At 38.4% G+C, this 230,686-nt stretch carries 189 protein-coding genes, 1 tRNA gene, 4 pseudogenes and 1 riboswitch (2 of these 195 cut by a window edge); of the genes and pseudogenes, 112 read left to right on the forward strand and 82 right to left on the reverse strand.

Annotation, left to right across the window (positions count from 1 at the left end):
- From benE to AC0JIQ_RS06230, 8 genes are all read right to left on the reverse strand, one after another.
- Positions 1–1,213 carry the 5' portion of a benzoate/H(+) symporter BenE gene (benE, locus tag AC0JIQ_RS06195; protein ID WP_474202972.1) on the reverse strand. The gene continues 20 nt to the left of window position 1, outside the view, so the window shows 1,213 of its 1,233 coding nt (coding positions 1–1,213); it begins with the start codon at positions 1,211–1,213; its stop codon lies off the left edge, out of view.
- Between the two features lie 39 nt (positions 1,214–1,252).
- The gene (gene benD, locus AC0JIQ_RS06200; protein ID WP_474202973.1) at positions 1,253–2,038 is read right to left on the reverse strand and encodes a benzoate diol dehydrogenase BenD; all 786 of its coding nucleotides are present in this window, start codon (positions 2,036–2,038) and stop codon (positions 1,253–1,255) included.
- 17 nt (positions 2,039–2,055) lie between these two features.
- The gene (gene benC, locus AC0JIQ_RS06205; RefSeq protein ID WP_474202974.1) at positions 2,056–3,072 is read right to left on the reverse strand and encodes a benzoate 1,2-dioxygenase electron transfer component BenC; all 1,017 of its coding nucleotides are present in this window, start codon (positions 3,070–3,072) and stop codon (positions 2,056–2,058) included.
- A gap of 70 nt (positions 3,073–3,142) precedes the next feature.
- Positions 3,143–3,646, reverse strand: coding sequence for a benzoate 1,2-dioxygenase small subunit (gene benB, locus AC0JIQ_RS06210; RefSeq protein ID WP_474202975.1), 504 nt, complete (start codon positions 3,644–3,646; stop codon positions 3,143–3,145).
- On the reverse strand, positions 3,643–5,034 hold the full coding sequence (gene benA, locus AC0JIQ_RS06215) for a benzoate 1,2-dioxygenase large subunit (protein WP_474202976.1): 1,392 nt from the start codon (positions 5,032–5,034) through the stop codon (positions 3,643–3,645). Before benA ends, benB begins: the two co-directional genes overlap by 4 nt.
- 79 nt (positions 5,035–5,113) lie before the next feature.
- Complete coding sequence (catA, locus tag AC0JIQ_RS06220; RefSeq protein ID WP_474202977.1) at positions 5,114–6,034, reverse strand: catechol 1,2-dioxygenase; 921 nt, start codon at positions 6,032–6,034, stop codon at positions 5,114–5,116.
- Between the two features lie 144 nt (positions 6,035–6,178).
- Positions 6,179–6,469 carry a muconolactone Delta-isomerase gene (gene catC, locus AC0JIQ_RS06225; RefSeq protein ID WP_474202978.1) on the reverse strand — a complete coding sequence of 97 codons (291 nt, stop codon included), beginning with the start codon at positions 6,467–6,469 and terminating at the stop codon, positions 6,179–6,181.
- A 12-nt stretch (positions 6,470–6,481) separates the two neighbouring features.
- Complete coding sequence (locus AC0JIQ_RS06230) at positions 6,482–7,597, reverse strand: muconate/chloromuconate family cycloisomerase (protein WP_474202979.1); 1,116 nt, start codon at positions 7,595–7,597, stop codon at positions 6,482–6,484.
- Between the two features lie 111 nt (positions 7,598–7,708).
- On the opposite strand from AC0JIQ_RS06230, the gene AC0JIQ_RS06235 reads away from it, so the two are divergent.
- A complete protein-coding gene (locus AC0JIQ_RS06235; protein WP_004662749.1) occupies positions 7,709–8,641 on the forward strand; it encodes a LysR family transcriptional regulator in 933 nt (310 codons plus the stop codon).
- A gap of 371 nt (positions 8,642–9,012) precedes the next feature.
- Positions 9,013–11,478, forward strand: a complete 2,466-nt coding sequence (locus tag AC0JIQ_RS06240) for an acyl-CoA dehydrogenase (RefSeq protein ID WP_474202980.1) — start codon at positions 9,013–9,015, stop codon at positions 11,476–11,478.
- Between the two features lie 52 nt (positions 11,479–11,530).
- Here the strand turns inward: AC0JIQ_RS06240 and AC0JIQ_RS06245 are convergent, their stop codons facing one another.
- A complete protein-coding gene (locus AC0JIQ_RS06245) occupies positions 11,531–12,829 on the reverse strand; it encodes a sigma-54 interaction domain-containing protein (RefSeq protein ID WP_474202981.1) in 1,299 nt (432 codons plus the stop codon).
- 192 nt (positions 12,830–13,021) lie between these two features.
- Between AC0JIQ_RS06245 and AC0JIQ_RS06250 the strand changes: the two genes are divergently transcribed.
- From AC0JIQ_RS06250 to AC0JIQ_RS06295, 10 genes are all read left to right on the forward strand, one after another.
- A complete protein-coding gene (locus AC0JIQ_RS06250) occupies positions 13,022–13,705 on the forward strand; it encodes an MBL fold metallo-hydrolase (protein WP_474202982.1) in 684 nt (227 codons plus the stop codon).
- 10 nt (positions 13,706–13,715) lie between these two features.
- A complete protein-coding gene (locus AC0JIQ_RS06255; protein WP_474202983.1) occupies positions 13,716–15,374 on the forward strand; it encodes a bifunctional protein tyrosine phosphatase family protein/NAD(P)/FAD-dependent oxidoreductase in 1,659 nt (552 codons plus the stop codon).
- Positions 15,375–15,480: 106 nt separating this feature from the next.
- Positions 15,481–16,284, forward strand: coding sequence for a sulfite exporter TauE/SafE family protein (locus AC0JIQ_RS06260; RefSeq protein ID WP_474202984.1), 804 nt, complete (start codon positions 15,481–15,483; stop codon positions 16,282–16,284).
- A gap of 224 nt (positions 16,285–16,508) precedes the next feature.
- Positions 16,509–17,495, forward strand: coding sequence for an acyl-CoA desaturase (locus tag AC0JIQ_RS06265; protein ID WP_474202985.1), 987 nt, complete (start codon positions 16,509–16,511; stop codon positions 17,493–17,495).
- The gene (locus tag AC0JIQ_RS06270; RefSeq protein ID WP_474202986.1) at positions 17,495–18,769 is read left to right on the forward strand and encodes an NAD(P)/FAD-dependent oxidoreductase; all 1,275 of its coding nucleotides are present in this window, start codon (positions 17,495–17,497) and stop codon (positions 18,767–18,769) included. Before AC0JIQ_RS06265 ends, AC0JIQ_RS06270 begins: the two co-directional genes overlap by 1 nt.
- A 16-nt stretch (positions 18,770–18,785) precedes the next feature.
- Positions 18,786–19,601, forward strand: coding sequence for a DUF1365 domain-containing protein (locus AC0JIQ_RS06275; RefSeq protein ID WP_474202987.1), 816 nt, complete (start codon positions 18,786–18,788; stop codon positions 19,599–19,601).
- The gene (locus AC0JIQ_RS06280) at positions 19,576–20,775 is read left to right on the forward strand and encodes a class I SAM-dependent methyltransferase (protein ID WP_474202988.1); all 1,200 of its coding nucleotides are present in this window, start codon (positions 19,576–19,578) and stop codon (positions 20,773–20,775) included. The genes AC0JIQ_RS06275 and AC0JIQ_RS06280 overlap by 26 nt, the downstream gene beginning before the upstream one ends.
- Before the next feature lie 33 nt (positions 20,776–20,808).
- On the forward strand, positions 20,809–21,588 hold the full coding sequence (locus tag AC0JIQ_RS06285) for a DUF1295 domain-containing protein (protein WP_474202989.1): 780 nt from the start codon (positions 20,809–20,811) through the stop codon (positions 21,586–21,588).
- Positions 21,589–21,596: 8 nt separating this feature from the next.
- A complete protein-coding gene (locus AC0JIQ_RS06290) occupies positions 21,597–22,646 on the forward strand; it encodes an SAM-dependent methyltransferase (RefSeq protein WP_474202990.1) in 1,050 nt (349 codons plus the stop codon).
- Positions 22,647–22,676: 30 nt separating this feature from the next.
- A complete protein-coding gene (locus AC0JIQ_RS06295) occupies positions 22,677–24,005 on the forward strand; it encodes a sensor histidine kinase (protein ID WP_474202991.1) in 1,329 nt (442 codons plus the stop codon).
- Positions 24,006–24,010: 5 nt separating this feature from the next.
- Here the strand turns inward: AC0JIQ_RS06295 and AC0JIQ_RS06300 are convergent, their stop codons facing one another.
- From AC0JIQ_RS06300 to aspT, 6 genes are all read right to left on the reverse strand, one after another.
- Positions 24,011–24,697, reverse strand: coding sequence for a response regulator transcription factor (locus tag AC0JIQ_RS06300; RefSeq protein WP_050041833.1), 687 nt, complete (start codon positions 24,695–24,697; stop codon positions 24,011–24,013).
- Between the two features lie 11 nt (positions 24,698–24,708).
- The gene (locus tag AC0JIQ_RS06305) at positions 24,709–25,209 is read right to left on the reverse strand and encodes a chalcone isomerase family protein (protein ID WP_474202992.1); all 501 of its coding nucleotides are present in this window, start codon (positions 25,207–25,209) and stop codon (positions 24,709–24,711) included.
- A 58-nt stretch (positions 25,210–25,267) separates the two neighbouring features.
- Positions 25,268–25,636: a roadblock/LC7 domain-containing protein gene (locus AC0JIQ_RS06310; RefSeq protein WP_241341204.1), complete on the reverse strand. Its 369-nt coding sequence runs from the start codon at positions 25,634–25,636 to the stop codon at positions 25,268–25,270.
- 48 nt (positions 25,637–25,684) lie between these two features.
- On the reverse strand, positions 25,685–26,251 hold the full coding sequence (locus AC0JIQ_RS06315) for a nuclear transport factor 2 family protein (protein ID WP_474202993.1): 567 nt from the start codon (positions 26,249–26,251) through the stop codon (positions 25,685–25,687).
- Positions 26,252–26,424: 173 nt separating this feature from the next.
- Complete coding sequence (locus AC0JIQ_RS06320) at positions 26,425–28,026, reverse strand: bifunctional aspartate transaminase/aspartate 4-decarboxylase (RefSeq protein WP_474202994.1); 1,602 nt, start codon at positions 28,024–28,026, stop codon at positions 26,425–26,427.
- Between the two features lie 56 nt (positions 28,027–28,082).
- Positions 28,083–29,768 (reverse strand): aspartate-alanine antiporter, encoded by a 1,686-nt coding sequence (gene aspT / locus AC0JIQ_RS06325; protein WP_474202995.1) that lies wholly within the window; start codon positions 29,766–29,768, stop codon positions 28,083–28,085.
- Positions 29,769–30,286: 518 nt separating this feature from the next.
- On the opposite strand from aspT, the pseudogene AC0JIQ_RS06330 reads away from it, so the two are divergent.
- The 3 genes and pseudogenes from AC0JIQ_RS06330 to tpgA form a co-directional block, all read left to right on the forward strand.
- Positions 30,287–35,563 (forward strand): annotated as a pseudogene (locus AC0JIQ_RS06330) (ESPR-type extended signal peptide-containing protein); the annotation flags it as partial.
- A gap of 180 nt (positions 35,564–35,743) precedes the next feature.
- A complete protein-coding gene (locus AC0JIQ_RS06335; protein WP_474203232.1) occupies positions 35,744–40,141 on the forward strand; it encodes a YadA-like family protein in 4,398 nt (1,465 codons plus the stop codon).
- Between the two features lie 67 nt (positions 40,142–40,208).
- Positions 40,209–41,009, forward strand: a complete 801-nt coding sequence (tpgA, locus tag AC0JIQ_RS06340) for a trimeric autotransporter adhesin/peptidogylcan-associated protein TpgA (RefSeq protein WP_474202996.1) — start codon at positions 40,209–40,211, stop codon at positions 41,007–41,009.
- Between the two features lie 47 nt (positions 41,010–41,056).
- Here tpgA and pcaU read toward each other — a convergent pair whose 3' ends face one another.
- Complete coding sequence (pcaU, locus tag AC0JIQ_RS06345) at positions 41,057–41,881, reverse strand: IclR family transcriptional regulator PcaU (protein WP_474202997.1); 825 nt, start codon at positions 41,879–41,881, stop codon at positions 41,057–41,059.
- 246 nt (positions 41,882–42,127) lie between these two features.
- Between pcaU and AC0JIQ_RS06350 the strand changes: the two genes are divergently transcribed.
- The 13 genes from AC0JIQ_RS06350 (at position 42,128) to AC0JIQ_RS06410 (ending at position 56,247) form a co-directional block, all read left to right on the forward strand.
- The gene (locus AC0JIQ_RS06350; RefSeq protein WP_474202998.1) at positions 42,128–42,814 is read left to right on the forward strand and encodes a 3-oxoacid CoA-transferase subunit A; all 687 of its coding nucleotides are present in this window, start codon (positions 42,128–42,130) and stop codon (positions 42,812–42,814) included.
- An 11-nt stretch (positions 42,815–42,825) separates the two neighbouring features.
- Positions 42,826–43,485 (forward strand): 3-oxoacid CoA-transferase subunit B, encoded by a 660-nt coding sequence (locus AC0JIQ_RS06355; RefSeq protein WP_250749864.1) that lies wholly within the window; start codon positions 42,826–42,828, stop codon positions 43,483–43,485.
- Between the two features lie 5 nt (positions 43,486–43,490).
- On the forward strand, positions 43,491–44,711 hold the full coding sequence (gene pcaF, locus AC0JIQ_RS06360) for a 3-oxoadipyl-CoA thiolase (RefSeq protein WP_474202999.1): 1,221 nt from the start codon (positions 43,491–43,493) through the stop codon (positions 44,709–44,711).
- 8 nt (positions 44,712–44,719) lie between these two features.
- A complete protein-coding gene (gene pcaB / locus AC0JIQ_RS06365; protein ID WP_474203000.1) occupies positions 44,720–46,075 on the forward strand; it encodes a 3-carboxy-cis,cis-muconate cycloisomerase in 1,356 nt (451 codons plus the stop codon).
- Entirely contained in the window at positions 46,072–46,857 is a 786-nt protein-coding gene (gene pcaD / locus AC0JIQ_RS06370; protein ID WP_474203001.1) for a 3-oxoadipate enol-lactonase, read from the forward strand. The genes pcaB and pcaD overlap by 4 nt, the downstream gene beginning before the upstream one ends.
- A gap of 42 nt (positions 46,858–46,899) precedes the next feature.
- Positions 46,900–48,252 carry a 4-hydroxybenzoate transporter PcaK gene (gene pcaK / locus AC0JIQ_RS06375; protein WP_474203002.1) on the forward strand — a complete coding sequence of 451 codons (1,353 nt, stop codon included), beginning with the start codon at positions 46,900–46,902 and terminating at the stop codon, positions 48,250–48,252.
- Between the two features lie 24 nt (positions 48,253–48,276).
- A complete protein-coding gene (pcaC, locus tag AC0JIQ_RS06380; protein ID WP_050040213.1) occupies positions 48,277–48,690 on the forward strand; it encodes a 4-carboxymuconolactone decarboxylase in 414 nt (137 codons plus the stop codon).
- A 10-nt stretch (positions 48,691–48,700) separates the two neighbouring features.
- Complete coding sequence (pcaH, locus tag AC0JIQ_RS06385; RefSeq protein ID WP_474203003.1) at positions 48,701–49,426, forward strand: protocatechuate 3,4-dioxygenase subunit beta; 726 nt, start codon at positions 48,701–48,703, stop codon at positions 49,424–49,426.
- 12 nt (positions 49,427–49,438) lie between these two features.
- A complete protein-coding gene (gene pcaG, locus AC0JIQ_RS06390; RefSeq protein ID WP_474203004.1) occupies positions 49,439–50,068 on the forward strand; it encodes a protocatechuate 3,4-dioxygenase subunit alpha in 630 nt (209 codons plus the stop codon).
- Between the two features lie 68 nt (positions 50,069–50,136).
- Positions 50,137–50,976: a type I 3-dehydroquinate dehydratase gene (gene aroD, locus AC0JIQ_RS06395; protein ID WP_474203005.1), complete on the forward strand. Its 840-nt coding sequence runs from the start codon at positions 50,137–50,139 to the stop codon at positions 50,974–50,976.
- Positions 50,977–50,996: 20 nt separating this feature from the next.
- On the forward strand, positions 50,997–52,457 hold the full coding sequence (locus AC0JIQ_RS06400; protein WP_474203006.1) for a right-handed parallel beta-helix repeat-containing protein: 1,461 nt from the start codon (positions 50,997–50,999) through the stop codon (positions 52,455–52,457).
- Between the two features lie 18 nt (positions 52,458–52,475).
- On the forward strand, positions 52,476–53,807 hold the full coding sequence (locus tag AC0JIQ_RS06405) for a carbohydrate porin (RefSeq protein WP_474203007.1): 1,332 nt from the start codon (positions 52,476–52,478) through the stop codon (positions 53,805–53,807).
- A 16-nt stretch (positions 53,808–53,823) separates the two neighbouring features.
- Positions 53,824–56,247, forward strand: a complete 2,424-nt coding sequence (locus AC0JIQ_RS06410; RefSeq protein ID WP_474203008.1) for a glucose/quinate/shikimate family membrane-bound PQQ-dependent dehydrogenase — start codon at positions 53,824–53,826, stop codon at positions 56,245–56,247.
- A gap of 66 nt (positions 56,248–56,313) precedes the next feature.
- On the opposite strand, the gene AC0JIQ_RS06415 is transcribed toward AC0JIQ_RS06410, so the two are convergent.
- The gene (locus AC0JIQ_RS06415; protein WP_474203009.1) at positions 56,314–57,438 is read right to left on the reverse strand and encodes a linear amide C-N hydrolase; all 1,125 of its coding nucleotides are present in this window, start codon (positions 57,436–57,438) and stop codon (positions 56,314–56,316) included.
- Between the two features lie 323 nt (positions 57,439–57,761).
- Here AC0JIQ_RS06415 and hutC point away from each other — a divergent pair, with 323 nt between their 5' ends.
- The 8 genes from hutC to AC0JIQ_RS06455 all read left to right on the forward strand — a co-directional run bounded on the left by hutC (position 57,762) and on the right by AC0JIQ_RS06455 (position 67,614).
- A complete protein-coding gene (gene hutC, locus AC0JIQ_RS06420) occupies positions 57,762–58,514 on the forward strand; it encodes a histidine utilization repressor (protein ID WP_004662696.1) in 753 nt (250 codons plus the stop codon).
- Positions 58,511–59,092, forward strand: a complete 582-nt coding sequence (locus tag AC0JIQ_RS06425; RefSeq protein ID WP_474203010.1) for a HutD/Ves family protein — start codon at positions 58,511–58,513, stop codon at positions 59,090–59,092. The genes hutC and AC0JIQ_RS06425 overlap by 4 nt, the downstream gene beginning before the upstream one ends.
- Before the next feature lie 238 nt (positions 59,093–59,330).
- Positions 59,331–61,007, forward strand: coding sequence for a urocanate hydratase (gene hutU / locus AC0JIQ_RS06430; RefSeq protein ID WP_474203011.1), 1,677 nt, complete (start codon positions 59,331–59,333; stop codon positions 61,005–61,007).
- An 84-nt stretch (positions 61,008–61,091) separates the two neighbouring features.
- Positions 61,092–62,630 carry a histidine ammonia-lyase gene (gene hutH / locus AC0JIQ_RS06435; protein WP_474203012.1) on the forward strand — a complete coding sequence of 513 codons (1,539 nt, stop codon included), beginning with the start codon at positions 61,092–61,094 and terminating at the stop codon, positions 62,628–62,630.
- A 64-nt stretch (positions 62,631–62,694) separates the two neighbouring features.
- Positions 62,695–64,104 carry an amino acid permease gene (locus tag AC0JIQ_RS06440; protein ID WP_336936628.1) on the forward strand — a complete coding sequence of 470 codons (1,410 nt, stop codon included), beginning with the start codon at positions 62,695–62,697 and terminating at the stop codon, positions 64,102–64,104.
- Between the two features lie 51 nt (positions 64,105–64,155).
- Entirely contained in the window at positions 64,156–65,361 is a 1,206-nt protein-coding gene (gene hutI, locus AC0JIQ_RS06445) for an imidazolonepropionase (RefSeq protein ID WP_474203013.1), read from the forward strand.
- A 28-nt stretch (positions 65,362–65,389) separates the two neighbouring features.
- Positions 65,390–66,310, forward strand: a complete 921-nt coding sequence (gene hutG, locus AC0JIQ_RS06450) for a formimidoylglutamase (protein WP_474203233.1) — start codon at positions 65,390–65,392, stop codon at positions 66,308–66,310.
- Positions 66,311–66,342: 32 nt separating this feature from the next.
- A complete protein-coding gene (locus AC0JIQ_RS06455) occupies positions 66,343–67,614 on the forward strand; it encodes a Glu/Leu/Phe/Val family dehydrogenase (protein ID WP_474203014.1) in 1,272 nt (423 codons plus the stop codon).
- Positions 67,615–67,679: 65 nt separating this feature from the next.
- On the opposite strand, the gene AC0JIQ_RS06460 is transcribed toward AC0JIQ_RS06455, so the two are convergent.
- Together AC0JIQ_RS06460 and AC0JIQ_RS06465 are read right to left on the reverse strand one after the other, a co-directional pair.
- Positions 67,680–68,507, reverse strand: a complete 828-nt coding sequence (locus tag AC0JIQ_RS06460) for an SDR family oxidoreductase (protein ID WP_474203015.1) — start codon at positions 68,505–68,507, stop codon at positions 67,680–67,682.
- Positions 68,508–68,544: 37 nt separating this feature from the next.
- Entirely contained in the window at positions 68,545–69,261 is a 717-nt protein-coding gene (locus tag AC0JIQ_RS06465) for an enoyl-CoA hydratase/isomerase family protein (RefSeq protein WP_474203016.1), read from the reverse strand.
- Positions 69,262–69,379: 118 nt separating this feature from the next.
- On the opposite strand from AC0JIQ_RS06465, the gene AC0JIQ_RS06470 reads away from it, so the two are divergent.
- Entirely contained in the window at positions 69,380–70,444 is a 1,065-nt protein-coding gene (locus AC0JIQ_RS06470; protein WP_474203017.1) for an AraC family transcriptional regulator, read from the forward strand.
- Between the two features lie 215 nt (positions 70,445–70,659).
- Positions 70,660–71,049: a hypothetical protein gene (locus AC0JIQ_RS06475; RefSeq protein WP_269239447.1), complete on the forward strand. Its 390-nt coding sequence runs from the start codon at positions 70,660–70,662 to the stop codon at positions 71,047–71,049.
- 86 nt (positions 71,050–71,135) lie between these two features.
- Here AC0JIQ_RS06475 and AC0JIQ_RS06480 read toward each other — a convergent pair whose 3' ends face one another.
- Genes AC0JIQ_RS06480 through AC0JIQ_RS06495 form a run of 4 tightly spaced genes read right to left on the reverse strand, consistent with a single transcriptional unit; the run spans position 71,136 to position 75,187 of the window.
- Positions 71,136–72,548 (reverse strand): aminotransferase-like domain-containing protein, encoded by a 1,413-nt coding sequence (locus AC0JIQ_RS06480; RefSeq protein ID WP_269239448.1) that lies wholly within the window; start codon positions 72,546–72,548, stop codon positions 71,136–71,138.
- 60 nt (positions 72,549–72,608) lie between these two features.
- Entirely contained in the window at positions 72,609–72,731 is a 123-nt protein-coding gene (locus tag AC0JIQ_RS06485; protein WP_474203018.1) for a hypothetical protein, read from the reverse strand.
- Between the two features lie 13 nt (positions 72,732–72,744).
- On the reverse strand, positions 72,745–73,749 hold the full coding sequence (cydB, locus tag AC0JIQ_RS06490) for a cytochrome d ubiquinol oxidase subunit II (RefSeq protein ID WP_474203019.1): 1,005 nt from the start codon (positions 73,747–73,749) through the stop codon (positions 72,745–72,747).
- Positions 73,742–75,187: a cytochrome ubiquinol oxidase subunit I gene (locus AC0JIQ_RS06495; RefSeq protein WP_474203020.1), complete on the reverse strand. Its 1,446-nt coding sequence runs from the start codon at positions 75,185–75,187 to the stop codon at positions 73,742–73,744. Before AC0JIQ_RS06495 ends, cydB begins: the two co-directional genes overlap by 8 nt.
- A 352-nt stretch (positions 75,188–75,539) precedes the next feature.
- Between AC0JIQ_RS06495 and AC0JIQ_RS06500 the strand changes: the two genes are divergently transcribed.
- Together AC0JIQ_RS06500 and AC0JIQ_RS06505 are read left to right on the forward strand one after the other, a co-directional pair.
- Positions 75,540–76,364 carry a hypothetical protein gene (locus AC0JIQ_RS06500; RefSeq protein ID WP_474203021.1) on the forward strand — a complete coding sequence of 275 codons (825 nt, stop codon included), beginning with the start codon at positions 75,540–75,542 and terminating at the stop codon, positions 76,362–76,364.
- 42 nt (positions 76,365–76,406) lie between these two features.
- A complete protein-coding gene (locus tag AC0JIQ_RS06505) occupies positions 76,407–76,580 on the forward strand; it encodes a hypothetical protein (protein WP_346511959.1) in 174 nt (57 codons plus the stop codon).
- A 94-nt stretch (positions 76,581–76,674) separates the two neighbouring features.
- Here AC0JIQ_RS06505 and AC0JIQ_RS06510 read toward each other — a convergent pair whose 3' ends face one another.
- On the reverse strand, positions 76,675–77,682 hold the full coding sequence (locus tag AC0JIQ_RS06510) for a helix-turn-helix domain-containing protein (protein WP_474203022.1): 1,008 nt from the start codon (positions 77,680–77,682) through the stop codon (positions 76,675–76,677).
- A gap of 168 nt (positions 77,683–77,850) precedes the next feature.
- Between AC0JIQ_RS06510 and AC0JIQ_RS06515 the strand changes: the two genes are divergently transcribed.
- The 6 genes from AC0JIQ_RS06515 to AC0JIQ_RS06540 all read left to right on the forward strand — a co-directional run bounded on the left by AC0JIQ_RS06515 (position 77,851) and on the right by AC0JIQ_RS06540 (position 85,324).
- The gene (locus AC0JIQ_RS06515; protein WP_004662666.1) at positions 77,851–78,852 is read left to right on the forward strand and encodes a putative solute-binding protein; all 1,002 of its coding nucleotides are present in this window, start codon (positions 77,851–77,853) and stop codon (positions 78,850–78,852) included.
- A gap of 53 nt (positions 78,853–78,905) precedes the next feature.
- Positions 78,906–79,817, forward strand: a complete 912-nt coding sequence (locus AC0JIQ_RS06520) for a metal-dependent hydrolase (RefSeq protein ID WP_474203023.1) — start codon at positions 78,906–78,908, stop codon at positions 79,815–79,817.
- Positions 79,818–79,898: 81 nt separating this feature from the next.
- Positions 79,899–80,906, forward strand: a complete 1,008-nt coding sequence (locus tag AC0JIQ_RS06525; protein WP_004662661.1) for a putative solute-binding protein — start codon at positions 79,899–79,901, stop codon at positions 80,904–80,906.
- A gap of 165 nt (positions 80,907–81,071) precedes the next feature.
- Positions 81,072–83,480, forward strand: coding sequence for an FdhF/YdeP family oxidoreductase (locus AC0JIQ_RS06530; RefSeq protein ID WP_474203024.1), 2,409 nt, complete (start codon positions 81,072–81,074; stop codon positions 83,478–83,480).
- Between the two features lie 29 nt (positions 83,481–83,509).
- Complete coding sequence (fdhD, locus tag AC0JIQ_RS06535) at positions 83,510–84,295, forward strand: formate dehydrogenase accessory sulfurtransferase FdhD (RefSeq protein WP_474203025.1); 786 nt, start codon at positions 83,510–83,512, stop codon at positions 84,293–84,295.
- An 87-nt stretch (positions 84,296–84,382) separates the two neighbouring features.
- Positions 84,383–85,324, forward strand: a complete 942-nt coding sequence (locus AC0JIQ_RS06540) for a Dyp-type peroxidase (RefSeq protein ID WP_474203026.1) — start codon at positions 84,383–84,385, stop codon at positions 85,322–85,324.
- A gap of 44 nt (positions 85,325–85,368) precedes the next feature.
- Here AC0JIQ_RS06540 and AC0JIQ_RS06545 read toward each other — a convergent pair whose 3' ends face one another.
- From AC0JIQ_RS06545 to AC0JIQ_RS06560, 4 genes are all read right to left on the reverse strand, one after another.
- Entirely contained in the window at positions 85,369–85,764 is a 396-nt protein-coding gene (locus tag AC0JIQ_RS06545; RefSeq protein ID WP_474203027.1) for an acyl-CoA thioesterase, read from the reverse strand.
- A gap of 85 nt (positions 85,765–85,849) precedes the next feature.
- Positions 85,850–87,250 carry an AdeC/AdeK/OprM family multidrug efflux complex outer membrane factor gene (adeC, locus tag AC0JIQ_RS06550; RefSeq protein ID WP_474203028.1) on the reverse strand — a complete coding sequence of 467 codons (1,401 nt, stop codon included), beginning with the start codon at positions 87,248–87,250 and terminating at the stop codon, positions 85,850–85,852.
- 79 nt (positions 87,251–87,329) lie between these two features.
- The gene (locus AC0JIQ_RS06555) at positions 87,330–90,440 is read right to left on the reverse strand and encodes an AdeB/AdeJ family multidrug efflux RND transporter permease subunit (protein ID WP_474203029.1); all 3,111 of its coding nucleotides are present in this window, start codon (positions 90,438–90,440) and stop codon (positions 87,330–87,332) included.
- A complete protein-coding gene (locus tag AC0JIQ_RS06560) occupies positions 90,440–91,585 on the reverse strand; it encodes an efflux RND transporter periplasmic adaptor subunit (protein ID WP_474203030.1) in 1,146 nt (381 codons plus the stop codon). Before AC0JIQ_RS06560 ends, AC0JIQ_RS06555 begins: the two co-directional genes overlap by 1 nt.
- Before the next feature lie 143 nt (positions 91,586–91,728).
- Here AC0JIQ_RS06560 and adeR point away from each other — a divergent pair, with 143 nt between their 5' ends.
- From adeR to AC0JIQ_RS06605, 9 genes are all read left to right on the forward strand, one after another.
- Positions 91,729–92,460 (forward strand): efflux system response regulator transcription factor AdeR, encoded by a 732-nt coding sequence (gene adeR / locus AC0JIQ_RS06565; protein WP_474203031.1) that lies wholly within the window; start codon positions 91,729–91,731, stop codon positions 92,458–92,460.
- Between the two features lie 42 nt (positions 92,461–92,502).
- Positions 92,503–93,582, forward strand: coding sequence for a two-component sensor histidine kinase AdeS (gene adeS, locus AC0JIQ_RS06570; RefSeq protein ID WP_474203032.1), 1,080 nt, complete (start codon positions 92,503–92,505; stop codon positions 93,580–93,582).
- Positions 93,583–93,903: 321 nt separating this feature from the next.
- The gene (locus AC0JIQ_RS06575; protein WP_474203033.1) at positions 93,904–96,564 is read left to right on the forward strand and encodes a COG1470 family protein; all 2,661 of its coding nucleotides are present in this window, start codon (positions 93,904–93,906) and stop codon (positions 96,562–96,564) included.
- A gap of 19 nt (positions 96,565–96,583) precedes the next feature.
- The gene (locus AC0JIQ_RS06580; RefSeq protein ID WP_474203034.1) at positions 96,584–99,277 is read left to right on the forward strand and encodes a hypothetical protein; all 2,694 of its coding nucleotides are present in this window, start codon (positions 96,584–96,586) and stop codon (positions 99,275–99,277) included.
- Positions 99,264–103,262: a prealbumin-like fold domain-containing protein gene (locus tag AC0JIQ_RS06585; RefSeq protein WP_474203035.1), complete on the forward strand. Its 3,999-nt coding sequence runs from the start codon at positions 99,264–99,266 to the stop codon at positions 103,260–103,262. The genes AC0JIQ_RS06580 and AC0JIQ_RS06585 overlap by 14 nt, the downstream gene beginning before the upstream one ends.
- Before the next feature lie 233 nt (positions 103,263–103,495).
- Positions 103,496–103,990: a hypothetical protein gene (locus AC0JIQ_RS06590; protein WP_004662635.1), complete on the forward strand. Its 495-nt coding sequence runs from the start codon at positions 103,496–103,498 to the stop codon at positions 103,988–103,990.
- A 39-nt stretch (positions 103,991–104,029) separates the two neighbouring features.
- Positions 104,030–106,714: a beta strand repeat-containing protein gene (locus tag AC0JIQ_RS06595; protein WP_474203036.1), complete on the forward strand. Its 2,685-nt coding sequence runs from the start codon at positions 104,030–104,032 to the stop codon at positions 106,712–106,714.
- Positions 106,715–106,844: 130 nt separating this feature from the next.
- Positions 106,845–112,937, forward strand: coding sequence for an SdrD B-like domain-containing protein (locus AC0JIQ_RS06600; RefSeq protein ID WP_474203037.1), 6,093 nt, complete (start codon positions 106,845–106,847; stop codon positions 112,935–112,937).
- A 2-nt stretch (positions 112,938–112,939) separates the two neighbouring features.
- Entirely contained in the window at positions 112,940–114,124 is a 1,185-nt protein-coding gene (locus tag AC0JIQ_RS06605) for an OmpA family protein (RefSeq protein WP_474203038.1), read from the forward strand.
- Between the two features lie 50 nt (positions 114,125–114,174).
- On the opposite strand, the gene AC0JIQ_RS06610 is transcribed toward AC0JIQ_RS06605, so the two are convergent.
- Positions 114,175–114,792 carry a TetR/AcrR family transcriptional regulator gene (locus AC0JIQ_RS06610; protein WP_474203039.1) on the reverse strand — a complete coding sequence of 206 codons (618 nt, stop codon included), beginning with the start codon at positions 114,790–114,792 and terminating at the stop codon, positions 114,175–114,177.
- A 486-nt stretch (positions 114,793–115,278) separates the two neighbouring features.
- On the opposite strand from AC0JIQ_RS06610, the gene AC0JIQ_RS06615 reads away from it, so the two are divergent.
- The 10 genes from AC0JIQ_RS06615 to AC0JIQ_RS06660 all read left to right on the forward strand — a co-directional run bounded on the left by AC0JIQ_RS06615 (position 115,279) and on the right by AC0JIQ_RS06660 (position 126,955).
- Positions 115,279–116,238, forward strand: coding sequence for a metal-dependent hydrolase (locus tag AC0JIQ_RS06615; protein WP_474203040.1), 960 nt, complete (start codon positions 115,279–115,281; stop codon positions 116,236–116,238).
- 301 nt (positions 116,239–116,539) lie between these two features.
- Positions 116,540–117,514 carry a metal-dependent hydrolase gene (locus tag AC0JIQ_RS06620; protein WP_474203041.1) on the forward strand — a complete coding sequence of 325 codons (975 nt, stop codon included), beginning with the start codon at positions 116,540–116,542 and terminating at the stop codon, positions 117,512–117,514.
- Between the two features lie 39 nt (positions 117,515–117,553).
- A complete protein-coding gene (locus tag AC0JIQ_RS06625) occupies positions 117,554–118,378 on the forward strand; it encodes an SDR family NAD(P)-dependent oxidoreductase (protein WP_474203042.1) in 825 nt (274 codons plus the stop codon).
- A gap of 83 nt (positions 118,379–118,461) precedes the next feature.
- A complete protein-coding gene (locus AC0JIQ_RS06630; protein WP_474203043.1) occupies positions 118,462–119,982 on the forward strand; it encodes a flavin-containing monooxygenase in 1,521 nt (506 codons plus the stop codon).
- 94 nt (positions 119,983–120,076) lie between these two features.
- Positions 120,077–120,952 carry a class I SAM-dependent methyltransferase gene (locus tag AC0JIQ_RS06635; RefSeq protein WP_474203044.1) on the forward strand — a complete coding sequence of 292 codons (876 nt, stop codon included), beginning with the start codon at positions 120,077–120,079 and terminating at the stop codon, positions 120,950–120,952.
- 246 nt (positions 120,953–121,198) lie between these two features.
- Positions 121,199–121,741 (forward strand): YbhB/YbcL family Raf kinase inhibitor-like protein, encoded by a 543-nt coding sequence (locus AC0JIQ_RS06640; protein WP_474203045.1) that lies wholly within the window; start codon positions 121,199–121,201, stop codon positions 121,739–121,741.
- Positions 121,742–121,913: 172 nt separating this feature from the next.
- A complete protein-coding gene (locus AC0JIQ_RS06645) occupies positions 121,914–122,720 on the forward strand; it encodes a helix-turn-helix transcriptional regulator (RefSeq protein WP_474203046.1) in 807 nt (268 codons plus the stop codon).
- Positions 122,721–122,860: 140 nt separating this feature from the next.
- Positions 122,861–123,619 (forward strand): LamB/YcsF family protein, encoded by a 759-nt coding sequence (locus tag AC0JIQ_RS06650; protein WP_474203047.1) that lies wholly within the window; start codon positions 122,861–122,863, stop codon positions 123,617–123,619.
- A 32-nt stretch (positions 123,620–123,651) separates the two neighbouring features.
- Positions 123,652–125,235 carry a 5-oxoprolinase subunit B/C family protein gene (locus tag AC0JIQ_RS06655; RefSeq protein WP_474203048.1) on the forward strand — a complete coding sequence of 528 codons (1,584 nt, stop codon included), beginning with the start codon at positions 123,652–123,654 and terminating at the stop codon, positions 125,233–125,235.
- Entirely contained in the window at positions 125,228–126,955 is a 1,728-nt protein-coding gene (locus tag AC0JIQ_RS06660) for an acetyl/propionyl/methylcrotonyl-CoA carboxylase subunit alpha (protein WP_474203049.1), read from the forward strand. Before AC0JIQ_RS06655 ends, AC0JIQ_RS06660 begins: the two co-directional genes overlap by 8 nt.
- Before the next feature lie 73 nt (positions 126,956–127,028).
- Here AC0JIQ_RS06660 and AC0JIQ_RS06665 read toward each other — a convergent pair whose 3' ends face one another.
- Together AC0JIQ_RS06665 and crp are read right to left on the reverse strand one after the other, a co-directional pair.
- A complete protein-coding gene (locus AC0JIQ_RS06665) occupies positions 127,029–127,805 on the reverse strand; it encodes a M48 family metallopeptidase (protein WP_474203050.1) in 777 nt (258 codons plus the stop codon).
- A gap of 214 nt (positions 127,806–128,019) precedes the next feature.
- Positions 128,020–128,727 carry a cAMP-activated global transcriptional regulator CRP gene (crp, locus tag AC0JIQ_RS06670; RefSeq protein ID WP_004662603.1) on the reverse strand — a complete coding sequence of 236 codons (708 nt, stop codon included), beginning with the start codon at positions 128,725–128,727 and terminating at the stop codon, positions 128,020–128,022.
- A gap of 147 nt (positions 128,728–128,874) precedes the next feature.
- On the opposite strand from crp, the gene AC0JIQ_RS06675 reads away from it, so the two are divergent.
- The gene (locus tag AC0JIQ_RS06675; protein WP_004662601.1) at positions 128,875–129,297 is read left to right on the forward strand and encodes an OsmC family protein; all 423 of its coding nucleotides are present in this window, start codon (positions 128,875–128,877) and stop codon (positions 129,295–129,297) included.
- Between the two features lie 68 nt (positions 129,298–129,365).
- Here the strand turns inward: AC0JIQ_RS06675 and AC0JIQ_RS06680 are convergent, their stop codons facing one another.
- Positions 129,366–130,166: a peptidoglycan DD-metalloendopeptidase family protein gene (locus AC0JIQ_RS06680; protein ID WP_474203051.1), complete on the reverse strand. Its 801-nt coding sequence runs from the start codon at positions 130,164–130,166 to the stop codon at positions 129,366–129,368.
- 262 nt (positions 130,167–130,428) lie between these two features.
- Here AC0JIQ_RS06680 and clpB point away from each other — a divergent pair, with 262 nt between their 5' ends.
- Both clpB and AC0JIQ_RS06690 read left to right on the forward strand, forming a co-directional pair.
- Positions 130,429–133,008: an ATP-dependent chaperone ClpB gene (gene clpB / locus AC0JIQ_RS06685; protein WP_474203052.1), complete on the forward strand. Its 2,580-nt coding sequence runs from the start codon at positions 130,429–130,431 to the stop codon at positions 133,006–133,008.
- 167 nt (positions 133,009–133,175) lie between these two features.
- Positions 133,176–133,595 carry a hypothetical protein gene (locus tag AC0JIQ_RS06690; RefSeq protein ID WP_474203053.1) on the forward strand — a complete coding sequence of 140 codons (420 nt, stop codon included), beginning with the start codon at positions 133,176–133,178 and terminating at the stop codon, positions 133,593–133,595.
- A gap of 16 nt (positions 133,596–133,611) precedes the next feature.
- Here AC0JIQ_RS06690 and rlmKL read toward each other — a convergent pair whose 3' ends face one another.
- Positions 133,612–135,816 carry a bifunctional 23S rRNA (guanine(2069)-N(7))-methyltransferase RlmK/23S rRNA (guanine(2445)-N(2))-methyltransferase RlmL gene (rlmKL, locus tag AC0JIQ_RS06695; RefSeq protein WP_474203054.1) on the reverse strand — a complete coding sequence of 735 codons (2,205 nt, stop codon included), beginning with the start codon at positions 135,814–135,816 and terminating at the stop codon, positions 133,612–133,614.
- 338 nt (positions 135,817–136,154) lie between these two features.
- On the opposite strand from rlmKL, the gene AC0JIQ_RS06700 reads away from it, so the two are divergent.
- The 4 genes from AC0JIQ_RS06700 to AC0JIQ_RS06715 all read left to right on the forward strand — a co-directional run bounded on the left by AC0JIQ_RS06700 (position 136,155) and on the right by AC0JIQ_RS06715 (position 139,821).
- On the forward strand, positions 136,155–136,526 hold the full coding sequence (locus AC0JIQ_RS06700) for a hypothetical protein (RefSeq protein ID WP_269230175.1): 372 nt from the start codon (positions 136,155–136,157) through the stop codon (positions 136,524–136,526).
- 119 nt (positions 136,527–136,645) lie between these two features.
- Positions 136,646–137,662 (forward strand): aspartate carbamoyltransferase catalytic subunit, encoded by a 1,017-nt coding sequence (locus tag AC0JIQ_RS06705; RefSeq protein ID WP_474203055.1) that lies wholly within the window; start codon positions 136,646–136,648, stop codon positions 137,660–137,662.
- 12 nt (positions 137,663–137,674) lie between these two features.
- Positions 137,675–138,907 carry a dihydroorotase gene (locus AC0JIQ_RS06710; RefSeq protein ID WP_474203056.1) on the forward strand — a complete coding sequence of 411 codons (1,233 nt, stop codon included), beginning with the start codon at positions 137,675–137,677 and terminating at the stop codon, positions 138,905–138,907.
- 131 nt (positions 138,908–139,038) lie between these two features.
- Complete coding sequence (locus tag AC0JIQ_RS06715; protein WP_474203057.1) at positions 139,039–139,821, forward strand: Rossmann-like and DUF2520 domain-containing protein; 783 nt, start codon at positions 139,039–139,041, stop codon at positions 139,819–139,821.
- A 184-nt stretch (positions 139,822–140,005) separates the two neighbouring features.
- Here the strand turns inward: AC0JIQ_RS06715 and AC0JIQ_RS06720 are convergent, their stop codons facing one another.
- Both AC0JIQ_RS06720 and trmB read right to left on the reverse strand, forming a co-directional pair.
- Positions 140,006–140,365: a hypothetical protein gene (locus AC0JIQ_RS06720; RefSeq protein ID WP_474203058.1), complete on the reverse strand. Its 360-nt coding sequence runs from the start codon at positions 140,363–140,365 to the stop codon at positions 140,006–140,008.
- 363 nt (positions 140,366–140,728) lie between these two features.
- Positions 140,729–141,445 (reverse strand): tRNA (guanosine(46)-N7)-methyltransferase TrmB, encoded by a 717-nt coding sequence (trmB, locus tag AC0JIQ_RS06725; protein WP_004662584.1) that lies wholly within the window; start codon positions 141,443–141,445, stop codon positions 140,729–140,731.
- Between the two features lie 184 nt (positions 141,446–141,629).
- Here trmB and AC0JIQ_RS06730 point away from each other — a divergent pair, with 184 nt between their 5' ends.
- Positions 141,630–144,092, forward strand: a complete 2,463-nt coding sequence (locus AC0JIQ_RS06730; protein ID WP_474203059.1) for an ExeM/NucH family extracellular endonuclease — start codon at positions 141,630–141,632, stop codon at positions 144,090–144,092.
- A gap of 242 nt (positions 144,093–144,334) precedes the next feature.
- Positions 144,335–144,946, forward strand: coding sequence for a glutathione binding-like protein (locus AC0JIQ_RS06735; RefSeq protein ID WP_004662579.1), 612 nt, complete (start codon positions 144,335–144,337; stop codon positions 144,944–144,946).
- Between the two features lie 55 nt (positions 144,947–145,001).
- On the opposite strand, the gene AC0JIQ_RS06740 is transcribed toward AC0JIQ_RS06735, so the two are convergent.
- Positions 145,002–145,346, reverse strand: a complete 345-nt coding sequence (locus tag AC0JIQ_RS06740; RefSeq protein WP_005216629.1) for a hypothetical protein — start codon at positions 145,344–145,346, stop codon at positions 145,002–145,004.
- A gap of 159 nt (positions 145,347–145,505) precedes the next feature.
- Positions 145,506–147,071 carry an alkyl hydroperoxide reductase subunit F gene (gene ahpF, locus AC0JIQ_RS06745; protein ID WP_474201544.1) on the reverse strand — a complete coding sequence of 522 codons (1,566 nt, stop codon included), beginning with the start codon at positions 147,069–147,071 and terminating at the stop codon, positions 145,506–145,508.
- A 231-nt stretch (positions 147,072–147,302) separates the two neighbouring features.
- Between ahpF and AC0JIQ_RS06750 the strand changes: the two genes are divergently transcribed.
- Together AC0JIQ_RS06750 and AC0JIQ_RS06755 are read left to right on the forward strand one after the other, a co-directional pair.
- Positions 147,303–147,521 (forward strand): DUF1653 domain-containing protein, encoded by a 219-nt coding sequence (locus tag AC0JIQ_RS06750; RefSeq protein ID WP_004662574.1) that lies wholly within the window; start codon positions 147,303–147,305, stop codon positions 147,519–147,521.
- 38 nt (positions 147,522–147,559) lie between these two features.
- On the forward strand, positions 147,560–148,147 hold the full coding sequence (locus AC0JIQ_RS06755) for an O-methyltransferase (protein WP_474203060.1): 588 nt from the start codon (positions 147,560–147,562) through the stop codon (positions 148,145–148,147).
- On the opposite strand, the gene AC0JIQ_RS06760 is transcribed toward AC0JIQ_RS06755, so the two are convergent.
- On the reverse strand, positions 148,124–149,173 hold the full coding sequence (locus AC0JIQ_RS06760; protein WP_474203061.1) for an AraC family transcriptional regulator: 1,050 nt from the start codon (positions 149,171–149,173) through the stop codon (positions 148,124–148,126). The two genes, AC0JIQ_RS06755 and AC0JIQ_RS06760, sit on opposite strands and share 24 nt — an antisense overlap.
- Positions 149,174–149,295: 122 nt before the next feature.
- On the opposite strand from AC0JIQ_RS06760, the gene AC0JIQ_RS06765 reads away from it, so the two are divergent.
- Positions 149,296–150,495 carry an alkane 1-monooxygenase gene (locus tag AC0JIQ_RS06765; protein WP_474203062.1) on the forward strand — a complete coding sequence of 400 codons (1,200 nt, stop codon included), beginning with the start codon at positions 149,296–149,298 and terminating at the stop codon, positions 150,493–150,495.
- Positions 150,496–150,540: 45 nt separating this feature from the next.
- Here the strand turns inward: AC0JIQ_RS06765 and AC0JIQ_RS06770 are convergent, their stop codons facing one another.
- Positions 150,541–150,753: a KTSC domain-containing protein gene (locus tag AC0JIQ_RS06770; RefSeq protein ID WP_004662566.1), complete on the reverse strand. Its 213-nt coding sequence runs from the start codon at positions 150,751–150,753 to the stop codon at positions 150,541–150,543.
- A 253-nt stretch (positions 150,754–151,006) separates the two neighbouring features.
- The gene (gene ahpC / locus AC0JIQ_RS06775; protein WP_004662563.1) at positions 151,007–151,570 is read right to left on the reverse strand and encodes an alkyl hydroperoxide reductase subunit C; all 564 of its coding nucleotides are present in this window, start codon (positions 151,568–151,570) and stop codon (positions 151,007–151,009) included.
- Positions 151,571–152,069: 499 nt separating this feature from the next.
- On the opposite strand from ahpC, the gene AC0JIQ_RS06780 reads away from it, so the two are divergent.
- From AC0JIQ_RS06780 to AC0JIQ_RS06790, 3 genes are all read left to right on the forward strand, one after another.
- Positions 152,070–153,230, forward strand: coding sequence for a sterol desaturase family protein (locus tag AC0JIQ_RS06780; protein WP_474203063.1), 1,161 nt, complete (start codon positions 152,070–152,072; stop codon positions 153,228–153,230).
- A 113-nt stretch (positions 153,231–153,343) separates the two neighbouring features.
- Positions 153,344–157,198 carry an ATP-dependent RNA helicase HrpA gene (gene hrpA, locus AC0JIQ_RS06785; RefSeq protein WP_474203064.1) on the forward strand — a complete coding sequence of 1,285 codons (3,855 nt, stop codon included), beginning with the start codon at positions 153,344–153,346 and terminating at the stop codon, positions 157,196–157,198.
- Positions 157,199–157,244: 46 nt separating this feature from the next.
- Positions 157,245–158,351 (forward strand): beta-ketoacyl-ACP synthase III, encoded by a 1,107-nt coding sequence (locus AC0JIQ_RS06790; RefSeq protein WP_474203065.1) that lies wholly within the window; start codon positions 157,245–157,247, stop codon positions 158,349–158,351.
- 47 nt (positions 158,352–158,398) lie between these two features.
- On the opposite strand, the gene AC0JIQ_RS06795 is transcribed toward AC0JIQ_RS06790, so the two are convergent.
- Positions 158,399–160,102 carry a DUF4394 domain-containing protein gene (locus tag AC0JIQ_RS06795; protein ID WP_474203066.1) on the reverse strand — a complete coding sequence of 568 codons (1,704 nt, stop codon included), beginning with the start codon at positions 160,100–160,102 and terminating at the stop codon, positions 158,399–158,401.
- Between the two features lie 384 nt (positions 160,103–160,486).
- Positions 160,487–161,500, reverse strand: coding sequence for a lipoyl synthase (lipA, locus tag AC0JIQ_RS06800; protein WP_474203067.1), 1,014 nt, complete (start codon positions 161,498–161,500; stop codon positions 160,487–160,489).
- A gap of 191 nt (positions 161,501–161,691) precedes the next feature.
- Between lipA and sthA the strand changes: the two genes are divergently transcribed.
- Both sthA and AC0JIQ_RS06810 read left to right on the forward strand, forming a co-directional pair.
- The gene (gene sthA, locus AC0JIQ_RS06805) at positions 161,692–163,107 is read left to right on the forward strand and encodes a Si-specific NAD(P)(+) transhydrogenase (RefSeq protein ID WP_005159656.1); all 1,416 of its coding nucleotides are present in this window, start codon (positions 161,692–161,694) and stop codon (positions 163,105–163,107) included.
- An 87-nt stretch (positions 163,108–163,194) separates the two neighbouring features.
- Positions 163,195–163,677 carry a DUF3465 domain-containing protein gene (locus tag AC0JIQ_RS06810; RefSeq protein WP_474203068.1) on the forward strand — a complete coding sequence of 161 codons (483 nt, stop codon included), beginning with the start codon at positions 163,195–163,197 and terminating at the stop codon, positions 163,675–163,677.
- Between the two features lie 40 nt (positions 163,678–163,717).
- On the opposite strand, the gene AC0JIQ_RS06815 is transcribed toward AC0JIQ_RS06810, so the two are convergent.
- The 12 genes and pseudogenes from AC0JIQ_RS06815 to AC0JIQ_RS06870 form a co-directional block, all read right to left on the reverse strand.
- A complete protein-coding gene (locus AC0JIQ_RS06815; protein ID WP_004662548.1) occupies positions 163,718–164,170 on the reverse strand; it encodes an Mpo1 family 2-hydroxy fatty acid dioxygenase in 453 nt (150 codons plus the stop codon).
- A gap of 181 nt (positions 164,171–164,351) precedes the next feature.
- Entirely contained in the window at positions 164,352–164,963 is a 612-nt protein-coding gene (locus AC0JIQ_RS06820) for a septal ring lytic transglycosylase RlpA family protein (protein ID WP_004662546.1), read from the reverse strand.
- Positions 164,964–165,250: 287 nt separating this feature from the next.
- Complete coding sequence (gene mltB, locus AC0JIQ_RS06825) at positions 165,251–166,252, reverse strand: lytic murein transglycosylase B (RefSeq protein ID WP_474203069.1); 1,002 nt, start codon at positions 166,250–166,252, stop codon at positions 165,251–165,253.
- A gap of 19 nt (positions 166,253–166,271) precedes the next feature.
- Positions 166,272–167,414: a rod shape-determining protein RodA gene (rodA, locus tag AC0JIQ_RS06830; RefSeq protein WP_004662543.1), complete on the reverse strand. Its 1,143-nt coding sequence runs from the start codon at positions 167,412–167,414 to the stop codon at positions 166,272–166,274.
- Between the two features lie 197 nt (positions 167,415–167,611).
- On the reverse strand, positions 167,612–168,271 hold the full coding sequence (locus tag AC0JIQ_RS06835) for a hypothetical protein (protein WP_474203070.1): 660 nt from the start codon (positions 168,269–168,271) through the stop codon (positions 167,612–167,614).
- A 33-nt stretch (positions 168,272–168,304) separates the two neighbouring features.
- Positions 168,305–169,123 carry an NADPH-dependent 7-cyano-7-deazaguanine reductase QueF gene (gene queF / locus AC0JIQ_RS06840; RefSeq protein ID WP_474203071.1) on the reverse strand — a complete coding sequence of 273 codons (819 nt, stop codon included), beginning with the start codon at positions 169,121–169,123 and terminating at the stop codon, positions 168,305–168,307.
- Positions 169,120–169,893 (reverse strand): ABC transporter permease, encoded by a 774-nt coding sequence (locus AC0JIQ_RS06845; RefSeq protein ID WP_474203072.1) that lies wholly within the window; start codon positions 169,891–169,893, stop codon positions 169,120–169,122. The genes queF and AC0JIQ_RS06845 overlap by 4 nt, the downstream gene beginning before the upstream one ends.
- Entirely contained in the window at positions 169,890–170,825 is a 936-nt protein-coding gene (locus AC0JIQ_RS06850) for an ABC transporter ATP-binding protein (RefSeq protein ID WP_474203073.1), read from the reverse strand. Before AC0JIQ_RS06850 ends, AC0JIQ_RS06845 begins: the two co-directional genes overlap by 4 nt.
- Before the next feature lie 517 nt (positions 170,826–171,342).
- Positions 171,343–171,418: transfer RNA gene (locus tag AC0JIQ_RS06855), tRNA-Arg, on the reverse strand.
- A 119-nt stretch (positions 171,419–171,537) separates the two neighbouring features.
- Positions 171,538–171,792, reverse strand: a pseudogene (locus tag AC0JIQ_RS06860) (hypothetical protein); the annotation flags it as partial.
- A gap of 119 nt (positions 171,793–171,911) precedes the next feature.
- Positions 171,912–172,110: pseudogene (locus tag AC0JIQ_RS06865) on the reverse strand (hypothetical protein); the annotation flags it as partial.
- Between the two features lie 140 nt (positions 172,111–172,250).
- Positions 172,251–172,943 (reverse strand): 3'-5' exonuclease, encoded by a 693-nt coding sequence (locus AC0JIQ_RS06870; protein ID WP_004662531.1) that lies wholly within the window; start codon positions 172,941–172,943, stop codon positions 172,251–172,253.
- Between the two features lie 266 nt (positions 172,944–173,209).
- Between AC0JIQ_RS06870 and AC0JIQ_RS06875 the strand changes: the two genes are divergently transcribed.
- The 8 genes from AC0JIQ_RS06875 to AC0JIQ_RS06910 all read left to right on the forward strand — a co-directional run bounded on the left by AC0JIQ_RS06875 (position 173,210) and on the right by AC0JIQ_RS06910 (position 183,180).
- Positions 173,210–174,448 carry an alpha/beta hydrolase gene (locus AC0JIQ_RS06875; RefSeq protein WP_474203074.1) on the forward strand — a complete coding sequence of 413 codons (1,239 nt, stop codon included), beginning with the start codon at positions 173,210–173,212 and terminating at the stop codon, positions 174,446–174,448.
- Between the two features lie 247 nt (positions 174,449–174,695).
- On the forward strand, positions 174,696–175,952 hold the full coding sequence (gene glyA / locus AC0JIQ_RS06880) for a serine hydroxymethyltransferase (protein ID WP_241282463.1): 1,257 nt from the start codon (positions 174,696–174,698) through the stop codon (positions 175,950–175,952).
- Positions 175,953–176,160: 208 nt separating this feature from the next.
- Positions 176,161–176,256: riboswitch (guanidine-I (ykkC/yxkD leader) on the forward strand.
- Between the two features lie 47 nt (positions 176,257–176,303).
- Positions 176,304–177,041, forward strand: a complete 738-nt coding sequence (locus AC0JIQ_RS06885; protein ID WP_474203075.1) for an urea amidolyase associated protein UAAP1 — start codon at positions 176,304–176,306, stop codon at positions 177,039–177,041.
- 16 nt (positions 177,042–177,057) lie between these two features.
- Positions 177,058–177,702, forward strand: coding sequence for an urea amidolyase associated protein UAAP2 (locus AC0JIQ_RS06890; RefSeq protein ID WP_474203076.1), 645 nt, complete (start codon positions 177,058–177,060; stop codon positions 177,700–177,702).
- 10 nt (positions 177,703–177,712) lie between these two features.
- Complete coding sequence (gene uca, locus AC0JIQ_RS06895; RefSeq protein WP_474203077.1) at positions 177,713–181,315, forward strand: urea carboxylase; 3,603 nt, start codon at positions 177,713–177,715, stop codon at positions 181,313–181,315.
- A gap of 171 nt (positions 181,316–181,486) precedes the next feature.
- The gene (locus AC0JIQ_RS06900) at positions 181,487–181,603 is read left to right on the forward strand and encodes a hypothetical protein (RefSeq protein ID WP_004662521.1); all 117 of its coding nucleotides are present in this window, start codon (positions 181,487–181,489) and stop codon (positions 181,601–181,603) included.
- A gap of 10 nt (positions 181,604–181,613) precedes the next feature.
- Positions 181,614–182,051, forward strand: coding sequence for a CopG family ribbon-helix-helix protein (locus tag AC0JIQ_RS06905; protein ID WP_034710366.1), 438 nt, complete (start codon positions 181,614–181,616; stop codon positions 182,049–182,051).
- Positions 182,052–182,148: 97 nt separating this feature from the next.
- Complete coding sequence (locus tag AC0JIQ_RS06910) at positions 182,149–183,180, forward strand: ABC transporter substrate-binding protein (protein WP_474203078.1); 1,032 nt, start codon at positions 182,149–182,151, stop codon at positions 183,178–183,180.
- Positions 183,181–183,231: 51 nt separating this feature from the next.
- On the opposite strand, the gene AC0JIQ_RS06915 is transcribed toward AC0JIQ_RS06910, so the two are convergent.
- From AC0JIQ_RS06915 to yiaA, 9 genes and pseudogenes are all read right to left on the reverse strand, one after another.
- Positions 183,232–183,561, reverse strand: coding sequence for a DMT family transporter (locus AC0JIQ_RS06915; protein WP_275903305.1), 330 nt, complete (start codon positions 183,559–183,561; stop codon positions 183,232–183,234).
- 17 nt (positions 183,562–183,578) lie between these two features.
- Positions 183,579–184,454, reverse strand: a complete 876-nt coding sequence (locus tag AC0JIQ_RS06920; RefSeq protein ID WP_474203079.1) for a hypothetical protein — start codon at positions 184,452–184,454, stop codon at positions 183,579–183,581.
- Positions 184,451–185,476: an isopenicillin N synthase family dioxygenase gene (locus AC0JIQ_RS06925; RefSeq protein WP_474203080.1), complete on the reverse strand. Its 1,026-nt coding sequence runs from the start codon at positions 185,474–185,476 to the stop codon at positions 184,451–184,453. Before AC0JIQ_RS06925 ends, AC0JIQ_RS06920 begins: the two co-directional genes overlap by 4 nt.
- A gap of 60 nt (positions 185,477–185,536) precedes the next feature.
- Positions 185,537–186,415: an ABC transporter ATP-binding protein gene (locus tag AC0JIQ_RS06930; protein ID WP_474203081.1), complete on the reverse strand. Its 879-nt coding sequence runs from the start codon at positions 186,413–186,415 to the stop codon at positions 185,537–185,539.
- Positions 186,412–187,347 carry an ABC transporter permease gene (locus AC0JIQ_RS06935; RefSeq protein ID WP_474203082.1) on the reverse strand — a complete coding sequence of 312 codons (936 nt, stop codon included), beginning with the start codon at positions 187,345–187,347 and terminating at the stop codon, positions 186,412–186,414. Before AC0JIQ_RS06935 ends, AC0JIQ_RS06930 begins: the two co-directional genes overlap by 4 nt.
- A 160-nt stretch (positions 187,348–187,507) precedes the next feature.
- Entirely contained in the window at positions 187,508–187,762 is a 255-nt protein-coding gene (locus tag AC0JIQ_RS06940; protein WP_287692493.1) for a YfhL family 4Fe-4S dicluster ferredoxin, read from the reverse strand.
- Between the two features lie 2 nt (positions 187,763–187,764).
- Entirely contained in the window at positions 187,765–189,129 is a 1,365-nt protein-coding gene (gene trhP / locus AC0JIQ_RS06945; protein WP_474203083.1) for a prephenate-dependent tRNA uridine(34) hydroxylase TrhP, read from the reverse strand.
- Between the two features lie 136 nt (positions 189,130–189,265).
- Positions 189,266–189,697: a hypothetical protein gene (locus AC0JIQ_RS06950; protein ID WP_004662500.1), complete on the reverse strand. Its 432-nt coding sequence runs from the start codon at positions 189,695–189,697 to the stop codon at positions 189,266–189,268.
- Positions 189,698–189,932: 235 nt separating this feature from the next.
- A pseudogene (gene yiaA / locus AC0JIQ_RS06955) lies at positions 189,933–190,400 on the reverse strand (inner membrane protein YiaA).
- 248 nt (positions 190,401–190,648) lie between these two features.
- On the opposite strand from yiaA, the gene prfA reads away from it, so the two are divergent.
- Together prfA and prmC are read left to right on the forward strand one after the other, a co-directional pair.
- Complete coding sequence (prfA, locus tag AC0JIQ_RS06960) at positions 190,649–191,737, forward strand: peptide chain release factor 1 (RefSeq protein ID WP_004662494.1); 1,089 nt, start codon at positions 190,649–190,651, stop codon at positions 191,735–191,737.
- Complete coding sequence (prmC, locus tag AC0JIQ_RS06965; RefSeq protein WP_474203084.1) at positions 191,737–192,555, forward strand: peptide chain release factor N(5)-glutamine methyltransferase; 819 nt, start codon at positions 191,737–191,739, stop codon at positions 192,553–192,555. Before prfA ends, prmC begins: the two co-directional genes overlap by 1 nt.
- On the opposite strand, the gene AC0JIQ_RS06970 is transcribed toward prmC, so the two are convergent.
- Positions 192,552–193,649 (reverse strand): AraC family transcriptional regulator, encoded by a 1,098-nt coding sequence (locus AC0JIQ_RS06970; protein ID WP_474203085.1) that lies wholly within the window; start codon positions 193,647–193,649, stop codon positions 192,552–192,554. The genes prmC and AC0JIQ_RS06970 overlap by 4 nt on opposite strands.
- Before the next feature lie 92 nt (positions 193,650–193,741).
- Between AC0JIQ_RS06970 and AC0JIQ_RS06975 the strand changes: the two genes are divergently transcribed.
- Both AC0JIQ_RS06975 and AC0JIQ_RS06980 read left to right on the forward strand, forming a co-directional pair.
- A complete protein-coding gene (locus tag AC0JIQ_RS06975; RefSeq protein WP_474203086.1) occupies positions 193,742–194,512 on the forward strand; it encodes an SDR family NAD(P)-dependent oxidoreductase in 771 nt (256 codons plus the stop codon).
- A gap of 171 nt (positions 194,513–194,683) precedes the next feature.
- A complete protein-coding gene (locus tag AC0JIQ_RS06980; RefSeq protein WP_474203087.1) occupies positions 194,684–195,256 on the forward strand; it encodes a hypothetical protein in 573 nt (190 codons plus the stop codon).
- A 40-nt stretch (positions 195,257–195,296) separates the two neighbouring features.
- On the opposite strand, the gene AC0JIQ_RS06985 is transcribed toward AC0JIQ_RS06980, so the two are convergent.
- Positions 195,297–195,875, reverse strand: coding sequence for a flavin reductase family protein (locus tag AC0JIQ_RS06985; RefSeq protein ID WP_474203088.1), 579 nt, complete (start codon positions 195,873–195,875; stop codon positions 195,297–195,299).
- Positions 195,876–195,932: 57 nt separating this feature from the next.
- Positions 195,933–196,949: a helix-turn-helix domain-containing protein gene (locus tag AC0JIQ_RS06990; protein WP_474203089.1), complete on the reverse strand. Its 1,017-nt coding sequence runs from the start codon at positions 196,947–196,949 to the stop codon at positions 195,933–195,935.
- Positions 196,950–197,227: 278 nt separating this feature from the next.
- Between AC0JIQ_RS06990 and AC0JIQ_RS06995 the strand changes: the two genes are divergently transcribed.
- The 8 genes from AC0JIQ_RS06995 (at position 197,228) to AC0JIQ_RS07030 (ending at position 204,160) form a co-directional block, all read left to right on the forward strand.
- Positions 197,228–198,244 carry a lipase family alpha/beta hydrolase gene (locus tag AC0JIQ_RS06995; RefSeq protein WP_004662480.1) on the forward strand — a complete coding sequence of 339 codons (1,017 nt, stop codon included), beginning with the start codon at positions 197,228–197,230 and terminating at the stop codon, positions 198,242–198,244.
- Between the two features lie 80 nt (positions 198,245–198,324).
- Positions 198,325–199,368 carry a lipase secretion chaperone gene (locus AC0JIQ_RS07000; RefSeq protein ID WP_474203090.1) on the forward strand — a complete coding sequence of 348 codons (1,044 nt, stop codon included), beginning with the start codon at positions 198,325–198,327 and terminating at the stop codon, positions 199,366–199,368.
- A 140-nt stretch (positions 199,369–199,508) separates the two neighbouring features.
- Complete coding sequence (locus AC0JIQ_RS07005; protein WP_005053631.1) at positions 199,509–200,279, forward strand: alpha/beta fold hydrolase; 771 nt, start codon at positions 199,509–199,511, stop codon at positions 200,277–200,279.
- Between the two features lie 404 nt (positions 200,280–200,683).
- Entirely contained in the window at positions 200,684–201,412 is a 729-nt protein-coding gene (locus AC0JIQ_RS07010) for a HesA/MoeB/ThiF family protein (RefSeq protein ID WP_474203234.1), read from the forward strand.
- A gap of 57 nt (positions 201,413–201,469) precedes the next feature.
- Positions 201,470–202,768 carry an AarF/UbiB family protein gene (locus AC0JIQ_RS07015; protein WP_050040070.1) on the forward strand — a complete coding sequence of 433 codons (1,299 nt, stop codon included), beginning with the start codon at positions 201,470–201,472 and terminating at the stop codon, positions 202,766–202,768.
- Positions 202,769–202,794: 26 nt separating this feature from the next.
- Positions 202,795–203,175: a dihydroneopterin aldolase gene (gene folB / locus AC0JIQ_RS07020; RefSeq protein ID WP_241339427.1), complete on the forward strand. Its 381-nt coding sequence runs from the start codon at positions 202,795–202,797 to the stop codon at positions 203,173–203,175.
- On the forward strand, positions 203,132–203,566 hold the full coding sequence (locus AC0JIQ_RS07025) for a 2-amino-4-hydroxy-6-hydroxymethyldihydropteridine diphosphokinase (RefSeq protein WP_474203091.1): 435 nt from the start codon (positions 203,132–203,134) through the stop codon (positions 203,564–203,566). Before folB ends, AC0JIQ_RS07025 begins: the two co-directional genes overlap by 44 nt.
- Before the next feature lie 42 nt (positions 203,567–203,608).
- Positions 203,609–204,160: a DUF2799 domain-containing protein gene (locus tag AC0JIQ_RS07030; protein ID WP_474203092.1), complete on the forward strand. Its 552-nt coding sequence runs from the start codon at positions 203,609–203,611 to the stop codon at positions 204,158–204,160.
- A gap of 338 nt (positions 204,161–204,498) precedes the next feature.
- Here the strand turns inward: AC0JIQ_RS07030 and putA are convergent, their stop codons facing one another.
- Entirely contained in the window at positions 204,499–208,260 is a 3,762-nt protein-coding gene (gene putA, locus AC0JIQ_RS07035) for a trifunctional transcriptional regulator/proline dehydrogenase/L-glutamate gamma-semialdehyde dehydrogenase (RefSeq protein WP_474203093.1), read from the reverse strand.
- A gap of 120 nt (positions 208,261–208,380) precedes the next feature.
- On the opposite strand from putA, the gene AC0JIQ_RS07040 reads away from it, so the two are divergent.
- Positions 208,381–208,872: an Lrp/AsnC ligand binding domain-containing protein gene (locus AC0JIQ_RS07040; protein ID WP_004662457.1), complete on the forward strand. Its 492-nt coding sequence runs from the start codon at positions 208,381–208,383 to the stop codon at positions 208,870–208,872.
- A 58-nt stretch (positions 208,873–208,930) separates the two neighbouring features.
- Here AC0JIQ_RS07040 and putP read toward each other — a convergent pair whose 3' ends face one another.
- Positions 208,931–210,427, reverse strand: coding sequence for a sodium/proline symporter PutP (putP, locus tag AC0JIQ_RS07045; RefSeq protein ID WP_474203094.1), 1,497 nt, complete (start codon positions 210,425–210,427; stop codon positions 208,931–208,933).
- A gap of 482 nt (positions 210,428–210,909) precedes the next feature.
- On the opposite strand from putP, the gene aspA reads away from it, so the two are divergent.
- Complete coding sequence (aspA, locus tag AC0JIQ_RS07050; RefSeq protein WP_474203095.1) at positions 210,910–212,352, forward strand: aspartate ammonia-lyase; 1,443 nt, start codon at positions 210,910–210,912, stop codon at positions 212,350–212,352.
- Positions 212,353–212,418: 66 nt separating this feature from the next.
- On the opposite strand, the gene gcvH is transcribed toward aspA, so the two are convergent.
- The 5 genes from gcvH to AC0JIQ_RS07075 all read right to left on the reverse strand — a co-directional run bounded on the left by gcvH (position 212,419) and on the right by AC0JIQ_RS07075 (position 217,109).
- A complete protein-coding gene (gene gcvH / locus AC0JIQ_RS07055; protein WP_474203096.1) occupies positions 212,419–212,793 on the reverse strand; it encodes a glycine cleavage system protein GcvH in 375 nt (124 codons plus the stop codon).
- Positions 212,794–212,890: 97 nt separating this feature from the next.
- Positions 212,891–213,916 (reverse strand): AraC family transcriptional regulator, encoded by a 1,026-nt coding sequence (locus AC0JIQ_RS07060; RefSeq protein ID WP_474203097.1) that lies wholly within the window; start codon positions 213,914–213,916, stop codon positions 212,891–212,893.
- Between the two features lie 127 nt (positions 213,917–214,043).
- Complete coding sequence (locus AC0JIQ_RS07065) at positions 214,044–214,484, reverse strand: MaoC family dehydratase (protein WP_004662447.1); 441 nt, start codon at positions 214,482–214,484, stop codon at positions 214,044–214,046.
- Positions 214,484–216,334, reverse strand: a complete 1,851-nt coding sequence (locus AC0JIQ_RS07070) for an ABC transporter ATP-binding protein (protein ID WP_474203098.1) — start codon at positions 216,332–216,334, stop codon at positions 214,484–214,486. Before AC0JIQ_RS07070 ends, AC0JIQ_RS07065 begins: the two co-directional genes overlap by 1 nt.
- Before the next feature lie 244 nt (positions 216,335–216,578).
- Positions 216,579–217,109 carry a hypothetical protein gene (locus AC0JIQ_RS07075; protein ID WP_474203099.1) on the reverse strand — a complete coding sequence of 177 codons (531 nt, stop codon included), beginning with the start codon at positions 217,107–217,109 and terminating at the stop codon, positions 216,579–216,581.
- Positions 217,110–217,709: 600 nt separating this feature from the next.
- Here AC0JIQ_RS07075 and AC0JIQ_RS07080 point away from each other — a divergent pair.
- From AC0JIQ_RS07080 to AC0JIQ_RS07105, 6 genes are all read left to right on the forward strand, one after another.
- Positions 217,710–217,904 (forward strand): hypothetical protein, encoded by a 195-nt coding sequence (locus AC0JIQ_RS07080; protein WP_050039636.1) that lies wholly within the window; start codon positions 217,710–217,712, stop codon positions 217,902–217,904.
- 195 nt (positions 217,905–218,099) lie between these two features.
- Positions 218,100–218,279 carry a hypothetical protein gene (locus tag AC0JIQ_RS07085; protein ID WP_050039638.1) on the forward strand — a complete coding sequence of 60 codons (180 nt, stop codon included), beginning with the start codon at positions 218,100–218,102 and terminating at the stop codon, positions 218,277–218,279.
- Positions 218,280–218,748: 469 nt separating this feature from the next.
- A complete protein-coding gene (locus AC0JIQ_RS07090; protein ID WP_250749636.1) occupies positions 218,749–219,402 on the forward strand; it encodes a hypothetical protein in 654 nt (217 codons plus the stop codon).
- Positions 219,403–219,577: 175 nt separating this feature from the next.
- Positions 219,578–220,033 carry a DUF7868 domain-containing protein gene (locus AC0JIQ_RS07095; RefSeq protein WP_474203100.1) on the forward strand — a complete coding sequence of 152 codons (456 nt, stop codon included), beginning with the start codon at positions 219,578–219,580 and terminating at the stop codon, positions 220,031–220,033.
- Positions 220,034–220,089: 56 nt separating this feature from the next.
- A complete protein-coding gene (locus tag AC0JIQ_RS07100) occupies positions 220,090–221,616 on the forward strand; it encodes a tyrosinase family protein (RefSeq protein WP_474203101.1) in 1,527 nt (508 codons plus the stop codon).
- A gap of 13 nt (positions 221,617–221,629) precedes the next feature.
- Entirely contained in the window at positions 221,630–222,421 is a 792-nt protein-coding gene (locus tag AC0JIQ_RS07105) for a copper chaperone (RefSeq protein WP_474203102.1), read from the forward strand.
- Positions 222,422–222,513: 92 nt separating this feature from the next.
- Here AC0JIQ_RS07105 and AC0JIQ_RS07110 read toward each other — a convergent pair whose 3' ends face one another.
- From AC0JIQ_RS07110 to AC0JIQ_RS07150, 9 genes are all read right to left on the reverse strand, one after another.
- Entirely contained in the window at positions 222,514–223,764 is a 1,251-nt protein-coding gene (locus tag AC0JIQ_RS07110; RefSeq protein WP_346509301.1) for a mechanosensitive ion channel family protein, read from the reverse strand.
- Between the two features lie 117 nt (positions 223,765–223,881).
- Positions 223,882–224,421, reverse strand: a complete 540-nt coding sequence (locus AC0JIQ_RS07115; protein WP_474203103.1) for a DUF2058 domain-containing protein — start codon at positions 224,419–224,421, stop codon at positions 223,882–223,884.
- A gap of 3 nt (positions 224,422–224,424) precedes the next feature.
- Positions 224,425–225,105 (reverse strand): YoaK family protein, encoded by a 681-nt coding sequence (locus AC0JIQ_RS07120; RefSeq protein WP_474203104.1) that lies wholly within the window; start codon positions 225,103–225,105, stop codon positions 224,425–224,427.
- 9 nt (positions 225,106–225,114) lie between these two features.
- On the reverse strand, positions 225,115–226,314 hold the full coding sequence (sstT, locus tag AC0JIQ_RS07125) for a serine/threonine transporter SstT (RefSeq protein ID WP_474203105.1): 1,200 nt from the start codon (positions 226,312–226,314) through the stop codon (positions 225,115–225,117).
- A gap of 422 nt (positions 226,315–226,736) precedes the next feature.
- Positions 226,737–227,522: a thiazole synthase gene (locus AC0JIQ_RS07130; RefSeq protein WP_004653899.1), complete on the reverse strand. Its 786-nt coding sequence runs from the start codon at positions 227,520–227,522 to the stop codon at positions 226,737–226,739.
- A gap of 23 nt (positions 227,523–227,545) precedes the next feature.
- Entirely contained in the window at positions 227,546–227,743 is a 198-nt protein-coding gene (gene thiS / locus AC0JIQ_RS07135; protein ID WP_005159852.1) for a sulfur carrier protein ThiS, read from the reverse strand.
- A 9-nt stretch (positions 227,744–227,752) separates the two neighbouring features.
- Complete coding sequence (locus AC0JIQ_RS07140; protein ID WP_474203106.1) at positions 227,753–228,118, reverse strand: DUF423 domain-containing protein; 366 nt, start codon at positions 228,116–228,118, stop codon at positions 227,753–227,755.
- Positions 228,119–228,225: 107 nt separating this feature from the next.
- Positions 228,226–229,095 carry an RNA polymerase sigma factor RpoH gene (rpoH, locus tag AC0JIQ_RS07145; RefSeq protein ID WP_474203107.1) on the reverse strand — a complete coding sequence of 290 codons (870 nt, stop codon included), beginning with the start codon at positions 229,093–229,095 and terminating at the stop codon, positions 228,226–228,228.
- Between the two features lie 131 nt (positions 229,096–229,226).
- Entirely contained in the window at positions 229,227–229,466 is a 240-nt protein-coding gene (locus AC0JIQ_RS07150; protein ID WP_004662415.1) for a sulfurtransferase TusA family protein, read from the reverse strand.
- A gap of 564 nt (positions 229,467–230,030) precedes the next feature.
- Between AC0JIQ_RS07150 and AC0JIQ_RS07155 the strand changes: the two genes are divergently transcribed.
- Both AC0JIQ_RS07155 and rhlB read left to right on the forward strand, forming a co-directional pair.
- Positions 230,031–230,243, forward strand: coding sequence for a cold-shock protein (locus AC0JIQ_RS07155; protein ID WP_004653893.1), 213 nt, complete (start codon positions 230,031–230,033; stop codon positions 230,241–230,243).
- Between the two features lie 101 nt (positions 230,244–230,344).
- Positions 230,345–230,686: the start of an ATP-dependent RNA helicase RhlB gene (gene rhlB, locus AC0JIQ_RS07160; protein WP_004662412.1), read on the forward strand. The gene runs 810 nt beyond the window's last position; only the first 342 of its 1,152 coding nucleotides appear in the window; the start codon lies at positions 230,345–230,347; its stop codon lies off the right edge, out of view.

Genomic DNA, 230,686 nt, shown 5'->3' on the forward strand with positions numbered 1-230,686 from the left:
TTTTAGAAGATGACTGGGTCATTACAGTATTTGGGTGGGCATGAGGATTTAAAAGAATCTGAGCGATAACACCGATACAGATGCCCCAAAAAACTGAGCTAAGTCCGAGGAATTGCATTCCTGAAACCGTTGCAAGAAATGTGATTAATGCTGCATCGCGCTGATGATCATCTTTCATCGCAATCATGACATTTGTACCAATAGCCCCAAGCAGAGCTAATCCAGCTAAAGCTGCGATGAGTTCTTTGGGAAGAAGGCTAAAGAGCATGACAATACTGCCAGCAAATAAGCCACCTAAAATATAGAAAATACCGTTGGCAACACCTGCGATATAACGCTTCTCTTGGAGTTCATGGGCGTCTTTACCCATACATAAAGCGGCGGTAATTGCAGCAAGTACAATCGTAATTCCACCTACACAAGCGACTGCAAGTGAGGCAATACTTGAAGCTGTAATAATCGGTTTAGCGGTAGTGTCATAACCACTTAATTTCATAATAGCCATACCTGGCAAGAATTGCCCTGTTAAACTTACGAGAATTAAAGGTAAAGCCAAGTTTAATGTAGAGTGCCAAGTCCATTCTGGATAAATGAAATGAGGAATAGCAAAACTAAACTGCATTTCAACGGGATTCATTTTTCCCAAGAACAAACTGAGTGAAACACCACATAGCAATACCCAAAGCATGGTGTAACGTGGCGAATATCGTTTTGCTAATAAATAGCAAATCAACATACTGAATACGATGAGGGGCATGGTATTTGTGGCAACAAACAACCCTAAGCCAAACTGAAATAAAATTCCTGCCATCATGCCTGCGGCGATCCCTTGAGGAATCCATTTCAGCAATTTATCGAAATAGCCTGTAACCCCTACAATAAAAATAATGATCGCGGTGGTAATATAAGCAGCAACAACCTCATTCAAACTGATATTAGGGAATAATGTCACGAGAAGGGCTGTACCGGGTGCAGACCAAGCTGTAATAACAGGTGTTTTATAACGAATCGAAAGATAGATGCCTGCAACTGCTGCCCCAATCGAAATTCCCCAAATCCATGAGATCATCATTGAGGCTGAGATATTGGCTTTTTGGGCAGCCTGAAAAAAAATGATGAGAGGGCCTGAATAAGAAATTAAGACAGCAAGAAATCCAGCGATCGTTGATGAAATAGACCAATCATCCTTTAAATTCTTCAACAGGGTTGTCATAGTGCCTCCTTGCAAGATTTCGTGCTGTTTAGATCAGAATTAGCCCTGATCACCACCACCCACTGCAATAACACTTCCAGTCATATAAGACGATTCTTCTGATGCAAGAAAAACAATCGCGTTGACTTGTTCATCAATCGTGCCATAACGTCCCATCAGACTTCGTTCTTTGGTTTGATCTACAACCTGTTGCATCCAAACTTTTTCATCTTCGGTAAGTGGAGTTGAATTACGAGGCACTTTACGTGGTGGAGCATCTGTTCCACCAGTTGCAATCGCGTTTACACGAATTCCATCTTTCGCGTGCTCAAATGCAAGGGATGCAGTAAGCGCATTGACACCACCTTTTGCTGCTGAATAAGGAATTCGGTTGATACCACGTGTCGCAATAGAAGAGACATTTACGATGACACCGCTTTTTTCCTTCAACATTTCGGGCAATACAGCACGGCAACACCATAAAGTTGGAAACAATGAGCGATTGATTTCTTTAATGATTTCTTCTTCACTAAAAGTATCATATGGCTTCATCCAAATTGCGCCACCGACATTGTTAATCAGAACATCAACACGACCGAAATGCTCAATTGCTTGATTTACAACGGTCTGGGCGCCAATAAAAGTTTCCAAATCTGTTTTGACTGTGATCGCCACGCCATCCGAACGCATAATTTCATGGGCAACTTCATCCACCAAATCTGAACGATCAGCTAAAATCACTTGTCCATTTTCAGCAGCAATTCGAAGTGCAACACCGCGACCGATTCCTTGTGCTGCACCTGTAACAATCACTATTTTGTCTTTGAATCTATCTGGAAAAATCATGCTCACCTCCAATTTAATTAATTCGCTGAGAATTTTTCAAATAAGAAATTGGCAGGTTTAATGCCTTCTTGATCCAACCAACCACGAACAGCTTCAACCATTGGTACTGGGCCACATAAGTAAATGTCGACATCACCATGATTCAACCAGTCATTTTCAATATGACCTGTGACATAACCTTTACGTTCATGTTGACTGTCTGCGTTTGCGACGACAGTACGATACTCAAACCACGAGTATTTATTTTGAAGTTCTTCTAACTTTTCAATAGCGACTAAATCAAAGTCATTGGTTACACCGAAAACTAAACGAATAGGGTGCTCTGAACCCTTTTCTTCAAGGATTTGAAGCATTGACATAAATGGGGCAATACCAGTTCCACCTGCGAGCATTAATACTGGGCGAGTCACATGACGCAGATAGAAACTGCCAAATGGGCCAGTAAAACTCATTTTGTCGCCCGCTTTTGCATTTTTACTGAGGAACTCACTCATCTGTCCATTCGGTACATTACGAACAACGAAACCCGTTAAACGGTTGCCTGGTTTTGAACTAAAAGAATAAGAGCGTGTTTCAGTCGTATTTGGAATTCCTACATTGACGTATTGACCTGCAAGGAAATGAATCTCAGGCTGTCCATCATCAAGTTGAATATCAAAGGTAATTGTGGAGTCAGACAGATTTTCGACACGTGATAAAGTACCTTGGAACTGATGAATTTCTGTTTTGCAAACATCAGAAGAAGCTTGAATTTTGAATACACCATCTGATTTTGGGCGGCATTGGCAAGCAAGTATGTAGCCTTGTTCAGCTTCTTCAGGAGTTAAAGCATCTTCTATATATGTTTCTTCTGGCATGTCATAACGACCAGATTCACAGAATGCTCGACATGTACCACATGCACCATCTCGGCAATCCAAAGGAATATTAATCTTCTGGCGGTAGGCAGCATCAGATAAAGTTTCATCTTGTGCGACAGTAATAAATCGCGTTACACCATCTTCAAATTGAAGTGCTACATTATGGTTAGACATGGCAATCATCCTATTTAAAAATTTTGATCTGGCTAACCCAACCAAAAAATCCATTTGGCTGGGAGGCTAGTTATAGATGATAAATATCAATAACTTGATTGATATAATCGTTCTTTAACACCACATATTTACTGAGAATTTTTGGTTGCTCACCTGAAAAATCAATAACATAGCGAGACATACCAAAGTAGCTATAGTTGGTTTTGTAGCGGAAGCTTAAGGTATTCCAGTTAAAACGTACGGTGACTGTTTCGCCATTACGTTCCACAATTTCAATATTGCAGATGTTGTGGCTGGTCCGTGTATCTGGCATTGTTGCTGACGAACGTTCGGTTTTGATACGGAATACGCGATCTTCCAATCCTTGGCGGTCTGGGTAGTAAATTAATGAAATTTCAGACTGAGGATCTTCGGTGAGTTTGTCGTCGTCATCCCATGCAGGCATCCAAAAAGATGCTTCTGCTGCATAACAATTCAGCCAATCGTCCCACTGTTCATCATCGAGAAAACGAGCTTCTTGATATAGGAATTGAATGATATTTTCTAAGGTCACTTTTTCTGCTGCGGTATTCATACTGCTTCCCCCTGAAATTGAGCTGCTGCCAATCGTTTTTCGATCGCAATTGCATTTTTCATAGAGGCCAACCAGTATTGATGTTGAGCAAGATATAAGCCCTCATCTTCAGTTTTAATGCCACTCAGTTTTGGTTTTAGAGCAATTTCATTTGCTGCTTCATCGGGTCCATGGATCCAATGTTTTGAACCACGACACATGTCATTCCATTCCAGCTCTAAGCCTGCATAACCAGCTTGGCATGCGCGGAACTCTTCCAAATCATCAGGTGTCGCCATTCCAGAAGCATTAAAGAAATCTTCATATTGACGGATACGGCGAGCACGAGCTTCAGCAGATTCGCCAACAGGTGCGATGCAGTAAATAGTGACTTCAGTTTTATTTACACCCAGTGGACGGAGTACTCGAATTTGAGAGCCAAATTGATCCATCAAATAAACGTTAGGGTATAGGCATAGATTTCGTGAGCGTTCGATCATCCATTTAGACATCGCAGCCCCGAATTTCTCGGTATATTCTTCTGCTTTAGGAAAATTCGGCCGATCTTCTGGGTTTGCCCATTGAGTCCATAGCAACATATGACCATGTTCAAAACCATATGATCCACCACCTTGTTTACCCCAAGAGCCTGCACTCATTGCACGAATATTATCGCCTGCCTGAGCTTCTTTACGGTGTTGAGTCGTTGCAGCATAGTTCCAGTGAACGGCTGATACGTGATAGCCATCCGCACCATTTTCAGCGGTGAGCTTCCAGTTTCCTTCATAGGTGTAGCTTGAAGAACCACGTAAAACTTCTAAACCTTGTTCTGACTGACCAACAATCATGTCAATAATCTTGCTTGTTTCACCCAAGAATTCTTCTAAAGATGGAACATCTGGGTTTAAGCTGCCAAATAAGAAACCCTTATAGTTTTCAAACTTTGCAACTTTTTTTAAGTCATGTGAACCATCTTGGTTAAAACAATCAGAATATCCAGCATCGCTTGGATCTTTTACTTTAAGCAATTTACCTGAGTTGTTAAATGTCCAACCATGGAAAGGGCACGTATAAGTCGCTTTATTACCGCGTTTATGTCTACAAAGTTGTGCACCACGATGAGAACATGCATTGATCATTGCATTTAATTCACCGTTACGGTTACGCGCGATAATGATTGGCTGACGACCAATATAGGTGGTGTAAAAATCATTATTTTTTGGAATTTGACTTTCGTGGGCTAGGTAGACCCAGTTACCTTCAAAGATGTATTTCATCTCAAGATCAAACAAGGCTTGATCAGTAAATACTGAACGATGCAGCTTGTATTCGCCCGTTTCTTCGTTATCTACAAGTAATTCATCAATTCGATCAAGATGGCTCGTATTAATTACAGGAATTCGTGGCATGTCCGTTCTCCGACTTTCCAAGCAAGGAAGTCCTGAGCTAACAAGTTTCTATTGCTAACTCAGTTCCTATTAAGCTGAGTTATGCGCTAGCGCGACGACGATCTACTTCTGTTGAAGGTGCTGTGGCAGCGTCTTTCACGAGTTCGATATTGAACGTGATATGTTTAAAGGGTTTATCCAGACCACGACCTTGAATTTCAGCTTGATCAGATACATCAATCGCGGTTGCCACTAAGCCATCACGTGTCGCAAAAGCAAAGTCATCCCATAAATATTGATCACCCTCAATGTTGAATTGAGTTGTTAATTTGCGGAAACCTGGTGCAGATACAAAATAATGAACATGAGAAGGGCGGTTGCCATGACGACCTAATTTGTTGAGTACAAATTGGGTTGTGCCTTCTGGTGGACAGCCATAACCTACAGGCATCGTGGTAAGCGCTACGTATTTGCCCTCAGCATCAGCCAAAATAGTACGACGTAAATTAAAATCGGATTGAGACTTATCGAAGAAAGAGTAGTTGCCTAAACTATTCGCATGCCAAACTTCAACCTTGGCACCTTCAATCACATTACCATCAGTATCAGTGACTGTACCTTCAATAATTAATGTGTCGATTTTGTCTGATTCAGAACCATCGTCCATACGTGCAAAACCAACTGATTCAGGTGCACCTGCAACATAAAGTGGACCTTCAATCGTACGAGGCGTACCGCCTGAAATATCTGCTTTGGCATCAGCTTCATCAGCACGTAAATCTAAATAATGTTCTAAACCCAAACCTGCGGCAAGTAAGCCTAATTCATTGGCTTGACCTGCATCTGTAAAATATTCGAGACCTTTCCATACTTCCGATGGTTGGATATCTAAATCTTCAATCGCTTGAAATAAATCACCTAATAAACGAACCACAATCGTTTGAACGCGTTGATCAACTTCAGCAGTTGCAGTATCAACATTCATTTGTTTAACTAGCGTATCGATATCCTGACGGTTCATACTATTTCTCCTTGAGTATGCTTATAGCGTTAGTAGCGGGGGAATCACCAAATTATTTATTGAGATTTTGCCTTGCTACATTCCTTGTTTTAGCCTAGCGCTGAGAGGGTGTTGAGAACCTCAGAGCAATTAGATTCATATACGTTAATGATCATCTTCCCGAATCGATGATGGGTGACGATTCAACGCCATCACTTCAATATTCATGTAGGGATATAAAGGAAGACCTTGTAAAATTTTGTGCAGCTCTTCATTGCTTTCGACATCAAAAATACTGATGTTTGAATACTGACCTGTAATCCGCCAAATATGACGCCACTTGCCTTGACGCTGTAAATCTTGCGAATACGCTTTTTCTACCGCTTTAATCTGATTGGCTTGTTCAGCAGGCATCTCCACAGGAAGATGCACATCCATACGAACTTGAAATAACATGCGCTTTCTCCCTTAAGCCTTACGACGCAACTGCTCGATTTTGTCTTCATCAATATCGATGCCTAGACCTGCAGTATTTGGCACCACTAATTCAAAATTTTCATATTGCAAAGGTGTTTTTAAGATATCTTCAGTGAGCAACAATGGCCCAAACAATTCTGTTCCAAACGCAAGGCTGTCAAAGGTGCTAAACGCATGTGCTGAGGCAATGGTTCCAATCGGACCCTCAAGCATCGTGCCCCCATAAAGATCAATCCCTGCAAGTTTTGCAATTTTTGCCACTTCACACGCTTCAATCAGACCGCCAGACTGTTCAACTTTTACGGCAAACACATCTGCCTCATGTTGTTGTGCTAAACGATAAGCACTGTCAGGACCTGTTAATGCTTCATCAGCCATAATCGCGACATCAAATCGTTGGGTTAAACGTCCAAGAACGTTGGTTTGCTCAATTGCACAAGGTTGTTCAATTAAGTCAATGCCAGCATCTTGTAACTGTTGAATACCTTGGATACATTCCAATTCTGACCATGCACGATTTACATCGACACGAATACTGATCTCTGTACCTAAAGCCTTTTTAATGGCAATTACATGATCAACATCATGTTGTAGAGGATTAGAACCAATTTTTAACTTGAAAATATTGTGGCGTTTTAGCTCAATCATTTTCTTTGCTTCAGCAATATCTTTATCTGTATCGCCAGAAGCTAAAGTCCAAAGTACAGGCAAGCGATCACGCAAACGACCACCTAAAATTTCACTTAAAGGGAGGTTTAATTGTTTTGCTTGAATATCAAGAAGTGCTGTTTGAATGGCACATTTTGCAAATCGATTTCCATTAATACTTTTGCGAATTAACGTTAAAGTTTGTGCCACATTCAATGATTTTTTGATCGAAAGTAACAAGGGTGCAAAATAAGTATCGATATTTGCTTTTACACTTTCAGGACTTTCTTCACCATAGTTAAGCCCACCAATTGTGGTGGCTTCACCCCAACCAACCACACCATTTTCTGCTGTTACTTTGACCAAAACTAAAGTTTGAGTCTGCATCGTAGTCACGGAAAGCTTGTGTGGACGAATGGTTGGAATATCAACTAATATTGTTTCGACAGATTTATACATTTCACACCATCACTGGTTCTTTATGTTCTTCCTATACCTTAAAAGAATGATTAAACTGTGTCTAAGACTGAATATGTATTTTTTTATACCTATTAGGTATGGAGATAAAGAATGGAACTCAGATATCTACGATATTTTGTCGCAGTGGTAGAAGAACAAAGTTTCACCAAAGCAGCGGAAAGGCTTTTCATTGCTCAACCACCATTGAGTAGGCAAATCCAAAACCTTGAAAATGAATTAGGTGTGCAACTTTTTGAGAGAGGAAGTCGACCACTGCAAACCACAACCGCAGGACAATTTCTTTATCAGCATGCACTTAAACTTTTGTCTAATGCGGAAGAAGTCAAAAGTATGACCAAAAGAATTGGTCTAATCGAAAGAACTTTAACGATAGGTTTTGTCGGTTCATTACTATTTGGCTTATTACCAAGAATCATTTATCTCTATCGCCAACAACATCCGCACTTAAATATTCAATTAGTAGAATTGAGTACCACTGAACAAATCCAAGCGTTAAAGGAAGGACGAATAGATGTTGGATTTGGTCGATTAAGAATTAGTGACCCTGCGGTGAAACGTGTTTTATTACGCAAAGAAAATTTGGTGGTCGCTGCTCATTCAAGCCATCCTTTGGCTCAAAGGGTCGAGGGCGTTCATTTAGCAGATTTAGTTGATGAAAAACTTTTTGTCTATCCAAATACCCCAAAACCAAATTTTTCGACCCAGCTTATGAATATTTTTGCGGAGCACAGTTTAGTGCCAAAACATATTCGGGAATTACGTGAAATCCAACTCGCATTAGGTTTGGTTGCAGCCGGAGAAGGAATTTGTATTATTCCAGCGAGTGCAGATACGATTCGCTTTCCACATTTATTGTATATTCCTATTTTAGATAGTGGCGCGGTGACTCCTATTTTTATTACTGCTAGAGCAATGGATAATAGCGCAGATTTACAATCACTTTTTGATTCGATTTATCAGGTTTATGATTTAGAAGGAATAGCATACGAACGCTCTGTCTTTGAATGGGCTCAAGAGAGATAATCATTCGAAAATAAACATGAATTTAAACTGATTGAATAGATTGATAAAACTATATTATTTAATTGATTATTATATTTTTATTAAGAAGGATTAAAAATAATTCTTCTTATTTTTATCAATATCTTGATATTTCATGTGGTGGATTTTTTTGAGTCATAATTAAAAAATTTTATTGATGAGTCACTTATAAAAATAACAAAGGTTTTATCTTGATGCGGTTGTGTAATGTTTGGTAGCGAATTTAAAAAATATCAATCCGATCTGTAGAATAAAAATTCACGCTTTTTTCACTTATTTCCATCTAAGTTCAAACATGAAGTAATTCAAATAAATCATTTTTCTCAGTTCAAGTTGAAGGCAAAGGAGTAACTATGACTCTCATATTGATATTGCTTAGCTTGTTGATTCAGTTTGTTGTGTTGTGGGCTGTATTTTATTTCGAACTCAATCGAACAATTGGTAGTATTGTTGCTATCGCCACCGCCATTCTCTGCGCGATTTTTATTACACCGTGGAGTTTAGTGGTTGGTATTCCCATCATTTTAATGAGTATTATTTTACTTGTTGCACCATTACGTGAAGCTTTAATTGCTAAACCTGCATTTAATATTCTTTCCAAAGCAATGCCTAGCATGAGTATTACAGAAAGAGAGGCTTTGGAAGCAGGTACAAGTTGGTGGGAAAAAGAATTATTTATGGGAGCGCCTGATTGGCAAAAGTTCGATCAATATCCATATCCAAAACTTTCTGTAGAAGAACAATCTTTTGTAGACAATGAAGTTCAACAACTTTGCGCCATGCTTGATGAATGGAAAATTCACCACAAAGATAAAAATTTACCTCCTGAAGTTTGGCAGTTTATTAAAGATAAAGGTTTTTTAGGACTAATCATTCCAAAATCATTTGGGGGAAAAGAATTTTCAGCATTTGCTCAAAGCCGCATTATGAGCAAGATAGCATCGCGTTCATTGACTGCGGCAGTGAGTTGTATGGTGCCCAACTCGCTTGGTCCCGGTGAACTATTACTCCATTACGGTACAACTGCACAGAAGCAACGTTATTTACCCGGCTTAGCGAATGGTACAGAAATTCCTTGCTTTGGCTTAACCAGTCCAGAAGCTGGTTCTGATGCGGGAGCGATTCCAGATACAGGTATAGTCTGTTATGGGTCTTATCAAGGACAAGAAGTTCTTGGTCTAAAAATGAATTTTTCTAAAAGATGGATTACGCTTGCACCGATTGCAACGGTAATTGGTTTGGCATTTAAGTTGTACGATCCAGATGGTCTATTAGGTGACAAAAGTAAAAGTGAATATGGCATTACCTGTGCATTAATACCTGCAAGTCATGAAGGGATAAAAATAGGTGCACGCCATAATCCCGGTGCGCCATTTATGAATGGAACTGTGGAAGGAACAGACATTTTTATTCCAATCGACTGGATTATTGGTGGTCAACAAAATGCAGGTAAAGGTTGGCGCATGTTGATGGAATGCCTTGGGGTTGGTCGTGGTATTTCTTTACCAGCATTAGCCACTGCTGCGGGTGAGATGAGCTACCTTTTAGTGGGTGCATTTGCTAGCGTTCGACAACAGTTTAAAGTGTCAGTTGGGCATTTTGAAGGTGTGCAAGAGGCAACCAGTGATATTGCCAGTGATGCCTATATGCTTGAGTCATTTAGATATATGGTGACTTGTGGTTTGAATCAGGGCGGGACTCCAGCCGTCATGACAGCTATGGCAAAATACTATGCGACTGAAACCATGAGAAAAGTGATTAATCATGGTATGGATGTCGTTGGTGGACGTGCGATTCAGCTAGGACCACGTAATTTTCTGGCTTTAACTTATCAATCCATACCTGTTGCAATTACGGTAGAAGGGGCAAATATTCTTACGCGTTCTTTGATGATTTTCGGTCAAGGTTCCATGAGATGCCATCCGTATTTATTTGAAGAACTGCAATTATTGCAATCAGACAATAAAGAGAGTGCTCTAAAAAAATTCAATACCTTGTTATTCAAACATCTTGCTTATACTTTTAATCGTGCTGCCAAAGCGCTTGCATTTGGTCTCACAGGGGGCAGTAAAGAAGGGTCCTCAGCAGCTGATGATTTCTCCAAACCATATTATGCAATCATCAATCGGATGAGTGCTGATTTTGCTTTGACGGCAGACATGGCATTGGGAATATTGGCTGGAGATTTAAAACGTAAGGAAATGCTTTCAGGTCGTTTAGCGGATATTCATGCACATTTATTTATTGCAACAGCGATTCTTAATTATTATGAGCATGGACAAAGAACTGACTCGGATCAAAAACATGCAGAATTAGCATTAAAAAAGGCTCTCTATAATGCTCAGGATGCATTCTTTGGATTCTATGAAAATTTCCCTGTGAAAATTGCTGCTACATTGGTGAAATTAATCAGTTTCCCATTTGGTCGACCAGTCACAAAGCCATCGGATGAACTTAAACAAGAAGTTGCTCAATTACTGCTAAAAGAGAATTCTTTTAGAGCGGAATTGAAAAAACATGTTTATTACACAACCGATGAAACAGATGTGATGGGGCGCATGGAATCAACCTTCCAAATGTTGCTAACCTTGCAGCCACTTTGGGATAAGTTTAAAAAAGCTGAATCGAAAGATCAGTTTAAAGGGCTGACTTTTGAGGAACATATTACAGATGCAGTTGCAGTGGGTTTTATTACTGCAAATGAAGCGGAACAGCTTTTAAAATATAACGCTAAACGCTACGACAGTATGCTGACTGATATATTTGATGAACATTTAGAAAATGACTTGCCACTTGAAAACCCTCATTTGAAAAGTTAGATAAGGTGATCAATAAAAAAAGCGAGATATCCAAGTCTCGCTTTTTTATCTTTTATAAATTAAATTTTTTACGATAGCGCCAAAGTGTGGTTCGACTAATATTCAGTGCTTTTGCTGCGAGTGAAAGATCATTTTGGTATTGAATTAATGTTTTCCGTATCGTTTCTTTATTGATTTTATCCGAGATCAGTAATGGTTCGTCTTCAATGATGGAGTTTGAAGGCGGAATATGTTGCTTATCAATAATTTCATCGGGTAAATCGCAAACATCTATTTCAGACTTCTCGTTTGCCATGGTCAGTGCGTAAAGGAGCGTATTTTTTAATTCACGGACATTTCCGGGCCAATCATATTGCATTAAGGTTTGTAATGCTGAATTAGATAATTTAGTCGATGTACCAAAAACATTTTGTTGTTCAGATAAAATATAATCTGCAATATATGGAATATCTTGCTTACGATCACGCAGTGGTGGAACAAAAATTGGAATAACACGCAGTCGATATAATAAATCTTGACGGAAGCGTCCAAGACGAGCTTCTTCTCGTAACGCTCGATGAGTAGCAGTGATAATACGGACATTCGCTCTAATCGATTTTTCTCCACCTAAAGGTGTAAATTCACCAGTCTCAAGAACTCTTAATAATTTTGCTTGAAGTTCTAATGGAATTTCAGCGATTTCATCTAAAAAAAGTGTTCCGCCAGCAGCACGTTCAAATACGCCTTTATGTTCTCGAATCGCCCCTGTAAAAGCACCCTTAACATGACCAAATAATTCACTTTCCAGAATATTAGCATTTAAAGCTGCGCAGTTAATTGCAATAAATACGTTATTTTTCCGCTGACTATGATCATGGATAGCCTGTGCAACCAGTTCTTTTCCACTACCAGATTCACCGCGAACTAGAACTGGGAACTCTGTAACTGCAACACGTTGAATAATGGAAAACATGCGTTGCATTTCTGGCGAATGGCTATGAAAAGTCTGCTCTAAAGTTGTGATCTTTTGATCTTGTTTTATTTTCTGTATCACTTGAGTGGATTGTAATAAATACAAGGTTCCCTCAAAGTGCTGATCGATAATTCTAATAGGATGACGATGGCAAAACAGCTCGATGGATTGAGTTGCATCACTAATCATATGTCGTCCGATTTCAAGCTCATGATGTTGTATTGTTTTTTTTAAAGTTTGAAATAACGAATTATTGATTTTTTTATCGTTCAATTCATACACAAAGCGCTGCTTAGATTGGTCTAATATAAGAAGGGAACTATCTAACATTAGGGTTTGCAATTTAAACAAAAAGCTCTCTAAATCAGCTTGAGTATAAAAATCAATCGCTTGGCGCATGATGTTTCATCATATGTTTTTCATTTGAAACAATTGAAACATATTATGCAACATTAATGAAATGGTGATTTTGTTTAAAATTAAATATTATTAATTAATATATTGTTTTATTTGAATATAATTTTTATTGCATAAAGTTGGCACTTAGTTTGCAAAATAAGAATATAACCAAACATATCGAGACAAATTGAAATGATATTCCATCAATTTTTTGAAAAAGAAAGTTCAACTTATACTTATTTGGTTGCATCTGAACAAACACGTGAAGCGGTACTGATTGATCCAGTTGCTTCTGAAATAGAAAGTTATGAACAAATGCTGAATCAGTTGAATCTCAAGTTAGTTTACAGCTTAGATACGCATGTTCATGCAGATCACGTTACGGCTGCAAATTTACTCAGAGCACGTTTTGGCTGTAAAACAGTTTTACATCGTAATTCGGGTGTAGATTGCGGCGATATTTTTATCACTGACCGCAGTGCGATTCGGGTTGGTGAATTCTTAATAGAAGCACGTTATACCCCCGGTCATACTAATGCTTGCACAAGCTATGTCATTGACAATATGGTGTTTACAGGCGATGCATTACTGATAGATGGTTGTGGTCGTACTGATTTCCAAGAAGGAAATGCTGAAACCTTATACGACAGTATCCATAAACAGATATTCACTTTACCTGACGAAACGATCGTTTACCCAGGACATGATTATAAAGGTCGTTTGTCTTCAACTGTAGGGCATGAGCGTGAATCGAACTCTCGTTTAGGTCATGGACGTAGCAAACAAGATTTTGTAGAAATTATGAAAAATCTTGATCTTCCATATCCTAAAAAGATTGATATAGCCCTGCCTGCCAATAAAGCGTGTGGGAAATAAGGGGAAAATTGTGAGTGACTTAAAACAAGTTAACCCTGAATTTTGGGTATCTGCGCAGATCAATCAATCTGATTTGGTTGAAATTGCAGAGAAGGGAATCAAAACGATTATTTGTAATCGCCCTGATGGTGAAGGTGTCGACCAGCCAAATATCATTGAGATCCAAGAAGCTGCAATACGCCATGGGATTCAATTGGAATATTTACCTGTTGTAAGTGGGCGGGTGACAGATGAACAAGCAATTGAATTTAAGTCACTTTATCAAAAATCCCAAAAACCTGTACTAGCATTTTGCCGTTCTGGAACTCGATCAATCACGTTATGGGCACTGTCTCAAGTGGCTGAACTTACCATTGATCAGATGTTGTTGCAGTCAAAATCACTGGGCTACGATTTACAAGGTTTAGTCCCTCGAATTTTGAAGCAAAATCCAACTCAGTTAAACAATATACCGACTTTTTCTGTGGTGATTGTGGGTGGGGGGGCGGCAGGTATTTCAGTAGCATCGAGTTTGTTATCTCGTCAATCGAATTTAGATATTGCCGTGATTGATCCTGCTGAAATTCATTACTACCAACCGGGATGGACGATGGTGGGCGGTGGGATATTCCCTCCTGAAAAAACGGTAAGAACAATGGCGAGTCTGATTCCTAAACAAGTTCATTGGATTAAGGCAGCTGTTGCAGCTTTTGATCCTGATAATAAACAAGTTTTATTAGAGGGATGTAAGCCGATTAATTATGAAGTATTGGTCGTCTGTCCGGGCTTAAAATTAAATTGGCATGGAATAGAGGGTTTAGTTGAAACGCTAGGTAAAAATGGTGTGACTTCAAACTATCGTTATGATCTTGCGCCCTATACGTGGGACTTGGTCCGTAATATGAAACAGGGTAAAGCTGTTTTTACACAGCCACCAATGCCAATTAAATGTGCTGGTGCTCCGCAAAAAGCAATGTATTTGTCAGCTGATTATTGGCAAAAACAAGGTGTATTAAAAGATATTGAAATTGATTTTTATAATACAGGTGCGGTGTTATTTGGCGTACAAGCTTATGTTCCCGCTTTGATGGAATATATTAAACGTTACAATGCCAATTTAAGCTTTAATCATCAATTGATTAAAGTCGATGGAAGTCAAAAGCAAGCTTGGTTTAAAGTCAGTGAAGGGGAAAATACTTCAGTGATTGAAACTGATTTCGACATGATTCATGTTGTTCCTCCGCAGCAAGCACCTGATTTTATCCGAGCGAGTAACTTGGTTGATACTGCAGGCTGGGTGAGCGTCGATCAGCATACCTTACAGCATAGCAAGTATCCTTACATCTTTGCTTTAGGTGATGTCACTAATACACCAAATGCGAAAACGGCAGCAGCAGCACGAAAGCAAGCACCTATTGTTGCAGTGAATGTATTGCAGTATTTAAAAGGCAATCAGAATTTTGCGCAATATGACGGTTATGGATCTTGTCCGCTCACAGTTGAGCGTGGAAAGATTGTGTTGGCAGAATTTGGTTATGGCGGAAAACTGTTACCTAGTTTCCCTAAGTGGTTGCTCGATGGGCAAAAACCTTCACAGCTTGCATGGTTGTTAAAAGAGCAAATTCTACCGCCGATGTATTGGGATGGAATGCTAAAAGGTCGTGAATGGCTGGTGAAGCCAAAACTTTAATTTATTCAGCTTAAATAAATCAAATACTTAGTCCTGATTCAGAGCTGAGTTAGGACAGTATTTTCTCCAGAAATGGGTTCATCCTTGTACGAGGACATTGCATATCATGTGGTTATTAGTCTTAGAAGGTCTTGCGATCGGATGTTTACTTGGATTGACAGGCGCAGGTGGCGGTATTTTGGCTGTACCAGCATTGATGGCGAGTCAAGGATGGACAGTGTCTCAAGCTGCACCAGTAGGTTTGTTGGCAGTAACACTTTCTGCATTTGTTGGTATGGTTCAAGGCTTGTTCAAGAAAATCGTACGTTATCGTGCCGCGATATGGATCGCTTTAATCAGCTTACCATCAGCGCGTTACGGGATTCATCTTGCCAGTATTATTTCTCCAGTTTGGTTAAGCCTTGGTTTTAGTATCGTGATGATGATTGTGGCTTATCGTATTTTCTTCAATAAGGTGAATGATTTTGAAGATCCGCCGTGTAAGGTGAATCAATCAACAGGACAACTAATTTGGAATGTTAAAACTGCTTCAGTGTTGGGTATTATCGGTGTGATTGCAGGTCTATTAACTGGATTATTGGGGGTTGGTGGCGGTTTTGTAATTGTGCCAGCTTTGCGTAAAGTTACTGATCTAGATATGCGTAGTATCGTTGCAACGTCATTGATGATCATTTTCTTAATTGGTGGTGTAAGTATTTCAATACACATCATAGATGGCTTTCAGTATCCAATCGCTGTAACTCTTAGCTTTGTTGTGGCTTGTATTATTGGCATGTTAATTGGCAGAAGATTAATCAGCCTGATTGATATCAAAACGGTACAAAAGGTATTTGCTGTAGTGGTAATTTGTGTTGCCATTTATTTGGTGATTTCAAGCGTATCGAAAATCTTGCCCATGATTTCATTTTAATTATATCGTTATCTATTTGATTTTTAGTTTCCAAAACTGAACCTAGACTCAAGCGATAAGATTTTGAGTTTAGGTTAAAAGATACATAAATTTATGTTTCCTATGTAATTTTGTATTATGATGCTAAGAGTTCACTAGCATGCCTAAAATGATGCTTCACATAAACTTCATATGATTTCTATTAATATTATAAATATAAAAAGAGATTGGGTCAGGAAGAATCAATGTTTAAATTTTTTCTGCGATGGATGGATAGTTGGTCACTGACTGATACTTTAGATAAACAGCATATTCCCTTTCAAGAAAGCTCAAAAGATACCAAGATTCAGTGGTTTAGAATTTTACCATTCATTTTGCTGCATATCGCTTGTCTTGCAGTTTTTTGGGTGGGTGTATCTTGGTTTGCTATCGCATTCATGCTGTTTTTTTATTTTATTCGTATGTTTGCGATCACTGCTTTTTTTCATCGTTATCTTTCGCATAAAACCTTTCAAACTTCGCGTCCAATACAATTCTTTTTTGTGTTGATCGGAACCATGAGTGCACAGCGAGGGCCTTTATGGTGGGCAGCTCATCATCGTTATCATCATCGTTTTACTGACACAGATCACGATCCACATTCATCTACACATGGATTTTGGTACAGTCATATTGGATGGTTTTTAAATGAACAGAATTTTTCTACACGAAAAGAAGTCATTAAAGACTGGCTAAAGTTTCCTGAAATTGTTTGGTTAGATCGTTTTAGTTTACCTGTGGTCTTGTTCACTGCTTTTGCAATTTATGGTTTAGGTGAGTGGTTGAGTATTGCTTATCCGAGTTTAGGTACTTCAGGCTTACAGCTATTGGTATGGGGATTTGTGATTTCAACTGTTTTGCTGATTCATGCGACTTTATGTATCAATTCACTTGCGCATTTGTATGGCAGTCGAGACTTCGAGACGAAGGATAACAGCCGAAATAATTTATTTTTATCGATTATTACATTGGGTGAGGGCTGGCATAACAACCATCATTATTATGCTGGGAGTACTCGGCAAGGTTTCTTCTGGTGGCAAATCGACATTACTTATTACATTTTAAAAATGATGTCTTTTTTGGGTTTGATTTGGGGAATTAAACCTGTACCACAACGTATTTATGATACCCATAAAAGTCATCAATTAAATCTCAAAATAAACACAAGTAAAATTCAAAGCGAGGAGTCTTGATGAAGATTGCAATCGTAGGCTCTGGTATTTCAGGTATATATGCTGCATGGAAATTATCAAAGCAGCATGAAGTCACAATCTTTGAGAAAGAACAGTATTTCGGTGGACATACGGATACACATGATCTTTGGATTGAACGTAAAAACGTTGCTGTAGATAGCGGTTTTATTGTATTCAATGATTATAATTATCCTCTATTCAGTGCAATGCTTGTCGAATTAGGTGTAGAAGCACAGAATAGTGACATGAGCTTTTCAGTCAATAATCAAGTGACAGGGCTTCAATATAATCCATCAAAAAAATGGTCACTATTAACGCGACCTCAGAATTTTTTAAACAAGAAATTTCGAATCATGTTGTCTGACTTGATTCGTTTTTATCAAGACAACAAAGATACTCAGTTAGATCAATGCAACGCTGAACTGAGTATCGAAGACTATCTGAATCAAAATGATTATTCAGAGGTATTTCGCCAAGAACATTTATACCCAATGTGTGGTGCATTGTGGTCAAGCCCAGTGGATCAAGTTGGAAATATTCCCTATAAGTTTGTCGTAAGCTTTTTTCAACATCATCGTATGTTGCAATTAGAAGATCGCCCTCAATGGCAGACGGTCAAAGGTGGTTCAGCTTCTTATATACGAGCGATTCAAAAAGCTTGTCCATCAATTATTTGGAAAAAAGCGCAAGTTCAACAAGTGATTCGTGAAAATGATTTAGTTCATATTGTCACGAATCAAGAGCAAGAAACCTTTGATTGGGTTGTGTTTGCGAGTCATGCTGATGATACGTTAAAGCTTATTCAAAATCCTTCGGCAGATGAGCGAGAAGTATTAGGTTGTTTTGATTATCAAGATAACTTTATGGTGGTACATTGTGACACTTCGATTATGCCGAAGCGTCAGTCTCAATGGGCGAGTTGGCATGTGCATGTCACTGCTCAAGAGAAACATAAAAAAAATAGCAAAGCTCATCAAGTACACTATGGATTTACCTATTGGATGAACAGCTTGCAGAAGCTACCGTGTAAGACTCAGATCTTTTCTACACTCAATCCGAATATGCCCATCGCCAAAGATAAGATTTATGTCGAACGTCGTTATCGACATCCTGTTTTTGATAAGAAAGCAATTGAGTCACAAGCGCGTTGGGATTTGATCGATGGTCAAAACCGCAGTTCATTCTGTGGAGCATATTGGGGTTGGGGGTTTCATGAAGATGGTGCGAGAAGCGCTCAACGTGTAGTCGATGAACTATTAAAAGTGAATGACTAAATTTGGAGGTGATCACATGTTTGAAGATTCACTTTCCATAGCTAAAGCTCAGATTAGACATCGGCGCTTTTATCCCAAAGCACATGATTTTCAGTCAAGTTTGAGCTATTTATGTTTTGATCCAGATCGTATCGATCAAAACCTAGATCGTTCATGGCTTTGTTCTACTTCGCGTTGGAATATCTTAAATCTCTATGAAAATGATTTTCTAAAAGGCTATACCGGTTCGATCAGAGAACGAATTAAGAAAATTCTTTTGCAGCAAGTGGATACGATTTTGTCGACACAATCAGAAATTCGTGTCCTCGCTTTGCCAAGAACTTTAGGATTTAGTTTTAATTCCGTTATCTTTTATTTTGTACTCAATCCTCAAAAACAACCTGTTTTCGTATTGAGTGAAATTACCAATACTCCTTGGAATGAACGTAAAGTTTATGTGCATGACTGCCGTCAAAAATTAAAAGAGCACAGTTATTTTAAAAGTTATGAGTTCGAATTTGAAAAGAGTTTTCATGTTTCACCGTTTATGCCAATGGATATTCAGTACAAATGGCGATTTAACTTTTCAGATGAACAGAATGTGATTTATATGCAGCTTTATCAATCAGATAAATTGATCTTTGATGCAACGATGCGTTTCACTTTAACTAGCATCACAGTTCCTTCACAACTGAATCGTTATGCTATTCATCATATCTTTGAACCTTTCAAGATGTTAGCTTCGATCTACCTTCAAGCTTTTCATCTATGGCGAAAGAAAGTTCCATTTTATCGGCACCCAAAAAAAGATAAGGATTTAAAACAACATGATGAAAACGCTTATTTTCGGTGAACAGGATTCACTGCCTTTGGTTCTTCGAAGCTTGCTCAAACTTCGTCATGGTCAAATTCATTTTCGTGGAGAATGGAATGGTACCGTGGGTGAGGTTTCTGATTTAGAAGCGACGATAGAGATTCATAATAAAGAATTGATTGATCTCATTTTTAAAAACGGTGTACTTGGTGCGGCTGAAGGTTATATTCGCGGCTATTGGAGCAGTGAACACCTCGTTGAAGTCATTCAAATTTTGGCGAGAAACCGTCATGTGCTTGATAAGATTAATCAGAATGTGATTTCTCAAGCCAGCCAACTTGTATTAAAAGCTTGGTACAAAACACGTAAAAATTCATTGTCAGGAAGTCGAAAAAATATTGCAGAGCATTACGACCTGAGCAATGACTTTTTCAAACTCTTTCTTGATTCTTCAATGATGTATTCCAGTGCAGTATATAAGCACAAAGATATGACTCTAGAAGAAGCATCGGATTATAAAAAAGAACTGATTTGTCAGAAGTTACAGCTTAAACCGATGGATCACTTGGTTGAGATTGGGAGCGGTTGGGGCGGTTTTGCGATCTACGCTGCTCAGCATTATGGCTGTAAAGTGACTACGATTACGATTTCTCAAGCACAATACGATGAAGCAACCAAACGTATCGCAGATGCGGGCCTTAGTCATCGTGTCAATGTTCAACTCAAAGATTACCGATTATTAGAAGGAAAATTCGATAAGTTGGTTTCTATCGAAATGATTGAAGCGGTGGGTGAGCAATATTTATCGACATATTTTAATAAGTGCCGATCCTTATTAAAACCGAATGGTTTGGGATTGATTCAAGCTATTACGATTGAAGATGCGCGCTATAAAAAAGCCTTGAATACCGTGGATTACATTAAACGCTATATTTTTCCAGGTAGTTTTATTCCGTGTATCAGCGTTTTAACTCAAGCTGCATCTGAACAACAGTTACGCTTAAAACATCTTGAAGATATTGGTTTGAGCTATGCTGAGACGATTCATGAATGGCGTGAGCGTTTCTTAAATGCCAAAGAACAAGTTTTGGCTTTGGGATTTGATGAAAACTTTATTCGGATGTGGGATTTCTATCTTTGCTATTGCGAAGGTGGCTTTAAAGAAGGGGTGATCAGCGATATACACCTTTTGTTTGAAGCGAGTCCTTATTAATTTCTCATTATTTTAAGCATCAAGGAGGCAGTTATGATATGGCAATTGTTTTTACTTGATGCCGCAGTCATGACGCTTTGTTGGTTGTGGGCAACAGTGAACCATCGTGCTGGTATCGTAGATGTCGCTTGGAGCTTTTGTATTTTTTTAAATACTGCTCTGACAGCATTACTTATTGATGTTGCACCATTGAACGTCAGATTATTTATTGGAATATTCAGTTCGATTTGGTTTTTTCGATTGAGCTTGCACTTGTTTCGGCGTTATCTGGCTGAACATGAGGAAGATAGACGATATGCCAATATGCGTAGGGCGATGGGAAAATATCAACATTTAGGTTTCTTTGCTTTTTTTATGTTTCAGGCAGGATTGGCCATCTTATTTAGTCTTCCAATGTGGTGGTTATTGAATGTACCAAGCATGTCTTGGAGTATAGATACCAATGATTATTTGATTATTGCAGGTCTAATTATGTTTGTTGCATTCGTCGGTGAGACGGTTGCAGATCAACAATTATATCGTTTCAAGCAAAATCCTAAAAATCATGGCAAAACAATGGATCAAGGTCTGTGGAAGTATTCAAGGCATCCAAACTACTTCTTTGAATGGCTGCATTGGTTTGCTTATCCCATCATAGGATTAGCGGCAGGATTATTAAGCTTGTGGATCTATCCAATTTTGATGTGGTTATTCTTGTATTACATCACGGGTATTCCATTCAGTGAGCAACAAGCATTAAAAAATCGAGGTCAAAATTATCTCGATTATCAAAAACGAACTTCTATCTTTATTCCGTGGAAACCCAAAGAGTAGGTACGCACATGGACTTTATTATTCAAAAATCTTTAAAACTCGTCGAAAGCGGTTTAATTCCTGATCAAGCGATTCGTGCAGCCATCCGTGCATTGAGTAAAAAGCGTTTGATTCAAGAAGGGCGTTATGACCCTGAACAAGGTGCTCAGCGCTATATGGATGTGCTTAATATGTTAAAGCACAGTGAAATTGCGATCGAAACGGACAAAGCCAACGAGCAGCATTATGAATTACCTACTGCATTCTTTCAGGCTGTTCTAGGAAAACGTTTGAAATATAGTGCATGTTTCTTTCCTCATGATCGAACAAATTTGGATGAAGCTGAAGAATTTGCATTACAGATATATAGTGATCGCGCTCAATTACATGATGGTCAACAAATTTTAGAGTTAGGCTGTGGGTGGGGATCATTTACCTTATGGATGGCAGAGCGTTATCCAAATGCAAAAATTACTGGAGTGTCTAATTCAGCTACTCAACGCCAACATATTCTAGCAGAAGCTCAAAAGCGTGGTCTAAACAACGTAGAAATCTTAACCTGTGATGTTAATGTGCTCGAGTTAAAAGCGAATACTTTTGATCGTGTAGTTTCGGTTGAAATGTTTGAACATGTTCGAAACTATCAAAAGCTTTTTGAGAAAATTCAGTCTTGGCTCAAAGCAGATGGGATGTTGTGGTGTCATATTTTTTGTCATCGTTTTTTACATTATCCATTTGAAATTAAAAGTGAATATGATTGGATGTCACGTTACTTTTTTACGGGTGGTCTGATGCCATCAACGTCTACATTCTTACATTTCCAAGAGCATTTAGAACTATCTAAACATTGGCAATGGTCGGGTACTCATTACGAGAAAACAGCGAATGCTTGGTTAGAAAATATGGATCGCAATGTAGAACAATTAAAACCACTTTTTGAACAAGTTTACGCTCAAGATGCAGAAGCATGGTGGCAACGTTGGCGTATTTTCTTTATGGCTTGTGCAGAATTATTTGGGTTTGAACAAGGGCAAGAGTGGGTTGTCGGTCACTTCCTGTTTAAAAAGAAAGTCGTATAATTAAAGATAGCTCTGTAAGTAGATCAGCCAATGTTTAGATCGAAACAAAATGACGGAAATAATCATCCACTCGGTGAGATGTTTAATCGCTATTATTGGTTGCAGATCGGGCTGATCGCACTTTCAATTATTATTGGTATTGCTTGTAGTGCATGGGTGATTAAAGGTTCATTACTCAAAACTGCGCTTGAACAAGAAATGGAACATTATTGGATACGTGTTGATCGTAATCCAAATGCCGATCTTCCAGACACTAAAAATTTATATGGTTATCGATGGTCATCAAACAAGCCTCCGCAACCATTTCGTAATTTGACTTTACAGCAAGGTGTGCATCGTATTTTTGTAGATGGCAAAGATCGTATGACTGTTTATGGCGAGCGAAATGGACAACATGTGTTGTTGGTGTTTGGTGAAAGTAACGTCAATAAAATTGTTTGGATGTTTGGTCTTGCGCCATTAATGTTCAGTTTGATCGTGCTGTATAGTATTTTATGGTGGTCAAATCGCCGTGCGAAACGTTATTTTTCACCGATTACCCGTCTTGCAAATGCGCTAGAACAAATAGACTGGGTTCATCAAAATAAAGAAGCCTCTCCATTTCAAGATATTAGTACCAATGGCAATTTGGAAGCAGAATATCTAAAACAGGCATTAGAAAAGTATCATGAAGTATTGAGTGAATTTATTCATCGTGAACGCGAGTTTACAGGGGACGTAAGTCACGAATTACGTACGCCTTTGACGATTTTGAAAGGTAATGTCCAAATCTGCCAAGCAAGATATGGTAATGATAAATCATTGAACCGTATAGCAAATACCATTGAAGACATGCAATTACTCGTAGATACTTTACTTGCAATTGCACGTAACACGACCAATACCCTAAATGCCGAGCAAACTCGATTATCTGTCATTATTACTGATCTCGTTCACGATTTAGATATGGTGAGCCAAAGCAAAGGGATAGAGATCTTGGTACAGTATGATAATTCAGAATCAACACGTCTATTATATCCATCGATGACAAAAATGGTGTTGAGCAATATTTTGCGTAATGCGCTAAATTATTCTCAAGGCTCAAGTATTCATATTATTCAACAGAAAAATAGCATCATCATTGCTGATAACGGCATTGGAATTAGCCTACCAGATGAATTAAAAGTCCGAGAATTAAGTCGTACTCAGCTAAAACTCAATCCTAAAGGACATGGCATAGGTCTACAGTTAGTAGAAAAACTATGTATGCAACTAGGCTGGAGAGTCGAGTTGTTCGATCGTCAATATTATTTAAATACACATACTGAACTTGAACTGCCGAATACAACAGGATTAATTGTTGTTGTATATATGAATTAAAGCACTTAATCCTCAAGTGCGATTTTTAAACCAACACCCGAAATCGTATGAATGAGTTTCTGTTGAAAAGGTTTATCCACCATTTTACGTAAATTATAAATATGACTACGTAAAGCATCACTTTCAGGCTCTTCATCACCCCAAAGCTCTATAATAATTTCTTGTTTGGTTATTACTCTTGGTGAGTTTCTCATTAAAATTTTAAGTAATTTAAATTGAATTCGTGGCAATTCGATGTGTTGTCCTGCACGAATAATGGTTTGTGTAGAGCTATCTAAAATTAAGTCATGAATTTGAATTTTATTCTTGGAAACTTCGCCTAATGAACGTTTAATTAGAGCACGAATACGCATGACTAATTCATTGAAATCAAAAGGTTTAACTAGATAGTCATCTGTACCTGCAACAAAACCCTTCAATTTATCATCTAAGGTGTCACGAGCGGTAAGCATAAGCACAGGAATATCCATACCTTGGTCTGTTCTTAACCATTCACATAAATCGTAACCAGAGCCATCAGGTAAATTTATGTCTAATAAAAGCAGATGATACGCCTGTGTTTTAAGAAAATTACGTGCAGCATCCAAATTACGCGCATGATCAATTACAAAACCATGTTCCTCTAAAAACTCACATACAGTTGCCGCAAGTTCATAGTGGTCTTCAACCATCAGGATAAATTGATTGCTCATAATAGTATCCACTATGGATTAAGTAATTGTTGTTTTAATTTAGCATTAAAAGGTGAACTTCCAAACCAAATTTTAAAATACTGATTTGCTTTTTGATCTGTAATCGCACCGAGAGTCTTTTGATTTAAAGATAATGTAAGTGTGTTGCTATTTTGATTGTAGCTGAGGCTATAGAGATCACCTTTTTTTACAGGGTGATATAATTCTGTGATGTTATTCAGTGGTGAATTATATGAGAAGTCCGCAATATTTTTCTTAAGGAAATGCGTTGCCGCGCGTTTAAATGCCCATTCAGGAATGTTTTGACGATAAGAAAAGTCTAGGCGTATGTTTTGGTTTTCCCAGTTTTTTTTACAATCCTCTGCAAAGTATGTCACTGAACCAACAACTTTTCCTGTAACGATCAGTGGAGCATTCTGACAAGTTTGAACACTTGCATGAACTACATGAATACTTACTATTAAGTTAATGGCACAAAATAAAAATATTTTCTTGTATAAATTAGAATTCATTTTTAGCTCCATTGTGCAAAGAAATACTCAATTCAAAGCTTATTTAATAACATATATTTTAATAGGCATAAAAATTAAGATTTTTTTCAATACGTTCAATTTCGTAACGTGCATATGCAGGATTTGTCAGAGTATGATCTAAAATTGCATATAAAAATAGGTTTTGATTACTTTCAAGGGGAGTAATCATATGATATTGATTATGTAAACTGATAAATATACCTTCAAGATAATCCAGTGGATCAAACTGATGTGTCAGATTTATTTGCATGTTATATATATTGGTAACTTCAAGTATAGCACTATCTATATTTATATAATGATCTCCTATAGATTTTAATATAGCACCATCATGAGTATCTATCACAGCAAGGAAGATTAAACCATCAATATGACTGAATTGATTTAATAGGAAATTATCGTTCATATTTATCATCCTTGAATTATTCTAAATTTATGATGGCCGAATTTTAAACTATTTTTTGAATGGTAGAATCAAAGAATAGGCTCTTCCGATATAAGGCAATGAACGATATAAGCCATTGGCAGGGTCCCAATAGTCTTGTTGAAAAACAATTTGGTTAGAGGAATTGATCTTGATTTCACTTATGCCATACGATGCCATAGTTTTACTGCGACCAAACATTTTAAAATCATAAGCCATATACCAATGTATATAGGCCGAATCTTTTTGATAAGTGGCACTAATAAGTTTGACATTGACGTTACTCACATGCTCATTCATACCTGAAAAATGTTTTACTAAATCTTGTTTGTTCGAAAACTGGGATAAAGTGTCATTAATGTATAGATCATTAGCATATAGTTGGCTTGCATTTTTAATAAAACTTGGTGTGCCAAGTGTATTGAATGCTGACGTAAAGCGCTTACCGATTTCAGTCGCTTGTTCTTGCGTCAAAGCAATGCCTGAGATTTCTTTACTTGCTTTGGTATAGTCAGATGAATAGCTCGGTATACTTTTACACGAAGCTAAAGAGAATAAGGCTGATGTTGAAACCGCTAAAGTTCGTAGAAATGCCATGTTCGTAAACTCATTTCATTTTATAAATAGCTTAGAGCGCGCTATGTGAATCTGATGTGAACTAGATCGATATTACATGAGCTTGTTGCCATGAACCTATTTTGAAAAATAAAGCCACGAGATAACATCATGGCTTTATAGATTGAGTAGACTGAAGATTTAGCGAAGAAATATTATTTTTTCGCTTTTTTTGATTTTAAATATTCTTGATAAGCTTCTTCAGCAAAACGTCTTAATGAATCTCCGATTGCTGCGTATTGAAATTCATTTAGATTAGCTAAAGACGCGCGTGCAGAAGGATGTTGTACACCAAAACCTGATCCAGGAAGTAGCACAACGCCTGTTTCATCTGCGACACGGAACAATAATTCAGTTGGATTTTTATTTTTCATTATCCAATCTGCAAATTCGTCACCATATAAGGTGCGCGAAGTATTTTCTAAATTCACTAAGGTATAGTAATCGACCGCATTTGGATCTTGTGGAACATCAACTCCCAATTGTCGATATAAGGCTGCATCACGCTCACGTACTACAGATTTAACCGCTTTTTTATAGCTTTGACGTGAATCCATTAAATTGAATAATGCGAATAAAACCATTTGCACTTGTTGGGGTGTAGATAAGCCCGCTGTATGATTCAATGCAACATTACGACTGTCTGCAACGAGGCGATCAATAAATTTGATATTACTTGGATCAGTCGTTAATGAAGAATATCGTTCTTCTAGCTCTTTTTTATCTTTTTTAGAGAGAGCAGATATTTTTTGATCCAAAATATTATTGTTACTCAATGCAATGACACCAAGTCGCCAGCCTGTTGCTCCAAAATATTTAGAGAATGAATACACGAGGATGGTATTATCTGGGCAGATTGCAAATAATGATTTGAAATTATCTGCAAATGTGCCATATACATCATCAGTCAAAATAATCAGATCAGGGCGTTTTTTTACGATATCAGCTAAAATGGCTAACCCTTCATCACTCATTTTCACTGATGGTGGATTACTTGGATTCACTAGAAAAAATGCTTTAATTGATGGGTCTTCTAATTTGCGTAATTCTGATTCTGGGTATTGCCAACCAAGTGTTGGATCGGCTTCGATCAATACTTCTTCCAGTTGATAATCGTTAAGTTTAGGAATTTCGAGATAAGGTGTAAAAATAGGTGCACCAATTGCAATTCGATCACCAGTTGCAATAATTTTATTTTCTTTCAATGAGTTGAAAATATAAGCCATTGCAGCAGTTCCACCCTCAACTGCAAACAGATCTACATTCTCTTTAGGCATACCTTGCACGCCCATTTCACGTAAAATGTATTCCTTGATAATCGTTTCACTGAGTCGAAGCATACGATCTGGCACAGGATAATTACACCCTAAAATACCTTCAACCATCTCAAGTAAAAATGCATCGGGGTCTAAACCGAGTTGATCTCTAACATAAGAAATTGCTTTTCCTAAGAATACTACCCCTGGTTTATCTCTATTTTGCATTACAAAGTTATCAAAGCGAGACTGTAAACCGACAGGACGGGGGAAACCACCTAAGCCTTCAGGCATATAAGAAAAGGAAAATTCTGACTCTGTTGTTGAAAATAAACCTAATTGGAAAAATGCTCTGCGAGGAATTGTGGCTAAAAAATTCGGATTTCCTCGTCCTGCATTAAGCATGAGTCTGTCGGTTCTACTTTGTGCTAATTCAATGAGATTGTCTTTCAATTCAAATGGACTAAGTTTTGCGTATTTAGAGTAATCAATATTCCCCATGGGGAGTCTCCTTCATTATAGTAAAGCTGATGAATTATTTTTTATCATCAATTTATTTAAGCTAAACCCACGATCAGTGGACCAAGCAAGGTTAGAAAAACATTGGCTAATGCATACGTAATTGCAAACGGAACCGTAGGAATTGAATTACCTGCTTTATCTAAAACGCCACCAAATGCAGGATTAGCACTACGTGAACCTGATAATGCTCCCGCCATGACAGCAACATTGTCATAACGCAGTACATAACGAGCAAAAAGCATTGAAAGAATGAGTGGGACCAGTGTCACGACAACCCCGATCATAAAGAGTGATAGGCCACTTTCCTTAATTGTCTGAATGGCTTGTAAACCTGACTGAAGACCGACAGCCGCAACGAAACCTGCGAGACCTAAATCTTTAAGTAGTTGTGATGCCGCCAAAGGCATATTGCCGTGGACTTGATTTCTGCTACGTAACCAACCAAATAAAAGACCCGAGAGTAGGGCACCACCACCTGCACCAAGCGTTAACGGTACATCACCGATACGTATAACAAATAAACCAATCAGTAGACCCACGACCAAGCCTGCACCGTGAAAAATCCAGTCAGTTTTTAGGCTTTCAGGTAAGGCTTTACCAGCCTCTTTCACTAAGCGTTCAAGATCACTTTTGGTGCCGTAAACGGTCACGACATCACCTTGGCGTAATATCGTCTCATCATTTAAGATTTGTACTTCATCATTATGTTTAATGCCAAGTACATAGATGCCATGTTTTAAATATTCTGGCGTTTTGGCTTTAATATCACCTAGTGTACGATTGATATATTTTGAGTTTCTCAGGATGACATCTGTTGTATCCATAATCATTTCCATTCCTTGAGAGGATTGGAGTTCAGTACCCGTTTGATCAGCAACCGAAACAATGCTCGCCCTGCGTCCAACGATCAGAATAATGTCGTCAGTTTGCAAAATAATCTCTGGAGATACGTCGATAAATTTATCTTTGCGCTTTAGTCGTTCAATCGTAATACTTGGTTTTTGAGCTTCGAATTCAGCAATGGTTTGACCACTGGCTTGTTTAACTTTATAAATTCGTCCAACGATTTCAGGCATCGCCAATTCTTGACCAGGGGCGAGTTCAAAAGCACCTTTTAAGCGTTCAGATTGAGCTTTTAATGCATCATCATGAATTTCTCGGCCCATAAATTTAGGTAAGATATTTACACAAATAATGATCGCACCAAGAGAGCCAAAAATATAAGTAACTGCATATCCAATTGCTACATTTGCCTGCAGTTTTTGAATTTCAGCTAATGGGAGGTCTAGGCGAGATAAAGCATCTCCAGCAGTACCAATAATTGCAGATTGGGTCATACCACCCGCGGCTAAACCTGCTGCTAATCCCTTATCAAGATGGAAGATTTTAGCCATAATGAGTACAGTAATTAAGCCACTCACCGCCATAAATACTGCTAGTAAAATTTCTTTAATGGACTGTGGACCAAGAGATTTAAAAAACTGTGGACCACTTTCGAAACCAACGGCATAAATAAAGAGTGCGAAGAGAATTGCTTTGACACCATTATCGACAGGAACACCAATTAAACTGAGTACAACTGCAACAAGAAGAGAGCCAGCAACACCGCCAAACTGGAACTTTCCGAATTGAAATTGTCCGATCCAAAATCCTATTGCGAGTGATAAGAATAAGAGTATTTCAGGACTGTGCTTTAATTCATTCTGTAACCATTCAATCATTTTATGATCTCACTTTTATTATTTATCTACCTTTAGGTTTAAAATTTATTTATTTTTCATGTTTTTAAAATACTATGTGAATTTGATGTGTGCAAATGTGTTGATTTATTAGATATAAATTTTTAAATCTAGATTATTTATATGCATATCAGTGGTTTATTATTGTGTAGGTTTTAATTTTTTTTGAAGATAATCTTGAAAGTATGTTTTTTTTACGAAAGGTAAAATAAATTTACATAAATACACATGACGATTTTTGCAATAAGGTTTTTAGGTTTTTTGGATTTTTTATATAAAAATTATTTTTAATCAAAATTTTAATTTTAATTTTTTGCTTTATAAAATTAATAAATATTTACTCGTTGTTTAATTCATTAGATAAAACTGATTAAGCTAAAACAAAAATATAAAGAAAAGTATTCTTTTTATTACGAAAGATTCTTATTTTTTTTGATTATATTTTACTCAAAATAAATAATTTAACAAAAAACATATATATACATAAAGGTGAAATAAAGATGAATAAAGTTTATAAGTTGGTCTGGAATGCTGCTTTAAATGCTTGGGTTGTTGTTTCTGAGCTAGCAAAATCAAGAGTTAAATCTAAAAATTTAAAGTTAACGGTAGGAGTCATTGTTCTTAATGCTGTATGTGGAAATACTTTGATCTATGCTGATGAGCTTATCGACGGAAAAAATATTCAAGTTGTTACGGATACTACAGATCCTCTGAATATCAAACATACAATATCAACTACTGATAATGTTGTTTTTAATAAAGTTTCTGTAGGTTCAATCACCATAGATAATACTACAAATAAAATTTCAGGCTTAAGTGATGGTGTTAATAATGATGATGCAGCAACTTATGGTCAGATTAAAAATGTAGATAATAAAGTTACAAAAAATACATCGGATATATCCTCGCTCACGACAAATGTATCAAAAAATACATCCGATATTTCAACAATTAATACAAGTGTTTCAAAGAATTCAGGCGATATATCCTTATTAAACAATCGTGTTACAACCAATGAAGGGGATATTTCTAATTTACAATCTTCTGTAGGTGGTTTGGCCAATCAAACTTGGAATTTGCAATCTAATGGTGATGCAAAAACAGCCATAAAATCTTCTGATACAGTTCAATTTATCAATGGTAAAAATATTGCAATTACTCGAAGTGGAACAGATATTACTGTTTCTACTCAACCAGAAGTGAATTTTGACAAGGTATCTGTCGACGGAGTGGTCATTGATAATGGTCAAATTACTGTTGCCAAAAATGCAACTGTAGGTGCTGGATCAAAACAAGTCGTAACAGGGGATCAACTTTATCAGATTCAACAAGATTTATTGAATGCAGGGATTGAACGAGCAAAATATTTTCATGCAACTTCGACTTTGGATGATTCGGTCGCAGATGGTACGGACTCAGTTGCTGTGGGCCCCAAAGCAGTAACCAATAAAGCTGCTCAAGACGCAATTGCAATTGGCAATAATGCAAGCGTTGGTACTGCCGATGATGGTATCACGACACCGACGGATGGTGTTGAATCGATTGCAATTGGTAAAGACAGTAAAGCTTTAGGCAATAAAAACACAGTTATTGGTCAAGCTGCTACGGTAGATACAAAAGAAGTAACCAGTTCAATTGCTTTAGGCGATACTGCAAAAGTAACTGGAATTAATACAAATAAAGCAATTGCGATCGGTAATGAAGCAACAGCAAGTTCTGAAAAGACAACATCTATAGGTGCATCTGCATTGGCATCTGCAGCAAATTCTACAGCAATTGGTGAATCAGCCAAAGCAACAGCTGGTTCTGCGACGGCATTAGGAAGTGGTGCAACAGCTGGAGCAGGAAATGGTACTGCACTAGGTGTGGGTGCTCAGGCAAATAGTACCAGTTCAATTTCTTTAGGTGCAAATGCTGGTGCAGGTACGATTAACAATTTGGGGAATAGTAATCAAAACCACATTGCAATTGGTACAAGTGCAGGCCAAAACATCAAAGGTAATGAAAATATAGCCATCGGGTTACAAGCATCGAATGGCACCTCAGGAAATTATAATATTGCGATTGGTTCACAAGCTGGGCAATCTTCTCAAGGTGAAGAAAATGTAAGTATTGGTTATCTGTCAAATCAAAAAGGAAGTATAGCTGATCATTCCACTGCAATTGGTGGTCGATCAACAACAGGTCAAGCGGCTGTAGCTGTAGGTTATTTGGCAAATGCATCTGATCAAGGAGCTGTAGCAGTCGGTGCAGGTTCAAAAGTCGAAGGGATTGATGATGGAAAAGGCAATAAGGGGAATGCGGACAATGGTGTAGCAGTTGGTATTAATGCTTGGTCTAAAGATAATAGTATTGCTCTTGGCGCTAACTCAGTTGCATCTACGACTACAGCAGCAACGCAATCAGGCTATTTAACCTCTACTCAAATAGGTACGCAGGGCGTTGTTTCAGTTGGTTCTGATGGCTCTGGTGGTATAGCTGCATTTAACCGACGTATTGCTCATGTAGATGATGGTGCAGACGATTATGATGCAGTGAATATTCGTCAGCTTAAAGTTGCACAAGATAAAGTTGGAAATTTAATTGGTGGTAATGTTTCGGTTGATGGTAACGGCAATTACTCACAAATTACTTTAAAAGATACCAAGGGCGTTGAGTATAAATATGACACGGTTGTCGAAGCACTTGGTGCAATTACCAGTGGTGCAGTATTGCCAAGTGTTGATAACGCAGTAACTTATACCGATGCAACTTCTACTCAAATTAATTTACGACCAAATACGGTAATTAGTGGACTAGCTCCAGGTGTTGTGGGTACAGATGCAGTTAATTTAGATCAAATGCAAAAATCGATTGAAGCAAGTCGAGTTAAATACGTCAGTGTTAAATCAGAGGCAATTGGTAATAGAAATAATGAAGGGGCTTCAGGGGTTGATGCTGTAGCGATTGGTCCTGAAGCGATTGCACAAAATAAAAATAGTACTGCAATTGGTTCACAAGTTTATGCTTTAGGTGACAATACCACCAGTATTGGCTCAACGGGGACAATTGCCTACGACACCTCTGGCGTTGCGATTGGTCAACAAGCGATAAGCCGTGGTGAAAATAGTATTGTCATTGGTAAAAGCGCAAAATCTGAGCCGCAAACAAGCTTAGATAAAGTTGATAATGCACTTGCTATTGGTACATCAGCGCTCGTAACGAATAGTAAAGGAATTGCACTTGGTGCAAATACAATTGCGCGTGGCGAAGAAAGTATAGCCCAAGGTTACGATGCGCGGGCAAATGGCGCGCGTTCAGTTTCATTAGGCGTAAGCACTCGAACATCAGCAACAGATGCGTATGCATTGGGTACACAAGCTTCTTCTTCAGCAAATAATGCGCTGGCTTTGGGTACTCAATCATCCGCAACAGCAAGCAACTCGATTGCTACAGGTACCAAAGCGACGACTTATGCAAACAATGCGATTGCAATGGGTAATAATGCAATTTCTGGCAAAGCAAATCCAACTAAAGAAGAAACAGATAATAATTTAAACTCAAATACGATTGCGATCGGTTCTGATAGTTTTGCACAAATTCAAAGTGCTATCGCGTTAGGGAATAAAGCGCGTGCGACTGAGGAAAATACGATTGCAATTGGTAAAAATACCAAGGTTGAAGCCAAAGATGCAATCGCGATAGGTGTAGATGCACAAACGGTTGGTGAAAATGGAGTTGCACTTGGTAAACAAGCAAAAGCAGATGGTACAAATGCTTTAGCTCAAGGTGTATCTGCAAAAGCTCTAAATCAAAATGCCATCGCACAAGGGAATAATGCTCAAGCAATTGCAGATAATGCAACGGCAACAGGTACGAATGCATTAGCTACAGGAACTGCTGCGATTGCTCAAGGCTTAAATGCTAGAGCTTTAAATACCAATACAATTGCACAAGGTGCAAACTCACAAGTAAGTGCTGATAATGGTGTTGCTTTAGGTGCCAATACCACCGTTACTCATACTGGGGCAGTCGCGATTGGTAGCGGTTCTCAGTCTGCGGATTATGTTCAAACGACAAATACAGTTATAAACGGTAAAACTTATAATTTTGCGGGTACTCCAACAAATTCTTCCAGTGTGAGTGTAGGTAGTGTCGGAAATGAGCGTACGATTGTAAATGTTGCTGCGGGGCGTATTAGCTCCGCGAGCACGGACGCAATCAATGGTAGTCAGTTGTATCGTACCAATTCGGCAATCGAAGATTTGGCGAATACACCTTTGACTTTCCAAGCTGATTCTGGAACTAAAGTTGATCGTAAGCTTGGAGAAACATTAAATATTGTGGGTGGTGTGACTGATAGTTCAAAACTTTCTGATAATAATATTGGTGTTGTTGCGGATGGAAATAATAAATTAACAGTCAAACTTGCGAAAGATGTAAAAGTAGACAGTGTCAACGCTGGTGGTACGGTGATTAACAGTGCAGGTCTCAGCTTTGTTGATGGCAGTGGCAATATGGTTGCCAATAGCCCAAGTATCAGCAAGACTGGGATTAATGCAGGCAATAACAAGATCACCAACGTATCCAAAGGCGATGTGAATTCGACCTCAACCGATGCGATCAATGGTAGTCAATTGTACGAAGTACAACAAACCGCGAATAAAGGTTGGAACCTCACTACCAATAAAGATGCATCGAGTAAGAGTAACGTTGCTCCAGATGGGACAGTGGATATCTCCAATGCAGACAGTAACCTTGTGATCAGCAACACAGGTAATAATGTGGATATCCGCTTGGCGAACCAAGTGACGATTGGCTCAGGCACAGGCAGCAACCCAGTCACGATCAATGGTATGACAGGCCGAGTGAGTGGCTTAAGCAATACCACATGGGATCCAAACGGTATTTATAACAGCAAACAAGCGGCTACCGAAGAACAACTCAAATCAGTCAGTGACGTTGCACAGAATGCGAACCAAGGTTGGAACGTCAAATCAGACAACAGCTTAGCCTCAACCCAAGTCAAACCAACAGACACGGTAGATATTGGATTAAGCACAGGAGAAAACAACCTCAAAGCCACGGCAGTGAATGATGGTAAAGGCACGACCACGATTGATTTCAGTCTGAACCGAGACCTAGACATCGATACGGTGACAGCGGGTACAGGCAGCAACAAAACCATACTCAGTCAAACGGGTGTCAATATTGATAATGGCACGACCCAAACCCAACTACAAGCAGGCAAACTGGTGGTTAAGAATACGGCCAATACAGTAACTTTAGATGCGAGCAAAGGCACCCTTGAAGGATTAACCAATAAAGACACTAACAGTGCAGACTTTGCGACACAAGGACGAGCAGCGACAGAAGAGCAACTCAAACAAATCCAAACAGGCTTAACCGACAGTGGCTTTGGCTTAACAGCAGCGGATGGCAATGCGGTACAGAAGAAACTTGGAGAGACGGTTGAAGTGGTAGGTGCAGACAGCAATATCACCACTAAGGTTGACCAAGGCAAAATTGCAATTGAGTTATCGAAAGATCTAGCAGTGAATAGCGTCAACGCTGGTGGTACGGTGATTAACAGTGCAGGTCTCAGCTTTGTTGATGGCAGTGGCAATATGGTTGCCAATAGCCCAAGTATCAGCAAGACTGGGATTAATGCAGGCAATAACAAGATCACCAACGTATCCAAAGGCGATGTGAATTCGACCTCAACCGATGCGATCAATGGTAGTCAATTGTACGAAGTACAACAAACCGCGAATAAAGGTTGGAACCTCACTACCAATAAAGATGCATCGAGTAAGAGTAACGTTGCTCCAGATGGGACAGTGGATATCTCCAATGCAGACAGTAACCTTGTGATCAGCAACACAGGTAATAATGTGGATATCCGCTTGGCGAACCAAGTGACGATTGGCTCAGGCACAGGCAGCAACCCAGTCACGATCAATGGTATGACAGGCCGAGTGAGTGGCTTAAGCAATACCACATGGGATCCAAACGGTATTTATAACAGCAAACAAGCGGCTACCGAAGAACAACTCAAATCAGTCAGTGACGTTGCACAGAATGCGAACCAAGGTTGGAACGTCAAATCAGACAACAGCTTAGCCTCAACCCAAGTCAAACCAACAGACACGGTAGATATTGGATTAAGCACAGGAGAAAACAACCTCAAAGCCACGGCAGTGAATGATGGTAAAGGCACGACCACGATTGATTTCAGTCTGAACCGAGACCTAGACATCGATACGGTGACAGCGGGTACAGGCAGCAACAAAACCATACTCAGTCAAACGGGTGTCAATATTGATAATGGCACGACCCAAACCCAACTACAAGCAGGCAAACTGGTGGTTAAGAATACGGCCAATACAGTAACTTTAGATGCGAGCAAAGGCACCCTTGAAGGATTAACCAATAAAGACACCAACAGTGCAGACTTCGCTACGCAAGGACGAGCAGCGACAGAAGAGCAACTCAAACAAATCCAAACAGGCTTAACCGACAGTGGCTTTGGCTTAACGGCAGCGGATGGCAATGCGGTACAGAAGAAACTTGGAGAGACGGTTGAAGTGGTGGGTGCAGACAGCAATATCACCACTAAGGTTGACCAAGGCAAAATTGCAATTGAGTTATCTAAAGATCTAGCAGTGAATAGCGTCAACGCTGGTGGTACGGTGATTAACAGTACAGGTCTCAGCTTTGTTGATGGCAGTGGCAATGTGGTTGCCAATAGCCCAAGCATCAGCAAGACTGGGATTAATGCAGGCAATAACAAGATCACCAACGTTGCCAAAGGCGATGTGAATTCGACCTCAACCGATGCAATCAATGGTAGTCAATTGTACGAAGTACAACAAACCGCGAATAAAGGTTGGAACCTCACTACCAATAAAGATGCATCGAGTAAGAGTAACGTTGCTCCAGATGGGACAGTGGATATCTCCAATGCAGACAGTAACCTTGTGATCAGCAACACAGGTAATAATGTGGATATCCGCTTGGCGAACCAAGTGACGATTGGCTCAGGCACAGGCAGCAACCCAGTCACGATCAATGGTATGACAGGCCGAGTGAGTGGCTTAAGCAATACCACATGGGATCCAAACGGTATTTATAACAGCAAACAAGCGGCTACCGAAGAACAACTCAAATCAGTCAGTGACGTTGCACAGAATGCGAACCAAGGTTGGAACGTCAAATCAGACAACAGCTTAGCCTCAACCCAAGTCAAACCAACAGACACGGTAGATATTGGATTAAGCACAGGAGAAAACAACCTCAAAGCCACGGCAGTGAATGATGGTAAAGGCACGACCACGATTGATTTCAGTCTGAACCGAGACCTAGACATCGATACGGTGACAGCGGGTACAGGCAGCAACAAAACCATACTCAGTCAAACGGGTGTCAATATTGATAATGGCACGACCCAAACCCAACTACAAGCAGGCAAACTGGTGGTTAAGAATACGGCCAATACAGTAACTTTAGATGCGAGCAAAGGCACCCTTGAAGGATTAACCAATAAAGACACTAACAGTGCAGACTTTGCGACACAAGGACGAGCAGCGACAGAAGAGCAACTCAAACAAATCCAAACAGGCTTAACCGACAGTGGCTTTGGCTTAACAGCAGCGGATGGCAATGCGGTACAGAAGAAACTTGGAGAGACGGTTGAAGTGGTAGGTGCAGACAGCAATATCACCACTAAGGTTGACCAAGGCAAAATTGCAATTGAGTTATCGAAAGATCTAGCAGTGAATAGCGTCAACGCTGGTGGTACGGTGATTAACAGTGCAGGTCTCAGCTTTGTTGATGGCAGTGGCAATATGGTTGCCAATAGCCCAAGTATCAGCAAGACTGGGATTAATGCAGGCAATAACAAGATCACCAACGTATCCAAAGGCGATGTGAATTCGACCTCAACCGATGCGATCAATGGTAGTCAATTGTACGAAGTACAACAAACCGCGAATAAAGGTTGGAACCTCACTACCAATAAAGATGCATCGAGTAAGAGTAACGTTGCTCCAGATGGGACAGTGGATATCTCCAATGCAGACAGTAACCTTGTGATCAGCAACACAGGTAATAATGTGGATATCCGCTTGGCGAACCAAGTGACGATTGGCTCAGGCACAGGCAGCAACCCAGTCACGATCAATGGTATGACAGGCCGAGTGAGTGGCTTAAGCAATACCACATGGGATCCAAACGGTATTTATAACAGCAAACAAGCGGCTACCGAAGAACAACTCAAATCAGTCAGTGACGTTGCACAGAATGCGAACCAAGGTTGGAACGTCAAATCAGACAACAGCTTAGCCTCAACCCAAGTCAAACCAACAGACACGGTAGATATTGGATTAAGCACAGGAGAAAACAACCTCAAAGCCACGGCAGTGAATGATGGTAAAGGCACGACCACGATTGATTTCAGTCTGAACCGAGACCTAGACATCGATACGGTGACAGCGGGTACAGGCAGCAACAAAACCATACTCAGTCAAACGGGTGTCAATATTGATAATGGCACGACCCAAACCCAACTACAAGCAGGCAAACTGGTGGTTAAGAATACGGCCAATACAGTAACTTTAGATGCGAGCAAAGGCACCCTTGAAGGATTAACCAATAAAGACACCAACAGTGCAGACTTCGCTACGCAAGGACGAGCAGCGACAGAAGAGCAACTCAAACAAATCCAAACAGGCTTAACCGACAGTGGCTTTGGCTTAACGGCAGCGGATGGCAATGCGGTACAGAAGAAACTTGGAGAGACGGTTGAAGTGGTGGGTGCAGACAGCAATATCACCACTAAGGTTGACCAAGGCAAAATTGCAATTGAGTTATCTAAAGATCTAGCAGTGAATAGCGTCAACGCTGGTGGTACGGTGATTAACAGTACAGGTCTCAGCTTTGTTGATGGCAGTGGCAATGTGGTTGCCAATAGCCCAAGCATCAGCAAGACTGGGATTAATGCAGGCAACAACAAGATCACCAACGTTGCCAAAGGCGATGTGAATTCGACCTCAACCGATGCGATCAATGGTAGTCAATTATTTGCAGTGGGTGATGGTGTAAAAAATATCATTGGTGGTACAACCACGTATGATCCGAACACAGGTAAATTTACTAATAATAATATTGGTAATACAGGCGAAAGCACCATCCATGATGCAATCAAATCAATTAATGATACCGCGCAAAATGCCAATAAAGGTTGGAATTTAACCACTAATGGTCAAAACTCTAGCCAAGTAAAACCAACTGATACTGTTGATTTTGCAAATAAAGATGGAAATATCAAAGTCAACAATACGGGTAACAATGTCACGATTGATCTCGCAAAAGATATTAAAGTTGATAGTGTTCAAGCAGGTAATACAACGATTAATAACAATGGATTAACGATTAAAGATGGTCCAAACGTTACACAGGCGGGTATTGATGCAGGCAATAAGAAAATTACCAACGTCGCTGAAGGTAGTATTGCTCAAAACAGTAAAGATGCAGTAAATGGTAGCCAATTACACAATATGTTGGGTGATGGTGCATTTGTTGGCGGAGATGGAAGTACGATCGTTAATATTGGTGGTACTGGTGAAACCAATATCAATGATGCGATTAAGTCGATTAATCAAAAAGCAGGCCAGCATACTACAGTGAAAGCTGGTCAAAATATGACGGTAGTAGCAAGTACAAACAGTACAGGAGGTACAGAATATACAGTTGCCACGGCTGATGATGTGACTTTCAAAAATGTGACTGCTCAGAATATAAAAGCTGATAACGTTACGGTCGGAGATGTTCAAATTACTAAAGCTGGCATTAATGCTGGAAATAAAGTAATTACAAATGTTTCTGATGGTGCCGTAAACAGCACATCAAAAGAGGCAGTTAATGGATCTCAGCTCAATACATCAAATCAATACATTACATCGTCTTTAGGTGGAGGGGCCAAATATGAAAATGGTAAGTTCACACCACCTACATATAATGTAAATAATGGTTCATACAATAATGTTGGCGATGCTCTAGGTGCTCTTAATCAGGCAAATATCGATTTAGGTAATAAAATCGAACAAGTGTTTTATAACACAAATAATCGTATTGATAGCCTAGAAGAAAAAATGTCTGCAGGTATTGCTGCAAATGCCGCGCTTGAGCAAGCACCATATGTGCCTGGGAAAGTCTCTTTAGCTGTAGGGGCAGGTTATTATAATAGCCAAAATGCAGTTGGCGTAACACTCAGGAAAACGGCGGATAATGGTCGTTGGTCACTTACAAGTGGTGCTGCAATTGGTAGTCAAGGTGGTGCTCTGGTTCGAGTTGGTATAAGTACTGTACTCGATTAAAAATAAAACAAAGAAAAGGAGAGTTTTAGCTCTCCTTACCGAATTCAAAATAATACGGAGTACAAAAATGAAAAATAACTTTTTATTAATCATGACTACTTTTCTAATTGGATTTTGTTCAGTTCAAATATATGCAGCACAAGTCGAGCAAAATTCAAACGCTGAGATCAAATTTCCAAGAGTAGACAAAAGCTATTTAAAGCAAGTCAAGCGTTATGAGCTTGATAATGTTGCACGATTAGATACAGGTTTAACCAAAGATCAGATTCGTCATTTATTAGGCAATCCACAATTTAGTGAAGGTTTGTTTGCAGTAAGAACTTGGAATTATGTATTAGATATACGTATTCCTAAAACACAAAGATATGAACGTTGCCAACTTAGAATTGATTTTGATCAAAAATATATTTCTGAACGACTATCTTGGAAAGGCGAAGCATGTGAAGGTTTACTGACTTGGGGTGGAAATAATCAATTACCCGACAAACCTGTGGTTGTAACTGCACCAGTCATTAAATCTGCGAGTGTATTTTTTGCGTTTGATCGTTTTGATGAAAATGCAATTGAAACTGGTGGTAATTCAATTAATGAAATTGCCCAAAAAATTAAGGTGGATAATAGCAATACCCCCATTATTGTTGCAGGCTTTACTGATCCCCTAGGAAAATTTGCATATAACCATCGATTATCTTCGCAGCGAGCGAATACTGTTGCTAAACTCTTGGTAGCCAAAGGGGTTGATGAAAAACGTATTCAAATTCAAGCAAATAGTCAAACTGATGTTTATCAGCAGTGTTCTGGGGATAATCGAGATCAGCAACTAATAGGGTGTCTTGCGCCAAATCGTAGAGTAAATGTGAGTTGGTAATATTTTAAAAAGCATTTTCTATGTTCAGGAAATGCTTTTTTTATAAATTAAATGACTTGACGCAAGTCGCGAGCAGTTTCAAGAAGTAAAGGTAAAATGTGAGTAATTAAATAGTCTTTTGTGGTACGCATAGTGGGGGATACAATATTCAATGCGGCAACGACTGTTGCATTTGAATCGTAAATTGGAACAGCGACCGCATGTACACCTAGTTCGTGTTCTTCACACGAATAGCACCAATCTTGTTCTTTAATTTCATGTAATAGTGAAAGGAAAACTTCACTATCCGTATGCGTATATTTAGTTAAACGTTTTAAAGGATATTGTTCTAACCACTGTTTTTGTTCTTCGGCATTTAGATGTGCCAATAATATTTTACCTGCTGAAGTTGCATGTGCGGGAAGGCGATTGCCTAAATGTAATCCATAAGGATTGACTCGATCTGTTTGTTGATGTGCTGCACTACGTGCAATCGTAATCGCTTCATAGCCATCTAGAACCATAACAGAATAAATCAGAGAGGTTTGATTAGTAAGTAAATTGAGCAATGGCTGACAAATTTTAGGTAAAGGAGAGCCATCTAAATAAGCACCTGAAAACTTTAGAATTTTAGGGGATAAATAATAATAATGACCATCAAAATCTAAATACCCTAAATATTCTAAGGTGAGTAAATGACGTCGTGCTGCTGCACGAGTCAACCCTGTTTTTTCTGCTGCCGTACTAATATTAAGCCGATGTCGATCTGGTCCAAAACATTCTAAAATACTTAAACCTTTAGCGATGCCCGCAATATAGTCTTCATGTCGAATGATTTTTTTGTTCTCAGTATGATGAATCAAGCGAAGACTTTTCTCTTGTAAATTTTCCATAATTTCGATTTCCATCCCGCATCTATTTTCTAAACATTATTTTAATCTAAAGAAGACTATTTTACTTGGATAATGTTCGATCATCGAACATGAATAATAATCATCGAACAAAATACACTTTGAAGCATAGAACTAAGATCAAAATTTATCAAAAATAAATAGAAGAAATCCGAACAAAACACTCAGCTTAATTTCATCGGTTTTCAGGATGAAGATTGAGTGGTTCATAGTACAGGAAGTAGTCAGATGATTGATAAAAGTTCAAGCTCATTAACTGAAGCCCTCAGCCAAATCAGGGATGGCTCCACCATCATGATTGGTGGCTTCGGAACCGCAGGACAACCCGCAGAACTCATCGATGGTCTGATTGAACTCGGGGTTAAAGACCTTGTCATCGTCAATAATAATGCAGGTAATGGTGACTATGGTCTTGCCAAACTCCTAAAAACAGGTGCAGTCCGTAAAATCATTTGTTCTTTCCCTCGTCAGTCAGATTCATGGGTGTTCGATGAACTCTACCATGCAGGCAAAATCGAATTAGAACTCGTCCCACAAGGCAATCTCGCTTGCCGTATCCAAGCCGCAGGTATGGGCTTAGGTGCTGTATTTACACCGACTGGCTTTGGAACATTATTGGCAGAAGGCAAAGAAACCCGTCATATCGAGGGTAAAGACTACGTTCTTGAATATCCAATCAAAGCTGACTTTGCCTTGATCAAAGCCTACAAAGGCGATCGTTGGGGCAATTTAGTTTTTAATAAATCGGCACGTAACTTTGGACCGATCATGGCCATGGCTGCAGATGTCACCATCGCTCAAGTCTCTGAAGTAGTTGAACTCGGTCAGCTTGATCCTGAACACATTATTACCCCAGGGATTTTTGTCCAGCATGTGGTTGCTGTTAAAGCAACATCACCTGTCGCTGCGCAATAAGGAGAATAACAATGAGCTATCAAAAACTCAGCCGTGACCAAATTGCAGAACGTGTTGCACAAGATATTCCTGATGGTGCCTATGTCAATTTAGGTATTGGCTTACCAACTAAAATTTCAAATTATTTACCAGCCGATAAAGATGTCTTTCTGCATTCTGAAAATGGTTTGTTGGCGTTTGGTCCTCCACCGGCCAAAGGTGAAGAAGATCCTGAGCTTATTAATGCAGGTAAAGAGTATGTGACCATGCTCACAGGTGGAAGCTTTTTCCATCATGGGGATTCCTTTGCCATGATGCGCGGTGGTCATTTAGATATTGCGGTACTCGGTGCATTCCAAGTCGCAGCCAACGGTGATCTTGCCAATTGGCATACAGGTGCAGCCGATGCAATTCCTGCTGTGGGTGGTGCAATGGACTTAGCTGTAGGTGCAAAGAAAGTCTTTATCACGACCGATCATGTCACCAAACAAGGCGAACCGAAGATTGTTGAAGCACTATCTTATCCTGCAACGGGTCTGAAATGTGTCGATCGTATCTATACCGATCTGTGTGTGATTGATGTGACCACAGAAGGTTTAAAAGTGATTGAGAAAGTGGATGGTCTGAGCTTTGAGGAGCTACAAGCGTTGACGGGTGCTCAATTGATTGATGCGACACAGGCTAAAGGATAAGCGACATGACCACGAGTTTAAAAAATGCATACATCATTGATGCGATTCGTACACCTTTTGGACGTTATGCAGGTGGTTTAGCCGCTGTCCGTGCAGATGATCTCGGTGCTGTTCCGATTCAAGCTTTAATGCAACGAAATCCAACTGTGGATTGGCAACAAGTGGATGATGTGATCTATGGTTGTGCCAATCAAGCGGGTGAAGACAATCGTAATGTCGGTCGTATGTCAGCTCTACTCGCAGGTTTGCCATATCAAGTCCCTGCAACTACAGTAAACCGTCTTTGTGGTTCATCTCTAGATGCAATTGCGATGGCCGCACGTGCGATTAAAGCAGGTGAAGCAAATCTGATTATTGCCGGTGGTGTCGAGAGTATGAGCCGTGCACCATATGTGATGGGTAAATCAGATAGTACTTTTGGGCGTAGTCAAAAAATTGAAGACACCACCATGGGTTGGCGTTTTATCAATCCAAAACTGAAAGAAATCTATGGTGTAGACACCATGCCGCAGACTGCGGAGAACGTGGCAGAACAATTTAATATCAATCGTATTGATCAAGACAAGTTTGCCTTGGTGAGCCAACAACGTACAGCAGCAGCGCAAGCCAAAGGCTTTTTTAAACAAGAAATCGTTGCTGTCAGCATTCCACAACGTAAAGGTGATCCGATCGTTGTAGATACGGATGAACATCCACGTGCATCCACCACGATTGAAGCATTAACGAAACTCAAAGGTGTGGTGAAAGCAGAAGGTACCGTTACTGCGGGTAATGCTTCAGGTATTAACGATGGTGCAGCAGCACTATTGATTGCCTCAGATGAGGCAGTTGCTCAATATCAACTTAAGCCTCGTGCCAAAATCATTGCAGCCACTACGGTGGGTGTTGAACCCCGCATTATGGGTTTTGCCCCTGCACCTGCAATCAAAAAGTTACTCAAACAAGCCAATCTGACATTAGAACAGATGGATGTGATTGAGTTGAACGAAGCCTTTGCAGCTCAAGCGTTAGCAGTGACTCGTGATTTAGGGTTAGCGGATGATGATGTTCGTATCAATCCGAATGGTGGTGCGATCGCTTTAGGTCATCCACTCGGTGCATCGGGTGCGAGATTAGTGACGACGGCTTTGAATCAACTTGAACAGATTCAAGGGCAATATGCGTTGTGTTCGATGTGTATCGGTGTGGGACAAGGCATCGCTCTCATTATTCAACGGGTTGGGTGAGGTCTATCATGAGCCAGTTATACGCCAGCTTATTTTATCAGCCTGATGTCACTACCATTTTTAGTGATCGTGCTTTATTGGATTATATGATCCAAGCAGAAGTTGCTTTGGCTAAAGCTCAGGCACAACTAAATGTAATTCCTACATCTACTGCCACGATTATCGAGCAGGTTGGGCAGAATGCCTTAGCAGAAATTGATTTTGATGGTTTGGCTGTTGCAACTAGTTTAGCTGGGAATATTGCGATTCCCTTTGTGAAACAATTCACCGCGATTGTTAAACAACAGAATGAAGATGCTGCTCGTTATGTGCACTGGGGCGCAACCAGTCAGGATATCATTGATACGGCAATGATTTTGCAATGTCGTGATGCGTTGGTATTGATTGAAAAGCAACTTCAATTTTCATATCAAATTTCACTTAAACAAGCTGAATATTACCGTGACCAAGTGATGATTGGGCGAACATGGTTACAGCAAGCGTTGCCGATTACCTTAGGGCATAAATTTGCACGTTATGCAGCTGCATTGAAGCGTGATATTGATCGTTTGCAAGCAATGAAAACACGTGTGTTGACTGCACAACTCGGTGGTGCAGTGGGTTCATTGGCATCTTTGCAAAATCAAGGTTCTGCTGTCGTTCAAGCCTTTGCGATTGAATTAAAACTGACTACACCTGAATGTACATGGCATGGTGAGCGTGATCGTATCGTTGAGATTGCGAGTGTGCTTGCGATTATTGTTGGCAACTTAGGCAAGATCGCATGTGATTGGTCATTACTCATGCAAACAGAGATTGCTGAAGTTTTTGAGCCAACGGCAAAAGGTCGGGGTGGTTCATCTACCATGCCACATAAGCGTAACCCCGTTGCAGCCGCTTCAATTCTTGCAGCGGCAAATCGTGTACCTGCACTGATGGCAAGTGTCTATCAAAGTATGGTGCAAGAGCATGAACGTGCTTTAGGTGCTTGGCATGCGGAATGGTTAGCGATTCCTGAGATTTTCCAGTTATGTGCAGGCGCATTAGAGCGTGCAAATGATGTGCTAGAAAATATGCAAGTCAATCCTGAAGCAATGCAGCGCAATCTTGAATGTACAGATGGTTTGATTATGGCTGAAGCGATGATGATGGCGCTTGCAAGCAAAATTGGGCGCTTAAATGCACACCATGTGGTTGAGCAAGCATGTCAGCAGGCAGTCGAACAACGAACTCATTTAAAAAATATTTTATCTCAATTAGATGAAGTTAAAGATCACTTCACCACATCTGATTTAGACGCACTTTTTAAACCTGAGTCCTATTTGGGCAATATCCAAGCGCAAATTGATGCAGTTTTGCAAGCAGTTCAAGGAGAGTCGAAATGATGATCAATATTCATAATCGTCAAGGATATCAACTTGCAGTGCAATTACAAGGCCTAAAAGATGCACCTGTCATTATCTTTTCCAATTCACTTGGGACTGATCATGTGATGTGGCAAGCGCAAGTTGCAGCCTTCACAGAACAGTATCAGGTTGTGACTTACGATACGCGTGGTCATGGTGCGAGTAATGTGATCGCTAGCAGCACATTGCAAAATCTTGCTGAAGATGTGGTGGATATCTTAGATGCCCTAAATATTGACAAAGCCCATTTTTGTGGAATATCAATGGGTGGTATTACTGGATTGTATTTAGCGATCCATCATACTGACCGATTCCTAAGCGTTACGATCGCAAACTCTGCTGCAAAAATTGGAACTGTTGAAGCATGGAACAGTCGCGCAGCTAGCGTACAACAAAATGGCTTAGCTGAGCTTGTTAAAACGACTCACACACGTTGGTTTAGTGAGCATTTTGATTACGTCCATGATGTATTAGCTCAAAAAACCATTCAAAGCTTGTCTATAACGCCTTCACAAGGCTATGCAAATGCATGTCGAGCTTTGGCAGATGCAGATTTACGAGATCAACTTCAACACATTCAAATTCCCACTTTAATTATTGCAGGTCAGTTTGACCCTGTAACGACGGTTAAAGATGCAGAGTTTATGTATTTATCAATTTCAAACAGTCAGCTCGAAATTTTGGCAGCTTCGCATCTATCAAATATTGAGCAACCACAAGTGTTTAACCAAACATTGACCAAGTTTATTCAAAAGATATAACCGAACAGGGTTAGAAAGGAATTCGCCTACAAGGAGGCAACTATGGCACAGGAATTTGCTGCCCAAAAAAGCAGTGTGGATGCTCAGTCACTCATCAATGATGCACCCATTAGTAAGTATCAATGGATGATTGCAATCATTTGTTTTCTCATTGTATTCGTTGATGGGATCGACACTGCAGCAATGGGCTTTATTGCACCTGCATTGGCGCAAGATTGGGGAATTGATCGTTCTCAGCTTGGACCAGTCATGAGTGCTGCACTTGGCGGCATGATTATTGGTGCATTGGTATCAGGTCCAACAGCAGATCGTTTCGGACGGAAAATTGTTTTAACCATTTCGATGCTGGTTTTTGGTGGTTTCACTTTGGCATCAGCCTATGCAACCAACTTAGACAGTTTGGTTGTATTGCGATTTCTGACAGGGATTGGGCTTGGTGCGGCAATGCCAAATGCCACCACGTTATTCTCTGAATATTGTCCAAATCGGATTCGTTCGCTACTGATCACTTGTATGTTTTGTGGCTATAACTTGGGTATGGCAACAGGTGGTTTTATCAGTAGTTGGTTAATCCCAACTTTTGGATGGCACAGCTTGTTTTTATTAGGCGGTTGGTCGCCACTCATTTTAATGCTTTTGGTGATTTTCTGCTTACCTGAGTCATATCGATTTTTGATTGTAAAAGGTAAAAACCCAGAAAAGGTTCGCAAAATTCTAAGTCATATTGCACCTGAAAAAGTACACGGCATAACCGAGTTTCATATTCCTGAAGAACAATCGGCTGTGGCTGAAAAGAAAAATGTGTTTGGTATGTTGTTCTCAAAACAGTATGCAAAAGGCACGATTTTATTGTGGTCGACCTATTTCATGGGTTTGGTGGTGATTTATCTGCTGACCAGTTGGTTACCAACTTTGATGCGTGAAACAGGCGCAACCATGGAGCGTGCAGCATTTATCGGTGGTTTATTTCAATTCGGTGGTGTACTCAGCGCGTTATTTATTGGGTGGGCAATGGATCGTTTCAATCCAAATCGCATCATTTCAGCTTTCTACTTTATTGCAGGTTTATTTGCAGTTGCCGTTGGTCAAAGTCTCAATAATCCAACCTTATTGGCATTGCTCGTGCTATGCGCAGGTATTGCGATCAACGGTGCTCAGTCTTCGATGCCAGCCTTAAGTGCTCGCTTTTATCCAACGCAATGTCGTGCAACGGGTATTTCTTGGATGACAGGAATTGGTCGATTCGGCGCAGTGTTTGGTGCTTGGATTGGTGCAGTTTTGTTAGGCAATGATTGGTCTTTCACAGCGATTCTCAGCTTACTGATGATTCCAGCAACGGCTGCTGCGGTGGCGATTTTTGTTAAATCTCTAGTTGCGCATACAGATGCGACCTAACTTTCATAATCAGGGACAACGTCAATGAATGATGAACAACGTTATCAACAAGGGCTAAAAGTTCGGACTGAAGTACTTGGTGAAAAACATGTCGGGCGTTCTTTAGAGAACCTGAATGACTTTAACCAAGATTTTCAAAACTTTATTAGTCGATTTGCTTGGGGTGAAGTGTGGTCACGTGAAGGTTTACCACGTCATACCCGTAGCTTAGTCACCATTGCTATTTTGTTGGCATTGGGGCGAGAAGATGAACTCAGAATGCATTTACGTGCTTGTTTTAACAACGGTGTAACTAAGGATGAACTCAAAGAACTGATTTTACATAGTTCCTTGTATGCCGGTTTACCTGCTGCAAATGCCGCAATGCATATGGCAGAAGAGGTATTCAAAGAACTTGGAATAGATGTGCAACCCGTTTCGGCACAAGCACAGGATTAAGGAGACAGGCATGTTAATTCATACATTGGGTGCATATGCACAACGTAATACGGATGATCATCCGCCAGCATATACACCAGGCTATAAAACCAGTGTGCTACGTTCGCCAAAAAATGCATTGATTTCAATCAACGAAACTTTGACGGAAGTGACGTCACCCCATTTTTCACCGAATCTTTTTGGCCCAAAAGACAATGATTTGATTCTGAACTATGCCAAAGATGGTTTACCTGTTGGTGAGCGTATCATTGTGCATGGTTATGTGCGTGATCAATTTGGTCGTCCTGTTAAAAATGCCTTATTAGAAGTATGGCAAGCCAATGCGTCAGGTCGTTATCGACACCCGAATGATAAGTTTATCGGTGCGATGGACCCTAACTTTGGTGGTTGTGGTCGTACGCTCACCGATGAAAATGGTTTCTTTATTTTCCGTACCATTAAACCAGGTCCATATCCGTGGCGTAACCGTATCAATGAATGGCGTCCAGCGCACGTTCATTTTTCTTTGATCGCTGATGGCTGGGCACAGCGCTTGATTTCGCAATTCTACTTTGAAGGCGATACTTTAATTGATTCTTGCCCAATTTTAAAAACGATTCCATCTGAAGATCAACGTCGTGCCTTGATTGCATTGGAAGATAAAAATAATTTCATTGAAGCTGACAGCCGTTGTTACCGCTTTGATATTCATCTTCGTGGTCGTCGTGCGACTTATTTTGAAAATGATTTGACTTAAGGGAGTAACACAATGAACGCGTGGAATTTTCAGGAATTGAAAGAAACCCCATCACAAACAGGTGGCCCTTATGTACATATTGGTTTGTTACCTCAGCAAGCCAATATTGAGGTGTTTGAACACAATTTTAACAATCAGTTGGTGAGTGAAAAAACGCAAGGTCAACGTATTCGCCTTGAAGGACAAGTATTTGATGGACTTGGCTTGCCATTACGAGATGTGTTGTTAGAAATCTGGCAAGCCGATGCCAATGGTGTTTACCCAAGTCAAGCTGATACTCAAGGCAAAACAGTTGATCCAAACTTCCTAGGTTGGGGGCGTACTGGTGCAAATTTTGAAACTGGTTTTTGGAGTTTCAATACGATTAAACCGGGTGCTGTTGCTGGACGTAAAGGCTCTACTCAAGCACCACATATTGCAGTCGTACTTTTTGCTCGTGGGATCAACATCGGTTTAAACACGCGTATCTACTTTGATGATGAAATTGAAGCAAATGCCAATGATCCAGTTCTAAACAGTATTGAATGGGCGACACGTCGTCAAACCTTAATTGCCAAACGCACAGAAGTGGATGGTGAAGTGGTGTATCGCTTTGATATTCGCATTCAGGGCGAATATGAAACTGTTTTTTTTGATATTTAAATTTTAAGTGCATAACGAATGATTGCTTGCTCTTGGGAAAGACAGGCAATCCATTAAGGAAGATGATGATGAAAATGAAAACACTGGCAGCATTAACACTGCTTGTTAGCCCTTTATTTACGGTTCAAATGGTACAAGCCCAAGAAAATGTTCAAAAAAAGATTGAACTTTCAGCACTGGCACAACTCCCTGTTAAAACAATTGTACCCATTACTGCAAAAACTAAAGAACAAGCGATCGCTCAAGCAAAAGTGATTGCTGCCAATCAAGATGCTGATTTAGCAGAGTTTCGGATTGATTTATTAGATTTTGCTGCTGATAGCAAACAAGTGATTGCATTAGGACATGAATTAAAAAATGTTCTAGGCGATAAACCGATGATTGCAACCATTCGCACTCACAACGAGGGTGGAAAACTGACCATTAGTGATGCTGATTATGGCAAGACCTATCAAGCTTATTTAAAACAGCCTTTTATGGACATGTTGGATGTAGAAATGTTTCGCAATCAGCAGGTGGTTAAAAATACAGTCAAATTGGCGCATGACAAAAAAGTATTAATTGTGATGTCAAATCACGATTTTCAGAAGACTCCAAGTGAAGATGAAATTGTGAAGCGCCTTCTTAAACAGGATGAGCTTGGTGCTGATATTTTAAAAATCGCAGTGATGCCACAAAGCAAACAAGATGTTTTCACTTTGATGAATGCGACTTTAAAAGTCAGCCAACAATCTAAAAAACCATTGTTGACCATGTCGATGGGTAAGTTAGGCACAATTTCAAGAATTGCAACTGCAAATATGGGCGGTAGCTTTAGCTTCGGCATGATTGGTGAAGCATCGGCACCTGGTCAAATTGATGTGACCCAACTCAAACAGTTGTTAAAAACAGTTCAACCAACACAATAATTGAAAAAAGGATTTTAAAAATGAAAGTTGTTTCTTTGCGTTTAAGTGCGCTTGCAATCGGTTTAGCAGTATCAAGTTTGGCAGTAGCTGAAACTTATGTGGTTGATCGTTATCAGGATGATTCTGAAAAAGGTTCTCTTCGTTGGGCAATTGAACAAGCCAATACCAAACCAACGGAAGCCAGTGAAATTTTGATTCAAGCAGTTGGTCAAGCACCGTATGCAATCAAGGTCAATAGCCCACTTCCTGAAATTAAAGCACCTGTCAAAATCATCGGTACACAATGGGCAAAAACAGGTGAGTTTGTCGCAGTAGATGGTTCAAATTATATTAAAGGTCGTGGTGTTGAGGCGTGTCCGGGAGCGGTAGAAGGGCAGTTTGGAACCAATGTGCGTACCACGACTTTACCGGGTATTGTTTTACGTGACATTAATGGTGTGACCATTCAAGGTTTAGAAATTCGTCATTTTTGTATCGGTATCTTGATGAATCGTGCCAGCAACAACTTGATTCAGCATAACCGCATTATGCACAACTATGGCGGTGCAGGTGTGATGTTGACGGGTGACGATGGCAAAGGTAATCCAACAGCAACCACCACCAATAACAACAAGGTTTTAGACAATTATTTCCAAGACAATGGCGATGGTTTGGAATTAACTCGCGGAGCTGCGTTTAATCTCGTTGCCAACAACCATTTTATTTCAACTTCCGCAAATCCAGAGCCATCACAAGGCATTGAGATTCTGTGGGGGAATGATAATGCTGTGGTCGGTAACAAATTTGAAAATTATTCAGATGGTTTGCAGATTAACTGGGGCAAACGCAACTATATCGCTTATAACGAACTAACCAATAACTCGAATGGTTTTAATCTAACGGGTGATGGCAATATCTTCGATAGCAATAAAGTGCATGGCAATCGAGTGGGAATCGCCATTCGTTCTGAAAAAGATGCCAATGCCCATATCACCCTAACCAAGAACCAAATTTGGAATAATGGCAAAGACATCAAACGTTGTGAAGCAGGCGGAAGTTGTGTTCCGAACCAACGTTTAGGTGCGATTATTTTTGATATTCCAGGTTTAGAGCATGCACATTTTGTCGGTTCTCGTGGGCATGGTGTAAAGATTGATCCAGTCAAACTACAAAAAACTTGCCAACAACCGAATGAGCAAGGCTGTAATCCCCAACCGAATCAGGGCATACAAGCACCGACATTGAGCCTATTTAAGGGTCAAATTGCTGTTGAGATAAAAGGACAACCACATCAGCGTTATCAAGTTGAATTGTTTGGAAACTCATCAGCAAATGCAAATGAAGCCGAATTTTATTTAGCTTCGGTTGTAGCTGTGACCAATGCAGAGGGTATTGCAAAAGTTGCTTATAAGCCAACATCAAAAGTAGCAAGTGTGACCGCAAACGTTACAGATCATTTAGGTGCGACTTCTGAACTCAGCTCAGCAGTAAAATTTAAATAGAAGCATGGAGGCTTTGATATGAGTGCAAAAACTTTAATGATCAAAATGAGTTGTTTGGCGATTGCGATCTGTGCAGCCCAACATAGCTTCGCTGACCAAAATCAAGCTTGGTCTCAAGATCGTCAATGGTTACTAGGTGATTGGAATGGACAACGTCAACAGTTAGAAAAAGACGGTTATAAATTTACCGCAGCGATTATGAGTCAATCAGCCACCAATTTAGATGGTGGCTATAACGATGACAATGCCTTTAAAAATGCGGCGCAATTATCTTTAGGTGCAAATTTTGACTTAGAAAAAATTGCAGGCTGGAAAGATACCACTGCTAACATCTTAATCACGAAACGCGATGGTAATGCCTTAACTTTGGATCGTATTAAAGATCCACGTTCAAGTGCTTTGGGAAATAGTCAAGAAATCTATGGACGCGGCAAAATATGGCGCTTAACGCAAGCTTGGGTCAAAAAAGGTTTCGCGGATAACACGGTTCAATTCAAGATTGGTCGAATGGGGATGTCTGATGACTTCAATAGTTCCCAATGTGAATTTCAAAACTTATTGTTATGCGGTGGTCAACTCGGAAAATCGATTGGTTCGATTTGGTATAACTTACCTGTAGGTCTATGGGGTACCAATGTCAAATATCAATTTGCACCAGAATGGACGCTTGGTGTAGGTGTCTACGAGGTGAATCCTGACAACGTTAAAACTGGAAAAAATGATGGTTTTAACTTGGATATGGACAATGTCAAAGGTGCAACAATTCCTGTTGAATTGGCTTGGCGACCTAAATTAGCAGTATTTGACGGCTTGGCTGGTGAATATAAGGTAGGAGCATTGTATTCAACAGCAGAAGCGAATGATATTGCCACTGTAGGTAAAGTCCACAATAGCAAACATAGTTTTTGGCTGAATGCACAACAACAATTAAGCAAAAAAGGAAATGATCCCAAACGTGGTTTATATGTCAGCTTTAATGCAGTTGTAAATGATAAAGAAACGACGGCAGTACAAAGTACACAACAACTCGCACTGTGGTACAAGGGACCATTTGATAGTCGTCCAAATGATTCAATTAGTTTTGGTATTGCAAATTATTCAGTCAATGATCGTTATACCGATCGTCAAATTGCAACCAATACCAGTCGTGGCTATGACGAATATGATGCACTTGCGGCAGATTATGTTCCCGTACAACGTGATGAGCTCAATGTTGAGCTGAACTATACCTATCAATGGTCACCTGCGATCATGCTCAGACCAAATCTACAATATATTCATCAGCCTGCGGGTGTTAAAGAAGTCGATGATGCGTGGGTTGCAGGTTTAAGTATGCGCGTGAATTTCTAATATAGGAGTATGACGTATGTCTGAATCTACAAGCTCACATATCATACTGAAAATATGGTGTTTTATTTTAGGACTAGCTTTGCTACTGACAGGATTGTTTTTTACAGTCGGTGGTGTGAAGTTGGTGATATTAGGCGGATCATGGTATTTCGTGATCTCTGGTCTATTAACATTGGCATCCGCACTTTATATTTTTAAGAAAAAGGTATTAGGTGTCTGGTTATTTAGTCTTGTTTTTGCAGGAACGGTGATTTGGGCATTGGTTGATGCTGGCTGGGAATTTTGGCCACTATTCTCAAGACTTATGTTTCCAGCAGGTTTATTTGCAGCTCTCATTCTGACTTTACCTGCGATACGTCGTTATCAGTTTCAACCTATATCAGCTATGCCTGCTTATGCAGTGGGTAGTTTGACTGTATTGGGTATGATCTTTGGTTTTTATCAAATGTTTATTCCACACCCAACGGTCACGGCTTCTGGTGCGCAATTGCCATTGGTTCCAGTTAAAGCAGATATGAAGCAAACCAATTGGCAACATTATGGACAGGATGCTGGTGGTAGTCGTTTCGCAGCTTTAGATCAAATTACCCGTGACAATGTACATCAATTAAAAGAAGTTTGGCGCTTCCGTACAGGTGACTTCACCACAGGATCAGGTAATGGTGCTGAAGATCAAATGACACCATTGCAGGTTGGCAATAAACTTTTCTTATGCACACCGCACAATAATATTTTTGCTTTAGAGGCCGATTCAGGCAAACAACTTTGGAAAGCTGAAGTGAATTCTAAAGCGGATGCGTGGGAACGTTGTCGTGGAGTTGCATACTTTGATTCAACTCAAACATTGCAACAACCAACCTTAGTCGGCGCAACTCCAGTCAAAGCTGTTGCAACAAATACTTCTTGTTTACGCCGTGTTTATACCAATACTCCTGATGGTCGTTTGATTGCTGTCAATGCTGACACAGGTGAGCGCTGTAAAGACTTTGGTGTAGATGGTACTGTTGATTTATTAAAAGGATTGGGCGAGGGCACTAAAGCCCCACGTTTTGAAGTCACTTCTGCGCCAACGGTGGCTGGTTCAGTATTGGTCATTGGTAGCCGTATTGCAGATAACTTTGCGGCAGATATGCCAGGTGGTGTAATTCGTGCGTACGATGTCATTACAGGTGAATTACGTTGGGCATTTGATCCACGTAATCCTGATCCAAACTATGTACTTAAAGATGGTGAAACCTATAAGCGTAGTTCAGCGAACTCATGGGCAGCCATGTCTTATGATCCGCAAATGAACACCGTATTTTTACCTATGGGAAGTTCATCTGTAGATGTTTGGGGCGGTAATCGTCAGCCACTCGATCACAAGTACAACTCATCTGTTTTGGCTTTAGATGCAACAACAGGTAAAGAAAAATGGGTATATCAAACTGTTCATAATGATTTATGGGATTTTGATTTACCAATGCAACCAAGTCTTATTGACTTCCCAATGAAAGACGGAACAAACAAACCTGCGGTGGTAATTGGAACAAAATCAGGTCAATTTTTTGTCTTAGATCGTGTCACAGGTCAGCCTCTGACAAAAGTGATTGAGCAGCCTGTAAAACCTGCTGATATTAAAGGTGAACAGTACAGTCCGACACAACCTCGTTCAGTTGAAATGCCTCAAATTGGTAATCAAACCTTAACTGAATCAGATATGTGGGGTGCAACACCATTTGATCAATTGATGTGTCGTATCAACTTCAAATCAATGCGTTACGAAGGTTTATTTACCGCACCAGGTAAAGATGTTTCACTCAGCTTTCCGGGTTCTTTAGGGGGGATGAATTGGGGCAGTATTGCGTTTGATCCAAGCCATCAATATATGTTTGTGAATGACATGCGTTTAGGCTTATGGATTAGATTAATTGAGCAAACGCCAGAAGATTTAGCGCTTGAAGCGAGCGGTGGAGAAAAAGTCAATACAGGTATGGGTGCAGTGCCAATGAAAGGCACACCATATAAAGTAGACAAAAACCGCTTTTGGTCAGCGTTTAATATTCCATGTCAAAAACCACCATACGGTACGATGACTGCAATTGATATGAAAACACGTCAAATTGCATGGCAAGTACCAATGGGAACAGTAGAAGATACTGGCCCGATGGGTATCAAAATGGGGCTGAAAGCACCAATCGGTATGCCTACAATTGGTGGACCAATGGCAACTCAAGGTGGTTTAGTCTTCTTTGCAGCAACACAAGACTATTATTTACGTGCATTAGATTCTTCAACGGGTAAAGAGTTGTGGAAATCACGTTTACCTGTTGGTAGCCAAGCAACGCCGATCAGTTATGTTTCACCTAAAACAGGCAAACAGTATGTGATGATTACGGCGGGCGGAGCTCGTCAATCGCCTGATCATGGTGATTATGTGATTGCGTACAGCTTGCAATAATCGTTTAAAAGGCATTTTGAAAACCTGCAATAATTGAATTATTGCAGGTTTTTATTTTGTATTGAATCAAGCTGAAGCTTTCAAAATAGGCATTTGAATCGCATCTGAAATTACCACAAATTGCGGTTTTGCATTTTCTTGAAGTTGGTAATCTGAAAAATTGACTTGCCAAAAACCTAAACTGGCTGTGGTTGCGATATAAAAAACTTGATTTTCATGATCGCGCACAATTTCCCATTGAGTATAGTCTCCTTTAGGATTACTGCTTTGGTCAATACACTGCCCACGTGTTACATAAATACCTTTAATGACATTCATGGTGTGGGCAATCGCAGCATTGTTGCTTGGTTTAGGATTTTGATTTAACCATAACATTGAATAATTCAATGTCATTGTAGTGCGTAGGAAACGGTCGGCGGGTAATGCTGATGAAGATAAACCAATGGAACCACCACCATTTCCGGCTTTATTAACATTCAAACCAATGATGGTTTTATTATCTGTTTCGACATTTGTGACGCCTAAATAGTTTTCCAAATTTGTTCGATGCCAATCAATAAACGGGTTATTTGTCATCACACCAATATCACTATTATCAGTAATCGATAAAGCACCATCACGGAATTCAAGAACTAAACTTGCTCCTGTTTTATCGTGGAATTGGAAATGAATAGGAATTAAATTTTTTACTTCATTACTTTGATTGAGTTCTGTATGTTCAGAAAATTGTAATGGGTCCCAGAAATATAGAGTTTCACCTAAAGATGTAGTTTTACCTTGTTGAATAGCATATAAATCGTTTTTTAATGTTTCAACTGAAGAATAATTAGAAACAGCCCAACCACAAATATCAAGTGCAGAAATGAGTTTTGCATGTTGTGGAGCATCAGCTTTTTTAGGATAAATCGATGGTGGAAGCCACAGTGCTGCTGCTGAGAATCCTTCAGTATTCATAGCATCAGAAACTTTGGTATCCAATAAATTTAAAGGTAATTTAATACCAATACCCATAAACCCATATTTTGCTTGCCATTTATATGCAGGAGTATTGGGATTCAGACTATCAATGGCTTTTAAGCTGGTTGCAACGGGTATGGCAGCCAATTGCCATGTAAATGTAGCTGCAAAATCCATTGTACGACCTGAAATTCGATAACCTGTTGATTGAGGTAAAATAAACTCAGTACACATATATTATTTTCTCTTTTGATTATGAATAAAATAATTATTTTTAAATTGATAATTTATTTTTAGAGCAATTGTGTATGTCATAAAAATAAATAAGTTTAGAAATTATCAGATGATTTTTTTAAAGTCAATTTCTCTATTTAATATAATGGTTTGATAAATATAAATTAATTTTTCTTATGAATCATTTAAATAATATTTGTTAATAACGATCTTTATAGCACTGTATATAAAGTAAAACATGATTCAATTGTATAAGCTTGTATATACAAATAACATCATATTCATATACAATGCTTTAGATTATTTAGTATGAGTTTTAGCCAATGTCAAGAGCGTCAAAGCAAAACGATCTGGATTTATCTTTAGAAGAAGATAGTCCTATTCCATTGTATTTGCGCGTGAAACAAATGATTTCACAGAAAATCTATGAAGGAACTTGGTCTGTAAATAAAAAGATTCCTTCTGAGAGTGAATTGGTTAATTTGTTGGGTTGTAGCCGTATGACGGTCAATCGTGCCTTGCGTGAACTCACCAGCGAAGGTTTATTGGTGCGTATACAAGGTGTAGGCTCTTTTGTAGCAGAAGGACAAGGGCGAACGGCTCTATTTCATGTCAATAACATTGCGGAAGAAATTATTGCCAGAAATCATAAGCATCGTGCGGAAGTATTAATACTTGAACAAATTCAAGCTAATACAGAGCAAAGCGTACTTATGCAAATTCGAGAGGGACAAAAGTTATTCCATTCCATCATCGTACATTATGAAAATGATGTACCTGTACAGATTGAAGATCGTTTGGTTGATCCTGTGTTAATTCCTGATTATTTGGCGCAGGATTTTAAATCAATTACACCCAATGCTTATTTGATGTCGAAAGCGCCTGTAACCGAAGGTGAGCATGTCGTAACAGCAATTCTAGCTTCAGCACAAGAGTGTAAATGGTTGAAAATTAACAAGACAGAACCATGCTTATTGATTCGTCGCCGTACATGGTCAAACAAACAATTGATTTCTAGTGCTCGATTGATTTATCCGGGTAGTCGTTATTATTTGGAAGGTAAATTTACCCAATGATTGAGCTGTTAAAAGCTGTTAATTATAAGAGAATGCGCTGGAAAAATGGTGCTGGTTATACGGTTGAACTTGCACGTAGTGAGGGTGATAGCCTAGAGCTGTTTGATTGGCGAATTTCCATGGCTGATGTTAAAACATCGGGTGATTTTTCCAAATTTAATGGTATGCAACGCATTCTGACTGTATTAGATGGTCAGGGCATCGTATTGAATATTGATAATCATTTTCGACACCTCAAAACTTTACAATCAGTTCAATTTAATGGTGACAGTAATACCAGTTGTGAGTTGATTGATGGATCTATTCGGGATTTTAATCTGATTTATGATCCACAAAAATATCACGCACGATACCAGTGGATTGTTGATTCTACAAACTCAGAAATATTTAGCTCAGCCGATTTCATTTTTATTTTTAATCAGAGCCTAGAACTTTTAAAAGTTGAAATTGCGCAACAGATTTTTTATCTGGATCATCAAGATAGTCTTAAAATTGACAATGAAAAATTATTGAAAAATATTGTTTTAGATCAACAAATTTTAAAGAAAATTTGTCTAATTGAACTGATAAAAATCTAAATTATCTTCACTTTTTTAAACCCATACAATTTGTGGTTGTATGGGTTTTTTATTGTCAATTAAAAAATAAATCAATTAATTTCATTAACTTGTAATTTATTTTTATAAAAGAATAAAAATGCATCTTTTCAAGATAAAAGATTTGTGTAGTATATGGATGTATATACAAGTTAATACATTGCTATACAGTAAAAGCAGATTAATTTACGGTTCAAATCTCAAAGGAAGGAGTCCGATTGTGACAACAACGACAACAAAATTTCGTGATGTAGAAATTCGAGCACCGCGTGGTACACAGCTCAATGCAAAAAGCTGGTTAACTGAAGCACCACTTCGCATGTTGATGAATAATCTTGATCCTGATGTTGCAGAAAATCCAAAAGAGCTTGTTGTTTACGGTGGTATTGGTCGCGCTGCACGTAACTGGGAATGTTTTGACAAGATCGTTGAAACGCTAAAGAATTTAGAAACTGATGAAACCTTATTGGTTCAATCTGGTAAGCCAGTCGGTGTTTTTAAAACGCATAAAGACGCACCACGTGTTTTGATTGCGAACTCGAATCTTGTACCACATTGGGGAACTTGGGAGCATTTCAATGAATTGGATGCGAAAGGTTTGGCAATGTATGGTCAGATGACAGCGGGTTCTTGGATTTATATTGGTAGCCAAGGCATTGTACAAGGTACCTATGAAACGTTTGTAGAAGCAGGTCGCCAACACTATAACGGTGATTTGACAGGTCGTTGGGTCTTGACTGCTGGTTTAGGTGGTATGGGCGGAGCACAACCTTTAGCTGCAACACTTGCAGGCGCATGCTCACTCAATATCGAATGCCAACAAAGCAGTATCGATTTCCGTTTACGTACCCGTTATGTCGATGAGCAAGCAACTGATTTAGATGATGCGTTAGCACGTATTGAAAAATATACCAAAGAAGGTAAGGCGGTTTCGATTGCACTACATGGCAATGCAGCAGAAATTTTACCTGAGTTGGTTCGTCGCGGTGTACATCCTGATATGGTGACAGACCAAACGAGCGCACATGATCCATTGAATGGTTATTTGCCAATTGGCTGGACATGGGAAGAATACCGTCAGCGCGCTAAAACTGAACCAGAAGTTGTGGTCAAAGCGGCTAAACAATCGATGGCGCAGCACGTTCAAGCCATGTTGGATTTCCAAAAAATGGGTGTTCCAACCTTTGACTATGGCAATAACATCCGTCAAATGGCACAAGATGAAGGCGTAGCAAATGCCTTTGATTTCCCAGGTTTTGTTCCAGCTTATATCCGTCCATTGTTCTGTCGCGGTATTGGTCCATTCCGTTGGGCTGCACTTTCCGGTGATCCAGAAGATATCTATAAGACAGATGCCAAAGTAAAAGAACTCATTCCAGATGATGAACATTTACATCGCTGGTTAGATATGGCGCGTGAACGTATTAGCTTCCAAGGTTTACCAGCGCGTATTTGCTGGGTCGGCTTAGGTTTACGTGCAAAACTCGGTTTGGCATTTAATGAAATGGTGCGTAGTGGTGAACTTTCAGCACCAATTGTGATTGGTCGTGATCACCTCGATTCAGGTTCAGTGTCTAGTCCAAACCGTGAAACAGAATCAATGAAAGATGGTTCAGATGCCGTATCTGACTGGCCGTTATTAAATGCCTTGCTCAACACAGCAGGTGGTGCGACTTGGGTGTCATTACATCACGGCGGTGGTGTAGGTATGGGCTTCTCTCAACACTCAGGTGTGGTGATCGTATGTGATGGTACAGATGAGGCAGCAGCACGTATTGCACGTGTATTGACCAATGACCCTGCAACAGGGGTGATGCGTCATGCTGATGCAGGTTATGACATTGCGATTGATTGTGCCAAAGAGCAAGGCTTGAACTTGCCGATGATCACACAATAAACAGACAAGGACATTACGATGCTTTTTGCAATTGTGTAAGCGGCATCGTAAGCGAACAATAGAGTGCAAAACAGGACGCCAATAATGGAACTTCTAATTCAACCCGGCAAACTTAGCCTAGCAGATCTGCGCCACGCTTATTTAAATCCAATCAAAGTAAAACTCGATGACAGCGCCTCTGCTGGGATCAATGCGAGTGTTGCTTGTGTCGAACAAATCGTCAATGAAGGCCGTACTGCTTACGGGATCAATACGGGTTTTGGTTTACTTGCATCAACTAAAATTGCACCAGAAGACTTAGAGCAATTACAGCGTTCTTTGGTGTTATCACACGCTGCTGGCGTGGGTGAGCCGCTTGATGATGCGATGGTACGTCTGATTATGTTGCTCAAAGCAAATAGTTTGGCACGTGGCTTTTCGGGTATCCGCCGTAAAGTGATCGATGCGATTTTGGCATTGATCAATGCAGAAGTTTATCCGCATATTCCATTAAAAGGTTCTGTTGGTGCTTCAGGTGACTTGGCACCACTGGCACATATGTCTTTGGTATTATTAGGCGAAAGCAAAGCACGCTATAAAGGTGAATGGTTACCTGCGGTTGAAGCACTTAAAATTGCGGGTTTAGAGCCAATTTCTTTAGCTGCGAAAGAAGGTTTAGCACTTTTAAACGGGACACAAGTTTCTACAGCATACGCATTACGTGGTTTGTTTGAAGCAGAAGATTTATTTGCTGCTGCAACGGTGTGTGGTGGTTTAAGTGTTGAAGCAATGTTGGGTTCACGTGCACCATTCGATGCGCGTATTCATGAAGTTCGTGGTCAACGTGGTCAAATTGATGTTGCTGCTGCATATCGTGACTTACTGACTGAATCGAGTGAAATTTCTCATTCACATGAAGATTGTAGCAAGGTTCAAGACCCATACTCACTTCGTTGTCAACCTCAGGTGATGGGTGCGTGCTTGACTCAAATTCGTCAAGCTGCAGAAGTATTAGCAATTGAATCAAATGCTGTGTCGGATAACCCATTAGTCTTTGCAGCGGAAGGTGATGTGATTTCAGGTGGTAACTTCCACGCTGAACCAGTGGCTATGGCTGCGGACAACCTTGCATTGGCAATTGCCGAAATTGGTTCACTATCAGAACGTCGTATTTCGATGATGATGGACCGTCATATGTCACAATTGCCGCCATTCTTGGTTGCCAATGGTGGGGTCAATTCAGGCTTCATGATTGCTCAAGTAACAGCCGCTGCGTTAGCAAGTGACAATAAAGCACTTGCACATCCTGCCAGTGTTGATAGTTTACCGACCTCTGCAAATCAGGAAGACCATGTTTCCATGGCACCGAATGCGGGTAAACGCTTATGGTATATGGCAGACAACGTTCGCGGCATTCTTGCAGTTGAGTGGTTAGGAGCATGTCAGGGACTTGATTTCCGTGAAGGTTTGAAGAGTTCTCCAAAACTTGAGCGTGCACGTAAAGTGTTGCGTGACGAAGTGCCTTATTACAGTGAAGATCGTTTCTTTGCGCCAGATATTGAGCAGGCAAGTGAATTGCTCGCAAGTGGTTGCTTGAACGAATTACTGATTCCAGAACTATTACCGAGTTTGTCTAACGTGTGATCAATAAAACGGTCACATGGAGTGGCCGAATCTAACTAAATTTCCTCAAGGATTGGAGATTATAATGTCACAACACTCCACACTACAGCGGGGGTTAAATGCCCGCCATATCCGATTTTTAGCACTTGGTTCTGCGATTGGAACTGGATTATTTTATGGTTCGGCTTCTGCGATTAAACTCGCAGGTCCATCAGTGTTATTGGCTTATGTGATTGCAGGGATTGCAATCTATATCGTTATGCGTGCTTTAGGCGAAATGGCGGTACATAATCCTGTATCGGGTTCTTTTAGTCATTATGCATCTCATTATATTGGCCCATTAGCAGGTTTTGCGACAGGCTGGACTTACGTTTTTGAAATGGTCATTGTTGCCATTGCCGATGTGACCGCTTTCGGGATTTACATGGGCTTCTGGTATCCTGATGTCCCACGATGGATCTGGATTTTATCCGTAGTTTCATTCTTGGGCGCGATTAACCTCATTCACGTCAAAGTCTTTGGTGAATTAGAGTTCTGGTTCTCTCTGATTAAAGTTGTTGCCATTGTTGCTATGATTTTGGGTGGTTTTGGTTTACTACTTTATGGTTTCCATGGCGATCATGGCAGTGTTGCCAGCATTCAAAACCTTTGGATTCACGATGGCTTTATGCCAAATGGGATAGCAGGTTTAATTGCATGTTTCTCTGTGGTGGTGTTTGCTTTTGGTGGTATTGAAATTATTGGTATCACTGCGGGTGAATCAGAAAATCCAAAAACTACGATTCCACGTGCAATTAATGCTGTTCCAGTACGTATTTTATTATTCTATATCTTAACGATTTTTGTTTTGATGGCAATTTTCCCTTGGAACCAAATTGGTAGTCAAGGTAGCCCATTCGTTCAGATCTTTGAAAATTTAGGCATCAAATCAGCTGCAACAGTATTGAATATTGTTGTGATTACTGCGGCGGTTTCTGCGATCAATAGTGATGTATTTGGTGCTGGTCGTATGTTGTACGGTATGGCAAAAGAAGGTCAGGCGCCTAAAGCATTTACCAAACTTTCTCGTAATGGCGTGCCATATATGACAGTGATGGTCATGGCGGGTGTGTTATTGGTTGGTGTGGTTTTAAACTACCTGATTCCAGAAAACGTCTTTATGATTATTGCATCAATTGCAACCTTTGCGACCGTTTGGGTCTGGTTGATGATTTTACTTTCTCAAGTTGCGATGCGTCGTAAGTTATCTAATGCTGAAATTAAAGCCCTTGATTTCCCTGTGATTGGCTGGCCAATCGCACCTGCATTTGCAATTGCATTCATGCTATTTATCTTTGGTGTGATTGCATATTTCCCTGACTCAAGACCTGCAATTTATGTTGGTGCAACGTGGTTAGTTCTACTTTGGATTGCTTATACCATTTGGGTGAAACCCAAGCAAAACACAGTAAAAGAAAATCAAACCATGCAACAAAATATCGAAATGGAAAGCTAGTGATCAAACTGCTCAGGTGTGATCCCATCTGAGCAGTGAGAGGAATTTTGAATGAAAAAGCTTTGGAAAAACTGTCATATTGCCACAATGCAAGATGGAAAATATTCCAGTATTGAACAGGCTGCAATGGTGACTTCAGGGCAGCATATTCATTGGATTGGAACATTTAAAGATCTTCCTGCTGATGATTATTCCGAAATTATTGATTTGAATGGCGCTTGGGTGACACCGGGTTTGATTGATTGTCATACGCATAGTGTGTTTGGTGGAAATCGTAGCGTCGAGTTTGAAAAACGCTTGCAAGGTGTTAGCTATGCTGAAATTGCAGCGAGCGGTGGTGGTATTGCCAGTACGGTTCGCGCCACGCGTGAAGCCAGTGAAGAACAGTTGCTGGCATCGACATTAAAACGAATTCGTTGTTTGCTTAAAGAAGGTGTTACCACCATTGAGATTAAGTCAGGTTATGGTCTGGACTATGCCAATGAACGGAAAATGCTACGAGTGATTCGTCAGATTGCAGAAACTTTGCCGATGACAGTACGTGCCACTTGCTTGGCTGCACATGCTTTACCACCAGAATATCAAGATCGAAGCGATGCTTATATCGAGCATATCTGCAATGAAATGCTGCCAAAATTACACCAAGAAGGTTTAGTGGATGCAGTCGATGCCTTTTGTGAATATTTGGCATTTTCGCCAGCTCAAGTCGAACGTTTATTTAAAACAGCCCAGTCTTTAAATCTCCCGATCAAGTTACATGCTGAGCAGCTATCTGCATTGGGCGGATCGAGTTTAGCGGCACGTTATCAAGCCTTATCAGCAGACCATTTAGAGTTTATGACGGAAGATGATGTCAAGGCGATGGCGGCTGCAGGCACAGTTGCAGTGTTATTGCCGGGTGCATTCTATTTCTTGAGAGAGACTAAATATCCACCATTAGACAGTTTGCATCAACATGGTGTGCGTATCGCATTATCCAGTGATTTAAATCCGGGTACATCGCCAGCTATATCTTTGCGTTTAATGATGAATATGGGCAGTACCTTATTCCGTCTCACGCCTGAACAAACTTTGGCAGGTGTGACAACGCACGCAGCACATGCATTGGGTCTACAAGACACACATGGCACTTTAGAGGCAGGTAAAGTTGCAGACTTTATTGCATGGGATATTGAGCATCCTTCGGAAATTGTTTACTGGTTGGGTGGCGATTTGTCGAAACGCATTATTCAGCATGGCACTGAAATCTCGATCTAAAATCCATTTTTAAAGAGTTGTATTCATGATGAACCATTCATTTAAATGGCAAGGGCGACAAGATGGAGAAGGTGAGCAACATCTACGTATCCATCAGGTGGTTAATACCAGCCAACATGCTGCTTTTGCGTTAATCGGTTTTAGTTCAGATGAAGGTGTGAAGCGCAACAAAGGGCGTTTAGGTGCAGCGGATGCACCCGATATGATACGTGCTCAATTGGCAAATTTACCTGTTCATCAATCGATTTCGATTGCCGATTTGGGCACGGTAGTTTGTGATCACGGAAAATTGGAACAAGCTCAGGCTGAACTAGCAGAACAGGTTGAACGTAGCTTGAAACAATGCATGAAACCGATTGTTTTAGGTGGTGGTCATGAGGTTGCATTTGGCAGTTTTTCTGGGTTATTTCAATATATCCAAAACAATGAGCCAAACAGAAAGATAGGAATCATTAATTTTGATGCGCATTTTGATCTTCGTGAAGCTGAAGAGGTGACTTCAGGAACACCTTTTCTAAATGCAGCAAACTTGTCAAAGCAGCATGATCAGGAATTTAATTATCTCTGTATCGGTGTGGCGAAGCATTCAAATACTAAAGTTTTGTTTGAAACAGCAGATCGTTTGAATTGTAGCTATATCTACGACCATGAATTACAACTGACTAATCTTGTAAATTTAATTTCGAAAATTAATGGTTTTATTGAAAAGGTTGACGACTTATACATCACCGTTGATTTGGATGTATTTAGCGCCAGCATCGCACCTGGTGTCAGTGCACCAGCAGTCAAAGGCATTGATTTATCCGTCTTTGACCCATTATTAGAGGCCATTAAGAAAACTGGAAAAATTAAAGTTTTTGATGTGGCTGAATGCAACCCACGGTTTGATTTGGATAACAGAACTGCCAAATTAGCCGCTTATATAATTTTTAATTACCTATTTGATTGATGACTCAAACGAACTTATCAAAAGGATAAAACATGTCTAATTTATCTTATGTCTCTCAAAATGACGGTCCATGGGCAACTTATCTGAAACAGATTGAGCGTGTTGCTCCATATCTAGATGGTTTAGAAGACTATGTGGACACATTGAAGCGCCCAAAACGTGCTTTGATTGTCGACGTGCCAATTGTGATGGACGATGGCACAATTCGTCATTTTGAAGGTTATCGTGTACAACACAACTTGTCACGAGGTCCGGGTAAAGGCGGTATTCGCTATCACCCAGATGTAGATTTAAATGAAGTGATGGCTCTTTCAGCATGGATGACCATTAAAACTGCGGTGGTGAATTTACCATTCGGCGGTGCAAAAGGTGGCATCCGTGTTGACCCGCGTCAACTTTCACCACGTGAATTAGAACGTTTAACCCGTCGTTATACCAGTGAAATCAGTCATATTATTGGCCCTCAAAAAGATATTCCTGCACCAGATGTAGGTACTAATCCAAACGTCATGGGCTGGATCATGGATACTTACTCATCGGGTCAAGGTCATACAGTGACGGGTGTTGTAACGGGTAAACCGGTACATCTTGGTGGTTCTCTTGGTCGTATTAAAGCGACAGGTCGTGGTGTATTTATCACGGGTCAACAAGTGGCTGAAAAAATCAAATTACCTTTAGACGGTGCGAAAATTGCGGTTCAAGGATTTGGTAACGTGGGCAGTGAGGCTGCATATTTGTTTGCAGACTCAAAATCGATCATTGTGACGATTCAAGATCACACAGGTACGATTTTCAACCCTGAAGGGATCGATCTTGCTGCATTAAAAACTCACATGGAAACTCACCAAGTTGTGGGTGGCTTTGCTGGTGCGCAAGTGATCAGTGATGAAGAGTTCTGGAATGTAGAGATGGATATTTTGATCCCTGCTGCATTGGAAAGCCAAATCACAGTTGAACGTGCTCAAAAATTAACTGCGAAGTTAGTGCTTGAAGGCGCGAACGGCCCAACATTCCCTGAAGCGGATGATGTTTTGGTTCAACGTGGTATTACTGTTGTGCCTGACGTGATTTGTAACGCGGGTGGTGTAACCGTATCTTACTTTGAATGGGTTCAAGATATGTCGAGCTACTTCTGGTCTGAAGAAGAAATTAATGAAAGACTGGACAAGTTGATGATTCAAGCCATTAACGATGTATGGCACAAATCAAGCGAAAAAGAATGTACTTTACGTACAGCAGCCTTCATTTTAGGTTGTGAGCGTATCTTAAAAGCACGTAAAGAGCGTGGTATTTTCCCAGGCTAATTTTAGCTGTGCTTTTAAAACGACCTCAGAACACTTGTTTTAAGGTCGTTTTTTTTATTGTTGGATCAATCCAAAAAGAAATCTTTCTGTAGATTGGTATTTCCAGCGACACATGCATATTGAGAAAAATCAGTGATACCGACTCTTGCTAGAGCTTGTTCATCTGTTAGGCTTTGTCCCGTCAGTTCACCTTTTGCCGTGCTATAAATCGCAAAAGCTGCATCTGCCATGATCTCAGGTTTACGGCTGACCTGTAAGGTACTTTCCTCACCTAAATTCTTAGAAACTGCTGCGGTTGCGATATAAGTTTCAGGCCACAAGGTATTACATGAAATGCCATATTGGCGAAATTCTTCTGCCATGCCCAAAGTCAAAATCGTCATACCGTATTTAGATAAAGCATAAGGTGAAAGCATCCCGAGCCATTTCGGTGACATATTTACAGGTGGCGATAAACTCAAAATGTGTGGATTTTCAGATTGCTTTAAAAAGGGCAATGCAGCTTGGGCACAAATGAAAGTAGCACGATGATTAATGGTTTGGATCAGGTCATATTGTTTTAACGATGTGGATTCCACACCCATCAATGCGATTGCACCTGCATTATTAATCAGCACATCAATTCCACCAAAGGCTTTGGCGGCTTGCTGAATAGCTGTATGGATTTGCTGTTCATCTCTAACATCTAGTAACAGTGGCAATGCTTTGCCGCCAGTAGCTTCAATTTCTTCAGCTACGCTATAAATCGTACCTGTTAATTTAGTGGTCTCGACTTCGGTTTTTGCTGCAATTACGACATTAGCACCTGCCTGAGCTGCTTTTAAGGCAATCGCTCTGCCAATACCTCGACTGCCGCCAGTGATAAAAACAGTTCTTCCTTGCATATTATTCATTGAGATGTCCTAGATTTGAGTTGTTGTAAACGTTGAATTAGATCATGAAAGGGTGAGCAAATTTTTCAGGATTATATAGTTGACGTTGCTTGGCACTCTTTACAATGCGATGGCGGAGCTGACGTTTGATCACGGCATAGGTTAGGCGGTGCTTTTGTGCCATATCTTCTGCAAATTTAAACACTTCATGACTTAATGATTCGATTGGTTCAATTTGGTGAACGAGTTGGGATTGTAGACATTCAGTGCCTGTCATGGTTTTACCTGTCAAAGACATTTCCCAAATTGCATGTTGATTGGGAAGTAGTTGTACAATTTCAGCAATGGTATCTGTAAAAGGAATGCCAAGATGGACTTCTGGAAAGCAAAAACGTCCTCGATCTGATCGCATAAATCGGAAGTCACAAGCAGACGCGAGAATTGCACCTCCTGCATAAGCATTACCACCTATTTCAGCAATTACAGGTAAGTTGAGTAATGCTAAACGGAGTAACATATTTTCAAGTTGCAGGGTAAAGGCTTTTTTATCTTCCAAGGATTGTTGCATTAACCAAGCAAGGTCTAAGCCATTACAGAAGGTTTTAGGATGATCACTTCGAATAATTAAACAGGCATTATTTTTATCACTTTCAATTTCATCAAAAATAGCAAAATATTCTTCTAATACCGCTTTATTTAAAGCATTTTCCTGATTGCCATTCGTCAGACTCAGCACATAGGTCGATTGCTGTTTATCGAGTGTCATGGTTGCCATTTCAGCAATTCCTCATTGTTTTAGTCATCAATCTTGAGGTTATTATTTCGAAGAAAATGCTCGCTCAATAGGGGAGACTATGCCATATTAATGATCATTTTAGGACATAGGATGTGTCATGCGTGATCCTTTTGGATTGTTTCAAGAAACCATCTCTGTTTCTTATGCCCATGTATTATTAGAAATCGTCTATGAATATGGCATCGATGCAAACATCATTTTGCATGGAACAGGTCTGATTCTGACTGACATGAAACAAGCCGATGCCAAGATGAGTGCGCATCAATGGTCAAAACTAGTGGTGAATGCGTTACGACTGACGAGGAATCCGCGTCTCGGGATTGAATATGGGTTTAGGTTACGTCCAACTTCGCATGGGGCTTTAGGTTTTGCATTTCTGAGTTGTGCGGATGTTGAAACGGCGTTAAGTCTTTGTCAGCAGTATTTTTGTACTCGAATTCAAAATTTTACCCCTGAATGGCATATTGATGAAACGTTTATCTATGTTTATCTAGATGATGTTCACCCAGTGAAATTAGGTGATGCAGAACAATCTGATCAGTTAAGGCATTTTTTGATCGAGAGCTTATTATTTGGAGCAATTCATTTTCTGAGCTTATTTTCTGAGAAAATTGCAGAAAGTTGTGAGGTGTTTGTGGATTGGGCAGATGCTCAGAATTATGAAAAAATTGATTTATCTCAGATAAAGATTCATTTTAATCAAACACGTAACGGTTTTCGATTTTCTAAAAAGTATTTACATTGTAAGAATTCGAATGCAGATCAAGTCGCATTCCAACAGGCTATTTTGTATTGTGAAAATGACAAGCTTAAACTCGTAAAAGAAAGTACTCGGGACTTACAAAAAAGTATTCGCTCTGAGTTGTTGTATCATTCCAGTCATGGTTATCCCTCACTTCCATTGATTGCACAGCGCTTAAATATGTCAGAACGAACGATTAAGCGGCATTTGCAAGCACAGGGTACTACATTTTTGCAAATCTTGGCTGAGGTTCGTTTTAATCAAGCCAAGAAATTACTGCAACAGCAGCAATATAGTATTCAGGATATTGCTGGCTTGGTAGGGTATGAAGAAGCCACCAATTTTATTCGTGCCTTTAAAAAGACGTTTGGGGAAACACCGAGTCAATATCGGAAAAGCTATTTGAGCACAATGAATTGATGTTATTTTTGCCTCGTTGGGCCAAATGGTCAGCCATTAGGAAATGGTGAGTGATCTTAACAAGAATGAAAAAATTATCGAATTTCAACATCATGTAAATGGACATTTTTTAAGGATAAAAATGAGTATGAGTTACCTCATTATCATGGCTTAGATGGTGATATTTTAACTTATCTAACTGAATATGATAGAAAAATTGGAAAAAGGTTAATGAAATGACAATTGATAGAACAGAATTATATTGGTCTTCACTATGTAAATTGATATCTAAATTGATTTGTTGGGTCCATATAGTTCGGAGGCAAGATTTTCAGGATGAGGACGATCGATGGGGACAACTTTTAACAATTTCTATAGAAGGCTATTTGGAAGGACCTGCTGGTTTTGTTTCTTTTAAAGATATAGATGCAGTAGAGATTTCAATATATCGTCTTAAGGGAGGAATGGCAAATCGACCATTGCAGATGATTGATATGAAAACTGAAATCTTAGAAGCTTTACAAGAGACTCAGCTCTGTTGGGAAATACGGGAAAGTACTTGGTCTGTTGATAGGCTTTTCGAAGAGGAGCCTGTAACAGTGATTGCTATTTTAAATCCATTCTGAATAGTTACCAATTTTATTCGTGCCTTTAAAAAGATGTTTGGGGAAACACCAGGTCAGTATCGCAAGAATAATCTATCCAAACTGAATTAATTTGGTATTTGACGTTGAATCGTCGTGATGAATAACTCTAGCGAATGCTGAATTTGTTCTGTCCATTCAAAAGAACAATTCATACGAATAAAATGTTGATGTGAGGGCAACACATTAAATAAAGGGCTTGGCGCAACACCAATATGATGTTGAATCAGTTGCTCATAGATTTGCATACTACTGACTTTGTCAGGGAGTTGAATCCATAGAAAATAACCGCTTGGATAGTTATACACTTTACAGTCTTGCGGTAGATGTTGTTTGAGATATTGAAAGAATTGTTTTTTATTCTTTTCCAAAGCCCGTCTAAGCGTTCTTAAATGCTTTTCATAATGATGATGAGAGAGGAATTCCACCAGTGCATTTTGGATCAAGGCGTTGGCAGAAATAGTACTCATCAATTGTAAATGTTGAATATGTTCAGAGAATTTACCTGCATAGACCCAGCCCATACGGAAACTTGAGCCTAATGTTTTAGAAAAAGAAGAACAGTGCAATACCAGATTCTGTTGGTCAAAATACTTCATTGGCAATGGTTTTTGGCTGCCATAAAACATTTCTTCATAAACATCATCTTCGATTAAATGAATTTGATGTTCATGCAACAATTTAGCGATTTTATATTTGATGTCATCGCTAACAGTAAAGCCAATTGGGTTATGTGCATTCAGCATAAACCAACAGACTTTAATTGGATAATTTTTGATGACTTGTTCAAAAGCCTCGATATCAAAGCCATGCTGAGGGTGTTCTGGGATGGTGATGACTTTTAAACCCAAACGTTCAGCAGCTTGCCAAGCACCATAAAAAATCGTTTGTTGTAATAAAATATAATCGCCAGGTTGCGTAATGGCTTGTAGTGAAAGATTTAATGCTTCCAGTCCGCCAGATGTAATGACAATGTCATCTGCATCGGTTGGAATCCCTTGCATACAATAACGTTGCGCGATCAATTTTCTTAATGCCAAATTACCGGGAGGTAAATTTGAAGTTTGGTCATAACTATGTCGATTGCGAGAAAGTTGTCCCATGATTTGAATCAGTTTTGGGGGATACAGTAACTGACTGTCTGGAAAGGCAGAACCTAATGGGCTGACATTGGAAGATTGAATCGACTTGAGATATTTAAAAACGAGTGAGTTAATTTCAATTTTCGGATTTAAAGAAACAACTGAATAGGCTTGTGGAATCTGAATATGATTTTGCTCAGCCACAAAATAACCTGACTTTTCTTTTGAATAAATCAGCCCTTGTGCTTCCAGTTCTTGGTAAGCATTCATCACGGTAATAAGACTGAAACCTGATCGTTGTACTTGCTCACGTAAAGAGGGTAACTTGGTGTGTGGCTGCCAAGAACCATTTTCAATAAGAAGTTTCAAGTTATGTGCTAATTGTTCTGATTTATACATAAAATAAAGTAAATCCGTATTGATGGAATAGCCCTCATCTAAAAGCTATTCCACCCATTTTTAATAAGCAAACATCAAAAGTAATCTAAATAGACCTGCAATGATGGCGAGTGCAAAAAAACCAACTAACCATAAGATTATAAACCATTGCATTTGGCTTAAATGCAGAGATTTAATTTTCATGCAAAGCTGCTCCTTAGTGATAACCTGTATCTCCAACCCGTACTTTATCTCTAAATACCCAGTAAGAGAGGATGGTATAGGCAATAATCATTGGAATTAAAATTACAGCACCGATTAAGGCAAATTTTTGACTTGAATATGGTGCTGCTGCTTCCCAAATCGTGACTGAGGGTGGAATAATATTCGGCCAAAGACTGATCACAAAACCTGTAAAAGCTAAAAACACTAACGCCAAGGTATAGATAAAGGGTTTGAAATCTTGCCGTTGTTTACAAGCTTTTAAAATCAGGAAGGTAAAGAGTAAGACTAAGATTGGCACAGGGCTAAAGTACAGTAGATTTGGTAAGGCAAACCAACGTGCTGCAATTTCAGGATGGGTTAGCGGCGTGTATAAACTGACACCTGCAAATATTATGAACAATATAATAATCAACTTAGGCATCAGTCCATACATTTTAGCTTGTAGTTCGTGATCTGTTTTCATGATCAACCAACCACAGCCGAGAGCTGCATACATCGCAACTACGCCTAAACCTGTAAAAAGTGCGAAAGGTGTGAACCAATCTAAACCTGAACCTGAGAAAATACCATTGGTGGTTTGGATACCTTGAATATAAGCGCCTAAAATCACACCTTGCAGGAAGCTGGATAGAATTGAACCCCAGATAAAGGCCTGATCCCATAAATGCTTGGTGCGATTCGCCTTAAAACGAAACTCAAAGGCAACACCACGAAAAATCAGTGCAATTACCATCAGGGTAATCGGCATATACAAAGCAGACAGTACGGTTGAATACACCAGAGGAAAGGCAGCAAACAAGCCAGCACCACCGAGCACCATCCATGTTTCATTGCCATCCCAGACAGGCGCGACGGTATTCATCATCACATCACGTTCTTCACGGCTTTTGATGAAAGGGAACAGAATTCCGATCCCCAAATCAAAACCATCCAAAATGACATAGATCAGGACACCGAGACCGATAATACCTACCCAAATCAGAGATAAATCAATCATGGTGCTTCTCCTTATTTGGGTCTTGCTGATCAATGCTTTCATCGACCGCACTTAAAGGACGCATTGGGGTCTTGAAGTGACCATGGCCTGCTGGCTCAAGATCAATGGCTTCAATAAATTCAGGACCTTTTTTCAGTAGTTTCAGCATGTTGTAAATACCGCTACCAAACACGATGGCATAGACCACCACGAAAATGATCAAACTGATACCGACTTGATCGGCTGTCACTGTATGGGATAAACCATCTTTAGTCCGCATCACGCCGTAAATCACCCACGGTTGACGACCGACTTCGGTGGTGACCCAACCCGCAAGTAAGGCAATATAGCCTGTAGGCCCCATGACAAAAGCGAATTTATGAAACCAAGATGAACCATAAAGCTTGCCTTTTTTACGCAGCCATAAGGCAACGAAAGAGAGCAGTACCATTAACATGCCAAGTCCGACCATGACACGGAAACTCCAAAACACAATGGCGGCATTTGGGCGGTCTTCAGGCGCAAAGTCTTTTAAACCTGTGACTTTACCTTCCATAGAATGGGTGAGTATTAGACTGCCGAGATGAGGAATTCCGACTTCATAGAGATTTTCTTCTTTATCCATGTTTGGAATGGCGAACAGCAGGAGTGGCATACCTTCATCGTGATTGGTTTTCCAATGACCTTCGATGGCTGCTAATTTTGCAGGTTGATGTTTTAAGGTATTCAAACCGTGATGATCACCAATCACCACTTGCAAACATGAAGTGGCGAGTACCATCCAAAGCCCCATTGAAAAAGATTTTTTAATGAGTTCGTCACGGCGACCTTTGATCAAATGCCAAGCAGCAGTCCCGACCACTAATAATGAGGAGACTAAAAAGGCTGCAACCGCCATATGCGCAAAGCGATAAGGGAAGGAGGGATTAAACACGATCGCCCACCAATCGGTTGGGATGATAATGCCATTCTCGATCGTAAAACCTTGCGGTGTCTGCATCCAACTGTTGGAGGAAAGAATCCAGAACATGGAAATACAGGTGCCGATTGCAACCATGAGGGTAGCAAAAAAGTGCGACTTGGGGCTGACACGCCCCCAACCGAACAACATGATGCCGAGAAAGCCAGCTTCCAAAAAGAATGCACTTAAAACTTCATAGGTCAGTAAAGGACCTGTGACACTTCCTGTAATGCGGGAAAATTCACTCCAGTTAGTGCCAAACTGGTAGCTCATCACCACGCCAGAGACGACCCCCATCCCAAAGGCAACAGCAAAGATTTTGATCCAAAATTTGAATAAATCTTTGTAAATCGGGTTTTGACTACGTAGCCATTTCCATTCCAGCATGGCAAGAAAACAGGCGAGACCAATCGAGGTAGCAGGAAAGATAATGTGAAATGAAACAGTAAATGCAAACTGTATTCGAGCTAATTCTAAAGCAGTGAAACCAAGATCCATATATCCTCTCCTATAACAGACGAGTAGAAGCAGTCGCTAGGAAAATGTGAAAAATAGACTTAAATAATTGAAAGTAAATAAAATGGTGAGTTGTATCCACATCCGATCTAAAAACTATCTAAGCTAAGCAGGATTCATGATCGAATTTTATTTTGTATATGAGTAGATACAATTTCTTCTTGTTTTTTTATAACAGATTGGTAGAAATGAAATGATCTGTTATATGTTTTTAGCCAAATTCTGTAGCTATTCAGCTGTCTATACCTCATCCAAAATAACAGCATCAAGCAAGTGTTCCGAATCGAAACACTTGTAAATCGTTTTGCATAGAAAGATTTTGACTGGATGGCGTATGACAATGTTTGTAACCAAAGAACTTAATGCGATGACACGACTGTTTCAAGACAGAGAGCCATCGCAATCGGTACAGGAACAACTACGTCTTGAATATGTCAATCTGGAAGCCACTTTATTAAGGGGCAAGGTTTTAAGAGATTTTTCTAAAGATAGCGTTGCTTATATTGCACAGTCTTCGATTGGCGAAAATGATAATAATCTAGGGTATTTATTTGCGCCATTTATTGTTGCCAATTTGAATCAGTCAGTGATTTATACAACACCTGTCGTGTCGTCAGTATTAGCAATTCTGAATCCCTATTTTCAGGCAGAAAAAAGTGTCAATCTTAAAATCGAAGATGTCATCCACAGCCTCAAGCTGTATATCGAGCTGGTCGAAGATGCAAAAGCAGAGCAAGATTTTCTGTTCCGTTGTTTAGTCAAAGCATTGTGTCGTACAGATATTTTTCATATTTTCTTGGTTACACATTTATCTTTAGATCAGCAACAGATTCAAATCCTAGAAGATTATTTTGATGTAAAAATTAATGTCATTCACGCTGATAAGACTGAAAGTATGCTCAATGATGAGTTGATCAATACACGAAAATTGTTATTTAAACACAAAGATGAACGGCATAAAAAACTCTGCATTTTATTTGCTCAGTTGAATGCTCCACTCATCGCAGAAATTGGTCAATTTAGCCAAGCCCAAGCGGCTCATCTGATAGAAGATATGTTTTATTCAGAACATATTTTTGAAAAGTTATCGGTCTATGCCGAATACATGCAAACCCGTATTCAAAATGGCGCCAGTTTTAAAATCTTGTCCACGATGTGATTGTATCGAATTTAATTTTAATATTTGAATAGGAGCAGACTCATGTCTCAGCAACAATCGAAATTCCCATACCTTGCAGTAGGAATCAGTATTCTATTAGGCTGTTTATTTCTTGTCTTTTTCTTTCTTGCTGTGAGCAATCAGCCCGATTATATGCCATCACAACAGAAACAGAATGCTTCGCAAGTTCAGTCATCCACAGCACTCCATAAATAATGAGCCATTATGGGAAAATATCACTTTTTTCTTACTGGTGATTAGAGCATTCACCAGTAAGTTTTTTTATTTTCCATGATTATAATATTTGCGTTTAAGTGTCATAACGTCGTGGTGTAGTTGACGTCCAACGTTTGAATGCACGAGAGAAGTTTTTAGTATTGCTATAGCCGAGATGATCCGCAATATTTTCAAGGGATAAATTGGGATTTTTCAGGAGTTGAATGGCTTTTTCACATCTGACTTTTTCGACAAGCTCCCTAAAATTTGTGCCTTCACTTTCTAGTTTTCTCTGTAAAGCACGTTCAGACATTTGTAGCTTTTTTAAAATTTCAGTTAAGGGACTAATACCCATCGCTTCGTCATAGATTAAATCTTGTACGGTGCGATTAAAACTATTTTGTTCTAATAACTTACGCAGTTGAGATTTACATTCCTCTCGTGCAAAACGTTCTGCGATCGCGTCCGAATGAAGTAAGGGAAGATCTAAAATTTCTTTTTTAAACTCCAGACGAGTCATCGGACGATTAAATCTAACTTCGCCAGGAATTAAGGGGAGTAATTTATCAAAATAATCGGGTTTGCTAAATTGAACATCTGCATAGCCTGTTAATTCATGTCCTGATATATTCTTCCCCATTTTGGCAAAGCCTAATAAAAGTGCAATTTGGATGATCTCATCTAAATAATAAGCTTCAGTCTGTTCAAATAAGATAACAGCATATTGATCTTGAATATCAAGTTTGATGGTGTGAATACTGGATTGAAGTGAAATGAATTCTTGAGCGATATTTAGTGCTTGTCCGACATTTGCAGCCAACATTGCTGCCATCCCCATCAAGCCATGACAGGTAATGGTCATTTGCATACCCAGATAAAAACCAAACTCTAAAGGTGGTACGTGGGTGAGTTCAAGTGCCCGTTTCAAAATGTTCATCACGATTTTAGCATCAGCACGCCATAACGGCTGTACAAGTTGATCAGGATCAAGACCTGAATCCTTTAATAATTCATTAGCAGAGATATTCCAACGTGAAACCACATCAACGATGAGGGCGATATACGTACCTGGAACGGTCTTTTCTACTTCTTTTTTCATCATAATTATGCTGTCGGAAAATGATACTAAAATGGCTTGCGAAGAACTATTACAGCATTTTTTTTTATTTAAAAATAGCCGCATCAGACATCTAGCTTTGCAGTTGATAATTCTATCGTTACTGCTATTTGATATGTCTCAATGAATTAAAAAAACGGCATTAGGATTAGTATGAAAAAAGGGATTTTGATTACAGCCTTTATCTCAGTATTTTCAACTGCTGCACAAGCGAAAGTTGATATTTGTGTATTCGATTTACTGGGTAAGGCGGGTGAGTCTTATAAAATTGTAGAAGAATGGGCTTTAGCTGCAAAAATATGGAATGCAGAGCTTAATCTCATTCCTTATCAAGATGAAGCCAAAGCACAAAACGATTTTGAAGCAGGGAAATGCGATGGCGTATCCATGACTTCAATGCGCGCACGTAAATATAATAAATTCGCAGGTTCAATTGATGCATTAGGCGCGATTAATAGTAATTCAATTGCACAAAAAGCGATTAGCTATGTATTAGACCCTCGTAATAAACACAGATTAGTGACAACTGTCGCTGGAGATCAGTTCGAGGTGGCTGCAATCGCTCAAATTGGTTTGGCTTATGTATTTGTCAAAGATAAAAGTATTAACACTATAGAAAAAGGCAAAGGCAAAAGATTTGCTTATTTACACTATGATCAAGCGCAAAAAATGATAGTCGATCGACTAGATTTGGTGGGCGTGCCTTCAGAAATTTCAGATTTTGCGAAGAAGTTTAATAATAACCAAGTCGATGTAATTGCAGCCCCAGCATATGCTTACAAGCCTTTAGAAATTAGTAAAGGTCTGGGAAGTAATGGCGCTATGTTTGATTTTCCTGTCATTAATTTAACAGGTGACATCATTATTCGACCTGAAAAATTTCCAGCAGGATTTGGATTGAAATCAAGAGCTTGGGCAACGAAACAGTTATCTAAAAACTTTGCCACCATTTCCCGTTTAGAAGCTGAAATTCCAGCGAAGTATAAACAAAGTCTTTCCAGTGAAGATAAACGCCGTTATCAACAAATGTTACGTGATGGACGAATGGAGCTGACCAAACTTGGAGTGTATGACCCAGTCATGATGGGGGTTTTAAAACGAGCACGCTGTACGGTTGAACGCACCAATTTTGAATGTTCATTGAGTGGTGAATAGCTCAAAGGTTTGTTTAAACATTGAAAATGCTACAAAGAAAAGCTGAGGTTCATATGAATGCGCACACGCAGCATCACAAACTGGTTGCACGATCTGTAAAGTTTGATTTTTCCAACTCTCCAGTGCAATGGATTCCAAATGATGCAATCTGTTCACACTTGATCAATGGGATTAATTTAATCTTACCTGCGGGGGAGTTTTGGTTCTGTCGTGTTTATAACAAAGCCTTACCTTATGTGAAAGATCCTATTTTAACAGATGATGTAAAAGGATTTATTCGACAAGAAGCAACTCATGCACGTGCACATCAAAGTGCTCAGGAATTTTTGAAACAGCATAACTATGATTTAGAACCTTCATTTAAAAAAATTAATTGGATTTTTAGTGTGCTACTCGGAGAAATTCCATTAGGGATTAAGGCATTAGATATTCAATCTTTGGCACACTTTTGGTTAATTACGCGTGTGGGCGTAGTTGCAGCGATTGAACATTTCACAGGCGCACTTGGGCAATGGTGTATGGATAACACATCATGGGACGATGCTGATCCTGTCATTGCAGATATGTTCCGTTGGCATTTAGCTGAAGAAGTGGAACATCGTTGTGTTGCATTTGATTTATTTAAGGAAATTCTACCAAATCCTGTACTTTTTTATCTTTATCGTCAGTTTTTAATGCTGCTGGTTTTCCCTATTTTTATTTATTTGCTAGCCGATATTGCACGTGATTTAGGTAAACAAGACCCTGATATGGGCATTCGAAAGATTTTTAATCGAAATTTTTGGAGATTATTGCCTATTTATCAAAAACAGGCAAAAGCAACCGACAATGGACCTACATTGACTTTTTTAACCCAAGCAACGATGCGTTGGATTTCCCCTCGATTTCACCCAGAAACAGAAGGCGATACACAACAAGCTTTAGATTATTTAGCACGTTCAGTGGCTGTTCAGGCACTGAAATAATCGTATTTATAGTGGCTAAGTAACCACTTCATTGAATGTTTTATAAGGAAACGAACGTATAGTTTGTTGAAGGATGGAAAAATGAAAAAGATTGTACTTGCAATCACAACTGCTTCAATTTTAAGTGTGTCAGCCTCAACCCAAGCTGCAATTGATGTCTGTGTTTTTGATATTTTGGGGAAATCAGGTGAAGCGTATAAAATGATGCAAGATTGGGCATTGGCAGCCAAAGGCTGGGGCGCTGATGTTAACCTGCTTGCCATTACGGATGAACAGGTTGCAGACAATAACTTTAAAGCAGGAAAATGCGCGGGCGTTGCAATGACCGCTATGCGTGCTCGTCCTTATAATAAATTTGTAGGTTCGATTGATTCTCTCGGCGGTGTACCAAGTGATGAGATTGCGAAACGTGCCATTACTTTTGTTTCAGATCCACGAAATGCTGCGAAAATGACGACTAATCTTGGGGGTAATAAATATGAAGTGGTCGGCATTTCGCCACTAGGTTCTGCTTATATTTTTGTCCGAGATAAAAGTATTAATTCAATTGAAAAAGCAGCAGGTAAGAAGTTTGCGGTATTGGGCTATGACGATGCACAAAAATTGATTGTACAACGTGTTGGAGCGCAAGCCGTACTTTCAGATATTTCTAACTTTGCTGCGAAATTTAACAATGGTCAGGTGGATATGATCGGTGCGCCTGCTTATGCCTATAAACCATTAGAGTTAAGTAAGGGCTTAGGCACTAATGGGGTCATGTACAATTTTCCTGTATTGCAAGTTACTGCAAATCTAGTGATTCGTCCTGAAAAATTCCCAGCAGGTTTTGGTCAAAAATCTCGTGATTGGTCGGTTAAGCAACTACCGAAAATCTTTGCAACGATCAAACGTTTAGAGTCAGAGATACCAGCAAATTATAAAATGAATTTAACAGCTGAAGATAAGTTGAAATATCAAAAAATGATGCGTGATGGTCGTATTGAATTAACTCAGCGTGGCATTTACGATGCGAGCATGATGTCTGTTTTAAAGAAAGCACGTTGCTCAGTGGATAAAGCAAATTTTGAGTGCGCTTTAGCAGGTGAATAAATCTACTCATTTTAATTAATGATAAATAAAGCTTAGGTCACTCTAAGCTTTATTTTTTGTATATAAGAAAAGCTATAAAACAAATCAAGAATAGAAAAGAAATACAATTCATGTTAATTCTATTTATAGATCAAAGCTTAGAAAAGTTCAGATAAAGGCAATACGATGGATAACTCAGAACAACCCATTCATAAGCAAGAAAATACCAGTTTTGCACGAATTGAACCTTATACCCAACCCGCAGGTGGATGGGGCGCATTACTGAGTGTTGCCCGCAACTTAAAAAGGCAAGATATTTTAAAAAAAGGTTCAATTACTTTACTGAATATTAATCAACCTACAGGTTTTGATTGTCCGGGTTGTGCGTGGCCTGAAAAAAAAGATGCGCATGCTTTTAACTTTTGTGAGAATGGTGCTAAAGCCGTTGCTTTTGAAGCCACCAGTAAAACAGTGACTCCTGAATTTTTTGCACAGCATACTGTGAGTTGGTTGGCTGAACAGAATGATTTCTATCTGGAAGACCTTGGACGTTTAACCGATCCGATGCGTTACGATCCTGTGTCAGATAAATATGTACCGATTTCTTGGGATGAAGCTTTTCAGCTGATTGCCAAACATCTACAGGCGCTTGATCATCCTGATCAAGCGGCATTTTATACCTCTGGTCGTGCCAGCAATGAAGCGGCTTTTTTGTACCAATTATTTGTCCGCAGCTTCGGCACCAATAATTTTCCAGATTGTTCCAATATGTGCCACGAAACCACCAGTGTTGGCTTAAAAGATGCGATTGGTTTAGGTAAAGGGACGGTCATTTTGGATGATTTCGATCAAGCAGATGCCATTTTTAGCTTTGGGCATAATCCAGGCACCAACCATCCAAGGATGTTGGCAACCTTAAGAGAAGTCTCTCGAAGAGGCGGTAATATTGTTGCCATTAACCCAATCAAGGAGCGCGGACTGGAACGTTTCCAAGATCCGCAAGCGCCGTTAGAAATGATGACCAATGGCAGTACCCCAATTAGTCGTTATTATTTCCAACCCAAAATTGGTGGGGACTATGCACTGATGTTTGGGGTGATGAAGCATTTACTGGAATGGGATAAAAAGGCACTCGCGAAAGGAAAAGCAAGCGTTTTTGATCGTAGCTTCATTGAAATGAATACCATTGGTTTTGACGAGATGTTGGCGGAGATTGATGGTACAGCGTGGTCTGAAATTCATAAGCATACGGGACTTTCACCTGAGCATTTAGAATCGATTGCCAAGATGTATTTGGATGCAAAAACGGCTATTTTCTGTTGGGGGATGGGGATTACTCAGCACCGTCATGGTACAGCCAATATTCATATGCTGGCGAACCTGATGCTGGCACGAGGGCATATTGGTCGTCCAGGGGCAGGTCTTTGTCCAGTACGTGGGCACAGTAATGTGCAAGGCGACCGAACCATGGGGATCAATGAAAACCCAAGTGATGCCTTGCTAGATAGTATTGATCGGGTATTTGGCATCAATTCACCGCGTAAACATGGCTTTGGTGTTGTCGACACCATCAAGGCGATGTATGAAGGTGATGTAAAAGTCTTTATTGGTTTGGGCGGAAACTTTGCGGTCGCAACGCCTGATACACCTTATACCCAAGAAGCATTACGCCGTTGTAATTTAACCGTCAACATTACCACCAAGTTGAATCGTAGCCATCTGGTCTGTGGCAAAGATGCGTTGATGCTACCTTGCTTAGGGCGTACTGAAGTAGATATGCAAGTGCATGGCGCACAAGCAATTTCGGTGGAAGATTCGATGTCGAATGTGCATCTTTCAGCAGGGCGTAATCCACCGATTTCTGAAAATATCTTGTCTGAACCCGATATTGTGGCGCGTATGGCGGAAGCCGCTCTACCTGAGAGTAAGGTGAAATGGCGTTGGTATATCGAAAGTTATGACCGTATTCGTGATTCGATTGCCGAGGTTTTTGATGAATTTCATGATTTCAATCAACGAGTTTATCAACCAAGTGGTTTCCATTTAGAACATCCTGCCAATCAGCATGTCTGGAATACACCAAGTGGTAAAGCCCAGTTTTTGATTACACCACTGGCCGAAGTTTACGAAGACAAAGAAAATCAGTATGCAGCAGCCTATAGTGAGCAACAAGTGTATACCTTGATGACCACTCGTTCGCATGACCAGTACAACACTACTTTATATGGTTTGGATGACCGTTATCGCGGTGTATTCGGGCAACGCCGAGTGTTGTTTATGAATCAAACCGATATTGATGCAGCAGGTTTTGAAGCCGACCAATGGGTTGATATTGAGAGTGTATTCTCGGATGGGGTGAAACGGATTGTACACAGTTTCCGTATTGTGCCGTATAACATTCCGCAAGGCAGTCTGGCAGCGTATTATCCAGAAACCAATCCATTGGTGGCTTTGGGTAGCCATGACAAATACGCCAAAATTCCAGCGTCAAAAAGCATTCCTGTGATTTTGCATGCAGGTAATGCACCAGCACATTTTAATTTGAATGTTGAAGTTGACCCCGAGCATGCCAATGAACGCGTCAGTAGCGCATAGCTCGAATCAGTGATGCAAATGAGGTAAGTGTGGATACAAAAACACGAGGTTATGAAACGATGCAAGTGCATCGTTTCCATCGCGATGTCTCTGAAAATGAACTGGATTATATTGTCCAAGAGTATCCTGTTGCCTTAATTTATAATGGTATTTCACATGCCGTGATGATGGCAACACCATCGGATATTGAGGTCTTTGCCAAAGGTTTTAGTCTCTCGGAAGGGATATTACAAAGTTTAAGCGAGCTGTATTCACTGGAGATTCGTCAAAATGAATTGGGGGTTGAAGTGGATATGACCATTTCATCCCGTGCTTTCATGGCGTTAAAAGCGCATCGACGTATGATGGTTGGGCGTACAGGTTGTGGCTTATGTGGTATTGAAAGTCTAAAGCAACTCTATGCAAATCTACCTGCGGTGAGTACCCACGTTTCTTCAACATGGTTAAGCCAAATTCCAAATGCGATTGCTCAATTAAAAGTCAGACAAAAAATCAGTGAACTCACTGGTGGAGCACACGCCGCAGCATGGGTCGTGAAAGGGCAAATCGTAGCGTTATTTGAAGATGTTGGTCGGCACAATGCCTTGGATAAATTATTAGGTTACTTGGCTGAACAGAAAATGAATGTTGCAGATGGTTTTGTGGTGATGACCAGCCGTGCCAGTTATGAGCTGATTCGTAAATGTGCGCAATACAATATTGGTCTATTGGCGACCATTTCGGCACCCACCAGTATGGCAATTGAGATGGCAAAACAATTAAATCTCACCTTAGCCAGTTTTTGCCGTGGTGAGAGCTTTGTTTTATATACCTAATAATGGTAAAAATTTGTGATTTGCTTGATTTCTAATGCATTGATTTGTGTAGGATATAAGCATTAAGATTTTTTATTCTCAAATATTATGAATACACCTTTAAGACCTCAACCTGTGATCAATAATCTTTCAGGTGAAAATGCTTTATTTATCGTACTTGGTATCAATACCAATCCTGATCATTCAGGGGTGATCGATTTTCTCGCTAATTTTTCAGCGTTGGTCCGCAGTTTAAGCAATCGTTTTCCAAACAGTAATTTTAGTGCTTCGGTTGGAATCGGCTCAAATGCTTGGGATTTGTTGCTCCCCAATTTAAATAAGCCGAAAGAGCTGGCACCATTTCAAGAAATCAAAGGGCCAAGTCATACAGCGGTAGCAACAGCAGGCGATTTATTTTTTCATATTCGCGCCAATCAAATGGCAATTTGTTATGAACTTGCCTCAATTTTGCATGAGCAATTAAAAGAGGATACCTATCCAATTAGTGAGACCAAAGGTTTTAGATATTTTGATGGTCGCGCGATTATTGGCTTTGTGGATGGGACTGAAAATCCTGAACACGAAATTGCCAAAGAGATTGCCTATGTCGGAGAAGAAGATGCTGAGTTCCTTGGTGGCAGTTATGTATTTATTCAAAAGTATTTACATAACATGGAAATGTGGAAAGGCTTAAGTACTGAAGAACAAGAAAAGGTGATTGGTCGAAAGAAATATGATGACGTCGAGCTTGGCGATGATGTCAAACCACAAAGCGCACATAATCTCGCAAGTAAAGCGCATGATGCGGACGGGAACGAGCTTAAAATCTTAAGAGCCAATATGCCATTTTCTAATCCAACAGAAGGAGAATATGGCACCTTTTTTATCGGATATTCACGTTCTTTTAATATCACCAAAACCATGCTGGAGAATATGTTCTTGGGCAAGGAAACGGGACATGTCGATCGCTTACTTGATTTTAGTACCGCAGTTTCGGGCAGCTTATTCTTTGTGCCAACTTTTGATTTTCTTGAAGATTTAGGCGAATAAGTTTAATCCGCTGAAATAAATCGGTTTATTTCAGCGGAAAATATTTATTGGCCCATCAAATATTGTTGTAACTGGTCGCGGAATTGATCCGAGATACGACCTGATTTTTGCGTGCTGAAATCAAAATACACCTGAACAGCCTTGCCACGTGCAACGCAATGCTCATTTTGCCAAGCTTCATGCGCGACAATAAAAGAAGAATTGCCGATATGCTCAATCCATGTTTTGATTTCGATATCGGCGCCGTAATAGATTTGAGCAACAAAATCGACTTCCACCCGAGCGAGAATCAAAGGCAGATTCTTGATCTCCATACTTGGGTTGAATAAGCGAAAAACAGGTTCACGTGCAGTTTCAAACCAGCCTGTAATCACGGTATTGTTGATATGTCCAAAAGCATCAGTTTCATAGAATCTGGGTGTAATCGAAAGTGTAAACATGGATTCACTGCTATTTTCTGATTTAAACCTAAACACTATAAGGGCTGAGTCTTTAAAAATCAGCCCAAATTATAGACTTAAGCGTTTACGAATGCCGAGATAATCCACCACCTAAAGCTTTATACAATTCAATTTGATTATTTAACTTAGTTTGTTCAAGCATGAGCAAGCCTTGTTGTGCCGTATAAGCAGAACGTTGTGCATCCAATACAGTCAGATAACTATCAATACCCGCTCTAAATCGAGCCGTTGATAATTTATAAGTGGTCTCTGTAGCAGAGACTAAACGACGTTGTGCACTCAAACGTTCCTCAATATGGGCATGTGCAGCCAACGCATCATTGACCTCACGAAAAGCGGATTGAATGGCTTTTTCATAATCTGCCAGTGCAATTTGTTGTTCAGTTTCTGAAATTTTAATATTGGCTTTACGTGTCCCCCAATCGAAAATGGGTAGGTCGATACTTGGTCCAATTGACCAAGAAAAACCACCTGATTTAAATAAATCTTTAAGATCTGTCGATGCATAGCCCGCTGAACCTGTCAGGCTAATCGTAGGGAACATACGTGCTTTGGCTGCACCAATATTGGCTCCAGCAGCACGTAATTGATATTCAGCAGCTTTCAGATCTGGACGGTTATTCAGTAAATCACTGCTTAAGCCCGTTGCAAAGCTGCGTTCAACACTAATCGTTTTTACGGCTTGATTCGGCAAGAGGTTTTTAGGAACCGATTGACCAGCCAATAGATCCAGTAAGTTTTGTGCTTGTGCCACTTGAGTTTTATAGGCGGCAACATCATTTCTTGCAGTTTCAACCGATATCTGTGCTTGACGCAGTGGAACCTCGCTATCAATTCCGACATCAAAACGTTTTTTATTCAGATGATAAGAGTCGAGCTGTGCATTTAAGGTCTGCTCAGCCAGATTTAAATTGGCCTTTGCATAGGCATAATTCAACCATGCTTGGCTGACCTGACTCACCAGACTAATTTGAGTGGCATCTTTAGCACTTTGGGTGGCAAGGTAATTATTCAGAGCCGCATCTTTTAAACTTTGTACACGACCCCAAAAGTCTAACTCATAAGCTGTCATTCCTAGACCGACTTGAAAAGTTGAATAAGGATTGTTTGGGTTCACAGATGGATTCACCTGTCGAACAGCACTGCCATTTGCCCCAATAATAGGTAACTGGTCATTTTTACTGATCTGATATTGTTGCTGTGCACGCTGAATATTCAGTGTTGCAGTACGTAAATCACGGTTGTGATTTAAACTGATTTCAATCACTTGTAATAAGCGCGGGTCAGAAAAAAATTGTTGATAACCTCTATTGGCAATTGAATTTCCAGTTGTGGTTTGATAAAAATTTTGTGGAATATCAGATTTGATCACAGGTTTTGGTGCCTGCAGATTCATACACGCCGTCAAGGCAATTGAGAGCATAGAGACAAGCAGGCCACGAGATAAGACAGCCGTTTTAGACATGGTCTTCTCCAAATAAGAAGAGGATAAATACTGAGGAGGAGTCAGAGGAAATCCGTTGATTTCCTCTGCTCTATGTCATTTAAGATGGATTTTTTTGTTTCGATGAAAACAGCTTTTCAACTGCACCCAGAATGAAAATAAAGAACACTGGGACAAAGAAAATTGCCAGAATCGTCGCTGAAATCATGCCGCCAAATACACCTGTACCTAAGGCATGCTGCGTTTCTGAACTTGCACCTGAGGCAATAACCAATGGAATCACACCACAAGTAAAGGCTAAAGACGTCATTAGAATAGGGCGTAGACGGAGTTTGGCTGCGGCAACGGTGGCCTCGACTAAACTCATGCCTTCTTCTTTTAGCATCTTGGCAAATTCGACAATCAAAATCGCGTTCTTTGCAGATAAACCAATAATAGTAATCAGGCCAATCTTAAAGAACACATCATTCATCAAGCCTCGAGACATAATCGCAACCACTGCGCCAAAAATACCTAAAGGGACGACCAGCATCACTGAAAGCGGAATTGCCCAACTTTCATACAGGGCTGCCAAGACCAAGAACACGACAAGCATTGATAATGCTAGCAGAAAGGCCATCTGCGATTCAGATTGCTTTTCCTGTAAGGAAATACCTGTCCATTCATAACCGATGCCTTTTGGCAATTTAGCAATCAGGTGTTCCATTTCACGCATGGCATCACCTGATGAAGTATCAAAATTCGGGATACCTGCAATACTCAACGATGGGCGACCGTTATAGCGATTGTATTGTTGCGGTGCTTTACTCCATTGCGGCGTCACCACTTCAGATAGAGAAACCAGTTGCCCGCTTGAACCCGCAACTTTCAGATTTAAAATATCTTTGAGTTGCATTCGTGATTTGGCATCGACCTGTACGATCACTTGCTGCATACGACCTTGGTTTGGAAAGTCATTGATATACATTGATCCCATTGAAGTTGAAATAATGTCAGAAACATCAGAGAACTTCACACCCAGAACATTCAATTTTGCACGATCAATTTTTAAAGTAATATTGTCGCCTTGCGGTAAGCCTTCATTCCAGACCATATAGAACTTTTTGTTCTTGGCAGCCATTTCCATGAGCTGGTCTTGTGCAGCTAAAAGTACAGGCATGCCCAAGTTGGCACGGTCTTGCAAGCGTAAGCTAAAGCCTGAAAAAGTCCCAAGTTCATCAATGGCAGGAGGTAGTACCGCCATTGTTGCACCTTCTTTACTGTGTGCCATCGTGGCATTAACCGCATTGGTCATTTCAGTTGCTGTCGAAGTACGGTCTTTAAAGTCGGTTAATGTGGTAAAAGCCACAGCCACGTTTTGACCTGCACCACTAAAGCCCCAACCCATGATGGTCGTGTTACTTTTAACATTTGGATTGTCTTTTAGACTGCTTTCAAATTCATTGACCACACCTCGCGTTCTTTCAGCAGTGGCGTCCGATGGCAATTGGAACGACGTCAGGAACCAGCCTTGGTCTTCTTCTGGCATAAATGCTGTCGGCCAATACTTCATACCTGCAAAGGTAAGGCCTGTAATCACTACAAAGATCACCATCATTGGAATGGTATGTTTAATCACTTTAAGCAGGATCAATTCATACTTTTTAGTGACTTTATCGAAGCTGCGATCAAACCATGCAAAAAAGCCTTTCTTCTGATGATGGCCATCAATTGGTTTAAGAATCGTGGCACACAATGCAGGCGTTAAGATTAATGCCAATAATGCTGAGAACAGAATTGAGACTGACATGGTTAAGGTAAATTGTTGATAAATAATACCGACCGAACCACTGGCAAAGGCCATCGGTAAGAACACCGCTGCCAAGACCAAGGTAATCCCAATAATCGGACTGGTAATTTCCTTCATAGCCTTGGACGTTGCTTCTTTTGGAGGAAGTCCTTCAGTCGCCATAATTCGTTCAACGTTTTCGACCACCACAATTGCATCATCGACGATGATACCAATCGCAAGCACCATACCAAACATGGTCAGTACGTTAATCGAGAAACCTGCCAGTAGCATCACCGCAAATGTACCGAGTAGCGCAATCGGTGCAACAATGGCTGGAATCAAGGTATAACGAACATTATGCAAGAATAAATACATGACAATGAAAACCAGTACCATGGCTTCAAGTAAGGTATGAATCACTTTTTCAATCGAAATTTTGACAAAAGGTGCGGTGTCATAAGGAATACTGAAGTGCATGCCTTCAGGTAAGTTGAGTTTTAATTCCTCAATTTTTGCTCTTACACCTTCCGCTGTTTTGACGGCATTGGCGCCTGGGCTGAGCTGAATCGCAGCAGCCGTTGCAGGTTTGCCATCTTCTAAAATCGCAAAGTTGTAGGCCTGTGAACCCATTTCAACTTCAGCCACATCAGAAAGTTTAATCACGCTACCGCTGGTTTTACTTTTTAGGCTGATATTTTTAAATTGTTCAACATCGACTAATTGACCTTGTGCCGATAGTGGGACGGTAATCAATCGACCTTTTGCTGCAGGGAGATCACCTAATCGTCCTGGTGCAATCTCGACGTTATTTTCACGGATGGCATTATTAACATCACTGATCGATAAACCATAAGACACCAGTTTATTGGGATCAACCCAAATACGCATGGCTTTTTCAGCACCGAAGGATTGAACTTTACCAACACCTTCAACACGTTTCAGCTCTTCGACTACGTTACGGACCAGATAATCACTCAGATCAACTTCGGAATACTGTCCATTGGGTGAATTGATTCCGACCAACATCAAGAATCCCGATGACGATGCCTCAACTTGCAAGCCTTGTTGACGAACCACTTGCGGTAACCGTGCTTCAATGGCTTTAATTTTGTTTTGTACATCAACCTGTGCCATATCCACATCTGTACCCGGTTTAAAGGTCGCAGAAATCTCCGCAGTACCTGAGGTATCCGTGGTTGAGCTATAGTACAGCAGATTTTTTACCCCTGACATTTCACGCTCAATCAAGGTAACTACACTGTCATTGATGGTCTTGGGTGTCGCGCCTGGATAGGTCGCACTAATATTGACTTGTGGCGGTGCAACACTTGGAAAGCGAGCAATCGGCAATTTCGGAATACTGAGTACCCCAAATAAAATAATGAAAATTGCAATCACCCATGCGAAGACAGGGCGGCGAATGAAGAATTGTGACATCATCATTGAGCTCCTTGTGTTGCAGGTACTTTCCACGTGCTTATTTCAAGTTTTTGATTGGGCTGAATACGATCAACACCTTCCACAACGATTTTGTCGCCTGTTTTAAGGCCTTTATTGGCGATGTAGAACTGATCATATTGTTGTCCCAGTTCAATCGGGCGAATATCAGCGGAACCTTTGGCATTGATCACATAAACTTGCGGGTCGCCATTGATATTGCGTTGAATTGCTTGAGCAGGGACAAGCAAAGCTTGAGGTACTGAAGCCCGGTCGATATTGACGCGGACATACATGCCTGGGAGAAGTTTTCGTTCAGGATTCAGAACTTCGATACGGATGGTGACATCACCTGTTTCAGGGTCAACATTAATGTCTTCAAATAGCATTTTGGCCGTGACGTTATACGCTTGACCATGGCTATTAGAAATACGTACAGTTTTTTCATTATTGGCAGACAACTCACCACTTTGTAGCGCAGCTTGCAAACGTTCGTATTCACTAATCGACTGTTTTACATCAACATAGACTTTATCGATCTGCTGTACCGTTGCCATAGTATTGGCATCACCTTGGCTGACCAATGCACCTTCAGTCACAAAAGATTGCCCAATACGGCCCGAAATCGGGGCACGAACAGTGGCATATTGAAGGTTTAGGTTTTGACGGGTAAGCAAAGCTTTCATTTGCGCAACATCTGCTAATGCCTGACGATATTGAGCTTGTGCATTACTGACTTCTTGCTTACTGATCGCATTACTTGGAAGCAATTGCTCATAGCGTTCTAATTGAACTTTTAAACGAACCACTTCAGCTTCGGCCTTATTCAGAGAGGCCTGATTACTATTCACATCAGCCTGAAAAGTTTCCGCGTTAATTTTAAAAAGTGCTTGTCCTGCTTGGACTTCACTGCCTTGTCTGAATAATACCTTTTCAATAATACCGCCGACTTGAGGGCGAATCTCAGCAGTTCGGAAAGCCTGTACCCGTGCTGGCAAGTTTTCGCTAAAGTTCACCGATTGCGGCTGAATATTTAAAACGCTTACTTTGGCAGGGGGTGTTTCTGCTGGCTTTGTCTCCTCAGAACCACAGCCTTGTAGCACAAGTCCGATAGATAAAAATAATGGAAGTAATAGATGCTTTTGCATTCTGTCCAAACCTTGGGAGTTTTTGATGCTGGCATTATTTTCGAACTTTGTGTAACGATCATCGCTGAAGTGTGGAAAAAGTGTGGAGATCAACAGATAAATCATCGTATGATGAATCGATTGTTTTATTGATTTAGATGGTTATGTTTGAGCACTCTTTTTCTTTCGATTGCCATGACAAGCTTATTCTTGTGGTAGAGGATGAGTATGATATTGGGGACATCATTGAGCACTATCTCAAGCGTGAAGGCATGCGGGTGATTCGTGCCATGAATGGTAAGCAGGCGATTGAAATTCATGCTGCACAAACAATCGATCTGATCGTGTTGGATATTAAATTACCTGAACTGAATGGCTGGGAAGTATTAAGCAAAATTCGGCAAAAGGCGCAAACCCCCGTGATTATGCTCACCGCATTGGATCAGGAAATTGATAAAGTCATGGCATTACGGATCGGTGCAGATGATTTTGTTGTCAAACCATTCAATCCGAATGAGGTCGTGGCTCGCGTTCAAGCGGTGCTGCGACGAGCTCAGCAAAGCCAGCAGGCACCCAATAAAAATCTAAGTTATAAAAATATTGAAATTCATACCGATATTCATAGTGTTTATATTCATCAGCAACATAAAAAAGTGATGCTAAATTTAACCTTAACTGAATATAAAATCTTACTGCAAATGATTGGTCATCCTCATAAAGTATTTACTCGTAGTGAGCTTTTAAATCATTGTTTGCCTGATAGTGATGCATTAGAACGAACAGTAGATAGTCATGTCAGTAAATTAAGAAAAAAATTAGAGGAACATGGATTACAGCAGATGTTGATCAATGTTCGAGGTGTTGGTTACCGACTCGATCATCCCCAAGAAATATAATGTAGTCAAAAGATCAGCAGGCAAGTTATTTGGAAAAGTGTTATGAAAAGTCACTCAGGAATCAGTAAACAGCTCTTTATTGCCTTAAGTATTGTGAACTTAAGCGTGACACTTTTTTCAGTTTTTCTGGGCTATTTCATTTATAATTATGCCATCGATGCGGGATGGATTACTTTAAGTTCATTACAAGAAGATTGGACGGAATTCCATTTTGTTGATTGGATTTGGCTATCTACGGTGATTTTTTGTGGCGGTGTCATTTCCATCATTATTGGAATGCATCTTGCCCAACGTTTTATTAAGCCAATCAATTTTTTGGCGGATGCGGCAAAAAAAATTAGTCAGGGCGATCTATCCGCGCGTGCTGATGACAGTCAAATTCATTCCACTGAAATAGCTGAGTTGATGCATAACTTTAATAGTATGGCGAAACAATTAGAAAGTTCTGTTAAAAATGCCCAACTTTGGAATGCTGCAATTGCGCATGAATTAAGAACCCCTATTACGATTTTGCAAGGACGTTTACAAGGTGTTTTAGATGGTGTTTTTAAACCTGATGAAATCTTATTTAAAAGTCTATTAAATCAAGTTGAGGGTTTGTCTCATCTTGTTGAAGATCTTCGTACACTGAGCCTTGTTGAAAATCAACAGCTACGATTAAATTATGAATGGGTCAATATTCAGGACAGCGTTGAAAAAGTATTAAAAATATTTGAACAAAGATTCACTACAGCAAATTTAACTGCTGAACTGCGATTAGCGACAACTCTAATTTTTTGTGACCGACGACGTATTGAACAAATATTAATTGCTTTATTTGATAATGCTGTTCGATACACAAATGCAGGCACAATTAAAATTTCTTCAAGTAGCACTGCTAAAGAATGGATTTTAAACATTGGAGATGAAGGGCCGGGCATTCCTCAAGAATATCAACAAGATTTATTCAATCCTTTTTTTAGATTGGAACAGTCCAGGAATAAAGAATTTGGTGGTACAGGTTTAGGTTTAGCTGTTGTATATGCGATTGTAATTGCGCATAAAGGTTCAATTGAATATAGCAATCCGAATCAGAATAGTGTGTTTAGTATTAAGTTACCGATAGAAAAAGATCATATATAAATTTTTGAAAGTTTAAAATTTAGTTTGTAATTTTTTAATGTAAGTTTTTGATGTAATTTGTATTTTGTTAATAGTGAAAATGAAAACTAGAGATGAAAAAAATTTAATCAATCTTTAATCATTACCAGATTATTATTTAGACATAACATTGATCTACAAGTTTTTTTACCACTTGGTAAAACCAAATAAAAAAATCACGTTTTTGTCAATTTATGTGTTCAAGTCGATATTTTTGTAGTATTCTTTTGTGAAAATTGTCAATAAATTCGTACAATTTGTCAATAAGAAATCTATCTTTACATTTTTTGTGGGTTCTGAAACATGATAAGCCGATTCAAGAAAAGTGCTGTCTCAAAAACTTCATTTATCGCTTTATTTGGCTTATTTGTTGGATTTCATAGTTCTATTGCATTTGCTCAACCTAAAGCAGGAAGTAGTATCACGAATATTGCAAGTGGTGACTTCTATGATGAACAAGGTAATTTGCAAGTTATTAATTCAAATGCGGTTATTTTAACTGTTCAACCAATTTACTCTTTAACTTTACAAAGTAATCAACAAAATATCGGGACTATTGGAAGCAAAGTTAACTTCCCGCATGTTTTAACCAACACTGGTAACATTGTAGACGACTATAAATTAAGCCTTACTCAGTTAACGAATGATCAATTTAATTTAGATAATGTAGCCGTTTACATCGATCGGGATCAGAATGGCGAGCCTGATGATAATAATAATTTACTGAATTCAACCACAAGTTTTCGCTTAGAAGCTGGCGAGTTTGCCTCATTAGTTGTCGTTGGAAGTATTCCAACCAACGTAACTGCAAATAACGTCGCTAATTTTACTTTAACAGCTACAAGCCAGCATGATAATGCGATTGCAATGACCGTAAGTGATACAGCAAAAGTTGTGGATGATGCTGTAATTCAAGTGACGAAATCACAGAATATCAGCACAGGTAAAACTGGCACGGAAATTACTTATACCTTAGCTTATAAAAATACGGGTACTGCGGCAGCAAGACTCGTATTAAGAGATATATTAGCTACAGATGTAACATATAAATCGGGTAGTGGTAGTTGGGGGAATGGTTCAGGATCGTTAACAGATGCTGATGATGTTGAGACGGGTGCAAATGCGCCAATAAAATATAAAGTGAGTAATGGGCAAGTAGATGTAGAGCTTGCAAGTGTAGCAGCTTTAAGTAAAGGCACAGTAAGTTTTAAAGTCACTGTGAATGCGAATGCTGCTGAAAAAGTTGCAAATACCGCCGACTATCAACAATACAATGCATCAAATGCTATTCTGAAAAATACGCTAACGAATACTGTAATTTTTAACGTTCAGCAAACCTTAGGTGTTGTACTTAACTATAGCCCAAGTAACGCGAATGATGATGGCGAGCCAAATGGTGGCTTGAATAATTTACAGACCCAAAACAATACTTTTGGGGGTGTAGCAAAAGAAATTCAGTTTGATAATTATGTTTGGAATACAGGACAGGCGACTGATACTTATAATTTAAGCTTCGTTAAAAGTAACGTACCAAGTTGTGCTGTAGTTCGTTTATATCATGCAGATGGTCGTACATTGCTGACAGATACAAATGGCGATGGTGTCATTGATACAGGTGGATTGGCTTACGGCACTTCAAAAAGAATTAAATTAGGGGTTTATTTCCCAGCGAATTGTACTTCTACAAGTACAATGGATTTCGACATTACCGCAACTTCCGTAACAGATACTAGTGTAAAAAATAGTACGCGTGATCGATTAGTCAATACAGTTGCTGTGGGCGAAAGCGATTTGTATAACAGTAACAATTCAGGTGTGGGAGTTGGAAACGTTACTGGTTCAGGTGGGCAAGCCTTATTGGTGAAAAATGCTATAAAAGGTGCAACAGCTGTTTTCCCACTTGTTATTCGAAATAATAGCACGGCCTCAAATAATTATAATTTGTATGCATCAAGTACAACGATTGACATTAATAGTATCAATACGACATTACCAACAGATTGGGTAGTGAAGTTCTATAATGGTGATGCAACATGTCAAACGTTACAGGGAGAAATTACCAGTACTGGCAACATGGCGGCTGGAACAACTAAACAGTATTGTGCAGTTGTCACTGTTCCTGCGAATACGACTTTAACAAGTTTACCAATTTGGTTCGCTATGAAATCACCGATGAATGCTCAAGGTGACAGTATTAAAGATCAAGTTGATGTGGCTGTACGCAAGTTGACTTTAGCAAATGATCAACAAGGGCGGATTAATGTCGGCGGTACGGTTGTATATCTGCATACATTAAAAAATATGGGTACATTTGTTGAAGGTGATACAAGCGGAAAAGTAAGTCTTAGCGTAGTCCCTCAAAACATTAATGATGGTTTCACTTATACTTTGTATTACGATGCCAATAATAATGGTGTATTAGATACCACAGACCCGATCGCTACTGATTTGTCTATAACAGGTGGATTAAACCCTCAAAGTTCAGTTCAGCTAATTTTAAAAGTTCAAGCTCCATTAACAGCAGCAAATGGTATTTCTAGTGCAGCAAATATCGTCGTCTCTGCTACGAATACAATCCAAGGTTTAACACTTACAACAATTCAAAATACAGATTTAACAACAGTCGATCCTACGCAACTTCGTCTGACCAAAGAACAGTCTAAAGATGAAGCATGTGCACTTATGAATGTTGCCACTGCGACCTATGCAAGTAACCCATTGACGATTAAGCCAAATCAATGCGTTACCTATCGTTTAACAATTAAAAATGATGGTTCAACACCAGCAGCGAATGTTGTGATTAATGATGTTGTACCTGCTTATAGTATTTTGCGAAATGCATTGCCGCCGTCAGTGAGTAAAGGTTCTGTAGCTGTGAGTGGAGATCAAATATCTGGAAATATTGGAGCACTCGCACCACAGGAGCAAGCAGCGTTGTATTTTTCTATTCAGGTTACACCTTAAGTTAGGCGGATGCTAGAAGATGAATATAATCAATACATTAGAAAAAGTCCGCAGTAGCAAGATCACTTTAGGGATTTTGTTGGTTACTTTGTTGGGAGTGCATCAGTCTAGCTCTGCTGCTGTTCCGACACGCCAAATCATTAGTAATATGGCGATAGGTGAGTACACTGAAGAAGGCTCAACCGTTGTTCAAGTCAGCCGTTCTAATTTAGTTCAAACAACGATTCTTCCAGTTTATTCTGTTAATTTGACGGCAAATAATACTAAAAATGTCGTAGCGGGTCAGACAGTATATTTCAATCATACTTTGACTAATACGGGTAATGAGGTCGACCAGTATACCTTTGCAGTGACAAATAATACTGGAGATAGCTATGACTACAGTAATCTATCTGTATTTTTAGATAAAGATAATGATGGTGTGCCTGATGGCGCAGCGATTACTTCTTATTCTTTAAGTGCGGGTGAGTCAGTTGGTCTTATTGTGGCAGCAAATGTACCGAGTGGTGCAACGGTTAGTCAAAATGGATTATTAACATTAACTGTAAATTCTTTAAATAGTGCATCTGGAACAAAAACCAATATCGATACAGCAACTGTTACGAATCAGTCTGCTTTGGTTGTTCGTAAAAAGTTTTCTCAAACAAGCGTGGCAAATGGAGACGTTGTTACCGTTCGTTTGGATTATCAAAACTTAGGGAGCACAGCGACTGGCTCTGTAACTTTAACGGATACACTCGATTCAAGTTTGGTTTATCAACTAAATGCTGGTGAGAATTGGAACGGTACAACTGTAAATCCAAGTACTGGGAGTAACGATCCGGCAGGGATTAATTACAGTGTGACATCAAATACTGTAACTGCGGTCATTAGCTCAATACCAGCAAATGCAACTGGTTATATTGAATTTAAAGTTAAAGTAAATAAAACAACTGCTGGATCAATCAATAATACCGTTAATTTCCAGTATGATCATGATAATAACGCAACAACTGCAAATATATCTGATCTCAGTAACATGGCTGTACTTAATGTCGCTTCAATTTATGCTGTCAAAATTAATGGTAGTGCAAGTGATGTAAACAATAGTGCTACGGTTATTGCTGCGGCTGCGGCTGCGGCTCAAGGTGGGGAGCTTACGTTTAATAACTATGTTTGGAATACGGGTAATAGTACTGATCGATTTAATGTAACGATGACGGGCAGTACTTTTCCGACAGGCAGCCAAATTGAATTTTATCGTGCAGATGGCGTAACCCCATTATTAGATAGTAATGGCGATGGTATTCCTGATACAGGCTTATTATCCGCAGGCGTAAATTTACCAATCGTTGTCAAAGTGCGTTTACCTAGTAGTTATGCTGTAACAACTGATACGACATTCGAAGTTTCACCTCAAGCTCAGTCTTTAGGTGATATTAGCAAAACGAGTTTGATTAAAGATCAGGGTAATTTACTTGCCACAACGGTAGCACGTTTAGTTGATTTGACGAATAGTCCTGAAAACAATGGTTTGGGTAATGGAAATGTTGATAATGCTGGCAATCCGTGGAAAACAGTGATTGCATCAACAAGTATCAATCCTGTTGCGGGTGGGCAAGCAATATTCCCATTAAAAGTGAGCCATACTGGTATTGGAACTGAATATTTACTCAGTGCGAACTCAACAAGTGATTTTACAAGCCTAACTTTGCCTAATGGCGTGAACCGTGTTCGTTTTTATGTTTCTGGAAATGGTTCAAACTGTAGTGTCTTAGGTAGTGAAACAGGTAAAACCATCTATCTGAATAATGGTGAAAGTCAGTTAATCTGTGCTGTTGTCGAAGTGGATCAGTTGAATAGTAGTGTAACTACACCGATCTATTTTCGCGCTCTTTCTACAAGTTTTGTAAGTGGTAATAATAGTAGTAATCCGAGTCAAGATATTATTAAGGATGCAATTACCATTCAAAGTGTCAATTCTGTGGCTAAAGTAGAATTCACGCCAAATTCTCGTGGACAAGTCTCGCCATTAGGCACCGTCATTTATAGTCATCTTTTAACCAATAATACTGATGTTGATTATACAGGGAACTACAGTTTTCTTTCGAATAACGATCAGGTTGAGTTTAATAGCACTCTTTTCTATGACGTAAATGGAAATGGTGTTTTTGATGCTGGGGATTTGGTGATGAGAAGTTTAGCTGACTTGCCGGGTGGGAAATTAGCAGCACATACTCAAGTCAAATTATTGCTTCAGGTTAAAAATCTTGTAGCAAATAATATTGCCCAAGCGAATACCACCACGATTAATTTAACGAATAATGCTAATGGTCAAGTTGTGGCATCAATTACCGATGTAACTACAGTGAATCAGACACAATTGAAGTTGAGTAAGTTGCAAGCACGTGATTTTGATTGTAATGGCACAGCTGATGAGTCCTATACAACAAATAGTCTAAATATAGGTAAACAAGCAAATGGCCAAGGTCAGTGTGTTTTATATAAGGTGATTTTAACCAATACAAGTGCTACTGGTTTGAGTACTGCATTTACCTTTAGAGATATGACGCCTGCCTATACAGTTTTATCTCAATCGCCTATCTGCACATCATGTAGTGGTATGACGGCTCCTACAGTTGGTAATGCTGGTGCGGTTTCAGGAACATTAAATAGTGTGGCTGCAAATCAAAGTTATGAATTTAATTTTGGGGTACGCTATGTGGGTCAGTAAGCAAAGAATGAAAAAGAGTATCTCTAATTACAGCATGATGAATCATAAAGTTAGTTATATATATACCTTGGTTTTGTTTATCTTAACTTGTTTGATGTGTAGCCAAGCTGTATTGGCTGCTCCACCAACTATTGAGATTTATTCAGGCTCTGGATCTGGGCAAGGTCCAACTGCATCTTCAGGAACCCACACTTTTTTGCTGAATAGAAACAACCCATCAGACAATACGGGTGAGACATACGCACCGACAACAACGGTAAGTTATTCAATTACAAATTCTGTTTATAATGCGACACCTTATACATCGAATAGTAATCAGTTTAATAAGCCTGATTTTTTTATGGGTGGGGATACAAATAATAATAACGTAGTTGCTCCAGTGAATATTCTTCAGCCATTGAATGGTTATGGTAACCCTGCTGATAATATGTTTGCTGCATCGCTTCAAAATGCACCAACTGGCTGTACAAATGGTGCAGATTGTTTGAGTACAAATGGCGGGATTAGTGTGACCTCAAACAACGGCGTGGCGATGGAGATTACCACACGTGGTTTAAATGGCTCAGGAATCGCGACAAATTCTAGGGTGAAAATGGGTACCATTGTCATTAGTTTCAATCGCCCAGTGACTAACCCCATATTACAAGCAAGTGCATTAGGTGCAGAAGCATCAACTGGATTAGGTTTTGGTGCAGAATTTACATTAACAAATAGTAATGTTCCTGTAGTGATGAGCCGTATTGCAGGAAGTAAAGAGCTTACTGTTAGTGGTAATAATATTACGAACAACGCAACTACAATTAGAGCCGCGAGTGGAAATGGTGGAGCGAGTGGAAGTGTATATATTAAAGGTAAAGGGATTACATCTTTAACTTTTGATGTTTATATACGCGGTGATGGTCGTGGTTCGACATGGTCAACAACAGGCGCTGATGCTTTCTTCTTTGGTGTTTCAAGTATGGATGCCGATAGTGATATTTCTATCGTAAAAAGCCAACGTATTGGAACGTCGGGAACTTTTGTACAAACCCAATTAAATAATGTTCCTGTAAATTCTGTCATGCAGTATCAATTGCAGATTAGTAATACTAAACCTGCAAGTGCAACCGTTGGTGGCTCAGCTTATTTAGCTCCTTTTTCTGATGTGATTCCTTCTAATTTAAAAGCTGTCAGTATCGTTGGTACTGCAAGTACGACGGGAACAGGTACGACATGTTCGCCAACTCTATCTGGTAATGATACGAGTGGTTATACCCTGACAGGAACATTTAGCGGTGCAAGTACTGCCACATGTACCATCGTACTCCAAGCAACAGCTGCAGTAGCGGGAACAATTACAAATACAGCAACGATTGAAGCAACATCTACCGATTCTGCAACTACAAATGACAGTAGTTCTGTAAATGCAATTATCGTAAATCCAACAGCAGTAACTGCTGATGCAACTATTTTAGAAGCTCGCTTTAGCATTACGCCCAACTTACCTACTATTGTTCGAGGTCGAGTAGGTTCTCAACTCATTGATATTAAAAATGAAGGGCCGAACAATGCAACGAATGCAATTGCGACTTATGTTGCTGCACCACAAACGGGTGTGACAGTAACGGGTGTGAGTGTTGTTGGCGGAGCGGCATGTACGCAGAGTGGTAGTAACTGGACATGCCCTTTAGGTAGCGTGGCTAATGGTTCTACAAAACAATTATCTGTGAGTTACAGTACAACAGCCGCTTCCTCTTTGGGTACTGCTCAGCAAGCAATCGTTAAAGTGTCGAGTGATGAGTTTAACCCGGGTAGTGGTGTAGGAGAGACACTCTATAAAGTGTGGGGAAGCAACCAACAAAATGAATACAGACCTAATGGTGCATTTTGGGTGGGTTATGAAGGAACTGGGGGAACTGCAAAAGTCGGTGCTTTTGCTGATGAAAACTCATCAATCGTGAGTGCATGGCCAGCTAACCAAGCCAGCCCAACGGGTGGTTATTTAATTTCTGGTAATAATGGTACGAGTGATTCAACTTATGGAGCATCTAGTACAACTGCTTCTGCGATGATTCAAAGAATTATTACTAATATGAGTTCAGATGCAAATTCAACTGTACAACTTAATTTAATCAATACACCTGATATTGGAGATAACCGTCGAGCATGGGAATTTACCACAGGTGTATATATTGCTAATTCACAAACAGTCACTGTATGTATGGGTAACACCAGTCTCGGAATTGATGATAGTGGCTATATTATGGTGGATGGTGTTGTAGTGAGTAGCTCAAATAATTATTTGGGTGGTGGGATTTCAACATCTACATCTTCTGCTTTAGCACCAGGTTATCACCGAATTACTTATCGTATTGCAAATAGAAACACCTATGCGGGGGCGAGTGAGCGTGCAGCTGGTGGTTATGGATCAATTGGTTTATCACTTAGTGGTAGTTGTTCAACTGCAAACTATGACAATGCAACTACGAGTGGGGTCCCTGCAAGTATCAATATTATAGATGGTGCAAAAATTAAGATTGCTAAAAACTCTGTGAATGGGACGGGTACGTTTAACTATATTAATCTTAGCAATCTTGTAAATAGTACAATAGCAGTTACCACGGATTCTGTAACTACGGTGACAGCAGGAACCACAGCAACCTCTGCACAACAGCTTTGGGCGCAAACGTTGAATACAGATGTTTCTTTTACAGAAAGTGCTTTAGCTGGATATGTCTTATCAGGTGTTAGCTGTGTAGATGCAAATAGCGGTGTAACAGGGAATACAGGTACTTTTTGGACGCTTGTAAATAATATTGTGACGATTCCCGCTGTTCGCATAAAAGAAGGCGCCAATATTACCTGTACGTTTACAAATACTAAGCTTATTTACGTTGATATTACTGGACGAGTATTTGTTGATAATAGCGGAACAACATTAGATGTGAGTAAAGCATATAATGGCATACAAGATGCAGGTGAAGTTGGGATTGCAAATAGTACGATTCGTTTGAATAACTGTAGTACTACTACACAACTAGCTTCAACAGTGACAAGTGCAAATGGTGATTATGCTTTCTCAATTGAACAAAGCTTATTACCATCATCATTTTGTATTGTTCAGCAGAATTTACCAGAATATATTTCTGTCAGTGGCACATCGGGCTACACTCGTTCAACAGATACAATTGCTTTAACCAAGACAAGTGCAACAAGCTATACAGCAAATAATTTTGGTGATGTGATTGTTAATGTTGTGTTGAATGAAGATGGGCAGCATACAGCTATTGCTGGAGATGTCACGGACTATCCTCACCGTTTAAGCACACAAATTCCAGTTCAACTCACTCAATTATTACAGACACAGACTCAACAACCAAATGCTAGTGCTGATCAACCATGGCAAGCATTGGTTTATCGAGATACGAACTGTAATGGTCAGGTAGATATGGGTGAGGTTGTATTTAACCCAACTGCTGCAAGTACTATTCTATTACAGCCAAGTGTTGATATTTGTTTAGTCCAGCGAGTTCATGTACCAACTAATGTTGCTGCTGGCGCACAACATATTGGAACTCTTCAAGCAAGTTACCAATTTGCTCTGACAAATCCGTCACAAACGATTTTAGGGCAAACGCTTAAACGTCAGGATGTGACACTTATTGGTAGTGCTGGTTTAACACTGACAAAAAAAGTTCGTGCAGTTGCAAGTTGTCCTTCAACATCTTCCGATACAAATGCATTTGTAACGAATAATCAGGCCGCTAAGCAAGATAATCTAGAGTATGAAATCACCTACAAAAATAACAGTACCAAGAAATTACAGAACGTAAAAGTGAAAGATAGTTTACCAATTGGTACTAATTTTGGCAGTGTAAGTTGTAACCTAACACCAAGTGGAAATACTTGTAATACAAGCCATTCTGGTGATTATCTTGAATGGAGCTTGACTGGGTTATTAAATCCATCAGCTTCAGGTACTCTGAGATTTTGTGTGTCGCAATAGTAAATAATAGATAGAGTATGCCGAAAATATTATTTATTTGGCATACTTTGTACGAATAGTTGGTATAGAAGTTGCTATTGTTTGAACCAGTAGATGTTTTTTTTACAAAAAAGTGATTTTTTTCAACAAAAGTACATAAAAATGCTGTATTTTTGTAATGGTAAAAATTATTTGAACTTTGAGTTAAAAAAACTGTTCAGAAATTTAGGATGTTGAGTTTGGAAACAATAAAGATGCATTTAAAAGATAATTGGAAAAAAGGTTTACTTGGTGCAGCTAGTTTGATTTTGGCGGTTAGTGTTTCTGCTGAAACTAAAGTTGCAAAAGATCCTGTATCTGTAGAATTAAAAACGTATCTCATTAGTGTAAGCACAGATGGGAAACCAGTAGCTAAGTTAGTCAATAAAGTGAAGCCAAACGATGTAATCGAGTATCGTGCAACGTATACAAATAATACATCAGGAAAAATTAAAAACTTAGCTGCTACGTTACCAATACCCGTAGAAACTTTATTTTTGGCGAAATCTGAGCCAGAAAACGCGCAAGCAAGTACAGACGGTACAAATTTTGCCCCGATGCCTTTAAAACGCAAAGAGGGTAATCAAATGGTGAATGTTCCACTGAAAGATTATCGTGCATTACGTTGGACGATCGCAGAACTTCCTGCTGGGAAATCTGTAACGGTATCAGCACAAACGCGTATTAACAGTGACAAAACCAAAAATTAAACAAACTGACATTGAATATTCAACAGGGGTAAGTTCCGAATGTCAAATCAAACTCAACGTTTAAAACTAACGCAATTAGCAGCTTCGATTGCATTTGTTGCAGGTGGTGCAGCTTTCCTTCCTTCAGCACACGCAGCAGCTCCTAGTGCGGGCACAAACATTAGTAACATTGCATCTGCAAGCTATACCGATAGCAATGGTTCTAATAAAACTGTGACATCAAACGTAGTTACTACGACTGTATTGCAAGTAGCAAGTTTCACGTTGATCGCAGATCAAACTAAAACTGCTAATGCGAATGGTCAAGTATCTTTATCTCACACATTAACAAATACTGGTAATGGTAGCGATACCTTTAACGTAGCTGTTGCCAATAATGATACACGTGATAACACGACAGATAATTACGATTTCAGTGGTTTAAAAGTTTATCTTGATGCCAACAAAGATGGTGTTCCAGATAGCCAAACTCCTGTAACAAGCGTAACTTTAGCAGCAGGCGAATCTGTTAACTTAATCGTGCAAGCAACAACAGCAAGCAACAACGTTACTGCTGGTGATCTTGGTAAGTTAACTGTTTCAGCAATCAGTGGTTTTGATACAAGTGTAACTGCTAAAAACGTAGATACAGTTAAGATTACCAATGGCGCTGTAATTAGTTTATTAAAATCTGCTAGCGTTAGTAATGTAGATGCAACTTTATCAAACCCTGCGGCACGTGAAGTTGAATATACTTTAGCTTATCAAAATACTGGTAACACGACCGCAACTAACGTTACGATCACAGACGTACTTCCATCTGGTTTAACTTATGTTGCTGGTTCTGCTACAGTAAATGGTACAGCTGTAAACGATGGTACTGCTGATTCTGATGGATATAACTTCACTTCAGGAACGGCTACATTAGTTATTCCTACAGTTGTTGCAAACAGCAGTGGTGTATTGAAATTCAAAGTTCGAGTAAACCAAAATACTCCAGCTGGTATCATTACAAACATCGCTGAAGTGGATCCAGATGGTCCAGGTACAGAAGGTAAAACACCATCTAACCCGAATGATGTAACAGTTTTAGGTGTTAAAAAAGGTACAATTAACGACAGTACGACAGATGCCTTTGCTGATGGACAAGCTTCTACGGCTCCAGCTGATGACGTAATTACTAAGTCAACAACTCAAGGTACTCCAGTTACATTTGGTGTTACTGCGGGTGGTGGTGAGCCAATCGTTGTACATAACACTGGTAATGTTAGTGAAGCATTCAACATTACTGTAAACAAAAACTCTTTACCAGCTGGTAGCATTGTTGAATTATTCAAAGCTGATGGTGTAACGCCATTAACTGATACGAATGGTGATGGTGTTGCAGACACTGGTCCAATCGCAAGCGGCGCTACATACCAAGTTGTTGCTAAGGTAACTCTACCTTCTGGCTATTCTTCTACAACGCCAATCAGCACGATCTTAACTTCAACACCTGTTACTAATTCTACTGGTACAGATACAATCAATTTAGTAATTGATAAAGTCGTTGCATCTACAGTTGACTTACACAATGGTGATGCAACAAATAGTACTGGTACTGTTGTTGGCGCGTCAGGTAAAGATACTGGTCAATTTATTGATACTAAATCAACTAAACCTGGTCAAGCAACTAACTTCCCATTAACTATTGATAATAAAGGTGCAACTGGAGATAACTATAATTTATCTACATCACCTACATTACCAGCGGGTTGGACAGTTCAATATTACTTAGCTGATGGTGCAGGTAATCCAACAGGTGCTCCAATCACGAATACTGGTAATGTACCAAGTGGCGGTAGTGTTCAACTTGTTGCAGTTGTAACGCCTCCTGCAAATGCTCCAGCTGGTGATCAAGAAGTTATCTTTAAAGTTGCTTCTCCTGCTACTGGCTTAACAGATGTAATGTCTGATCGTGTAACAGTCGAAACTAATCGTATCCTTAGCTTGCAAAATGACCGTACTGGTCAAGTTGCACCAGGTGGTACGGTTGTTTACAAGCATACCTTAACCAACAACGGTAACATTGTTGAAGGTGCTACAGCGGGTAGCTTACCGTTTACACTTACGAATGATCAAGCTGCAAATGGTTGGACAACAAGCTTATTCGTTGACTTAAACAATGATGGCGTGGCTGATGCAAATGAGTTAGTTACAGGTAATGATCTTGCTGCAGTATCTGGAAGTATCGCTCGTGGTGCATCTGTTAACTTACTCATCAAAGTTCAAGCTCCAACAAATGCAACTGCTGGAACACCAAGTGCAGTTGTATTGACGATCAAACCAACAGTTGTTGGTACTCAGTCTGTTGCTGATCTAGTAAATACTGATTTAACGACTGTTACAAGTGGTCAAGTACGTTTAGTGAAAGAGCAATCTTTAGCAAACTGTTCAACAGGTGTTGCTGGTGCTTATACTCAAAATACAGTTTCTGCTAAACCAGGCGAATGTGTGAAGTATAGAATTACTGCAACGAATGAAGGTAATGCTGACGTAACTAATGTTGTGATTAGCGATGCTACACCTGCATATACAACGTTGAAAGTGATTGCAAGTGCATCTCCAGTAGCCACAAATGCGACATTGAGTACTTCAACTGCTGCATTAACTGATGGTTCAACAGGTACTATCGCTGCTGAGAAAACACCTCTTGTACCTAATACAAGTGCGGTATTAGAGTTTGTAATCAAAGTAAATAATTAATATTCATTAAGCAATTTCGATTGCTCAAAATGAACTGATTAAATATGTGGGCATTTGCGCAAAGCAGGTGTCCACAACAATAATTTTAAAGTTTTTTTATTTAGACTATTTAGTTGAAGGGTAGAGCGCTGTGCTACAACAGAAGCAAATTCGTGTAAGTCGAAACATGTCTTTCATGTTATCAACGTTGACAATATCGATATTGTCTGCGCAGTATGGTCACGCCGCGAATATTCCTGAAGTTGGTAGTACAATTCAAAACGTTGCTTACGCAACTTTTATAGCAGCAAATGGTAAAGAACAACAATCAGTTTCTAATACAGTTGAAGTTAATGTTTCAGCTTTATATGCTATTACTTTAACTACGCCACCAGTACTCGATGTTGAACCTAGTGTCAGAGTAATATGGGCTAATACTTTATCGAATAATAGTAATGCACTTGTTAATGTTCAGCTAGAAGCATTAACAATTAATGAATTAAACAATATTAAAATCTACATTGATAGCAACAAAGATGGTCAATTTGATACGAATGATCAACAATTAACGACTAATGTAGCTTTACAAATTGGCCAAAGTGTCAATTTGTGGGTTGTTGCTACCACAAGTTCAAATTTAACAGAAGGTCAGCAATTTAATTTACCAATTAAAGCAACAGTTGTTGAAGATACAACAGCAATTGCAACCGCTACAGATAGTGCAATTAGCTATGGTGCAAGATTAGTTGCAACTAAAGAAGTACAACAAAAAACTTTTGAGCCTTCTGCAAGTGCAAATTATGACTTAAATTACACGCTCAATATTAGCAACGAAGGTAAAAAGCCGGCTAGACCAACCGATGTCATGGTGGATGGTCAAACACAAAAGATGGTTTTGTTGGTTGATGATTTACCGCCAAATACAACATTTAAATCTGCTTTAGTAAAGAATACTCAAGCCAAAATTTTATACAAGCTTGCCAATAATAGTTATAGCACTATTGCTCCAAGTGACAATACACAGATCAACCAGCTTGTTGTCGGTTTTCCACAAATTGCTGCAAATACATCTGAGCAAGTTGATCTTGTTGTTAGTATGAACCGCAATATTGCAAAAACCACAGTAAAAAATACCTATAAAGTTTCGTATGCTGTTACTGATAGTCAAAAAGATGTGTTATCAAACGTTGCATCTACTTTAGTTAGTGGCTCAGCAGATATTACAAATAATTCAAGTGATTTTAAGAGTATTTTGGCAACTGGTAGTGTAAATAAACCACTGAATATAGAAGCTAAGAATGCAAGTTGTAATGCGGATCGTTACACTCCAGATCGTGTAAAAATTCGAATTAAATCAACAAAAACAAGTGATTTAGAAGAAGTTATTGGTATTGAAACTGGGCCAAATACAGGTGTGTTCCACTATACATTACCAACAACTCTTTCAGATAAAGGCATTCCATATGATGCAGTTTTGCAAACGCTTAAACGTGATAAAGTTGATATTAGTTTAACGGATTGTTTGGATGCGCAAGGCCAATCGACTGGAACGATTACTGACATTAATACAAGTGTGTTAATGGATCCTTATGGTACAGTATTTGATGCTAAAACGGGTTTACCTGTAGCGGGTGCTACAGTTACTTTATTGGATCAAAATGGTCAACCAATTGGTGATAATGTAGCATTTGAAATTGATCCTCAAACAGGTGATAAGATTTCTATTCCTGCAAAACAAGTTACTAATAGTGCTGGTGAATTTATCTACCCACTGGTGAAAGCAGGTACATATAGTTTTATTGTTGACACAAAGACTATTCCGGGTGACAAACATTATACTTTTATTAGTGATCGCAAGGTATATTCAAGTTTCCCAGCAGATAAAGCGGTTGATTTAAAGTGGTCTTATGCAGGACAGTTCACATTAAATAATGGTGACCCTGCACTCAATATTGATATTCCAATTGACCCTGAAGTGGATAATACGAATTCATCTTTATTTGTAAAAAAAGTTGCTTCAAATAAAACTGCTGAAATTGGTGAATTCGAAGAATATACAGTTAATGTTGCAAATCGTGGAACGGCAGATTCAACGAATGTTTCAATTACAGATACACTTCCTCGAGGCTTTATTTATGTTCAAGGCTCAATGCGTGTTGATGGTAAAAAGGTAGAAGATCCATTAGGTGGTAAGGGACCTTATTTAACACTTGGACTAGGTACACTCACTCCAAATAAAGAAGTTAAAGTACAGTATCGCGTTTATATTGGACCAAATGCACTCAATGGTGATGGTGTAAACCGTGTTCGTGCCAAAGATGCGAAAGGTATTGAGTCTAATGAAGCATCAGCGAAAGTAGAAGTCACACCTGGTATGATGATTTCTGACGGTTTTATTGTTGGTAAAATATTCACTGACTGTAATCGGAATGGTGTCCAAGATGCTGGTGAGATAGGTGTTCCTGGTGTTCGTATCTATCTTGAAGATGGTAGTTATGTTATTACTGATAGCGAAGGTAAGTATGATTTCTATGGAATCAGTGCAAAAACACATGTTTTAAAAGTCGATCGTACAAGTTTACCAATTGGTTCTGAATTAGTATTAATAAATAATCGTCAAGCAGGTGATCCAAATAGCCGTTTTGTCGATTTAAAACGTGGTGAATTGCATCGTGCCGATTTTGCGATAGCTGAAGGTGTTGGTCAATGTTCAGAATCATTAATTGAACGGGTGCTAGAACGTAAAAAACGTATTGAACAAGATAATACAAATTTAGAGCAAATATTACGTTCTGATTTAACGATTGATCCAATTTTTTCTAAAGTTACGGATGTTCGTGGACAGCCATCTAGTGGCTGTATTTCAGCAGTTGGAGTTCAGGCGAATTGTAATCTTGATTTTTCAAAAGAACAAATTAAAGAAATCAAGCAAATACAATTTGAACCAGAAAAATCTGGTGTTCAACCATCTGTCGCTTTACCGAGTTCTTCAACTCTTGCTCTGCCAAATGAAGAGTCTGTAGATACTGTTAATCCTGCGAAAATGATTAATCTTGAAGCAGCTTTAGAAACGGCTGTGAATAATCAACTAGAAATTTTAAATCTTAAAGATGGGCAAGTATTGCCTTATCCTCAGACCTCTATTCAGGTTAAAGGTGCAGCAGGTACTCAGCTTGAGCTTTGGGTAAATGGAACTCGTGTTCCTGAAAAGCGCATTGGTAAACGTGCTGTATTGCCGAACATGCAGGTTTCAGGTTTAGACTTTATTGGTGTTGATTTAAGTACAGGTCACAACACCATCGAAGTACGTCAAGTGGATATGATGGGTAATACTCGAGACATTAAACGTATTAATGTTATTGCACCTGATCAGTTAGATAAGTTGCAACTTGAGCCGAGTAAAACGATACCACAGGCAAATGGACGTGATCGTTTTAATGTTAATTTAAAAATTGTCGATCGACATGGTACGCTTGTCTCGAACCGTACACCTATCACCTTAGATAGTTCAATCGGTAAGATTGACTTAATAGACTTAGATCCAAAACAGCCGGGTATTCAAGTATTCGTTGAAGGTGGAACTTTACTTGTTCCAATTCAAGCGCCAATTGAAGCTGGTGAAGGAACATTATCGGTTGAAAGTGGTATCTTCCATTCAAGCACACCTATTCGTTTCTTACCTGATTTAAGACCGATTATCGCTGTAGGTATGGTTGAAGGTTCTTTTAATTTCAAAAAGTTTGACCCTAAAGAACTGAGTGGCATTAATTCAAATGATGGTTTTGAAGAAGAATTAAATGAGATTTCAGCTTCAAAAGATGGAAAGCGCAATATAACGGGTCGTGCTGCATTATTTTTGAAAGGTAAGGTAAAAGGTGAATACCTGCTTACACTTGCATATGATTCAGATAAAGATAAAAACCAAAGATTATTCCGTGATATTCGTCCTGATGAATACTATCCAGTTTACGGTGATTCTGCCGCCAAAGGCTTTGATGCTCAATCTACTAGTAAATTGTATGTTCGTGTCGATAAAGGACGTTCATATGCAATGTATGGTGACTACGTAACACGTACTGAAAATGATGAGGGCTTATCTTTAGGTCAATACAACCGTTCATTGACAGGTGTTCGTAGTACAGTAGAAGCTGATAAATATAAAGTTACTGCGTTTGCTGCACAGACAAATACACAACAAGTTGTGAATGAACAACGTGCTATGGGTATTTCAGGTCCTTATAGTTTAGGTAGTAGTGTTAATGCGCAAGACGTGCGTGAAAACAGCGAAAAAGTAGAAGTTATTACGCGTGATCGTAATAATTCGGGTTTAATTATTGCACGTACAAGTTTGACTCGTTTTACTGATTATGAGATTGATACTTTCAGTAATAGTATTTATTTGAAAGATCCAGTTCCAAGTGTTGATGCTGACTTAAACCCAGTATATTTACGAATTACAGTTGAATCTGATCAAGGTGGTGAAGAATATACGGTTGGTGGTGTGTCTGGTTCTGTAAAAGTCACCGATAAAGCTAAAGTAGGTGGTTCTTATGTGAAGAGTAATAACCCACTAACTCAAGATCAGTTAGCAAGTGTGAATACTGTCGTTAAATTTGCCAATGATAAAGGTAAATTCATTGCTGAGTTTGCTCGTTCAGAGAATATTAATGATGACTTAAATTCATCGACGTCAGGTAATGTGAAACCAGATGCAACTGGTAAGTTATCGGGTGATGCTGCACGAGTTGAATTAAACTATTCTTATAAAGACTTGGAAATGAAAGTTTATCATAACCAAGCTGATAGAGAATTTTATAATACAGCGGCACCTATTACTGCTGGTCGTAAAGAAAGCGGCATTAAGGGACGTGTACAATTAAATAAAATCGGCTTAGCTAAGCTTGAAGCGATTCGCACAGAAGATCAGTTAAGTGGCGTAAATCAAGGTGTATCAGCAAGTATTGAACGGGCAATTAACCGTATTTTGGCTGTAGAACTTGGTCTAAAGTATTATGATGAGTCATCTAATCCAGCGACACTGAATACAACACAAGTTGCACCATATCATGGTGTCACAGTTCGCTCTAAATTAATCAGTCAACTACCTTGGCAAGGTTCGAATGTCTTTGCTGAATATGAACAAGACATTTCTGAAGCGGATCGTCGTATTTTCGCGTTGGGTGCAAATTATCAAATTAATTCCAAACTCCGTGCATATGCTCGTCACGAATTAGTTTCAAGTATTAACGGTCTTTATGATCTGAATAGTAATCAACGCCGAAATGTAACGGTATTTGGTTTGGATAGTAAATATAACAATAATGGAACAGCTTTCAGTGAATATCGTGTTCGGGATGGTATTAGTGCGAGAGAGGCTGAGGCAGCAATTGGTTTACGTAATCGTTGGGAACTTGAAAAAGGTTTTTATGCCAATACGAGTTTTGAGCAAACTAAATCATTATCAAATGCCAATAACTCAAATTCTGATAGCACAGCAGCCTCTTTAGGTATTGAATATTTAAAGAACCCCAACTGGAAAGCAGTTGCTCGAATTGAAGCACGTTGGACAGATCAATCAGATACGATATTGAACAATTTAGGTGCTGCTTATAAATATTCTGATGATGTAACATTATTGGCAAAAAATGTTGTTAGCCTAACAGATAGTAAAAGTAATAGTGGAGGTGATCGTTTAGTAGATCGCTTCCAATTAGGATTGGCTTATCGTGATACAGAACACAATCGTTTTGATGCACTAGCTAAAGTTGAATATCGTTATGATGATAATAAAACTGATTTAACTAAACCATATCTTAAACATGTTTATATTTTCTCGAACCATTTAAATTATCATCCAACACGTGATCTTACATTGTCGGGTCAATATGCGGTGAAAAATGTGCAGGCTACATTCTCTGGTTTAGAGTCTACAGGTATGACACATATGTTCAGTGCAAGAGCTATGTATGACATCAATGAAAGATGGGATGCAGGAGTACACACAGGTGTATTATGGTCTGATATGAGTTCAGGGCGTCGAGTTCTCGTTGGTGGTGAGGTTGGGTATCTTGTTGCAGCAAACTTATGGTTGTCAGGTGGCTATAACTTCTCAGGTTATAAAGATGATGATCTGGTAGATAGCGATACTACAATTCAGGGTGCTTATGTTCGTTTTAGATTCAAGTTCGATGAGAATCTATTTGCTGGTAATAACGCTGGAATAAATGCTTCAAGAGAACAATAAACATGAAATATCTTCACAATAATTTATATAAAATGTGTTCTTATTTTTATATAGGGGTTTCTGCTAGTTTGCTTGCAGTAAGCACTTCTGTATTTGCTGAGTCTGCATCTGAGCAAATTATTGTTGGAGAGCAATCTAGTTCTTTGGTACAAGATGTCAATCAACAGAAGCCTTATAATCCTAAAGATAAGCAAGTTGCGGCATTACAAACACGTCTGATACCTTATTTAAAACCATCAGAAAATATTGCATATTATCAAGCGATAAAAGCCTTATCGTGGTTAAGTTACGCTGCTCACGAAGGAAGTGAAAAGAGTCCAAGTTCTGCGAGAATTGAAGCGCTGCAACAAGCAAAAATTATTATTGAAGCATTAGAACAAGGGCAAATTGAAAAATTTACGCTGACAACAGCCATTCTTTCTGAATCAAGTGTCATGCGCAGAGACCTTTGGGCAAATGCTGAATTATTAAAGAAAACGGAAGGTTTCTCATGTGCTCAGGCTGAGATTGCTCAAGCAGAAGTGATGTTGGTTTGGGCAGCAGCAGAACATTGTGAACTTGGATGGCGACACTCAAGAGAACTGTTTCTATCCGCTCAAAGTTTAATTGATCAATCAAATCTCAAAGCATCTGCGTGTAAGTCTGCAACAGCATTAGAATTACCTAAAATTAATTATCCATCTTTACAAGAATTGAATGGTGATGCTAAAGGTTGTCATGGAGTTAAAGGCAAGTGGCCAATTTGGTCGCCTGAACAGAAAGTTATCGCTGAACCACCAGTAGCTAAAGTTCCATCAAATGTACCAAATGTAGTTCACTTCGCCTTAGATCAATCAAACTTGTCAAAAGAATCGATTGATGTGTTAAATCAAGTTGTAACGTTCTTAAAAGATAATCCAACCTACACCTTGACTCTGTACGGTTTTACTGATGCTCGTGCAAGCGAACAATATAATTTAAAACTTTCGATGAGACGAGCACAGAGTGTACTTGCATACCTTCAACAACAAGGGATTCATTTAGATCGAGTTGCAGTTGAGGCAAAAGGTAAAAATCAAACAATTAACGATGAAAATCAGAAATTTGGTCATGCATTAAGTCGTAGAGTCGAATTAGTCTATGTTGATCCAGAAGGTAAAGAGGTATCAACTTTCAAGCAACGTCAGGATCTTCAAGTAGAAAAATAACTCTCTATTGAACAATGAAAGTACGTTAAAAAGAGCTATAAAGCTCTTTTTTAACGTTCAGCTTTAGCTAGTTCTGCATCAATATAGCTAATAATCATCGTGCTTAGACCTTTGACCATTTCATCGAAACTAATTTGTGGGTTAGGCAAAATGAGATGTCGTGCCACATTAAAAATACTACTATTGATACTGATATAGGCTGTAACACTCAAATTGCTCACTTTCAAATATTTAGGGTGGCGCATCATGTATTTCATCAGAACTTCCATCAATGCCATTTCAATTTGTCCAATATAGCGTTCATATTTAAGTTCAGTTGCATATCGTAGACAGATGAGATAGCGATCATTATCACGGGTAAGTAAGTCACGGAAAGTATAGAAAATCATTTCAAATAACGGTTCTAACTCCATTTCGACAATAATAGGTGTCAGTTCTTTAACCATGTCTAGAACTTCTTTGACAAATGATTTTGCCATTGCATCATAGATTTCTTCTTTATTTTTAAAATATTCGTATAAAGAGCCGACGCTGACGCCTGCAATATCGGCGATGTGACGTGTTGTGGTTCCACTCGTACCATTTGTTGCAACAGTGATAAAGCCTGCTTCAATAATCGTATCTACTGTTACTTTTGATCGAGTTTGACGTGGTTTTCGAGTAGCCATAAATATTGTTATATAAATCCGAACATAATGTCAGATTAGCATGCTCCACATGGAAGTAAAAGATAACCCTACATAATCCGAACAAATAAAATTACATACTTCTAAATATCAAGTTATGTAGTGTAATAAAAATAATAGTTTCTTTTATATCAATAAAAAACATAGATGACTTAAAGTGTCCTGAATGAAATAAATAATTGATATATATTATATTATTTTTATTTTAGTCCATTTGATTTTTAAATTTCAAATAAAAATGTCTAACTTTTTGTGTTGATCATTACCTTATTAAATTGATTGTTTTACCCGAATTGAATCCGAACATAAGATCGGTTTACATTGTTTCTAGTAGGAAATTAGGTTCACAAAAATCTCCCGAATGTTTTTTCGTAACTCAAAGAATATGTAGCTATACGAAAAGAGATGAACCTGATTCAAAGAATGTAAAGGGCAAGTGACGCTCAAGTGAAGTAGGTAGGTGTAGCCATGATTAGCAACACATTAAAGAAAGGTTTAAGTTTATTTAAATCTAACCCGATAACTGAGCAAATTGATTTTGCAAGTAAAAAAAGTATTCCGATTCGACATTTGGCAATTGGGTTTGAAGGCAAACAAGTCGATTTATCATTTTATATGAACAATCAATTCGCGACCATTTTCTTTGCTACGCTATCTGTATTTTTGACCTATGGTGAAGACTTAGTGATTGAAACTGCACGTCACCATCGTGATTTATTAAAAGATCCTATTTTAAGACAGCGTGTGACGTCATTGATTGGTCAGGAGGCGATTCACTCAAAACTTCATAATGAGTTTAACGATGCAATTGTTGAGCTTGGCTATCCAGTGAGACTTTATCGTTTCTTGGGCGAGCAATTTTTTGATCATATTTTCTTAAAATTTCCACAACCATTAAAACTTTCTTTAATGGCAGGGATTGAGCATTTTACGGCTGTATTAGCTGAATACATGATGGCACATGAGCAAAACTTCTATTTCTCTGATGACGCTAAAACACGTGCGCTTTGGATGTGGCATATGTTAGAGGAGTCTGAGCATAAAGATGTCGCTTACGATGTTTATCAAACATTAAATGGTAATTATGCACTTCGGGTTTCTGGCTTCTTCCTCGCGTATTTTACCATTCTTGGTTTAATTCCATTTGCGACAACATTTGTTCCTGTATTGCGTAAGCCTCAAGAGATGTTGACTGCAAAATTCTGGAAAGATGCAAAGCGTGGAGTCAAACTCGTTTTTAGTCCTAAAGATGGCGTTTTTGGTAGCACACAAAGCCGTATTTTTGATTATCTACGCACTGATTTTCATCCTAATGACCATGATGCATCTGCGTATTTTAAATATTACGAAAAGAAATTATTGTCTGAAGGTGGTGCATTACATCCTTTCTTTGTTAAGGAATTTACACCTAAAGTTCAAGCTGCTTAATTTTGTTGGATAACTGATTGGTGCACAGCACAATAGTGATGATATGAGTTGGCAAAAAAGCTCAGATTCTTATGAGCGATTTGGTTCTTGTTGCCCATATTTTGCTCGTGCACTATGCAAACAAGTTTTTCAGGAAATATCAATTTCAAAATTTTCTGAGATAAAAAAGAGTTTTCATTGAACTTAAGTGTTTAACAGTTGAAGTGTTAAATGTTGTAGAAATAATTTTATAAACAACTTTATCGTTTTAATTGCTATGTAACTCTTTGATTTTATTTACTCTCGTCATGGGGATCACGTTATGGTCGCTCAAGTTATTCGAAGTGTCTTTTCAGACAAACTAAGTACTAAATATCAGGGAATTATTCAGAACTTTGCGAATAAATCACCGATTCCTATTCGTCATTTTGATTTTAAATTTAACCCGTATGAGTTAGATGAAAAATTTTTCTTAAACAAAGAATTGGCTACATCTTATTTTCATGCTTTATCAATTTTTCTAACTTTTGGTGAAGATGTCGTAATTGAAACAGCGCGTCATCACCGTGACTTTATTCATGATCCAATTTTGAAGCAAAGACTCACTTCTTTGATTGGGCAGGAAGCGATTCATTCAAAAATTCATAATCAGTTCAATGATGAAGTTTTGAAAGAGAATGGTTATCCCGTTGAGCTGCTACGTGCAATTGCCGCAAAAGTTTTTGATTATGGTATCTACAAATTACCACAGTCATTACAACTGTCATTGATGGCAGGAATTGAACATTACACGGCAGTCCTTGCTGAATTTATGATGCAGCATGAAGACTATTTACTTGGCTCACAGGATGAAAGACAACGTGCTATGTGGATGTGGCACATGTTGGAAGAGTCTGAGCATAAAGATATTGCCTATGACGTATTCCTTGAATTATCGGGGGATTATTGGCTCAGAATTACGGGTTTTCTTTTAGCTAGTTTGACAATTTTAGGTGGTGTATCACTTGGTGGTTATTTGATGCCATTCTTACGTAAGCCAAGCAATTTGGTCAATCCACGGTATATGAAAGATGTATTAGAAAGTACCGCATTATTGTTTGGTAGTGAGCGTGGCGTGTTTGGTAGTAGCTTTATGCATATCTTGGAATACTTACGTCCAAGCTTTCATCCAAATGACCACGATACTACTGCGTATATGGCGTATTACAAAGAGCGGTTACTTAATCCTGAAACGGGATTATTGTCACCATATTTCCTTAAAGAATTTGTACCACCTGTACGTGCAACTCACGCATAACTTGGGCCAAGTAAATACGAAATTACTGGAAAAACAAATATGAAATTATTTGGTAAAAAGGTCAAACCGAGCCAAAAAGCATTTGCTGTGGTGACTGGTGCGGGAAGTGGAATTGGTCGTAGTTTTGCACTTGAATTGGCAAAGCGGGGCGGCACAATTGTGTGTTCAGACATCAATCTTGATGCTGCAAAAGAAACAGTAGCTTTAGTAGAGGCGCTAGGTACAAAAGCCTTTGCCGTGCAATGTGATGTTGCGAAAGAAGAGCAGGTTAATCAATTGGCTGAGCAAGCTGAACAATTGATGCAGAGCCCTGTCACTTTGGTAATTAATAATGCAGGTATTGGTCTTGGTGGTAAGTTCGATGAAATGTCATCAGAAGACTGGAAATGGTGTATGGATATCAACCTATGGGGGGTGATCTATGGTTGTCGTGCTTTTGTACCAAAGTTCAAACAATTAGGTCATGGTGCAATCATTAATGTTGCTTCAGCAGCATCCTTTACCGCAGCACCAGAGATGACTGTTTATAATGTTTCTAAAGCGGGTGTACGTGCATTATCTGAAACTCTGTCAGCAGAACTTAGAAAGTCGAATATTAAGGTCAATGTACTTTGCCCAACATTGGTTCCGACCAATATCATCAAAAATGGCAAAGTACCACATAAGGGCCTTTTAGATTATGCCTTGACCAATCTTGCATTCACGACCAGTGATAAAGTCGCAAAGTTGACATTGGACCGTTTAGACAAAGGTGAGCTTTATACCATCCCACAAATTGATGCCAAATTATTCTGGTTGATGAAACGTACTGCACCAAATTTATATGCAAAATTTTTGGGCACATCGTACCGATTAATGAAGTAAACCCCATCGGGTAAAAGATTTTGATGACTGAAATAAGATTAAAGATACATTTATTTCAGAGCAATAGATGAAAGGATATTTAAATGACAGCTCAAGCAAAAAAATTAAATTCTGCTGACAAAAAAGCATTACCTCCACATATTTACGATACCTTTATCGTAGGGGCAGGTATTTCAGGTATTGCAACTGCAATTCGTCTTGATCAAGTGGGTTATACCAACTACAAGATCATTGAAAAAGCGACGCGTGTCGGCGGCACATGGCGTGAAAATACTTATCCTGGTTGTGGTTGTGATGTTCCATCAGCATTATATTCATACTCATTTGCGCCAAGCGCTAAATGGAGTCATTTATTTGCTCGTCAGCCTGAGATCTTAAGTTATTTAGAAGAAGTTAGCGAAAAATTCAATGTAAGTTCGAAAATTGAATTCGGTACTGAACTCATAAATGCTGCTTGGGATAAAGAGCGTAATTTATGGGTGATTGATACAAATAAAGGTCAATTCCTTTCTAAAACGGTTATTTTTGCGACGGGTCCAATCACTGAAGCTCAGATTCCAAAACTTGAAGGTTTAGAAACTTTTAAAGGCGAAATGTTCCATTCAGCAAAATGGAATCACGATTACGATCTTACAGGTAAGCGTATTGCTGTCATTGGTACAGGCGCTTCGGCGATTCAGTTTGTACCGCAGATTCAGCCTTTAGCAAAAGAGTTATATGTATATCAACGTACAGCACCTTGGGTTGTTCCAAAACCTGATACTGACTTAGGTGAGGTCAGTAAAGCATTGATTGAAAAATTCCCATTTATCCAAAAAGCTTGGCGTAAAACGGTAGCACAATCACTTAATGCGATTAATTTTGGTTTACGTAATCCAGCGGTATTAAAGCCTGTTGGTGAGTTAGCGAAACTGATTTTACGTTTCCAAATTGAAGATGCTGAATTACGTAAAAATGTAACCCCTAACTTTACGATTGGCTGTAAGCGTTTATTGTTCGCTAACAACTATTATCCAGCATTACAACAAGCTAATACTAAACTGATTCCACATGGTTTGGTCAAAGTGGAAGGCAACACAGTTGTATCTGCAAATGGTGAGCGTCAAGAGGTCGATGTGATTATTTGGGGTACTGGTTTTGAAGTTTCACATCCACCTATTGGTAAGCGTGTTTCAAACGAGAAAGGTGAATGTCTGAATGATTTATGGAAAAGTAGTTCTCCAGAAGCATATTTAGGTACAAGTATTGAAAATGTACCGAATGCCTTTTTAATTTTGGGTCCGAACGTATTAGTTTATGACTCATTCATTGGTTTAGCTGAAGCGCAATTGGACTATATTGTGGATGGTTTGCTTAAGATCAAAGAAAAAGGTATTAGCAAGCTAAATATCAAACCAGAAGTAATCAAAAAGCATAATGATTTGGTGCAGCAACATTTGAAAACGACAGTATTCAATGCGGGTGGCTGTAAGAGTTATTATTTAGATGCAAATGGTCGTAACTTTGCAGCTTGGCCATGGTCATTGAAGAAGTTAAAACAGCGTTTAAAACGTATGGATTTGAACGATTATCAAGTAACTTATCAAACTGAAAAAACAAACTAATCATTAGATAAGTGATAAAAGGGCAGTAAATTTTATCTAAGGATAGAATTTACTGCTTATTTTTTGCATGATAGAAATAAATTAGGAAAGAAATATGAAAGAAGGACAATCTAGCCGAACGGCGGAAGCAGCAGCAGCATTGCGCGCTAATCACTTTCAAAATGCTGAAAATCCAGTATTTTCTGATCCTTTTGCCTTTGAATTAACGAGTAAAGGCTGGAAAAAATTATTAACAATGCCTCTGACCGTAAAAGTGATGAATTCCTCTATATGTAATCGAACGCTTGGTTTATTAACGGGTCAAGTGGTAGGTCGATCACGTTATGCAGAGGATTTATTGCATCAGGCAATGAAAGCTGGTATCCAACAATATGTATTGGTTGGGGCTGGATTAGATTCTTTTACACTTAGACAAGCAAAAAAATATCCTCATTTAAAAATTTTTGAAGTTGATCACCCTGACACTCAAGCAGAGAAACAAAAAAAGTTGACTCAGTTCGATCAAGTTCCAACCAATGTTGAGTTTGTTGCAATAGATTTTGAACAAGAGTCTATTGCTGAAGCATTAGCCAAGAGTAACTTTCAAGTAGAACAACCAGCCTTCTTTTCTTGGTTAGGTACAACCCATTATCTTGAACCGCAAACGACACTCCATACTTTAAAAAGTATTAGCAGTATTGCTGCTGCAAAAAGTGAAGTAGTTATGGATTATTCAATTGATTATCGTGAATTATCTGGAGTAGAACGTTTTGGAAGTATGTTCGTTTCCCAATTCACACGTTTTTTAAAAGAACCCTTAAAAGGACAATTTAGACCTAAAGCGTTACATCAAGCTGTAAATCAAATGGGCTATCAAGTGGCTGAAGATCTGTCTGGAGATGGTTTAAGCGAACGATATTTTAAAAATCGGGCAGATCATATTCGTCATACCATAGCGACACATATGTTGCATTTACGTTTAAAGGTATAAGTTGGCATCTCAAACTGCTTTAGCATCTTTGCTAAAGCAGAGTTAGGTTATTGAAATTTTAATTCTATTTTGTATTTTTACGAATCTTAATATCAGAATTTAAGCTTAAACATTATTAGGCTATAAGTATTCTTTAATTTTATCTACCTTATATGACTGATTCAGGCGAAAACATGATGAGTTCGGGATAATGCAAGTAGAGCAAAAGCATTAAGATTTCTTTGTTTTCTATACAAAGAGATCGAAATGTATAAATCTATTGTACAACTCATGTTATCTATAATCTGTTTAGGTACTGTATTGACACATGCTGATGAGTTTCAATTAAAAAGTAATGATATTGAGCATGGCGTATTTATGAGAAATACGTTTGAATTCCAAGGTTTTGGTTGTTCAGGTGGAAATAAATCACCCCAGTTATCATGGACTGGTGCTCCAATAGCAACTAAAGCTTTTGCAATCATGGCTTATGATCCTGATGCGCCAACTGGCAGTGGTTGGTGGCATTGGCAGGTGGTGAATATTCCTGCTGAAGTGACTTCAATTACATCAGGTAATGGCTTGTTAGACTATAAAGGTATCATTAATATAACTAATGATTATGGTCAGAAAGGATTTGGTGGAGCGTGTCCACCTCAAGGTCATGGCGCTCATCGTTACCAATTCACTATATATGCGCTTTCAAAGAAACTAGAATTACCAGCGGATGCTTCTGGTGCTTTAACAGGTTATATGGTCAAAGCCAATGCATTAGCATCAAGTACGATTGAAGCTTTGTATAAAAGATAAAATATATCCAAAGCATGGGCCATTGGAAATATGGCTCTTATTGGCTATTTGATAATTTAATGCGAATAGGAATAATCAGCTTTGCAGAATGAGATAAGTAAATAGGATTAGTCGTTTAATATTATTTAGAATAATGGAAGTTGGTTTATGGTATTCATAAGGTTTGATGTCAATGTTGAATAAACTCATAGATATTGCTAAAAACTCCATTAAGCATCATGCCAATTTACCTTTTTCAGTTTATTCATCATATAGAGAACAGACAATTACGAATGTTCCGATTATAAAGCCTTTACTTATTTTTATATTAAGCGGTAAAAAACAACTGGGTAAGCATGGTGTGATCGAATGCCTTTCAGGCAATTTTGTATTCTTATCAAATAGTCCTAGAATCGATATGCGTAATATTCCGATTCGACAAGAATATTTTGCGGTAATTATTGATTTTGAATATGAAGATTTTTTAGAGCTGCCTAAAAGTCTTACGCCATATAAGAAATATGTTCAAGGTGAGATTAATCCAATACTTGCTCGTGCTTTGTACCAATTTATGGAATTTGCATCAATTGCACCGACTGAAGTGATGAAATTCAGGAAAAAAGAAATCCTTGAGATTCTCTATCATTCTGGCTATACCGATATTTGCAATATTGTTGAGCCTCCAAGCGTAAGTGAGAAGGTACAGTCGATGATCTCAGAGAGTCTTTCTAATGATTGGCCTGTAGAGTTAATTGCTTCTAATTTATTTATGAGTACTTCAACTTTAAGGCGTAGGCTTAAAAGTGAGGGAAATAATATTCAAGATATTCGAAATCAGGTACGGCTAGGATATGGTTTGCACTTATTACAAACCACGCAATTACATATTGGCAATATTGCTGAACAATGTGGTTATCAATCTCAGTCTCGATTTACGGATCAGTTCAAACTGCTGTTTGGCATGACACCAAGAGAACTTCGTAAAACAAAAAATATGTAATTTAAAATCATTTATTCAAGTATAGCTATGCGTTAATCGAGAGTTATAAGCTGTTAAATTCGATAAAATATGTGATTTTGTAATCACTTCGAATATATTACTCAATTATCGGATCATAAAAATCAGCATTAGGTTTATATATGCATATTGATTTAAACAGCGACTTAGGCGAAAGCTATGGTGCTTGGAAAATGGGAAATGATGAGCAGATTCTTGCGATTGTGAGTAGTGCCAATATTGCATGTGGTTTTCATGCAGGCGATCCTGTCAATATGTTAAATACCTTAAAACAAGCTGCTGATCAAAATGTCAGTGTGGGAGCGCATGTCTCATATCCAGATCGGGTTGGTTTTGGTCGCCGTAATATGGATGTATCTTATGATGAATTATACGCAGACGTGCTTTATCAAATCTCAGCGCTGCAAGGGTTGGCTCAAGTCGCAGGAACGAAAGTAACTTATGTTAAACCACATGGTGCCTTATATAACACCATTGCCACCAATTTAACTCAAGCTCAAGCAGTGATTGATGCAATACAGCATTCAGATAAAAAATTAGTGTTAGTTGCATTGGCGGGTTCACCATTAATTAATTTTGCTCGTAAGCAGGAACTTGGCGTTATTTCTGAAGCGTTTGCTGATCGTGCTTATCATCGTAATGGTGAACTAGTTTCACGCCGTTTAGAAGGTGCTGTTTTACATGATGCTGAAGTTGTGGCTCAGCGTGTACTGAATATGGTTTTGAAGGGTGGTATTGAGTCGATTGAGGGTGACTTCACTACAATTCAGGCAGATACCATTTGTTTGCATGGTGATACCTTTGGGGCAGTACAAATGGCAGAAAAGATTCGCCAAGTATTGTTAGAAAATCAAATTGAAGTTCGTGCTTTTAGTCTTTGAATGAGTTTTAAACAGTTTAAAAGAGCCGTTTTATGCGATTTTTATCCGTTAATTTAGATTGTTTTTTGATTGAGCTTGAAAGTTTAGAAGAAACAATGGCGGTTCATTACTGCTTAAAACAAGCACAGCATCCTCATATAAAAGAACTTATTCCTGCTGCACGTAGCATACTGATTTATTTTGATTCATTATTGGTCGAGATGCATACACTGATTCGATGGATTTCAAGCCAAAAAATCAGTCAGGATACTTTGCGTCAAGGGAAGGAAATCGTTATCGGTGTGCGCTATAACGGTATTGATTTAAATAATGTTGCTGAATATTTAGGAATAAGTACTGAACAAGTCATTCAGAAACATACCAACTCTTATTGGCAAGTTGCATTTATTGGCTTTGCTCCCGGCTTTGCTTATCTAACCAATCCTGAGCAAGTATTTGGGAGTATTCCACGCTTAGCATCACCACGTAAAAAAGTTAGTGCAGGGGCAGTAGGTTTAGCAGGCGAATATAGCGGTATTTATCCTCAAGATAGTCCGGGTGGATGGCAGTTGATTGGACAGACTGATGAGATATTGTGGGATATTCATCGACAACAGCCAGCTTTATTAATGCCGAGCGATCATGTCATCTTCAAGGATGATAGTCATAATCCAACCCAAATTAGTGTGCCTGCTCAGACATTTTCTCAAGAAAAATTGATTGAAAAACCTGCTGTGTTACGCGTTAAAAATGTTGGCTTACAAGTATTAATCCAAGATGAAGGGCGTAAAAATTTAGCTGAGCTAGGTGTGGGGCGGGCAGGAGCTATGGATCAAAAGGCATTTCGTCAGGCAAACTTAATTGTTGGTAATCCAAAGAATGCAGCCGTCATAGAAGTTTTAAATGGTGGAGTGCGATTACAAGTTTTGGAACCGACGGTTATGGCTGTGACAGGTGCTGAAACGGAAGTCTGGGTGAGTTATATTGGCGCGGATAAAGTTAAAGTGGCTTTGTATCAGCCGATTGCTTTAGATTATGGTGATGAAATTTATATTGCTGTACCTACCGCAGGCATTCGTAATTATATTGCGCTACGTGGTGGTATCGCCGTTGAGCAAGTACTAAAAAGTGCCAGTTATGACTCTTTGGCAGAATTGGGTACAAAACCAATTCAAGTGTGTGATGAGATTCACTCTGCCCAATTAAAAACGCAGCCTGTCAGCTTAAATCTAATACCGATTAAATTACCTAAACAAGGTGAGACGATTACCGTTGATGTTGTATTAGGGCCGCGTATGGATTGGTTTGCCGCTGAAAGTGTGGATCTATTGCTTAAGCAAAGTTGGTTAGTCAGTACAGAGAGTAATCGAATTGGATTGAAATTGGTTGGTGATCAGCCTTTACAGCGGCAGTTCAATCAAGAGTTACCGAGTGAGGGATGTTGTACAGGTGCTTTGCAAATTCCACCCAACGGTCAACCCGTATTATTTATGAATGATCACCCCATTACAGGTGGCTATCCTGTGATTGCTGCGGTTGCATCATATCATTTGGATTTGATCGCACAGATTCCTACGGGTTGTTATATCCAATTTCGTAAAATTTTAGATTTCATGGACATCAAAGAACATGCATAACAAACATAAGCTATTGATTGCGAATCGTGGAGAAATTGCTGTACGCATTATTCACGCATGTAAAGATATGGATATTACATCAGTGGCGATTTATGCAGATGATGATATTGCCAGTTTGCATGTTCAACTTGCAGACGAAGCTTGGGCATTATCAGGACAAACAGCACAGCAAACTTATTTAGATATCAATAAAATTATTGATATTGCGTATAAGGCCCAAGTGACCATGATTCATCCTGGTTATGGTTTTTTATCAGAACGTGCCGAATTTGCCCAAGCTGTGATGGATGCGGGACTAATTTGGGTTGGACCATCTCCTGAAACTATCCATAAACTTGGTGACAAAATACAAGCGCGTAAGATTGCACAGTCGGTAAATGCACCTTTGGTTCATGGTACTGAACAACCACTTCAATCAGCTCAAGAAGCCTTAGATTTTGCTAAACAATATGGTCTGCCGATTGCGATTAAAGCTGCTTATGGCGGTGGTGGACGTGGTTTGAAAGTTGCTTGGCAATTGAACGAAGTCGCCGATTTATATGAATCGGCTGTGCGAGAAGCATTAGCAGCTTTTGGTCGAGGGGAGTGTTTTGTTGAACAATATCTAGATAAGCCTCGGCATTTGGAAGCACAAATTATTGCTGATCAACAGGGACATATTGTCGTCGTAGGAACGAGAGATTGTTCTTTACAACGCCGTAATCAAAAGCTAGTCGAGGAAGCACCTGCGCCATTTATCAATGAGCATATTGAAGTTCAGTTAGTGCAGTCTGCTATTGCAATTTGTCGCGCTGCTGATTATATCGGAGCGGGTACAGTCGAGTATTTACTTAGCCAAAATGGTCAACTTTCATTCTTAGAGGTTAATACACGTCTACAAGTCGAGCACACAGTTACTGAGCAAACTACGGGTCTAGACTTAGTTGTCGAACAAATTCGAATTGCTTTAGGTCAACCACTTTCGATTCAAGAAATGCCAAAACCATTAGGACATGCAATTGAGTTCCGAATTAATGCGGAAGATCCAGCACGTGGTTTCATTCCAGCATTTGGCAAGCTTACTCGTTTTCATCCACCATCAGGAATTGGTATTCGTCTTGATACGGGAGTGATGACTGGAAGTGTTGTTTCAAGTCATTTTGATTCTTTAATTGCGAAATTAATTGTGACTGGTGCAACTCGCAAGATTGCAATTCAACGGGCTAAAAGGGCGCTTGCCCATTTTGAAATAGAGGGCATTGCTTCAGTATTGCCATTTCATCGTGCGATCTTGTCAGATGCCGACTTTATTGACGAATTTAAAGTACATACACGTTGGATTGAGCAAGATAGTCGCCATGATTATCCTCACTATTCACGTAGTAAACTGAGCAATCAAGCTGAATTACAGCGGTATCCAATTGAAATAGATGGAAAGTTGTATCAGATTGGCTTACCAAATGGATTTTTTAGTTTGGTCGGGACACAACCACCAAATCAGCAACCAAATGATTCTGATCATAACCCAAGTAGTAATAGTGTCTTAGCACCGATTAGTGGTGTAATCACCGTATGGAAAGTTCAAGAAAATGATTATGTAAACCAAGGTGAGGCAATTGCAATTATGGAAGCAATGAAAATGGAAGTCCCTGTTATTGCTCCGCAAACGGGGAAAATTAAAAAGTTGATAGAAATTAATCAGACTGTTGAAACGGATTCAAAAATTGCTGAGATAAATTAGAGCTCTTATATTTAAGGCAGCTAAAAGATATGCCATTAAATCTCTAAAATGAGATCTAATGGCTTTGGCTAAATTAACGACGTTTATTATAAACTGCCAGAGCAGCAGGTAAATTTTTACGCATATCACCAATACGTTGACTATTTGATGGGTGAGTTGATAAGAATGATGCACCACCAGCACCATCTAGACGATCCATTTTTTCCCAAAGACTAATTGCTGCATTTGGATTATATCCTGCTTTCGCCATCAGCATTAGCCCACCAAAATCAGCGCGACTTTCTAAATTACGAGAATATGGTAAACCAATACCAATTTGACTACCTAAAGCAATTGCCGCATTACCTGCTTCACCAATATTCGCACCCGCATAAGTCGTACCAATACCAATCGCTAAGTTTGTAAGTGCTTGGGCACCAATTTTACTTTTGGCATGTTCCTCTAAGGCATGGGTCATTTCATGCCCCATAATTGCTGCGATTTCATCATTGGTCAAATTCAGCTTGTTCACAATACCTGTATAGAAAACGACTTTCCCACCTGGCGCTACATAGGCATTTACAGTATCTGATTTTAGTACTGCTAACTGCCAATCAAAACGCTGACCAGTTTGGTTCATTTGGTCAGCATACGGTTTTAAGCGCAAAAATACTGAATTAATACGTTGATAAGTATTTGAGCTCATATCCAATTGATTCTTGGCACGAGCTTCCTGTGTCATCTTTGCAAAGCTTTGAGCTGACTGAGCATTTAATGTGGCACTGTCAGCACCTGCCATATCTGCAAATGATGCACAACCTGAAATCGTTATTACAGTCATTGCACAAAGGCTTAAAGCCAATTTTTTCATACTTATTTGCTCCAAATCAGTATCTTATAAATATAACCATGATTAATAAGAATTATAAAAAAAGTTCGCAAGGCTTTATATTCTGATTATCTCTATAATCATAGTAATTATGTAAGCGGAATTGATGAAAAGCTAAATAGTTTAGCTTTGTCTCGATAAAATTAAAGCCAGTGGTTTGCACTGGCTTTGAAATTAGCTTAAAGCTAGAGGGGGATTAATCCTCATCATCAAATTCATCTTCAGAAAATGCATTATCATCTAAAGAGGTATCGAAAATTAAAATTGCTTTACCGTCAGTTTGAATCATGCCTTGATCTTCAAGTGTTTTTAAAACACGACCAACCATTTCACGTGAACAACCCACAATACGACCAATTTCTTGACGTGTAATACGAATCTGACGACCATTCGGTAGAATCATTGCCTCAGGCTGCGCAGATAAGTCAATTAAACAACGAGCAATACGACCAGATACATCGATAAATGCTAAGTCAGTGACTTTACGCGTTGTATTCTTCAGACGGCGAACAAGCTGAGCAAATACAGCATAGCTCAGGTCAGGGTATTGCTTGCTGAGTTCGTGGAAATTTTCATATGAGATTTCTGCAATTTCGCAAACATCTCGAGTACGTACTTCTGCGGTACGTTGAGGGTTATTTTCAAACAGCCCCATTTCACCAAAGAAATCACCTGGATTGAGATATGCAACAACAATCTCACGCTCATCATCTTCACGTAATATGATTGACACTGAACCTTTTAATATTAAATACAGTGATTTTGATTCCGTTCCAGCGTCAACAATCGTGGTGCGTTTAGGGTATCTATTAATATGAGCACGTTTTAGCAATGCTTTAACTGATTCAGGTAATTGACCTGGAGACAAAGCATCAGTGCTAAGATGTGAAAAATTTGAAGTCATGCTTAAAATTTCCGAATTTGGATAAAACCGATCGCACAGGCCCCATGGAGCCTTTTCTACACAGAAGAGATGAAATTCCTTATCAACTCATTTTATGTTAGTGTACAAGAACTAGAGTAAATTTATAACGTTTTTCGGGTAGTTGCAATGCAAACAAGTGTACATTGGTTAGAGAATGTTGCTTTTGAAGCGAAATCAGAAAGTGGTCACAGTGTAGTGATGGATGGTTCTGCTGAGTATGGTGGTGAAAACCGTGGACCACGTCCTATGGAGTTGATTTTAATGGGACTTGGTGGGTGTGCTTCGTTTGATATTGTGACTATTTTAAAGAAATCACGCCAAGATGTGACCGATGTTGTATGCCAGTTAAAAGCGGAGAGAGCTGATTCTATTCCTGCAGTGTTTACAAAAATTCACTTACATTTCGTGGTAACAGGTAAAGCTGTTAAAGCTAAGCAAGTTGAAAAAGCAGTTGAGCTTTCAGCAGAAAAATATTGTTCTGCGAGCAAAATGTTGTCTGATGGTGGTGTAGAAATCACACATGACTTTGAAATTGTAGAAGCTGATTAATACTTAATTATTAAGTTTAACTAAAAAGTGATCGATTTGTTTAGATCACTTTTTTTATCGGCATAGTATTATTTTAAAAATAGTTGTGGGTCTACTCGTGCATCATTTAAACTCATTCCCCAGTGTAAGTGTGGACCAGTGACTCGACCTGTATTTCCCACTAAACCTAAAAGCTCACCTTGAGTAATGTGTTGTCCCTTTAAAACCTCAATTTTACTGAGATGGCAGAACATACTGATTAAACCTTGACCGTGATCAATCAAAACAGTCTTACCATTGAAAAAATAATCACCAGTTTGAACGACAATGCCATCTGCTGGTGCTACAACTTTTTGGCCAATTGGTGCTGGAATGTCTAGGCCTGAATGTGGAGCGCGTTCTTCATTATTAAAGAAACGTTTGCGTCCAAATGAGTTACTAAATTTGCCTGCTGTTGGTGGAATAAAAGTTGGAAATTTAGTCCAATGGCTTTGACTGAAAGAATTATAAATCTCATTTTGTTCTTTTGCTTCCGAAGCATATCGATCAAGTTGATTTTGATTCGGATTAACATAGTCTTGGTTTTTTACATTGAGGTGCTGTTCAGCATATTGATATGGCAGTATTTCAATCTGTATGGGTATAGCATTAGTTGTTAGGCTTAACGTTCCCAATGGGGTAGAAAGAGGAATTCCAAAAATAGCGTATCGTTGAGTGCCTTCTTGTGTAATTAGAATTGGTTTTTTCTCATAGAAAACTTGGGTAGTCGTTGATGGAATTGGAATAACGGCTATACCACCTGCATGTCGTGAATTCTGTGGTAATTCAGCGATAGCTATCTGAATAGGGAAAAGGCAAATACTAGCTATTACAACTCTTCTTAAATGCATAACGATCATTTTTAAATGAAGTAAAGTCTTAAGTTAAAAGTTTCACCGTAAAATAACAATATGGATATTGTTTAAATCAGAATAGATAGAAAATTATACAAAACATACTTGAAATAGATTGTTTATATACCCATATTATTACCAAGTTTTATAAAGTTAAATTTAAATAAAATATTGAAAAATATATAAATTTTATTTGAAATTTTAAAAAGTGTTCCCATCTTAGTGATAAGTTAAAAATTTGTTGTGAGGAATAACAAGAATGCGTTTTGAAAAATTTACGAACCGTCTACAGCAAGCTCTCTCAGATGCACAATCATTGGCAATGGGTAAAGACCATACTTCTATTGCAGGTATTCATATTTTATCGACTTTGCTAGAAGAGCCTGCCAATTTAAGTTTGTTGCAGCAATCAGGTGCACGCTTGCCAGAGTTGAAACAAAAGTTAGAACAAGCGATAAGAAATGCACCGACTTTATCAAATCCAACAGGAGATATTAATCTTAATCCTGAAGCGGTAAAGATCTTAAATTTAGCTGATCGTTATGCGCAAAAAGCAGGCGATGAATTTTTATCAACAGATTGGGTGTTGTTAAGTTTAGCGGAAACAGGTGAAACCAAAACGATATTAAACAGCGTTGGGGTAACACCAGATAGTTTACGCAAAGTAATTGAAAATATTCGAGGAAATGACAAAGTCATGAGCAATAATCATGAAGATCAACGCGATTCATTGAATAAATATACCATTGATTTAACAGAACGTGCTTTGGCAGGTAAGCTTGATCCAGTTATTGGTCGTGATGATGAAATACGTCGCACAATACAGGTTTTATCACGTCGAACTAAAAATAACCCAGTCTTGATTGGTGAACCTGGCGTGGGTAAAACTGCGATTGTTGAAGGTCTAGCGCAACGAATTATTAATGGTGAAGTTCCTGAAAGTCTAAAAAGCAAACGGGTATTGTCTTTGGACCTAGGTTCGTTGCTGGCAGGTGCTAAATATCGCGGTGAGTTCGAGGAACGTTTGAAAGCCGTTCTAAATGATCTTGCTAAACAAGAAGGTGAAGTCATTCTATTTATTGATGAATTACACACGCTTGTAGGTGCAGGAAAAGGTGATGGCGCAATGGATGCAGGTAATATGTTGAAACCTGCTTTAGCACGTGGTGAGTTGCGTTGTGTTGGAGCAACAACTTTAGATGAATATCGTCAATATATTGAGAAAGATGCTGCCCTAGAACGTCGTTTCCAAAAAGTATTAGTTGATGAACCAAGCGTAGAAGATACCATTGCGATTTTGCGTGGTCTAAAAGAAAAATATGCAACGCATCATGGCGTTCAAATTTTAGACTCAGCAATTATTGCAGCTGCAAAAATGTCGCATCGTTATATCACGGATCGTCAATTGCCTGATAAAGCCATTGATTTAATTGATGAAGCTGCTTCACGTATCAAAATGGAGATCGATTCTAAACCTGAAGCTTTAGATAAACTTGATCGCCGTTTAATCCAATTGAAAATGCAATTAGAAGCAGTGAAGAAAGATGAGGACGCTGGTAGTAAAGCTGAAGTGAATCATCTTGAACAGCAAATTGCTGAAAAGCAAAAAGAATATAATGATCTAGAGGAAATTTGGAAAGCCGAGAAGACACTCGTTGAAGGTGATAAGAAAGCTCAAGTTGAATTGGATCAAGCACGTGTTGCTTTAGAAAAAGCAAAACGTGAAGGTGATTTGGCTGAAGCAGCACGCTTACAATATGGCGTGATTCCTGAGTTGCAAAAACGCTTGGATCAAGCGGAAGTCGCTGAGGAAAATGAAGAACCGAAGCTAATTCGTACCAAAGTGACTGAAAATGAAATTGCTGAAGTAGTGAGTGCGGCAACAGGCATTCCTGTGGCGAAAATGCTACAGGGTGAACGTGAAAAACTACTGAATATGGAAGAGTTTTTACATAATCGTGTAGTCGGGCAACATGAAGCTGTGGTTGCAGTTTCCAATGCAGTCCGTCGTTCACGGGCAGGTCTATCTGATCCGAATCGTCCGAGTGGATCATTCTTATTCCTTGGACCGACAGGTGTAGGTAAAACCGAGTTAACTAAAGCATTAGCAAACTTCTTGTTTGATAGTGATGATGCCATGATTCGTATCGATATGTCTGAATTTATGGAAAAGCATTCTGTCAGCCGTTTAGTGGGTGCTCCTCCTGGATATGTGGGTTATGAAGAAGGCGGAGTTTTAACAGAAGCTGTTCGTCGTAAGCCATATAGTGTGGTGTTATTTGACGAAGTGGAAAAAGCTCATCCAGATGTATTCAATATCCTGTTACAGGTATTGGATGATGGTCGCTTAACTGATTCTCAAGGTCGTGTGATCGATTTTAAAAATACGGTCATTGTGATGACATCTAACCTAGGTTCACAAGATGTACGTGAATTAGGTGAAGGTGCAACTGATGAGGAAGTTCGAACAGTGGTAATGAGTGCTGTAACTCAGCATTTCCGTCCAGAGTTCATTAATCGTATTGATGAATTAGTCATTTTCCATTCGTTGAAGAAAGCTCAAATTCGTGGTATCGCGGATATTCAATTGAATCGTTTACGTTCACGTCTGAGCGAACGAGATATGGCTTTAACTGTAGATGATAGTGCATTTGATCTATTGATTGATGCTGGTTTTGATCCAATCTATGGCGCACGACCGCTAAAACGTGCAATACAGCAACAAGTTGAAAATAACTTGGCTCAGAAAATCTTATCTGGTGAATTCCAACCGGGAGATAATATTCTGATTAAAGGTGATAGTGGTCAGCTTGTGTTTGATAAAATGAAACTTAGCTAAATCTAATTTGAATGATTGGCTAAAAAGATGGTGATGAAAATCACCATCTTTTTTTATATCAGTGCAATTTATCTGATTTCTTAAGGAATATTACCAATGACATTGCGATTTTATGAAAAGCTTGGTAGTTTCGGAATAAATAAGAAAAAAATTCAGGATGAATTAAAATGGAGAATAAGCAGCATTATTACACTTATATTGGTGTAATTATGTTCATAACAGCATTTCCGATCGTAGGTTGGGCTGTGCAACCGATGACAGAGGGATCTTTAGCATTACAAACAGGTGCATTAAATAGATCCTTGCCTAATATTATCGAAAAAGCTCAACGAGATGCGATGAAGCCAGAGGAAGAACGTTGGCGTTCTCAACGCATATTGAGTGACCGTAATTTGCGTGAAATAAGGATCAGTATGCTTGCTGAAGGTGCTTTATCACCTTATGAAGAACAAAAGAAAACGTCTGTAATGGATGTGCGGGAAAAGAAGAAAGCAAGTATGAAGCCCCATGATGAGGCTCCAGATAACTTCATGATTTATGAGTTTGATTCTCCTAATGTAAAAAGAACCAAATTCACATTTAAATAATGAGAAAAATCATTCCTTAAATTTGATTATGTTGGATTTTCCAAGCACGATGAATTTTCTGATTACGTTTAAAGTCTAGGCCTATCGTTTCAGAAGTAATTTCTTCAACTTGATAAATTGCTTCGATTTCTTCATCTAACTCAAACCCACGATAGTTATTTGAGAAGTACAAAGTACCATCACTGGTTAAACGATTCATTGCGCGTTTAAGTAGAGAAACATGGTCGCGCTGTACATCAAATGTGCCATAAAACTTTTTTGAGTTAGAGAAAGTTGGAGGATCAATGAAGATGAGATCATATTGTTCATGACCTTCTTTTAACCATTCAAAGCAATCGCTCGAAAAGAACATATGTTGTTCATCAGCATGATCTACCGTTAAACCATTCAATACAAAATTTTCTTTTGACCAATTCAAATAAGTATTTGATAGGTCGACACTCGTGGTACTTGCTGCACCGCCAAGTGCTGCATGTAAGCTAGCAGTTGAGGTATAGCTATAAAGATTAAGAAAGTGTTTGCCACGTGCTTCTTTGGCAATTCTTAGTCGAATTTGACGATGATCTAAGAATAAACCAGTATCTAAATAGTCTGTTAAATTGACGAGAATTTTAGCTTTGCCTTCCTGCACAATAAAACGTTTAGACGCAGTGCTTTGTTTTTCATATTGATTGGTTCCCGTTTGCTTTGCACGGGTTTTGATAAAAATTGCGTCACGATTTAAGCCTGTTACTGCACGAATGGCAGCTAAACCCAAATTAAAACGTTTTTTTGCTTTTTCAGGATCAATTGTTTTTGGTGGTGCATATTCCTGAACGTGCAAACGATCTCCATATAAATCGACGGCAATGTTAAAATCAGGTAAATCGGCATCATACAACCGTAAGCAAAAAATATTTTCTTTCACAGCCCATTTTTTTAAGGCCTGCATATTTTTTTGCAAACGGTTTGTAAAGTCTTCAGCACCTTCAATTTTTTCAAATTGCTGAGGTTGCCATGTTGCTAAGAATGGTTGAACTACGGCTGCAGGTTTTACTGTGCCGAAACGGATATAAATTGGAAGTTTACCATTCATCAAACGTAAAGTTTGAGGTTCGGTGATGGCCAGTACATCTGCTTGTTCAATTTGTGCTGCAATCACGGCAACAGGTTGATTTGGAAAATTCTTCTGTAATAATCCTGATAGACCTAAATAGAATGATCGACTAGAGGCTTTATCACCTAAACGTTCCCCATAAGGAGGGTTGGTAACAATAAAGGCTTTTTTACTTTCAGTATGGAAATCATCCCAATCTGCTAAGGTTCGTTCTTCAATTTGAATTTGGTCGAGTATTTTTTCAAAACCTGCTGCAATGATGTTTTGGCGAGTGGCTTTAACCGCTTCCCAATCCGCATCGTAGGCATAAAACTTAGGCAGAGGTTGCTCTAAAGCCTTTGCATGACGTTCTGCTGCTTCTGCTTTAAGTGATAACCACAGTTCACGATCATGTCCATGCCAACCATTGAAGCCAAAGCGACGTACTAAGCCTGGTGCACGATCAGTTAAAATCATTAATGATTCAATAATGAATGTTCCTGAACCACACATTGGGTCAAGAATTAAATCAGGTTGTAGCTGTTGTAATTGTGCTTTTTGTAAGATTGCCGCTGCAAGATTTTCTTTGATCGGTGCATCCGTCATAAAGTGACGGTAGCCACGTTTATGTAAAGAATCACCTGATAAATCTAGGCAGTAAGTATGCTCGGTTTTACCAGCTAGTACATAAAGTGTAATTTCGGGCTGTTTAATATCAATACTTGGGCGTTTACCAACCGCCTCCATAAACGAGTCAACTACACCATCTTTAACTCGTAGTGTAGCAAACTGTGTATTGACTTTAATTTCGCGTTCTACATGTAGACGAACAGCAAATGTACTTTGTGGTGCAAAAACAAGAGACCAATCAAAGCTAATCGCACCCTCGTAGAGTTCTTCTGCAACATCACGTGCGTCATGTGTGAATTCAAGTTCATGGGTATGAATTGGTAACAGCACACGGGAGGCCAAACGAGACCACATACAAACGCGATAGGCATTCTCAAGTGTGCCTTTAAATATTAAACGTCCAGCAAAACGTTGGATATTTTGAATGCCTAAATTCTCAAGTTCTTGTTGTAATAAGGTTTCAAGCCCGTCAGCACAGGTCACCCAATAGTCTGTTAGACGTGGTTTAGCGTTCATTCAAATTTCCAAAACATTTTTAGCAATCGACTATTTTAACTGATTTTGGAAGAGAAATACGGTTTTTCTTTTGGTGTTTAGCCTTAGTATGTTCCATAGATTAATTCTAATTTGTGGTCTAAGGCATATTGTAAAGCTCTTTGGATTAGTAATACTGTATTACTTATTTAGATTGAATCACTTCTTTGCTTTAAATTTCCAGCATATGATTTTTTACTTATCAGATAAGTTCACCATGTCATAAAATAATTTTTATTTGTTTTTAATGGTTGGTACATATTTTGCTTTTCTAGAACTGAATTATCAAGAAACACTTCTCCCAACGATGTGAGGACGTTATGAAAGCAAATATGAACCATGAACTTGTACTAAATGCCGAAGCCTTTTCTGTTGCAACTCAAATGTACGTACGATTAAGACGAGTGTCTGGTCGAGTTATTGATGTTATGTATTTAGTCCACGATAAAGATTATGCAAAGTATGTCGTAGAAATCGCATTAGCAACTGAAGATACAGAGTTAGAACGTTATGCTGCACGCTTAGGTTCTTTAATTGATTTATACCCTGAGCCAATTTTGGCCCTAGATGAAGCTAAAGATGATTCAATCAATACGATGATTGATGATTTGGATACATATTCCTCAGAAGTAACTGATGAGGAAATTTACAAAGCGCAAGTTGCTCATCACTATATTGGTGCATTACGTTAATTCATTATGTTGCAACTCCCTAATTAATTGCAACATAATGGTGAAAAGTTGTTCTGCGAAAGTAGAGAAATTGGGCTACACTATGCAAGTTTTGGTGATTCGACCTATAGGAATCTTTTATGCATATTGCAGCCCTGCATCAACCAAGTCAGGTTCAATTGAATCAACAAGGAAATTTAAAGCACTTCTTAACCATTGAGGGTCTTTCTAAAGAAAGCCTGACCAAGATTTTAGATACCGCACAAAGTTTTTTAGACGATAATAATAATTTGATTAACCGTCCGTTATTAGAAGGGCTGACGGTAATGAATCTTTTTTTCGAAAACTCTACTCGAACTCGCACTACATTTGAGGCAGCTGCAAAACGTTTGTCTGCAAATGTTCTGAATATCGATATTGCACGTTCAAGTACCTCTAAAGGCGAAACCTTGCGTGATACGCTTTGGAATTTAGAAGCGATGGCTGCGGATATTTTCGTAGTTCGTCATTCATCTTCTGGGGCAGCGCATTTTATTGCCAAAGATGTTTGTCCTAAAGTTGCAATTATCAATGCAGGGGATGGACGCCACGCGCATCCGACTCAAGCAATGTTAGACATGTTGACCATTCGCCGTGAAACCAAGAAGCCATTTGAAGACTTAACTGTGGCGATTATTGGTGATATCAAACATTCACGTGTAGCACGTTCCAATGTGGCTGCTTTACAAACATTAGGTTGCAAAGATATTCGCGTGATTGCACCAAATACGCTGTTACCAGTTGGTTTTAATGAATATGGGGAAAATGTACGCCTATTTAATAAAATGGATGCAGGCGTGACAGACTGTGATGTGATTATTGCATTGCGAATTCAAAATGAGCGTATTGATTCACCTGCATTATCTTCACAATCTGAATTTTACAAAATGTATGGTCTAAATAAAGAGCGCTTAGCACTCGCTAAACCTGATTGTATCGTTATGCATCCTGGTCCAATGAACCGTGGTGTTGAAATTGATTCAAGCGTTGCCGATGGTGATCAATCTGTCATTTTGAAGCAAGTCACTAATGGGATTGCGGTTCGTATGGCAGTGTTGGCACTTGCGATGCAAGGGCAGTTACAAGAACAAGGTTTAATTGAAGCGATTGCACTTTAAAGGATAGATCACATGAGTATTGTAAAAATTGAAAATGTCCGTGTGCTCGATCCAATTCAAAAAACTGATCAAGTTCAAACGGTTTATATTAAGAATGGTAAATTGGTTGATAGCGCAGATCCAGTTGATGAAACGATTGACGGTCAAGGTAAATGGTTAATGCCAACCATGGTTGACTTGTGCGCACGCTTACGTGAGCCAGGGCAACAACAACATGGGACATTAAAGTCAGAAGGTAAAGCTGCACGTGCGAATGGTATTTTGCATGTTATTACTCCACCAGACTCAAAACCAATCGTACAAGATAATGGCGCACTTATTCATGGTCTTATTGAAAAGGCACAATTAGATGGTGGTATTTATCTACATATTATCGGCGCACAAACTCAAGGTTTGAATGGGAAGCAGCCGGCTAATATGGCAGGTTTAAAGAAAGGTGGTTGTACTGCTGTCTCTAATGCCAATGCAGCATTTGAAAATGATGATGTTGTGATTCGTACTCTTGAGTATGCTGCTGGTTTGGATTTGACTGTAGTCTTTTATGCTGAAGAGCCACAGCTTGCAAAAGATGGTTGTGCACACGAAGGTTTTATCGCTTCTCGTCAAGGCTTACCAATGATTCCTGCGATTGCGGAAACAGTTGCAATTGCTAAATACCTTTTGATGATTGAAGCAACAGGCGTGAAAGCACATTTTGGTTTGTTGTCTTGTGGTGCGTCAGTTGATTTGATTCGTGCAGCTAAAGCCAAAGGTTTACCAGTCACTGCGGATGTTGCGATGCACCAATTACATTTGACTGAACAACTCACTGATGGTTTTAACTCACTTGCGCATGTTCGCCCACCATTACGTTCTGAGCAAGATAAAGCATTGTTACGTCAAGGTGTGAAAGAAGGCGTGATAGATGCAATTTGTACTCATCATGAACCATTAAGTAGTTCAGCAAAAATGGCGCCTTTTGCAGAAACGCAACCGGGAATAACGGCTTTTGATACTTATGTAGCTTTGGGTGTGCAACTGATTCAAGAAAGTCTGTTTGAACCATTAGAATGGGTTGAAAAAGTGACTTCAATTCCCGCACAAGTTGCAAATATGACTGAACGTTGGCAGCAAGAAGCAGGTTGGGTGTTGGTTGATCCAGAACTAGAGTGGGTAGTATCAAAAGAGACAATTTTATCTCAAGGTAAAAATACACCTTTGCTAGGCCAGACCTTGAAAGGTAAAGCAGTACAGACATTCATCTAAACTTTGTTTCTGAGCAGAATAGGTTTTGTGATTTATTCTGCTTAACTTTTTAGTAAGTTAATTCATTATTAGAAATTTTCCGTAAATAATTTAATAATGGATAGGTTTGCTTGTATATAGGCCGAATAAAAATGAGAATTACATTTATTGGTGCAGGGCGCGTTGCTTATCATTTAGCAAAAGTACTACATCCTGATCACCAGATTGTACAAGTTTTTAGTCGTGATTTAGAAAAAGCAAATCGTTTAGCATCTTTAGTTGAAGCTATTGGGATTAATCATTTTGATCAATTAAACCCCAATATTGATCTCGTTATTATTGCTATATCAGATCAATCCATAGCTGATGTTATTAAGAAAATTAATCATTATTTGCAGCAAGCATTAATTGTTCATACCTCAGGAAGTACCAGTTTAGAGGTGCTTTCAACAGTACATGAGAGATCTGGCGTATTTTATCCCTTACAAACTTTTAGTCATGAGCGTGCGATTGATTGGGCAGAAACACCTATGTTTGTCGAGGCAGTTCGACACAATGACTTGGAGTTACTCGCTTCATTAGCGCATAGTCTGACTCATAAGGTTTATCAATATAGTTCTCAACAACGCCAGACATTACACATGGCTGCTGTTTTTGCATGTAATTTTACTAACTATTGTTATGATCTTTCTAAACAAATTGTTGATGAGCAACAGGTTGATTTTTCTTTACTTTATCCATTGATTTTAGAAACTGCTCAAAAAGCAACGATCAATAATCCTAAAGAAATGCAAACAGGTCCTGCAATGCGTGGTGATGAAAATATTTTAAAAATGCATCAACAATTATTAGAAAAGAATTCAGGAAGCGATCTTGTTGATGTTTATAAACTTTTAAGTGAAAGTATTATGAAACGACATTTACACGAAAAATAGTGATAGAGAAACCATTTCATTTTATTTGTGATGGACAAAATTTGAATTATTTTTAATATCAAGAAATGTTAGAACATCATGTATTTGTATTCTAGAAAATCGAGCTATTATCTGTAAATACATTGAGCTGATACAATGTTTTAAATATCAGCTTAGAAAGAGTGTAAGTATGCCTTAAGCTTAATCAAATTTTCTGTTTAAAACGATGTTTACATTTGAGGCAAAGATAGTCTTGGAAAATATTCTTGTCGATCGCCACACCTGCTTTTTTCCCAAAAATATTACCCACGATTCCTCCAGTAATACCGACACTAATTGCACCTACAAATGTTCCGATAGTCCCACCCACAATTACGCCTAATGGGCCTGCTACAGTACCAATCGTTGCACCAACTGATGCACCTGTTGCAGCTCCACCCACTGTTCCAGCAGTAGTTCCAGCCGCAGTCATTAGAACTCCGCCTGTTGTTTTTAGTAATTTGTTGTGATCACGTACTTCGATTTCTGTAGAACCACATTTGGGGCATTGCAGTGTTTTTTCCATAAAACCAACCTATCTTCATCATTGAGTTAAATCATACAGTGAATAGCACTCATTGTTTATGAAATGATAATTTATTAATGGTATATAAAAATTATCTATCTCTCATTTTAGCTAAATATGAGTAAAAAATATTTATAGATCATGTAAATAGAAGAGCTTAAATTTGATCAGAATTGATTCTATAAAGTGAGTTCGATAATAACGGTTTTAGAGATATAGTTTTTATCGTCTATGGACACCAGAGAGCATTCAGTTTTTTGTTCTTTTAAGATTTAAAAAATTAATATGAGTAAGCCAATATGAGATAAATAGCATTAAATAAATAATATTTAATGCTATTCGTATTTGAAATTTTACGAGTTACTACTTAATTTTTTTAAAAATAAAGTCATTGATTTTGTGACCAGATTCAAGTCCGCGACGCTCAAATTTGGTTACTGGACGCCATTCAGGGCGAGGGTAACTATTACCTTTACCTGCTAAATTTTCCATATCTGGACGATTATCTAAAATATCAAGCATCCATTCAGCGTATGGCTCCCAATCAGTAGCAGCATGGAAGGTACCTCCAAGCTCTAACTTCTGTTCAACCAGTTGCATACGTTCATGAATGACAAAGCGGCGTTTAAAGTGGCGCTTCTTCTGCCATGGATCTGGGAAGTACAATTGCACACAGTTAATGCTGTTGTCAGGCATTTCACGTAATACTTGAATCGCATCTGCATCAAGTACAAATAAGTTTTTCAAGCCAGCCATACCAGCTTCATACACGCATTGTGCAATTCCTGGTACATGTACTTCGATTCCGACAAAATTACGTTCAGGGTTGGCTTTTGCCATGAGTACCAAAGAACGCCCCATACCAAAGCCAATCTCAACAGTTAAAGGTCGTTCAGGATGTTCAAAGTGTTGACGTAAATCACCAACTGGGTATTCCAAAATTAAATCACGATAATCTTCTAAAGCAGTCCGTTGTGATGTATTAAGCGGAGCTGAACGACGCATAAACGTCACAATTTCACGGTGCTCAGGCAAATTGTCGAGTTCCGTAATTTGCGTTTCTAACTGATCGTTTGACATGATTCTGGAGATATAAATATAGAAATGCCGTATTTTAAGTGTTCATCAGGTCAAGTCAAATCTTTAAATGATTTTATTTGATCATTTGTTTTTCCAAACGATCAAAAACTTGTAAAAAAATCTTCATGTTGTTGTCACAGAGATTGAATAGCCTAATGTCGATTTAAACATTAAGTAAAAATTTATGAAAAATTTTAAATTCCATTCGATTGCAATTTGTTTAGGCTTATTAGGGGCTTCTTCGGTATTTTCTGTGGCAAATGCCCAGTTGATGTTTAGCCAATATATTGATGGTAGTAATAATAAAAAAGGATTAGAAATTTATAATCCAGATCAAACAGCCGTTGATTTAGCTGATTATGAGATTCAACAGTTTAATAATGGTGGTACATCTAAGTCATTTGTCTATTCTTTAGTCGGAAACCTTGCGAGTAAGGGGCGCTTTTTAGTTGGACATACTGCCTTACAAACTGAGTTAGGGGATAAGGTCAATCAAGTCGCTGCACTTTCGTTTAATGGTGATGATGCCATTTTATTGGTTTATAAAGGCAAAGTGGTAGATCGTTTTGGAAGATTGGGTGAGCAACCAGCTTCTGGTGGTTGGGGCACAACAACAATCAGTAAAGCGAATAGTTTTACTCGCTTGCAAACGGTAAATCCTGTAACTGAGGTTGATCCTAAAACCATATTTGAGCTTGATAATTCTTGGCGTGCATGGAAGGATCGTAATGATTTTTCAAATCTAACAGGCTCAACAACACCTCCTATTACTGAAATAGTCAGTTGCTCAAGTACGGAAACCGCGATTGCAGATTTAAATAATAAAGCAACGCAAGGGCAAAACTATACACTCCGTGGTGTGATCACTGCTGATTATCGTTATGAAAATGGTTTCTCTGGTTTCTATATTCAAACTGTTGATAGCAAAGCTAAACCAAACGCGAGTAATGCGATTTTTGTTTATATTCCAGCGAGTAGCTCTGTTAAAGGCGGGCAAGTTGGGGATGAAGTGATCTTACGAGGACGTTTGACTGCGTATCAAAACCAATTACAGATTGATCAATTACAGCAAGATATTTTGACCTGTAATAGCAATATGGCAAGTCAGGTACAGCCAAAAAGTGTTGATTTACCGTTTAATAGTTTGACTGAATTAACTGCAAATTCACCGCAACTTTATCAAGGGATGTTGGTAAAACTACCACAAACTTTAACCATCAGTGAAAATTATAATTATGGTCGCTTTGGTGAGCTGTCACTGAGTAAGGAGCGATTATTTATTCCAACAAATTTATATCCACCTTTATCTGCTGAGGCAAAAGCATTAGCACAGAAAAACTTATTATCGAAGATTATTTTAGATGATGGTTATAACAATCAAAACAGAACGCCTTGGTTGCCGCAGAGCTTCAGTGCAACAAATAGTTTGCGCTCTGGTGATCAACTTAAGAGCATTGAAGGGATTTTAGAATATCGTTTTAATGGTTGGCGCATTCAGCCTATTCAGGGGCGTAATCTCCCAGAATTGGTCGCTAAAACACCGTCAAGACCAAATGTCGCCACTAAAGATACGCGGTTGATTCGTGCAGCAGCATTTAATGTCTTAAATTATGACAATGGCAAAACAGGATTTCCTACTGAGCGTGGTGCATCTAGTCAATCTGAATTTGATAAACAGCATCTGAAAATTATTAAAGCTTTAAAAGCAATTGATGCGGATGTATACGGTTTGATGGAAATTACAAACAATGGCTATGATAAAAATAGTGCAATTGCATATTTAACCCAAGCTTTAGGCGCTGATTGGAAATATGTAGTTCCTGAAAATCAGGATCGTTTAGGAACAGATGTGATTGCTGTTGCCATTATTTATAACAGTAAACGTGTAAAACCTGTGAACAAGCCAGTTGTACTTGATTTAGGTGATAAGAATAGATCGACGATTGCGCAAACTTTCCAACCGATTTCTGGAAAGCAAATGTTCACGATTATTCCTAATCACTTGAAATCTAAAGGATGTACAGGTGTTGATACGAATACAACAGACGCTGATCAAAAAGATGGGCAAGGTTGTTGGAACCCGACACGTGTGAAAGCTGTTGAACAACTCGTTCAATGGATGGTAAAAAATCCAACTCAAGTAGAAAAGCCAAACATCTTAGTTTTGGGGGATATGAATAGTTATGCCAAAGAAGATCCGATTCAGGTGTTTGAAAAGGCAAATTACAAAGTTCTATTAAATGACAAAGTTGTAGGGCAAGGTGAGCAGGCTTATAGCTATGTATTTGGTGTATCAAGTAATGCGGAAGGCTATGGTGGCGCAGGCAATTTAGATCACGCAATTGCAGATGCAAATTTATATAGTAAAGTAAAAAAAGCATTTACTTGGCATATCAATGCAGATGAACCAACAGTCTTAGATTACAACGAAGAATATAAAACCGATGCACAAAAAGCATTATTTTTCTCAGAAGATGCTTATCGCTCTTCAGATCATGATCCTGTAATTGTTGATTTTGATATGAGTGATGCAGAGAATAAACCCTCACCGTCAAATACTTCATCGGGGAGTTTTGGATGGTTATCGATCTTAGGTCTTTTGGGTCTTGCAAGTTTTTCCAAGCGCTCAAGAAAAGATAAAGTGTGATCTATGCAAAAAGAGGAGGATAGAAGTAATCTATTCTCCTCAAAAAAAAAATGATCTATTTGAGCAGGATATATACGATGATAATAAAAAGTTGACATAAGACTACTTGCAAAATCATGTAATTTCACTAATAGTCAGATCATTCAGTATTTTTTACTTTTTTTGACAAATTTGTGGAAACACATTTTGCAAATTAAAGTAAAGCATTTTAGAACATAAGAGTTAGATAACAAGGATCAATTATGAAGTTGTATTATTCACCTGGTGCTTGCTCATTGGCAGCACATATTATTTTAAATGAAATAAATGTAGATTTTGATTTAGAACGCGTTGATCTAAAAACACATAAAACCTCGAAAGGGGTAGATTATTATGAAATTAACCCGAAAGGTTATGTTCCAGCTTTAGAGATTAATCCTGGTTTAATCTTAACTGAGAACGTTGCAATTTTACCGTTTCTGGCACAACACGATCCTAAACAGGATTTAATTCCACCATCGGGCATGGGGCGTGCCAAAGTCCTTGAATGGTTAGGTTATTTAAATTCTGAGTTACATGATGCTTATGCAGTTTTCTTTAGTGGTAAGTTAACTGATGATGAAAAAACCAAAGCGTATGCTGAAGTAGATCGTTTACTGAAATATATCGACAATTATTTAGCTGAATCAGAATATGATTATTTAGTGGATGATAATTTTGGTCCAGCAGATGCGTATTTATTTGTACTTACAAATTGGTCAAATCATATTGAACACGATTTAACACCATATATTCATATTATCGCTTTGCGTAATAAAGTAGCTGAACGTCAGTCGGTACAAATTGCAATGCGTGATGAAGGATTACTCGGTTAGTTTTCTTTGCATTAAAAAAGCCTCTGTGATCAGAGGCTTTTTTATAATCAAAAGATTATTGTTGAGCTTTTTGTTTTACATCTGCAGCGCCGTTTTCAACTGCACCAGCAACTTTAGCAGTTGCATCACGTGCAGCGGCTTCAGTTTTTGCAGCAGCTTCAGCAGTTGCTGTCGCAGTATGATCAGCAGCAGCATCAATTTGATCAGCAGCAGTATCTACCGCAGTAGCAACATTGCTCGCAGCAGAATCAGCAGCATTTTTTACATCAGCACTCGCTTGATCAGCGGCATGTTCTAAGTGTTCGCCAGTAGTTGCCCCAGTTTCAGGCGCTTTATCTTTATTACAGCCTACAAGTGCAACAGTAGCAGCGAGACCTAATGCAACAAGTAATTTATTCATTTTCATGTTTCCTTTTCTTTGTGGCATCCAATAGGTATGGATAGCGAAAATATAAACATAAACTGTATGAATAATAAAGTTGAAAATTTGTTGATAACTTGTAAAAACACGCACTTACATTTTTGAAATGTAAATGCGTGCATATGTTTTTAGATTATTTTAAACACCAGAACGGATCATATAATCAAAAGCTGATAAAGACGCTTTTGCACCTTCACCTGTCGCAATAATGATTTGCTTGTACGGTACTGTGGTACAGTCACCCGCAGCAAATACACCTTTGACATTGGTTTCATTTCGATCATTGATCATGATCTCACCACGACTGCTGAGTTCAACCGCACTGTTCTTCAAGAAATCCGTGTTTGGCAATAAACCAATCTGCACAAAGATTCCTGCGAGTTCAACTGTATGTTCAACATCAGTCGCACGATCTTTGTATTTCAATGCCGTGACTTGTGAGCCATCTCCGACCACTTCAGTACTGAGCGCATTCAAAATCACAGTGGTATTCGGCAAGCTATTTAACTTGTCTTGCAACACTTGATCTGCACGAAGCTTAGTATCAAACTCAACCAACGTCACATGCTCAACAATTCCTGCAAGGTCAATCGCTGCTTCTACACCAGAGTTACCACCACCAATCACCGCAACACGTTTGCCTTTGAATAATGGGCCATCACAGTGTGGGCAATATGCAACACCACGGGTACGGTATTCTGCTTCACCCGGTACATTCATTTCTCTCCAACGTGCGCCTGTTGAAAGAATAATGGTTTTCGATTCAAGCTTAGCCCCATTTTCCAATTCAACTTCAACCAGACCATTGGCTGTCTGATCTGCACCTGTGATCTTGCTGACACGTTGCAAATTCATGATGTCCACACCGTACTCACGTACGTGTGCTTCCATATCTTGAGCAAACTTTGGACCTACGGTTTTTTGAATCGTGGTGAAGTTTTCAATGTCCATGGTATCCATGACCTGACCACCAAAACGTTCAGCCACGATACCTGTTTTAATACCTTTACGCGCTGCATAGATCGCCGCTGTACCACCTGCAGGACCACCACCAATCACCAATACATCAAAAGCATCTTTGGCATTGAGTGCTGCGGCATCTTTCTCAGCTGAGTTGGTATCTAGCTTCGCCACGATTTCTTCCAAAGTCATACGACCTTGTCCAATATGTTCATTGTCTTGAAATACCATCGGTACAGCTAAGATTTTGCGTTCTTCAACTTCTTCTTGGAAGAAACCACCATCAATCATGGTCGCAGTTGCATTCGGGTTATAGATTGCAATCAAGTTGAGTGCTTGAACCACATCTGGACAGTTATGGCAGCTCAATGAGACAAACACATCAAAGTTTGCTTTTAAGTTTAAGCTTTTGATCTGGTTCAATACTTCATCAGAGACTTTTGGTGCATAACCCGATACTTGTAATAAAGCCAAGATCAAAGAGGTAAACTCATGTCCCATCGGTAAGCCAGCAAAGAACACACGTGGTTGTTCACCTGCTTTAGCCACACCAAAACTCGGACGGCGAGCATTTGAACCGTCAAAACGCGCCGTAACTTGGTCAGAAAGTTCCGCAATTTCAGTCACGAGTTCTTTGATTTTTGCAGCTTTGTCTGATTCATCTAGAGCTGCAACTAACTCAATTGGACTTTCTAAACGTTCTAAGTAAGCTTTTAATTGCGTTTTAATATTTTGATCTAACATGTATTTCTCCAAATTCTAAGCAGTTCAAATCAGCTAAATTCATTCAATGAAGCTATAGTACGCAAAATATATAAATAGGTAAAACAGTATGTTTTTATAAATTTAATCGGATTTTTGAATTTTAATATATATTTGTGGAACTTTTGTGCGTACATGAGCATAAAAATTTGAATCAAATAAAACTTGTTATATAACTGCAATTATTTCATGGCATATATAAGGAAGCAGCAAATGGTATTACAACGTGGTATTTATCAACACTACAAGGGTCAAATTTATCAGGTATTTAATGTTGCTCGACATAGTGAAACTGAGGAGCAACTTGTTGTATATCAATGTTTATATGGTGATTATTCAATGTGGGTGCGTCCATTATCAATGTTTGTTGAAACAGTTGAACTTGAGGATGGGCAAGTTATTCCACGTTTTAAATTAATACAAGCGACTTAAATTTGAACTTTTGCTTTTGAGCATTACGGAGACAAGACATGACGAGCACCGTTTTTTTACAACGTATTGCTGATTTATATGATGAATTTAAGCAACATGATGCTCGGCAGTCTGATCGTTTAAGACGTTACCGAAATATTGAAGCAGAATCTGCTAAGTTGCTTGGGATGTTAGTACGTACTCAGCAATCAAAGCAGATTCTAGAAATTGGAACATCGACGGGATATTCAACCTTATGGTTGGCTGAGGCTGCAAAATCGGTCGGAGGTAAAGTTCAAACCCTAGAGATCAATGCTTTCCGAAGTGCTCAAGCTAAAAAATATGCTGAAGAATTTGGATTAGAAAATTTTATTGATTTTTGGGTGGGCGATGCCTCAGATTATTTGGCACAAGCGACTGAATCCTATGATCTAATTTTATTAGATGCAGAGCGTGGCTGCTATGTGAGTTACTGGAATGATTTAAAACGTCTATTGCAGTTATCGGGTAATACTTTGATCGTTGATAATGTGATTTCGCATGCTGCTGAGGTCAAAGATTTTCTTGAGTTGATTAAAGCAGATGAAAATTATATGAGCACTATTTTACCTGTAGGTGCAGGTTTATGTCTGGTTGTCTTGAAGTAGATACCTTTGATTTTGATGTTTTAAGCGATAGCTCTGCGGACTACAACCTAATACTTTGTTAAATGCACGGGTAAAGTTGGCAGGGTTCGAATAGCCTAATTCGTAAGCAATATGGGTGATGGTAAAATTTGAATTTTCTAATAAATCAATTGCTCGCTCAGTACTAATTTTTTGTTTCAAAGCTTGAAATTCAACTCCTTGTTGCTGCAAATAGCGTTGTAAAGTTTTGGTGGAAATATTTAGAACTTTAGCGCATTCGGTTAATGTTGGAATCTGATTGGCTTGTCTTAACATCATGCTGACCCATTCAACAATTTCACCTTGATGATAAATCTTCTGAATCTGTTCCTGACAACGTTGTTCAACCACTTTTAAGCTATGAGCATCCGCCAAAGGTAAGGGTAGTGCCAGCTGTTGTTGATCAATCACAACACGTATACCTGATATCCATGTGTAATTAAAATGAAAATTTGCTTTAACGAGATGTATATAGCGTTCAGCATAAGCAGGCTCGGGTATACTTAAATAAATTTGATAACGTTGCAATTGTTGCCCTGCAAGTTCTAATAAGCTGTAATAAAATCCAACAGCAATTGCTTCAATATGAAATGCTAAACATTGCTTATTCATTTGCAAGATTGGTTCAAGTAATAACTCAACCTTATTTTGATTAGTTGGAAATTGAATCGATAGCTTAAAGCTCGGCATAATTAGCCGAAAATATTGTGCGATTAATCTCAATGCATGTTCTAAATTTGGACTGGTCATTAATGCATATCCAACCAAACTATGAGAACTGAGTTTTAGATTTTTACCGAGTTCAAAAGCCAAATCTTCTGTATTAGGTAGGCTCAGGCCAAGTGCAATAAATTGTTCAATTTGTTGAATTGATAAAAGCTCAGTTTTAGAAAGTTCGTTATGAAATGCGTTTAATACCTCGTTATCATATTGATGAGTGCCAATCAGAATTTCGATCAACCGCAAATAATAACGAGACGGAATAACAGGGATTTGCTGTTTTTGCACAATAAAAATCCAGTAAAGTCTTAAAATGATAATATCAAGTCTTAAAATGATAATATAGAGTGACTGCAAAAGAACACAATCAATTCAAGCAAAACATTTTGTGTTTGATTGAGGAATTTCTAATGAATATGCATACTAAACTGGATGTAGAGCAAGCAACAACAACTTTTAAAGATAAAAAACGTCATTTGTGGTTATTGGGTTTGGCAGTACCGACTATTGCAATGAGTGGTTTAGCGGGTTATCAATTTGGACCGAAAAAAACCAAAAAATTCTTTGCCTCTTTTGGTCCATTATTTATTCATGGTGTTATTCCTGCATTGGATAAGTTAATTGGTGAGGACACAGAAAATCCACCACTTGATGCGATTGCAGATTTAGAAGCTGATCCATATTACGCACGAATTGTTAAACTTTTTATTCCATTGCAATATGCGACCAATATTTACGGCACTTATTTGGCAAGTCGTAAAGGTACATCACTTGCAGATCAAGCGTTATTGGGTACATTGGTGGGAATGGTGAATGGTATTGCCATCAATACGGCGCATGAATTGAGCCATAAAAGTGGTCGTCTCGAACATTATTTATCACATTTGGCATTAGCTCCATCGGGCTATAATCATTTCCGTATTGAGCATCCATATGGTCATCACCGCCGTGTTGCAACGCCAGAAGATCCAGCATCATCTCGACTTGGTGAAACTTTTTGGAAATTTTTACCTCGTACAGTGATTGGTAGCTTTAAATCTGCGATCGAAATTGAGAAAAATCGTTTAGAGCGTAAAAAATTGCCATTCTTCTGTAAAGAGAATGAATTGATTCATGGTTGGGCGATGTCTGCTGTGTATCATGCTGCTATGTTTAGCAAATTTGGAGTGCGTTCAGTACCGTTCCAAGTGACACAGGCTGCCTATGCGATTACTTTGTTTGAATCAGTGAATTATATTGAGCATTATGGTTTAAAACGTGAAAAGAAAGCCAATGGTCAATATGAGCGTACTTTACCTGAGCATAGTTGGAATAATAACAATGTAGTGACTAACTTGTTCTTGTATCAATTACAGCGTCACTCAGATCATCATGCAAATCCAACACGTAGCTTCCAAACTCTACGTCATTTTGAAGATGCGCCGCAGTTACCAGCTGGATATGGAGCGATGATTTTACCAGCCTTTATTCCTTCATGGTGGTCAAAAATTATGGATGATCGAGTTGTAGAGCATTACAAAGGCAATATAGAGAAAATTAATATTCATCCAGACGCGAAAGAAAAAATATTAGAGAAATATGCTGAACAAGTTGAAGTCGAAGCTGCTTAATAAATTTAAATAAAAAACCAGCCTTAATATAGGCTGGTTTTTTATTTATGAGGCTAAAAGATAAAGTCGTTTAAAATGAAGATCAAACTCAAGGTATTTATGGACAAAAGCAGTCTTATCGGTTGTGCGTAGCAAATTGTCATACACAAATTCTGGAACAGGGTGATAAAGCTCAGCTGTGCCATTGCTGTAAAAAATTTTTAAATAGCGTGAAGAAATATCATATTTCCAAGAGGTTACAACAACAGTTTTTTCCATATATTTGCCTCCATTTTAGTTTGATCATTTAGTACATACAAAAAACTCTTTATGTTTCATAATTTGACATTACTCCATGTAATGCAGGCTGACAATTGATAAATGAATTTCGCTATAAAATTATAAGTATAAGAATTGTAAAAAATTTACTATTGAATTGAGATCGACGTATCGTAAAAAGTGACCAAATGACAAATAAAAAGAAACCACTCTTTTTAGAGTGGTTTCTTTTCAACATTGTTAAATCTAAAAATTAGATTTTACCAACGAGGTCGATCGATGGAGCAAGAGTCGCTTCACCTTCTTTCCATTTAGCAGGGCAAACTTCGCCTGGGTGGCTTGCTACGAATTGAGCAGCTTTAAGCTTACGTAAAGTTTCTGAAACATCACGTGCAATTGCATTGTCATGAATTTCAGCAGTTTTAATTACGCCTTCTGGGTTGATGATGAACGTACCACGTAAAGCTAAACCAGCTTCTTCGATATGCACATCAAAAGCACGTGTTAATTGATGTGTAGGATCGCCAACTAATGGGAATTGAGCTTTACCTACAGCAGGAGAAGTTTCGTGCCAAACTTTGTGAGAGAAATGAGTATCAGTTGTTACGATATAAACTTCTGCACCAGCTTTTTTGAATTCTTCGTAGTTCTCAGCAGCATCTTCAACTTCAGTAGGACAGTTGAAAGTAAATGCAGCAGGCATAAAAATAAGAACAGACCATTTGCCTTTAAGATCAGCGTCAGTTACTTGAATGAATTCACCGTTACGGAATGCATCAGCTTTAAATGGTTTAACTTCAGTATTAATTAAGCTCATCATTGTCTCCATGATTGAGGTTTTATTGAGAGGCTAATGCCTTACTTGTTTACGAGGTCAAGAATAAATAATTTTTAGTTATTGGGGAAATAGTATTTTTACATGACTAAAATCGGAAAATTGAATAAATCAATATAAAACGATTTTCACCCTAAGATATAAGCCTATTTGACTCCAACAAGATGAAGTAAATATGACGAATACCTAAAACTAACTTGCATAACAACATGCAGTCGATAGTATTAAAATTCAAGGGTAAAATTGAAAAAATCTAAAAAATATAGAGAAAACCACGATATAGATTTAAGCACAGGATAATTGTATGCGATGTTTTTATCGAGCTGAGAGCTTATATTGTTTGTTTTCTGAGCTTGTGTTAAATATTTGATCACTTTAGAATCCGCTAAATTTGATGAATGCTCAAATTTTTTATTTGAGAAAAACGAAAATTTTACCTCAGAAATTTACGTTCTCGGGTATACAGTGAAATTTATAAAAAATGACTGATCAATTAAGACAAAAATTCGAAAATTTAGAGTTGAATGCAGGCTTAGGTAAAATTAGTGCTTTTATTTCAATCTCCTTGGGCTTGTTAGCTATTTTTGGGGCTTTGTGTTTTATGTTTCCGTCAGTACTGACTATGCCTGAACTACGTCCTGTTTATGCCAAACATTATGATGTTTTTTATTTCAGTTTGATGTTTGGTATTACGCTGAGTGCTGGTTTTGGGATTTTTAGTGCGTTATTTCGACAAAATCGTTATGGTTTTTATGGCTTATGCTTTGCTGTAGTGGCAGCGGTTTTAGGCTGTGGGTTAATTAAAGCGCCAACGTTACCCAGCCTACCTTTTTATGCAGGTATTGATTATTTCATTTTAACACTAGTGCTCTTGGCTCTTATCTTCATTCCACTTGAGGGATTCTTTGCTAAAAATCCTGATCAAAAAATCTTAAGGGTAGGTTGGGTGACGGATATGAAATATTTCATGTTGAGTCATATCGGAATTCAATTGTTCACCTTTTTGACAGTAATGCCGATTCAATACTGGATTACCCACTTACCCAATAATCCAATCGTACCTTTTGTTCAAGCTCAGCCAATTTGGTTACAGTTTATTGAGTTATTGATTGTGGTTGATTTCGTCGTGTACTGGTTGCACCGAGCTATGCATGAAATAGATCTATTATGGCGTTTCCATGCGATACATCATTCCACCGAGTATATGGATTGGTTAGCATCTTCACGACTACATATCGTAGAAGTACTAATGACGCGGTTTATTGCCACCTTACCTATTTTCCTACTGGGCTTTCATACATCGGCTGTGTTTGCTTATCTTGTTTTTATTTCGTTTCATGCCATTTTTATTCATTCAAATGTACGTTTTCGTTTTCCATATTTGCGTTGGTTAATTGCAACTCCTGAGTTTCATCATTGGCACCATTCTTCAGAGAAGCCTGCGATTGATAAAAACTATGCTGCTTTTATTCCAATCTATGATGTGATCTTTAAAAGTGTATATATGCCAAATCATCTTGCGAGTGTTTACGGCACAGTTGGATATAAGATACCGAATAGTTTTGTTAAACAATTCACATGGCCATTTAAAAAGTATATAAAGCGTTTGCGTCAACATTTTGATCATTCATCTAAATCATAAGCATAAAGACACAACTGCATTAATATTCTGAACAGATTGATGCAGTTTCTTTGCATAGCATCGCTTTAAGGCGTAAAATAACTGATTATTTTTATTGTTAGGAAAGCTGTTCAGTGCAGAGTCATTTAAATGTAGATCAATGGGTTATGGCACGTGACCGCCACCGTTTAAATCGACTGCGCAAAGATAAAAAAACAGAAACAGCGGAAATAGAAAACCTTTTTCAACAGTCAAATGACAAAGTCAAACAACGCTTAGCGCGTATTCCCCAAATTAAACTCAATCAAGATTTACCTGTTACACAGTATGCAGATCGTTTGATTGCCGCAATACAAAAGCATCAAGTGATTATTGTGGCGGGTGAAACTGGTTCTGGTAAAACTACACAGCTTCCACAAATTGCTATGCTTGCTGGTCGTGGTCTCACTGGGATGATTGGGCATACTCAGCCGCGACGTTTAGCTGCTCGTAGTGTCTCGCAACGTATTGCAGAAGAAGTTGGGCAGAAACTAGGTGAGGCGATTGGCTTTAAAATCCGCTTTAATGAGCAGGGATCGCAAGATTCTATCGTACGTTTGATGACGGATGGTATTTTGCTGGCTGAGCTGACGAACGATCGCTTCCTTTCAAAATACGACACAATCATTATCGATGAAGCCCATGAGCGTTCACTGAATATCGATTTCATAATGGGTTATCTCAAACAGTTATTACCAAAGCGTCCTGATTTAAAAGTAATCGTGACCTCGGCGACTTTAGATGTAAATCGTTTTAGCCAATACTTTAATGATGCACCGATTTTTGAAGTAGAAGGGCGCAGCTTCCCTGTTGAAGTACGTTATCGTCCAATTTCGGAACTCAGTATTATTGGTAGTGATGATGATGAGTTTGATGATTTTGAAGAGAACTTACCACGTGCTGTTGTACAAGCGGTCGAAGAGTGTTTTGCTGATGCTGAGAGTAAAGGGCATCCAGAACATGCTGATATATTGATTTTTGCCAGTACAGAGCAAGAAATCCGTGAATTACAGGAAACGCTGCAAAAATATGGTCCTCGGCATACTGAAGTGTTGCCTTTATATGCACGTTTGGCACTCGCCGAGCAGCAAAAGATTTTCAGTCCAAGCGGTAAGGGTCGCCGTATCATTATTGCAACCAACGTTGCTGAAACAGCATTAACCGTTCCTAATATTCGTTATGTGATCGATAGCGGTTTTGCTCGTATTTCACGTTATAACTACCGTTCACGTGTGCAGCGCTTACCGATTGAAGCGATTTCACAGGCAGCAGCCAATCAGCGTAAAGGTCGTTGTGGTCGTATTGCTGCGGGTGTGTGTATTCGTCTATACAGTGAAGAAGATTTTTTAAGTCGTCCTGAGTTTACTGAACCAGAGATCAAACGAACGAACTTAGCTTCTGTTATTTTGCAGATGCAAAGTCTTGGTTTAGGTAGTTTAGAAGATTTTGACTTTATTGAGCCGCCTGATTTCCGTTTGGTTAATGATGGGCGCAAGCTCTTGATTGAGTTAGGTGCATTAAGCGAACGTAAAAATGATTTAACTAAAGTCGGTCAAATGATGGCACGTATGCCGATTGATCCACGATTAGCTCGTATGCTGATTGGTGGCGCTCATTTTGGTGTGCTGAAAGAAACTTTAATTATTGTCAGTGCCTTGGCGATTCAAGATCCACGAGAACGACCTGCTGATAAACAAATGCAGGCTGATCAGAAGCATTCTTTATTCAAAGAAGCAGATTCAGACTTTTTATTCTATTTAAAACTTTGGAATACGCTGCAAACCAGTCCTGATACGCAGTCTGAAAACAAGCGCCGTCAATTTGCGCGTCAACATTTTTTAAGTTGGTTACGTTTACGGGAATGGAAGCAAACCCATCAACAATTAGTTGAGTTGGCTGAAGGGTTAAAGCTAAGTTTTAATGAAAAGGCAGCCAATTATGAAAATTTACATCGTGCTTTGTTAACAGGTTTACTCTCATTTATCGCCAATAAAACCGATGAACGTAATACGTTTATGGCGGTACGTCAGCAGAAAGCCAAAGTATTTCCTGCCAGTACGCTGCATAAGACCAATAACGCTTGGGTGATGGCATTTGAGATGGTGGAAACCTCACAAGTGTATTTGCGGACTTTAGCCAAAATTGATCCCGAATGGATTCTGTTGGCAGCTCGTGATTTATTAAAATATCACTATTTCGAACCACATTGGTCGAAAAAAGCAGGCATTGTGAATGCTTACGCGCAAATCTCATTGTTTGGTTTAATTATTGAACCAAAACGTATGGTGAATTTTGAAAAAGTTGATCAAGCCGCGGCACATGAAATCTTTTTACGGGATGCCTTAACGACTGGTAATTTGGGTATTACGCCACCGTTTTTAAAGCATAATTTATTGAAGCTTGAAGAAGTTGAGCGTGTTGAAGATAAATTGCGTCGTCGTGATTTAGTGGTCGATGAAGAAACTATTTATCAATTTTATGCTGAAAAAGTGCCAGAGGAAATTGCTAGCCGCAGTAGTTTTGAAGATTGGCGTGCAACAGTAGAGCCAGATCATCCGCGTTATCTTTTTGTAGAAGACGATGCGTTATGGATGAATGATCGGCCAACTACACAGCAATTCCCAGATTATTTACATAATGGACAATTGCGTTTAGCTGCGAGTTATCGTTTTGATCCAAGCCATGATGAAGATGGTGCAACGGTTAAAATTCCTGTGCAGGCTTTGCCACAAGTAGATGAAAAGCAATGGTCATGGGGGATTCCTGGGTGGCGTCAGGATTTAATTGAGGCTTTGCTCAAGGCGTTGCCTAAAGACAAACGTCGTAATTTAGTCCCGATTCCAGATACTGCGAAAAAACTGATGCAAGGTGTTGATGCAGTACATTTACGTGAGCATCTGTTTAGTTACTTGGCTTTCGCTTTGCGTGGTGAGCAAATTACTGAAAAAGATTTTTCTTTTGAACGAATTGATCAATATCTTGTACCTTTTATTAAAGTTGTGGATGAAAAAGGCAAACTCATTGCGCAAGGACGTGATTTAGAAGAACTCAAAGCGCGTTGTCGTGTCGAAACTCATCGTCCTGTGAAGCAGCAAAAGGGTGAGTTCCAGACTTTCCCTGAAAATTTTGTATTTGAAGCGTCTCAAAAAGTCACGGGTGTGGTCGTAAAGCAATATCAGGCTTTGGTTCCAAGTAAATTTTTTGCTGAACTTGATGTTAAAGATGATTCGGGTGTGGTGATTCAAACCTTTAATGATCAAGATGAAGCAATTAAGCAACATCGTGAAGGTGTGATTCGTCTTTTACACATGCAATTGGGGGATTTAATTCGTCAATTGAAAAAGCAAATTTCCAAACCATTAGCTTTGGCGTATTCGCCTTTAGGCGATCGGGCGAAGTTGGAACAAATGCTGGTTTATGCAACTTTACAAGTTTCAATAAAAGCCTTGCCTAAAGATACAGGGGAATTTAATCAGCTAATGGCTGATGTAAAAAAGCAATTCTTGGCAGATGGTCAAAAAGTTTTAATTGATATTACTGAGATTTTTACTCAATGGCAGCAAATTCGTCGCGAGTTATTGGTTTTAGATCAGGATATCTTTGGTCGAAGTGTGGATGATATAGAAGACCAACTTGATTTAATGTCGTTGGCGAACTTTGTCTATAGTAAACCTGTTGAGATTTGGCAGGAATATCCACGGTTTTTAAAAGCATTGCTATTGCGTTTGGATCGTTTGCCAAATAATCTACAACGTGACCTCGCTGCAATTGACGATGTCGATCCATGGATGGACAAAGTATTTAAATTTAAAAATGATCCTAAAATCAAAGAATTGTATTTGATGTTGGAAGAACTTAGAATTTCCTTGTTTTCTCAACCGATGAAAACAAAGATGCCAATTTCACCAACTAGATTGCAAAAACTATGGGATCGATTAGCAATCGGTTAAACTGAGCAATAATGAAAGTTAGAAGCATTCTTTACAGGAGTTTTACATGGGCATTCGTATAACAGGTACAGGGTTATTTCACCCAACCGAATCTATTTCTAATGAAGAGTTGGTTGAAAGTTTAAATGCTTATGTAGAACAATTTAATCAAGAAAATGCTGAGCAAATTGCTGCTGGCGAGATTGAAGCATTACGTGGTTCAAGCCCAGAATTTATTGAAAAAGCTTCTGGCATCCAACGTCGTTATGTGGTCGAAAAATCGGGTATTCTTGATCCAAAGCGCTTACGTCCACGTTTACAAGAGCGTAGTAATGATGAACTTTCACTTCAAGCGGAGTGGGGCGTCATTGCTGCAAAACAAGCGATGGAAAATGCAGGTGTTTCCGCAGAAGACATTGATGTTGTCATCTTAGCTTGTTCAAATATGCAACGTGCCTACCCAGCGGTTGCAATTGAAATTCAGTCAGCTTTGGGCATCCAAGGTTATGCTTATGACATGAATGTGGCTTGTTCTGCTGCAACATTTGGTTTGAAGCAAGCCTATGATGCAGTGAAATGTGGCGCACGCCGTGTATTATTACTCAATGTTGAAATTACCTCAGGTCATTTAGACTACCGTACCCGTGATGCACACTTTATCTTTGGTGATGTTGCAACTGCATCAATCATTGAAGAAACTGAAACTAAGTCGGGTTATGAGATCTTAGATATTCATTTGTTTACCCAGTTCTCAAATAACATCCGTAATAACTTTGGTTTCTTAAACCGTAGTGAAGATGCGGTTGTAGACGACAAGTTATTCCGTCAAGACGGTCGTAAAGTTTTTAAAGAAGTTTGTCCACTGGTTGCAAAAATTATTACTGCACAGTTAGAAAAACTTGAATTAACTCCTGAGCAAGTTAAACGTTTCTGGTTACATCAAGCCAATGCAAATATGAATGAACTCATTTTAAAACTCGTTGTGGGTAAAGAAGCTGATTTAGAACGCGCACCCATTATTTTAGATGAGTTTGCCAATACATCTTCAGCAGGTGTAATTATTGCGATGCATCGTACAGGTGAGCAAGTCAATAATGGCGAATATGCGGTGATCTCTTCATTTGGTGCGGGTTATTCTGTAGGTTCAATTATTGTACAAAAGCATATTGCTTGATTATCTGAATTTAAAAAACCGCATCATTTGATGCGGTTTTTTATTATTTATTTGAATAAGATTGCTAAATCGATTACAGGTGGAGTGCTATTACTCCCTATAGTTGAGGCATTTAGATTAGGTGTTCCATCCACATTAATTGCTAAACGTGCTCTTGGAGTTGTAATTGTAGTATCACTATTTAGATCAACACGATATAACACTGAAGGTCCAGAAGCACCTGAGACTGCTGCTAAAGCTAAGCCATTATCACCACCCGCAATATCAAAACCATTATCCATGCCTAGGTTGATTCCTAAGTTGCCGATGAGATTTAAAGTGCCATTGTTTGGAGGATTTTGCTTGGTTAAGGTATTGCCTGTTTGATTTAAATCAAATAGTTCAGTAGCAAGTGTTGAAACTGGTGTGGCAAAACTATTGGTATATGCTGCTGCAGTGACTTTAGCATCAGCAATTCCGCCAATATTCATATCCTTAGATGTTTCACCTGTATCTACGTTAATTCTTAGATTTTGTCCAGAATCACTGATGACTCTTAGTCTGTCCGCAGTAGGATTAAAGTCAACGGCAAAACTTGTTCCATCTAATGTTGTGAAACTACTGCCCATCGCAGGTTTAAGTGAAGTGATCAGGTTAGCCATTCCTGTATCTGTATTTATAGTATACAAGTTTGCTTTATTGGTAAGACCATAAAGTTTTCCAGAGTTGGTCGTAGTGGTTCTGAGTCTGTAATCAATTCCAATAAATTTCTCATCAACGAGTAAACCTGTGATGGTTTTCTCCATAACCGCATTTGGATTATTTAAAGCAAAATTCAATAATTTATTATTGGCGGTCAATCCATAAGCTTGAGCGGTGGCATCACTTGCTCTTTTTAATGCGATACCGCGAATTCCCATGCTATTAAAGTTACTATTTAGGTCACTAGATGCAAAAATGGCATCATTGCTTGTTCCAACATTTGCTAGATTGAGTTGAAAGAATTTATAAGCACCAGTATTGAGTTTTAGCGCTGCGAAGCCGACGTTACTCACAGGATCGATGTCAAATCCACCACCGCCGTTAGTGTTTATATCTGTTCCCAACGCAGCTGAAAGTCCCAGTGTTCCAGCATTCGCATTTTGGATATAAATTCGATCACTATTTTGATCAATACTATAGAGTTTGGTTGATCCAGTTCCTGCAAATGCATTGGTATATGCACCAGCGACAATTGTAGGGTTGCTTTCTGATAATTTGATAGAGCCATCTGTAATCGTGGCGCCAGTATCCACATTAATTCGAAGGTTTTGTCCCGTATTTGTAATAACCCTCAAACGATCTGCAACTGGATTGAAGTTGACAGTAATCAGATTTGCATCGCCTAAAATCTTAGTAAATGCTGCATTTCCATCAGTCGTATCAGTAGGGTCAGCCATTAATTTTTTTATAAAAGTGGCTAAACCAGTTGCAGGATTCAAAGTGTAGATATTACCTAATAATCCCACCGCATAAAGTTTCCCATCTTTCGGACGATAATCTATTCCAACGAGCTCATCATCTGTTTGTAGACCTGTAATTTTAAGATTTGACACGATTTTATTTGGCATCATTCGGTCTATTGAACTGATCATACCGTTGTTTGTTAAGATTAATGTGTCACCTGTATTAGTATTTGTAGTTTCTGTATCGTTGTTAGAATCATTATTACAACCCAATAATATTAGGCTACCCAGAGTTGCTGCGGTCAAAGTTAATGCTCGTTTATTCATAGTCGTTTATCCTGATACATATTTTGGTTATAAGAAGCTTTTGAGAAGTATTCCCTGTTATTTATTAACTGCGAGCTTCTTGTTATTGGATTGCTGTAATGGGTCTAGCCTTAGAAAAAGATTTCGACTTTTATTTTTAAATGAATAATTTAAAAATCTTATATTTACTTTTGTTAGATTAAGTGGGGCAAGGTCGAAAGTAAACTAATGTTTTTAAGTGTTTTTTTCGTATTTGAGTTTTGAGTTGTAATTATTCACACTAACTTCACGGCAGCTAAGAAACTCTAAATTATTAAAGTAATTGTTGTGATAAAAAATATAATGTTTAAAACCAAAAAAATCGAGAGAATTTTAAAACCCTCTCGATTACGATATATTTATTGCTTACGCTTCAACAGTTTGAACTGCAATTTTTTTCGCTGGATCGACTTTATGACGTACCGCAGGAACAGGTTCGCCGTGATATTGACGATCTGCGAAATAGCTCGAACGAACCATTGGCGCTGACCAAATGTTTCTAAAACCTAATTTTCGACCATGTTCAGCGTAACGCTCGAATTCCTCTGGCGTTACAAAGCGATCAATCGGTGCATGCTGCTTTGATGGCTGTAGATATTGACCAATAGTCACGTAATCTACGTCGTGTGCACGAAGGTCATCGAGTAAAGCAATCACTTCTTCTTCTGTCTCTCCAATACCAACCATCAAACCACATTTAGTTGGTATATCAGGGCAGTATTCTTTAAACATTTTTAAAAGATTTAAAGAATGTTGATAGTCAGAACCTGGACGCATTGCTTTATATAAGCGAGGAACAGTCTCGATATTATGATTGAAAACATCGGGTGGGCATTCTGTCATGATGCGTAAGGCAATATCCATACGACCACGGAAATCAGGAACTAAAATTTCTAATAAAGTTTTTGGACTGAGTGCGCGAGCTTCTTTAATACAATCCACAAAGTGTTGAGCACCACCATCTAATAGATCATCACGGTCTACAGAAGTAATCACTGCATACTTAAGACCTAAGTTAGAAATGGTTTCAGCCATGTGGCGTGGTTCATCAGGGTCTAATGCATTTGGTCGGCCATGCGCCACGTCACAAAATGGGCAACGGCGAGTACAAATATCACCCATGATCATAAAAGTAGCAGTACCACCACCAAAACACTCAGGGAGGTTAGGGCAGGCAGCTTCTTCACAAACAGTATGGAGTTTTTGCGAACGTAGAGTTGTTTTTATACGCTGAACCTCTTCAGGTGCAGTCATTTTGACGCGAATCCAGTCTGGTTTACGAGGCACTTCAACCGTAGGTATAACTTTTACAGGAATTCTTGCGACTTTTTCTGCGCCACGAAGTTTTATGCCCTGTTCAGGTTTACGGTGTTCAGACATATTATTTTCTACAACCTATTGCTTGAGATATTCGATTATTATAGTCAAATTTATTGGTTTATAGGATGAATTAGGTATTCATTTTGAAAATGTGAATATATAAAAATATATGGTTGAGAAATACATCAAGCCATAGCATATTAGTTATCATATATATAGAAGTAAACAGCGAAGAGACAAAGGAGCTTTGAATGCCACGTAAGAAAGAGGTCGTTGGTGGGAATGTTGTAAAATTTGATGCAGTAATTCTCGGTTCTGGCCCAGCTGGTGAAGGCGCGGCAATGAAGCTAGCTAAAGCAGGTAGACGTGTAGCGATCGTTGATATACGTGATCAACTTGGTGGTAATTGTGCTCACGTAGGAACAATTCCTAGTAAAGCATTACGTCAAACAGTATCAAGTATTATTCGCTATCAACGTGATCCTATGTTTCAAAAGGTTGGTGAGTGGAAACAATTCACCATGAAACAAGTGCTACGTAATGCACATAAGGTAATTCAACAGCAAGTTGATACGCATACACGTTTCTATGATCGCAACAAAATTGATGTGTTTCATGGACGTGCTTATATCCAAGATAAAAATACGGTTTTGATTTTTGGTCAGGACGGAATCAAAGATACGATCATTTGTAAGCAAATAGTGATTGCAACAGGCAGCCGTCCTTATCAACCACAAGGTTTAGATTTCAATCATCCGCGTGTATTTGATTCAGATAAAATTCTTGATTTGGATTATTCAATTCAAAAAATCATTATTTATGGTGCTGGCGTGATCGGTTGCGAATATGCTTCGATTTTCATTGGTTTAGATCATAAAGTTGATTTGATTAATACCCAACAAAAGCTTTTAAGCTATCTTGATGATGAAATTGCAGATGCATTGTCTTATCACTTACGTGAACAAGGCGTATTGATTCGACATAATGAGCAAATTGATCGCTTAGAAACTTTCGATGATCATGTGGTTTTACATTTGCTGAGCGGTAAGAAGATTAAAGCTGATGCCATCTTATGGTGTAATGGTCGTTCTGGTAATACAGATGGTCTTGGTTTGGAAAATGTCGGTTTAACACCGAATAACCGTGGTCAGCTGATGGTCAATGATCAATACCAAACTGAAGTTGATAACATCTATGCTGCAGGGGATGTTATTGGTTGGCCATCACTTGCATCGGCTGCTTATGACCAAGGTCGTTGTGCAGGTGCAAATATGGTTGGTGAGAAAAATGTTAAGCCAATTAAAGATGTACCAACAGGTATTTATACAATCCCAGAAATTTCTTCAATTGGTAAGAACGAGCAGCAATTAACTGAAGAAAAAGTACCTTATGAAGTAGGTCAGGCTTCATTCCGTCATCTAGCTCGTGCCCAAATTACGGGTGATACGGTTGGTGAATTAAAAATCTTGTTCCATCGCGATACTTTAGAAGTATTGGGTATTCACTGCTTTGGTAATAATGCCGCAGAGATTATTCACATTGGGCAAGTGGTGATGCATAGTCCAAACAATACGTTGAAGTACTTCGTTGAAACGACATTCAACTATCCAACGATGGCAGAAGCATATCGTGTAGCAGCTTTGAATGGTATGAATCGTTTGTTTTAAATGGCGATGGATTTAGTTCGACAAGCACCGAAATGCCAATCAACTTGATTGGCATTTTGTTATCTGGATTTAGTCAGGAAATTTGCGATGAAAACTAAAATAAATAATCTAATTCTTGTAGTAATCATTTTGTTGCTTGCAGCTTATTTGAGTTTCGATTTTAAAGAAAAGCAAAATACTAGAATTACTAGCAGTAACACACAAACTTCAGTTTCAAACACCAATATTTCTGTGGATGATCAAGACAAGATCATGCAGGCTTATCAACAGCAAAGAAGCAATATTCAAGTTCAAGCACAGGGTATTGTGAAAGCAGTTTTGCCAGATGACAATCAAGGTTCAAAACATCAGAAAATGATTCTTAAACTTGAGAATGGTTTAACGGTTTTGATTGCACATAATATTGATTTAGCCCCAAGAATAGACGGGCTTAAAAAAGGTGATCAGCTTGAGTTTTTTGGTGAATATGAATATAGCCCAAAAGGCGGTGTGATTCATTGGACCCATCATGATCCACAAAGCAAACATATTGACGGGTGGTTAAAATATAAAGGGAAAATATATCAATGATATTTTCCCTTAATCACTCATTCTATTTGTATGTTCTCAATCAGCTTGTAAGCGCTAATTTCTGACGAGATTTCCATTTAGGTAGGACTTTAGCTAAATAAGCGTCCATGCACCATACAGGGCCAATGAGGAGGAATTGTAAGTCTTTAAAGAAAGAAGGCTTTTTCCCTTCGACTTTGTGACCATAAAATTGGCCAATCCAAGCAATCACAAAGACACCAATATAGAATCCTACGCCTACAGGTAAAATAATAATGAGCCATGCCATAACGGCTAACAGTGCAGCCATTGCAACAGCGAGAACAATATCCAAACGAGCATAAAATACTAAAGTGAGTACAAGAAGCAAAGCGGTGAGTAGGGTGCTAAAATGAGCCAAAATACCAATAATTGAAAAAAGAATAGCTGGGACACAAACCCAATGAATTTTTTTATTCGTTTGGTTTTGATGGCTGTCACTATACTCATCAAACCACGTATCAATTGACTTCATGTTAATTCCTTTGCTGTATTCATTTTTATTTGCTCAATATACCGAATTAAATAAAAAGGGTCAAAATCATTCGCGGATATGATGTTGCTTTAAAGAATAACTGTAATTTCTAAATTCTTTTGTCTCATAATAAGAAAAGCCACACTAGGTGGCTTTTTTTGGAGAGTGTAAAACTAAGTTATTAAGAACTAGGTCCATCAACTCGTTCGATGCTCACATTACCAGTACCAGAACCAGACATACCAAGTTGCTTTGCAGCACCATAAGATAAATCTAGTACTCGGTTACCATGGAATGGACCACGATCATTTACTTTTACTACAACACTCTTGCCGTTGTCTTTATTTGTTACACGGATATAACAGTTTAAAGGAAGGCTACGGTGAGCTGCAGTTAATCCATTCATATCGAATGTTTCACCGCTTGCTGTTTTACGACCATGAAACTGACGTCCATACCAAGATGCAACGCCACTTTGGCTGAATTTACGAACTGTGTTCGAAGCAACAGTATTCAGTTTTTCAATCACTGAAGGCTCGTCTTCAGGAATATCGATTTTTGCAGCAATCGTCTGGCGACGGATTTGGTCACCTGAACTCTCAGTGATTGAAAGACTATTAACGTTTGAAAAACGCGAATTAAAATTTTGAGAATCTTTGCTTAGTACGCGGGCAGCTAAATTAGAACCATCCACATCATTATTCATTGATGTGGATTGTACCATTTCCGCATGTAACGGGCTTAAACTTAAGCCTGCCGTCAGCGCTAGAATATATTTTAGCGAAAACTGCATTGTATAAACTCCTAGAGAACATGCTTTTCTATTTCAAAAAACAACTTTGAAATATAGTGCACATGTCTAATTATTCACTTTTGCAATTACTTTACTTGAGTGGATAATATTCATCGCTTACGAAGTGTGTCTAGTCTTTAACGATAAATAGTTACAAAAAGGGCAAAAACTTACAGTTTGAGGTTAAAAAATAATCAATATTGTAACAATATATATTTTTTGCTGAATATGTGACCTTTTTGCTTTATTTTTTTATTGACTTTTCAGAATGTTATAAAAAAGCCAGTCTATCGACTAGCTACTTCGGTGCCCAATAACCATACTGCTGTTGCATACATACGACTTTTATTATAGGTCGTAATTACTTGGAAATTTGGATAAGTAATATAGTAAATTGGACCAAATTGGTCTTGTAATTGAATGACATTGACTAAGTCTAAATCATCAATTTTTACCAAAGGGTCAACAGGGGAAATCCCTAATCTTTTCAATTCTCCATAGGGAATAGGTTGGGTTAAATCCTTGGAAATAATACTATCTGGGTTGTTGCCTAAGTAACGGGCTGGAAACCCAATTGGTCGATCGCGCTGCCAACCATGTTGAGCTAAATAGTTAGCAATAGAGCCAATAGCATCTGTTGCTGAATTTCTTAAATCAATGTGACCATTTCCATCATAATCTACGCCCAGCTGTTGAATATTGCTTGGCATGAATTGCGGATAACCAATAGCACCTGCATATGAACCCACGATACTATTTGTTGGATAACCTTCTTTATAAGTCCAAGCGATCAAGGCCGCTAATTCATCGCTAAAATAGTCTGCTCGACGAGGATAACCGAAAGCGAGTGTCGCAAGCGCATCTCTAGTGACGAAAGAGCCCTTATTCGCACCATAACCTGTTTCTACACCTAAAATGCCCAGAATGACTGTTTTAGGTACGCCAAACTGCTGTTCAGCACGATTCAACGCATCTTGATATTGATTTTTAAAGTTTGCCCCGCGTTGAATAGTGCCATCAACGAGAAACATTGAACGATATTCATACCAAGGTTTACTTTCGCCTGGGCGAGTCATGATATTAAGAATATTAGGTAAATCTTTAGCGCCACTCATGGCTGCATCAATTTGTTCACTTGTTAAATTATAAGTTGACATTGCTTTCTGCTTAAAAGCAAAGTAATTCGGATGTGTATAAAATTCATTTGCTTGAGCCCAATTACTGCTAACAAATAAACTGGCACTTAAACCAAGCAATTTAAAAGTTTTATTTAAATTAGGAAGAAACATATGTTTATAAAATTCCTCATTATCGATGTGTATGAATAGACATAACCAGTCCAAAAGTAGACATCAGGGTAATAATTGCCGTCCCACCATAACTCATGAAGGGTAAAGGCACACCAACTACGGGTAAAATACCACTGACCATACCTGCATTTACAAATACATAAACAAAAAATGACAAACCAAATGCGCCTGCAACCAAGCGCCCATAGTTATGGAAGCTTTGCAATCCAATTTGGAATGTTCTAAAGATAATTGCACAATAAAGAATAATAAGCAGTGTCACGCCAATTAAGCCAAATTCTTCAGAATAAGCGGCAATAATAAAGTCGGTATGACCTTCAGGTAAGAAATGTAGATGAGATTGAGTACCTTCTAAGAATCCTTTACCTGAGAATCCTCCTGAGCCAATCGCAGTTTTAGACTGAATAATGTTCCAACCTGTGCCTAGTGCATCTGCTTCGGGATCTAATAATGTAAGAACACGCTGACGTTGATAATCATGCAGTAAAAATTCCCAAGCAATTGGAATAATAATTGCGGCTAGACCTGCGGCTGCAGCGATGAGTCGCCAAGATAAACCACTTAAAAACAGTACGAAAATACCACTGGCCAGAACCAGTAGTGATGTACCTAAGTCAGGCTGTTCTGCAATAAGTAGAAAAGGTACGACAATCAACATCAATGACAGTACAACTTGTGAAAGGCTCGGAGGTAATGCTTTTCGTGATAGAAACCAAGCAATCATCATTGGCATGCCAATCTTCATAAATTCACTGGGTTGCACACTGCCAAAGCCTGGTATATCAATCCAACGTTGTGCTCCCATACGGACTTCACCAAAAATGACGACTGCCACTAATGAAAGTACACCAAACACATAAAAATAAGGTGAAAATGCCTGATATACCTTTGGAGGGATTTGAGCCAAACTAAACATAACAACAAAGCCAATCCCAAAGCTCATTGCTTGCTTACTGACTAGTCCGACATCTTGGGCAGAAGCACTATATAAAACAGTGAGTCCAAGTAAGGCATTTAGAACCAAAAAAGAACAAAGCCAAGGATCGATATGCAATTGTTGCCAACGAGAGGGTTGCGCAGCTGTACTTAAGCCATCACGAGGTGCTTGACGTAAAAATTTGTATTGTGAGCTTGGAGACATGTGATTCTAAATCAGGTAAATCAAGGCATTCGCGAATGCTAACATAAACGTGATCAGGACCAAAGCAAGGCTTTGTGTATCGTGTAAAAAGCAAAATAATCTTACAATTTATACGGGATAGATTATCTTGTATTTGTTATTTACGCGCATAAAAAAAGCGATGATTTTGCAATCATCGCTTTCTCGTTGTGTCGAACTTATTTTTGTACCAATAACTGATCGAAGTGTTTAGTGAAAACTTCGAGTTCAACTTGGCTTAAGCTCGGGATTAATTTTTTAATAACGATATGAACAGCTGTCTCTACGCCACTTGTTGCAACGCTTGCAACACCACGTTTTACCATACCAAGACCTAAAGTCTTGTTGTATTCAGTCATAAAGTGATGAATGAGCGCATCAGCAAAAGATTTAAATTGATGTGTTAAAGCATCACGTTGTTCTTTGCCATTTCCAGCAGCGACTTCAGCAAAACTCTTTTTCATTTCAGAAATAAGTGCATCAGGTAGTGCAGTACCAATACGTTGTTTACCTTCATTATCAGTAAACAAGCTTTTTTCCATAAATGCTAATGATTCTAAAACTTGTTCATTAGAAGCTTTGCCTAATAATTGCTTCATTAATGTAGAAACAATACTACGAATCTTTTGTGCGAGTTCTTCAGTTGTATCTCGTTTATCACTTGGTGGAAATTGTTGAACCAAATGAACCAACATGGTGTCAATTAACTCATCAGTAAGCTGTAGAGAAATTTTGTCACGTAAAGGGTACTGTGGCTCTTTACTATCACGGTTGGCTTGTGCAAGTTGAATGTCCTGACTCAACGCTGCAGATGGAAGAATACCGAAATAACTGGTCATTGAAGAACGTCCTCTATATCAAATTTATTCGTTTTATTGTCGTGCCAAGCGAATTGGCTCTGGCATCCATGACAAATCTGATACTCGACATGGGTTAATATCCAAGCCCCCTCGACGAGTATAAGTTGCATAGACCATCAGTTTTTCTGGTTGAAGCAATTGCCAAATATCAGCAAATATTTGCTCGACACATTGCTCATGGAAACCATTGTGCTGACGGTACGAGATAATATAGGCTAATATGCTGCGATAACAAGGTTTTTTACCTTGAAAACGAATAAAAATCGTACCCCAATCTGGTTGTCCTGTGACTGGACAATTACTTCTTAAAAGATGAGAGTAAAGTTCAATTTCAACACTTTCTTCGACCGTTGCTGGATCTGACTTTAATAGAGTTGAATCTGGATGTTCAGATAGACGCTCAGGGATGAGATCATCAATACAAATCCCTTGCGGTTTAGCAAGTTCTAAATCATCAACTTGGAATAATTGTAGTTCAACTTTTCCACCTGCCGCATTTGATAAGTCACGTTCAACCGTTTCGACAAAAGCTTGTTTAGACTCATACTGAGTAAAGTTCATGCTATTGAAATAAAGTTTAAGTGACTTTGATTCAATTAAGTTGGGTGAGTTGGCGGGTAAGGTTAAACGACCAATCGCTACTTGGGGTAGGCCAAAACTATTCAACCATGAAATTTCAAAAACATGCCACCAATCTTTACCTTGTGTAATTCCTTCAACATGCAAATACTGTTGACGAGACTCAGCACGGGCAATTGGAAATAAAACATCGGGCTGATATTGAGTAGGGTATTGGGTGTCTTTACCCAATAAAGAATGTTCAACACTCATTCACGCATTCCTGAACCACGAGCTAATAAATGATAAGCAACTGCATATAGCGCAACACAGCATAGGGTAACGATACTTAGTGAGAACGTTACATTGACGTCACTGTGTCCTAAAATGCCAAAACGGAAAGCATTGACCATATATACAATTGGATTGACTAAAGATAAATTTTGCCAAAATGGGCTAAGCGCACTAATCGCATAAAAGACGCCACCTAAATAGGTAAGTGGAGTTAATACAAAAGTCGGGATAATAGAGATATCATCAAATGACTTCGCATAAACCGCATTGATGAAACCGCCAAGCGAGAATAATAGTGAAGTAATAATGACAGTATATATAGTCACGAATAGATTATATATTTCTAAATGAGTAAAGAATAAACTCATAATGGTTACAATTAGACCAACCAAGACACCGCGACTAACGCCGCCAATCACATAGCCGCAAAGAATTAAATGTAATGGCACAGGGCTCATAATAAGTTCTTCAATACTTTTCTGGAATTTAGCACTAAAGAAGCTTGAAGAAACGTTGGCGTAGCTATTCGTAATCACCGCCATCATAATTAAGCCTGGCACAATAAATTGCATGTAGCTAAAGCCGCCCATTTCGCCAATACGAGAGCCAACTAAATTGCCAAAAATCACAAAATATAGGCTCATTGTGATTGCTGGCGGTAACAAAGTTTGTGGCCATATCCGCATGAAACGGCGAATTTCCTTAACAACTAAAGTCCAAAGTGCTGTTTTTAATTGATTAAAGTTCACTGATTCGCTCCAGCAAGATTCTTCTCGACCATTTTCACGAATAATTCTTCCAAACGATTGGATTTATTACGCATACTGCTGACTTGAATATTTTGTGATTGTAATAGTAAAAACAAGTCATTCATGCTGTGGGCTTTATCCATGGTGACTTCTAATGTCATTGGATCAATTAAATTAAATTTGAAACCGATGATATCCAGTTGCAAATTTTCAATGGATTCAGCGAGGTCACAGATGAATGATTCTTCATTTAGTTGATTAAGAAAGCCTTTCATGGTGGTATCTTCTTTAATCACACCACGATCAATAATTGCGATGCGACGACAAAGCATCTCAGCTTCTTCTAAATAATGCGTCGTTAAAATAATTGATGTGCCTTTTTCATTCATTTCAGTGAGGAAATCCCACATTGAACGACGTAGCTCAATATCTACACCAGCAGTGGGTTCATCTAAAATAAGAAGTTTAGGTTCATGCATCATGGCACGTGCAATCATTAAACGACGCTTCATACCACCTGAAAGCATACGTGATTGAATATTACGTTTTTCCCATAAACCGAGTTTTTCTAAATAATATTCAGCACGTTGTTCAGCAAGTTTTTTGGGAATTCCGTAATAACCTGCTTGTGTCACTAAAATATCGAAAGTTTTTTCGAATTGACCGAAGTTAAACTCTTGAGGAACAACACCAAGACATTGTTTCGCATGGGATGGATGGGTATCTAAGTTATGCCCAAAGATTTCCACTGTACCCGATGTTTTTTTGGTTAAAGAGCTGATGATACTAATCGTTGTAGATTTACCCGCACCATTAGGACCTAATAATGCATAAAATTCACCTTCAGGTACGGTCAAATCAATACCTTTTAACGCCTGAAAACCATTACGATAAGTTTTGGACAAATCGCTCAACACCAAAGCATCAGTCATGAACGTCTCACGTTGTTAAATAGAATGACTATTTTGAGTGATATGAAAAAATAAACCAAGTAGAAAAATAGGTTTCTGGCGTTTTAGAAATAGAACGATTAATTCGAAAATATTGCAAAATGATTTATTTTTAAATTGTTAAATATGAAAATTTTTTATTTAATAACAGAATCTTAGTCTTTAATGATTGCATCAACTATAGGTAAGATTATCAAAATAATCGTAAGCAATAGAGCGTAGCTTTTAAGACTTTTGTTGTTAGCTTAAGACTTAACGATAAATTGATTTTGAAAAAGAAGAATTTTTATTAAAAAAGTAATTAAATAAATACAGCTAATTAATAATAGAGAAAAGCCAACGATTTGTTTTGGCATCTTTACGGTAACTTTTTTGATTAATTTAAGGTTTACCACATCAATTACGGTAATAGTTGGGAAAGCATGGGAAGTTATGATAATAAACTTAAATTAAGAGTTCTTATTGTGCAATGCTTTTGATATGAATTGAAAAACCAATTTGGTGCGCTCAGCGGGACTCGAACCCACGCCACAGGCTTCGGAGACCTGTACTCTATCCAGTTGAGCTATGAGCGCATACATGTGTGGCACATGATAGGCAAAAAATACATAGAGGTAAATATAAAGACGTAGGCAATATGATTTGTTGTTTATTAAAACAACGATTTTGAACCTTAATTGCCAAAATATTTAAATCATGTTTGCAAATGCTGTACTGAATAATTAATCAACTTCAACGTTTGATTCAATTGTGCTGGAGGAATTCTTGATTCTTGTAGAAAAGTAATCCATTGCATTTGACAAGCTTTTAATTGCTGTAAATTTTTGATCATCTGTATTTTTTGTATCAATGGCCGCGCCATTAAACCACAATAAGTTGTTAAGGTTTGAATCATAACTTGTTGGATTTCCACAAAAGGAAGTTTTTCTAACGTAATAATTTCTGCTTCTAGATTTTGTGTTGGGTTAGATATGTTTTTATTTTGATCTGGTTGAATATGTGGGATTGCCGTAGAAGGATTATGGTCTGCTGTTGTGACCTCTTCTTCAATATGTATAGATTCGGGTTGTTGATGTGCTAATAAGCCCATATCAATCAGTTGTTGAACTAATTCCGTAGGTGCTATTCTTTCTTTATATCCATGATCAAGTTCTTGAAAATCTTCATGATCAATCAAAAGCAATAAACGACGCTGGCGTGCAGTTAAAGCACTATCACGTTGTTGCAGGGCATTTTGCCCGAGTTCCGTTTTAAAAAAATTAGACATTTCTTAATCCCCACAAGCCCAAGATCTAGCATGAGGATTAAGATAAGGTTAAAAAATGACAATAATGTTAACAATTTATTAAATATCATTGTCTTGATTGGAATGACTGGAAAATAATTTAAAAAATTTTCTAAGAAGGCTTATCTAACTAATTTTGTTTCCAATGCCTTACGTAAATAGAGATCAAGATCATCTTGGCGTAAAAGCCATTGGATATAATCCGCTGGAAGATCTTGAATCGCAGTACCTTTGTGTTTACCAAAAGTAATACTCTTCGGAATTCGAGCTTCTTCTGAAGCTATATAAAGCTGTTCAATGTTTTCAATGTTTAATTGATGAATGATATGCATCAAAATATTAGCCGTTAAAATAATGTCAGCATCAGCTCTATGAGCACCTTTGAGCATTTCTCTAGCTTTATCACTCCCTTTGGATATGAGATAAATTAAGGCTGAAATATTATGTGCTTCCGCATTTTCCCAAACACGACGTGCGAGTGCTAAGGTGCAAATTGGTTTAATTTTTGATGTATCTACGCCGCACTTTGCAATAGCTGTAATATCGTAATCAACGTTATGACCAATAATATACTGGGTTTGTTCAGGCAGACGGAACTCACTATAAAAAGGTTGATCAGCTAGATCTGATTCTAATATGTGATGCACTGCCATCGCGGCATAAGAGATAGGTTGACCAACTTGATACAGCTGATCAAAAATCTTTTTCTTATCTAAGCTTAGCTTTCCACGCTCAATTTCAATTGGCGCGTAAGCAATTTCTATAGGCAAACCATTTAATGTATGTGTTTCCGTATCTAAAATAATGGCTTGCATAAAGTTGAACCTAATTGGGTAGGATAGTCTCTCAGACTTTTTATCTTACAAGAAATTTAGGATGAGCTGTGCTTAATCATGCTTAGATTGACTGGATTTTAAATAAATTAGTGATGTATTGCGCAAATAAAAAGCAAACATAAAAGGATATAAAAAAATACTTGAAACAATTTCGTAATAGGCGTAATTCTTGTGGATGTAATAACCTTAGATAAATTCCATCTAAGTATAAAACTTAAAAATAAAATTAGTTAAGGAAAAACTAAATGAAAATTAAACTATTAACGGTTGCAATGCTGAGCACGACTTTGTTTTTGACAGCTTGTGGTGGCGACGATAATGAATCGACAGTTTTTGTACCTAAACCTGAGATTCCTGAAAATAATATCAAAGACCCTGTTGTTGGCATGCCAACAGCATATACAAAAAGTGATTTTAGTCTTGTAGCGTCAGAAAGCTCTGTTATGACTTATAAAATGTTAGGTCAAAATGGTCAAGAAACGATGGCAACGAGTTTAGTTTTTGTTCCCAAAGGAACGATGCCAGCGGATGGTTGGAAAATTGTCGCTTGGGCGCATGGAACAACTGGTGTGGCTGATATATGCGCGCCGAGTCGTAATGTGACTAATGAATATGTGTATTCAATGATTAGTAAATTTTTGGCAGCAGGTTACATTGTCGTTGCGCCTGATTATGAAGGGCTTGGCGAACCGAGTGGGCGTGAACTTCATCCATTTTTAAATGTAAAAAGTGAAGCATATTCTATTACAGATGCTGTAGTAGCAGCCAGATCATATTTATCTAGTCAAGGAAAAATGACATCACGTCAATGGATGACGGTCGGGCATTCACAAGGTGGGCAAGCCGCATTAGGAGCAGCTCAATATGCGAGCCGCGCAAAATTAGACTATAAAGGAACGATTGCTGTAGCACCCGCATCTAATCTTGGTGCAATTTTAACAAATGGAGAACTATCTGTAAAAGATGCGACTGTAAACCTTCAAATTCCAGTTTATGCACAACTTGATACTTTTACTGCATTGATTACTGCAGGTTTAAGAAATAATAATTTAACATTCAGTTATTCAAATGTATTTAAATCACCAACTGACTTAATTGCGAGTAAAGCTGAGACAAACTGCTCAGGTGCGTTAGGCAATGAGTTTGTTGGCGGGATGCAAAATTATTTAAAAACAAATTTTGATTTGAAAAATTACCCACGTACCCAAACAAACTTTATGACTTTACCTTTAGTGAAAGAGTTTTTAGAAAAAGATTCTCAACCTGCACAAGTCAAGCTTAATCAACCTGTTGTTATTTATCAGGGAGCAAAAGATACAACTGTACCAAAAGAAGCAACGGATGCTTTAGTATTTGATGCAGCTAATAAGGGATCTACTATTCGATATGTAACAAATCCTGAATGGGATCATGGAACGGCATATGTGCTTAATATTGAAAATATTGTGAATGATGTCAAATCAGTAATGCCTGCTAGTAATTAAGATTTTAAGTTTTATCAAAGCCCAATTTTCGTGTTTTAAGGATTGGGCTTTATACTTTTAATCATAATTTTTGAATGACTCAAAAAAGAGTAGATCAATTCCAGCTAAATAAAATTATTAGTGAAATGTGAGTAAAATTCACGAATAATTAAATAAATATCAAGCCCAGTAACGGCAAACTTCATGCTATAATTCGCACCAATCTTTAGCACGGCTTAAAAGCCCTAATTTATAGGACCCTCCGCTAATGTTTGCCAATATCTCTATTGCTGAATTTGATCCAGAATTAGCTCAAGCGATCGCTTCTGAAGGCGACCGCCAAGAAGCTCACATCGAGTTAATTGCTTCTGAAAACTATTGCTCACCAGCTGTAATGGAAGCTCAAGGCTCGAAACTTACTAACAAATATGCAGAAGGCTATCCGGGCAAACGCTATTATGGCGGTTGTGAATATGTTGACGTTATCGAGCAACTTGCAATTGACCGTGCGAAAGAGTTGTTTGGTGCAGATTATGCAAACGTACAACCACATGCAGGCTCGCAAGCAAACTCAGCAGTTTACTTAGCGCTTCTTAATCCTGGTGATACAGTATTAGGCATGAGCTTGGCTCACGGTGGTCACTTGACTCACGGTGCTAAAGTTAGCTTCTCTGGTAAAACATATAATGCAATCCAGTACGGTTTGAACCCTGAAACAGGTGAAATCGATTATGAAGAAGTTGAGCGTTTAGCTTTAGAACACAAGCCACGTATGATCGTAGCTGGTTTCTCTGCTTATAGTCGTGTTGTAGATTGGCAACGTTTCCGTGACATCGCGGATAAAGTTGGTGCTTACCTTTTTGTTGATATGGCACATGTTGCTGGTTTAGTTGCTGCTGGTGTTTATCCAAACCCAGTTCAAATTGCTGATGTAACGACAACGACTACACATAAAACGCTTCGTGGTCCGCGTTCGGGTTTAATTCTTGCGAAAGCAAACGAAGAAATCGAGAAGAAACTTCAATCAGCTGTATTCCCAGGCAACCAAGGTGGTCCTTTAATGCACGCAATTGCTGCTAAAGCAATCTGTTTTAAAGAAGCCATGGCACCTGAATATAAAACTTACCAACAGCAAGTTGTTAAGAATGCTCAAGCAATGGCTGAAGTATTCATTGCTCGTGGATATGATGTTGTATCTGGTGGTACTGATAACCATTTATTCTTATTGTCTTTAATTAAACAAGAAGATGTAACGGGTAAAGATGCTGATGCATGGTTAGGTGCTGCTCATATCACAGTCAACAAAAATGCTGTTCCAAATGACCCACGTTCTCCATTCGTAACTTCTGGTATTCGTATTGGTACGCCAGCTGTAACAACTCGTGGTTTTGGTGAAGCTGAAGTTCGTGACCTTGCAGGTTGGATCGCTGACATTATCGATAGCAAAGGTGATGAAAAAGTTATCGCTGATGTTAAAGCTAAAGTTGAAACGGTTTGCGCTAAATTCCCTGTATATGCAAACTAATTTGTATATCTAAAAAAAAGCGCCGTCAGGCGCTTTTTTTTATTCAAATTTTCTAAAATTCCTAACAAAGTGTTTTTTGCAAAGCATCATATTGGTGCTAATTTTTATCTATTGTCTTAAATCATCCCTAAAAATGATCAAATAAGTATTACGATTGCTAAAAATCGTAATACTTATTTGGCATGTCTTTTGCTTCATCTAAATATAGTTAAAAGTTGTCTAGGGTTCCGATGTTGATCAACATGACTGGTCCGAGAGATAACGGTTCGACAGAACTACACGGAGGGATAAAAGCCCGGGAGGTCAGGCATTTTGCCATTACGAGGTTAAATTATCCGCAAGAGGTGTGTTATGAATCAATCGTCTTATCACGACAATAAAATACTTTGGGATGAAAAATTACCGGGCGGACATCATTGGTCTGGTCGCATTCAAAGAGGGACTGTTTTACAACTCGAAGCACTCAATGAAAATGCCAATCTTGCTTTGTTTTGCGTAAATGCAGCAGAAAAACTAGAACGTTTTAATATGCCAGACAGCTTAAAGGCACAGCACACCGCATTTTTGTCAACGGGACATGTTTTATATTCAGATTTAGGTCGGGTAATGGCATCTATTGTGAAAGATGATCACGGTTGGAATGATGTTTTTTGTGGCCCAAGTACAGCAGCACAGATTGAAAAAAAATATGGAAAGCAAAATTTCCAACAAGCACGTAATGACATGTTTCAAAATGGATTAGACAGTTTATTGGTTGAGCTGAGCAAATTTGGTTTAAGACAAGCTGATTTGACTGCCACAGTTAATCTATTTTCTAAGGTTCAACCAGATGATAGTGGAAATTTAACTTATCTTAAAAATGATAATAGTCATCAAATAATAGAGTTACGCTTTGAGATGGATTGTTTGATCTTTCTTTCTGCGGCACCACATCCGTTAGATCAAACAGAAATTTATCAACCTGCTGATATTCAGCTTCGATTATTTAAAGCCAATCCTCTAACCGAAGTTGATATTTGCAAAGACTCATGTCCGCAAAATCAACGTGGTTTTGCCAACAATAAACGCTATTACGCATTATCAAATTAAGGATTGGAGAACTAAGATGTCAGCATTACAAAAAATCGAAAAAGCAGTCCTTGATGAAGTATGCCCAGCAGGTGAAGCATGGATGTGCGAGGTCAAAAAAGGTCAGTATTTCAGAATTGTAGATTTAGAAGGAAATCAAGCTGTTGATACTTTATTTATCAGCGCAGAAAATCCAGATGAACGATACAGTGCCACAGACACACTAGCGCAAAATCAACAAATTTATCTCGAAAAAGGTACCGTGCTATTTAGTAATTATGCTCGTCCTATTGCAGTTATTGTAGATGATAACTGTGGTAGACACGATACATTGGGTGGTGCGTGTTCATGTGAAAGTAATACGGTCCGCTATGCACATGATAAGTATTCAATGCATAGTTGTCGTAATAATTTTATGTATGCCTTAGCTCAGCATCCAATTGCAAAAAAATATCAACTGAACGTCAGTCATATTGGTCCAAACATTAACTTCTTTATGAATGTTCCTGTAACTACTGAAGGACATTTAAAGTTTGAAGATGGCGTATCAGCAGCAGGGAAATATGTAGAGCTTCAAGCAGAGATGGATTTGATTGTTTTAATTTCGAATTGCCCACAATTGAATAATCCATGTAACGCCTACAACCCGACAAAAATTCAATTGATTGTACGTGAAGCTTGAGGGGCGAATTATGTTTAATAAAGTATTAATTGCCAATCGTGGTGCGATTGCGTGCCGAGTCATACGGACATTAAAAAAATTAGGTATCCAATCTGTTGCAGTTTACTCAGAAGCAGATCGAGATTCTTTACACGTCACATTAGCGGATGAAGCAATTTTTATTGGTCCTTCACCTGCGCAAGAAAGTTATTTAAATATTGATAAAATTCTGGCTGCTGCAAAAGCATCGGGTGCCGAAGCCATTCATCCGGGTTATGGTTTTTTATCAGAAAATGCGGCTTTTAGTGAGTTATGTGAGAAAAATGGAATTGCTTTTATTGGGCCGACTGCTCAGCAAATGCTTGATTTTGGTCTTAAACATACCGCTCGTGAATTAGCAATTCAAAACAATGTACCTTTATTATCCGGTAGTCAATTATTGCTTGATCAAGCGGATGCCATTAAGCAAGCAAATTTGATTGGTTATCCTGTTATGCTCAAGAGTACTGCTGGTGGTGGCGGTATTGGGATGCGTTTGGTTTGGAATGAAACCGAATTGAAAGATGCTTATCAAACAGTCTCCTATCTTGCACAAGCCAATTTCAAAGATGCAGGATTGTATTTAGAAAAATTTGTTCAGAATGCTCGTCATATCGAAGTTCAAATTTTTGGTGATGGCAAAGGAAATGTCATTGCTCTCGGTGAGCGTGATTGTTCGGTTCAGCGTCGTAATCAAAAGGTGATTGAAGAAACGCCAGCACCTCATTTAGATGATCAGCAACGTCAATATATTCAAAATGTTGCCATTCAACTGATGCAATCCGTGCAATATCGTTCAGCGGGTACAGTTGAATTTGTCATGGACACCGATAGTCAAGCGTTCTATTTCTTGGAGGTTAATACTCGCTTACAAGTTGAGCATGGTGTAACTGAACAAGTGTATGGCGTTGATTTAGTAGAATGGATGGTGACCTTAGCAAGTGGCGATTGGGAAGCACCCAAGCAAAAATTACAATCTTCAGGGCATTCTATTCAAGTCAGATTATATGCTGAAGATCCAATTAAAAATTTCCAACCGAGTGCAGGCTTGTTGACGAATGTTGCATTTGATCCAGTCGCTCGTGTAGAAACTTGGGTTGAAACGGGATCAAACGTTTCCTCTTTTTATGATCCAATGATCGCTAAAATTATTGTGACAGCCAAAGACCGTGATCATGCAATATTGTCAATGCAAAATAGCCTAAGTATCACTGAGATTGCAGGGATTGAAACAAACCTAGAATACTTACAGGAAATTATTGATTCTGAAACCTTTAAGCAAGGCACTCAAACAACACGCTTTTTAAATACTTTTGCATGGAAAACACAAAAAATAGAAGTGTTACAGGCAGGTATTCAAACAGCCATCCAAGATGTGACGGGGCGATTAGGGTATTGGGATGTAGGTGTTCCACCTTCGGGAGCTATGGATGCATTAAGTTTGAATGTAGCCAATCAACTACTTGGTAATGAATTTAATACGGCTGGCTTAGAGTGCACATTGCAAGGACCGACGCTGAAATTTCATTGTAATAGCCAGATTGTGTTGACAGGTGGCGACATGGAAGCCAGCTTAGATGGTCAAGCTATTCCAATGTGGTCAACGATTAATGTTTCAAAAGGACAGATTTTAAAATGCGGTCGTGTCGTTACGGGTTGCCGAAGCTATATTGGAATAAAAGGGGGCTTGAATGTTCCTGAATATTTAGGCAGTTTAGCGACATTTACGTTAGGGCAATTTGGAGGTCATGCAGGTAGAAATTTACTTATTGGAGATATGTTGCCAATATTTGCATCGGAGCAGACTGAATCAATCTCCTTAAATCCAGAACAAATACCAACATTTCAAACAAACTGGGAAATTGCGGTGATGTATGGCCCACATGGGGCACCTGACTTTTTCACCAAGAATGATATTTCTATGTTTTTTGAGCAGGAATGGGAAATCCATTTCAACTCAAGTCGTACAGGCGTTCGCTTAATTGGACCTAAACCTGAATGGGCTCGAATTGATGGTGGAGAGGCAGGATTACATCCTTCGAATATCCATGATAATGCCTATGCAATCGGTGCAATTGATTTTACAGGGGATATGCCGATTATTTTAGGACCTGATGGCCCAAGTTTAGGTGGTTTTGTTTGTCCTGCTGTGGTTATAAATTCGGAATTATGGAAGCTTGGACAGTTAAAAGCAGGAGATAAAGTGAAATTTATCCCTGTGAGTTACGCGCAAGCACAACACTTAGAACAGCGTTATCAAGCTTCAATGGCGGATGAAACTACGGCAAAGTTAAATTATCTGCCGCAAATCGAATCAGAAGAAATTACATTAGCAAATGCTGTCTTGGCGACCTTAGAGCAAGCTAAGGATAAACCAAATGTAACGTATCGACCTGCTGGGAATCATTATTTATTAGTTGAATACGGAGAACTGGTTTTAGACTTAAATCTGAGATTCCGTATTCATGCTTTGATGCAGTGGGTTCAACAACAAAATATAAAAGGCATTATTGATCTAACACCTGGCATTCGATCTTTACAAATTCACTTTGATTCAACAGTTTTAGATCAGCTTAAATTATTGAAATTATTGCAGGCTGCTGAAAGTGAGTTACCTGACATAGAAAACATGCAAGTTGCATCGAGAACAGTATATTTGCCGCTCGCTTGGGAGGACTCTCAAACTAAACTTGCCACTGAAAAATATACGCAATTGGTAAGACCAGATGCACCGTGGTGTCCTGATAATATTGAGTTTATCCGCCGTATTAATGGTCTAGAATCGAAGCAAGCCGTTAAAGATGTGGTGTATAACACGTCATATCTAGTGATGGGACTAGGTGATGTTTACCTTGGTGCCCCTGTAGCAACACCTTTAGATCCTAGACATCGTTTGGTGACGACAAAATATAATCCAGCACGTACATGGACACCTGAAAATGCAGTAGGCATCGGCGGTGCATATATGTGTGTGTACGGCATGGAAGGACCGGGTGGCTATCAGTTTGTTGGGCGAACGACACAAGTGTGGAGTCGTTATCGCCAAAATCCTAATTTTGAACAAAATAAACCGTGGCTATTACGATTCTTTGATCAGATTCGATTCTATGAAGTATCTGAACAAGAACTGTTAGAAATGCGTGAATCATTTAAAGCGGGTCGTTTACAGTTACGCATTGAAGAAGGTGTTTTGAACCTTAAAGAATACAATGCATTTCTCAAAGAGAATGAGCAAAGTATTGGAGCGTTCAAACAAGTTCAGCAGTCTAATTTTGAAGCCGAAAGACAAAGATGGCATGAAGCGGGTCTAGCTGAATATGTCTCGGATCAGGTCGATATTTTGATTGATGATACTGAAATTAGTATCCCAGATGGTGGGATGCTCGTGGAATCACACATGCCGGGATCAGTTTGGAAAATTGAGTGTTCAGTGGGAGATATCATTGAGGAGGGCGAAACTCTTGCTGTGATTGAAGCTATGAAAATTGAGATCCCAATTATCGCACCCGCAAAAATGAAAGTAGATAATATTTTGATTGATAAAGCACAAACGGTAAAAACAGGACAAGCTTTGTTTACTCTTGTGCCAGCATAAAATCAAAAAAATCATGATGCAGAAAAAGCCCTACGATGAAACTTAGGGCTTTTTTTATGTGCATTTTTTCATCTTTTTTAGATGATTTACCCATCAAAAACATAGTAAAAAACTGGCATGGATACTGCATTAAATATTACGAATCTTTAATTTCGTATTACTGGAGCGGTCATGAAAATCAAAAAAATTCTAGTTCAGTATTTTCACATTGCGACAAAAGTGTTGATTGAGTTGCTTTCTGTGAGAGCAGGTTTGTATGTAAAGCAAAATCAAATTCCTAAAAAATAGTAGCATGAGTATGAATGCAAAACCTAAGCTAACCCGTATTAGCATTACAGTCCCTGAAAAAACGGTTGAAGCTTTAGATCAAAAAATTGTTGAAGAACATTATGAAAGTCGTTCACAAGCAATTGTTGACATGATCAATAAGCACCTGATTCATCAATACACCACCGAAAATTCAGTGATGGTGGGCACGTTGACGCTGCTATATCAACGTAGCTCAAGCAACATTCGTGTTCAGTTAAGTGATTTGCAACATCAGTTTTTAGAACAAGTGATTAGTTCTTTAAGTATTCAACTCGATCAGCAAAAGATTCTTGAAGTCATGCTTTTACAAGGAAAAAGTAATGACCTCAAACAAATAAGCCAGCAGTTCATAGCACTCAAAGGTGTGATCAAAGGGCACTTAGAACTCATGGATGCAGTCATGCCACCTTTACAGCAAAACGAGTAGAAAACTCAATTGGCTACAAGCCAAATGAGTTGATTTGTACACAGATTTATCAATGGAAATTTAAAACTTTTCTGAACGTCAAATATGGGGTTATACAATGAAGCGTGCAATTTCTTCTTTATCAGTTTCAATTCTTTTAGCGATGTCTATGGTGGGGTGTGACAACTCTGCCAAGGTACCAACAGCAGATAAATCAACTGAAACAAAAAGTTCAAATACAGCCACACCGATTACGATTGGATATAGTGATTGGCCGGGTTTTGTGGCATGGCAAGTCGCAATTGAAAAAGGTTGGTTAAAAGAAGCGGGTTTAAATGTAGAGTTTAAATGGTTTGATTATTCGGCTTCGCTTTCAGCTTTTGCTGCAAATCAACTGGATGCAGTTTTAGTCACAAATGGCGATAATCTTGTCAATGCATCGGGCGGTACCAAAGGCATGATCATTATGGTAACCGATTATTCTGCGGGTAACGATGTGATTATTGCTAAAGAGGGTATTCATAACATCAATGATTTAAAAGGAAAATCGGTTGCTACTGAAAAGGGTTTGGTTGATCATTTATTATTGGCGACAGCATTAAATGATGCAAAAATTCCATCGACTGATGTGAAATTAGTAAATTCAGTGACCAATGAGTTACCTCAAGTTTTTGCGAGTAAAGATATAGCAGCAATTGCGGTTTGGCAGCCAGTAGCCAATCAAGCGCTTAAAGCTGTCGCAGGTTCAAAAATTATTTATACTTCAAAAGATAAACCTGGTTTGATTTATGACACTTTAGCGGTCAATACCAGTCACTTGTCTATGCATAAAGATGAATGGAAGAAACTCATCCAAGTGTGGGATAAAACCGTAAAATATATTCAAGATCCTGCAACACATGATGATGCTGTAAAAATCATGGCAAATCGCGTTGGTGTTGATCCAAAACAATATGAGCAATTTATTGATGGTACGCATTTATTAGATGTTGCTGCCAATAAAAAGGTATTTGTAAAAGGAGACGGTTTCGATTCAATTTATGGATCAACTTATCATGTCAATAAATTTAACGTCAGTAATGGTATTTATAAAAGCGAAGTGGATGTTGATGGCTTGATCTATCCTGCTCTGCTAGATGAACTGAAATAATATTTCTTCAAAAATAAAAAACCGTTCAAAGATGAACGGTTTTTTAAGCGCTTAAATATGCGTACTGTTGGAGAAAACGTTGATTACAATAATTCCAGCCAGCATTAGCCCAAGCCCGATGATTGCAGCTAAATCTAAATGTTGTTTGAAGAAAATCCATCCAACCGTTGAAATTAGCACAATGCCTGCACCTGACCAAATCGCGTAAGCAATACCAACAGGTATGGTTTTAAGTGTAAGTGATAAGAAAAATAATGCAACTGCATAACCTAATATTGTAATTATAGAAGGTATCAGCACGCTAAAACCTTGTGAAGCTTTTAAGGCTGAAGTCGCAATTACTTCAGCAATAATTGCAATGGTCAAAAAGAGATAGGACATAGATCGCCTATTTAAAGTTAAAGAACATGAATTGAATTTTTTAACAAGTGATCCTTCTCCTGATCGAACCATTGTTCCGACGCTGAAGTAGTCGAACTTGAGTGACTAAATTCAAAATCTGGTTGATAGATATCAATAGTGAAATAAAGTTGATATTCCTCACCATCAATCACTTTGAGCTGTGAAATGGTATTGCTATCGATTATTTCAAAGTGATCCAATGCAATGAGCTGATCAACTTTGTCTGGTTGAGTACTAAAATGAATAGTTGCATTAGTTAAGGCAATTGAGACTTCATAGTTTTCAATGGAGCTGTTTTTATCCTGCAAATCATAGAGCGAAGCTACATTTCCTATCTGTTGTTGATGGTGTGGCAGACGAGATTGCGCATAGGCAATATGTTGATCTGTAATAATTAAACCACCATCCATCGTGATTATTTCTTGGCTTGCTAAATGTTGCATTTGAAATAATCTGAGTCCGAGAAACAAACCTTTTTTAGCTTGTTGACGCCAATCTTCGACATAAGCATTCGAGGGCGAAAATTCTAAAATGCTATTTCCAATCTGATAAAGTGTTGCGGGCTCTGGCCACTGCACATGATTTTGATAATTGTGTTTGATATGCCATGACAAAAGTTCAGTTTTCGCATCCCATATGGTGTCGCCAATCCATCCTTGACGTTGATAGATAGAGGTATTGTTGCCATCAACCAGTCTTAAGTCGATGCTAAAAGACTTGGACTGAAACCAATAAACAATGGTCTTTTCATCCGTCATTCCATTGAAAAAAGTAATACTTTTTCGTCTAAAACTTCCCATTAAATATTGAGGTAATTCTATATCGCTTAAAGTAGTGGGTTGCAATTGTTCTAAAAGTTGCTCTAGATTCATGGTGTTTCTCCTTTTTCTTGCATACCAAAGGAGTAGAGTGGCCGAGCATTTTCTAAAACAAGTTCGCCTGTTTCGATTCTTTTTTTCAGATACATGAATGTTTGAGCAGTTTGATTAAACAAATGTTCACCACCTTTCATGGCGGAGTACTGAGGTGCTTCATTTTCTATGACTGGCTGAATGATATAGTCGTAATCACATGAGAAGAATAAAGGAAAAGAATAACGTTCTTGTTGAACTCGTTTAACCCGATGTTTTGTTGCTAAATAACGGCCATTCGACAAAATCTCCATCATGTCACCGATATTCATCACCATGGTATTTTCTATCAATGGTATATCAATCCATTCTCCTTGTTTATTAAGAACTTGCAGTCCTTCAGCGGTCGGGAAGAGCAGGGTAAAGCATTCATAATCTGTATGCGCACCAATTCCAAATTGATCTTCTGCTGCTGGATTGTAGGGATAATGAATCAGTCTTAATTGGCTTGGCGCATGTTGTGTATGTTGTTCAAAAAAGTCTTCATCTCGCTCTAAGGCTAAAGCGAAAGCCTTAAATAACTGCTGACCAATTGCACGAATATGTTGATAATAATCTAAAACGATAGCTTTAAACTGAGGGTGGTCTGGCCATAAAGTAGGGCCTACTAATGGTCTTCTATCCAATGGATCTGAACAATCATAATTCACATCATAGGATTCTTTTAAATCGTACACATTTGCTTTGAATTGTTCTTCGCCGATGGGAACATAGCCACTATGATTTTCAGAAAGACCAATATAGTGGCGCATTTTGGTCGCTTCATCTTGAGCAAAATAACTTTGAGCAATCTGTTTCAGTTGTTGAAATAATTCAGGTTGAAATTGATCTCCTTGAATATATAAGAAACCAATGTCTTTACAGGCTTGATCAAGCGCTGTGACGACTTTGATTCGATCTTGCAAGTGATCACTTGCAAGCAGTGAAATATCAATCAGCGGCAGTGCATAAGCATCATGAGATTGACTCATAAGGTTCACCATAGGCTGGTCGTCCAGCAATAAATGAAGCAAGTTGGGTCGTCCCAAGTGCTATTTTTATTTCTATGTACTGATTTTGGTCATACGAGGGATTTTAGGCAGATCCTCTAAAGCAGGATCAATATCTTCTTCTTGCGCATGGACGAGTTGATCTACTCGCTGACGTAATTGTTTAAATTCGGGTGAGTGAATTAAATCTAATGATCGTGGGCGTGGTAAATTCACTTCAATAATTTCTTTGATTTCACCTGGATTTGCCTTTAAAGCCACAATACGATCTGCCAATAAAATGGCTTCGTCCATATCGTGTGTGACAAACATAATCGTGATGTCGATGTTTTGCCATAAATCCATCAGATGCTTTTGCATTTTTTGTCGGGTATAAGGGTCTAGTGCACCGAAAGGTTCATCCATTAATAAAATTTTAGGTTCATTTACCAAAGCTCTGGCAATTGCCACACGTTGCTTCATTCCACCAGATAGCTCGTGCGGAAACTGATTTTCGTATTTTTCTAAACCAATAATATTGATCCATTCACGTGCCATTTCTTCAGCTCGAGTCGGACTCACGCCTTTCATCAATGGGCCAAACATCACATTTTCTTTGACAGTTTTCCATGGGAAAAGGGTATAACCTTGAAACACCATGCCACGTTCGGAACTCGGTCCTTGAATTTTTTGTCCTTCAACCAGTACTTCACCACTGTGAAAATCATCCAAACCTGCTACGACACGACTTAAAGTTGATTTACCACAACCTGAAGGCCCGATGACACAAATAAATTCACGTTTGTGAATGCTTAAATTAATGTTATTTAAAACCACACGTTCAGTTTTTCCATGCTGAAAAATTTGGCTTAAATTTTTGGTTTCAAGCATGACAGGTCGAGCATAAATAGTGTCAAAGTAGCTTTTTGAATCAAAAATTTCATCCATATTCATACTCCTTTTTTCCACTTAAATAGACGTGTGCCGAGTTTCATTAAAATCAAATCACAAACGATGCCAATCACCCCAATGATGAGAATTGCTGCATAGACATTATCAAAGTTTTGATAGCGAGCTTGTTGAGTGATAAACCATGTGATTCCTGAAGTTGCACCAATTAATTCCGATACAATTAAATAAGTCCAAGCCCACCCAAGTAGAACACGCTGATCTCGATATATATCAGGAAGTGCTGCGGGGATAACCACATGAAATAAGCTTTTGATCTTATTGGTACCTAATGTATAACCCGCTTCTATGAGACCTCGATCCACCATTCGCGTTGTATTCGCGATAATTAAGATTTGTTGGAACAACGTACCAATCACGATAATGGCAATTTTAGGTGCATCATTGATGCCTAATATAGCAACTGCTAATGCACCGAAGGCAGGTGCTGGTAAATAACGGAAGAACTCGACAAAAGGCTCTGTTAACCTTGAGATAGTTTTTGAAAAACCACATAAAATTCCAAGCGGTACACCTAGCAATGACGATATAAAGAAAGCAGTAAATACGATCTTAATGCTATGCCATAGACTTTGATGTAACCACGGAGAGTCGGCTTGCTGTGGTGGCGTCATGAATGAAGTAAACAGTGCTTTTGCGACTTCATGTGGTGCAGGTAAATAGATTGGATTGACTAAGATGCCTGTAGGAGGATTTTTCCCCTGATCAACGATATTTTGCGCTTCAGCATAATAAGCATCTTTTGCTAAGCGAGTTCCCACTTGTAAATAGGACGCATCACCTGAATTTGTAATTTGTACTTGAGGATGCCAAATAAAAGGTAAATAACTGACACAGCTCCAAATCAGTAAAGGAATTAAAAAAGATCCTAAACTTAAGAAAAGCTTGTTCTTATTTGACGCGGATGAATGGTGCATAGGCAGACACCTGTAGTAATACTATTTGTTAAAAACGTAATACTAATTAGCAAGTTTAATGCCAGTGTTTTGCCTAAGTCCGTAAATATTGCTTTCTTTTTAGAGATGATAATCGATGATTGATATGCGATTGAGTTATTCACTTATATTGTGTAAGCCTTTAATTACCTAATAAATTTAAGCTATTAAATTTAATTTTCAGTTGATCCTTGCTCTCTATGTGTAAAGGATCAGGTTTAATACAATCAATAGGGCAAACTGCAATACATGTGGGTGCTTCGTAGAAACCGACACATTCAGTGCAACGTTGTGGGTCAATTTCGTAGATTTTTGCACCTTCATAAATCGCTTGATTAGGGCATTCAGGCAAGCACATATCACAGTTGATACATGCTGTAGTAATCAATAGCGCCATATCTAATCTGCCGAGTATGCAAGTGCATCAGTTTTTAACTGGGTTTTGGCATGTGGAAGATTACGGATCAATAAGGCATAAGCAATATCGATATCTGCTGAAAGTGGGATTTCCACAATATGTCCAGAACCTTTGGCATTTTCGATCGGATGACCTTTTAAATCACGCATTTCAGTCAGTGTGAAGACAAGATTACCTTTAGGAGTCATGAGTTCAAGTGTATCGCCAACTAAAAATCGATTTTTAACTTCGACTTGAGCATAGTCGCCATTGCGCTGAATTATCTCACCACAAAACTGTTGATAGTTGAAATGTGATGAACCATCCTCATAATTTTGGTAATCGCTATGCACATGGCGACGTAAAAATCCTTCTGTATAACCACGATTGGCCAGACCTTCAAGTTGATCCATTAGACTTGAGTCAAATGGTTGACCTGATAGCGCATCATCAATTGCTTTACGATAAATTTGAGCTGTTCGAGCACAGTAAAAATAGGATTTTGTTCGTCCTTCAATTTTAAGTGAGGCAATTCCCATATGAGTCAAACGATCAACATGTTGAATGGCACGTAAGTCCTTAGAGTTCATGAAATAAGTACCATGTTCATCTTCTTCAGCCGCAAACATTTCTTCATCATTACGTTGTACTAAAACACTTTGAACTAGGTCATCTTGAACTTTATTGGAACAGCATTGTTTGGATGGTTCTATCTGCTGAACAGGAATCACGTCACCATTGGCATCTTCTTGTGCTTCGTGAATTTTATATTCCCAACGACAAGCATTGGTACAAGCGCCTTGATTTGCATCTCGTTTATTCATATACCCTGAGAGTAAACATCGTCCTGAATATGCCATGCATAATGCGCCGTGTACAAAAACTTCGAGTTCAATTTCTGGTACATTTTTCTGTATTTCTTCAATTTCTTCTAATGCGAGTTCACGAGAAAGAATGACTCGGCTTAAACCATAGTCTTTCCAGAATTTTACAGTTGCCCAATTAATCGCATTGGCTTGTACCGAAAGGTGGATAGGCATGTCAGGAAAATGTTCGCGAACCATCATAATTAAGCCTGGATCCGACATAATTAATGCATCAGGTTGCATTGCAATAATTGGCTCGATGTCCCGAATAAAATTTTTAAGTTTGCTGTTATGTGGCTGAATATTGGCAACAACATAGAATTTTTTGCCTAATGCATGTGCTTCATCAATTCCGATTTTTAAATTTTCATGATCAAATTCATTATTACGAACACGGAGACTGTAACGTGGTTGTCCGGCATAAACGGCATCTGCTCCATAAGCAAAAGCATAACGCATATTTTTAAGTGAACCAGCGGGAGAAAGTAATTCAGTAATCATGATGCAAAAGGCATATAAAAAATAAGGAATTATTTTAAAAATATAATTACTAAGATTCAACCAAGCATTTTGCTCGGAATTATAGCTGTTTTTCTCTCACATAAAAAAAGCACCCTAAGGTGCTTTTTTAGAATGATTAATGATGACGATGCTTTTTCTTTTTCCAATGACGTTTGTTATCTTGGCGATTGTCATAATCACGATCTTGACCAACTTGACGACCTAATGCCGCACCGCCTGCTGCACCTGCTGCTGCTCCGATATATCCACCTGTGGTTCCGCCTACATTTTTACCAACTGTGTAACCACCAACACCACCTAGACCACCGCCAATTGCAGCTTCAGTACGAGTACGTTTGCTACTTGCAGCAGCAGCTCCACCAGCACCACCGACAGCAGAACCAATCATCGCACCATTATTACCACCAATTTCTTTACCAATTGCTGTACCAACAACACTACCTAAAGCAGAAGTTGCTGCAACACGTGTTGCATTATCAGCATACACGCTGGTTGCTAAAGTTGAGCTTGCTAAAATTGCGCTCAATAAGAAAATATTCGCTTTCATTTTGACTCCATGTTCCCAGTAATGGGACATCTTTTTAATGATTGCAAATGTAACAAAGTTTGAGAAAGAAAATGTGGAGATGCCGACAGAAATTATTACTACTTAGTAAGGAGAATGTAGTGTTTTGTTAATAATAATTCTGAATAACGTGAAATAAATATTTGTAATCAATCAAATACTGATTTAATTCACAAAAAGAGGCTTAAACGACAAGCACTCTTTAATTCGATTGCAATTAATCTAATTGAACTTTCTTACTCGACTCTTCTTCTAGTGTATGTTGGTGAGAATTTACTCCTTGCTGATGACGTAAATGATCTAGATCACGAATGTTCTTTTGAGTCGCTGTGACGCCAAACAAACTGAGTAAAAAAGACATAATGTAGTAACCTTTTTCACTTAAAGTGAGCGTAGCGTTAGTTAAACTAAATAGTAATAATCCAATACAAATACCAACTGATGCCCAACAAAGTGCAACATAAATCATAGTCACAGGTATTTCTTCTAATTGATCTCGTAATGTTTTTTGTAGTGAGATCGTGGAAAACAGTCCATACAACAGAATTATCAAATAATAGCCTTTTTCATGCAGAGGCATTTCTGCATTCTACAATCCAATCATAAAACCAACAACACCAATAAAGACAGCAAGCCAGCTTGCGGCTGTGAAGGCGAGTGTTGGGCGGTTTATTAAATTACTCATGGTTTATCCTATTATTTTATCATTCTAATTTATCTTTGATTATTTATATCGAAGCTCAGGTAAGAGAACAACCTATACATACTAAAAAACGATGAAATTGTCATGAAATAATAGGGGATTGGTAAGTTACCTAGTTTCTCTATGTCTTTTAAGCCCTAGAGTCTGTAAACTATGCGCAATTTTTTGATTTTGCTCGTGCTTCATTATTTTGATCGGCACTGAGTCTTTAGTTTTGAGATATTCCGCCCATGAAAGCATCACTCCGTTTAAGACTGGATCAACTTTGTGATCGTCACGAAGAGCTGACAGCATTGCTCGCTGATGTAGAAGTAATTTCGGACAATAAACGTTTTCGTAAATTGTCTCGTGAACATAATGATTTAACAGAAATCACTGAGGTTTGGAGCAAATATCGTCAAGCGGAAGAAGATATTGAAACGGCTGAAACAATGAAATCAGACCCCGATTTCAAAGATATGGCTGAAGAAGAAATTAAAGAAAATAAAGCGCTTCTAGTTGATCTCGAAGAACAATTAAATGTTCTAATGATTCCGAAAGATCCAAATGATGCCAATGCAGCCTACCTTGAAATTCGTGCTGGAACAGGTGGTGATGAAGCAGCGATCTTTTCGGGTGATTTATTCCGTATGTACAGTAAATATGCTGAAACACAAAGTTGGCGTATTGAAGTACTTTCTGAAAATGAAGGTGAGCATGGCGGTTATAAAGAAATCATTTGTCGTATTGATGGCGAAGGCGTCTATGGTCGTTTGAAATTTGAGAGTGGTGCACACCGTGTTCAACGTGTACCTGCGACTGAATCTCAAGGTCGTGTACACACCTCAGCGTGTACCGTTGCGATTCTGCCAGAAGTGGATGTAGATACCACAGTTGAAATCAATCCCGCCGATCTGCGCATTGATACCTATCGCGCATCAGGTGCAGGTGGTCAGCATATTAACAAAACCGATTCTGCGGTGCGTATTACCCATATTCCATCGGGTGTGGTAGTGGAATGTCAAGAAGAGCGTTCGCAACATAAGAACAAAGCCAAAGCGATGGCTCTCTTAGTCTCACGGTTAGAAAATGCAAAACGTGCGGCAGCTGATGCAGCAACTTCTGAAATGCGCCGTGACTTGGTCGGTTCTGGTGATCGCTCTGAGCGTATTCGTACCTATAACTATCCGCAAGGTCGCATGACCGATCACCGTATTAACCTGACTTTATATAAGTTAGATGCAATTATGGAAGGTGATTTAACAGAATTACTGGATAGCTTGCATCGTGAATATCAGGCGGATCAGTTGGCGATGCTTGCACAGGAAAATGGCGGCTAATGAATATTGCTCAAGCTTTAGAAATCAAAGGCGAAATTGATAGCTATGAACGTCAGGAGGCGGCATGGCTACTCGAGCATCTTTTAGGTGTGAATGCCTTGGAACTTAAATTGCGGCTTGAGCAAGAGTTGACAGAAATGCAGGAGCAGGCCTATTTAGAGGGGCTGGCTCGTATTGAACATGGCGAACCTTTGGCCTATATCACGGGTTCACAACCTTTTTGGACCTTAGATTTAAAAGTCACACATGACACTTTAGTGCCGCGCCCCGATACCGAAATATTGGTGGAAACGGTGCTGAAACTGCCGTTAAATCCTCAAGCCAATATTGTGGATTTAGGTACAGGAACCGGTGCAATTGCCTTGGCGCTTGCAAGTGAACGTCCACAGTGGCAAGTCACGGCAACGGATATTTATGCCCCAACTTTAGAAGTGGCTCAGGACAATGCTGTTCGACATGGTCTCATGCAGGTCAAGTTTGCTTGTGGCGCTTGGTTTGAAGCTTTAGAACAGCAACAGTTTGATTTGATTGTATCCAATCCGCCCTATATTGATCCTGATGATGTACATATGCAAAAGCTCAAGTCTGAACCTGAGCGTGCTTTAATTGCTGATAAGCAGGGTATGGCGGATATTGAAACCATTATTAACCAAGGCAAATATTGGCTTAAACCCAATGGTTGGATTGTGCTTGAGCATGGTTATGATCAAGGCCAAGCGGTACGAGATATTTTTGAACAACAAGGTTTTAAGCAGATTCAGACTATCAAGGATTATGGTGGCAATGATCGTGTCAGCCTAGGACAAAAAACTATTTAAGCTTCTATTTTGCTAAATAGTGTTTTCGCACGATACGCACCGGGACTAACTCCTGTCCATTTTTTAAAAGCGCGATGAAATGCACTTGGATCATGAAAACTTAGATCATCACTAATACTTTGGATAGAGTCATTAGTTTTGCTGAGTCGTTCAATTGCAATATCACAGCGAATATCATTTTTAAGCTGCTGATAACTCACACCTTCTTGTTTTAAACGGCGTTGAATTGTTGCTGTTGACATATTTAGTTGTTGGGCAATTTCTTTGAGTTCATCCCACTCTGAGGGTGGTTGTAAAAGCAGTTGACGACGGATTTGCAAGCTTAAAGAATTTTCATTTTTAAAGCGAACAATTAGGTTGTAAGGCGTTTGTCTGAGAAAGTCATTTAAAGCCTGCTTATCTTTTTTGATTTTGTGTTTGAGGTAATTTGCATCAAATTCAATGAGATTTTGATCAGCATTAAAGTGAATATCTTCGCAAAAACGAACACGATAATCCTGTATTTCGACAGGTTGATGACATTTAAAGGTCATTTTCTGAAAAGGGATGCGCTGGTCACTTAGCCAACACATTAAACTATGGACTAACATCAAATAGGTCGAATAAGTAAACATTCGTTTAGGATGTTCACGGTCATGCAGAATTAAGTATGCTTTTGCACCTTGTTGAATCAATTCACCTTGAATGTCATCTAACACTAAACTCAGAAACTTTAAGATTTCTTGAATAGCTTGTTCTAATGTTTCGGCACTGAATGCTAATTTTGCTAATAGGCTATAGCTCCCTCTGCGCATAGGGTGGCAATCCATCCCTAGAAACTCATCATTCATATGCTCTGCTAGCTCAATCCACAATCGTGCACATTGCATCACTGGAACACGGGCTTTAGTTGAACTGAGCAGTTCGACTGAAACGCCTGCTTGATTAGCGATATGAAGACTATCTAAACCTCGACTTGCGGCAACACTCAATGCTTCACGAATTAAAGCAATTGAAATTGTATCCTTAGCAGAATTAAGATCGAGGTCGGTGCTTTTGCTCATACAGAAATGAAATATAGAAGAGTAAATAGGTTGAATGCTCAAAAGTCGCATCACTTTTGCTACTTTTAGGAATTGTATCGGAAAAAACTTGGCTTTACTCTCGCTTATAAAAATTTATATCTTTAATTTACGAGGAAATTTAGATGAAAATTCAAGGAAAACATTTTGTTATTACTGGTGGTGGCTCTGGTTTAGGTGCTGCAACAGCAGAGGTTCTCGTTAAACAAGGTGCGACGGTTACCTTGGTCGATATGAATGTTGAAGCGGGTGAACAGCAGGTACAGGTATTAGGTGCGCAAGCTGAATTTGTAAAATTAGATGTAACTGATGAGCAAGCTGCAGAGCAATTCTTTAAAGATGTTGTTGCAAAACATGGTGCGGTATATGGGCTAATCAACTGTGCAGGGATTGGACCCTCAGCAAAAGTTGTAGGCAAAGAATCTGTACATGATTTAGCCATGTTCTCAAAAACCTTACATATCAACGTGACGGGTACATTTAACATGTTACGTTTTGCAGCAGATGCAATGAGTAAAAATATCGTTGCTGAAGGTGATGAAGATCGTGGGGTGATTGTAAATACGGCTTCAGTTGCTGCTTTTGACGGGCAAATTGGACAAGCGGCTTATTCTGCATCAAAAGGTGCTGTAGTTGCGATGACGCTTCCGATTGCGCGCGAGTTAGCACGTCATCAAATTCGTGTTTTAACCATTGCACCAGGGATTATGGAAACTCCAATGCTGAAAGGCTTACCGCAAAATGTACAAGATGCCTTAGGGCAAATGGTGCCTTATCCATCACGTTTGGGACGTCCTGAAGAATTTGGTCGTTTGGTTGCGCATATTGCTGAAAATTCGTATTTAAATGGTGAAGTGATCCGCTTAGATGGCGGTATTCGTATGGCTGCGAAATAAATTTATTTAAATCATTTATAGATTAATTTATAAAACAGTTGTGAATGAAAATTTACAACTGTTTTTGTTTTTATATGGTTTATTCATAAACTAGGTTTGAGTTTTAGTCATTGCTGTTGATTTCTGTGCAATTTTGCCAATCATTCATTTACTCAATACAGGGTTGTATAGATGAAATATCCAATTTTGATCTGTTCTGCACTTAGCTTGTTTTTAAATGGTTGTGTTGGAAATATGAATCCAACAGGCGGCAACTCAAATCCTAATTATCCATACTATACGACCCAACAGGTGATGGTCGTGAAAAAAATAGTTGTGCCCGCAGGAACAACTTTAACTTACGAAAAATATCGAGGTAAAGAAGGTAAACAGGAGCATTTGTTAGCAGAAGATAAGTTAACTGAAATTCAATTACCAAAAGGTCAAACCATTGATTGGGGTGGTGTGCCCGTGACGATGATTGCTAAATTCTTTAATTCAGAAATGAAGGGTTTTTCTGTTTATGCTAGTTTTGATCAATTAGCAGAACATAAAAAAACGCGATTTTCTAGGCAGTGGCAAAGTTGTGATGACGATTTGGGTATTGCTGTAAAGGATACGACGGACTGGTCATTTAACAAAGCCAATATTGCTGATGTCGAAAGTTGTAGTGTGTTGTATCAACGTTATTTTAAAGATAATCCGCAGCAACAGAAATTCTTAGATAGTTTATATACAGAGTTAATGAAAATTGAATCAAAGTAAGAAACAATCTTTGTCAAAAATTGCTTCTTAAATTTTAGTTTTATAATTTTGCTTTAACTTCTTCCCCAATCAGATAGAAAGTACCACCTGCAATATAATGAAGACTACGTAATTCTTTGGCTGCATTTTCAAAATACCAATGCCCATCACGAAAGACTCTTGAATCTGCCCATGCAGCAATAACAGATCCTATAAATAAATCGTGAGTTTGCTGATTATGCAGCTCAGGAATGACTTTACACACAAGCCAAGCAATACTACCACTTACAAGAGGAACATTAAGCTCATCTTGATAGAACAATTCGGTTTTACAATCTTCTAATTTGTTTGGTTCATCAAACTTACTAATTGTACCGAGTTGATGCACCATATCAATTTGCGCATAGCATGGTACTTGCAAAGCAAAATAACCACTTTGTTCTACTAGCTGACGTGTTTTGGTACTTTTATCGAGCACTACAGTGACTTTAGCTGGTGTGAGTTCCAAAGCACATGCCCAAGCAGCAGCCATTACATCTTTATCATTTCCATGCTGTACTGATACTAAAACAGTTGGACCATGATTCAGTAAACGATAGGCTTTAGCGAGTTCAACGGCTATGATTTCTGGGCTACTCATGTAATATCCAAGATCTTGATTGTAGATATTATTGTTACATAAACTTTGGGGGAAAGATTAATCAATTTCCCAGCGTTTATATGCCCGATTAAAACTTGAAAGGGATGAATAACCGAGTTTTTTAGCAAGTTCATCTTTGGTAATAAAAGGATTGAGCATCAGTTTTTTTGCTTTTTGTTTGCGTACTTCATCATAAAGTATTTGAAAATTGATTGATTTTTCTTGCAACATGCGTTGTAAAGTCCGCTTAGTTAAATTTAACTTTTCAGCGACTTGTTCGATACCGAGTAAACCTTCATTCGGATCATCAATAAGATATTTGACCCGATATAAGATATCTTGAGTTGCAGCAAGATCGTCTAATTCTTTTTGGCAAATCAACTTAAATTTCTCCGCTGTTAATGGGTCAGCCATGCTTAAAGGCATATCTAAAAATTCAGATGATGCAATTAATTGAGTGAAGGGCTGTTGATAGCGTATTTCTGCAAAAGAAGAGGCTAATACATCGCTGAACCGCGCAAAGTAATTTGGACATTTGCATTGTAAATCTATAATCGGTTTAAAACTTGGAATAAATAATCTGACAAGATGAACAAAGCCAATTAGAAAAAAGGTACAACTAAACTCATAGGCTTGAGCATCAATTTGATGATTAAAGTTAAGTAGTGATGGCTCGTAAGTAATATGATAATAAGCAAGATCATCTTTTATTTCGAAATTTAATTCGACAAATGAGCATTGTAAATTCACAAATTGATTAATGGTTGTGATTGCATCGAGTGCATTTTTAGATATTGCGGCAGTTAAACCTAATAAACCATGAGAACTAATCTTGAGTTGCGTTGCTGCATAGAATCCAATGCCATCTTCTTTTGTTAATTCGATTGTACGTGTAATTACCTTTTTAAAAGAGCTTAAGCTGATTTTATAGCTTAGATCTTGTAATTGATCAGTCTCTACACCTGTTCCCCAAAATAACTCTTCGGCGCTAATGTTCCATCGAGATACGACTTCGCTTAATACATGAACATAAGAGCTACTAATAAAATGCTGTTGGTGGCGGGGAATACTCATAGTTTTAAGCAAATTCCATTTTAAAACTGATCAAACTAAATCAAAAAGTAATCTAGCTGTTGTGATTTGAAAATGTACATTCATCGGAATTTTACGAATCAAGCAAAATTTTGGCATGTATTGTTATGATTTTGGCACGCTTTGTTTTAGTCTAAAAATTATACAATCTAGCAAGGGAGTATAATTCTGCAAGTCTTTTGTATGCTTGGAATGAATCCGCATACAAAGTTTAAGGACTCAATCGTTGTAATAAAAATGAAAAATGCTAGGAGCAAAATGTGAAGAAAAAATATTTAAATGCTATGGTGTTAATGACGGGTATGCTAGCAAGCAGTGGATCTGTTGTACATGCAGGTTTGTTTGATTTTCTAGCACCAAAAGCATCATGGCAAAACTGTAACGTAAGCAGTTGTACGGTTGGTGGAAGTACGAATGTTACATCTAGTTATGCTAAAACCAAGTATCCAATTTTACTCGCTCACGGAATGGCAGGTTTTTCTGCTGTAGGTCCATTGCAATATTGGAATGGAATTACAGAGGACCTCGTTGGTAATGGAGCCAATGTATTTGTCGCACAACAAGCTTCTTTTAATTCATCAGAAGTACGTGGTGAACAATTATTACTTCAAACCAAACAGGTGCTTGCGATTACAGGCGCTCAAAAAGTGAATTTAATCGGCCATAGTCATGGTTCACAATCAGTTCGTTATGTTGCAAGTTTATTGCCAGATAAAGTTGCATCAGTGACGGCTGTTGGTGGCCCAACTAAAGGTTCAGAAGTTGCAGATGTTGTAGATTCAGTTGTTAAATCACCTGTTGGTCCTGCACTTGCACCTATTATTGCGGCGGGAGTAAATGCTTTTTTCTCATTAGTAGGAATTGGTTCTGGTCATTATTATGATCAGGATGCACTCGCAGGGTTAAACTCGTTAACGACACGTGGTTCTGCTAACTTTAATCAACGTTTTCCAGCCGCTGTTCCAACAACGGCTTGTGGCTCTGGTACAGAGTTGGTTAATGGTGTTCGTTATTACTCATGGAGTGGAACGAGCCCATTTACCAATGCGCTTGATCCATTGGATTATGCATTAACCGCGACATCTTTATTAATTCCTAGTGAAAATGATGGTTTAGTTCCTCGCTGTTCGAGTCATCTTGGTACCGTTATTCGTGATAATTATGCGTTTAATCACTTGGATGAAGTCAATCAAATATTAGGCTTAGTTGGTTTCTTACAAAACCCAGTTACACCTTATCGTACTCAAGCAAATCGTTTGAAAAATCAGGGACTTTAATCTATACATTAAGGGAGTAAAGAGTTACTCCCTTAACCAACAAAAGATTTAAAACGGAATAATAAATAGAGCAAGGGACTATGAAAATTAAACTTTTGAATAATCGAATCATCTTCTTAGGTTTGATGGTGTGTTTACTGCTCTCATTGGTCTTGATCTATTTTATATTTAAACCAGAAGCGCAAAAGCATGACAATAACCTCAATCAACAAAATCAATTATCATCCGAGAATAATAATATTCAAAAAATCGACGATACAAATCATCAAGGAAAAATACCAAATCTTGCGCCGTCTTTACAGGGCACAGAAATAGATTGTCCAATTCAAGTGGATGCAAATGGAAAATTAATCTTAACCGTAGGTATTCGCAGTTGTTTTGACTATTTCTTTTCTAGTCTAGGTGAAAAAACTGAAACGGAACTTATCTCGGATATTCGACAATATCTTAAAGCGACTTTACCTGACAGTGCTTCAAGTTATGCGAGTTATTTGCTAGATCAGTATGTTGCATATACTCATGCATTAAAAAATCTAAAACCTACAAGTAGCTTTACAACAGGAGACGCTGAAGGTTTTCAAAAAGTACTTGATCAAATGTACAAAGTTCAGCAGCAGTTTTTTAATTCAGCAGAAATTAATGCCTTATTCGGAAATGAACGTAACTTGAATCAATTTAATATTGATCAAATGCGTATTCACGCGAATAAGAGTTTGAATGCTCAACAGAAAGCAACCGAGTTGGCAAACTTGATTGACCAACTACCATCGACTTTGGCTGATGGTGTTCGAGTGTCTATGCAATTTGCTGAATTGCAACAGCTTACAAAGGAAATTCAAGAAAAAGGAGGCTCAGCACAAGAGCTTCGTAACATGCGTGAGAGTTTGTTAGGTGCTGAGGCGGCAGACCGATTAGAAAAAGTTGACCAAGAAGAAGCAGGCTGGCAGAAACAAGTGAATAGCTATTTGTCTGAGCGTGAAGAGATTCTTAAAAGCAATGCGAGTGATTCCAACAAACAACAATCAATTGAACAACTTCGTAATAGTACATTTGCGACAAAAGAAGATTTACTCCGAGCACAATCGTATGAAATCATGAATGATCAGAAGAACAAAAGTTTTTGATATCAAATGATTGAATGGGATTAAATCTGTTGTGAGTGAAATTTAAAAGCTTAAAAGATCGCTTTGGGATTTGTGTTAGTCATTGCTCTTTTTTTTGACTATTTAATAAAATTTATGCGTTAACGAGAAGGTGAATAAAGATGTGGAATAGGTTAGATGTTGGGGGTGGAAGACCATTGATATTGCTGCATGGTATAGGAATGTCACATAAAGCGTGGAATCCTATTATCCCATATCTCACGCAATCACGACGAGTAATTGCATTTGATGTTGCAGGTTTTGGAGATAGCCCAAAATTTGATTCAACTAGACAACCTAATATTGAGAATTTAGTTCAAGAATTGGCAGAACAACTTCAGAAAATGGGGATCCATGAGCCTGTAGATATCGTTGGAAACTCAATGGGTGGGTGGATGGCTTTAGAAGCAGCTCGTACAGGTTTGGCAAGTTCAGTTGTCGCAATTTCTCCTGCAGGTTTATGGTTAGAGTCTCCAGCTCATGTAAAAGTAATTTTCTTTAGCTTGAGATACGCAATTAAGAAAATGCCAAAACTGTCTAAATACCTGATGAAATTTTCTGTATGCAGAGAATTGCTGTTAGCTATTCCAATTGGTGTCGGTGGTCGGAAAATTCCTGAGTTAGATGCTGTGAATTCTTTGAATGATTTTAATAATGCATCTGATTTTGAAAGAACATTTTCAAATGCAGGGCGATTCATTGATGGTCAGAACATCAAAATTCCTTTGACTATAGCTTTTGGTACAAAGGATTGGCTATTGACTCGAAAAGATTGCCAAATGAAAAATGAGTTACCAAAGGACATGAAATGGATTGAGCCGAGAGGTTGGGGGCATGTGCCGATGTGGGAAGATCCACAAGGCGTAGCAAAGCTAATTCTTGAAAATATCTAAGTAAAATAATGTGCTTATAACTTAATGACTTGTGCCCAAATATTTGATGAAAAATGATTGGGTTCAGTCATCTATTGTGTAGGATGTCATTTTCAAAGCTGCCTATGTGGCAGTGAACTTAAGATATTATCAATATTATAAGCTAAAACATAGGCTTATTAAAAAAATTGAAGAATACCCAAAGTTTTTAACATAAGTTGTAAACTATTGATTTTATTTAACTGTTAATGAGTGTGTAAAATATTGGGGTAAAAAATGGCTATTGTCAAAGTTAAATTATATAAATGCTAGAATCTTCTTTCATAAACACACTCATATACTTAAAATCTAGCCAGTTAAATGTAAGTTAGGGAATTAATGTGTCAGACCATTTAGAAAACGAATTTGAGCTAAGTAATGAGGAAATGCATCTCTATAGTCGTCAGATTTTATTAGATGGTTGGGATATCGAAGCGCAAGAAAAATTAAAACTCGCGAATGTATTAATTATTGGTGCTGGGGGAATAGGTTGTACAAGCGCTGAGTTGCTTGCACGAGCAGGTGTGGGAAAAATTACAATTGTCGATGCTGATACGATTGAGATTAGTAATTTACAGAGGCAGATTGCTTTTACGACAAATGATTTAGGTCGATATAAGGCTGAAATACTCGCAAAGCGTATACAAGAGATTAATCCTCACATACAAGTCAGCTATCAAAATATACGATTCGATGAAACGAATGCTGATGAACTTGTACAGCATCAAGATGTAGTCTTGGATGGTTGTGATAATTTTACGACTCGTTATCTGGTGAATGCGCTGTGTAGAAAACATCAAGTACCACTCATCAGTGCATCAGCCATTGGTTTTGAAGGGCAACTGTTTATGGTGGATACTGATTCAGCTTGTTATGAATGCCTGTTTCCGAAAGAAGATCATGCCAATGAAGGGTTACGTTGTGCGGAGTCAGGTGTATTAGCTACCACTCCTGTAATGATGGCGTCATTACAAGCGCATCACACTTTGCTGTTTTTAGGGCTTGGTTTAACACCATTAAAGCAAAAATTGTTGCTTTGGAATGGTTTAAATTTCTCACAACGCATTCTTAAATTTGAAAAAGATGTAAATTGTCCAGTTTGTCAGGCAACTTGATCGGTAAATTGAGCAAAATTTGCTAAACTAAGACCATCTGTAAGGCAATGAAAGATTATGAAAAGAAATATTTTATTCGATGGATTACGTTCTGTTGCACGTATCGGTGAAACAGTTATTGTTGCGGCACAAGCAGGTGTGAAATATGCAACTGAAAAACCAAGTAATGCAAAACTCATGCGTGAGACCTTTGAGTCGCTTGGTTCAACATATATTAAACTAGGTCAATTTATTGCCAGTACGCCGTCTTTATTCCCTCGTGAATACGTTCAGGAATTCCAAGGCTGTTTAGATCAAACACCAACCTTACCATTTAGCTATATCCAACAAGTATTAGCTGAAGAATTTGAAGGCCGTAATCTGAATGAAATTTTTAGTTTTATCGATGAAAAGCCACTAGCTTCAGCTTCAATTGCACAAGTCCACGCAGCTCGACTAGTTACGGGTGAAGATGTGGTATTAAAGGTGCAAAAACCTGGTGTAGAGACGATTTTATATACTGATTTAAATGTCGTACATTGGGCAACTAAACTATTAGAAAGAGCAGTTCCTAAAATTAAGTTTGCTTCACTTTCTGAAATCGTGGATGAGATCAAAACACGTATGGTACGTGAAGTTGATTTTATTGAAGAAGCACAGAATCTGGATGACTTTATTCAATATTTGAATGTTTCTGGCAATCAGGCTGCCACTGCACCAAAAGTTTATCATCAATTTTCAACGCGCCGTGTACTTACCATGCAGCGCTTGTACGGGGTGTCATTAACTGATTTTGATGTTGTTAAAAAATATGCCAAAGACCCAACACAAGTTCTGATTACTGCAATGAATACTTGGTTTGGTAGTCTCATGTTATGTAAGAGTTTCCATGCTGATTTACACGCTGGAAATCTGATGTTACTTGAAGATGGTCGTATTGGTTTTATTGATTTCGGGATTGTTGGGCAATTGAATCCTGAGGTTTGGACAGCATGTATGGCATTTATGGATGCATTACAGCATACCAATTACACTGCTATGGCTGAGAACATGCTTAAGATGGGAATGACCCATCAGAAAATTGATACACAAGTGCTTGCTGATGATTTAGAGCGTTTATTTAGCGGTGTGTTATTGGCAGACCCACAAGAAATTCTTAGTTCCAATCCAGCAGATTTGAATGACATCATGATGGATATGGTGGCTGTAGGTGAGCGTCACGGCATTAAATTCCCACGAGACTTCGCTTTGTTATTCAAGCAAATGCTATATTTTGATCGTTTCATGCGTGTTCTTGCGCCGTATACCGATATTTATGCTGACCAACGTTTAAAAATGGTTCACAATATTGAACCTGCTTCGTTTTTAAAGCATTAATTTATTTATCGGTTCATTAGGTCATTATGGATGCCATTATAATTGAAGGGTTGAAGGTGGATACAGTGATTGGTTGTTTCAACTGGGAACGCCAAATTATTCAACCTTTGATGCTAGATCTCACCATTCATAATGATCTAACTCAAGCTGCGCAATCAGATGAGCTAGAAGATACACTGAACTATGCACAAATCTGCGAACTTGCAGCTCAGGTGATTCAAAAAGCCAAACCTAAACTGATTGAGCACGCTGCACAATTGGTGCTTGAATGTCTATTTACGACATTTTCTTCAATTGAATCGATCGTTATCACTATTCGTAAACCCGCCATCATTGCACAAGCCAATGCAGTAGGAATTCGCCTTGAACGCAACAGAAACAATTTTTGCGCTCGCATTGGCGAGTAACCTCAAACAAAAACAAAATTTCACTTTTGCTTATCAACAGATATTAAGCTTAGGTATAGTGGAATTTTCTGCAATTTATAGAATCCCATGTCGGGATCGTGTTGGTGCCGATTATTGGAATTCAGCTTGTTTATTAAAAAGTCGATTGAGTGTTGATGAGATCACTGAAACCCTGAAAAACTTAGAAGCACAATCTGGTCGAGTTCGCCCATCACATAATATTAGCTTGGATATTGATGTGATTGCTTGGGGGGAGACTTTAAACGATATGCAATTTAATCCAAAAAAGTTACCATTAGCATTAGATGTTAAAATTCCCCTTTATGATTTGTGGCCGATTCCAGACTTAGATTATGATAGGAAAAATTCTTATCCAGTTATTTCTATGTAACACTTTTTATCTGTAACACTATAATAATAGGAACAATATTCCATGAAGAGAATTTCATTGTTAGTAGGTTTTACAATTTTACTTTCAGGCTGTGCTGCCATGAGTGTTGAACAATGTAAAACTGCAAATTGGTTTAATGTTGGAGAAAAAGACGGTGCAGCAGGACAGGAATCTCGATTAGATAAATATTATTCTTCTTGCCAAAAAGCCAATATTGTGCCGAATCAAAAGCTTTATGAACAAGGTTACCAAAAAGGTTTGGGTTATTACTGTCGACCAGAGATCATTTTTAATGAAGCGTTAGAAGGGCGTGGTGATTTTCGTATTTGTCCGTTAGAAAAACGTGAATCGTTGCGAATATATTATCAAGTTGCAAATGACTACTACCAAGCAAATTCGGAGTTTGATCGCTCACAAAATGACATTAACTATTATTTAAAAGAGTTAGAGCGTAAAGACTTATCTGTTAAGGATCGTGATGATTATAGAAAACGTTTATATGATTTGCGCATCAATAGCAGCAGAGTTCAATCACGTTATCAAGATGCAGTTCGAAATTTGGAACGTTTTAAAGCTGAACGTGGGTTACGTTAATATTTCGAAGTCAATAATGCATAGTTCTAGCTTAGAAAATTAGCTCTAATTCTTCTAAGCTAATCAATATTTTCAAAATAATAAGTTGCCCATTTTTATGTTTCGACCATCTACGAAATAAAAATTGAGGCATGAAGAGTTTATTTTTGTTGATTGCTTTATAAATTTTTAAAGTTAAAAATAAATTTGGAAAAATTCTATCTAATCAAAAGGGTATTTATTAATTTCTAAATTCGTTATAAATATAGATTTAATGTTTCATCATATGATTATAAATAATTAAAATAAAAACCCGAACCATGTAAACATGATTCGGGCTGGGAGATTGAAGACTTAAATTAGTCTTCAGATAAAGTCATTAAACTCGCATTACCACCGGCAGCAGCAGTATTTACGCTAATAGCGCGTTCAATGACTAGACGTTCTAAAGGAATCTGCTCATCTTTCTTGAGATGAGTAATGCCCACGATTGCTCCAGAACGGTTCGCAATTTTAGTTTGTAGTTCAGTCAATTGGTCAACGGAACCATGATGTAAAACAGCATCAAAAGCATCTTTTTCAATGTTTGATATTACTGTGATTGCAGATAACACATCTTTTGGTAAAGATTTCTGATGTTTGGCGAAGAAAGCATTATCTTTAGTTACAGCAGCAGTACTACTTACGGCGAAAATCGCTAGTAACTGTTGTAACTGGCTTGCTTCATCATCTGCGATAGAAAGCACACGATGACGAGGCAAGATAATGTATTGATTGCTTTCACCTGTTGGGCCTTGCAACTCGTAGAACTTACCAACACCAAATGCTGGAATTGTCGGAATTGCGTGAGGCATGTTTTGCTTAGCCCAAGTCAACAAGTTCTGGTAAGCAACATTTGATACAGCATCAAACTGAGAGATTTCAGCTTTAACCGCAAAAGGTGTTGCTAAAACTTTCTCTGAACAATGTTCCATTAAGCGGTACATATACAGTGGACCACCGGCTTTCGGACCAGTACCAGACAAGCCTTCACCACCAAACGGTTGTACACCTACCACTGCGCCGACGATGTTACGATTGATATATAAGTTACCCACTTCAGCACGTTGGATCACTGTGTTAATGGTTTCATCAATACGAGTGTGTAAACCCATGGTTAAGCCATAACCTTTAGCATTGATGCGATCAATAAGTTGCTCAAGTTCACCATATTTATAGGTAATGATGTGCAAGACAGGACCAAAAACTTCGCGCTCTAAGTCATCAAGATTTGGTAATTCAATCGCAGTTGGCGGAACAAATGTACCTTGTGCAAGTGTCTGTTGGCTTGCAGCATCGTTAAACATCAACTGATGAACAGGGTAGCCCTTAGATTTCATCTTTTGAATGTGCGTATCGATAGTTTGTTTCGCTTCAGTATCGATGACAGGACCAATGTCAGTTTTTAAGATTGCAGGGTTACCTACGATCAACTGTTGCATGGCACCTTTCAACATTTTGATGACGGTTGCAGCGCTGTCTTCTTGCACACATAAGATACGAAGTGCAGAACAACGTTGACCAGCACTGTCAAATGCAGAACTGACGACATCGAGAACCACTTGTTCAGTGAGTGCAGAAGAATCTACGATCATCGCATTTTGACCACCTGTTTCCGCGATGAGCGGGATTGGTTGACCATTTGGAGATAAACGTTTTGCCACAGTTTTTTGCAAGATTTTTGCAACTTCTGTCGAACCCGTGAACATGATACCTTGAATGCGATCATCTTGGCTAAGTTGGGCACCAACAGTTTCACCACGACCCGGAAGAAGTTGAACAACGCCGTGTGGCACACCAGCTTCCCAAAGCATTTGAACGGCTTGCGCTGCAATGAGTGGTGTTTGTTCTGCTGGTTTGGCAATAACACAGTTACCACTGACCAATGCAGCAGCAATTTGACCAGAGAAAATCGCAAGAGGGAAGTTCCATGGGCTAATACATAAGACTGTACCTAATGGTTTTATTTGCGCATTTGCAGGCAAGTTTTCGATTTGTGTCGCGTAGTAACGCAAGAAATCAACGGCTTCACGAACTTCTGCAATGGCATTAGCATAAGTTTTACCACTTTCACGGCAAAGTAATACCATTAATTCTTGGATGCGAGCTTCCATTAAATCTGCAGCGCGTTTTAAGCAAGCTGCACGTTCAACTTTATGTGTTGCAGCCCAGCTTTGTTCAGCTTGTACAGCTGTTTCTAATGCCAGTTGTACATCCGCGCTAGTCGCTTCATTCACATGACCGACAATTTCACTATTTTGTGCAGGGTTTGTAATTGCAATCGCATTACTTTGATCGTGAACTGTTGATTCAAAACCAAGTAAAGGTGCACTTTTCCAAATATGGCTACGTAGTTTTTGTGCTGTTGTATCTAATGCAACTAAAGGTTGATCGTTATTTAAATCAAAACCTTTTGAGTTCGGACGTAATGGGTAAAGATCATGCGGAAGTGGAATCGCAGGATGTTTTAAACCAATCTGACCTTCATCTTTCGCAGCAGTTTGAATATCTTTGATTGGAGACTGAATCAATTCTTCAACTTTTAACGTCTTATCAGCAATACGGTTTACGAATGACGTATTTGCACCATTTTCAAGTAAACGACGGACTAAGTAAGCCAATAAAGTTTCATGGTTACCCACTGGCGCATAAACGCGGCATGGCACACCAAGTTTATTGTCTGCTTTTGAACCGACAACTTGTTCATACAAAGGTTCGCCCATACCGTGTAAGCATTGGAACTCGTATTGACCTGGATAATATTTGCTTGGGTCTGCAAGTGTATAAATCGTTGCAAGTGATTGTGCATTGTGCGTTGCAAATTGCGGGTACACTTGATCTGGTGCAGCAAGGAGCTTCTTCGCACAAGCAATGTATGACAAATCAGTGTGAACTTTACGAGTAAACACAGGGTAGTCAGTCATGCCGTCAATTTGCGCTTTCTTGATTTCGCTATCCCAATATGCACCTTTCACCAAACGGATCATGAGGCGTTTGTTACTACGTTTTGCAAGATCAACGATGTAATCTACCACGTAAAAACAACGTTTTTGATAAGCCTGAATAACGAAACCAATGCCTTTCCAATTCGCAAGTTTTGGTTCGAAACATAAACGCTCAAGCAGTTCGAGTGAAATTTCTAAACGTTCAGATTCTTCAGCATCGATGTTTAAGCCGATGTCATATTGTTTTGCTAAGCATGCAAGTTCGAAAACTTTGTTGTAAAGCTCATGATGTACACGATCAATTTGCGCACGTTGGTAACGTGGGTGTAAAGCAGAGAGCTTAATCGAGATACCAGGACCTTCATAAACACCACGCCCGTTTGATGCTTTACCAATGGCATGAATCGCTTGAGTGTAATCGTTATAATAACGCTCAGCATCATGGTCAGTTAGCGCAGCTTCACCGAGCATATCGTATGAATAGCGGAAACCTTTGTGTTCAAATGGTTTTGCATGCTCAAGTGCTTCCTCGATGGTTTCACCCGTAACGAATTGCTCACCCATCATACGCATCGCGACATCAACCGCTTTACGAATGATGCCACGTCCACTGCGAGCGAGAAGACCTGTTAAAATACTTGATAAACTGGTTTGTTTAGGTGTTTCCATTAACTTGCCAGTAAGCATTAAACCCCAAGCAGCGGCGTTTACGAACATCAGATTACTTTGACCTAAATGCTCTTTCCAGTTGCCTTGGTTAATTTTGTCACGAATTAATAAATCACGTGTTGCTGTATCTGGAATACGAAGTAATGCTTCTGCCAAACACATCAATGCCACACCTTCTTGTGAAGAAAGTGAGAACTCTTGGAGTAAACCTTGAACAATACCTGCTTTTCCAGCCGAGCTTTTACGTTCACGTAAATTATGTGCAAGACTGAATGCTAATTCATAAATTTTTTGATCAAGATCAGGAGAAATATCTGCTGCTTCTGCAAGTTGTTTAACCGCTTCAGGCTCAGCACGTCGCCAAGCTGTATTAATGCGTTGCTCAAACTCACTTTTTTCTTTAAATTCGGTGATATAACCGTCTGTGTGAGCTGTGTCCATTTGTGCGGGAGTATCCAATGTATTCATACTAAATTCCAATAACAATCTCTAGAACATATTGAGTAGAGAGGTTTAGATAATTTATGATTACAGAATAAAACCCGAGTAACTCACTATAATTTACCTATTTTTTAGAGGAAAATTCAGTTGAATGGCCCTATTTATACATTAGATCGTACCGATCTGAAAATTCTGGATATTCTTCAAACAGATGGAAGAATTTCCAACAGTAAATTGGCGGAATTAGTGAACCTTTCGCCGACTGCCGTCATGGCCCGTGTGCAAAAGTTGACGAAGGATGAATTTATCTTGGGATATGAGGCAAAACTCAATCCGAATAAGTTAAATGCGAGTTTTCTTGTGTTTGTTGAGGTACTTTTAGATAAAACCACCCCAAATGTGCTCGAGGATTTTATTGATGCAGTGACACAATATCCAGAGATTGTTGAGTGCCATATGGTGAGTGGTGGCTTTGACTTTTTGATCAAATTGCGTAGCGCAGGGATGGAGGAGTTTCGTCGTATTGCAGGGCAAATTTTATGGCAACTTCCTGGAGTGAAAGAAACGCGTAGTTATCCTGTGATGCAGGTTGTAAAAGACAGCTCTAAAATAAAAATTAAATCAAGAACCAAATTTTAATAAAAGATCAAATAAAACAAAGGGGCTCGAAAGCCCCCTTAAATTTTACTCAGAAATCTTATTTCATTTCTCTCGTATAGATTTCATCTGCTTGTTCAAAACGACCAGTCACAGTTGCGTTAGGTGCTTTACCAAGTAAGCTCACCACAACAATACTGATCAAGGCAAAAATGAAACCAGGAATAATTTCATAAATACCAGTACTAGCAAATACATTTTTCCAAACAATCACTGTAACTGCACCGATCACCATACCCGCCAAAGCACCGTTTAGCGTCATACGTTTCCAGAACAATGACATGATAATCAATGGACCGAAAGCAGCACCGAAGCCAGCCCAAGCATAAGAAACTAAGCCAAGTACTTTACTATCAGGATTTTGGGCTAAAGCAAGCGCTAACATTGCAACTGCAAGTACCATTGCTCGACCAATCCAAACTAACTCTTTTTGAGTTGCATTTTTACGGATCAAGCCTTTGTATAAATCTTCAGTTAATGCGCTTGAACATACTAATAACTGACAACTTAAGGTACTCATGACTGCTGATAAAATTGCAGCAAGGATCACACCAACAACCCAAGGGTTGAATAAAATTTTAGTGAGTTCCATAAATACTGTTTCAGGGTTAGCTGTTACAACCGCGGCAAATTCAGGATGTTGGTGGAAATAAGCAATCCCGACAAAACCAGAACCAACTGCACCTGCCAAGCATAAAATCATCCATGTCATACCGATACGACGAGCAGCAGGGATTGATTTAACAGAATCGGCAGCCATAAAACGAACTAGAATGTGAGGTTGTCCAAAATAACCCAAACCCCAAGCAGCTGCAGAAAGAATACCAACAATACTTAAATTTGAAACAAAATCATAAGCATGTGGGCGTGCACTCTCAACAATTGCTGTAAATTCTTCGACACCAACACCCAAAGACATGTATGTGACGATAGGCAGAAGCAATAACGCAAAAATCATCAAACCAGCTTGGAATGTATCAGTCCAACTGATTGCCAAGAAGCCACCGATACAAACATATCCGATTGTTGCAAACGCACCAAGCCATAAAGCGGTTTGGTAAGGTAAGTGGAACAATGTTTCAAATAGACGTGCACCAGCTACCATGCCAGAAGCACAATAAATCGCAAAAAAGATGAGAATAATCAGTGCGGAAGTTACACGTAAGATCTTTTTCTGGTCATCAAAACGACCTGTGAAATAATCTGGTAACGTAAGCGCATTATTCTGAACCTCAGTATGAACGCGTAAACGCCCAGCCACGAGATACCAGTTGAGCCATGCACCAATGATTAAGCCAATTGCAATCCATGATTCAGATAAGCCTGTCAAATAGATTGCCCCAGGTAAACCCATGAGTAGCCAGCCACTCATATCGGATGCACCCGCAGATAAAGCGGTAACGAAACTACCTAGGCTTCGTCCTCCAAGAATATAATCATCAAGGTTTTTGGTAGAAAAATAGGCGTATAAACCGATACCAAGCATGGCGATAATATACACCACGAACACAACAACAGTGGGATTCGAAAAATTCATAATGGATGCCTGTCCTTACATATCCATAACTGTGCAATCCCATCTGAATAGACAAAAATGATTCACTATTCTAACAAGACTGATAAGGCCACAGATTCAAGCACGAATGATTTTTAAAATACTGTTTTGTTTTTGTATGTTGTTTGTATATTTTATGTAATTTAAATTAAGTGTATGAATCTTAATTTTTAAATCTAAAAAAGCTCACTTTTTTTTAAATGAAATATAGATTTTTGCGGCTTAAAAATAGGCTATATGTTTCAAATTATTGCAGCGGTAAAAAATTGATAGTAATAACAGGCATTTTTGAACAGAAAAATAGAGTGAAATGACAACACATGTTGTTACAAAAGCAACAATGCAGAGAAATTACATTATAAAAAGCTCGTAATGTTAAGCAATTCTGCTAATGAAAATTTATTTGAAATCTTCCATATTATTTCTTTGCACCATTAGGGTGCATTGTCTGAGAGAAATGGAAAGTGGACACGGTTCAAGCAGCAACCATAAGAATAGAGCATGATTTACTTGGCGCAAAAGAAGTGCCAATGGATTGTTATTACGGAATTCATACTTTACGCGCAATTGAAAATTTCAAAATTTCTTCGCAAAAAGTTGGACAAAATAGTCACTTTATTCGTGCGTTAGCACAAGTGAAGAAAGCATCTGCTCAAGCGAATCTAAGTTTTAATAAATTAACAGAAACTCAAAGTTTGGCGATTCAGCGAGCTTGTGATGACTTAATTAATGAAACACAGAAATGGCAAGACTCATTTCCAATTGATATTTATCAGGGTGGGGCTGGCACGTCGATTAATATGAACACTAATGAAGTCATTGCCAATATCGCACTTGAATCATTAGGTCATCAAAAAGGTCAATATGACATCATTCACCCGAATGATCATATCAACAAATCACAATCAACGAATGATGTGTATCCTACCGCGATTCGTTTATCGACTTATTGTTCTCTAGATGCATTATTTACACAAATGGATAAATTGATTACTTCATTTGAGAATAAAGCAATCGAGTTTCGCTATATTTTAAAAATGGGGCGTACCCAACTCCAAGATGCTGTGCCGATGACACTTGGGCAAGAATTTCACGCATTTGCAACTTTATTAAAAGAAGATGTTCGTCTGATTAAACGTACACGCGAGTTATTGCTTGAAGTAAATTTAGGCGCAACTGCAATTGGTACTGGTGTAAATACACCTAAAGGCTATGCTGTAAAAGTAGTTTCGTGTTTGAAACAAATTACAGGTTTAAATTTAGTTGGTGCTGAAGACTATGTTGAAGCAACCAGTGATTGTGGCGTCTTTATTATTTTATCGAGTGCCTTAAAACGTCTTGCATGTAAACTTTCGAAGATTAGCAATGATTTACGTTTGCTAAGTTCAGGTCCTCGTACTGGTTTGGGTGAAATCCAATTACCTGAATTACAAGCTGGCTCATCAATTATGCCTGCAAAAGTAAATCCTGTTATTCCAGAAGTTGTAAATCAGATTGCATTTAAGGTGATTGGTAACGATCTTACGATTACATTTGCAGCAGAAGCAGGACAGTTACAGTTAAATGTCATGGAGCCTGTGATTGCAATTTCCCTCAATGAATCAATTGAGCTATTAACCCATGCGATTCAAAGTTTGGATGAAAAATGTGTACGTGGAATCAAAGCACATGAACAAGCCTGCCATGATGCAGTCATGCGTAGTGTAGGGATTATTACTTTGCTCGATCCTTTATTAGGTCATGCTTTGTGCGATGAAATTGGTAAGCAATGCATTGCAGAGAATAAAACTATTCAGGAAGTTGTGCTAGAGCGAGGTTTACTCACACAGGTTCAACTTGATGAAATTTTCTCTTTTGAGAATTTGGTTTCAGAAGTAGATGGTATTCAGGTTGATTATGTTGCTTAATTAATTAAGCATAAATAAAAAGCCCAGTTCTTAACTGGGCTTTTTAATGTTTAAATTTATTTAAAATTACAAACCTGATTCATATTCACTATGTGAAAGGAGCTTTTCTACATCAGCAATATTGTCTGGTTTGATTTTATAAATCCAACCTTTACCATACGGTTCTTCATTAACAAAATCTGGATCATCTTCAAGCGCTGCATTCACTTCAACGACAGTACCTGAAATAGGGGCATGGATGTCAGATGCAGTTTTAACAGATTCAACAACACCTGCTTGTTGTGTTGCAGTCACATGACTACCGACTTCTGGTGTTTCAACGTAAACTAAATCACCTAACTCCAACTGAGCATGGTCACTGATTCCAGTAACAACTAAATCACCTTCGATTCTTACCCATTCGTGTGTTCGTGCATATTTTAAATCTGCTGGATGATTCATGACAACTCCTTAAACAATCTGTCGTATCATTTTATTTGGCTTTATACAGGTTTTTTAGTTAAAACAAAAGTGTTTATAAATGAAGCACTTTGCAATATTACAAATAAGGGTCTTTACGCCAGTTACTCGGACTGCGTCCACTCCAGCGCTTAAATGCACGGCTAAAATTCGCTACATCAGAATACCCTAATTCATCAGCAATTTGTTCTAAACTATAATCTGTTCTGGATAGTAAAGATGTTGCATGACGATAGCGTACTTCATCTACCAAGGTAGAGAAGGATGTGCCTTCAGCTGCTAGCTGACGTTTTAGAGTACGATCTGACATATGCAAACGTTCAGCAACACTCTCGATGCTTAAATAATGCTGTTCTGAATTGGTTAAAATATCACGTACGCGCATTGCAAGGCGACGACGTTCGCCTAAAGCAGAAAGTTCAGTTTCACACTGATTAATTGCAATTTGGCTGGCAATCGGATCCGCATTGACCATTTTTAAACCGAGATATTTTTTATCAAAACTCGAAATTAAATGTGGCTGATTAAAACGTACTGTACTGGTTAATTTATCACGATATTTATCAAAGCCCACAGGCTCAGGGAAATCTAAATCAACTTCACCCTTTAAGTCTTCAATTCCTGTTAAGGCTTTTGCCATGGTCATAATGCCAATCGTTAAACCTAAGATAATTTCAGTACGTAATGGTTCAACTTCAATATCACATTGCAGTTGTAAGGTTGCTTTAGGTCCAAAAGTAGAGAAATAAAGTTGCAAAAAAGGTAAGCGTAATTGAATAAAACGGCTTGCAAGTGCAATTGCATCGGTAATGTCATGCGCAGTCATAATGGCATAACCAATAAAACCATGAATAGAAATACGCATTTGCGTACCTAGGTGAAATCCTAATGTACTTTCACCTGTTAAACGCAAAGAATGTTTAACTAATTCATTCGCAATAGGGGTAGGAATTCGATAATTTGGGTCAGCTAATTGCTCACTAGTTAAATGAAAAGGAGCAAATAAGGTTTCATCGCTATATCCCCAGCGTGAAACAACATCTAATAGCAGTAAGCCATAGACGCCTGGTATACCTTGATCTTGACGAGTTGAAGTTGCTTTCATGTGCTTTCCGTGGCGCTCATCAATTTTGCCAATATCTTTTAAACATTTAAGTCTGAAACATCTTTACACGAAATAAAATAATCAATCATAAAAATTGTTGGACAAAAGAGTCACCCAATCTCCAAAATTATGCTGCTTTTCTAAAGACCATTATTTTGGTTGTTGATATTAATAGCACATCGCCATGTTGGTTCAAAGCTTGCGTAACGTAACTGACGATACCACGATCAGTTTTGGTTTTAGATGGCACGATTGCAGTAATTTCAATTTCTACATGGATTTTGTCACCAACACGGGTGGGGCGTGGCCAACGAAGACTAGATTCTGAACCCAGTAAACCACCTGCAATTGGAAAACATTCGGTCCATAAACGCATTGTGATTGCTGAGGTATGCCAGCCACTGGCAGCTAAACCTTGAAAAATAGGATGTTGTTCAGCTGCTTGCTCATCTAGATGAAAAGGTTGAGGGTCATACTGGCTTGCAAATTGTTTCACTTCTTCAAGCGTGATTTCATAGTCACGACTAATGAAGCGATCTCCAATATTTAAGTCTTCTAAATACAACATTATTCTGTGTCCTGAGCCACTACTCGTTGCTCAACTAAAAAACCACCTGTTTGGCGTTTCCATAATTGTGCATACAAGCCATCATTTGCAATAAGCTGCTCATGTGTACCTTGTTCAGCAATTTTGCCTTGATCAAGTACAATGAGACGATCCATTTGAGCAATAGTAGATAAACGGTGTGCAATTGCAATGACCGTTTTGCCAACCATTAAGTCATTTAAACTGCTTTGAATCGCGGCTTCAACTTCTGAGTCAAGGGCACTCGTCGCTTCGTCTAAAATAAGAATAGGTGCATCTTTCAAGAAAACTCTAGAAATAGCAATACGTTGACGTTGACCACCAGAAAGTTTTACGCCACGTTCACCGACATAGGCATCAAATCCAACGCGTCCTTTCTGATCAGTCAATTGTGGAATAAATTCTTCGGCTTTGGCTTTTTTGACAGCAAGCTGAATCTCTGCTTCAGTCGCATTAGGGCGACCATATTTGATATTTTCAGCTACCGTACGATGTAATAGAGACGTATCTTGAGTAACCAGTGCAATATTGGCACGTAAACTATCTTGTGTAACATCATGGATGTTTTGCCCGTCAATCAAGATACGACCCTGATTAATATCATAAAAATGCAAAAGTAGCTGAATAAGGGTAGATTTACCCGCACCAGAACGACCAACGATACCTATTTTCTCACCAGGCTTAATCGTAAGATTGAAATGATCAATTACATTTTTTTGATTATAAGCAAAACTAACATCTTCAAAACGAATTTCACCTTGTTGAACTTTTAGTTCAGCTGCATCTTTTTTATCTTGAATCTGGATGGGCTTACCTAGCGTTTTCATACCATCTTGAATGGTACCAACATTTTCGAAAAGCATCGTGATGTGCCACATGATGAATTCCGCTAGGCTATCGAGTTTTAAAACCATCGCCGTGGTTGCTGCAATTACACCAATAGCAGCTTGACCTTGTGTCCATAACCAAACAGAACTACCAATCACGCCTATAAAGAGAAAAGCACTGAGTAAACGAATGCTGATTTGGTATTTCACACCTAAGCGCATTTGTTTATAAACAGTGACCATAAACTCTTGCATGGACTCTTTTGCATACTGACTTTCACGACCAGCATGTGCAAACAATTTCACAGTTTGAATATTGGTATAAGCGTCGGTAACACGTCCAGTCATAACAGCGCGTGCATCTGCCTGTTGTTGTGAAACTTTACCAAGACGAGGAATGAAATAACTGGCAATGGCAATAAATAAGACAAGCCATAAAAGTAGTGGGACGATCAAAACAGGCGAAATAGAGCCTAATACAAAGCTAATCGTAATAAAATAAATCAGTACATAAACCAACATGTCACCAAGGATCATCCAAAATTCACGAACTGCTAATGCAGTTTGCATAACTTTGGCAGACAAGCGACCAGCGAAGTCGGTATGGAAAAAATCTAAAGTTTGTTGCAATAATAAGTTATGGAATAACCAGCGCATACGCATTGGAAAATTACTAAATAACACTTGGTGTTTGACAATAGATTGCAAACTTACGAAGAAAATATTTGCGAATAAAATACTTATGAGAATAGTTAAATTTTGATGATTCGTTTCTAAAAAGGTATTAGGCTGACTTTTAGTGAGCCAATCAACTAGTTTACCAATATAAGAAAAGAATAATGCCTCAAAGCACGCTGCAGCAGCTGTACAAGCAATAAGTAAAAAGAGGAATGGTCTGACCCCTTTCGTTGATTGCCAAACAAAAGCAAAAAAAGTAGTCGGTAATGGTTTGTTTAAATCTTTCGTTGGGTAAGGATCAACTAATTTTTCAAACCAACTCAGCATTACACTTATCCTCTGATGAAATTCTAATTCAGCTAGTTCAGTAGCATATCAGAAAATTAGCTTTAGAGATGAAAAGAGCGAATGTTGCTTAGTTCACGAAAGGATAATTAAATTCCCAATTTAATTTCGAAAATAGTTTATCTCAAATAATATTTGTTATTAATTTTTTCTTAACAAATAATATGGTAAATGAAATTGCTAAGGAATTATTTCAATAGATCATTAGCAATCCAAATGATTGATATTAACGAATGGTGTAAATGGTATCGAAGTTAACATCCACTGAACAAATAAGTAAATTACAAATTAAATTATTGTTTAGTAGGTTTGAAATTTGATTACTTAGATTCATTTCAAATGCTGTTAATTCTCTCATGATTATTTGGCATGCGCTATTAAATTCATGAATATTCCAGTCTTTATTAAATAAAAATTTTATAGCGTTTAAATTGTTTAATTCATACATCAAGGTGTGATGAAGTGAGAATCCTTTATCATCAACTATATTTGAACTTTGGAAGAGAATTGGTTCGAGTTGATTCGCTTTGATGAGCATTAATGAATCAATTATCTTGTCTTTAAGCTCATTATTTAAGCTATTAAAGAAACCAAAAGAAAATGTTGCAATGACCGCAGCATCCATCCAAAGTGTAGATTTATGACTCATTTTTTCTAAATGAAGTTCTATAAATTCACATTGATTTCCGATATTCTCAGTTTGGGAGAAAAATGAGTAATCTTTTTCATTTTTGAATTTTATTGCTGAATGAGGCATCTTCTAACTCATTATTACATTAATTAACAATATTGATACATAATGGTTTTTTTTAAATTAAAATTCAATAGGTTTTATTAATATTTATTTCCTTTGATTGGTTATTGATCCAAAAATGCCTATTTGATCAATCTTTCTATTCGAAAAGTTATAATAAGTTAACTATATTAAATTAATATGAAAGGTATTTAATAATATTTAAAACTTAGGGGTATTATCTAATTTTTTATAGAAACTGCGAACGAGATCTAAGTTTTATATTCAAATAACAATCAGTAGGATAGAAAATTTCTGTCTTTTCCCTACAAGTGTTTAGGAGATAAAACTGATATAAGTGATAGACATTTTAGATGTATGTTGAACGAGTCGGTTTGATACGAAAGATAGGGAACCTAAGCGAGCAGTTAACGGGCTATGGATTGGTAATCGAGAGGAGTGTACTCACTTAGAGTTCTATTTGTCTCATAGAGGAAGAGCAAGACACTAGACAATTATTTAAAAATTCATTTGAAATACAGCTTTTATAGTGAAAAATCAATGCATGAAACGTAATACAAGGCGTATACTCAAATGAACCATTACAATCACATAGGATTAGAAATGCTTCTTAAATTTGCGATTCGCTTTATGGCTGTCCTCCTTTCAGTACTTATCTTGGCTGCTATCGTTATTCAGTTCTTTTTCTCAAGCAAATTAACCACAGATTTGTGGATTATTGTGGTTCCTGTGATCTTAGGTATTCCAATTCTTACCTCTGTCGTAATTGCTAAAGACGATGAGTTAAGCATTCATTGATACATACATGAATAATTAAAGTAACTATTTAAAAAAGCCCAGGCCAATGGGCTTTTTTAATATTTTAAACAATCCAAGCCCTGTTTGATAATTTTACATTGTTTGATGAACGGTCATAATCAAGCGATGGTTGGTACTGGTAATAGTTGTTAAAAAAATAGATAATTGTGATGTAATTCACAATTAGGATAAGAAATGTTTAAGATCTTGGGGAATTTAACAGTTTGTATGCTGTTTATTACGGGTTTGGTATTTTTAGTGATTGGAACTTCGTCAACAGATGCGCTTCTGATTGCGGTTTCATTCGCTTTGATGACGGCATCTTATCTACTTGCATCAGAATTCAATATAAATCTGCTGAATTGGAATAAATAACAATAAATTTAGCTGAAGAATTTTTGCGGAAATTCTTCAGCAATTCATTAGGTATCAAAATTGAAGAATGTAAAAAAATCGAAAACATAGAAATTGATTTTTAGCTTAAAGTCTTGAAAATAATTATAAATATTGATTTTACAAAGTACTCAATAATTAATAATTCTTAAGAACACGTCGTAAGGTTGTTGAGTAGAACTAATAAATAGATCTGACTAAGCGAAAACTAGTAAGTCATACAAAGCGTAAAGTTTTCCAACTTTAGAGATTTCATTGCACTTCAAAAAATCTAGCTCTTTAAATAACTAGAACGTCCGTTATAGGTGGAATTTTTATGATTTTCCTGAAAAATTAGTTTCGGTTAACTGTTTAAATGGTAGATGAACGCTTATAACTATAAATAGTATTTTTTTAGAACAAAATAAATTATGCTCTAGAATCTTAATTTTAAATAAAAATAGGTAATTACATGGGGAAAATTGTTGCAGGGGTTCTTGGTTTAACATTGGGTATAGTAACTATAAATGCGTGGAGTGATACACCACTACAAATTAATTATGGTACACCACAAGCACTAGGTGAGCAGACTTTGCAAGCAACTGCTCCAGTTAATCAAGATGAAAACAGTAATGGTCTTCAAACTTCTATTTTTGCAGAATATTATGGCTCAAAAATTGGATCTAATGATTTAGGTGGTGATCAAAAGCTTAATGGAATCGGTGCAGGCTTAACGGTTACAGCTCTAAATTCATTGAGTACTAGTGTTGGTTTAAACTTTCAGAGAAATTCGAATTGGAAAAATACTGAAATTAACGTTAAAGGTGGCTACAAATTTTACAATTTTGATAATACCTACGCAAATGCCAATATTGGTGTTGGTTATGCTTGGGTAAAAGCAGATGACTATGATGTTAAGCTACGTTACGTCACATTACCTGTTGAGTTAGAGGTTGGACACTATTTTCAGAAAGACCTCGCTGTTTATGCAGGGTTGGGCTATAAGTGGTTGTATATAGAAAATCTTAAGGATGTTTGTACTAGTTATTTTTGTAGTACAGCAGCTTCTGATGTATTAGATCTGGATGGTATTACTTATCGAGTTGGACTTAAATACGATTTCTAGAAATCTTAAAAAAGCTCATCAATAGATGAGCTTTTTTAATTTATACTTTTAAATAATATTAAAGTTTAGTTAAAGTAAATAATAAATTATTTTAAAATTTTAAACTTACTTTGTGCAATTTAATTTTTTTGGGTATGATATTAAAAATAAAATTATTATATGAATAATAACGTATATGATAGAGAAAATTTCTGAAACTGATAAATCTATTGTTTTGCGGGGTAAAATTTCATTATCATTAATTTTTAATGATATGAGTGACTTGACTAAATATGGAAATGAAAAACAGAGATTTTGGTTGAAATTCTATTCGATTGAAGCTTCTGAGGAAGGTATTGTTTTAGATGTATTTTTAAGTTTGGATGATTGTGTAAAACAGGACTTTAAGCTCGAAAACTATGTCGATTCAATTGCATTATTTGGAGTTAAAAAAATTGTAAAGGAACATGGTGTTGGAATAGATCATTCAATTGATGTTAGTAAATTTATATATAATAAAATTAATCTAAAGAATATAAAACATTTGAATAATTTCTTTTTTAATATTAGTATCTCGAATCGTAAAGTGCTAAATACCAATAATAAGATAACAATAGAGAAAATTTCTATTCTAAAAGAAATCATTATCTAAATGAATAATTTCATCGTTATCGTTTTTTATAAATAATCATAAAGGAATGAGAATAAATGACATATATCCGAAAAAGTGTTTGGGCAAATGGTGGGGATTTAGATGATCCAATATTATTTTGGTATGCTAAAGCGGTCAGTGCTTTAAAGGCTAAAGCATTGGATGATCCTACTAGTTGGCGTTTTTTCGCTGCTATACATGGTTTTGATGCTGAATTATGGGAGAGTTTTGGTTATTACGATCCAACAGTTGATCAACTACCAACAGCTCAAGTACAAGCAACATATTGGCGACAATGCCAACATGGAACATGGTTTTTTGTACCTTGGCATCGTGGTTATCTAGTTGCTATAGAATCTATACTCAGAGCCGAAATTATCGCGCAAGGCGGTCCACAAGACTGGGCATTACCATTTTGGGATTACAGCGATACAACTAATCCAAATGCAGCCTATATGCCACCTGCCTTTGAACGAACACATTTACCAGATGGTAGTGTTAATCCATTATATGTAGCTCAACGTTATGGTACTTATCATCCATTACCAGCTCAAGATATAACACTGACTGCCTTAGAAGATTTGGAGTTTACGACACCACATAATTTTAAAGCATTTGGTGGGCCAGTAACTTCCTTTTCGCACTCAAATCGTATATTTGGTGACTTAGAAAGTAAGCCACATAATTTGGTACATGATGATATTGGTGGTGATAATGGTATTATGAGTGACCCTGATTCTGCAGGATTAGACCCAATATTTTATTTGCACCACGCCAATATCGACCGTTTATGGAGCGTCTGGTTGGAACTTGGTAATGGGCGATCAAACCCTATTGATCCGCAATGGTTACAAGGTCCTATTGGCAGTCGACAATTTATTATGCCTTTGGCTTCGGGTGATTCATGGCAATATACACCTCAAGCTGTGCAAGATAATTCCGATATCAATGTAAATGGTACGCAATTGGGCTATGAATACACGCCAGGCTCTGGTGTAAATTCAACTCAAGAAATGTTATCTACCAGCGAAAATCGAGCGAAAACATTTGGTTTAGAATCTTTTAAGAACTCAATTGATTTACAGCCAGTTGCTTCTGAACTTATAGGTGCAACAACAAAAAAATTGCAGATTGATGGCCTAACCAATGTCACTATTCCTTTAGATCACAAAATGAAAAATACTTTGCAAAAAAGTTTTATGGTATTGGATGAATCATCTCAAAGTAATGTTGCTGAACCAGATCGAGTATTTCTAAAACTTGAAAATGTTAAAGCAAATCGTGAAGGGATTATTCTCGATATTTATACGACTTTGACAGAGGATAACGACCAAAACAAAACCAGCTTGGTTGAATCCATTGGTTTATTTGGTATTCGTAAAGCGTCGAGTAGCAAAGAAGAACATGGAGGAGCAGGGCTAAATATTATCGTTGATATTACTGATTATTTTGATCAACTTCATTTGAATAAACAGATAGCGGGTACCAATGCTTTCCCTATTTCATTTGTACCACGTCAACCTTTAGCTGCTGATGCAGATTTAAGTATTGGGCAAATTAGCGTGTATCGAGAAGGCTTGTAAGGATTTAAGCATTATGAAACTACAGGCATATTTTTCAATAGTTAAACGTCCGCCTTTTTCAATACTATTGGGTGTTGGGTTATTTGTGTGGTTATTTTTGTTGCTGCAACCTTTCTTTATGACCCAATTCAATATGCCTGTAGAAGGACATCTCCATCATCATGCTCATGTCCAGCAAAATAATAGTTTATGGTCTGTTATTGTGCAGGCCATAAACATACATTGGTTTTTAATGCTTATTGCAATGATGTTTCCTTTGCTTTCCGATTCAGTTTTATTCATTTGGAGAAAAAATTTTCCAAGAAAAAGATATCTTGGTTTAATTTCATTCTTTCTTGGTTATATACTTTTTTGGACTTTAACAGGCATAGGGCTTTTGTTCGTCACAGAGATTCTGAATAATTTTTTTAATCATTCTAAAGAACTGATCTTGGGATCTATTTTCATAGCTGTATTATTTTGGCAAGCAACACCATGGAAACAATTCAGTCTGAATAGATGCCATATTCCACCGATCATCAATCCATTTGGTTTTCAATCCATGATTGACTGTTTTAACTATGGTTTAAAAAAGGCATTTTATTGCGTTGGGATGTGTTGGCCATTGATGTGGATTTCACTATTTACCATGCAACAGACTATGTATTTTATGCCACTGTTTACCTTTACTATGTACTTTGAACAGAGTTTGCCTTGGAGACCAGAACAATGGCGAATTCCTTATCTTGGTTTATTGCAAAAATTTTTTAGACACTCAACTGATAAGAATAAAACTGCATTATCTACACATTTTAAGGTTTCATAGAAAATTTTGGGAAGTTAGGTTTAAAGGTTTTTCTATTTGAATACTTTAAGGCTTTAGTATTGAAAAAGTAAAGCCTTAAAGCTTAGTTCACATTAGGTTTGAACATCTTTAACAGACAAATAGGTTTTAAAATCATATCCTGATGGTGCTTGATAAATTCTCAAACCAAATTCAGGAATAATTGCAATCAAATGATCGAAAATATCAGATTGAATCGCTTCGTAAGATGCCCATGCTGTCGTATTTGTAAATGCATAAATTTCTAAAGGTAGACCTTCACTAGTGGGTTGTAGTTGACGAACTAAAATAGTTTGATTCTGCGCAATACCTTGATGTTGGCGTAAATAGAACTCTACATAAGCACGGAATGTTCCCACATTGGTTAAACGACGTTGGTTGTATTCTGATTGATTGCTTAGATGATCATTAAACTTATTAATTTCATCTTGTTTTGCATCAAGATAATGGTCTAAAAGTAAAAAATCTTTTAATTTTCGCTGTTCACTATCAGTCATAAAGTGAACACTACTTTGATCAAGAAATATCGAACGTTTAATACGACGGCAGCCAGAATTACTCATACCACGCCAGTTTCTAAATGTATCGGTGACAAGTTTGTTGGTCGGAATGGTGGTCAGTGTTTTATCGAAATTTTGTACAGTCACTGTATGCAGAGACATATCAATCACGTCGCCATCAGCATTTAAAGAGGGCATCTCAATCCAGTCTCCAATACGAACCATATCATAAGAGGCAATTTGTACACTTGCGACTAAAGACAAGATCGTATTTTGGAAGACCAACATGAGAACTGCTGCCATTGCACCGAAGCCTGCAAGTAAAGTAAACACATCTTTTTTAAGAAAAGTACCTAAAATCATAAGACCACAGACAACGAACAAAATCAGTTTGATCAACTGTAAATAACCTTTGATTGGTTTATTTCTCGATTTTGGATTGCGTTGATACACTAAGTTAAAAATATTCAGTGCTTCACTAATTGATAAAGCAAGCGTGAGAAAAATAAATGCTTGTGCTCCCATTTGTATTAATGTAATCACTTTTAATGGAAGATGGGGAACTGCACTGATTCCATTCATGATCACTATAGCAGGAACGATATTTGCAAATCGACGTGTAACGCTGTGTTGGGCAAAAATTGATTGGTGGGGTGACTTAAGTTTAGTAATGATATGGCGAATACCACGTACAATAATTCTTTTGGCAATAAAATTTGCTAAAGCCGCCAGAAAAATCAAAATTGCGAATGAAATGAGCATTTCTAACCAAGGGTATTGGCTTAATTCACTTCTAATTTCGCTAATAAAACTTAAATAATTCAAATCAAAACACCTTACAATTTCTACTTTGTTAATTGTAAGGTGTTAAAAGATCTTATGATAAGTTGATCACATTTTGAATACGATCTGTAAGGTTGTATTACATTAATGAGGTGTGATTTACCACATTAAATCATCTGGAATGACATAAGCGGCGTATGGATCTTCTTCATTAGTTGCTTGATCATTTTTCTCAGTATTATTGTTAACTAGAATAAATCCTTGCATTTTTTGATCAATTTTTTCTGCAAGAGCTTTGGGGAGATAAGCATATTTATCTTGATCTTTAGCAATAACTAAAGAACCCGTCACTAACGCATTATAAACTTGTTGTGAAAGATAAACCTTTTTAATTTTCCCCTCATCAATGAATTGATAGGTAACATCGCCCTCTGTTTGCAAAATTTTATGTTGCTTGATCATTTGAATAATTGAAGCTTTAAGCGCCTTTTCTTCTAAAACCTTTTGTTTTTCTAAATTCAGTGCTTGGTCTTTGGCTAATTTCTCTTGATTCACTCGATCGATTTCAGCTTTTAATGAGGCATCATCATGTTGTCCAGTGCGTTGTTCATGTTGCACCTGTTTGGTTAATTTTTTGGCTTTTTTATTGTCGACCAAACCCGCTTTGAGTAACTGAGCTTGTAATGCATTTTTAACCATAATTCAATCCGAATTCGAGTTTGATGAAGAGCGAAAGTAAATTACCCAGTAAGCTATACTCATGATCAGACTTAAACTTGCTGGTATTAGAAAAGTTTGTAATTTTAAATAAGGATAAAGCAAACTCGCAATAAGCCCACCTGTAAAAAATCCTAGAAAGATGAGCAAGTGTAAAAAAATACGCCTATTTTCAATTTTTAGACCACGAACTTTATAACCTAAGGTTAAACCAATATCCGTTAAAACACCTGATAAATGTGTTGTACGGATAATTGCACCTTTATAATGACTGACCATCGCATTTTGTACGCCCATGGCGACACATGCCCACAACAAACCATAGCGCGGGAAGTAAGGTAACAAAAGCCAAGTTAAAAATAGAAATGCAGCAACTAAACTAAGTGGGAAACCGTAATGATGACCAAAAGAGACATTGCTATCCCCAAGAATGAGACCGCTGTAAAACGATCCAATCACGAAGCATAAAACTACTAAACTGAGATAAATAAAATGCTCTGGTTGCCATTCTAGCAAACTCATTGCCAGCATGCTGACGTTGCCAGTCATGTGTGAAACAGATTGATGTAGAACAGTAAATAGCCCCAATACGTTAACCATACCAGCATTTAGTGCGAGTAAAAAAGCACCAAGTTGAATCCAGTTTGGTAAACGCTGTAAGGGCATAACAATCTACTAGTTTTTTCGGTTTCGGAAATCTACAGCAGCAGTAAATAAAACGTCAGTTGACGAATTCAGCGCAGTTTCTGTCGAATCCTGTAATACACTGATAATCATACCAATCGCAACTACTTGCATTGCAATTTCAGATGATATACCAAATAAACTACAAGCAACAGGGATAAGCAGTAATGACCCACCTGCAACACCTGATGCACCGCATGCTGAAACGGTTGCAACGACTGAAAGGATAATCATTGTGCTTAGATCAACATGAATACCTAATGTATGAACAGTAGCAAGCGTTAATACGGTAATTGTAACCGCTGCACCCGCCATATTGACTGTTGCTCCAAGTGGAATAGATACACTTGCAGTTGCTTCATTTACACCTAAGCGTTGCGCTAAATCTAGATTCACAGGAATATTGGCAGCAGAACTACGTGTGAAAAATGCCGTAATTCCACTTTCTTTTAAACATTTGAACACTAATGGGTAAGGGTTTGCTCGCATCGTCAATGCGACTAGGATTGGATTAATTACTAATGCAACAAAAAGCATTGTTCCAATTAGTACAATTAACAAATGTGCATAGCTAGATAAAGTTGCAAAGCCTGCATCTGCAAATGTGACTGCGACTAAGCCAAAAATTCCCACAGGGGCAAAACCAATCACTGTGTGAATAATTTGATTTACAGCATCAGCTACATCAGTAAGCACTTGTTTCGTAGTCTCAGAACTATGACGTAATGCTAAACCTAAGCCGATTGCCCAGGCCAAAATACCAATAAAGTTGGCTTCACTAATCGCTTGTACAGGATTGGCAATAAAGCTTAATAATAAGTTCTTTAAAATTTCAGCCAAACTACCAGGTGCTTGTAGAGCTGGTTGAGTTGATAAATTAAGGAAGAGCTGACTTGGAAAAGCAATACTTGCTGCCACAGCACTAAATGCTGCGAGCAGCATTCCAACCACATACAAAATCATAACAGGCTTTAAGTTTGAGTTTTGCCCAACTTTGAAATTAGCTATCGAAGCAAGCACTAGAACAAAAACAAGAATCGGGGCAACCGACTTTAATGCTTTAATAAACAATTCACCTAATAAACTCAAATAAGGTGTAAAGTTGGGAAAAAGCACAGCTACGCCAATCCCTAAAAAAATAGCAATAATAATTTTGCCGACCAAACTCAAGCGAGACAATACATTAAACATATAAAAGCCTTATAAACCTATATGTGGTTTAAGGTTAAACAAGCGCCGTATTCTATACCTAAGCACTGTATTTTTTTAAATTTTTTTGATGAACGAATTACTTTAAAAATACCATAAAAATTAAAATAATGTTTTTAAAAGTATTTTATTTAAATATACAGAATCTTTTTGTGTAAAAAAAGATCTTATCTTTATAGTTTTACTAAAAACTATAAGTGAAAAGGCAGAATTCTTCTATCTACTGTTTAAAATTTAGATTGATAACTTATTGATAATTCTAGAAACAATAAATCATTTTATCTCGAAAACTATTGTACAAATGAGTGGTTCTTAAAGAATTTCGTCTTATCCATATAATTATTGCATTAAGCAAATAGTGATTAATACAAATAGAGAAGGGACCTATTAGTCCCTTCTTTCTCTTACTTAAAGAAATATCCAGTCTCAGGCGAGCTGGCATTTGCCATACGTTTACGAGGCATACGACCTGCTAAGAATGCTTCACGACCCGCTTCAACCGCTTTTTTCATGGCAGAAGCCATCAAAATTGGATTTTGTGCCGCTGCAATTGCCGTATTCATTAATACGCCGTCACAACCAAGTTCCATTGCAATCGCCGCATCGCTCGCAGTACCCACACCAGCATCCACTAAAACAGGGACTTTGGCATTTTCTTTGATAATGGAAATGGTATGTGGATTTAAAATACCAAGGCCAGAGCCAATCAAACTACCCAAAGGCATGATTGCAACACAACCCATGCTTTCAAGTTCTTGGGCAACAATTGGGTCATCCGAGGTATAGACCATGATTTCAAAGCCATCATCAATCAAGGTCTGCGCAGCTTTCAGTGTTGCAGTCACATTTGGGTATAAAGTTTTTTCATCACCAAGTACTTCTAACTTCACCAAATTGTGACCATCAAGCAGTTCACGTGCCAGCATACAGGTACGAATCGCACTATCTGCATCAAAACAACCTGCCGTATTCGGCAGAATCGTGTATTTTTCTGGTGGAATCACTGAAAGCAAATTCGGCTGATCGGCATGTTGACCAATGTTTACACGACGAATTGCAACGGTGACAATTTCAGCGCCACTGGCTTGAATGGCTAAATCAGTTTCATTGAGATCTTTATATTTACCAGTTCCGACCAATAAACGAGATTGGAAAGTACGTGAACCAACAATTAAAGGGGAATCTTGCATGGGCTTACTCCATTTTTAGCCGATTAGCCGCCACCAACAGCTTGAATAATTTCAATACGATCTTCAGGAGCAATTGTCGTTTGCTCAAGTCTACTTTTCGGAATAATCTGTTGGTTCTTCTCTACAGCAAAGCGTTTGCCTTCTAAGGCTAAATTCTGAATCAATTGCTGTAGGTTTTCACAAGACGTATCTATTGACTCGCCATTTAAATAGATGTGCATGATCAATCCTTATTTCGCATGCTTGATTGCTTGCCATGCGAGTAATAGCCAGCCCGCTATCATAAACGCACCGCCAATCGGTGTAATCGCACCTAAAATGCGCGGTAGGCCGAGCGCCATAATGTACAACGAACCGCAGAAAAAGATGATACCAATTTGCATCAAAATAAAAGGAATTTTTATTGGGAATGTTGCTGTGGTTTTATGCAGGACGCCTAAGATAAGCAATCCAATCGCATGATAGAAAAAGTATTGAGTGGCTGTACCCCACCAAGTAAGTTGTTCTGGGGTTGCAAAAGATTTGAGTCCATGAGCACCAAAAGCACCCAACATAACTGCAAGCGCTAGGTTAAGCGCCGAGATAGCTATCCACATAATGATAATGGAACTAGAAATTTGATGAACAAAGTTAACATATTCGGGTGCTTAAACAAAGCCAGATAAAACAAAAGGGCATTAAAGCCCTTGTGTTTGATTCGATTTTAGCTTGCAGACATGGCGGTTTTGATTTTTTCCATTGCATTCTTTTCAAGCTGTCGAATACGTTCTGCTGAAACGTTATATTCTGCGGCCAATTCATGCAAAGTCGATTTATCATCATCTAACCAGCGGCGTTGCAAGATATTACGAGATCGATCATCAAGCTGTTCCATTGCCTCGTGTAAGGCAGAACTACTTTGCTCTTCATAATCTTCTTCTTCAATCAGCCGAGCTGGGTCGTAGCGATTATCTTCAAGATAAAGTGCAGGAGCTGTATGTGGGGTATCGTCATCATCATCACCTTGAGCTTCAAATGCAGCATCATAAGCGGTTAGGCGACCTTCCATTTCGAGTACTTGCTCTGGTGTGACATTCAAATCATTAGCAATTGATTTCGCTTCTTCTAATGTGAGTCGTTTGCTTGATTTTTTAAGACTACGTAAGTTAAAGAATAATTTACGTTGTGCTTTTGTCGTTGCGATTTTGACAATACGCCAGTTACGAATCACATATTCATGTATTTCGGCTTTAATCCAATGCACTGCAAAAGAAACTAAGCGAACACCCATATTGGGATCGAAGCGTTTGACCGCTTTCATTAATCCAAGGTTACCTTCTTGAATAAGATCGCCTTGTGGCAATCCATAACCCGCATAGCTACGTGCTATATGTACGACAAAGCGTAGGTGTGACATTACCAATAGTTTGGCAGCATCAAGATCTTGGTCATAATAATAACGTTCAGCAAGTTCTTTTTCTTGGTCGGCCGTTAGAATTGGAATTTGATTGACAGTACTGATATATGCACCAAGATTTACACCTGGCGCAGACAATGACAGGGGCATCAATTGATTGCTGCTGTCAGTAGTCATGGAGTCTCCTTATAGGATGGTATTTAAGTCAACGATTTCATCTTAATGCGAATGTTCTTCATCACTAAGGAAATTTGAGTATAAAAATGTAAAGTTATCTAGTTTATCTTTAGCTAGAGTTTATCAAAGAATTACATAGATTCAATTAAATAGTGAAACTCATTCTCTGAAATTTTTTGTGTCTGGCATTGAAGTTGCTGGATTTGGCAATATCGTGTTACATCAATTTCACTATGAGGATCGGATGATTTCAATAAATACTGTTTAGATCCTTCAGCTTTTTTTAAAGCACGTTTCAACATCAATAGTGGCATTGGACAAGGTTGCCCAAGTGCATCAATCACTTCAGGAGAGGTGGATATTTGGGTCATAAAGTTTTAACAAATTGAGTTCGATATGATTTTAACAAATTTATATGGTAATTACTGAGGATTTACTATGAATTACTCGGGAAGTTATATTAATTCGGTTTTTCTCTTTTGAGCTTTTAATCTTAAAAATAGTTTTGAATGTTTATTAAACCTAATAACTAACTCAATAGCGTTGAATGCAAATTAATCGCTTTGATTTTCTTTTCTGATTAATTTTATCTAAAATTGTTTCTCGCTTTATGGCAATAAAGCAGTGCATTTTTACACTAAAAAAAGCACTTAAAAACTGCTAAATTATTGAAAAAAACAGATAGAAACATTGGAAATAACTCAAAATAAATCTATTAATTATCATGAACCCATGTTAAGCTCGATGCGTTTTAGGATGTATGCTATACGATAAGATCGTTAAAAAAACCTATAACAAATGGATGTAACCGGAAATTGTTGATAGTTTTACAGAATGATTACAAGCTTTGAAATTATAAAAATTTTAAAACCTTGTTGGCTCTGCTGTTTGCAACACCGGAAGGTCCTTATCTTTCAATATCTGAGGATTGACTTATGACAGCTCGTGAACAAGGCGTAGTAAAGTGGTTTAATGACACTAAAGGCTTTGGTTTTATTCAACGTAATGGCGGTGATGACGTATTTGTTCATTTCCGCGCAATTATGGGTGACGGTCACCGTTCTTTACGTGACGGCCAACGCGTTGAATTCAGCGTAGTTCAAGGACAAAAAGGTTTCCAAGCTGAAAACGTTCAGCCTTTAGACTAATTTGTTGCTTTAACGCAATATAAAAACGCCCCAATGTTATTTGGGGCGTTTTTGTTTATAATGGCCACTTTCTTTTGATCATTGATGGTTCGAGAGCATATATGACATCTGGTTTTGAAACCTTAAATTTACATCCGCAGTTGAAGAAAGCAATTGATGCTTTGGGTTTTACACAAATGACCCCAATTCAACAAAAGGTTTTGAAATATACATTAGCAGGGCATGATGCCATTGGTCGAGCGCAAACTGGTACAGGTAAAACAGCAGCCTTTTTGATTAGTGTGATCAATGATCTATTAAATAATCCGCTACAAGAACAACGTTTTCGTGGCGAACCACGTGCATTGATTCTGGCTCCTACACGTGAGTTAGCACTACAGATTGAGAGTGATGCACAAGCTTTAACAAAATTCTCAAACTTACATCTTGTCACACTACTTGGT

This window comes from Acinetobacter sp. FB (assembly GCF_056033405.1).

Excerpts from the sequence above, each read along its gene's own strand:
- benD (WP_474202973.1), bottom strand. The coding sequence starts at position 2,038 with ATGATTTTTCCAGATAGATTCAAAGACAAAATAGTGATTGTTACAGGT.
- benC (WP_474202974.1), bottom strand. The coding sequence starts at position 3,072 with ATGTCTAACCATAATGTAGCACTTCAATTTGAAGATGGTGTAACGCGA.
- benB (WP_474202975.1), bottom strand. The coding sequence starts at position 3,646 with ATGAATACCGCAGCAGAAAAAGTGACCTTAGAAAATATCATTCAATTC.
- benA (WP_474202976.1), bottom strand. The coding sequence starts at position 5,034 with ATGCCACGAATTCCTGTAATTAATACGAGCCATCTTGATCGAATTGAT.
- catA (WP_474202977.1), bottom strand. The coding sequence starts at position 6,034 with ATGAACCGTCAGGATATCGATACGCTAGTTAAACAAATGAATGTTGAT.
- catC (WP_474202978.1), bottom strand. The coding sequence starts at position 6,469 with ATGTTATTTCAAGTTCGTATGGATGTGCATCTTCCTGTGGAGATGCCT.
- AC0JIQ_RS06230 (WP_474202979.1), bottom strand. The coding sequence starts at position 7,597 with ATGTATAAATCTGTCGAAACAATATTAGTTGATATTCCAACCATTCGT.
- AC0JIQ_RS06235 (WP_004662749.1), top strand. The coding sequence starts at position 7,709 with ATGGAACTCAGATATCTACGATATTTTGTCGCAGTGGTAGAAGAACAA.
- AC0JIQ_RS06240 (WP_474202980.1), top strand. The coding sequence starts at position 9,013 with ATGACTCTCATATTGATATTGCTTAGCTTGTTGATTCAGTTTGTTGTG.
- AC0JIQ_RS06245 (WP_474202981.1), bottom strand. The coding sequence starts at position 12,829 with ATGCGCCAAGCGATTGATTTTTATACTCAAGCTGATTTAGAGAGCTTT.
- AC0JIQ_RS06250 (WP_474202982.1), top strand. The coding sequence starts at position 13,022 with ATGATATTCCATCAATTTTTTGAAAAAGAAAGTTCAACTTATACTTAT.
- AC0JIQ_RS06260 (WP_474202984.1), top strand. The coding sequence starts at position 15,481 with ATGTGGTTATTAGTCTTAGAAGGTCTTGCGATCGGATGTTTACTTGGA.
- AC0JIQ_RS06265 (WP_474202985.1), top strand. The coding sequence starts at position 16,509 with ATGTTTAAATTTTTTCTGCGATGGATGGATAGTTGGTCACTGACTGAT.
- AC0JIQ_RS06270 (WP_474202986.1), top strand. The coding sequence starts at position 17,495 with ATGAAGATTGCAATCGTAGGCTCTGGTATTTCAGGTATATATGCTGCA.
- AC0JIQ_RS06275 (WP_474202987.1), top strand. The coding sequence starts at position 18,786 with ATGTTTGAAGATTCACTTTCCATAGCTAAAGCTCAGATTAGACATCGG.
- AC0JIQ_RS06280 (WP_474202988.1), top strand. The coding sequence starts at position 19,576 with ATGATGAAAACGCTTATTTTCGGTGAACAGGATTCACTGCCTTTGGTT.
- AC0JIQ_RS06285 (WP_474202989.1), top strand. The coding sequence starts at position 20,809 with ATGATATGGCAATTGTTTTTACTTGATGCCGCAGTCATGACGCTTTGT.
- AC0JIQ_RS06290 (WP_474202990.1), top strand. The coding sequence starts at position 21,597 with ATGGACTTTATTATTCAAAAATCTTTAAAACTCGTCGAAAGCGGTTTA.
- AC0JIQ_RS06295 (WP_474202991.1), top strand. The coding sequence starts at position 22,677 with ATGTTTAGATCGAAACAAAATGACGGAAATAATCATCCACTCGGTGAG.
- AC0JIQ_RS06300 (WP_050041833.1), bottom strand. The coding sequence starts at position 24,697 with ATGAGCAATCAATTTATCCTGATGGTTGAAGACCACTATGAACTTGCG.
- AC0JIQ_RS06305 (WP_474202992.1), bottom strand. The coding sequence starts at position 25,209 with ATGAATTCTAATTTATACAAGAAAATATTTTTATTTTGTGCCATTAAC.
- AC0JIQ_RS06310 (WP_241341204.1), bottom strand. The coding sequence starts at position 25,636 with ATGAACGATAATTTCCTATTAAATCAATTCAGTCATATTGATGGTTTA.
- AC0JIQ_RS06315 (WP_474202993.1), bottom strand. The coding sequence starts at position 26,251 with ATGGCATTTCTACGAACTTTAGCGGTTTCAACATCAGCCTTATTCTCT.
- AC0JIQ_RS06320 (WP_474202994.1), bottom strand. The coding sequence starts at position 28,026 with ATGGGGAATATTGATTACTCTAAATACGCAAAACTTAGTCCATTTGAA.
- aspT (WP_474202995.1), bottom strand. The coding sequence starts at position 29,768 with ATGATTGAATGGTTACAGAATGAATTAAAGCACAGTCCTGAAATACTC.
- tpgA (WP_474202996.1), top strand. The coding sequence starts at position 40,209 with ATGAAAAATAACTTTTTATTAATCATGACTACTTTTCTAATTGGATTT.
- pcaU (WP_474202997.1), bottom strand. The coding sequence starts at position 41,881 with ATGGAAAATTTACAAGAGAAAAGTCTTCGCTTGATTCATCATACTGAG.
- AC0JIQ_RS06350 (WP_474202998.1), top strand. The coding sequence starts at position 42,128 with ATGATTGATAAAAGTTCAAGCTCATTAACTGAAGCCCTCAGCCAAATC.
- AC0JIQ_RS06355 (WP_250749864.1), top strand. The coding sequence starts at position 42,826 with ATGAGCTATCAAAAACTCAGCCGTGACCAAATTGCAGAACGTGTTGCA.
- pcaF (WP_474202999.1), top strand. The coding sequence starts at position 43,491 with ATGACCACGAGTTTAAAAAATGCATACATCATTGATGCGATTCGTACA.
- pcaB (WP_474203000.1), top strand. The coding sequence starts at position 44,720 with ATGAGCCAGTTATACGCCAGCTTATTTTATCAGCCTGATGTCACTACC.
- pcaD (WP_474203001.1), top strand. The coding sequence starts at position 46,072 with ATGATGATCAATATTCATAATCGTCAAGGATATCAACTTGCAGTGCAA.
- pcaK (WP_474203002.1), top strand. The coding sequence starts at position 46,900 with ATGGCACAGGAATTTGCTGCCCAAAAAAGCAGTGTGGATGCTCAGTCA.
- pcaC (WP_050040213.1), top strand. The coding sequence starts at position 48,277 with ATGAATGATGAACAACGTTATCAACAAGGGCTAAAAGTTCGGACTGAA.
- pcaH (WP_474203003.1), top strand. The coding sequence starts at position 48,701 with ATGTTAATTCATACATTGGGTGCATATGCACAACGTAATACGGATGAT.
- pcaG (WP_474203004.1), top strand. The coding sequence starts at position 49,439 with ATGAACGCGTGGAATTTTCAGGAATTGAAAGAAACCCCATCACAAACA.
- aroD (WP_474203005.1), top strand. The coding sequence starts at position 50,137 with ATGAAAATGAAAACACTGGCAGCATTAACACTGCTTGTTAGCCCTTTA.
- AC0JIQ_RS06400 (WP_474203006.1), top strand. The coding sequence starts at position 50,997 with ATGAAAGTTGTTTCTTTGCGTTTAAGTGCGCTTGCAATCGGTTTAGCA.
- AC0JIQ_RS06405 (WP_474203007.1), top strand. The coding sequence starts at position 52,476 with ATGAGTGCAAAAACTTTAATGATCAAAATGAGTTGTTTGGCGATTGCG.
- AC0JIQ_RS06410 (WP_474203008.1), top strand. The coding sequence starts at position 53,824 with ATGTCTGAATCTACAAGCTCACATATCATACTGAAAATATGGTGTTTT.
- AC0JIQ_RS06415 (WP_474203009.1), bottom strand. The coding sequence starts at position 57,438 with ATGTGTACTGAGTTTATTTTACCTCAATCAACAGGTTATCGAATTTCA.
- hutC (WP_004662696.1), top strand. The coding sequence starts at position 57,762 with ATGTCAAGAGCGTCAAAGCAAAACGATCTGGATTTATCTTTAGAAGAA.
- AC0JIQ_RS06425 (WP_474203010.1), top strand. The coding sequence starts at position 58,511 with ATGATTGAGCTGTTAAAAGCTGTTAATTATAAGAGAATGCGCTGGAAA.
- hutH (WP_474203012.1), top strand. The coding sequence starts at position 61,092 with ATGGAACTTCTAATTCAACCCGGCAAACTTAGCCTAGCAGATCTGCGC.
- AC0JIQ_RS06440 (WP_336936628.1), top strand. The coding sequence starts at position 62,695 with ATGTCACAACACTCCACACTACAGCGGGGGTTAAATGCCCGCCATATC.
- hutI (WP_474203013.1), top strand. The coding sequence starts at position 64,156 with ATGAAAAAGCTTTGGAAAAACTGTCATATTGCCACAATGCAAGATGGA.
- hutG (WP_474203233.1), top strand. The coding sequence starts at position 65,390 with ATGAACCATTCATTTAAATGGCAAGGGCGACAAGATGGAGAAGGTGAG.
- AC0JIQ_RS06455 (WP_474203014.1), top strand. The coding sequence starts at position 66,343 with ATGTCTAATTTATCTTATGTCTCTCAAAATGACGGTCCATGGGCAACT.
- AC0JIQ_RS06460 (WP_474203015.1), bottom strand. The coding sequence starts at position 68,507 with ATGAATAATATGCAAGGAAGAACTGTTTTTATCACTGGCGGCAGTCGA.
- AC0JIQ_RS06465 (WP_474203016.1), bottom strand. The coding sequence starts at position 69,261 with ATGGCAACCATGACACTCGATAAACAGCAATCGACCTATGTGCTGAGT.
- AC0JIQ_RS06470 (WP_474203017.1), top strand. The coding sequence starts at position 69,380 with ATGCGTGATCCTTTTGGATTGTTTCAAGAAACCATCTCTGTTTCTTAT.
- AC0JIQ_RS06475 (WP_269239447.1), top strand. The coding sequence starts at position 70,660 with ATGACAATTGATAGAACAGAATTATATTGGTCTTCACTATGTAAATTG.
- AC0JIQ_RS06480 (WP_269239448.1), bottom strand. The coding sequence starts at position 72,548 with ATGTATAAATCAGAACAATTAGCACATAACTTGAAACTTCTTATTGAA.
- AC0JIQ_RS06485 (WP_474203018.1), bottom strand. The coding sequence starts at position 72,731 with ATGAAAATTAAATCTCTGCATTTAAGCCAAATGCAATGGTTTATAATC.
- cydB (WP_474203019.1), bottom strand. The coding sequence starts at position 73,749 with ATGATTGATTTATCTCTGATTTGGGTAGGTATTATCGGTCTCGGTGTC.
- AC0JIQ_RS06495 (WP_474203020.1), bottom strand. The coding sequence starts at position 75,187 with ATGGATCTTGGTTTCACTGCTTTAGAATTAGCTCGAATACAGTTTGCA.
- AC0JIQ_RS06500 (WP_474203021.1), top strand. The coding sequence starts at position 75,540 with ATGACAATGTTTGTAACCAAAGAACTTAATGCGATGACACGACTGTTT.
- AC0JIQ_RS06505 (WP_346511959.1), top strand. The coding sequence starts at position 76,407 with ATGTCTCAGCAACAATCGAAATTCCCATACCTTGCAGTAGGAATCAGT.
- AC0JIQ_RS06510 (WP_474203022.1), bottom strand. The coding sequence starts at position 77,682 with ATGATGAAAAAAGAAGTAGAAAAGACCGTTCCAGGTACGTATATCGCC.
- AC0JIQ_RS06515 (WP_004662666.1), top strand. The coding sequence starts at position 77,851 with ATGAAAAAAGGGATTTTGATTACAGCCTTTATCTCAGTATTTTCAACT.
- AC0JIQ_RS06520 (WP_474203023.1), top strand. The coding sequence starts at position 78,906 with ATGAATGCGCACACGCAGCATCACAAACTGGTTGCACGATCTGTAAAG.
- AC0JIQ_RS06525 (WP_004662661.1), top strand. The coding sequence starts at position 79,899 with ATGAAAAAGATTGTACTTGCAATCACAACTGCTTCAATTTTAAGTGTG.
- AC0JIQ_RS06530 (WP_474203024.1), top strand. The coding sequence starts at position 81,072 with ATGGATAACTCAGAACAACCCATTCATAAGCAAGAAAATACCAGTTTT.
- AC0JIQ_RS06540 (WP_474203026.1), top strand. The coding sequence starts at position 84,383 with ATGAATACACCTTTAAGACCTCAACCTGTGATCAATAATCTTTCAGGT.
- AC0JIQ_RS06545 (WP_474203027.1), bottom strand. The coding sequence starts at position 85,764 with ATGTTTACACTTTCGATTACACCCAGATTCTATGAAACTGATGCTTTT.
- adeC (WP_474203028.1), bottom strand. The coding sequence starts at position 87,250 with ATGTCTAAAACGGCTGTCTTATCTCGTGGCCTGCTTGTCTCTATGCTC.
- AC0JIQ_RS06555 (WP_474203029.1), bottom strand. The coding sequence starts at position 90,440 with ATGATGTCACAATTCTTCATTCGCCGCCCTGTCTTCGCATGGGTGATT.
- AC0JIQ_RS06560 (WP_474203030.1), bottom strand. The coding sequence starts at position 91,585 with ATGCAAAAGCATCTATTACTTCCATTATTTTTATCTATCGGACTTGTG.
- adeR (WP_474203031.1), top strand. The coding sequence starts at position 91,729 with ATGTTTGAGCACTCTTTTTCTTTCGATTGCCATGACAAGCTTATTCTT.
- adeS (WP_474203032.1), top strand. The coding sequence starts at position 92,503 with ATGAAAAGTCACTCAGGAATCAGTAAACAGCTCTTTATTGCCTTAAGT.
- AC0JIQ_RS06575 (WP_474203033.1), top strand. The coding sequence starts at position 93,904 with ATGATAAGCCGATTCAAGAAAAGTGCTGTCTCAAAAACTTCATTTATC.
- AC0JIQ_RS06580 (WP_474203034.1), top strand. The coding sequence starts at position 96,584 with ATGAATATAATCAATACATTAGAAAAAGTCCGCAGTAGCAAGATCACT.
- AC0JIQ_RS06585 (WP_474203035.1), top strand. The coding sequence starts at position 99,264 with ATGTGGGTCAGTAAGCAAAGAATGAAAAAGAGTATCTCTAATTACAGC.
- AC0JIQ_RS06590 (WP_004662635.1), top strand. The coding sequence starts at position 103,496 with ATGCATTTAAAAGATAATTGGAAAAAAGGTTTACTTGGTGCAGCTAGT.
- AC0JIQ_RS06595 (WP_474203036.1), top strand. The coding sequence starts at position 104,030 with ATGTCAAATCAAACTCAACGTTTAAAACTAACGCAATTAGCAGCTTCG.
- AC0JIQ_RS06605 (WP_474203038.1), top strand. The coding sequence starts at position 112,940 with ATGAAATATCTTCACAATAATTTATATAAAATGTGTTCTTATTTTTAT.
- AC0JIQ_RS06610 (WP_474203039.1), bottom strand. The coding sequence starts at position 114,792 with ATGGCTACTCGAAAACCACGTCAAACTCGATCAAAAGTAACAGTAGAT.
- AC0JIQ_RS06615 (WP_474203040.1), top strand. The coding sequence starts at position 115,279 with ATGATTAGCAACACATTAAAGAAAGGTTTAAGTTTATTTAAATCTAAC.
- AC0JIQ_RS06620 (WP_474203041.1), top strand. The coding sequence starts at position 116,540 with ATGGTCGCTCAAGTTATTCGAAGTGTCTTTTCAGACAAACTAAGTACT.
- AC0JIQ_RS06625 (WP_474203042.1), top strand. The coding sequence starts at position 117,554 with ATGAAATTATTTGGTAAAAAGGTCAAACCGAGCCAAAAAGCATTTGCT.
- AC0JIQ_RS06630 (WP_474203043.1), top strand. The coding sequence starts at position 118,462 with ATGACAGCTCAAGCAAAAAAATTAAATTCTGCTGACAAAAAAGCATTA.
- AC0JIQ_RS06635 (WP_474203044.1), top strand. The coding sequence starts at position 120,077 with ATGAAAGAAGGACAATCTAGCCGAACGGCGGAAGCAGCAGCAGCATTG.
- AC0JIQ_RS06640 (WP_474203045.1), top strand. The coding sequence starts at position 121,199 with ATGTATAAATCTATTGTACAACTCATGTTATCTATAATCTGTTTAGGT.
- AC0JIQ_RS06645 (WP_474203046.1), top strand. The coding sequence starts at position 121,914 with ATGTTGAATAAACTCATAGATATTGCTAAAAACTCCATTAAGCATCAT.
- AC0JIQ_RS06650 (WP_474203047.1), top strand. The coding sequence starts at position 122,861 with ATGCATATTGATTTAAACAGCGACTTAGGCGAAAGCTATGGTGCTTGG.
- AC0JIQ_RS06655 (WP_474203048.1), top strand. The coding sequence starts at position 123,652 with ATGCGATTTTTATCCGTTAATTTAGATTGTTTTTTGATTGAGCTTGAA.
- AC0JIQ_RS06660 (WP_474203049.1), top strand. The coding sequence starts at position 125,228 with ATGCATAACAAACATAAGCTATTGATTGCGAATCGTGGAGAAATTGCT.
- AC0JIQ_RS06665 (WP_474203050.1), bottom strand. The coding sequence starts at position 127,805 with ATGAAAAAATTGGCTTTAAGCCTTTGTGCAATGACTGTAATAACGATT.
- crp (WP_004662603.1), bottom strand. The coding sequence starts at position 128,727 with ATGACTTCAAATTTTTCACATCTTAGCACTGATGCTTTGTCTCCAGGT.
- AC0JIQ_RS06675 (WP_004662601.1), top strand. The coding sequence starts at position 128,875 with ATGCAAACAAGTGTACATTGGTTAGAGAATGTTGCTTTTGAAGCGAAA.
- AC0JIQ_RS06680 (WP_474203051.1), bottom strand. The coding sequence starts at position 130,166 with ATGCATTTAAGAAGAGTTGTAATAGCTAGTATTTGCCTTTTCCCTATT.
- clpB (WP_474203052.1), top strand. The coding sequence starts at position 130,429 with ATGCGTTTTGAAAAATTTACGAACCGTCTACAGCAAGCTCTCTCAGAT.
- AC0JIQ_RS06690 (WP_474203053.1), top strand. The coding sequence starts at position 133,176 with ATGGAGAATAAGCAGCATTATTACACTTATATTGGTGTAATTATGTTC.
- rlmKL (WP_474203054.1), bottom strand. The coding sequence starts at position 135,816 with ATGAACGCTAAACCACGTCTAACAGACTATTGGGTGACCTGTGCTGAC.
- AC0JIQ_RS06700 (WP_269230175.1), top strand. The coding sequence starts at position 136,155 with ATGAAAGCAAATATGAACCATGAACTTGTACTAAATGCCGAAGCCTTT.
- AC0JIQ_RS06705 (WP_474203055.1), top strand. The coding sequence starts at position 136,646 with ATGCATATTGCAGCCCTGCATCAACCAAGTCAGGTTCAATTGAATCAA.
- AC0JIQ_RS06710 (WP_474203056.1), top strand. The coding sequence starts at position 137,675 with ATGAGTATTGTAAAAATTGAAAATGTCCGTGTGCTCGATCCAATTCAA.
- AC0JIQ_RS06715 (WP_474203057.1), top strand. The coding sequence starts at position 139,039 with ATGAGAATTACATTTATTGGTGCAGGGCGCGTTGCTTATCATTTAGCA.
- AC0JIQ_RS06720 (WP_474203058.1), bottom strand. The coding sequence starts at position 140,365 with ATGGAAAAAACACTGCAATGCCCCAAATGTGGTTCTACAGAAATCGAA.
- trmB (WP_004662584.1), bottom strand. The coding sequence starts at position 141,445 with ATGTCAAACGATCAGTTAGAAACGCAAATTACGGAACTCGACAATTTG.
- AC0JIQ_RS06730 (WP_474203059.1), top strand. The coding sequence starts at position 141,630 with ATGAAAAATTTTAAATTCCATTCGATTGCAATTTGTTTAGGCTTATTA.
- AC0JIQ_RS06735 (WP_004662579.1), top strand. The coding sequence starts at position 144,335 with ATGAAGTTGTATTATTCACCTGGTGCTTGCTCATTGGCAGCACATATT.
- AC0JIQ_RS06740 (WP_005216629.1), bottom strand. The coding sequence starts at position 145,346 with ATGAATAAATTACTTGTTGCATTAGGTCTCGCTGCTACTGTTGCACTT.
- ahpF (WP_474201544.1), bottom strand. The coding sequence starts at position 147,071 with ATGTTAGATCAAAATATTAAAACGCAATTAAAAGCTTACTTAGAACGT.
- AC0JIQ_RS06750 (WP_004662574.1), top strand. The coding sequence starts at position 147,303 with ATGGTATTACAACGTGGTATTTATCAACACTACAAGGGTCAAATTTAT.
- AC0JIQ_RS06755 (WP_474203060.1), top strand. The coding sequence starts at position 147,560 with ATGACGAGCACCGTTTTTTTACAACGTATTGCTGATTTATATGATGAA.
- AC0JIQ_RS06765 (WP_474203062.1), top strand. The coding sequence starts at position 149,296 with ATGAATATGCATACTAAACTGGATGTAGAGCAAGCAACAACAACTTTT.
- AC0JIQ_RS06770 (WP_004662566.1), bottom strand. The coding sequence starts at position 150,753 with ATGGAAAAAACTGTTGTTGTAACCTCTTGGAAATATGATATTTCTTCA.
- ahpC (WP_004662563.1), bottom strand. The coding sequence starts at position 151,570 with ATGAGCTTAATTAATACTGAAGTTAAACCATTTAAAGCTGATGCATTC.
- AC0JIQ_RS06780 (WP_474203063.1), top strand. The coding sequence starts at position 152,070 with ATGACTGATCAATTAAGACAAAAATTCGAAAATTTAGAGTTGAATGCA.
- AC0JIQ_RS06790 (WP_474203065.1), top strand. The coding sequence starts at position 157,245 with ATGGGCATTCGTATAACAGGTACAGGGTTATTTCACCCAACCGAATCT.
- AC0JIQ_RS06795 (WP_474203066.1), bottom strand. The coding sequence starts at position 160,102 with ATGAATAAACGAGCATTAACTTTGACCGCAGCAACTCTGGGTAGCCTA.
- lipA (WP_474203067.1), bottom strand. The coding sequence starts at position 161,500 with ATGTCTGAACACCGTAAACCTGAACAGGGCATAAAACTTCGTGGCGCA.
- sthA (WP_005159656.1), top strand. The coding sequence starts at position 161,692 with ATGCCACGTAAGAAAGAGGTCGTTGGTGGGAATGTTGTAAAATTTGAT.
- AC0JIQ_RS06810 (WP_474203068.1), top strand. The coding sequence starts at position 163,195 with ATGAAAACTAAAATAAATAATCTAATTCTTGTAGTAATCATTTTGTTG.
- AC0JIQ_RS06815 (WP_004662548.1), bottom strand. The coding sequence starts at position 164,170 with ATGAAGTCAATTGATACGTGGTTTGATGAGTATAGTGACAGCCATCAA.
- AC0JIQ_RS06820 (WP_004662546.1), bottom strand. The coding sequence starts at position 164,963 with ATGCAGTTTTCGCTAAAATATATTCTAGCGCTGACGGCAGGCTTAAGT.
- mltB (WP_474203069.1), bottom strand. The coding sequence starts at position 166,252 with ATGTTTCTTCCTAATTTAAATAAAACTTTTAAATTGCTTGGTTTAAGT.
- rodA (WP_004662543.1), bottom strand. The coding sequence starts at position 167,414 with ATGTCTCCAAGCTCACAATACAAATTTTTACGTCAAGCACCTCGTGAT.
- AC0JIQ_RS06835 (WP_474203070.1), bottom strand. The coding sequence starts at position 168,271 with ATGACCAGTTATTTCGGTATTCTTCCATCTGCAGCGTTGAGTCAGGAC.
- queF (WP_474203071.1), bottom strand. The coding sequence starts at position 169,123 with ATGAGTGTTGAACATTCTTTATTGGGTAAAGACACCCAATACCCTACT.
- AC0JIQ_RS06850 (WP_474203073.1), bottom strand. The coding sequence starts at position 170,825 with ATGACTGATGCTTTGGTGTTGAGCGATTTGTCCAAAACTTATCGTAAT.
- AC0JIQ_RS06870 (WP_004662531.1), bottom strand. The coding sequence starts at position 172,943 with ATGCAAGCCATTATTTTAGATACGGAAACACATACATTAAATGGTTTG.
- AC0JIQ_RS06875 (WP_474203074.1), top strand. The coding sequence starts at position 173,210 with ATGAAAATTAAACTATTAACGGTTGCAATGCTGAGCACGACTTTGTTT.
- glyA (WP_241282463.1), top strand. The coding sequence starts at position 174,696 with ATGTTTGCCAATATCTCTATTGCTGAATTTGATCCAGAATTAGCTCAA.
- AC0JIQ_RS06885 (WP_474203075.1), top strand. The coding sequence starts at position 176,304 with ATGAATCAATCGTCTTATCACGACAATAAAATACTTTGGGATGAAAAA.
- AC0JIQ_RS06890 (WP_474203076.1), top strand. The coding sequence starts at position 177,058 with ATGTCAGCATTACAAAAAATCGAAAAAGCAGTCCTTGATGAAGTATGC.
- uca (WP_474203077.1), top strand. The coding sequence starts at position 177,713 with ATGTTTAATAAAGTATTAATTGCCAATCGTGGTGCGATTGCGTGCCGA.
- AC0JIQ_RS06900 (WP_004662521.1), top strand. The coding sequence starts at position 181,487 with ATGAAAATCAAAAAAATTCTAGTTCAGTATTTTCACATTGCGACAAAA.
- AC0JIQ_RS06905 (WP_034710366.1), top strand. The coding sequence starts at position 181,614 with ATGAATGCAAAACCTAAGCTAACCCGTATTAGCATTACAGTCCCTGAA.
- AC0JIQ_RS06910 (WP_474203078.1), top strand. The coding sequence starts at position 182,149 with ATGAAGCGTGCAATTTCTTCTTTATCAGTTTCAATTCTTTTAGCGATG.
- AC0JIQ_RS06915 (WP_275903305.1), bottom strand. The coding sequence starts at position 183,561 with ATGTCCTATCTCTTTTTGACCATTGCAATTATTGCTGAAGTAATTGCG.
- AC0JIQ_RS06920 (WP_474203079.1), bottom strand. The coding sequence starts at position 184,454 with ATGAATCTAGAGCAACTTTTAGAACAATTGCAACCCACTACTTTAAGC.
- AC0JIQ_RS06925 (WP_474203080.1), bottom strand. The coding sequence starts at position 185,476 with ATGGTGAACCTTATGAGTCAATCTCATGATGCTTATGCACTGCCGCTG.
- AC0JIQ_RS06930 (WP_474203081.1), bottom strand. The coding sequence starts at position 186,415 with ATGAATATGGATGAAATTTTTGATTCAAAAAGCTACTTTGACACTATT.
- AC0JIQ_RS06935 (WP_474203082.1), bottom strand. The coding sequence starts at position 187,347 with ATGCACCATTCATCCGCGTCAAATAAGAACAAGCTTTTCTTAAGTTTA.
- AC0JIQ_RS06940 (WP_287692493.1), bottom strand. The coding sequence starts at position 187,762 with ATGGCGCTATTGATTACTACAGCATGTATCAACTGTGATATGTGCTTG.
- trhP (WP_474203083.1), bottom strand. The coding sequence starts at position 189,129 with ATGATTACTGAATTACTTTCTCCCGCTGGTTCACTTAAAAATATGCGT.
- AC0JIQ_RS06950 (WP_004662500.1), bottom strand. The coding sequence starts at position 189,697 with ATGAAAGCGAATATTTTCTTATTGAGCGCAATTTTAGCAAGCTCAACT.
- prfA (WP_004662494.1), top strand. The coding sequence starts at position 190,649 with ATGAAAGCATCACTCCGTTTAAGACTGGATCAACTTTGTGATCGTCAC.
- prmC (WP_474203084.1), top strand. The coding sequence starts at position 191,737 with ATGAATATTGCTCAAGCTTTAGAAATCAAAGGCGAAATTGATAGCTAT.
- AC0JIQ_RS06970 (WP_474203085.1), bottom strand. The coding sequence starts at position 193,649 with ATGCGACTTTTGAGCATTCAACCTATTTACTCTTCTATATTTCATTTC.
- AC0JIQ_RS06975 (WP_474203086.1), top strand. The coding sequence starts at position 193,742 with ATGAAAATTCAAGGAAAACATTTTGTTATTACTGGTGGTGGCTCTGGT.
- AC0JIQ_RS06980 (WP_474203087.1), top strand. The coding sequence starts at position 194,684 with ATGAAATATCCAATTTTGATCTGTTCTGCACTTAGCTTGTTTTTAAAT.
- AC0JIQ_RS06985 (WP_474203088.1), bottom strand. The coding sequence starts at position 195,875 with ATGAGTAGCCCAGAAATCATAGCCGTTGAACTCGCTAAAGCCTATCGT.
- AC0JIQ_RS06990 (WP_474203089.1), bottom strand. The coding sequence starts at position 196,949 with ATGAGTATTCCCCGCCACCAACAGCATTTTATTAGTAGCTCTTATGTT.
- AC0JIQ_RS07000 (WP_474203090.1), top strand. The coding sequence starts at position 198,325 with ATGAAAATTAAACTTTTGAATAATCGAATCATCTTCTTAGGTTTGATG.
- AC0JIQ_RS07005 (WP_005053631.1), top strand. The coding sequence starts at position 199,509 with ATGTGGAATAGGTTAGATGTTGGGGGTGGAAGACCATTGATATTGCTG.
- AC0JIQ_RS07010 (WP_474203234.1), top strand. The coding sequence starts at position 200,684 with ATGCATCTCTATAGTCGTCAGATTTTATTAGATGGTTGGGATATCGAA.
- AC0JIQ_RS07015 (WP_050040070.1), top strand. The coding sequence starts at position 201,470 with ATGAAAAGAAATATTTTATTCGATGGATTACGTTCTGTTGCACGTATC.
- folB (WP_241339427.1), top strand. The coding sequence starts at position 202,795 with ATGGATGCCATTATAATTGAAGGGTTGAAGGTGGATACAGTGATTGGT.
- AC0JIQ_RS07030 (WP_474203092.1), top strand. The coding sequence starts at position 203,609 with ATGAAGAGAATTTCATTGTTAGTAGGTTTTACAATTTTACTTTCAGGC.
- putA (WP_474203093.1), bottom strand. The coding sequence starts at position 208,260 with ATGAATACATTGGATACTCCCGCACAAATGGACACAGCTCACACAGAC.
- putP (WP_474203094.1), bottom strand. The coding sequence starts at position 210,427 with ATGAATTTTTCGAATCCCACTGTTGTTGTGTTCGTGGTGTATATTATC.
- gcvH (WP_474203096.1), bottom strand. The coding sequence starts at position 212,793 with ATGAATCATCCAGCAGATTTAAAATATGCACGAACACACGAATGGGTA.
- AC0JIQ_RS07060 (WP_474203097.1), bottom strand. The coding sequence starts at position 213,916 with ATGAAAGCAACTTCAACTCGTCAAGATCAAGGTATACCAGGCGTCTAT.
- AC0JIQ_RS07065 (WP_004662447.1), bottom strand. The coding sequence starts at position 214,484 with ATGTTGTATTTAGAAGACTTAAATATTGGAGATCGCTTCATTAGTCGT.
- AC0JIQ_RS07070 (WP_474203098.1), bottom strand. The coding sequence starts at position 216,334 with ATGCTGAGTTGGTTTGAAAAATTAGTTGATCCTTACCCAACGAAAGAT.
- AC0JIQ_RS07075 (WP_474203099.1), bottom strand. The coding sequence starts at position 217,109 with ATGCCTCATTCAGCAATAAAATTCAAAAATGAAAAAGATTACTCATTT.
- AC0JIQ_RS07080 (WP_050039636.1), top strand. The coding sequence starts at position 217,710 with ATGCTTCTTAAATTTGCGATTCGCTTTATGGCTGTCCTCCTTTCAGTA.
- AC0JIQ_RS07085 (WP_050039638.1), top strand. The coding sequence starts at position 218,100 with ATGTTTAAGATCTTGGGGAATTTAACAGTTTGTATGCTGTTTATTACG.
- AC0JIQ_RS07090 (WP_250749636.1), top strand. The coding sequence starts at position 218,749 with ATGGGGAAAATTGTTGCAGGGGTTCTTGGTTTAACATTGGGTATAGTA.
- AC0JIQ_RS07095 (WP_474203100.1), top strand. The coding sequence starts at position 219,578 with ATGATAGAGAAAATTTCTGAAACTGATAAATCTATTGTTTTGCGGGGT.
- AC0JIQ_RS07100 (WP_474203101.1), top strand. The coding sequence starts at position 220,090 with ATGACATATATCCGAAAAAGTGTTTGGGCAAATGGTGGGGATTTAGAT.
- AC0JIQ_RS07105 (WP_474203102.1), top strand. The coding sequence starts at position 221,630 with ATGAAACTACAGGCATATTTTTCAATAGTTAAACGTCCGCCTTTTTCA.
- AC0JIQ_RS07115 (WP_474203103.1), bottom strand. The coding sequence starts at position 224,421 with ATGGTTAAAAATGCATTACAAGCTCAGTTACTCAAAGCGGGTTTGGTC.
- AC0JIQ_RS07120 (WP_474203104.1), bottom strand. The coding sequence starts at position 225,105 with ATGCCCTTACAGCGTTTACCAAACTGGATTCAACTTGGTGCTTTTTTA.
- sstT (WP_474203105.1), bottom strand. The coding sequence starts at position 226,314 with ATGTTTAATGTATTGTCTCGCTTGAGTTTGGTCGGCAAAATTATTATT.
- AC0JIQ_RS07130 (WP_004653899.1), bottom strand. The coding sequence starts at position 227,522 with ATGCAAGATTCCCCTTTAATTGTTGGTTCACGTACTTTCCAATCTCGT.
- thiS (WP_005159852.1), bottom strand. The coding sequence starts at position 227,743 with ATGCACATCTATTTAAATGGCGAGTCAATAGATACGTCTTGTGAAAAC.
- AC0JIQ_RS07140 (WP_474203106.1), bottom strand. The coding sequence starts at position 228,118 with ATGTGGATAGCTATCTCGGCGCTTAACCTAGCGCTTGCAGTTATGTTG.
- rpoH (WP_474203107.1), bottom strand. The coding sequence starts at position 229,095 with ATGACTACTGACAGCAGCAATCAATTGATGCCCCTGTCATTGTCTGCG.
- AC0JIQ_RS07150 (WP_004662415.1), bottom strand. The coding sequence starts at position 229,466 with ATGACCCAAATATCCACCTCTCCTGAAGTGATTGATGCACTTGGGCAA.
- AC0JIQ_RS07155 (WP_004653893.1), top strand. The coding sequence starts at position 230,031 with ATGACAGCTCGTGAACAAGGCGTAGTAAAGTGGTTTAATGACACTAAA.